We start from the raw sequence: 212,769 nt of genomic DNA, 5'->3' as shown, positions 1-212,769 counted from the left end.
GTCACCTGCGGCACACCCAGACGCTCCGCCAGCAGCGCCGGCAGCACACCCATCGTGCCGTCCGTCGACGCCATACCACCGATCACCAGATCGAAGCCGGTCTTCTCCAGCGCCTTCGCCAGGACCGCCGACGTCCCGATCACGTCCGTACCGTGAATGTCGTCGTCGTTCACGTGCACGGCCTTGTCCGCACCCATCGACAGCGCCTTGCGCAGCGCGTCCTTCGCGTCGTCCGGCCCCACCGTCAGCACCGTCACCTCGGCGCCCTCGTTCGCCTCCGCGATCCGCAGCGCCTGCTCCACGCCGTACTCGTCCAGCTCCGACAGCAGGCCGTCCACACCCTCCCGGTCGGTGGTGTGGTCGTCCGCGAAACGACGGTCACCCGTCGCGTCCGGGACGTGCTTCACACAGACGACGATCCTCAAGCTCATGAGCGGTTCTCCTGTCACGGGTGCACGGGTGCACTGGATCCATGGCCTCAGGCATGCCGAGGGTACTGAGTGCCAAGTCCGGCCCGGCGCGGCCCGCGCACCGCAAGCACCACCTGGACCGGCATACCGTGTCGGCTCTCTTCGACTGGCGTCAGAGGCTCCACGGAGAGAATACGGCACTCAGTACCCCTGGTAAAGGAACTCAGTACCCTTCCCGGCTCCGGGGGCCGGCCGGCGGCGCGGGAAGCGGACACAAGGTTTCCGCAAGCACCGACCAGATCGCGTCATGGAATCCGCCAGACACCCCGGGGACCATCGACCCCGGGGCCCGCGAACGGCCCCGAACCTGGGATCAAGGAGGGGGAGAAGGATGACCTTGGTGCACGGGGAACAGGACATCACCACGACGGACGGAACGCGCCGGACGCCGGCGCCCTGGAGCAACAACGGGCCATGGGAAACCCTGCGGGACCGCAAGGAGGTGCTCGTGGTCGCACAGACCATGGTGTACGCCAAGCGGCTGCACGACTTCTACTCGCTGCTCGCCCCGGACCTGCGGGTCCACGTGCAGTTCACGGTGGCACCGCACATGTTCAACGGGGGCGCCGCGGAGATCCTCCGGGCGCTGGGCGGCACCGTACTGCCGTGGGAGCAGGCGGTCCGGCGCGAGTTCGACCTGATCCTGGCCGCCGGCTCCCAGGGGATCGAGCAGCTGCACGGCCCGGTCGTCCGGCTGCCGCACGGGGCCGGCAACATCAAACTGGCCCGGCGCAGCGCCCCGGACGGCGAGCGGGCGGCCATCGGGCTCGGCCGGGACTACCTCTACTGGGAGGGACGGCTCGTCCCCACCTCGTTCGCCCTGGCCCACGAGGAGGAACTGCTCGAACTCCGGCGCGGCTGCCCGGACGCCCTGCCGATCGCCGAAGTGGTCGGCGACCCGTGCTACGACCGCATCTCCGCGGCACTGCCGCACCGGGAGGACCACCGGAGCGCCCTGGGGCTGCGGCCGGACGAGAAGCTGGTGCTGGTCTCCTCCACCTGGGGCGACGGCTCGCTCTTCACCCGGCTCGACGCCGTGCTGCCCAGACTGACCTCGGAACTGCCCCGGCACGGCTACCGGGCCGTCCTGCTGCCCCACCCCAACATCGCGGCCCAGCACTCGGCCTACGCGGTGCGCTCCTGGGCGAAGGCCACCACCCGGGGAGCCGTCACGGTGATCCCGCCCGAGACGGACTGGCGGCCGCTGCTGGTCGCCGCCGACTTCGTCATCGGGGACCACGGCTCGGTCACCCTGTACGGCGCGATGACCGGCGTCCCCGTCCTGCTCGCCGAGTACCCGCACCGGCACGTCAACCCGCGCTCGCCGGCCGCGCAGCTCGCCCGGACCGCCCCCGCGCTCGCCCCCGGACACCCGCTCACCGACCAACTCGCCTACGCCGCCGAGCAGTACCGCCCGGAGGATTACGCGGCCATCGCCGACCGGATCAGCTCCGAACCGGGCCGATTCGACCGCAACGCCCGCCGGCTGCTGTACCGCGTCCTCGGGCTCGGCCAGCCGGCGCACACCCCGGATCCGGAACCGCTCCCGCTGCCCGAACCGCTGGACGCGATCGCGGCGGCCGACGCGCGGCGGGCCGGATGACCGCCGCGCTGCACACGGTGCGCCTGGCGCCGGTCCGCCCCGGCGCGCACGACGGCTCCGCGACCACGCTGTTCGAGGCCCGGGTGACGTCCACCGCCGGTGTCCGCCACGGACTGCTGGCCGCCGACCCGGCGGCCACGGCGGCGGCGGAGCGGCCGGGGCCCGGGTTCGTGGACGAGCACCTCGTGCTCGACCTCACCGAGCCCGGCGGCCTGCGCTGGCGCCGGCACGCCGACGTGCTGCACCTCGGTCCCGTTCCGGCGGCGGACGCCCACGCGCGGCTCGCGGGACTGCTCTCCGCGCACCCCGGGTGTGCGGTGGCCACGGCCGAACACCGTCCGGGAGCGGTGCTGGTGCTCGCCCGGACCGGGGAACGGCTCGTCCTGCGGGCCTCCGGTCCGGGCGGCGGGCCCGTCCCGCCGCCGGCCCTCGGCTCGCTGGCGCACGCCTGGCTGGCGGCCGGACGGACGCTGGACGAACTCGACCGGGTCAGCGCCGCCGGGTGCCGCACCCCGGGCTCCGGGTGGAACCGGCTCACGCCTCCGGTTCGCCCGGACAGGGAGTGACGGCGCCGTCCACACCGTACGCGGCGAGGCGGCCGGCCAGTCTGGCCGCCTCGGCCGCGGCACCGACCTCCTGGTACCGGGCCCTGGACTGCTCGAACCGGGCCCGCGCCGCGTCCGGCCGGCCGCGCAGCTCCTCGACCTGCCCGGCGAACTCCAGCGTCCGCGCCTCCCAGTGCGCGGACAGCCGGGCCCGGAACCCCGCCAGAGCCTCCTCCAGATGGGCCTCGGCACGCTCGTACGCACCCAGCCGGCCGTGCGCCAGGCCCAGGAAGGCCGTCGCGCGGGCCGCCTCGTAGTCGTCCTCGATCGAGGCCAGCTCGCGGCCCGCCCGCTCGACCGGCTCCACCGCCTCGGCCGCCCGGCCGGCCAGCAGCAGCACCTCGCCGTACGCCAGCCGGGCCAGCGCCGAACCGCGCAGGTAGTCCTCGGCCTCGCGGAGCCGGACCACCTCGTGCAGGCACTCTGCGGCCGCGTCCAGCCGGCCGGCCATCCGGTGGGTCTGGCTGAGCCCGTACAGCGCGTCCGCCTGCACCAGCGGACGGCCCAGCTCCCGGGCGAGGACGAGGGCTTCGCTGAACCAGCGCGCCGCCTCCTCCCCCTCCCCCGCGTTCCGCAGTCCGTTCCCGCCGTCCGTCAGCATCCGCAGCTCGCCGCTGCGGGAACCGGCCGCCCGGGCCGCGTCCAGGCCGATCCGGGTCGCCTCGACCCACAGCCGGGCCGGGCGCAGCCGCAGGAACAACGGCCACATGGCGTCCGCGAGTTGCCACGCCGCCGCGGGGCGGTCCAGCTCCCCGCACCAGCGCAGGACGCCCGCCAGCCGGTCGCGTTCCGCGTCGTACCACTCCAGGGCCGGGACGTCGCCCCCGAACTCCCGCGCCGGATGGACCGGGCGGCTGCGGTAGTCGCGGGCGAGGGTGCGGTGGGTCGGCGAGACGACCGCCTCGGCGGCCGTGGCCGAGGCGAGGTACCAGTCGACGAGCCGGTCCAGCGCGGCCCCGGTGGACCCGGCCGCCCGGACCCGCGCCCCGTGCGCCCGGGCGTGCAGCCGCACCAGGTCGTGGAAGCGGAACCGCTCCGGCCCGGTCTCCTCCAGCAGGTGCACATCGATCAGACCGTCCAGCAGCCGATCGGCCCCGGCCACGTCCACGTCCGCCAGCACGGCGGCGTTCTCCAGGGTGAACTCGGCGAAGGGCAGCAGGCCCAGCAGCCCGTAGAGCCGGGCGGCCTCCGCTTCCAGCACGCCGTAGGACGCGTCCAGCAGGTCCCGCACCGTCTCCCCCTCCACGTTCAGCACCGCCAGCCGGTCGGTGCCGCGGCCGAGCATCTCGGCCGTCGCCGCGAGCGACTGGGCCGGGCGCGCCGCTATGCGGGCCGCCGCCAGGCAGATCGCCAGCGGCAGCCCGGCACAGGCCTCCACCACCTCGGCCGCGGCGGCGCGCTCGTCGACCACCCGGTGCCTGCCGACCCGCGCGGCGAGGATCTCGGTGGAGGCCTCCCGGGCGAGCGGGCCCAACGGCCGGAACACCGCACCGTCGATGCCCAGCCCGGTGAGCCGGCGGCGGCTCGTCACCACGACCACCGTGTGGTCCGAGCCGGGCAGCAGCGGCCGCACCTGGGCGGCCGTCGAGGCGTTGTCCAGCAGCACCGCGATCCGCCGCTCCGCCGCCAGCGAGCGCCAGAGCGCGGCCCCCTCCTCCAGGCTCCCGGGCACCGGGGAGATCCCGAAGGCCCGCAGGAAGCCGCCGAGGGCCTCGGCCGGGTCGGCGGGGCCACCGGGCGCGTAGCCGCGCAGGTCCGCGTACAGCTGGCCGTCCGGGAAGCGGCCGGCCTGGCCGCGCAGCCACTGCGCGGCCAGGGCCGTCTTGCCGACCCCGGCGGGGCCGGTCACCACGAGGGTGACGTCCGCCGCCCCGGCGTCGGGGGCCAGCGAGAGGTCCAGCGCCTCCAGGTCCGCCTCCCGCCCGATCAACCGCCGAGGACAGGGCGGGAGTTGCCTGGGCGTGGGCAGGGCGGACGCGCCGTGCAGGTGCAGCCCGCCATGGATCGTTCCGGCCTGCACCACCGGACCGGCGACCGTCGTGGCACCGGCCAGCGAGTTCCGCACCACTCCGTACGGCAGGTTGACGTCGTTCACCGGCGCCCGCCGACCACGGTCGATCCTGTCACTGGGCCCCCCGGCCTCGGACGAATTACCCCTGCGGCGCTATCACATGACGCTTCGTCATGTCGAGACAATTCCCAAAAGCATGGGCACCGAACCCTGCGGTGGTATGGCCGATTACCTCACGTGCATGCGATGCTCACCCGCGACACGGCAAGCTGGTAGCCAACCGGCGGGGGGCGTCAAGATGCGGGTTCATCTCCTGGGTTCAGTTGAACTGTCGGTAAACACTGAGCAATTGGCGATCCCATCGGACAAGCGACGACAGTTACTGGCGGCCTTGGCCCTGGAGGTCGGAAGGCCGCTGTCCCACACGTCACTCGCGGACCGGCTGTGGGACGACGAACCGCCTCCCAGCGCGCTGGCCAGCCTGTACAGCCATATCTCCCACCTTCGTGCCCTGTTGAGACGGGCAACCCGGTTCGCCGGGGGGCAAAGCCCGTCGGACGCCCCCGCGATCGACACCCGATCGCACACGTACACCCTCAGGGCCGACCCCCAACTGATTGACTGGCATCAGTATCTGGACCTCACCCGACAGGCCAGACTCCTCGCCGAGAACGGGCAGGATCACCAGGCCAGAACCGTACTGAACCGAACCGAGGAGCTCTGGTGCGGTGAACCGCTCGCCGGGCTTCCGGGCACCTGGGCCCAGACCGCCCGCACCGCCATGGCCGACCAGCACTTCACCACCACGCTGCTGAGGGTCGAGGTCGACCTACGCCTCGGCCGGCACCACGAGTTGATCCCCGAGCTCACCGCGCTGCGCGAGGACCGTCCCACCGACGAACGCCTTGCCGGGCACCTGATGACCGCCCTTCACGCCGCCGGCCGACAAGCGGAGGCGCTGGCCGTCTACCCCGCCGTCGTCCGCCTGCTTCACGCCCACTTCGCCACCGAGCCCGGTGGCCCGCTCACCCGCCTGCATCAGCGCATGCTGCGTGGCGAACCGCTCCCCGGTGAACGGGGGCGAGCCGTGATCACTCCACCCCCCTCACTGGCTCCGGCCCCTCGCGCGACACCTCCGGCGCGGGTGCCCGGACGGCACCGCATGGTCGGCAGGGAGGAGGACCTGCGCCGGGTGCTGCCCCGCCCCCACGACCGGCTCGCCCACGGCGGCGTCGTCACCGTCTCCGCGATCCTCGGCATGCCGGGGGTCGGCAAGACCACCCTGGCCCTGCACGCCGCCGACCTGATGTGCGAGTACTTCCCGGACGGCTACGTCTACCTCAACCTGCGCGCCCACGTCGGCAACCAGCCGCCGCTCACCCCGCAGGCAGCGGGCGCCCTCCTGCTCAGACGCCTGGGTGTTCCGGCCACCACCATCCCGCTCGACGCGGAGGAGGTCTTCGCACTGTGCGTGGAGGCCCTGTCCTCGCGTCGGGCCGTCGTCATCCTCGACGACGCCTCGAATGCCACTCAAGTCCGCCCGCTGCTGCCGCCCGCACCGACCGCCCTGGTCATCATCACCAGCCGTCAGCGCCTCACCGACCTCCCGGACGCCAAGACGGTGTTCCTGGACGTCCTGACGGTGGATGACGCCGTCGCCCTGTTCCTGAACGTGGTCGGCCCGGAGCGCGCGGTGGAGCGGGAACACATCATCGAGATCGTGAAGCTCTGCGGCCTGCTTCCACTCGCCATCGCACTGGCCGCCAGCCGCTTCAAGGCACGCCCGTCCTGGACGCTCCCCCATCTCGCGCGGCGGCTGGCCCGCAAGAACGGACGCCTTGCCGAATTCCGCAATGGGTCGGAGAGCATCGCCCGGGTGTTCGAGCTCTCCTACCGCTATCTCCCGCCGAGCGAGCGCTCGGCCTTCCGGCTGCTCGGGCTCCATCCGGGCCCGGACTTCGGGCTCCACGCGGCAGCCGCGTTGCTCGGGCGGCCGGTCGACGTGACCGACCGCATTCTCGAGGCGCTGTTGAACTGCCATCTGATCCAGGAGATCTCACCGGAGCGCTACCAGTTCCATGACTTGATCAGGGAATTCGCCACCGCTCTGGACCCGGGCGAGGAGCAACGGGCGGCGGCCGTCAACCGGCTGTTCCGCTACGCTCTCCACGCAGCTGACGCCGCGGACCGCATCCTCTATCCGCGGCGTTCGAGACTGCCGGTTCCCGAGCCCGTCGGCGGGCCCGACCTGGCCGACCTGCTGACGGACCTCGCCCTGGACTCCCGCGAGTCGGTGAAGGCCTGGCTGACCGCGGAACGTCCGGGTCTGCTGGCCCTGGTGGCGAACTCCGGGGAGCTCGGATTCCCCGAGAGCGGCGCCTGGATCTCCCATGTGCTGGCCGGCCACCTCGAAGCCGAGGCCTACTGGAGCGACGCCCATGACATGCACCGGACGGCCGCAGCCCACTGGCGATCCGTCGAGAACGACCGCTGCGAGGCGCGGGCACTGATCGACCTCGGCGCGACGCTCGCCAACGCGTCCCGCTATCCGTCCGCCGTCGAAGCACTGTCGCACGGCCTGGACCTGGCCCGGGCGGAGGACGACCGGGATGCCGTCGCCAACGCACTCGGGATCCTCGGCCTCGCCCGATGGCACCAAGGGGCGCTGTCCGAGGCCCTGGCTCATCAGGAGGAGGCACTGGGCATCCGCCGGGAGACCGGCGACCACTGGAACGCCGCCCGCTGCCTCGCGAACGTCGGCATCGTGCACAGCTCTCTGGGCAACGCGGAATCCGCGCTGTCGGCCTACAGCAACGCCCTCCCGCTCGCCCGCGACTTCAACGACCGGCCGTTCGAGTTGCGCATCCTCAACAACATCGGCGACCTCCACCTCGGAGCCCGGAACCTCCTCGCGGCCCGATCGGCCTTCGAGCTGGTCCTCAGCCTCGGGAGTGGCCACCTGCCCCAGTTCGACCTCGCCATCGTGAAGATCAATCTGGCGGCCTCACTCTCGATCCCCGGAGAGCTCGACCGCGCCCTGGAGCTGTACGGGTCGGCCCTCACGACCTTCCGGGAGAGCGGTGGCGTGCGAACCGAGGTGAACGCCCTGATCGCCCTCGCGGACACCCTCCGCGCGGCCGGGCGCCACACGGACGCCCGCGACCAGTACACCACCGCACTGGGCCTCGCACGCTCCGTCGGAACCACCCGCGAGCAGGCCATCGCCCTCCGCGGGCTGGGTCTGTGCTCGGACGCGCTCGGCCTGCCCGACGAGGCTGCCGAGCACCTGGCGACGGCCGCCCACCTCGCCGAGCGGATCCACGCGGTCGAGGAGGCCACCCGAGCCAGGGAGGCACTCGCCGAGATCCGCGACCGCCAGGACCGATGCTCCTCGTGACGGAGTACCCCTCGCCCCACAGCTGTCATACATATGACTACCAGTCAAGAGGCCTGCTGCGCAAGCGACTTGATTGACACAGGTGTCTCCTGATGCACTGGTGTTCCGAAGGGGAACGCCCCTTCGAGCACAGCCGAAGGAGAACGACAACCTTGCACCACGCAACATCACCCCGGGTACGTTCGACCTCTCGCACGAGGGCCTCGTTCGACCACAACCACAACCACAACCAGGACGGCTCGTCGTCGTGCGTGGAGTGGTTGCCCATCTGGTGTGCACTGCCCCGGGGCGCCAGCGGCACGCTCCCCAGCTGCTGATGTGAGCGACCCTCCCGCCCTCGTGCCCGCGCACGAGGGCGGGAGGGCGCGGGAAGACCGGGTCGCGCGTACCGGACCGTACGAACCACCGGTCAGGGCCTGCTGCGGACCAACGTCACGGCCGCCTCTCCCGTGTACACCCGGAACGTCAGCGTCTCCTGAAGGTAGAGCTGAATCGTTTCGGCATCGTGGGAGAGGTAGCCCACAGAGGCGTCCTGGCCAAGGAACAGCTCGAAGTCCCCGCCGCGGGCGGAGAGCAGGTAGGCGCCTTCGATGGCCGGGGCCCAGATGATGTCCCCGTCGAGGAGGCGGGCGATGTGGTTGTGGACGGGGTAGCCGTGGTCGCTGGTCTCGTTGACCGCGGTGAAGGCGTCCGCGCCGAGCAGGAGTGAGTACGGGCCGCCGACGCCGGCGAGGCGGAGGGCGGTGAGCCCGCGACTGACGGCCTCGGGGTACTCCCTGACGTCCAGCGGGAGTTGGACCGCAGGGTTGGTGGAGGCGGCGCGGATGCCGTCGATGCCGGCGGCGCGGTAGCCCTCGAAGACGGCGCGGTCCTCGGCCAGGGCGAGCTTGCGACCGGCGTCCTTGACGGGCTGCCAGTCGGAGTCCCGGGAGCCGCGTTCGACGTCGTCCACGGCGTCGCGGCGGACGGTGAAGGGGACGCGCAGCTCGACCACCGGCTGGGCGGCGCGGGCGCGGGCCTGGATGCCGTCGGTCGGGGGGTCGATGGCGGTCAGGTGGCCGGTGCCGACGGCCGCGAGGGTGGCGCCCTCGGGGCCGTTGAGGTCGACCACCCGGCGGCCGGCGATGTGGAGCTTGAAGGTCTGGCGGGCCTCCTCCTCGATCTCCTCCCACGCGGCGGCGGAGATCGGGGCGAGGTCCCGGTGGAGGTTGTTCATGTGCGGGGTCCTGTTCAGGTGGTCCGTCAGGGCGTCAGGTGGTCCGTCAGGGGGTCTGCTTGAGGCTTCCGATGCCGAGCGAGCCGTCCCCGGAACCGGCCACGGGAACGGGGACGGCTGCGGATACAGGGACTGCCACGGGAACGGCCGCAGGGACGGGGACGGACGCGGAAGCAGCCGGCGCCGGTGGCGGGGAGTCGAGGAAGTCGGCGGTCGGGACGAAGAACAGCCCGCCGGTGACGGCGGTGGAGAAGTCGAGCAGCCGGTCGGTGGTGCCGGGCGGGTTGCCGATGAACATGTTGCGCAGCATCTCCTCGGTCACCCCGGGGTCGGCCGCGTAGCCGATGAAGTAGGTGCCGACCTCGCCGTCGCGGCCGGCGGAGCCGAAGGTGCCGTACGGCATGTTGAAGCGGACGATCTGCCGTTCCTCGCCGTCCGGCCCGGTGATCACGGTGAGCGCCACGTGCGAGTCGGCGGGTTTGGCGTCGTCGGACAGCTCGATGTCGTCGAGCTTGGTGCGGCCGACCGCCCCCTCCTGCTGCTCGACGCTCAGCGCGTTCCAGGTGTCCATGTCGTGCACGTAGCGCTGCACGACGACGTAGCTGCCGCCGGTGAACTCCGGGTCCTCGGCGCCGATCAGGGCCGCGCGTTCGGCGGCCCGGCCCTCCGGGTTCTCGGTGCCGTCGACGAAGCCGAGCAGGTCCCGGTCCTCGAAGTACTTGAAGCCCTGGACGGAGTCGACGACGGCGGCCGCCCCGGCGAGCCGTTCGGTGAGTTTCGCGGCCAGTTCGAAGCAGAGGTCCATCCGTTCGGCCCGCAGGTGCAGCAGCAGGTCGCCGGGGGTGGCCGGGGCCCGGTGGCGGGGGCCGGCCACGTCCCGGAAGGGGTGCAGGGCGGACGGGCGGGGGCCGGCGAAGAGGCGGTCCCAGAGTTCGGAGCCGATGCCGGTGACGCAGGTGAGGGCGCCCTCGGGGGCGCGGAAGCCGACGGCGCGGCGCAGTCCGGCGAGCTCGGGCAGCAGGTCGCGGACGGCGTCCTCGCGGCCGGGTTCGACGGTGAGGACCAGGAAGACGGCCGCGCTGGTCAGTGGGGAGAGCACGGCTTGCGGTTCGGTCTGCATGGTCGTGACCTCTCTCAGGACGCCCGGGAGGCGTCCCACTCGGCGCGGTAGTCGGCGAAGATCCGCTGGAGGTGGTGTCCGATCTTCAGGTAGTCGAGGTCGTCCAGGTTCGCGAGCGAGACCCGCACGGACCACTCGGGCCCGTCGAAGCCGCCGCCGTTGAGCAGCACCACACCGGTCTGCTCGGCGAGCCGGAACAGCGGCTCGGTGGGCTCGTAGTTCTTCTCCAGGAAGGTCGCGAAGTCCTTGCCCGCGACCCGCTCGGCCTCGGCCAGCAGGTCGAGTTCGACGTAGTAGCCGGCCCGCCGGGGGTCGTCCGAGATCTTCATCCCGGACCCCTCCAGCAGCAGGCCGAGCCGTCGGCGGACGATGCCCTGCACCCGCGCCTTGTACGCCTTGCCCTCGGGCAGCAGCGCGAACAGCGAGAAGAGCACCATCTGGACCTGCTGCGGCAGGCTGAGACCGGCGGTGTGGTTGAGCGCGACCTGTCGGGAGTCGGCGACCAGCCGGTCGATGAAGCGGATCCGTTCGGGTTCCAGGCTCAGGCTGCCGTACCGCTTGGCGAGGCGCTCCTTCTGTTCCGCCGGGAGGGCGGCGATCATCTCGTCGATCACGTTGTCCCGGTCCAGGCCGATCACCCCGAGGCGGTGGCCGGTGGCGCCGTAGTGCTTGGAGTAGGAGTAGACGAGCAGGGTGTTGCGGGGCAGCTCGGCGGCCAGGCTGCGGAAGCCGTCGACGAAGGTGCCGTAGACGTCGTCGGTGACGATCACCAGGTTGGGGTTGGCGGTGGCCACGATCTCCTTGATCTGGTCGGTGACCTGCCGGGACAGCGCCAGGGAGGGCGGGTTGCTCGGGTTGACCAGGCAGACCAGCCTGATCCCGGGGTCGGCCAGCTTGGCGACCTCCTCGGCCGGGTAGCGCCATGCCCGCACCCCGGTCTCGACCAGCTTGTCGGCCTGGATCTCGACCACCTCGAAGTCGTAGGTGTCCAGCTCGGGGATCTCGATGTACGGGGTGAACACCGGCACCATCAGGGCGACCCTGTCGCCCCGGTGCAGCAGGCCGTTCTTCATCAGCGAGTCGAAGACGTAGCACATCGCGGCGGTGCCGCCCTCGGTGGCGAACAGCTCGGGCTGCAGCGGTGACGCGGGCCGGCGGTCCATCAGCTCCTCCTGGAGGTAGCCGCGGACGATCTGCTCGGCGTGCACCAGCATCCGGTCGGGCACGGGGTAGTTGTCGCCGATGCTCGCGTCGGCGAGCTCGTGGAGGAAGTCCTCGCGCTCGAACCCGAAGCGGTCCACGGCGAGTTCGACGCTGCGCCGGAGCAGTTCGATGCCGGGCAGCTCGGGGTGGCTGCGGACGAAGGCGTCGAAGCGGCCGGCGATGCCGGACCGCTCCGGCATGCCGCCGAGGTCGTCGGCGGTCCAGACCCGGCGGCTCTCCCCCAGCGCGAAGTGGCCGAGCGCGAGGCAGGCCTCGCGGGGGCCGGTGCAGATCCAGTTCGGGTTGCCGCGGCCGGCGTTGAGCATGTGGGCGGTGGACGTGTCCTTCTGCCCGGGCTCGTTGCGCTGGTAGGCCTCGGCGAGCCGGACGAACTCGGCCTTGAGCTCGAAGGGGCTGAGCCGGGCCAGTCGGCGGATCTCCTCGCGGCCGATGCTGGGCTTCGTCATGGCGTTCTCGACTCTCCTCGGGGAGGGCGGGCGGCTGGGGCGTGTCCTGCGGGTCCTGCCGGCGCACCCGGCACAAGGTCCCGCAGGGCACACCTTTGCTGACGGATCGTCATGTCAGGCCCCCAGCATGCCGACCAGGATCGGTCCGGTGAGCGGGAGCAGGAAGTTGGAGATGGTGTAGGTGATCGTGTAGCCGAGCATCGGGATGCTGCTCCGGGCGACGTTGGTGACGGTGGTGATCGCCGGGGTGCTGCACTGCTGGCCGGCGATGGCGCCGACCAGGATCGGCGGCTCGATCTTCAGCAGCTTGCGGCCGACGAACAGCGAGAGCACCGCCGGGACGGTGACCATGAGGATGCCGGAGAGCGGCAGCAGCACCGGGTGGTCCTTGAGCAGTGCGGCCGCGTCGGGGCCGGCGGCCAGGCCGGTGACCGCGATGAAGACGGAGAGCCCGAGGTCCTTGGCGGTCTGCGCGGCGACCGGCGGGTAGGCGCCGAAGGTGGGCCGCTGGGCCCGGACCCAGCCGAAGACCAGGCCGGAGACGAGGCAGCCGCCACCGGTGCCGAGCGAGAGCGCGGCGTCCCCGGCGTGCACGGTGATCAGTCCGATCAGCACGCCGACGCAGATGCCGAGGCTGATGTAGATGTAGTCGATGGCGTCCTTGCTGATGCTGACGCCGGCCTTGGCGGCGAACCGGTCGACGGCCGAGCGGGCGCCGGTGACGGTCACGGTGTCGCCGCGGTGCAGTTCGGTGTCGGTGATCGCGGGCAGGTGCTGGTCGACCCGCTGGACGTCGGTCAGGTAGATCCCGGAGGTCGCGGACGGCTGGTCCGCGGCCAGTTCCCCCGCCGTCCGGCCGACGAAGTCCTTGTTGGTGAGGACGATGTCGCGGACCACCAGCGGGCTGTCCAGGCCGGGCACGCCGGGGGTCTCCGGTCCCAGCTCGTGGCCGGTGTCGATGACCGCTTCGCGGCGGCCGACGAGCAGCACCCGGTCGCCGCGGCGCAGCCGGAAGTCCTGCTCGGGGTGGAGGGTGCGGCCGTCCCGCCGGACGCCCTCGACGGTGACCAGGCTCGGCCGGACCTCCTCGACCCGGGCGATGGTGGAGCCCTCGCCCTGGGAGACCAGGTAGGTGCGACCGACCAGTGGGGGCAGCGCGGGCTGCTCGTCGCCGGCCGGCGCGCCCTTGCCGCCGCGCAGCTTCTGCCACAGCTCGCGGGAGGCGTCGGGCAGCTTGATCCGCATGACCAGCGGGAAGATCTGGCTGGTCAGCAGCACGATGGAGACCAGGCCGAAGAGGTAGCAGACCGAGTAGGCGGCGGCCACGTGGTTCTGCAGTTGGGCGGACTGGTCGGCGCTGATGCCGGAGAGGTTGGAGATCGCCTCCTGCGCGGTGCCGACGACGGCCGACTCGGTGGCCGCTCCGGCGAGGATGCCGGCCGCGGTGCCGACGTCCAGGTCGAAGGCCGTGCCGATGCCGTAGGCCATCCCGACGACCAGCACCGCCTCCAGGACGCAGAGCACCGCGAAGCGCAGGCCCTTGGCGTTGAGGTTGGCGAAGAACTGGGGGCCGGCGATGTAGCCGAGCGAGAAGATGAACAGCGCGAAGGCGACGTTCTTGACGTCGGCGTTGACGCTGACGTGCCGGCTGCCGATCAGCATGGCGACGATCAGCGTGCCGCAGATGCCGCCGAGCCGGATCGGCCCGGCGCGCAGCCTGCCGAGCAGGTAGCCGAGCGTCAGGCAGGTGAACAGCGCGAGGACGGGGTTCTCCCGCAGCAGGCTCATGGCAGCCGCTCCCGGCGTGGCGCGGGGACGCCGGGCGGGGGATGGACCAGCACTGATCCGATCATGGGAATGATTACATCGCAAAGCGGACAATCCGGCACGGCCGGCGCACAGCCGAACGGCCCCACCGGGCGGACCGGACGGCCCCGCCGGAAGCCGTTCCGACGGGGCCGTTCGATGCGGGCCGTTCGACGCGGGCCGTTCGACGCGGACGGGCGGCCCTCCCCCGCGGACGTCGGACGGGTTCAGACCCGCAGCGCCGCCAGCTGCTCGGCGAACGGCACCACCTGTTCGGGCAGCTCCGGCGCCGCCGGGCCGCGCCCGGCCAGCAGCGCCGCCAGCTCCCCGGCCGCCCGGTCGATCCGGCGCGGCAGGCCGTCGGTGAGCCCGTCCCCCGCCGTGCCCCAGTCGTCGGTGGCCGCGTAGACGGCGGTCGGCAGCACCACCGCGCGCAGGTAGCTGAACAGCGGGCGGACGGCGTGCTCCAGGGCGAGCGAGTGCCGGGGCGTGCCGCCGGTGGCGGCGATCAGCACCGGCTTGCCGGTGAGCGCGTCGTTGTCGATCACGTCGAAGAAGGACTTGAACAGGCCGCTGTACGAGGCCGTGAAGATCGGCGTCACCGCGATCAGGGCGTCCGCCTCCGTCACCGCCTCGATCGCCGCGCGCAGCCCGGCGCCGGGGAAGCCGGTGACGAAGTTGTTGGCGATCTCCACCGCCAGGTCCCGCAGTTCGACCACGGTGACGTCCACCTCGCGGCCCTCCGGGGCGAGCCGGCGCACGGTCGAGTCGGTGAGCCGGTCCGCCAGCAGCCGCGTCGAGGACGGCTTGCTCAGTCCGGCGCTCACCACCACCAGCTTGTACGCGGTCACTTGGCCACCTCCGCCTTCTCGTTCTCCCGCGCGTCCCGGGCCGCGACCAGCGCGGCGTGGGTCGGCCCCTGCGGCACTCCGGCCGGGCGGCCCTTGGCGAACTCCTCGCGCAGCACCGGCACGACCTCCTCGCCGAGCAGGTCCAGCTGCTCCAGCACCGTCTTCAGCGGCAGGCCGGCGTGGTCCATCAGGAACAGCTGGCGCTGGTAGTCGCCGAAGGTCTCGCGGAAGGTCAGGGTCTTCTCGATGACCTCCTGGGGGCTGCCCACGGTCAGCGGGGTCTGCTCGGTGAACTCCTCCAGCGAGGGCCCGTGCCCGTAGACCGGCGCGTTGTCGAAGTACGGACGGAACTCGCGCACCGCGTCCTGGGAGTTCTTCCGCATGAACACCTGCCCGCCGAGGCCGACGATCGCCTGCTCGGGCGTGCCGTGGCCGTAGTGGGCGAAGCGCTCGCGGTAGAGGCTGATCAGCTTCTTGAAGTGCTCCTTGGGCCAGAAGATGTTGTTCGCGAAGAAGCCGTCCCCGTAGTAGGCGGCCTGCTCGGCGATCTCCGGGCTGCGGATCGAGCCGTGCCAGACGAACGGCGGGACGTCGTCCAGCGGGCGCGGGGTGGAGGTGAAGCCCTGCAGCGGGGTGCGGAAGCGGCCCTGCCAGTCCACGACCTCCTCGCGCCACAGCTGGTGCAGCAGCGCGTAGTTCTCGACCGCGAGCGGGATGCCCTGGCGGATGTCCTGGCCGAACCAGGGGTAGACCGGGCCGGTGTTGCCGCGGCCCATCATGACGTCCACCCGGCCCTCGGCCAGGTGCTGGAGCATCGCGAAGTCCTCGGCGATCTTCACCGGGTCGTTGGTGGTGATCAGCGTGGTCGAGGTGGAGAGGATGATGCGGTCGGTCTGCGCGGCGATGTAGCCGAGCATGGTCGTCGGCGAGGACGGGACGAACGGCGGGTTGTGGTGCTCGCCGGTCGCGAAGACGTCCAGGCCGACCTCCTCGGCCTTGCGGGCGATGGCCACCATCGCCTTGATCCGCTCGTGCTCGGTGGGGGTGCGACCGGTGGTGGGGTCGGTCGTCACGTCGCCGACGGAGAAGATTCCGAACTGCATGCTGCTCACCCGTCCCAGGTAGTCCAACTTTCAACCACCTTAGCACCCTGGTGCGGCTCGTTGTTCCCGCCGGCCCCGTTCCCGTCGGCCGGCACAGACCGCCGACCCCCGGCCGCGGAACGCGGACCCGCCCCGGGCGGGGCGCCGTAGCGCTCCGCCCGGGGCGGTCACCTGTCCGTTTGCCGTTCTCGGCTCACATTTCGCTCGTGACGCTCACCCCGCTGAAGCCCTGCTGGGCGTAGAGGCTGAAGAAGACGTACCCACCGGCCGGCGGGTCCGTGACGGTCAGCGTCTCGGAGTTGTCCGGGCCGGCCGAGTGCGTGGTGCTGCTCTCGGTGTACGCCCAGCCGGTCGGGTTGTAGTAGAGGTCGCCGTTGCCGGTGCCCCCGCTGGTGGTGATCTTCACCTGCTTGGTGCCGGCCGGCACCAGCAGGTAGAAGTGCGCGTAGTTGCCCGTGGTGGCCGCGACGTTGCTGCGGGTGCAGTTGGCGGCCAGCAGGCGGGTGTCGGTGGCGGTGCACTCGGGCAGCGGGGTGCCCGGCGTGGTGGGCGTGCCGCCCCCGTCGGTGGCGCAGGCGCCCGCGGCGCACCTGGTCAGCCAGCTGTCGAAGTCGGCGTCGTAGCGGGTGCCGATGGTGGTCTTCAGGATGGTGCGGGCACCGTTCCAGTCACCGGCGCGGTACTTGGCGAGGACCGCGTCCATGTCGGAGCGGTGCTGCTCCAGCATGTAGCGCACGGCCAGGTACCCCCAGCGGTACACCCGGTCCTGGTCCCCGTAGGCGGTGTCGAAGAGGTCGCTCAGCCGGTAGGTGTGGCGGCCGGCCGCCGCGATGGCCGCGTCGTTGTTGACCTTGCGGTACGACCAGGAGACGTACTCGGCGAAGCCCTCCACCCACCAGACGGTCGGGGTGGTCATGCCGGCCTCGAAGTCGCCGTACATGTCGAACCGGCCGTCGAGGTAGTGGGTGTACTCGTGGTTGAGGTTCCAGATCTCGAAGGACGGGCGGGCCCACTCGGCCTCGTAGCAGAGGAAGCGCGGCTGGTTGCCGACCGTCGCCGGCTCGCCCTCCAGGTACATGCCGCCGTTGTTGGTGTCGATGCCGTAGATCGCGGCGGCGAGCACCTGGTAGTCGAGCGAGGAGTGGAAGACCACGACCTCGATCGTGCTGTTGCCGTCGTCCTTGACCGGGCCGCTGTCCTTGGCCACCGTGTGGAAGAACGCGTCCTGGCCGTTCAGGCTGGTGCAGGCGGTGCCGACCTGGGTGCTGTCCAGCGCCTGGGCGAGGATCGTGATGCTCGGGCTGCAGGTGTGCTTCACGGTCAGCACGCCGGCCTTGAGCTGGTCGGCCTTGTTGCAGGTGCCGTAGTACGAGCAGTTGCCGGCGTCGTAGTAGTCGACGCCCTCGGCGACCGCGGCCCACTGGTAGACGGTGCGGCCCTTCGGCTCCGAGGTGCCGACCAGCCCCTTGGCGAGGGGGCGGACCTTGGCCTGGAGGGCCGTGTCCTTCAGGAAGCGGGTGAGCTCCTTGGTCGCGTTGTAGACCAGCACGCCGTAGGTGTCGCCGAGCAGGGCGTTGTTGCGGGTCGCGAAGTCGGACAGCGCGTCCAGCACGCTCGGGTCGGCCTCGACGGCGGCGTCGAAGCCGGGCACCTGGTGGCCGCGGAACAGCACGGTGAAGACCGGGTTGACCGCCCACGCCATGCCGGCCGGGTTCCAGGTGTCGGCCTTGTAGTCGCCCAGCAGCCGCTTGACGACCGGCAGGTAGCGGACGTTCTCCTGGGCGCTGTCGATCAGGGTGACGGCCTCACCCAGGATGGGCCCGTTGCCCGCCGCGACGTCGCGCGAGTGCGCGCTGTTGAAGAAGGCGTCCAGGCCGGACTGGATCGCGGTCTTGAGGCCGGCGCCGTACTCGCCGACGTCCTCCTTGTGGTACCACTGCGCGAAGTAGCCGGCGCGCAGGTAGAGCACCAGCTGCTCGACCGACGTGCTGTTGTCACCGGGGTAGTTGGCCGCCGCGTCGCGCAGCGCGTAGGCCACCGTGCTCATCTGCTCCTCGCGGAACGCGCCGCGCGCGTCGCCGCCGGTGAGCTGGAACAGGCTGTTGATGCACTGGATGTCGGCGTCCTTGATGTGCTGGACCAGGTCGCTGCCGGTCCGGCCGGAGAAGTCGCCGACGGTACAGGGCTTTTCGGCCGCCGCGCCGAGGCGCAGGGCCTTGGCGGTCGGCCGGACCTCGGCCGGCCGGGTGTCGACCGGGAGCGGGGCGCGCTGGTCGGCCGAGGCCAACTGCTGCCCGCTGTCGGCTCGTTCGGGGGCGCCGGTGGCGGGCTGCGGGGCCGGTCCGGTGGGGACGGGCGTGGGCGTGCCGCCGGGGGTGGGGGCGGCGGGAGCGGCCTGGGACTGCGGGGCGAACAGGCCGACCGCCAGGAACAGGGACAGGACGAGCGTCAGCAATCGTGCCAGCTGCGGGAGTCGCAGCAGACGTGAAGGACTCACGTGGGGGCCTCCGGGCCGTCGTCGGCCGCGATGTGGGGCGCGACCGGTGGGGGTGTCGAGGACCGCTGGTGACGGCGCCGCATGGGGGCGGTTCCGTCGGGCACGGTGGGGGATGTGACATGTACCATGGCACATCTCACATGGCCTTGGGAACCCGGGGCGTTGTGCGCAGTTTGCGGGGAATTCGGTCAGGACCCGTGATGGCGGTCCACCGACGGACCCGCCCCGGGCGGGGCGCCGTAGCGCTCCGCCCGGGGCGGTCACCTGTCCGATTGCCGTGCTCGGCTCACATTTCGCTCGTGACGCTCACCCCGCTGAAGCCCTGCTGGGCGTAGAGGCCGAAGAAGACGTAGCCGGCCGGCGGGTTGGTGACGGTCAGCGTCTCCGAGTTGTCCGGGTTGGTCGACCGGAGGACGTGGGAGTTGGTGTACGCCCAGCTGCCCGGGTTGTAGTAGAGGTCGCCGTTGCCGGTGCCCCCGCTGGTGGTGATCTTCACCTGCTTGGTGCCGGCCGGCACCGTCAGGTAGAAGTGCGCGTAGTTGCCCGTGGTCGCCGCGACGTTGCTGCGCACGCAGTTGGCGCCCAGCTGCCGGACGTCACCTCCGGCGCACTCCGGCAGCTGCGACTGGCCCGGCGTGTTGGCGGCGCAGGCGCCGGCGGCGCACCTGGTCAGCCAGCTGTCGAAGTCGGCGTCGTAGCGGGTGCCGATGGTCGTCTTCAGGATGGCGCGGGCACCGTCCCAGTCACCGGCCCGGTACTTGGCGAGGACCGCGTCCACGTCGGAGCGGTGCTGCTCCAGCATGTAGCGCACGGCCAGGTACCCCCAGCGGTACACCCGGTCCTGGCTGCTCCTGGCGTAGACCGTGTCGAAGAGCTCGCTCAGCTTGTAGGTGTGCTGCGAAGCCACCGCGACGGCGTCGGTGTTGACGGCCTTGCGGTACGACCAGGAGACGTACTCCGCGAAGCCCTCGACCCACCAGTCGATCGGCTGGACCTGGCCGGCGTCGTAGTCGCCGTAGACGTTGAACCGGCCGTCGAGGTAGTGGGTGTACTCGTGGTTGAGGTTCCAGATCTCGAAGGACGGGCGGGCCCACTCGGCCTCGTAGCAGAGGAAGCGCGGCTGGTTGCCGGCCGTCGCCGGCTCGCCCTCCAGGTACATGCCGCCGTTGTTGGTGTTGATGTCGTAGATGACCGCGGCGAGCACCTGGTAGTCGAGCGAGGAGTGGAAGACCACGACCTCGATCGTGCTGTTGCCGTCGTCCTTGACCGGGCCGCTGTCCTTGGCCACCGCGTGGAAGAACGCGTCCTGGCCGTTCAGGCTGGTGCAGGCGGTGCCGAGCTGGGTGCTGTCCAGCGCCTGGGCGAGGATCCTGATGCTCGGGCTGCAGGTGTGGTCGACCGTCAGGTTGGCGGCCTTGAACTTCGCCGGGTCCTCACAGGTGCCGTAGTACGAGCAGTCGGCCTTGTCCCACCAGTTCACCGCGAGCGCCACCGAGCCGCGCTGGTACATCGTGGGTCCGGTCGGGGCGGACTGCTGGGCCAGGGCCCGCGCGTAGGGGCGCACCCTGGGCAGCAGTTCCGGGTACTGCATGAAGCGGGTCAGCTCGTTGGTCGCCTCGTAGACCGTCCGCCCGTAGGTGCCGCCGTGCAGGCCCTGGTTGCGGGAGATGAAGGTGAACAGGGCGTCCAGCACGCTCGGGTCGGCCTTGACGGCGGGGAGGAAGTCGGCCTCCCAGTGTCCGGCGAACAGCACGGTGAGCACCGGGGTCAGCCCGTAGACCATGCCGGTCGGGTTCCAGGTGGCGCTGTCGTAGTCGGACAGCAGTCGCTTGACGACCGGCAGGTAGCGGGCGCTGTCCTTGGCGCTGTCGATCAGCGTGGTCGCCCGGGCCAGCGGGCCCGCGTTGTCCGCCGTGACGTCCCGCGAACGGGAGTTGGCGAAGAACGCGTCCAGCGCGGAACGGGTCGCGGTCTTCAGGCCGGCGCCGTAGGGGCCCACCACGTCGGGGTTGTAGAACTGCACGAAGTAGCCGGCCTGCAGGTAGAGCATCAGCTGCGAGATCGACGCGCTGTTGTTGCCCTGGTAGCTGTTCGCGGCGTCGCGCACCGCGTACGCCACGGTGGTCATCTGCGACTCGCGGAACGCGTTCGCGGCGTCGCCGCGGCCGATCTTGAACAGCGAGTTGACGCACTGGAGGTCGACGGACTTGATCTGCTGGACCAGCGCGCTGCCGGTCCGGCCGGTGAAGTCACCGACGTTGCAGGGCCGGTCGGCGGCCGCGCCCAGCCCGAAGGCCTTGGCCTGCGGCTGGTCGGCCGTCGGCAGGCCGGTGAGCGGAGCCGTCGGCGACTGGGGTACCAGGTCCTCCGGGCTGAGCCGCTTCCGGCCGTCCGGCCGCGCGGGGGCGGTGTCGGTGCGGTCCGCGCCGATCGCGGGCGGCGGCGCCAGGTGGGCGGGCGCCGTGCCGACGGGCGCACCGGTGGGGGTCGTCCCGCCGGGGGTGGGAGTGGCGGGGGTCGCCTGGCTGAGCGGGGCGAACACGCCGACCGCCAGGACGAGGGTCAGCACGAGCGTCAACAGTCTTGCCAACTGCGGGACTCGCAGTAAGCGTCGGCCATTCACGTGGGGGCCTCCGGGCCGTCAAAGGCCGCGAGTTGGGGCGCGGCCTACGGTGGAGCGAGGTCCGTCGACGGCGGCACCGCGTGGGGCGGTTCCGCCGTGGAGACGGTGGGGATGTGCCATGTACCATTGCACACATCACACAATATTGTGAAGGCCTTTACCCAAGGTCCACCCATCCACGACAGCGGAAAGGGCACGGCGACGAGTCGTCACCATGCCCTTTCCGCTTGCGAAGGAGGGATTCCGGGAATTCCCGGCCGCCCCCTCCCGGAGCGGCTCATTGCGGAGCGGCTCTTTGCGGAGCGGCTCTTTGCGGAGCTGCTACTTGCGGAGCAGCAGGATCACGCCCGCCGTCACCAGGCCGACCACGACGGCGGCCACGCCGTACGCCAGGCGGTGCGCCCGCAGCACCGGCAGGAAGCGGTCCACGGCGTAGCGGCCGGGGCCGGTCAGGGCGAGTGCCGCGGCGCCCGCGGTCAGCAGCAGCTCGTACTCGCTGCCCTTCGGGGCGAAGAAGCCGCCGCCCCAGGTGACGGCTATCGCGTTGACCATCGTGCCGACGATCGCGGCGCCCGCCAGCGGGGTCAGCAGGCCGACGGCGAGGGCGAGTCCGCCCAGCGTCTCGGTGAGGCCGGCCACCACGGCCATGGCGTCGCCGGCCGGGTAGCCGCTCATGGTGAAGAACTGACCGGTGCCGTCGATCCCGCCGCCGCCGAACCAGCCGAACAGCTTCTGGCTGCCGTGCGCGGCCATGGTCAGGCCGAGGGCCAGGCGCAGGAGCAGGAGTCCGGCGTCGTAGGCGTGCGGGGAGGTCGTCGCGGACCCGGTGGTGGCCCGGGCCGGGCTGACGGTGGTGGTGGCGGCGGTCGTGCTCGGGCTGCTGCTCGGCATGCGCGTCTCCATCGATCGGGGTTCGGTCGTCGTCCGGCGCGGCCGGACGTGGTCACGGGTTGTGGTGGTGCGGCGGGCAGGGGTCGTCACCCCCACCGTTGTTCAAATTTGAACCGCCGCTCTTCGACCGTACCGCGAAGTTCGAATTTGAACAACTGACGGATCGTCGGCGACTCGCGGAGCCCGTCCGGGCCGGAGAGGGTGGAGGCATGGCTCAACACAGGCACCACCGACGGGAGGCGCGGACCGGCACCCCGTACCCCGAGGCGCTGGACGCCTTCGGCGAGCGCGTCCGGCTCATCACCCCCGGCCAGTGGGACTCCCCCACACCGTGCAGCGACTGGTCCGTCCGCGACCTGGTCAACCACCTCACCGGCGAGCAGCTCTGGGTACCCGAACTGCTGATGGGCGCCACCGTCGGCGAGGTCGGCGGACGCTTCGACGGCGACGTGCTCGGCGACGACCCGGTCACCGCCTGGACCGACGCCGCCGAGGCCGCCCGGGAGGCCTGGGCCGTCCCCGGCGCCACCGAGCTGACCGTCCACCTCTCCTTCGGCGACACATCCGGCCAGTACTACCTGGACCAGCTCACCACCGACCTGGTGATCCACTCCTGGGACCTCGCCGAGGGCATCGGACGGCTCACCCGGCTCCCGGACGGGCTCGTCGGGTTCGCGCTCGGCGAGTTCGCCGGGTACGGGGACCTCTCCGGCAGCGGGCTCTTCGACCCGCCGGTGCCGGTGCCCGAGGACGCCGGACCGCAGACCCGGCTGCTCGCCCTCGCCGGGCGGCAGGACGGCGGGTGGCAGGACGCCGGGTGACCGGGCGGCGGGTGACCGGGCGGCGGCACGGAGGGTGACCGGATCGCGCGACGGAGGGTGACCGGGCTGCGGCGCGCAGGGCGGACGGCGGCATCCCCGGGCGGGCGGGCGCGACGGAGGGTGGCCGGCCGCGCCCGCGCGTGAACGGGCGCGCCTCCGGGTGAGCGGGCCGGCGCCGGATACTGGAAGGCGACGGGGGAAGTCTTCCGTGCGAGAGGCGGGCGGGCCATGAACCGCAGGCCTGACATCCTCGGCGAGTTCACCGCCGACCACCGGGCGGCGATCGAGCTGCTCGACCGGATCGAGGCCGCACCGGCCGACGACCCCGGGCGCGGCGAGCTGCTCGCCCGGCTGACCGACCTGCTGTTCACCCACTGCGCCGCCGAGGAGGAGCACCTCTTCCCCGTGGTGCAGCACGACGTGCCCGACGGCGGGGCGCTGGTCTTCCGCAGCATCCACGACCACCTGGCGATCGGGCAGTACCTCGCCGACCTCCAGGGGCTCGGACCCGCCGACCCGGCCCTCGGCACCCTGCTGCGCGGCCTCGCCGAAACCCTGCGCCGGCATCTGCGCGACGAGGAGGAGCAACTCTTCCCCGCCGCCCGCAAGGCCCTGCCGGCGGCGGCCCGCACCGCTCTGGGCGACCGGCTGCGGGCGGACCGGGCCGAGCTGGACGCCCCCGGCTGATCGGGCCCCGGGCCGATCAGTCCTTCGGGACGATCGGCTCCCCGGCTCCGGTCAGTCCTTCGGGCCGATCACCGCGAACCGGGCGCCCTCGCGGTCCCGCAGCCGGGCCACCCGCCCGTACGGGGAGTCGAAGACCGGCCCGAGCGCGCCGCCGCCCAGCTCCACGGCCCGGGCCAGCGCCCGGTCGGTGTCCGGGACGGCGAAGGACACCTCCCAGTGCGGCGGCATCCCGGCCGGGCCGCCCGCCTGCTCCTTGGCCAGCGCCGCGACGCTGTGGCCCTCGGCGCGCAGCACCACCCGGTCGTGCTCCCAGCGGACGTCGAAGCGCTCCGGGTCCCGGCCGTCCCAGCGGAACACCTCGCCGTAGAACAGTGCCGCCGCGAACGGGTCCGGGGTGCGCAGCTCGATCCAGACCGGCGCGCCGGGCACGTCCAGCTTCCGGGCCCGGCCCGGCGGGCCCTCCCAGATGCCGAACACCGCGCCCGCCGGGTCCGCCGCGAAGGCCACCCGTCCGGCGTCGAAGGTCAGCGGGCCGACCGCCAGCGTCGCGCCGCGCTCGCGCACCGCGTCGGCGGCGGCGTCGGCGCTCTCCGTCCCGAAGTAGCTGGTCCACGCGACCGGGATCGCCCCGAAGCCGGCGACGCCCAGCCCTGCCACCGCCTCCCCGCCGGTCACCGCGTGCACGTACGGACCGAAGCGGTCCGGCCCGGGCTCGAACTCCCAGCCGAGCAGGGGCCCGTAGAACTCCTCGGCGTCGTCCAGGTCCCGGGCCATCAGGCTCACCCAGCACGGTACGGCCGCCACACAGCGCACCCTGGCGGCCGTCTCACCGCTGCCCATCGCGAACCTCCTCTGCCCACCCGACCGCCGGGCCCCTCCCGGCTCCGACGACCCACCGGCCGCCCGGGACGCCCACAGCCTAGGCCGCCACCCGCACCGCCCCGGGGACGCCATGCCCGGGATCAGCGCACCCAGTTCCTGAGGGGCTCGGTGTCCAGGGAGATGCCCACCGGGTCGGGCAGCTGGACGGCCTTGCCGAAGGGGAGGGTGTGGACCGTCTCGTAGCGGACGCCGTCGGACCGGCTGTGGACGACGACCTCGGCGGAGTCCCGGTCGATCAGGAGGTAGACCGGAATGCCGGCCTCGGCATAGGCCCGGGGCTTCTCCACGCGAGCACGACGGTCGGCGTCGGAGTCGTAGGAGGTGACCTCCGCGACCATCAGGACTGCGCCGGTCGGCGCCCAGTCCCCGTACCCGACGAATGCGTCGGCGTCGGCGAGCGTGCCGTCGGGGCGAGCACGCCCGTCCCGGTAGCCGTCGAGCCTCAGGCCTTGATCATGCAGATAGAGCTCCGGCCGGACCTGGATGCAGATCCGCAGAAGCCACTGGATGATGCGGCCGTGGTCGCCGTCCGGCGCGGGTTTGATCCCCAACTTCCCGTTGATGAGCTCCAACTGGATGCCCTCGACCGTCCGACCCAGGTGACGGGCGAACTCCTCGAACTGCTCGGGCAGAATCTGCGGGCGCTCGGAGATCGCAGCCACGGGCCCCTCCTCCTCCTCCTGGACGCCCTTCGGGGCAACGAGGTCCCCGGCGGGTGGTTACGGGCCGCTCGGCTCCGATCACGGCCCAGCCGGCCGAGGCGCCCCTCGTATGACGCAGGTCACATGGGGGGCGGAAATTCCGGGGACGGATTCCCCGTTTGCGAGTACGTTGGAAGAAGCGGGGAGAATTTCCCCGGTATCCTGATGAGGAGCAGTCGTCGTGACCACCACCGCCGAGTCGGTCCGTCCCGCCGGGAGCGCGCGTACGCCGAAGTTGCGTGCGGACGCGAGCCGGAACCGGGAGCGGATCGTGCTGGCGGCCCGGGACGCGTTCGTCGAGCACGGTGCGGACGCACCGCTGGACGAGATCGCGAAGCGGGCGGGGGTCGGCAATGCCACGCTGTACCGGAACTTCCCGGACCGGGTGGCGCTGATCCACGAGGTGGCGGTGCTCGTCAAGAACCGCATCCTGGCCCTCGCCGAGACGGCGACGGCCGAGGCGGACGCTCCTGACGGCGGCGGCCCGTTCGACGCCCTCCAGCGGTTCGCGCACGCGTCCGTCGGGGAGAAGGTCGGCGGTCTCTGCACCCTGTTCAGCAACCATGTCGACCCGTTCGACCCGGAGTTGACCGAGATCCGGGAGCGCCTGCAGGCCGCCGTGGGCGGGCTGATGGAGCGCGCCCGGGCCGCGGGCGAGCTACGGTCGGACGTCGACCACGGTGACCTGTTCATCGCGATGAGCCAGCTGACCCGGCCACTGCCGAACACCGCCTGCCGACTGCTCGACGACTTCGTCCACCGGCACCTGCAGATCTTCCTGGACGGTCTGCGCGCGCCGGCCGCTTCGGTGCTGCCCGGCCGGGCCGCGACCTTCGAGGACTTCCAGCCCCAGAACTGACCCGACCACCAGTACCGACCGCCCGACGGCGCCCTGTCGCGCCCCGGCACACCCTTTCACCGCACCTTCCCCGTGCGGCAACCCGCCGTTCCCGTACGGCATTCGACCGTTCACGCACACCACACGCACCGTGAAGTGAGTACCCCCATGCCTCAAACCGACGCCCGACCGGCGACGCTGCCCGATCCCCGGCGCTGGAAGGCCCTGATATTCATCGGGCTCGCCCAGCTGATGGTCGTCCTCGACGCCACCATCGTGAACATCGCCCTGCCGTCCGCGCAGCGCGACCTGGGCATCTCCGACGGAAACCGCCAGTGGGTGATCACCGCGTACGCGCTGGCCTTCGGCGGCCTGCTGCTGTTCGGCGGCCGGATCGCGGACCTCTGGGGCCGCAAGCGGACCTTCATCGTCGGCCTGACCGGCTTCGCCCTCGCCTCCGCGCTCGGCGGCGCCGCGGCCAACACCGCGATGCTGCTCGGCGCCCGCGCGCTCCAGGGCGTGTTCGGCGCGCTGCTCGCGCCGGCCGCGCTGTCGCTGCTCGCGGTGAGCTTCACCGAGGCGCGTGAGCGCGCCAAGGCCTTCGGCATCTACGGCGCGATCGCCGGTGGCGGCGGCGCCATCGGTCTGATCCTCGGCGGCCTGCTCACCGAGTACATGAACTGGCGCTGGACCTTCTTCGTCAACATCCCGTTCGCCATCGTGGCCGCCGCGGGCGCCGTGCTGGTGATCCGCGAGCCCGCCGAGGGCCGCAACCGCAACCGGCTGGACGTCCCCGGCGTGCTGCTGGTGACCACCGGTCTGGTCGCGCTGGTCTACGGCTTCACCCGCGCCGAGTCCGACGGCTGGTCGTCCGGCAGCACCATCGGGCTGTTCATCGCGGCCGCCGTGCTGCTGACCGCCTTCGTGCTGGTGGAGCGCCGGGTCAAGGCCCCGCTGCTGCCGCTGCGCGTGGTGCTCGACCGCAACCGCGGCGGGGTGTACCTGTCGCTGGGCATGGCCGTGATCGGCATGTTCGGTCTGTTCCTCTTCCTGACCTACTACCTGCAGATCGTGCTCGGCTACAGCCCGGTTCTGACCGGCGTCGCCTTCCTGCCGATGGTGGCGGGCATGATCACCGGCTCGACCCAGATCGGCGCCCGGCTGATGACCAGGGTCCCCGCGCGCTACCTGATGGCGCCCGGCTTCCTGGTCGCCTCGGTCGGCATGTTCCTGCTGGCCCACATCGGCGTGGACACCTCGTACCCGGCGCTGATCCTGCCCGGCCTGGTCCTGATGGGCCTCGGCATGGGCACCGCGTTCATGCCGGCCATGAGCCTCGCCACCCACGGCGTCCAGCCGCGCGACGCGGGCGTGGCCTCGGCCATGGTCAACACCTCGCAGCAGGTCGGCGGCGCCATCGGCACCGCGCTGCTGAACACCATCGCGGCCAGCGCGACCACCGGGTGGCTGGCCGCGCACGCCACCGCGGCGGCCACCTCGCCGGAGGCCGCCAAGGCGTTCCAGTTCCAGGGCATGGTGCACGGCTTCTCGACCGCGATCTGGGTGTCCTTCGGGATCCTGGTGGCGGCCGCCGCGGTCGCCTTCACCTTCGTCAACGCCGGCCGGCCGGGTGCCGCGGCGGGCTCGGACACGGGCGCGGCGAAGGAGAACGAGGTGCCGGTGCTGGTGCACTGACGGCCGGGGGTTTGCTCGGGTGCGTACGCGGCCCGTCCGGTGTCCTCCAGGACACCGGGCGGGCCGCTCGCCGTTCGGGGCCGCGGAGCCAGGCGACCGGAGGGCCGGGTGACCGGGGGCCGCGGAGCCGGGTGACCGGGGGGCCGAAGCCCCGAAGGGCTCCGGGGAGCCGCCAAGGACCCCGGGGTGGAAGTGGGGATCACTCCCCGATTATGGTGACCCCCAGTGCGAATCGGGGACTCCTCCCCGTTTCCTTCGGACCGAGGTGCGTGCACATGACCCGGAATCAGAGCCCTGGGCGGGGGCAGCGGGCCGCCGACTGGGCGGACGGCCGGCTGGGGATCCACACCCTGGCCAGGGCGAACCTGCGGAAGATCTTCCCGGACCACTGGTCCTTCATGCTGGGCGAGATCTGCCTCTACACCTTCCTGATCATCATCCTGACCGGTGTCTGGCTGACGCTGTTCTTCAAGCCCAGCATGGGCGAGGTGGTCTACGCGGGCTCGTACGTCCCGCTCAAGGGCGTCCCGATGTCGGAGGCCTACGCCTCCACGGTGGACATCAGCTTCGAGGTCCGCGGCGGACTGCTGATCCGCCAGATCCACCACTGGGCGGCGATCGTCTTCGTCGCCGCCATGTTCGTCCACATGATGCGGGTGTTCTTCACCGGCGCGTTCCGCAAGCCGCGCGAGATCAACTGGGTCTTCGGCTTCCTGCTGCTCTTCCTCGGCATGCTGGACGGCTTCTTCGGCTACTCGCTCCCGGACGACCTGCTCTCCGGCACCGGCATCCGGTTCATCGAGGGCTCGATCCTCGCCGTCCCGCTGGTCGGCACGTACATCCAGATGTTCCTGTTCGGCGGCGAGTTCCCCGGCCACGACATCGTGCCGCGCTTCTTCACCATCCACGTGCTGCTGGTCCCGGGCATCATGCTCGGCCTGCTGGTGGCGCACCTGATCCTGGTCTTCTACCACAAGCACACCCAGTGGGCGGGCCCCGGCAGGACCGAGAAGAACGTCGTCGGCATGCCGCTGATGCCGGTCTACCTGGCCAAGGCCGGTGGCTTCTTCTTCCTGGTCTTCGGCATCATCGCGCTGGTGGCCGCGATCGCGACCGTCAACCCGATCTGGGCGTACGGCCCGTACCGGCCGGACCAGGTCTCCACCGACGCCCAGCCCGACTGGTACATGGGCTTCGCCGAAGGCCTGATCCGGATCATGCCCGGCTGGGAGGTCGGGCTGTGGGGGCACACCCTCAACCTCGGGGTGCTCATCCCGTTCGCGCTGTTCCCGCTGGTCCTGGGCGCCATCGCCGCCTACCCGTTCCTGGAGGGCTGGGTGACCGACGACGAGCGGGAGCACCACCTGCTCGACCGGCCGCGCAACGCGCCCGTCCGCACCGCGCTCGGCGCCGCCTGGATCAGCCTCTACCTGGTGGCACTGGTGGCCGGCGGCAACGACCTGGTCGCCACCCACCTGCACCTGTCGCTCAACTCCATCACCTACGCCGCCCGCGTCGGCTTCTTCGCCGTCCCGGTCGCCGTCTTCGTCATCACCAAGCGCTGGTGCCTGGGCCTCCAGCGCCGGGACCGCGACAAGGTGCTGCACGGGCGCGAGACCGGCGTCGTCAAGCGCCTGCCGCACGGCGAGTTCACCGAGGTGCACGCCCGGCTCTCGCCGCGGGAACTGCACCGGCTCACGGCGCACGAACAGCCCCGCCCCCTCGAACTGCCCGCCCCGGTGGACGAGAATGGAGTGGCCCGCCCGGCCGGTGTGCTCACCCGCACCCGGACCCGGCTCTCCCGCGGGTTCCACGGCGAGGGCAGCCGGATCCCCAAGCCCACCGCCGAGGAGTTCCGCGAGATCACCGAGGGCCACGGGCACTGACCCGCACCCCCGATGGCACAGGGAGGACAGGTGCACCACCGAACCGACCGGCTCGCCGACAGCAAGTACCTCCTGCTCACCACCTTCGACGAGGACGGCAGCCGGATGGAATCGCAGCTCTGGGTGGTGCCCGACGGCACGGCCCTCGGGGTCTGGGCCCCGGCCCACTCCGGCGAGGCCGACCGGATCCGCCGCCACCCCCGGGTGCTGATCGGCCCCTGCGACGCCCACGGGCGCCCCACCGGCCGCCCGGTCCCCGCCCGGGCGCGGCTCTGCGACGCCGACGACACCGCCCGCTACCGCACCTCGCTGATCAACAAGTACGGCCTGACGGCGCTGGTCGTGCTGGCCCGCAGCCGGTTCCGGGTGGGGCTGGCCGGGACGGTCGGCATCCGGATCACGCTGAACGAACTGGAACAGCGGCTGGTCGGTCCGGACTGGCAGCCGCCGAGCGGCTACTGCGTCAACTGACGGACCGCGTCGACCGACGGGCCGCCGATCCCCATCGAGTGCCGGGGCCCCGGAAAGGGGCGGCCCCGGCGCTCGGCGCTTCCGAAGCCGTTCACGACGGCGGGTGGGAGGTCACGGCGGCGGGCAGGGCGTCGGGGGACGCCGGGACGGGCCCGGGGCCTGCGAGCCGGGGCCTGCGGGCCGGAAGTCAGGACAGCGGGTGCGTCGGGACCGGGCTGACCTCCTGGATCTCGCCGTGGGCCTTGGTGAGCAGCTGCGAGGCGAGCTCGTTGAGCGCGCGGGCCCCCGCGATCTCCTCACCGACCCTCAGCTGTTCCGGGTCGGAGGGGTGGCGGCTGCTGTAGCCGTGGGCGCGCAGTTCGCTCCCGTCGCCGAGCCGCAGCAGTGCGGCGGCGCTGGTCCGCGGCCCCTCTTCGCGGAACTCCATCTCGATGTGCCAACCGACCAGAGTCTGCATGGCGGATCACCTCCATCGGTTACTCCTCCAGAGTGCGCCGCACCCACCGTGAACACCAGGCCAGCCCGACGGGGGCGACATCCGGGGCCGAGTTGAACGCGTTCAACTCGGCCGCGTAGAGTCGGCGGCGCAAGTCATTTGAACACGTTCAAGGGGGTGTGCCCGCAATGGGAAAGGGCACCACGGAGCTGGTCGACCTGCTGATCCTGCTCGGCATGGGCGCCGTCGTCCCGCTCGGCCTCGCCCTCGTCGACGAGCCCGGGCTCACCCGGATCCGCCGGCTCTGGCCGCTCGCCGCCGTACCCGGCGCGCTCTCGCTCTGGCTGCCCCGCGGCGGTCCGGCCACCGGCTGCGCCCTGCTCTACGCGCTCGGCACCCTGGCCGTCGCCCTGCACGCGCCGCTGCGGCTGGCCCGCACCCGCTCGCTCGCGCCCGCCGAGATCGCGGTGCTCACCGCGCTCGCCGCGCCCTCGGTGGCCGGGGTCGCCCTCGTCGCCGAACGCTCCGGGTACCCGCTGTTCGGCTTCGAACCGCACATCCTGGCGCTCACCGTGCCGCACTTCCACTACGCCGGGTTCACCGCCGCCCTGGTCGCCGGACTGGTCTGCCGCGCCGCCCGCCCGGGCTCGGCCGCGGCCCGCTGCGCGGCGCTCAGCGTCCCGGCGGGCACCCTGCTGGTGCTGGCCGGATACTTCCTCGGCAACTGGTGGCAGTTCGCCGGGGCCGCCGTACTGACCACCGGAATGTGGCTGGTCGGCCTGGTCACCTGGCGCGAACTGCGGCCCCGCAGCGGCGATCCCGTCACCGCCCGGCTGCTCGCCGCCTCCTCGGCCGTCCTCGCGCTCACCATGCTGCTCGCCCTCTGGTGGGCACTCGGCCGGGCGGCCGGACTCCCCCACCCGACCCTGACCTGGATGGCCGCCACCCACGGCGTCGGAAACGCGCTCGGCTTCGCGCTCTGCGCCCTGCTCGCCTGGCGCCGGATCGCGGCCGATCGGACCGCCGCGGGCCGCACCGCCATGGACCGCACTGCCGCGGAACGGACCGCCATGGACCGGGCCGCAGCGGCCGGGACCGCCGTCACGGAGACCGCTCGATGAACGACTACAGCTACCCCGAGCAGGGCGCCAGCCGCACCGGCGAGCTGCCCGCCGGCTACAACCACCTGCGGCACAGCGCCCTCATCGGCCACGGCCGCCCCGCGCTGGAGGCCGCCGGCGCCGCCCTGCTCGACTGGCGGATGCACCGGCTCGCGGGCGTCCGGATCGACGCGGCGGCCGACCGGGCCGCCCCCGGCGTCGCCGTGCGGTGCGCCATCGGCCTCGGCCCGCTGCGGGCCGGCGCCCCCAACCGGGTGCTGGCCGCGGTCGACGGCCCGGACCGGTACGGCTTCACCTACGGGACCAGGACCGGGCACCTGGCCCGGGGCGAGGAGACCTTCCTGGTCGAGCTGACCCCGGACGGCGGGGTCCGGTTCTCCGTCACCGCCTTCAGCCGACCGGTCGCCCGGTACGCCCGGCTCGCCGGCCCCCTGCTCCCCCTCGCCCAACGCGCCTTCGCCCGCCACTGCGGCCGCGTCCTGGCCCGGATCGCGGCCCGGGCCGGCTGAGCACCGGCCGCCCCCGCTCGCCCGACGCACCTTCACCCACCACTGCGCACGCGCACCGACCCGGAGCACGGCGCGGGCCGGCCCGACGGCGGGCGGCCCGCAGGTAAATCCGCTCGTCGGGGCGGTGGTCCGTTCGGGATGATCGGCGGATGATGTCGATACGACCGGTCCTGGAGATCTTCGCCCCCGACGGCTTCGCGCTCTGGCCGACGGGCAGCCATGAGCCGTACGGGAGCCTCACGCTGAACGGGCGGCTCACGGCGGCCGAGGTCGGTACGGCGGTGTGGCGGCTGGCCGACTGCAACGACGTCGAGCCCGGGTCCGAGCCGGCCGAGGAGCGCGGGCCGCGCCCGGCGGACCCGCTGGGCGGCTTCCTGCACGGGCTGCTCACCGAGTCGCACCCGTACGCCCCCGGCGGCCTGGTGGTGACCGACTCCGCCACCGGCGCCGTCTTCGAACCGGGCTGCTGCAACGGCCTGGAGGACTGGCGCGAGTGGCTGAACGTCACGGACGGCTCCGGCACGGCCTGGTTCGGGCACGACCCCGACGCCCGGGCCGAGTGCGTCGGCCGGGTCGTCCGGCTGACCCGGAACGCCGAGAACGGCGAGGGCCCGGTGATCGAGCTGCCGGTGGACGAACTGCGCCGGCTGCTCGCCGGAGTCGAGCGGGACCTGCGGGACTTCCTCGCCCTGGCCGCGCGCTGGGCCGGGCAGCAGCTGCCCGAGCACGCCGCCGCCGTCACCGCCGCGCTCGCCCGGGCACTGGACCTGGAACCGGCCCCGGAGCCGGCCCCGGAGCTTCCGTCATGACCAGCTTCCACACCCACCGGGCCCGGGTGCACGACGCCGCGCTCCCGCCGTACCGGCGGCACAGCGCGCTGCGCACCTGTCTGACCCGCTTCGCGCCGTACGGCCTGCGGGCGACGTACCACCACCTCACCGTCAGCGCCCGGATGCCGCGCTTCCTGGAGGCCGACCCGGAGTCGCTGGTCCGCGCGGTGGACGAGCTGCACGAGGCGCGCGAGCTGTGGCGGGCCCGGGCCGAGGAGTACGCGGCGCGGCGCCGGATGCAGAAGCGGGCCGGGCGGCGGCGGGCGCCGGAGACGGCGTGGTGGCACCAACGCTGGTGGGGATCGCCGAACGCGGCCTGGGAGCACGACCCGTTCCTGCACCCGCCGTTGCGGCTGCCCGACTACGTCCGGCGGCAGCACGCGCTGCTGGACGGCGTCGAACTGCCCGGCTGTCCGGCCTGCGGGGAGCAGGGCCCGCCGGTGGGGATCCCGACCGGGCACGGCCGCGCCGAGCTCTGCCGCGGCTGCGCCCGGGTGCTGACGCCCTGCGGCTGCGAGCGGTGGCACACCTTCGAACCCGCGCTGCGGGTCGGCTGGAGCCGGACCTGGCGGCGGGAGCACATGACCGGCACCGGCGAGCCGAGCCCGCACTGGCCGGGCGTGCGGGGCACGGCCCGGGTGGAGCGGCTGGAGTCGTACACGGTCGACCTGGAGTCAGGTGTGGTGCGCCGGGACCGCGACCAGTAGCGCGCCGCTGTCCTGGACCCGGACCTCGAAGTGGTCGATGTCCCCGGGCTGGAGGGCCGCCCCACCGGTGGTGCGCACGGTGCCGTCCCCGCCCCCGTAGCCGCTCGCGGGGACGGACCAGCTGGTGACCGTCTGCTGCTCGCCGGTGCGCGAGACGGCGACCAGCCGGCACGTCAACGGGCCTTGGACGCCGGAGAGTTGCAGGCTCACCCGGGTGCCCCAGGTGGCGCCGTCCAGGCCGACGGTGGCGTGCGCGCCGGTGCTCGGGTCGGTGGCGCTGAACTGCTCGGCCACCGCGACCACGGCGGGCGCGTGCTCGGCGGTGAGCACCGCGGCGGTGACGGCGGGGCCGGCCGCGACCATCGCGGTCGCGGCCAGGGCCAGCACCAGTCGCCGGATCCGGCCCCGCCGCCGGGTGGCGCCGACCTCGGCGACCAGGCGGTCCAGCAGCTGCGGGCCCGGTTGCGGGGCGGGGCCGGCCGGGTCCGTTCCGGCCGCCCGCACGGTGGCCGAGTACTCGGCCAACAGCGGTTCCACGGGGCCGAGTTCGGCCACCTGCTCGGCGCACTGCGGGCAGTCGGCGAGGTGCTGTTCGAAGGCGGTGCGCTCGGCGGGCTCCAGCAGGCCGAGGACGTACGCGCCGACGTCCGCGTGCTCCGGGCCGCCGCCGGGGGTCCGGTCGGGGTCCGGGTCGGGGTGTCCGGTCACGATGTCACTCCCCGTTCCTCCAGCGCGAGCCTGAGCGAGCGCAGCGCGTAGAACACCCGCGAGCGCACCGTCCCGGCCGGGATGCCGAGTTCGGCGGCCGCCTCGACGGCCGTACGGCCCTTCAGGTAGGTCTCGACGATGATCTCCCGGTGCGCGGGCGAGAGGTCCGCCAGTGCGTCCGCGACGGTCATCATCCGCAGGGCCCGGTCGGTCTCGTCCTCGGCGGGCAGCTGCTCCAGCACCGCGGCGTCCACCTCCCGCGGCCGGGCCATGGCGCTGCGGTGACCGTCGACCACGATCCGCCGGGCGACCGTGACCAGCCAGGGCCGCAGCGAGCCGGCCTCCGGGTCGAGCCGGTGGATGTTGCGCCAGGCACGGACCAGCGTCTCCTGCACCACGTCCTCGGCCCGCTGCCGGTCCCCGGCGACCAGGTGGAGCACGAACCCGAACAGCGGACCGGCGTGCTCCCGGTAGAGGGCGCGCATCAACTCCTCGTCCGGCGCCCCCGTACCGCGGCCGCCGGCGCGTCCGACGGGGTGCTCCTCGGTCACCACTTCATCGTTGCGCACCCGGGCCTCCCGGTCGAGGGCGGTCGGGACCGGTCAGTAGCCCGGGGTGCTGGGCATCGGGTTGCTGGGCGCCGGCGTGCTGGGCGCCGGGGTGGCGGGCATCTGCGGGGAACCGGCCGCGGTGCCCGCCCTGCCGCCGCTCGGGGTCAGCGCGAACCAGGTGCCGCCGACGCCCTGGCCCTTGGTGTCGCCGGGCTTGGTGTCCGGCGAGTAGCGGTAGGCCGGCCAGCCGTTCAGGGTGACCTGCTCGGTGCCGTCGGCGCGGGTGACCGTGCCGACCAGCTTGCTGTCGATGCCCTTCACCGTGACGTTGCCGTTGGCGTGCTCGGGCGGCCAGATGACGGCGCAGCTGCCGTTGCAGGAGGACTCCGGCGGGCTGTTCCGGTCCTGGTCGAAGCGGTAGAGCGTGAAGCCGGCGCTGTCGGTGACGATCGTGCCCAGCTTCGGGTCCTGGGCGGTCCGCACGGTGACGCTCGCCGGGGCGCTCGGGCTGCTCGACGGGTGCGACGAGCCGCCGGACGACCCGCAGCCGGCGATCAGGGCGGCGGCCGCGATGCCGGAGGCGGTCAGGGCCAGGGTCCGGCGGGTGCGGAGTGTGGAGGGCATGGGGTGCCTCCCGCGGGGGAAGGGGTCGGGACGGACCGGACACCCTTCTGTACGGGTGGTGGCCGCCGAGTGCTCAACCCCGGCGCCGGGAGTTCCCCGAGCCCCCGCGACTCCCCCGGAATACGCCGCCGACCGGCACCGTTGTGCCGGGCGACGGTCTGAGCCGCCACCTCCGGAAGGGAAGGAATCACGAGATGAGCAGCACGGTCGAGCTGACCAAGGAGAACTTCGACGACATCGTCCCGGGCCCGGAGGGCAAGGACTTCGTCTTCATCGACTTCTGGGCCGGGTGGTGCGGGCCGTGCCGCCAGTTCGCCCCGGTGTTCGAGAAGGCGGCCGAGCGCCACCCCGACCTGGTCTTCGCCAAGGTGGACACCGAGGCGCAGCACGAGCTGGCCGCCGCGTTCGAGGTCCAGTCGATCCCGACGCTGGCGATCGTCCGCGAGGGCGTACTCGTCTTCTCGCAGCCCGGCGCCCTGCCGGAGACGGTCTTCGAGGACCTGATCAACCAGGCCCGCAACCTGGACATGGCCGATGTGAAGCGCAAGGTCGCCGAGGAGCGGGCGGCCGGCGGCCAGGCCTGATCCGGACGCGGCCGGGCCCGGTCCGGACGCCCGAGGGCCCGGGGAGCACCGTCTCCCCGGGCCCTCGCCCTACCCGGCCGCGGCCGCTCAGGCCGGTTCGGCGCCCCAGGCGGCGAGCCGGGCCGCGAGCGCCCGCACCTCGGCGCGCAGCGCGGCGGGCTCCCGGACGGTGAACGGCCACCCCAGGCCGGCCAGCAGCACCGCGACGCCGTCGAGGTTCTGCGCCCGGGCCCGCAGCAGCACGCGGTCCTCGGCGAGTTCGGTGAGCGTGCCGACGGCGGGCGGAAGCCGGCGGCGGGCCTCGGCGAGGCCGACCGCCAGCTCGACCTCCACCCGGTGCCGCCAGGGCGCACCGGCCAGTGACTCCACCACCCGCTGGACCGGGTCGAAGTCCCCGGGCGGCTCGAAGCCCGCCTCGCCCTGCTCGACCCGGGTGATCCGGTCCAGCCGGAAGGTGCGCGGCTCGCCGCTCCGGTGGTCGAGGCCGGTGGTGTACCAGCGCCCGGAGTGGAAGACCAGCCCGTACGGGTCGAACTCGCGCTCACTGGGCCGGTCCTCGCGGTCCCGGTAGGCGAGCCGCACCCGGCGCCGCCGGCGGGCCGCCTCGGCCAGGGTGAACAGCGCTGCGGCGGCCGGGCCCGGGCCGGCGGCCGGGACGGCGGTGAGGCCCAGGGTCTGCTCGACGGCGGAGACCCGGTCGCGCAGCGAGGGCGGGAGCACCCGCTGGATCTTGGCGAGGGCGGTCCCGGTGGCCTCCTCCCCCACCGACAGGCCGGAGCTGCGGCCGGCCAGCAGGCCGAGCACGACGGAGACGGCCTCCTCCGGGTTGAGCATCAGCGGCGGCAGCCGGTAGCCGGGCCGCAGGCGGTAGCCCCCGTAGCGGCCCCGGTCGGCCTGGACGGGGATGCCGAGCTCGGCCAGCCGGGAAACGTAGCGGCGGACGGTGCGCTCGTCCACGTCGAGCCGGGCGGCCAGTTCGGCGCCGGTCAGGCCGGGACGGTCCTGGAGCAGTTCCAGCAGGGCGAGGACACGGCTGACCGGGTGCTCCACCGTGCGTTCCTCCCGTCTCCTCGTCGTCTCCCGCCGGCTCCGAACCGGCTCCGCGCCGCCTCCGTGCCGCCCTTGCGGACGGCTCTTCCGCCGGCCCCTTCCGGACGCCGTCCGGACACCCTCCGGACGCGCGGGGACGACGCGGAGGAAATGCGGGCGACTTCTGTCCGGATCCGATCCTAGAGTCGGCGGTGGAGGAGGCCCCAGCGGGGCGAAGCCCTCCCACGGGCCCCTCGACGCCTCCGGCCCGTCGAGGCCTCCCCCGGCATCCCCACCGACGAAGGAGTGATCCCCATGAGCACGTTCGTACTGGTCCCCGGATTCTGGATCGGCGCCTGGGCCTGGGACGAGGTGGCCGAGCCGCTGCGCGCGGCCGGGCACCGCGTGTACGCCGTCAGCCTGCCCGGGGTGGCCGAACGCGCCGTCGAGACGGGCGAGTTCGGGCTGGAGGACCACATCGCCGACCTCGCCGCACTGCTGGTCCGGGAGGACCTGTCGGACGTCGTCCTGGTCGCGCACAGCGGCGCCTGCGCCCCGGTGGGCGGGCTCGCGGACCGGATGCCGGAGCGGATCCGCCGGGTGGTCTACCTGGACAGCGGCCCGCTGATCGACGGCTCCGCGGTCCAGGACCTCTGGGAGCCCGACTACCGGCGGACGGCCGAGGCCTCGCTGATCGACGGCCGTCTCCCGATGCCGTCCTGGGAGTACCTGGCCGAGCACGGCGCCAGCGTGGCGGGGCTGGACGGGGCCGCCCTCGCGCGCATCCGCTCCCGGGCCACCGCGCAGCCGGCCGGGGCGTTCCGGGACCGGCTGCGGCTGACCGGCGCCGGGGCCGCGCTGCCGCAGGCGCTGGTCTCCTGCTCCTTCCCGCTCTCCCAGGTGCGCGAGCTGATCGCCGCCGGGCACCCGTACTTCGCCGGGATGTCCGGGCCGAACTGGGAGCTGCGCGAACTGCCCACCGGGCACTGGCCGATGCTCTCCCGTCCGGCCGACACGGCGTCCCTGCTGGCGGAGCTGGCCGCGCTCTGAGCCCGTCGGCCCGGCCCGTTCCGTCCGGCGCCGGGCCGACGGGCTGTCCCGTCCGCGCCCAACGGTGTGCCCCACGGCGCCCTCGGCGTGTCCGACCGTCGCGCAACCGCGCCCGGAGCGGCAGGATGGGGCCCACGCCGTACCCGAGCGAGGAGCGAGCACCCGCCCGTCATCCCCGCCGTGCGGGCCGGGGTGGCCATCGAGACGACGGAGGACAGGGCATGACCAGCACCGCCGAGGAGTACGACGTCATCGTCCTGGGAGCCGGCCCGACCGGCGAGAACGTGGCCGACCGGACGGTCGCCGCCGGGCTGAGCACCGTGATCGTGGAGGCCGAGCTGGTCGGCGGCGAGTGCTCGTACTGGGCCTGCATGCCCAGCAAGGCGCTGCTGCGGCCGGTGGCCGCGCTGGCCGACGCCCGCGCGGTGGCCGGCTCCCGGGAGGCGGTCGACGGCCGGCGGCTGGACCCGGCCGCGGTGCTGGCCCGGCGGAACTCCTTCGCCTCCGACTGGAAGGACGACGGCCAGGTGCGGTGGCTGCGGGACACCGGCATCGAGCTGGTCCGCGGCCACGGCCGGCTGGCCGGGGAGCGGACGGTGACGGTGGAGGCCGAGGACGGCAGCGAGCGGGTGCTCACCGCCCGGCACGCCGTCGTGGTGTGCACCGGCAGCCGCCCGGTGCTGCCCGCGCACGTGCCGGGGCTCGCCGAGGCCCACCCGTGGACCAACCGGGAGGCCACCGGCTCGCAGACCGTCCCCGGGCGGCTCGCCGTGGTCGGCGGCGGGGTGGTCGGGGTGGAGATGGCCGCCGCCTGGCGGGCGCTCGGCTCCGAGGTGACGCTGCTGGTGCGCGGTGACGGGCTGCTGCCGAGGATGGAGCCGTTCGCGGGCGAGCTGGTCGCGGAGGGCCTGCGGGCCGCCGGGGTGGACCTCCGCTTCGGCACCGAGGTCACCGCGCTGGAGCGGGCGGACGGCTCCGGGCCGGTGACCCTCGCCCTCGACGGCGGCGGGACGCTGACCGTCGACGAGGTGCTGTACGCGACCGGCCGGGCCCCGCGCACCGCCGACGTCGGGCTGGAGCAGGTCGGCCTGAAGCCGGGCGACTGGCTGGAGGTGGACGACAGCTGCACGGTGCTCGGTGTGGACGGCGAGTGGCTCTACGCCGCCGGGGACGTCAACCACCGGGCGCTGCTCACCCACCAGGGCAAGTACCAGGCCCGGATCACCGGCGCGGCGATCGCCGCCCGCGCCCAGGGGCTCCCGCTGGACACCTCGCGCTGGGGCGCGCACGCCGCATCCGCCGACCTCGCGGGCGCGCCCCAGGTGGTGTTCACCCAGCCCGAGGTCGCCGCCGTCGGTCTGACCCGGGCCGCCGCCGAGGCGGCCGGGCTGCGGGTGAAGACCGTCGACCACGAGATCGGCTCCGTCGCCGGGGCCTCGCTCTACGGCGACGACTACCGCGGCCGGGCCCGGGTGGTCTTCGACCTGGACCGGAAGGTGCTCGTCGGCGCCTGCCTGGTCGGCCCCGGGGTGGCCGAACTGCTGCACTCGGCCACCGTCGCGGTGGTCGGCGAGGTGCCGATCGACCGGCTCTGGCACGCGGTGCCCTCCTACCCGACGATCAGCGAGGTCTGGCTGCGGCTGCTGGAGGACTGCCGGGGGTAGCGACGCACGGTCCGCGGGCGGGCGGGCGGCGCTCCCGCGGGCCGGCACCCGGGCGGCCGGCGCTCCCGCGGGCCCTCGTTCGTCCCCCGGACGGCCCTCGTTCGTGTCGGCCTCCCGGGTGACCGGCGCGGCGAGAGGTGGCCGCCGGTGGTCGGCGGGACACTGGCAGTCGGGGGCCGTCCCGGGGGGCCGTGCACATGACCAGGTGGTGTGAGGCATGACCGAGGTGCTGTTGGCCGTCGGAACCGAGAAGGGCCTCTTTCTCGGCCGCAGCCGCGACCGGCTGACGTGGGAGTTCAGCGGGCCGCACTTCCCGATGAACGCGATCTACTCGGTCTCCATCGACCGCCGCGATGGCCGGACCAGAGTGCTGGTCGGCGCCGACAGCAGCCACTGGGGCCCCTCGGTCTGGCGCTCCGACGACCTCGGCGCCGGCTGGTACGAGCCGCCGCGGCCGGCCATCCGCTTCCCCGAGTCCACCGGCGCCTCGCTCACCCGGGTCTGGCAGCTCCAGCCCGCCGGGGCGGAGGCCCCCGGCGTCGTCTACGCGGGCACCGAACCGGCCGCGCTGTTCCGCTCCACCGACGGCGGCGAGAGCTTCGCGCTGGTCGAGCCGCTCTGGAACCACCCGCAGCGGTCGCAGTGGGGCGCCGGGTACGGCGGCCAGGGCCTGCACACCATCCTGACCGACCCGCGCGACCCGCAGCGGCTGCTGGTCGCCGTCTCCAGCGGCGGCGTCTACCGCAGCAAGGACGGCGGCGACAGCTGGCAGCCCTCCAACACCGGCCTGCGCGCCGAGTTCCTCCCGGAGGAGGGCCAGTACCCCGAGTTCGGCCAGTGCGTGCACAAGATCGCCCAGGACCCCGTCCACCCGGACCGGCTCTACCTCCAGAACCACGGCGGCGTCTACCGCAGCGACGACTGGGGCGCCGGCTGGCACTCGATCGTGGACGGGCTGCCCGCCGAGTTCGGCTTCGCCGTGGCCGCCCACCCGCGCCGGGCCGGCACCGCCTACCTCTTCCCGCTCGGCGGCTCGGACGACCGCATCCCGCCCGGCCGCCGCTGCCGGGTCTTCCGCACCACCGACGGCGGCACCAGCTGGCAGCAGCTCGCCCAGGGCCTGCCCGGCGAGGACCACTACGGCATCGTGCTGCGCGACGCCCTGCGCACCGACGACGCCGACCCGGCGGGCATCTACTTCGGCAACCGGACCGGCGACGTGTACGGCAGCCGGGACGAGGGCGAGAGCTGGTCGCTGCTGCTCTCCCACCTGCCGGACGTGCTCTGCGTCCGGGCCGCGGTGGTGGCCTGAAATAACCGGTTGCCGGACGGCAGAGCCTCGGTGAGCATGGGCCGCCGACGAACGATCGCACGATTGTGGGGTGGGCCATGGCCGAGGACTGGGTGGTCAGGCGGGGTGCCGACGGCGAGCCGGTGCTGCGCTACCTGCTGGACGAGCGGGAGGGACGGCCCTGGGCCGACCTGCTGGAGGTCCTGGACGGATCGGTGGACGCCGCCGGGTTCATCCGGGCCGAGCTGCCCGGCTGGGTGGTCTCCGGCCCTCCCGCGCTCGGGCAGGAGCTGGTGACGCACGGCGCGCGGGTGCTGCGGCACGCCCACACCTTCCGCCGCGACCTGCGCGCCGATCCCCCGCCCGCCGACTGGGCCGGGACGCCGCTGCGCGAGGGCCTGCGGACGGTGCCCTGCGACCGCGCGCCCGAGGAGCTGTACGAGGCCTGGCGGGGCGCGTTCCACCCCGGCCACGTCGACTTCTACCCGGGTGAGAAGGCCCAAGTGCTGGCCGAGCGGCTCGGCCTGCTGCTCGAAGGGAAGGTCATCGGCCCGGTGCTGCCGTCCAGCCTGCTGGCGGTGGACGCCGAGGACCGCGTGGTCGCCGGGCTGATCCTCACCGACCGCGACGGCCGGCCGTGGATCGCCGACGTCTTCCGCCACCCGGAGCGCGGCTACCGCGGCCTCGGCGCCGACCTGCTGCGCCGCACCGTCGGGGACGCCGCCGCGCGCGGGCTCGCCGACGTGACCCTCGTGGTGTCCGAGGGCAACCCGGCCCGCCGGCTCTACGAGTCGCTGGGCTTCCTGCTCCAGGAGACCTCGCTCACGGTGGTCGTGCCCGACGCCGCCTAGCTAGCCCTTGTCCTTGTGCCCGCCCTCGACGCGGGCGCCGCGCACCACGACCATGGTCAGGCCGACCGCGACCAGCAGTTCCGCCCAGAAGAACGCCGCGTAGTCCAGCAGCGAACCGATCGGCGGGTTGCCGGGCGCGTGCTCCGGACGGCCCGCCGGTGCGGCGGCGCGCTCATCGGCCTGCTCCCACGGTCGGCGGTGGCGGCTCCGGGTACCGCCTGTCCCGCCACCCTCCGGGCGGCCGCGGCCGGGGCGCAACGGCACGGGGCCGATCGGGGCGGCCGGACGCCGGCCGAAGACTCGGCAAAACAGGCTGGTCGCAGGGGCTGTGTAGGCTCAACGGTCATGGCGAGGGTGACACGGGACGATGTGGCGCGGGTGGCGGGGACGTCCACGGCGGTCGTGAGTTATGTGATCAACGACGGGCCGCGGCCGGTGGCGGCGGCGACCCGGGCGCGCGTGCTCGCGGCGGTCGAGGAGCTCGGCTACCGGCCGAACCGGGTCGCCCAGGCGATGGCCCGGCGGCGGACCGACCTGCTCGGGATGGTCGTGCCGGACGCCCGCCAGCCGTTCTTCGCCGGGCTCGCGCACGCCGTCGAGCAGGCCGCCGCCGAGCACGGCCGGCTGCTGCTGATCGGCAACTCCGACTACGCCGACGAACGCGAGGCCCACTACATCCGCGCCTTCCTCGGGATGCAGGTGGACGGTCTGATCCTGGTCACCCAGGACCCGGCCACCCCCGGGCTGACCGGCTTCGACGTGGCCGACGGCACCCCCGTCGTACTGCTGCACCACCGGGCGGAGAGCACCGGCGGCGTAGCCGTGGTCGCGGACGACCAGGGCGGCGCCCGCGAGGTGGTCCGCCACCTGCTCGGGCACGGCCACGCCGAGGTGCACTGCTTCGGCGGCACCCTCGCGCTCAGCCCGCACGACCCGGTCACCGGGCGGACGGCCGGCTGGGCCGCCGCGCTGGAGGAGGCCGGGCTGCCCGTCGAGGGGCGGCTCGTCCCGGCCCCGTTCGACCGGGTCCGGGCGCACGCCGAGGCGCTCGCCCTGCTCGCCCGGCCCGACCGGCCGTCCGCCGTGTTCTGCACGACGGACGACCAGGCGATCGGCCTGCTGCGGGCCGCCGACGACCTCGGCATCCGGGTGCCGGAGGACCTCGCGGTGGCCGGCTTCGACGACATCGCCGAGGCGGTGATCGCCGGGCCCGCCCTGACCACCGTCGCCACGGCGCAGGACGAGATGGCCCGCGCCGCGCTGGAACTCGTCCTCGGCGGGCCGGAGCGCCGTGCCCGGGGCGCCCGCACCTTCCCGGCCCAGCTGGTGGTCCGGCGCTCCTGCGGCTGCCCGCCGGCCGCGGCCTGACCCCCGGGGTGCCCGGGGGCGCCGGGGCGAGAGGATCCGGGGCCGCTCAGTCTTCGAGCAGTTCGTCCGCGAGCAGGTCCATCAGCAGGTTGTCGTGCCAGGTGCCGTCCGGGCCGCGCTCGTACTGGCGCATGGTGCCGACGGTGCGGAAGCCGACCTTGGCGTAGCAGCGGATCGCGGCGAGGTTGTCCTCCGCAGGGTCGATCACCAGCCGGTGGTAGTGGTGGTCGTGCACCAGGTGCCTGGCCATCGTGCGCACGGCGTCGGTGCCCAGGCCCAGGCCGTGCACCGTCGGATCGAGGTAGAGGTCCATCCCGGCGTGCCGGTACTCGTCGTCGTTGTTGGCGTACCACTGGATGGCACCGACCACCTTGCCGCCGAGGTCGATCGCGAAGGTCTCGGTGCCGGGAGACTCCAGGTCGTTGGCGACCTCGCCGGCCAGGTCGTCGCCGCCCCGCCAGCGGGAGAACACCTCGGGCGTGCCGCGGATGGCCGCCAACGCCGGGATGTCCTCGCCGGTGGCCGGGCGGAGCGTGACCAAGGTGCCGTGAAGAATCGTCCCCATATGGGGCATGTTGGCACGGAAACCCGGCTCCGGCGAGTGTTTTCGGACCGCCGTCCGGCCCTTCCGGCGTGCGGCCGCCGGGCCGGGGCGGCAGGGCCCGTGGGATGGGCGGCCGGGCGTCAGGCCGCGGGGGGCGCCGGGTCGCCGAGGGGGCCGAGCCAGACGGCGGTGACGGAGCTGACGTAGCGGGCGCCGCAGCGGTCGTCGGGGACGACGAGCTGCGGGCCGGCCGCGTCCAGCGGGGCGCCGTCCATGCTGGTGGCGAGCAGGATCTGCTGACCGCCGAAGTCCGGGTCGATCTCGGCCCAGGAGACCACCGCCCGGTGGCCGTCGGCGCCGGCCACCGAGAGCAGGAAGCGCAGCCGCTGCTTGCGGCCGGAGAAGTCGATCCGCGGGCGGGCGGCGCGCAGCACGTCCAGCAGTGTCGGGCCCTCGTAGCCGTGGCGCTGTTCGCCCGCGCTCCGGCAGTCGAAACCGACCTCGACCCGGCGGGCGGGGAGGGCGCGCAGTTGCGCCACCGTCAGCTCGGCGGGGCGGTCGAGGTGGCCGTGGAGTCGGACGGTGGGTCTCGCCGGGGTCATGGGTGCTCCCTCCTCGCGGGCCACGGCGCCGCGGCCCGCGAGGAGGACTACCCGAGGGGGCGCTCGGGCATTCGCAAGTGCCAGGGCGAATGCCGCCATTCATCCGCAATTGCGATTGCTAAACCCCTGCGCGGCCGGTATCTGCGATCAGCCGCCGTCGAACTGCGGCGCCCGGCGGACGGGGCGGACACCGCCCGGGGCGGACGGCGGACGGGGCGCAGCCGTCGCGGAGCGGGAGGAACCGGAAAGATTCTCCGCGACGTGTCGATCTGGCACCATCCGGTTCGACGCAGGGGTGAGAGGCGGGGAGAGACCCCGCCCGCACGACCGAGGAGTCACCATGCCGCGCTTCATGACGCTGATCCGCATCGACGAGCAGGCCCGCGAGGGATGGGAGCCGGACCCGGACTTCGAGCAGCGGATGGGGGCCCTGTTCGAGGAGATCACCAAGGCCGGCGTGATGCTGGAGACGGCCGGCCTCACCCCGAGCTCCCAGGGCACCCGGCTGACCTGGACCGGCGGAAAGATCGGCTTCACCGACGGGCCGTTCACCGAGACCAAGGAGGTCGTCGGCGGCTACGCCCTCCTCCAGTGCAAGGACCACGCCGAGGCCCTGGAGTGGACCCGCCGCTTCCTGCGGGCCCACCCGGTGCACTGGCAGGTCGAGGCGGAGGTCCGGCAGATCGACGAGATGCCCGAGCCGCGGAATTGACGTCGTGGCCGTGCTTGCCCCCCTCTCCGGCGGCTGCTCTGATGGGTGGCCGTGACGGAGAGGGTTGTTACCCGAGGAACCACGGCGGCGGCCGTCGAGACGGCGTTCCGGATCGAGTCCGCCCGGATCATCGCCGGGGTCGCCCGGATCGTACGGGACGTGGGCATCGCCGAGGAGCTGGCGCAGGACGCACTGGTGGCCGCGCTGGAGCAGTGGCCGCAGGAGGGTGTCCCGGACAATCCGGGCGCCTGGCTGACGGCGACCGCCCGGCACCGGGCGATCGACCTGGTCCGCCGCCGGGAGGTCTACGCCCGCAAGCTCGCCGAGGTGGGACGGACGGCGCAGGACACGCCGCCCCCGGAGCCGGCCGGGCCGGAGGACATCGACGACGACCTGCTGCGGCTGATCTTCACCGCCTGCCACTCGGCGCTGTCGGCGGAGTCCCGGATCGCCCTCACCCTCCGGCTGCTCGGCGGGCTGGCCACGCCGGAGATCGCCCGCGCCTTCCTGGTGCCCGAGTCGACGGTGGCGCAGCGGATCGTCCGGGCCAAGCGGACGCTGGCGAAGGCGGGGGTGCCGTTCGAGGTGCCGTACGGGGAGGACCGGGCGCAGCGGCTCTCCTCGGTGCTGGAGGTCATCTACCTGATCTTCAACGAGGGCTACTCGGCGACCGCCGGGGACGACCTGATCCGCCCCCAGCTGTGCGAGGACGCGCTGCGGCTGGCTCGGGTGCTGGCCGCGCTGATCCCGGCGGAACCGGAGGCCCACGGGCTGGCCGCGCTGCTGGAGTTCCAGGCCTCGCGCACGGCCACCCGGACGGGCCCGGACGGTCGGCCGCTGCTGCTGGCCGAGCAGAACCGGGCCCGCTGGGACGGGCTGCTGATCCGGCGCGGCTTCGACGCCCTGCGGCGGGCGGGAACCGGGCCGTACTCGGTCCAGGCCGCGATCGCCGCCTGCCACGCCAAGGCGCGGCGGTACGAGGACACCGACTGGGCGACCATCGCCGCGCTGTACGAGCGGCTACTGGCGCTGTCGCCGTCCCCGGTGGTGGCGCTGAACCGGGCGGTGGCGGTCTCGATGGCCCGGGGCCCGGCCGCGGCACTGGAGCTGGTGGACGAGCTGGCGGCGGAGCCGGCGCTGCGCGGCTACCACCTGCTGCCGAGCGTGCGGGGCGATCTGCTGGCCCGGCTGGGGCGGGTGGCGGAGGCCCGGGCGGAGTTCGAGCGGGCGGCGGGGCTGACCCGCAACGAGCGGGAGCGGCAGCTGCTGCTGGAGCGGGCGACGGCGCCCGACCAGGCCGGGCCAGGACGCCGGGGCAGGTCGCAGGGGCCGGGGCCAGGGCCGGGGCCGGGGCCGGGGCCCGCGGCAGACTAGGCGTCCTCCAGGCGCAGCCGGGCGCTGACCGTGCCGAGGCCCTCGGCGAGCACGGCGAGCTGCTCGCGGGTGAGCACGTCGATCAGCAGCTCGCGCACCAGGGCGACGTGTCCGGGCGCGGCCTGGCGCAGCGCCTCCCGCCCCTGGTCGGTCAGTTCGGCGATGACGCCGCGCACGTCGCTGGGACAGGAGCGGCGGGCGACCAGGCCGGCCCGCTCCAGCTGGGTGACCTGGTAGGTCAGGCCGCTCTTGGAGGTGACCAGCTTGTCGGCGAGTTCGGTCATCCGCAGCGAGCCGCCGGGGGCCGCGGACAGGTGCACCAGGATCTCGTACTGCTGGTGGGAGAGCCCGGAGTCCTCCTTGAGCTGGCGTTCCAGCCGCCGGTTCAGCAGGTTGCTCGCGACGACGAAGCCCCGCCAGGCGGCCGCCTCGTCCGGGTCCAGCCAGCGGGGTTCGTTCAGTGAGGGCATGGGGTGAAGCCTACTCCTGTTGTTCAAATTCGAACGAAGGTGTACCGTCGATCCCGTAGACGGTTCAAATTTGAACTATCCCTGTCGAACGGTCCCGAGGAGGACGCCATGAGCACCGCGGCCCCCGAGCGCATGCCCGCCCTGTACCTGTCGCACGGCGCGCCGCCGCTGGCCGACGACCCGGTCTGGCCGGGCGAACTGGCCGCCTGGTCCGCCGACCTGCCCCGGCCCAGGGCGGTCCTCATGGTCTCCGCCCACTGGGAGGAGGCCCCGCTCGCCCTCGGCGCCGTCACCACCGTCCCGCTGGTGTACGACTTCTGGGGCTTCCCCGAGCACTACTACCGGGTCCAGTACGCCGCCCCCGGCGCACCGGAACTCGCCGAACGCGTGCGCAAGCTGCTGCGCGCCCCCGGCACGCCCGTCCAGGACATCCCCGAGCGCGGACTCGACCACGGCGCGTACGTCCCGCTGGTGGAGATGTACCCGGACGCCGACGTCCCGGTGCTCCAGGTCTCGCTGCCCACCCTCGACCCGCAGCGGCTGATGGAGATCGGCCGCAAGCTCGCCCCGCTCCGCGACGAGGGCGTGCTGATCGTCGGCAGCGGCTTCTTCACCCACAACCTCCGGGCGCTCAGCAACGACGGCCGGATCACCTCGGTGATGGCCGAGTTCGACGACTGGGGCCGGCGCGCCCTGGAGGCCCACGACCTGGACGCGCTGCTCGACTTCGAGCACAAGGCCCCGGCCGGACGCCTCGCCCACCCCCGCACCGAGCACTTCGCCCCGCTGTTCGTCACCCTCGGCGCCGGCGAGGGCGACCTGGACAGCCAGCGCAGCGTCATCGACGGGTTCTGGATGGGCCTGGCCAAGCGCTCGATCCAGCTGGGCTGAACCCCTCGTGCGGAACCTCCCGGGGTTCCGCGCGAGGAACGGCGGTCGGGGCGCCCGCCGGTGCACCCGGGCTACCCCGACCCCGCCGTCCGGCCTATCGTGTGACGCTCCGTCGAAGGAGTGATCATGCGCAACGGCGACGCCGTACGAACCGCCCTGGAAGCCTCACTGGCGGTCCTCGCCCCGCACACCGCGGACCGCGACTGGGACCTGCCCGCCGGACTCCTGGAATGGAGCTGCCGCGACACCGCCGCCCACATCGCCCACGACCTGCTCGCCTACGCCGGCCAGCTCGCCGCCCGCCCCCGGGACCGCTACCTGCCGCTGGACCTCACCGTCCGGCCCGAGGCCGACCCGGCCCAGGTGCTCACCGTGGTCACCGCCGCCGGACAGCTCCTCGCCACCGCCCTGGACGCCGCCCCGCCCGAGCTGCGCGCCTACCACCACGGGCCCTGCGATCCGTCCGGCTTCGCCGCCATGGGCGTCGCCGAGACCCTGCTGCACACCCACGACATCACCAGCGGCCTCGGCCTGCCCTGGCGGCCGCCCGCCGAGCTGTGCCGCCTCGTGCTCGACCGGCTCTTCCCGCACGCGCCGCAGGAGCCGGCCGCCCACCCGGCGGAGGTCCTGCTCTGGTGCACCGGGCGCGGGGAACTGAACGGCCGCCCGCGCGAGTCCTCGTGGATCTGGCGGGCGGCCGTGGGCGAGTGGCCGGAGTGAGGCCGGCCCGACCGGTCAGGCGGCCCCGGTCGCGACCCGCTCGGCCTGGCTGCGCTCGACGCAGAACTCGTTGCCCTCGGGGTCGGCCAGGGTGACCCAGCCCTTGCCGTCCGGGGTGCGGTGGTCGGCCAGCACGGTGGCGCCCAGGGCGACCAGGCGCTCCACCTCCTCGTCCCGGCCGCGGTCCTGCGGCTGGAGGTCGAGGTGGGTCCGGTTCTTCACCGACTTGCCCTCGGGCACCCGGATGAAGAGCAGCGAGGCGCCGGCGGAGTCCACCAGCGCCTCGTCGTCACCGGGGTTGTCGTCCTCCCCCAGGGTGCCCTCCAGCGCCCGGGCCCAGAAGGCGGCCAGGGCGTGCGGGTCGGCGCAGTCGATCGTCACATGTCGTACCAGAGAAGCCATGCGTCCACTCTCACCTGCACCGTTCGATTTCGTCCAGCCTTTTCCGGGAGTGCCGGTGCCCGTCCAGCGGGTACGGCGGGAAGGCCGGGACGATCTCCGTGAAGGCGTAGCCGCTCTTCTCCGCGACCCGGCAGGAGGCGTGGTTGTCGCCCGCATGGAGCAGGTCGATCCGGCGCAGGCCGTCCTCGGCGAAGGTGGCGAAGGCCCAGGTGGTGAGGGCCTCCACCGCGCGCGGGGCCACCCCCCGGCCGCGGGCCGGGGCGGTCGTCCAGTACCCCACCTCGGCCGTCCCCCCGCCGGGGGCGGGGTACTTGAGCGCGACGTTGCCGACCAGCTCGCCGCCGTCCAGGACGGCGAAGCTGTACCGGGTGCCGGCCGCCCGGCCCTCCTCCTGGGCGCGCAGCCAGTGCGCGGCCTGGTCGGCGTCGTCCACCAGGGTACGGAGGAAGCGGCGCAGGGTCTCGTCCCGGTAGGCCTCGATCAGGGCCGGCGCGTCGGCGTCCTCGAACGGGCGCAGCAGCAGGCCGTCGGCCATCGGCAGTGCGGCGACGGTCACTTGAGGCCCTCCCAGCCCCAGCGCGGGGTCGGGCCGGGATCGCCGAGGTCGGTGCCGACCGGGGAGGCGGAGACGTCCTCGGCGATCCTGGTGCCCCAGTCGAAGTACTCCAGCACCCGGCGGCGCAGCAGCTCGTCCTCGGGCAGCTCGGCGCGGACGGCCTCGGCCATCAGCTCCATCCAGCGCAGCCGCTGCTCCTCGGTGATGGCCAGGCCCAGGTGGGCGCGGAGCAGCGCCTGGTGACCGCCCAGTTCACCGGTGTAGCCCGCCGGGCCGCCGAAGACCTCGGCCAGCCAGACCGCGACGCGTTCGACGTGGGTGGGGGTGAAGTCGGCGAAGACCGGGGCGAGCAGGGGGTCGGCGAGGACGTCCCGGTAGAAGGTGCGGCTGAGCCGGCGCAGGGCTTCGATGCCGCCGACGGCCTCGTAGAGCGGGCCGGACCGTTGATCGTTCATGGGTGTGCTCCCCGTGGTTGGACCGTGCGTTGCGACCTTCCTAGCAGGCTGGGGCGCGAACAGCTGGCCGGGGCCCGCTGTTCGCGCCGGGTTCGGCGAGCGGCGGGTACGGCGAGCGCCGGGCGGGGCTCCCGCTTGACCCTGACGTTGGCGGCAGGGTCGCAGGGTGGGGCCATGGACGACGAGAGCGGGACGCGGGGCAGGGTCGTGGTGGTCACCGGGGCCGGGACGGGGATCGGGCGGGAGACGGCGCGGGCCTTCGCGGCCGAGGGGGCGCGGGTGCTGGCGGTGGGACGGCGGCTCGAACCGCTGGCCGGGACGGCGGCCGCGCACCCGGCGCTGATCGAGCCGCTGACCGCGGACGTGACCGGGCCGGACGCGCCGGAGGAGATCGTCCGGGTGGCCGTGGAGCGGTTCGGGCGGCTGGACGTGCTGGTCAACAATGCCGCGATCGTGCAGAGCCGGCAGGGCCTCGGCGGTTTCGACCGGGCGGGCGTCGAGGCGCTGCTGGCCACCAACCTGGTCGCCCCGGTGCTGCTCGGGCAGGCCGCGCTGCCCGAGCTGGAGCGGAGCCGGGGCGTGGTGGTCAACGTCAGCACGGCCGTCGGGCAGCGGGGCTGGCCGGGCAACTCGGTGTACGCGGCGAGCAAGGCGGCGCTGGAGACGGTCACCCGCAGCTGGGCGGTGGAGCTGGCGCCGCGCGGGGTCCGGGTGGTGGCGGTGGCGCCCGGGGCGATCGACACACCGATCGGCGAGCACTCCGGGTACGGCCCCGAGCAGCGGGCGGCGATCCGGCGGTGGCAGATCGAGCACACCCCGCTGGGCCGGATCGGCCGCCCGGCGGAGGTGGCCTGGGCGATCACCCAACTGGCCTCGCCGCAGGCCTCGTTCGTGACCGGCGTAGTGTTCTCGGTGGACGGCGGCGCGCTGGTGGGCTGACCGGGAGGGGACGGGTGGCGGTGCGGATCGGCGAGCTGGCGGCCCGGACGGGCAGTACCGCGCGCGCTCTGCGGCACTACGAGCAGGCAGGGCTGATCGAGTCCGGGCGGGCGCCGAACGGCTACCGCGAGTACGGCGGGTCGGCGGTCGTCCGGGTGCGCAACATCCGCGCGCTGGTCGCCGCCGGGCTCACCCTGGAGGACCTCCGGCCGCTGCTGGGGTGCCTGGACGGGGACGTGCTGGCGGGCCGGCCGTCCGCACGGGTGCTGGGGATCGCCCGGGAGCGGCTGGCGGTGCTGGAGCGCCGGATCGCCGCCCAGACGGAGGCCCGCGACCGGCTGGTGGCGGCGCTGACGGCGGCCGGGGAGGCGGATCCGGTGCCCGCGGGCACCGACCCGGCGCCCGCTGACGCCGGCCCGGCGCCCACCGGCGGGTGACACCCCCGTTCGGGGGTGTGCAGGGCGCGGACGGGGGAGGACAGTGGGCGCATGCAGATTCCACTCTCCGTGATGGACTTCCTCGACCGGGCCGAGCTGGTCTACGGCGACCGGGTCGGCATCGTCGACGAGCCGGTGCAGCCGGCCGAATCCTGGGGCGAGCTGAGCTACCGCAGGGTCGCCGAGCTGGCCCGGGCCCAGGCCGCCGGGCTGGACCGGCTCGGCGTCGGGCCGGGCGAGCGGGTCGCGGTCGTCTCGCACAACTCGGCCCGGCTGCTGACCTCCTTCTTCGGGGTGAGCGGGCACGGCCGGGTGCTGGTGCCGGTGAACTTCCGGCTGAAGGCCGAGGAGGTGTCGTACATCGTCGAGCAGAGCGGCGCCTCGGTGCTGCTGGTCGACCCCGAGGTCGCCGACTCCCTGCACGGGGTGGTGGCCAAGCACAAGTTCGTGCTGGGCGCGGACAGCGACGCCGTGCTGTACGACTTCGACGGCACCCCGCGGCGGTACGCGGTCGACGAGAACGACACCGCCACCATCAACTACACCAGCGGAACCACCGCCCGCCCCAAGGGCGTTCAGCTCACCCACCGCAACATCTGGCTGAACGCGACGCTGATGGGCCTGCACTACGGCGCGAACGACCGGGACGTCTACCTGCACACCCTGCCGATGTTCCACGCCAACGGCTGGGGCCTGCCGTTCTCGCTCACCGGCCTGGGCGCCCGGCACATCGTGCTGCGCAAGGTGGACGGCGCGGAGATCCTGCGCCGGGTCGAGCGGCACGGGGTGACCTTCCTGTCCGGCGCGCCGGCCGTGGTCCAGATGGTGCTGGACGCGGCCGCCGACCTGGACGGCCCGGTGCCCGGCCGGGACCGGGTGCGGATGATCGTGGCCGGCGCCCCGCCGCCGACCTCGGTGGTGCAGCAGGTCGAGGAGCAGCTGGGCTGGGAGTTCATGCAGCTGTACGGCCTGACCGAGACCTCTCCCGCGGTCACGGTCAACCGCACCCGGGCCGAGTGGGACGCGCTGCCGGCCGCCGAGCGGGCCGAGAAGCTGGTGCAGGCGGGCGCCCCGGCGCTCGGCACCCAGCTGCGGGTGGATCCCTCCGGGGAGGTGCTGGTGCGCTCCAACACCGTCCTGGACGGCTACTGGCAGCAGCCGGAGGCCTCGGCCGAGGCACTGCGGGACGGCTGGTTCCACACCGGCGACGGCGGCACCCTCACGGACGGGCAGCTGACCATCTCCGACCGCAAGAAGGACGTCATCATCAGCGGCGGGGAGAACGTCTCCTCGATCGAGGTGGAGGACTGCCTGTACGACCACCCGGCGGTCGCCGAGACGGCGGTGATCGGCGTGCCGCACGAGAAGTGGGGCGAGACGGTGAAGGCGCTGGTGGTGCTCAGGGAGGGCCACGAGGCGGTCACCGAGGCCGAGTTGATCGCGCACTGCAAGCAGCGACTGGCCGGCTACAAGTCGCCCACCACGGTGGAGTTCCGGGACGCCCTGCCGCGCACCGCCACCGGGAAGCTGCAGAAGTTCCGGCTGCGCGAGCCGTACTGGACCGGGCGGGAGCGCCAGGTCAACTGACGAGCCCTGACTCCCTCGCCGCGAGGGCGAGTTCGGTCCGGTTGCGGACGCCGAGCTTGTGCATCGCGGACTTGAGGTAGCCCGTCACCGTGTTGCAGGTCAGGCCCAGGCGGGCGGCGATCTCCGGGTTGGTCCGGCCGGTCGCCGCCCAGCGCAGCACCTCGTGCTCGCGCGGGGTCAACGGCGGTACGGGGGCGGCCTTCCGGGGCCGCTCGCGACTCCAGGCGGCGGCCCCGGCGAGCGCCCGGGCCGCCGCCCTCGCCAGCGTGCCGACCGCGGAGATCCGCACGTCCCCGAACGGGACGACGGTGCGCAGCGAGGCGTACACCACGCCGTGCACGGTGCCGCCGTCCAGCAGCGGGACGGTGAGCATCGCGTACAGGTCCTCGGCGGCCACGGCCGCGTCGTAGTGGTGCGAAATCGTCGTCGCCGCACGGTAGTCGGGCACCCAGGTCGGCGCGCGTTCGGCGAGCGCCCGGCCGCCGAGGCCGAGTCCGGCCGGGACGGGGACGTCGTGCAGCAGGTCGGCCCGGGTTCCGGCCCAGTGCCGCAGCACCATGCCCTCGCTGTCGGGGCGGCTGCCGGGCAGCGGCTCGGGCACGCCGACCAGGCCGACGTCGACGCCGCACTCGGCCACCACCCGGCGGGCGAGGTCACCGAGCACGGCGTCCCGCACCAGCTCGGCGGCGCGCGCGGCCAGTTCGGGGTCGTCGGGTCGCGCAGCGTCGGCGACGGGTTGCGCAAGGTGGGGGTCCGCAGCCCTGGTCATCGCGGAATTGTCACACGCGGTGGGGCCGGTGGCGAGAGTCCTGACATGCGTGTTTCGTGGAGTCGCGGACACCGGCGGCCGGGCGGGCATAGGGTGCGCCCGTACGCTACCGGCGGGTAGCAACTGCCGGACGGCAACCGCCTTCGACCGGAGGGAAACCGATGACCGACCCGAACACCCCGGGCGACGTCCTGGGCGGACTGCTGGCGGACCTGCGGGACGAGAGCGCGGTGCTGGACGACCTGGTCGCCGGACTGCCCGCCGGGGGCTGGGCCCGCCCGACGCCCGCCGAGGGCTGGACGGTGGCGCACCAGATCGCCCACCTGGCCTGGACCGACAACTGGACGGCCCTGGCCGCGCGCGACCCGGAGGGCTTCGGCGCCTCGCTCGGCGGGCGCTTCACCGAGCTGGTGGCGGCCGGCGCCGACCCGGTCGAGGAGGGCGCCCGCACGGGTGCGGCCGCCGAGCCCGCGGCACTGCTCGCCCGCTGGCGGGCCGGTCGGGCGCAGGTGCTGGCCGCACTCGCCGCCGCCCCGGCCGACGTCCGGCTGCCCTGGTTCGGCCCGCCGATGAAGCCCGCCTCGATGGCCACCGCCCGGCTGATGGAGACCTGGGCGCACGGCCAGGACGTCGCGGACGCACTCGGCGCCACCCGTGAGCCCACCGACCGGCTGCGGCACATCGCCCACCTGGGGCTGCGCACCCTGGGCTTCGCCTTCGCCCTGCACGGACTGCCCGCGCCCGAGCGGCCGGTCCGGCTCGACCTGACCGCGCCGGACGGCGGGACCTGGTCCATCGGCCCGGCCGGGGCCGAGGACGTGGTGTGCGGCCCCGCCCTGGACTTCTGCCTGCTGGTGACCCAGCGCCGCCACCGGGACGACCTCGCCCTCACCGCCACCGGGCCGGTCGCCACCGCCTGGCTCCCGATCGCCCAGGCCTTCGCCGGGGCACCGGGCAAGGGGCGGCAGCCGGAGGCGCGGGCGTAGGGACCGCCCCGCTCAGAGGCCGATCCGGAGCGGGGCGAGCCGGGTGGCGATCAGGTTGGTGGCGCCCCGGTCGCGCTCGATGTGCCCGTGCACCAGCAACCCGGCCCGGTCCAGGGCGGTGCGGCGCTGGGACTCCCAGACCGGGCGGTTGCAGATCACGTTGATCAGCCCGGTCTCGTCCTCCAGGCTGAGGAAGAGCACCCCGCCGGCCGTCGGCGGCCGCTGCCGGTGGGTGACCAGGCCGCCGACCACCACCGCCGTTCCCGGCGGTACGTCCGGGAGCCGGTCGGCGCAGAGGGCGCCGCCGCGCTCCAGCCGGGCGCGCAGGTGCTGGAGCGGGTGGCTGGTGGCGGAGGTGCCGGTGGCCCACAGGTCGGCGATGGTCTCCTCGACCGGGCTCATCCCGGGCAGCTCCGGCGCCTCGGTACCGGGCGTGGTGCCGGGGATCAGATCGGCCGAGATCCCGGCGAACGCCCCTGCCGCCCACAGTGCCTGACGCCTCGTCAACCCGAAGCAGTCGAAGGCCCCGGCCGTCGCCAGCGCCTCCAGGGCGGGCCCGGGCAGGCCGGTGCGGCGGGCGAAGTCCTCCAGGTCGGCGTACGGCTGCCCGGCCACGACCGCCTCGGCCTGCGGGGTGCCGATGCCGCGCACCGTCTCCAGGCCGAGCCGGATCGCCGGCTGCGGGCGCCCTGCCGTCAGCGGCGGCCCGGGGGTCGGCCCCCGGTACGGTTCCAGGGTGGGCCGCGCCCCGCTGGCGTTGACGTCCACCCCGCGCACCCGCACGCCGTGCCGGCGGACGTCCGCGACCAGGCTGAGCGGCGAGTAGAAGCCCATCGGCTGGTTGGCCAGCAGGGCACAGGTGAAGGCCGCCGGGAAGTGGTGCTTCAGCCAGGCGCTGGCGTACACCAGGTAGGCGAAGCTGATCGCGTGGCTCTCCGGGAAGCCGTAGTTGGAGAAGGCCTCGATCTTGCCGTAGACGTCCTCCGCCACCTCGGGCGGGATGCCGCGCTCGGCCATCCCGCCCAGCAGCCGGTCGCGCAGCCGGGCGACCCGCTCGTGCGAGCGCTTGGCGCCCATCGCCTGCCGCAGCCGGTCGGCCTCGGCCGGGGTGAACCCGGCGCAGTCGATGGCGAGTTGCATCATCTGCTCCTGGAACAGCGGCACCCCCAGGGTCTTGCCGAGCGCGTTCTCCATCAGCGGGTGCGGGCAGCCGGCCGGCTCCGCCCCGGCGCGGCGCCGCAGGTACGGGTGGACGGAGCCGCCCTGGATCGGTCCGGGGCGGATCAGCGCGACCTCGACCACCAGGTCGTAGAAGTGGTCCGGCTTGAGCCGGGGCAGGGTCGCCATCTGCGCCCGGGACTCGACCTGGAACACGCCGACGGTGTCGGCCCGGCGCAGCATCGCGTACACGCCCTCGTCGTCGTCCGGAATGGTGGCCAGGTCGTAGCGCAGACCGTGGTGCTCCGCGACCAGGTCGCAGGCGTCGTGCAGGGCGGCCAGCATGCCGAGGCCGAGCAGGTCGATCTTCACCAGTCCGGCGCCGGCGGTGGACTCCTTGTCCCACTGGAGCACGGAGCGCCCGGGCATCCGGGCCCACTCGGTGGGGCAGATCTCGCCGATCGGCTCCCGGGTGAGCACCATGCCGCCCGAGTGGATGCCCAGGTGCCGGGGCAGGCCGTGCAGCTGGGTGGCGAGCTGGAGCACGTCGGCGGGGATGACGGCGTCCGCACCGGGGGCGGAGCGGAAATCGGTCTGCCGGCTGAACGCGTCCACCTGCCCCTGCGGGTAGCCGAGCACCCGGGCGGCGTCGCGGATCGCCAGCCGGGGCCGGTAGGTGATCACATTGGCGACCTGGGCGGCGTGCTCGCGCCCGTAGCGGCCGTAGACGTACTGGATGACCTCCTCGCGGCGGCGGTTCTCGATGTCCAGGTCGATGTCGGGCGGCCCGTCCCGGGCCGTGGAGAGGAAGCGCTCGAACAGCAGCTTGTAGTGGATCGGGTCGACGGCGGTGATCCCGAGGGCGTAGCAGACCGCCGAGTTGGCGGCCGAGCCGCGGCCCTGGCACCAGATGTCCCGGCTCCGGCAGAAGTCCACGATGTCGTGCACGATCAGGAAGTAGCCGGCCAGGTCGAGGTCCTCGATCACGTCCAGCTCCCTGCCGAGCTGGCGGCGGGCGGCGGCGTTGCCGGGGCCGAAGCGGCCCGGGCCGCCGGCCGCGACCAGGGCGCGCAGGTGGCTGATCTCGCTCTCGCCCTCGGGCACGGGGAAACCGGGCAGCTCCGGATCCAGCCGGGCGAAGTCGAAGGCGCAGGCCCGGCCGAGTTCGGCGGTGGCCCGCTGCACCCCGGGGAAGCGGGCCAGCCGGCCGGCCATCTCGCGGCCCGAGCGCAGGTGCGCGGTGCCGGCCGCCCTGGTCCAGCCGACCGCGTCCTGGAGGGTGCGGCGGTCGTGCAGCGCGGCGAGGCTCTGCGCGAGGCGGCCCTGGGCGGGGCCGGCGTGGTGGGCGTTGGTGGAGGCGACGACGGGGAGCCGCGCCGTCGCCGCGAGGGCGGCGAGGGCGTCGTTGCGCCGGTCGTCGCCGGGCAGCCACTGGTCGATCAGCTCGACGTGGACGTTCTCCCGGCCGAACGCCTCGGTGAGGGTACGGAGCCGGCGCTCGGCCTCGCCCCGGTCGGGCAGCGCGGCGGGGACCCGGCCGAGCCGGCAGCCGGTGAGCACCGCCCAGTGGCCGTCGTGCGCCCCGGCGAGCGCCGCGAGGTCGTACACCGGGCTGCCCTTGGCGCCGCCGGCCAGCTGGGCGGCGGCGATCGCGGCGGAGAGGCGGCGGTAGCCGGCCGGGTCGCGGGCGAGGACCAGCAGGTGCTCCTCCGCCCCGCCGCCGCGGACGGTCAGCTCGGCGCCGAACACGGTGGCCAGGCCCGTGCCCCGGGCCGCCTCGGCGAGCCGGACGGCCCCGTACAGGCCGTCGTGATCGGTGATCGCGAGGCTCTCCACGCCCAGCCGGACCGCCTCGGCGACCAGGTCCTCCGGGTCGCTGGCGCCGTCCAGGAAGCTGAAGGCGGAGTGGACGTGCAGCTCGGCCCAGGGCTCGGCGGCCCTCCCGGGGCCGGGGCCGGGGCCGGGACCGGACTCGGGCTCCGCCGGAGCGGGAGGGGATTCGGGAGCGGGGGCAGGCTCGGGAGCGGGGCGGCGCAGCGGGACGACCGTGCGGTCCGGCGCCGTGCCGGTCAGCCGGCGGTGCAGCTCGCTCCAGGGGAGGGTGGGGTGGCTGGTGAAGCCCATCGGGGTTGCCTTCGTCGTTCTCGTGCTCGTTCCACTCCCCCCGGGGTCCGGACCGACCGGACCGCTAGTCGTAGCCGGCCTCCAGGTACCAGGCACCCCCCTCCACGGTGAGCAGCAGCGCCCGGCCACCGCCCACCACGACCTGGAACCGCGCCCGGCGCCGGGCCAGCGACTGGTCCCACCAGTACTCGACCGCCGGCCAGGGACCGGTCCAGCCGTCCACCCGCTCCTCCCGGCCCCGGACCACGACCAGGGCCGGCCGGGCCGACACCCCCGCCCGGCCGTCCACCGTGACCGGCTGCCCGGCCCCGTCCAGCACCCGCACCGGCGCGGGCTCCCGCAGCACCACGGCGGGCCACACCTCCGGCAGCCGCCCCGGCCAGGGCGCGTCGGCCGCCACCGCCGCCTCGTACGGCTCGCCCCACGGCACCTTGACCGCCTGCTCGCCCGGGCCGCGCCCACCCGCCGGTTCGATCCGGCGCAACCCCGCGTGGCCGAGCACCGCCTGCACCCGGGCGACCGCGCGCTCCACCCGGTCGTCCGCGACGGCCTGGCCCCACAGCGCGAGCTGGCGGCCCTGGTCCGGGGAGAGGCCGTCGGGGGCCAGCCGGAGCAGGGTGAAGCCCGCGTCCTCCCCGCCTTCCCCGTTGCCGGCGAAGGTGCCCGCGCCCTGCCAGGCCTGCAGCTGCCAACGGACCCGCTCGGCCAGCGCCGTCGCGGACAACCGGCCCTCGTGCCGCCACAGCCGGGAGGCCGTCCGACCGTCCGCGCAGGCCACCTCGACGGCCACCCGGCGGCAGGTCAGCCCGGCCCCGGCCAGCCGCCGGTGCAACTGCTCGGCCAGCGTGCGGGCGACGAACACCAGCGGCTCGGCCAGCGGCTCCGGCGGGTCGAAGCGCTGCTCGACGGCGAGGTCCGGCTCCTCGTCGCGCGGCACCAGCGGGCGCGGCTGCAAACCGCGGGCCAGCCGGTGCGCGACCGTCCCGGACGGGCCGAAGCGGTCCGCGACCGACTCGGCCGGCAGGGCGGCGAAGGCCCCGACGGTGGGCAGGCCGAGCCGCCCCAGCAGTTCGGCCAGCGTCTCGTCGCCCAGCGCGCTCACCGGGTACGGGGCGAGGAACTCCGCCGTCCGGCCGGCCGGGACCAGCACCCCGGCCCGGGCGGCGAGCACGGCGGCGAACAGGCCGTCGGCGACACCGACCCGGGCCTGCGGGGCGGCTTCGGCCGGAGCGGTCCGGGTCTGCGGGGCGGCTTCCGCGTCCCGGGCCTGCGGGGCGGCTTCGGGGCGGGAGGCGGTTGCCGGTCGGGAGGCGGTTTCGGGTAGGGAGGCGGCTGCCGGTCGGGAGGCGGCTTCGGGGCGGGAGGCGGCTTCGGGGCGGGCCTCGACGGCCATCGCGCCCGGGACGGCGTCCGGGACGAGGGGCCGTCCGAGGGCGTCCGCCACCGCTCTGCCGACCTTGCCGGCCAGCGCCTCCTCGCCGCCGAAGTAGCGGCCCGGGCCCTTCACCGGGATCGCGCACAGTCCCGGACGGATCACCTCCACCCGGGGCGTGAACGCCTCCACCGCCGCGACCACCGGCTCGAAGCGGCGGGTCTCCGCCTCCGGGTCGCGGTCGCGCAGCTCCAGCTCCGGGCAGAGCCGCTGGGCCAGCTTGAGCCGCTGCCCCTGCCGCACCCCGGCCGCCCGGGCGCCCGCCGAGCAGGCGAGGATCCGCCCGCCCTCGGTCACCGCGACCGGGTCGTCGCCGGTGACGGCCACCACCGGCCAGTCCGGGCACCAGATCACCAGCACCCGGGGGGTTCCGTCGTCCGCCATCTCAGACCACCGCCGCCACGCGGGGTGCCATCGGCTCCGCCGCCGGTATCGCCGGTAGTGCCGGTAGCGCTGGTAGTGCCGGCATCGCCGGTTCCGCCACCGGCTGCGGCCGTCCCTGTCGCGGCTGCTCCTGGAGCGGGCGCACCGCGCCGTGCTCGTCGGGCAGCCAGAGCCGGGCCGTCCGGCCGCGCACCGCCGAGCCGCGGCCCTCGGCCACCACCTCCACCTGCCGGCCGACGAGCTGCCCGTGGCCGTCGCCCAGCCCGAACCAGCGCCCGGAACGCACCCCCAGCCGCAGCACCGCGCCCGGCCACGGCCCGGCGACCAGCAGCACGCAGCCGCTGCGCCGCAGCACCGCCGCCAGCCGGGCGGCCAGCTTCGGCGGCACCGGCCCGTCCGGGCGCAGCATGATCAGCTCGACCGCGCCGGCCAGCACCGAGACCACTTCGGCCCAGTGCGGCCCCGGATCGTCCGCGACCAGCAGCCGCCGCAGGTCCAGTCCGTACCCCTCGGCGGCGGCCAGCCCCAGGTCCGGCAGTCCGACCGCCGCGGCCCAGCCGCCCTCGGTCTCCTTCACCCCGGCGGCGAGCGCCAGCAGCAGCCCGGTGTCCCCGCCCGCCACCGACACCGCCGTCCCCCGGCGCAGCCCGGCGTCGGGCAGCACCTCCCGCAGCGCGGACGGCACCGGCAGCAGCCCCCGGGGCTCCGCCGTCCGCCCGGTGGCCGGTGTCGCCCGTCCCTCTCGCTCCTCCCGTTCCCCCGGCTCACCCCGCTCCCCCGGCGCGGCAGCCGGGGACGCCACCGGGCGGAGCACGGGGCGTGCGGGCTGCTCGGCGGTGGATTCGAAAACAGATTCGAAAACGGGCACACCCCCAGGATCGAACATTCGTTCGCAAAGATTCAAGTCCGACCTGGTCAACCCGCCACGGACGCGACGCGCCGAACACCCCGACCCCGGGGGTGCCGTCTCAGCGGCGGTGGCCCCCGGGGGTGATCGGGCCGGTGACCGCGTCCGGTGACCCGGGTACCGCTTCACCCGGGGACGGCTCCAGGGTCCGGCGGACCTTCGCGGTCGGGGTCTCGGTCAGGGGTTTCGGGGTGTGCCCGGCTGGTCGATTCGGCAGCGAGGTCGCGTGCGCAGGCGTCGAGGGCGGCAGCGATCGGTCGGAGCTCGCCGAGCCGGTTGGTGCGTTGCCGGTGGCGGGTCTCGGCGAGCTGTCACCCGGTCGCGATGTCCGCCACCACCCCCTTCCCGGACTGCTCCCCGAGGAGGGCGCCGGAGGCGATCACGGTACGGCCGTCGGGATCGGTGGCCGGCAGCGCAGCACCACCGCGGCCACCGGCTGCGGGTAGTGACGGTAGAAGCACACAGCCTGGTGACCTGCGTCGATGGCGCCGATCCTGCCGTCGGGCCTGGGGACGTTCGGGGTTCCGGCCACGCTCCGACCATCGCCTGCCGCCACCGTTGCGGCGCCCCGGACTGCGTCGTCGGAGGAGGCTGGACCCACCACGCGGGAGCCCGCCGCGCGGCTCACGAACGGCGAGTCCGTGAGCCGCGCGCGGGTACCGCCCCGCACCGAGCCGTCGGCCTACGCCCCGGACACCGCGCGCGACAGACGCAGCGGCGCCTCGACGGCGTCGGCGGCGCCGAGTTCGCGCACCGCCTCCCGCCGCGTCGCCGCGACCGGAGCCGCGAGCCGAGCCAGGGTCGCCGCCGGAGCGTGGACCGTCAGCTCGAAGTCGCGGCGCGCCTTGGCGTCCGGGGCGAGCGGCAGACGGATGCGGCCGTCCGCGACCATCCGGCGGACCCGGCTGCGGCTGAGACCGAGGCCGGACATGAGCAGGCGTTCGACCCGGACCGGGACCGGCAGCTCGAAGCTCACCAGCACCGTCAGCGGGGTCGGATCGTCGATCGCGTGGAGCGGCGTGCGCACCTCCAGCTCCCAGGTGCCGCTCCAGTCCAGGCTGTAGCCGTTCTTGGCGGCGAGCGACGCACTCATCGTCAGTTCCCGCACCACGGCGAGGTCGTTGTTCTCGTACGCCTCCCTGCGGGCGGGTTCCAGCGACGACGTGTGGACGCGCTCGTGGACGGGCACCTTCGAGGTCCGGTCGCAGCCCGCGCAGCTGAGCAGCAGCCAGACGTCGAGGAGCTTGCCGTTGGCGTTGACACGGATCTTGCCCGAGGGCCGGTGCCGCATGCTGGAGCAGTCCGGGCAGCTGCGGACGGCGGTGGGCAGCGCGGACTGGCGCACGGCCCAGCGGGCCTTGCGTTCGGTATGCATGGTGGTCTGTTTCCTGGTTCAGCAGGAACGCGCGCAGGCCGGATCGACTGGATCGGCCGGGGTTCCTGGGATCTGACTAGTGCTCACGAGGGCGCGTGTCATCGCCTCGGGGCGGGTGGCCGCATGGCGGGGCGTCCCGAGGTCGATCGCGCGACAGGTCGTATCTCTCCGTGGCAACTCGCGACGGCGCGTCTCATCGCCTCGGGACATGGCCACATGGCCACATGGCCACATGGCGGCATGACGGCATGACGGCATGTGGCATGGCCGAGCGCCGAGGGCGGTCGATCGCGTGAGCGCGCGTGTCATCGACTCAGCGCGCGGCCGGTGGCTCGGCGCAGAGGTCGATCGCGCAGGGGTGAGTTGCTACGTGGCAGTCGTCAGCACAGGTACATGCCGCACATCGTGATCCGGGCCGCGCTCCCCCGCAACCGGTTTTTTCGGACCACCACCGTCGGACCACCACCGTCGGACCAGCGCCGCCGGCTCCCCGCGCGAGCCGACGCCGAGCTTCGGACAGGCCTTCCAGAGGTGGTGGCCGACCGTTCGCGAACTCAGGAAGAGCCGGGCGGCGATGTCCCGGTTGGACATCCCCGGGCGGCGAGGCGGACGATCTGCGTCCCCTGAGGCGTCAGGCCGGCGCAGTGCTCCGGTGGTGCGCACGGCGGTCGTCACCCGCCAGGTTGGAGCACCGACCTTGACCAGCCGGTTCGCCGCCCCGGACGGTGACAACCGCCGTGACCGGGCGAGGCAGGTGACAACGATCTCGACCACTTGGTGACAACCACCTCGACCGGTCGCAACTCTCCGTGCACCCGGCCGCTCGCGCAGCCCGTACGGGCCGTGGCACGGCCGCCGGCGCCCCGCCGGGAACCCGGACGACTTTCTGCGGCGCGGGCCGAATCCTTTGGAGCGACCCGCGCCTCTTATAAACGTTCCGACAAACGTCGGGTACGGGATCCGGAGGTAGTGATGATCATCGGCATCGGCATCGCCGTCGCCCTGGTGCTGCTCTGCACCTGCATGCTGGCCGTGAAGCGCAAGCGAGCCGGGCGTGGCTGAATCGACCTGGCCCGGCGAGCAGTTGATCGCCGCCGCGCAGGCCGGCGACGTCGACTCGATCGCCGCGCTGGTGTCGGGATCGCACCCCAATGTGCAGCGGTTCGCCCGTTCCCTCTGCGCCACCCCGGAGGACGCGGAGGACGCGGCGCAGGAGGCCCTGATCATCCTGTACCGCAAGATCGGGATGCTGCGGGCCTCCGGCGCCCTGGCGTCCTGGATGTTCCGCATCGTCCGCAACGAGTGCCTCCGGCGCGCACGGACCCGGTTGCGGGACCATGGCGCACCGCTGCGACAGGACGTCTGCGTGGACTCCGCCGAGGAGGCCGCCCTGCGCCGCCTGGAAGCCGGCACGGTGGCGGCCGCGGTCGCCGCCCTGCCCCCCGACCAGCGCCGAGTGCTGATCATGCGGGACGTCCAGGGCCACAGCGGCCGGATGGTCGCCGACGCGCTGGGCCTCAGCACGGCGGCGATGAAGTCCCGTCTGCACCGGGCCCGTTCGGCGGTCCACCGAACGCTGCGGCCCACCATCTGAATCCGCCCGTGGAGGGAACGATGACCGGAACGAAGCCCGGAACGAAGCCCGGAACCGACGCCGGCCCCGGGGGCCCCGACTTCGCGAGCAAGTCCCTGACCGAACACGTCGTGCGCGGCGTGGTGGGCATCGGCTCGCTGATCGGCTCGGTCGCCCTCGTCCCGGCGGTCGGGCCGGTCGGCCTGGCCCTCCTGCCGGTCGGCCTGCTCGCCCTGCGCGGCTGCCCGACGTGCTGGGCGATCGGCTTGGCGCAGACCGTCTCGCGGGGCCGCCTCCAGCGCTCCTGCGAGGACGGCCGGTGCAAGCTGGCCGTCGCCGACCGCCACGACGAGCACGGGGAGGAGGTGCGGTCGGCGTTCACGGGCTCCACCGTCTGAGCGGCTCCCACCGGAGGGCGGCAGCGGGAAGGCGGGGGCCGAGGGGCGGCGGGAGGGCTCGTCCCGCCGAAGTCCGGGCCTCCGCCCCGCGGCCCCGTGTTCCGCCGGTCGGGCGGAGGCACTCGCCCGACCGGATTACCGACAAGCGTTTTTTCCTTGACAAATTTTTTTGTCGGCTGGATGCTGGAACGGTGCTGGAAGTCGCCGTGATCGAAGAACCCGCCGCGGCCGAGGCCTCGCTGGACCCCATGCGGTCACGCCTCCTCGCCGCCCTGACCGAGCCCGGCTCGGCCGCCATGCTGGCCGCCCGGCTGGGGCTGCCCCGGCAGAAGGTCAACTACCACCTGAAGGAACTGGAGCGGCACGGCCTCGTCGAACTCGCCGAGGAGCGTCGCAAGGGCAACGTCACCGAACGGGTGTACCGCGCCACCGCGGCCTCCTACGTGATCTCCCCCAACGTCCTGGCCGCCGTGAGCCCGGACCCCGCCCGCTCCCCCGACCAGCTCTCCGCCCGCTGGCTGCTGGCGCTCGGCTCCCGGCTGGTGCAGGAGGTCGGGTCCCTGCTGACCGGCGCCTCCCGGGCCCGGCGGCGGGTCGCCACCTTCGGCATCGACGCGCAGGTGCGGTTCGCCTCCGCGGCCGACCGGGCCGCCTTCGCCGAGGAGTTGGCCCAGTCCGTGGCCGCCCTCGTCAGCCGCTACCACGACGAGTCCGCCCCCGGGGGCCGCAGCCACCGGGTGGTGGTCGGACTCCACCAGATCCCCTCCGCACAACCCGGGGCGGAGGCGGGGGCGACCGGAGCCGGGGCCGAACCGGCCGGGACCGGACCGGCCGGGACCGGGCCGGAGACCGACGCCGCCGGCAGCGCGGCAGAAGGCGCCGGCACCGCACCGAACCAGGAGAACCCACGATGACCCACCCGTTCGAGATCGAGCTGGAGACCTCCCTCCCGGCGAGCCCGGAACAGGTCTGGGAGGCGATCGCCACCGGACCGGGACTCGACTCCTGGTTCATGGGCCGCAACGAACTGGACCCGCGCGAGGGCGGCACCGCCGTCATGGAGACCGGGGGCCACCGCGCGGAGGCGGTCGTCACCGCCTACGAGCCCGGCAAGCGCCTGGCCACCCGTACGGCCGCCGGCGAGGACGGCCGGTTCATGGCCTTCGAGTACCTGATCGAGGGCCGGGACGGCGGTGCCACCGTGCTCCGCGTCGTCCACAGCGGCCTGCTCGGCGACGACTGGCAGGACGAGTACGACGCGCTGCGCCGCGGCTGGCCCTTCCACCTCCACACGCTGCGCGAGTACCTCACCCACTTCCCCGGGCGCACCGCCGTCCCCGTCTTCGCCGCCGCGCCGTCGGCCGGCCGGCCGGAACCGGAGGTCCGGGCCCTCCTCGCCCACGCCCTGTCGCTTCCGCTCCCGGTCACCGCGGGCACGCGGGTCCACGGCGAACCGGCGGGCCTGCCCCCGCTGGACGGCGAGGTGGCCTGGGCGGACGACGAACGCTTCGAGGTCCGCACCGCCGACGGGCTCTACACCTTCCACCACGGCTCCGGCCTGGTGCTGATGTTCCACCACCTCTTCGGCCCGGCTCCGGACGGGTCCGAGGCCGCCTGGCAGCAGTGGCTGTCCGGGGTCCTCGGCTGACCTGCTCCTTCCTGCCGTTCGGACCTCCCCGACCGGCCCGTCGATCCGACAGCCCCGACCGGCCTGACCGGCCTGACCGGCCCGACCGCTCCAGATCCGCACGAGAACCGAGGAACCACCCATGCGCACCCTGATCAGCACCGCTTTCATCTCGCTCGACGGCGTCGTCGAGGGCCCCGGCGGCGAGCCCGGCTACCGCAACTCCGGCTGGACCTTCAAGGACATCGAGTTCCTCCCCGAGGCGTTCGAGATCAAGGGGCGGGAGCAGGAGGAGGCCACCGCGATGCTGCTCGGCCGGGTCAGCTACCAGGCGTTCAGCCCGGTGTGGCCGGACATGCCGGAGTTCGCCCGCTACAAGACGCTGCCGAAGTACGTCGTCTCCACCACCCTCACCGAGGACGACCTGGTGCCGAACTGGGGCGGGACCACCATCCTGCGCTCGCTCGACGAGGTCGCCGCGCTGAAGGAGACCGAGGGCGGCCCGATCATCGTCCACGGCAGCGCCGCCCTGAACCGCGCCCTCTCGGACGCCGGTCTGATCGACCGCTACCACCTGCTCGTCTTCCCGCTGCTGCTCGGCGCCGGCAAGCGCCTGTTCAGCACGACGGACAAGGACACCCAGAAGCTGAAGCTGGTCGAGCACGAGGTGTACGGGAACGGCCTGCAGAAGCAGGTCTTCGACGTCGTCCGCTGACCGCTCCCCGGCTGCTCCGCTCCCCTGCGTCGGCGGCGAGAGCGTCGACGGGGTCGGGGCGGGGGCGGCCCTCCTGTCCGGTGTCCCGTGTCCTGTGTCCTGTGTCCTGTGTCCCGTCCCGGACCGTCAACGCTCCTCTGCGGTGCGCCAGATGAACACCTCGCTGCTCGGCTGCCGCTCCGAGAAGAGCCCCGGCGGCGAGGTCCGGGCGAGGAGGCCGCGGAGGTCCGACTCGAAGGCCGGGCGGCGCTCCGCGAAGAGGTGCGGGGCCGAGGAGGAGAGCGCGAAGACGCCCGCGACCGCCTCGTCGGCCGTGCGCTCCAGCGGTCGCCCGCCCGGGACGACGATCCGCTGCGGGCCGGTGAAGCCCGCCCGGCCGAGGACGGCGGCCTCGTCGCCCGGCGTGCCGTGCGGCAGCAGTCCCTGCCCGGCGCGGCGGACCGGGCCGAGGTAGTGCCGGACCAGCTCGCCGATCGCGGCGTACGGGACCGGCGGGTGCGGCAGCCCCTCGGTGGGCCGCGGTTCGCCCTTCAGGTCCGAGACGTGCGCCAGGGCGCCGCCGGGCCGCAGCACGCGCCGTACGGTCGCCGCCACCAGGTCGCGGTCCATCCAGTGGAAGGACTGGCCGAAGGTCGCCAGTGTGAAGGTGCCGAGGCCCGACGGCAGTTCCTCGGCCCGGGCCCGCACCCAGGTGGCCTTGGGTTCCGCGGCGCCGGCCCGGCGCGCCTCGGCGATCATCCCGGCGTCCGGGTCCACTCCGACGACCTCGCCGAACAGGTGCGCCAGGCCCAGCGCCAGCGTGCCCGGCCCGCACCCCACGTCGAGCAGCCGCCCCCGCCCGTCGAGCCCCAGCGCCTCGGCCAGCGCCTCCGCCAGTCCGGGGGCGTACGGGAGCCTGCCGCGGGTGTAGTGGGCGGCCGTTCCGGCGAACAGCGTCTCGTCCCAGGACCAGGGGTCGTCCGTCATGGCTGCTCCTCCAGGGGTCCGGCCGGGGGCGGCCGGGAAATCCGGCCGGGGCGGCCGGGGGTAGCCGGGGGTTCGACCAGGGATCCGGTCTCGGGCGAACGGAGTTGATCCTGACACGAGTTGACTCCTGGCCAGAAGTTCGCGGGGCGGGAAATCGATGGACAGGCATTCCGTGATCAGCAGACTGATCCCATGACCGTGACAGATGACAAGACCGACCTTCGGATCTACATCCAGGACGCCCGCGACGCCCTGCTCTGGAAGCTCGAAGGCCTCTCCGAGTACGACCTGCGCCGCCCGCTCACCCCCACCGGAACCAACCTGCTGGGCCTGGTCAAGCACGTCACCGGCGCCGAGGCCCTGTACTTCGGCGACACCTTCGGCCGCCCCTTCCCCGAACCGGCCCCCGTGTGGATCACCGGCGGGACCGAGCCGAACGGCGACCTGTGGGCGCGGGCGGACGAGAGCACCGAGGAGATCACCGGGCGCTACCGGCGGGTCTGGGCACACTCCGACGCCACCATCGAGGCCCTGCCGCTGGACGCCGTCGGCAAGGTCCCGTTCGGCGCCGGACACGAACAGACCCTGCACCGGGTACTCGTCCACATGATCGCCGAGACCCACCGCCACGTCGGACACGCCGACCTGGTCCGCGAACTCGTGGACGGCGCCACCGGCCAGCGCTCCGACGGCGCCAACACCGCCCCCGGCGACGCCGACTGGTGGCGGGCCCACCACGACCGCGTGGAGCAGGCGGCCCGGCAGGCCGGCGGCCTGGCCTGAGCCGGAGGGGTTGGAGAGCTGGAGGGGACGGAAAGTCGGAGGGACCGAGGGGACCGGAGGGCCGGAGGGGGCCGGGGCCGTCAGCTCTCGTGCGGGGCCGCGTCCGCGCCGACGTGCCGCACCACGGCCGCCGCCCGGTCGGCGAGGGGCCCCGGGGCGATCGGGACGCACACGTACCCGAACCCGGCATAGGCCTCCCGGTGGATCCGCTCGAACCGCAGCGACTCCTCGTACGAGATGCGCCGGGCCTCGGACGGGGCGACGAAGCCCGGGCTCTCCACGAAGAACACCCGCCGCTCGTACACCCCCGCCTCCCGGATGCGGTCGAGCTCCCGGGTGAGGGCCCGGGTCACCGGATGGCCGAGGTACACCGCCAGGGCGTACGTGCACACCGGCGAGCGGTCGAAGAACCGCACCTCCCCCGGCCGGCCGACGGCCTCCTCCTGCCGCCGCCGCTGCAGGTCGACCACCGCGTCCACGAACGACGGGTCCGTCCACGGCTCCGGCTCGCCCTGGGCCTGCCGCAGCGCGATGACGTCCGTCGCGGCCTCCTCGACCACCGGATGGCCCGCCCACTCCAGCCACCGCAGGATCGCCGTCTTCCCGGCCCCCGGGGTGCCGGTCAGCAGGTAGCGCTTCATCCCCGCACTCTACGGGCCGGGTGGAGCGGCAGCGAAGCGGCTCCCTAGGGTGTCGGGCATGGGGACCTCCGGCGTGACGGGTACGGAGCAGGGCGCGAGGGTGACCGTCCGGTGCGCGGACTGCGGCGGCGACGCGGTCCGGAGCTTCGGACAGTTCCTCCTGCACGGACGGGAGTTGTGGTGGGACGCCGAGCGTTTCTGCCCGCAGTGCGGCGCCGCCTGCTGCGAGGACGCGGGCCCGGAGGCCGCACCCCAGGACGTCCGCGAGACGCTGCTGACCACCCACGGACCGGCCCGGCTCCGGCTCACCGGGCCGCTCACCGACCCGGTGGCCGCACTGCGGACGCTCCGCGAAGGAGCGGACACCACACTCCGGCAGGCGCGGGAACTCCTCGACGAGCTGCGGGACTTCGGCCTCAACGGGACAGCCGTCGAAATGGCGTACTGGCGGGCCCGGCTGGCCGGGCGCGGAATCGAGGCGGAGATGGCGGACGGCTTCGGGAGGGCGTACCGGTACGTGGGGCCGCCGGAGTTGTGGGCGGCGGGTGACGGCACCGGCGGTGGCGGTGGCGGTGGCGGTGGCGGTCAACTGGTGCGGACGGAAGGCGAGTTCGCCGCCTGGGTGGAGGGGCGGTCGGCGGAGGAACTCGCGGAACCGTTCACCTTCGTGGTCGACCTCGGCGGCGCGCTGCGGCTCGCTCCGCGCCGCAGCGAGCATGTGGACTGTGCGGGCGGGAAGTTGGTGCTGAGCGCCGGGGAGATCGGGTTCCGGCGGTCACCGGACGGATGGGAGGTCGAGACGGTCAGCAACCACTCCACCGGCTACTGCCCCGACACCACGTCCTGGCCCGCCGTCGCCGCCGCCCTCGCCCGCCTCCGACTGCCGCACCCCGACGCCTTCACCCACGCGGTGGTCTTCCGCCGCTGCCCCCGGTGCGCCCGCTGCAACCTCGTCCGCGAGGAGCACTACGCCTGCGTCTTCTGCGACGCGGACCTGCCCGAGCACTGGAACGTCGACCGGGCCGCGCTGCCGTGAGCCGCCCGGGCGCGCTCCCCTCCGCCCCCGCACGGCGAGCGCCCCGGGCGACCAACCCGAACCACCCCGCCCCCGGCCGGCCGCTCACACCGACCCGCCGCCGCACCCCTCCCCCGCTCGGGAGTCCTCGGTGTTGTCGGGCCGGGCCGCTAGGGTCTGTGGGTCACGGGGCAGGCAGGGAAAGGGTTGGGGCACGTGGGATTTGTGCGGGCGGCGGAGCTGCCGGGTGAGGTGGTGCACGAGGGGAGTCGGGAGTTCCTGGTGCGGGAGGGGCTTCCGGCGACCGGGGCGTTCCTGGACTTCGAGGCGCTCGGGGACGGGGAGCTGACGGCGTTCCCGGCGGAGGCCGAGCGGCTGTTCGTCCTCGGGGAGACGGAGTACTGCACGCCGTTCGCCGCCGGCGGGAGCCTGGTGCTGCTGGACGGGGTGACCGGCGAGGTGTTCCTGGACAACGGTGGCCCGCGGCGCGACCTGCTGGCCTCCGGCGTGGCCGCGCTGGCGGGCCTGGTGCGCGAGGTGGACGCGGTGGCCGAGGGGGCCCGGCGGCCGGAGGCGCTGGACGGGCGGCGCGGGCCCACCGTGGTGGCCGAGGTGCTGGCGGGGGCCGAGCGGCGGATGCGGGAGATCGATCCCGGGCTGTTCGACGACGGGTCCGCGCCGCCCCCGCACTGGGGCACCGCGCTGCTGGTGGGGGCGTTGGGCTGGGGCGCGCTGCCGGGCGGGCCGGGCGGGCCCGCGTACGAGACGGCCCCGGAGCTGGTGGCGGAGCTGGCGGCGCTGACGGACCAGGACGGCGGCCCCGGCCGGGTGCACCGGTTCCGGCCCGAGGAACTGCCCGCAGCTCTCGTGCACGAGCCGACCCGGCGGCTGCTGACCGAGGTCGGCCTGCCGCTGGGCGGGGCGATGTTCGGGGTGTGCGAGGAACCGCTGGTCACCATGGGCGAGGCGTACCCGGAGTACTTCGACGGCGAGGAGGAACGGCCGTACCAGCGGGACTTCCTCGCCCTCGGGGACTGGCCGACCGACCTCACGATCGCCCTGGACGGCGCCACCGGCCGGCTGGAGCTGCCGGACTGGTACGACGACGGCCACCCCGAGGCCTACCTGAACCGCGACCTGTCCGCCCTGCTCTACGCCCTCTGGACCTACGAGCGGCTGCGCGCCGAGTGGGACCGCTGGGACTACGGCCGGGCCCGGGACACCTGGGCGGTGTTCGATCCGCAGGCGCTGCTGAGCGCGGTGGTGGACCGACTGGTGGAGACCGTCGACCCGGAGGCGTTCGCCTCGCCCGGCTGCTCCTGGCGACTGCTCGCCGAGGACGGGCACATGGGCGGCCTGCTCGGCTGAGCGCTTCGCCCGGACGGGCTCCGGTGACGGGCGGTGGCCGGGGCGCCCGGGGACGCGCTGGCGCACCGGCCCGCCGGTCGACGCGCTGCGGGCGGCGGGAGGGGTGGCGGGCGGCGGGAGGGGTGGCGGACCGGTCGACGCGCTGCGGGAGGGGTGGCGGGCCGGTCGACACGCTGCGGGAGGGGTGACCGGCCGGGCGTAGGCTGAGCCGATTCGATCACTTGAGAAGGCGTCGAAGGGAGCTGCGAGGGATGCGCAGCGATACGGGGGAGCTCTACCGCGCGTTCGCGGAGAGGGAGGCGCACGGCAACTCGCCGATCTACCAGGAGCTGGCCGAACGCGTCGCCGAGGACCGGCAGTTGTGTGCGCTGCTGGACGGGCTGCCCATCGCGAAGCGGCAGCCGAACCTGTTGTTCGGCGCGGTCCGGCACCTGGGCGGGCCGGTGACGGAGGGCTGGCCGGCCTTCCACGGCTGGGTGGCGGAGCACTGGGCCGGGGTCTCGGCGACGATGCTGGAGCGGCGGACGCAGACCAACGAGGCGGGCCGCTGCGCCACCCTGCTGCCGCTGCTGGCCGCGCTGCCGCAGCCGCTCGCCCTGATCGAGGTCGGCGCCTCGGCCGGACTCTGCCTGTACCCGGACCGGTATCGGTACCGGTACGTGGCCGGAGACGGGCGCAGGAGTGGGGGCGGGAGCGGGAACCGGAGCGGGAGCGGGAGCGGCAGCGGCAGCGGCAGCGGCAGCCGGGCCGGTACCCCGGTCGCCGAGTTCGGCGCCGAGGCGAGCCCGGTGACGCTGGACTGCGCGGTGAGCGGTCCGGTACCGCTCCCCGGATCCCTGTGGGAGCGGCTGCCCGAGGTGGTGTGGCGGGCCGGGATCGACCTCAATCCGCTGGATGTGCGGGCCGAGGAGGACGTGCGCTGGCTGGAGTCGCTGGTCTGGCCCGAGCAGACCCACCGGCTGGACCGGCTGCGCGGCGCCGTCCGGGTCGCCCGGACCGAACCGCCGCTGCTGGTGCGCGGCGATCTCAACGCGACGGTGGGTGAGTTGGTGGCTCGGGCCCCGGCGGGGTCGACGCCGGTGGTGTTCCACAGCGCGGTGCTCGCGTACCTGTCGCCGGAGGAGCGGGAGGAGTTCGCGGCGACGATGCGCGAGCTGCCCGGGCACTGGATCTCCAACGAGGCGGTTTCCGTGCTGCCGACCGTCGCCCGACGCCTCCCCCGCCCGGCCCCGGCCGGCTCCGGACTGTTCGCGCTCGCGCTGGACGAGCGGCCGGTGGCCTTCACCGGGCCGCACGGGCAGTCCCTGGACTGGTTCGGCGAGGCGTGGCCCGGCGAGGCATAGAGGCAGACGAGGCAGAGAGGCACAGGCGGCGCACGGCGGTGTGCGGCGGTGTACGGCGGTGTGCGGCGGTATGCGGCGGTGTGCAGCGGTGTGCGGCGGTGTGCGGCAGCGGGCAAACCGGCGGGAGTCTCGGGCTTGAAGCTGCCGCAGCGGCAGCTTCTACCGTCGTGACCAGGGCCGGAGAACCGGCCCCGGTCCACGCGAACGTGGGGACGTGGAGAACGAGGGAGGCGGCCATGGCCTGGCCCATCGCCGATGTGGCCCGGATGTCCGGCGTGACCGCCAGGACGCTGCGGCACTACGACGAGATCGGACTGCTGCCTCCGGCCTGGATCGGCTCCAACGGCCACCGCTACTACGAGGAACGGCAGTTGCTCCAGCTGCAACAGATCCTGGTACTGCGGGCACTGGGCGTGGGGCTGACCGAGATCGCCCGGATCCTGGGCGATCAGGTGGACGAGCTGGAGGCCCTGCGGGGCCACCGCCGCCGGCTGGTCGCCGAGCGCGACCGGCTCGACGCCCTGGCCACCACTGTTTCCCGCACGATCGCCGACCTGGAACGCTCCCGGAAGGACGGCACGCCCATGACCATCAACCGCCCCGAGAACCTGTTCGAGGGCATCCAGCCCGACGACGTCGACGCGAGCCTGCGCGACTTCCCCGAGCACGCCGAGGCGGCTCGGCGCGCGACCGCCGCGATGTCTCCGGCCGAGATCGAGGCCGGACAGCGCGAGCGGACCGCCCGCATGATCCACCTGGCGGAGCTGCTGGCGGCCGGCCACCCGGCCGACGCCGAGCCCGTGCAGAGCACGATCGACGAGGAGTACCAGCAGCTCCGCACCATCCGTTCGGTTCCGGCCGAGGAGTACCTGGCGATCGCCCGTTCCTGTACCGAGAACGAGCAGTGGAGCGCCGCGTACGAGGCCATCGCCCCGGGCCTGGCCGCGTACCAGCGTGCCGCCATGGAGGCGTACGCGGCGGCGCGGCTGTCCTGAGCCGGGTCGGGCCGGACCGACCCGGCCTGGCCCAACCCGGTCCGGTCCGGGAGCCTTACGGGGGGCTCCCGGACCGGGCCGGACGCCGGGTGGCTCCGCTCCTGGTCCTTTCTCCTTGTCACTCCGTGCGCAGCGCCGTGACCGTCCGGGTGCGGGCCGCCCAGGTGGCCGGGAGGGCGGCGCCGAGCAGGGCCAGCACCAGGCCGCCGAGTATCAGCGGCCCCGCCACCGGCGGGGCGAACACGGCGAGGTCGGCGTCCGGCACCCCGATTCCGGCGGCCCTGGCCATCGCGGGCATCACCTGGTGGTGCACCAGGACACCGATCGGGACTCCGATCAATCCGGCCGCCAGCCCGCTGCCGCAGACCGAGGTGAGCACCATGCCGACCGTCTGCCGGGGCGCCATCCCGAGCGCCTTGAGCACCCCGAGGTCGTGCACCCGTTCCCTGGTGTCCAGCAGCACGGTGTTGAGCACCCCGAGCCCCGCCACCACGGAGAGCAGCAGTGTGAGCACGCCCGCCAGGGTGTTCATCGCCAGCACCACGATGTTGAGGTCCTCCCCGCCGGGTTCGGCGCCCAGGCCCATCGGCTTCACGGCCTGGTCCAGCCCGTCGGCGTAGGACTGCGCGTCGGTGCCCGGGGTGAGGTCGACGTGGAAGGCGAGCGCCTCGGCGTGGATCGCGCCACCGAGCGGCGCCAGCGTGGCCCGGTCCGTGAACACCACGTCGTGGGTGGTCATGACCTCGCCGGTGATCTTCGCCGGGGTGCTGCGGCCGTGGTCGGTGAGTGTGACGGTGTCACCGACCTTCGCCTCGTTGGCCCGCAGGTAGGCGGCGGCCACCACCACCTCGCCGGGGCCGTGGAACCAGCGGCCGGAGACCAGTTGGAAGCCGCTCCAGGAGGCGTCGCCGCTGAACGCGACCACCTCGGAGCGCCCGGTGTTCCCGGCCAGGGCGACCGGGGCCGGGGCGGTGCTGTACCAGGCGCGGGTGCCCGGCCGGGACTCGACGGCCTCGGCCACGGCCGCCTCGTCCACGTGGTCGACGGGCTGCGCGGCGCCCTCGATCGGGACCTGGACCACCACCTTGCCCGCGCGGTCGGCCGCCAGGCCCTCCTGGATGGAGCTCAGTGAGAGCGTCAGACCGACGCAGAGGGTGACCCCGACCGTGCCGAGCACCACGGCGGCACCGGTGGTCGCCGAGCGGCCCGGCCGGTTGAGCGGGGAGGCCAGCCCGAGGCTGAACGCACGTGGTACCGGCAGCCGGCCGATCAGGTCCTGCGCCCGGGACAGCGGACCCGCCGCCCCCGCCCCGCCGGCCGTGCGGCGGGCGGCCGCCCGCTTGGCGCCGGGAGCCGTCCGGCCGACCGCGAGTGCCTCCACCGTCCGCAACCGCCCGGCCCGCAGGGCCGGTACCACCGCGGTGCCCGCCACGGCCGCAAGCGCCGCCGCCGCGACCACGGCGTCCACCCAGACCGGGATGCCGAGCAGCCCGCCGCGCAGGGCCTTGTGGGCCAGCCCGAGGACCGGTACGGAGAGCAGGTTTCCGAGGAGCACGCCGAGCGCCGTGCCGAGCCCGGCGGGGATCAGCGCCTGGCCGACGTAGGCGCGTGCCACCTGGGCGGGCGTGAAGCCCAGGGACTTGAGGATGCCGATCCGCCGGGTGGCGGCACTGACGGCGCCGCTGACCACGACACCGATGATCAGCACCGACATGGCCAGCCCGAGCACCCCGAAGGCCGTGACGAACGGGACGAAGGTCGAGGCCGTCCGGTTCGCCTCCTCCCGGGCGGGCCGGTATGAGGTGACCGCGGCCAGCGCGTCACCGGGGACGGTGGCGGCCAGCGCGGCGCGGTCCGCGGCCACCTCGGCGTCGTCGTCGGCGTGGGCGAAGCGGTAGAGGTACTGGACCGCGGGCGCCGTGCCGGGCGCCGCCAGCCCGGCCACCTGCTCCGGGGCGACCCAGCCGTCCGCGCTCCAGGAGACCGAGGCCGCCAGGCCGACGACCTTGAGCGTCGGGTGCCCCGGCCGGTCCGGGAACTCCATGCTGTCGCCGACCGCCAGCGGGGAGCGCCCGTCCAGGAACACCACCTCACCGGGGCCCGCGATCCAGCGGCCTTTGGTGATCCGCAGGCCGTCCAGTGGGCCGTCCTGGGCACGGCCGACCAGCGTCATCGGCGGCAGCGGGCTCCCGGCCGGCGGGATCCGGGTGTCGGGGCCGGAGCGCGGCTGGACGGTCACCGCCTGGTAGGGGCCGGCCGTGGCCGTCACGCCGGGCGCGTGGGCCGTCGCGGCGAGCTGGGCGGGGCTCGCTCTCTCCCCGTCGTACAGCACGCCGAGGTGGGCGCCGCGCTGGTCCGCGAAGGAGCGCTGGTAGGGGCCCTGGGCGGCGACCAGCAGCCCGAGCGCGAGGATGCACGCCGTCACGGACACCATCGTGGTGAGCACCATCACCAGTGTCTGCACCCGCCGGCGGCCGACCCCGGCGCGCACCACCTTGCCGAGCGCGCTCATCGGCCACCGCCCGGCGCCGGCGCGGCCGCCGTGTCCCGCACCAGCCGGCCGTCGAGCAGTTCGATCGTCCGGTCGGCACAGGCGTCGGCGAGCGCGGTGTCGTGCGTGACCAGCAGGATCGTCTGGCCCTCCGCGTTGAGCCCGCGCAGCAGGTCGCGGACGTCGGCGGCCGAGGCGGTGTCCAGCGCTCCGGTGGGCTCGTCGGCCAGCAGCAGCGGCGGACGGTTCATCAGCGCCCGGGCCACCGCGACCCGCTGGCGCTCGCCGCCGGAGAGCCGGCCGGGGAAGGCCTTGGCGTGCCGGGCCACTCCCAGCCGCTCCAGCAGTTCCCCGGCCCGGGCCCGGGCCGGCTCCCGCCGCATCCCCGCGAGCTGGGCCGGGAGCAGCACGTTGTCCTCCGCGGTCAGGTCGTCCAGCAGGTTGAAGAACTGGAACACCATGCCGATCCGCGCCCGCCGGTACTCGGCCAGCGCGGCCTCGCCGAGCCGGTGCACGGCGACGCCGTCCACCTCCACCTCGCCCTCGCTCGGGCGGTCGAGGCCGGCGACCAGGTTCAGCAGGGTGGACTTGCCGCTGCCCGATCGGCCGAGCACGGCCAGCGCCTCGCCGGCCCGGACCTCCAGGTCGAGCCCGGCCAGGGCGGGACGGGCGGCGTCGGATCGGTCGTACGTCTTGCTGACGCCGCGGATCCGGATGATCGGCGCGTTCACGGGCCCTCCACTGTTCGGGGTCCGGCCCCGGGAACCCCGGGCCGGCTGACGGGACATGACGCTACGAATCCGCGGCGGGGTGCCGACAGCCGTCTGGACGGCCTCTGCGGGGTGTATCCAGATACACCCCGAACTGGGTGTTCAGGCCTAGAGCGCCGGGCGACCCGGACGGGCAGACTGACCCGTCGAAAGATCGGAACCGGGGTCCGCGGGGCTTCGGGGCGACGGCTTCGGGTCCGCCGCTCCGGGCCCGCGGCTCCGAGGTCCCCGGACGGGGGCCGCGGAAGGGAGAGGGGGCGCGTCATGAACGCGGGAGTGCTGGAAGAACTGGCCCTGAGGGTCGGCCGGGCGTGCGCGGACGGAGTGCGGGCCTGGTACGCGGCGACGCTGGCCGTGACGGGCTTCCTCGCGCTGCTGGCGGGGCCGGTCCTGCTGGCCTCCGCGCTGTTCGGACCGGACGATCCCCTGGACCTCCACCCGGGCGGACCGCTGATCCTGCTGGTGCCGATGGGGCCGGTCGCCCTCTGGGCGCTCTGCTGGGCCACCGGGGGCGGCGGCCGGGCGGTCGGCGCCGCGCTGTTCGCCCCGGGGACGATAGCGCTGATGGCGACGCACCTCTACGGGGGTGCCGCGCCCGGCGGCCGGTCCGGCTCGCTCTGGCTGGCGCCCTCGCTGCTGGTGCTCGGGCTGTTCGGGGCCCGCTGGGTCGCGACCGAGAGCAGGCGGACGGTCGGGAAGTGGAGCGGGCGGCCGATCCCGGTGCCGTACCGTCGGCCGGTCGGGGCCGGGCCCTGGCGACGGCTGCGCACCGGCGGCTGGCTCACCGACCCGGCGACCTGGCGGGACATCGCCTGGACCCTGCTCACCGGCGCCGCCGTGCTGCTCACCGCCGCGATCGTCCTGCTGACCCCGGTCGCCCTGGAGGTCTTCGGCCGGAACGGCCGGTTCTTCGCCCTGGGCGTCGTCTACGGGATGGGTCTGACCGTCGCCCCGTTGGCCGTGCTGTGGGCCGCCCCACCGGTCCTGCGCTTCCACGAGAAGGCCGCCCGGGCCCTGCTCGGGCCCTCCCGGCGGGCCGAGCTCGCCCGCCGGGTCAGCCACCTCGCGCGGACCAGGGCGGACACCATCGACGCCGGCGCGGCCGAGCTGCGCCGGATCGAACGGGACCTGCACGACGGGGCGCAGGCCCGGCTGGTGGCCCTGGGCATGCTGCTGACCGTGGCCGAGCAGCTGAAGGACGATCCGGACGCCCTCGGGCCGCTGCTGGCCGAGGCCCGGCTGTCCTCGGTGAAGGCGCTGGGCGAACTGCGGGACCTGGTCCGCGGCATCCACCCCCCGGTGCTCGCCGACCGCGGCCTGGCCGACGCGGTTCGGGCGACGGCGCTGGACATGCCGCTGCCGGTCGGCTTCAGCGGCGACCTGCCCGGCCGGGCATCCGCCCCGGTGGAGTCGGCGGCCTACTTCGCGGTGACGGAGCTGCTGGCCAACGTGGTCAAGCATGCCGGGGCCTCGCAGGTGTGGATCGAGATAGGGCACAGTGACGGACTGTTGCGGATATCGGTCACCGACGACGGGCGCGGCGGCGCCGACCCGTCCCGGGGAACCGGCCTCAGCGGAACCGAACGCCGACTGGCCGCCTTCGACGGGGTGCTCGCGATCAGCAGCCCGTCCGGCGGGCCGACCATTGTGAACCTGGAGATCCCGTGCGCGTTGTCATCGCCGAAGACCTCTTCCTCCTCCGGGACGGCCTGACCCGGCTGCTGGAGGCCAACGGCATGAAGGTCACCGCGGCGGTGGAGGACGGAGAGCAGCTGCTCTCCGCGGTGGCCGCGGACCGCCCCGACATCGCCGTGGTCGACGTCCGCTTGCCGCCGGGCTTCACGGACGAGGGCCTGCGGGCCGCACTCGCGGCCCGCCGGGCCCACCCGGGCCTGCCCGTCCTGGTGCTGTCGCAGTTCGTGGAGCAGCTCTACGCGCGCGAGCTGCTCGCCGGCAGCACCGGCGGGATCGGCTACCTGCTCAAGGACCGGGTGATGGACGGCACCCAGTTCATCGACGCCGTCCGGCGGGTCGCCCAGGGCGGCACCGTCATGGATCCGGAGGTGATCACCCGACTGCTCACCCACAACTCCTCGGCCGGCCCGGTCTCCACCCTCTCGCCGCGCGAGCGGCAGGTGCTGGCGCTGATGGCGGAGGGCCGGTCCAACGCGGCGATCGCCCAGCAGCTGGTGATCACCGAGCGGGCGGTCGCCAAGCACACCGCGTCGATCTTCGTCCGGCTCGACCTCCAGCCCTCCGATGACGACAACCGTCGGGTCCTGGCCGTCCTGGCCTACCTCAACAACTCCTGAAAGGAGCCGCCATCGCCCGCGCTCCGGCATCGACCCCGCACAACTTGATAGATCACCGACAAGTGGTGAGTGGCCCTCCGCCGCACGGGGCTCGCCTGCTGCAGAACGGGTCAATTAGGCTGGTGAGGTGCTCATCCTTGTTCGCCGCCGCCACGTGGACCTGCTCCGCGTGACGACCATGTCCTGTCGACGCTCCGGCTGAACCTCGCGCCACCCACCCTCACCGGCGGCCCCTGCCCGGCCGCCACCACCTCCCGGCTCCCCGAGCACCCGCCGCACCAGGCGCTGCTCCCGCCGTCCCCGGTCGACCACCGGGACCAGCCGGGACGAGACCCAGCGGATGTCACACATGACGCAGCAGTACACGCCCATATCCGAGACCGGCACCGACTCCGCCCCGGCGGACGCCCTCCCGGTGATCGACCTGTCGCTCGCCGACGGCAGCCCGGAGGACCGTCGCCGCCTGCACGACGAGCTCCGCGACGCGGCCACCGGCGTCGGCTTCTTCCAGCTCGTCGGCCACGGTGTCACCCCGGACGAGACCACCGCACTCGCCCGGGCCATGCGCGCCTTCTTCGCACTCCCCGAGGCCGACCGGCTCGCCGTGAGCAACCTCAACTCCCCCCACTACCGGGGCTACACCCGCACCGGCGACGAGCGCACCGGCGGCAGCCAGGACTGGCGCGACCAGCTGGACATCGGCGCCGAGCTGCCCCCGCACGTCCCCGGCACCGGCGAGCCCCCGTACTGGTGGCTGGAGGGGCCCAACCAGTGGCCCGAGGCGCTCCCCGAGCTGCGCACCGCCGCGCTCGGCTGGATCGACCACCTCGGCGGGGTCGCCCGCCGCCTGCTGCACGAGCTGCTCACCGCGATCGGCGCCCGCCCCGACTTCTACGACGAGGCCTTCGCGGGCCACCCCCACCTGCGCCTCAAGCTGGTCCGCTACCCCGGCAGCGCCCCGGACGGCACCGGTCAGGGCGTCGGCACCCACAAGGACTACGGCTTCATCACCCTGCTGCTGCAGGACACCGTCGGCGGCCTCCAGGTCGAGCGCGCGGACGGCACCTTCCTGGACGTCCCGCCGCTCGACGGCGCCTTCGTCGTCAACCTCGGCGAGCTGCTGGAGGTGGCCACGGACGGCTACCTCAAGGCCACCAGCCACCGCGTGGTCAGCCCGCCCGGCGCCCGCGAGCGCTTCTCGGTGCCGTTCTTCTACAACCCCCGCCTCGACGCCCACATCGAGCCGCTCGACTTCCCGCTCGCCCACCACGCCCCCGGCGCCACCGAGGACCCGGCCAACCCGCTCTTCGCCGACTTCGGCCTCAACGAGTGGAAGGGCTACACCAGGGCCCACCCCGAAGTCACCCGCCGCCACCACGCCGCCCTCGCCTGACCCCCGCGGCGCGGAGCCCGCACCGCACCGATGCTCCCCACCGGCAGCCCTCCGGCCCGGGCGCCCCACGCGGCGTGCCCGGGCCGGAGGGGTCCGTCGGCCCAGCGCTGTGGAGCGGCGGCAGGACCGACACGGTCGACACGACCGACATCACGTAGCGGATCGCCGGCAGCGCCCCGAGGCGGAGACGATCGAGCTCACCGAGGCGCTGGTGGACGTCGGACTGCTCGTCTCCCCCGCGCCCCGCCGCTGCGCCTACCCCCACGACCTGCTCCGCCGCTGCGCCCGCGGCCTCGCCACCGGACGCCGGCCGTCCTCCTGAGCCGGTGCACCGATGGACCCGGGGCGACGGGCACTGTCACACTGCTGCTGTCACAGCAGGAGTGTGCCAGCGCGGGAGGCGGCGGGTGGGGGAGCACGGCGGAGTGGGGGTCGGGTTGCGGCTGACGGTGGACGAGCTGGCGGCGCGGGCCGGAGTGACGGTGCGGACGGTGCGGTTCTACGGGACGAAGGGGCTGCTGCCGCCGCCGGAGCTGGGGCCGCGGCGGGTGGGGCTGTACGGGGCCGCGCACCTGGACCGGCTGGAGCTGATCGAGGAGTTGCAGCGGCAGGGGCTGACGCTGGCGGCGATCGAGCGGTACCTGGCGCGGTTGCCGCAGGACAGCTCACCGCTGGACCTGGCGATCCACCGTGCGCTGGTGGCGTCCTGGACGCCGGAGGCCCCGGAGGAGGCCACCAGGGCTCAGCTGGAGCGGCGGGCCGGGCGGGGGCTGACGGAGGAGCAGGTCGGGCGGCTCGCCGCGATGGGGGCGCTGGAGCGGACGGCGGATCCGGAGGTGTTCCGGGTGGATCCCGGACTGCTGCCGCTGGGCGTGCGGATCCTCGACGTGCCGATCCCGTTGGAGACGCTGCTGGCCGCCCGGTCGGTGGTGGTGGAGCACAGCCGGGCGACGGCCCGGGAGCTGCAGCGGCTGTTCCGCGAGACGGTGTGGAAGCCGTACCGGGAGAGCGAGCCCGCGCCCCAGGAGCTGGCCCGGATGCGGGCGCTGACGGACCACATCCAGCCGATGGTGGCGCAGGCGCTGGTCACGGCCTTCCAGCGGTACCTGCGGGAGGAACTGGGCGAGGAACTGCGCCAGGAGCAAGGGCAGGAGCAGGCCCAGGAACAGGAACAGGCCCAGGAACAGGTACAGGCATAGGGGTACGGGTAGGGGCGGAGGCCCGGTGGGGCCGTGCGGCGCACGGCCCCACCGGGATCCGAGCAGGGCGTCGGGTCAGTCCGTGAAGGTCCGTCCCTCGGCCGCCACCCGCTCCAGCAGCGCCGGGGGCGCGAACCGCTCGCCGTACGCGGCGGCGAGTTCGCGGGCGCGGGCCGCGAAGCCGGCCGGGCCGCCCTCGTAGCCGTTGATGTACTGGAACACGCCGCCCGTCCAGGCCGGGAAGCCGATGCCGAGGATCGAGCCGACGTTGGCGTCGGCGACCGAGGTCAGCACGCCCTCCTCCAGGCAGCGCACCGAGTCCAGCGCCTCGCTGAACAGCATCCGCTCCTTGAGGTCCTCGAAGGGGACGTCCGCCGCCCCTGCGGGGAAGTGCTCCAGCAGCCCCGGCCAGAGCCGCCCGCGCCTGCCGTCCTCGCCGTACTCGTAGAAGCCCGCGCCGCCGCTGCGTCCGGGGCGGCCGAACTCGTCGACCATCCGGTCGACCACCGCGTCCGCCGGGTGCGGCGTCCAGGTGCCGCCGACGGCCTCGACCGAGCGCCGGTACTCGTCCCGGATCTTGCGCGGCAGGGTGAGGGTGAGCTCGTCCATCAGGGAGAGCACCTTGGCGGGGTAGCCGGCCTGGGCGGCGGCCTGCTCGATGCTGGACGGGTGGACGCCCTCGCCGACCATGGCGACGCCCTCGTTGAGGAACTGGCCGATCACCCGCGAGGTGAAGAAGCCGCGCGAGTCGTTGACCACGATCGGGGTCCGGTCGATCTGCCGGACCAGGTCGAAGGCGCGGGCCAGCGCCTCGTCCCCGGTCCGCGGGCCGCGGATGATCTCGACCAGCCGCATCTTGTCGACCGGCGAGAAGAAGTGCAGCCCGATGAAGTCGCCCTGGCGCTCGACGCCTTCGGCGAGCACGCCGATCGGCAGGGTGGAGGTGTTGGAGCAGAGCAGCGCGTCGGCGTCGACCACGCCCTCGATCTCCCGGAACACCTTGTGCTTGAGCTCGGTGTTCTCGAAGACGGCCTCGATCACCGCGTCGCAGCCGGCCAGGTCGGCGGCCTCGGCGGTGGGGGTGATCCGGGCCAGGAGCTCGTCGCGCCCGGCCTCGGTGGAGCGCCCGCGCGCGACGGCCTTGTTCAGCAGCCCCTCGGAGTAGGCCTTTCCGCGTTCGGCGGCCTCGACGCTGACGTCCTTGAGCACGACGTCGATGCCGGCCTTGGCGCAGGCGTAGGCGATGCCCGCGCCCATCATCCCGGCGCCGAGCACCGCGACCTTGCGGACCGGCCGCTTCTCGACGTCCTTCGGGCGTCCGGCGCCGGAGTTGACCGCCTGCATGTCGAAGAACAGCGCCTGGATCATGTTCTTGCTGGTCTGTCCGCAGACCAGCTCGGTGAAGTAGCGGGCCTCGACGGCCATCGCGGTGTCGACGTCCACCTGGGCGCTCTCCACGGCGGCGGCCAGGACGTTGCGCGGGGCCGGGTAGGGCGCGCCGTTCAGCTGCTTGCGCAGGTTGGCCGGGAAGGCGGGGAGGTTGGCGGCGAAGGCCGGGGTGGCCGGGGTGCCGCCGGGGATCCGGTAGCCCTTGACGTCCCAGGGCTGGACGGCGCTCGGGTTGGCCTCGATCCAGGCGCGCGCCCGGGCGGCCAGCTCCTCGGGGGTGTCGACCAGTTCGTGCACCAGTCCGTGCTCCAGCGCCTGCGCCGGACGGTACTGGCGGCCCTGGAGCAGGAACTTCAGCAGGGCGTCGGTGATGCCGAACAGGCGGACCGTACGGACCACGCCGCCGCCGCCCGGCAGCAGGCCGAGGGTCACCTCGGGCAGGCCGATCCGGCCGGCGGGGGTGTTCAGCGCGATCCGGTGGTGGCAGGCGAGGGCGATCTCCAGACCGCCGCCGAGCGCGCTGCCGTTGAGGGCGGCGACGACCGGCTTGCCGAGGGTCTCCAGCGTGCGCAGCGAGCGCTTGATCCGCATCGACTTCTCGAAGACGGCCGCGGCGTCCTCGGGGCGGGCGGCGGAGAGCATCCGCAGGTCTCCCCCGGCGAAGAAGGTCTTCTTGCCGGAGGTGATCACCACGCCGCGCAGCGCGTCCGAGGACGCCAGGGCAGCCAGCCGCGCGACGACGGTCTCGAAGTCGGCGGCGAAGGCCTCGTTCATGGTGTTGACGGACTGGGCGGGGTCGTCGAGGACGAGGGTGACCACGCCGTCCTGGTCCTGCTCCCAGCGGATGGTGGTGGTGTCGCTCATGGGTTCACGGTCTCCAGGTCTACCGGTCTGCGGAGGAGGTGCCACGCCCCGCGTGTCCCGGGAAGGGTGGCGGCGGGCGACGGGCTGGCTCAGATGCGCTCGACGATGGTGGCGATGCCCATGCCGCCGCCCACGCAGAGGGTGATCAGGCCGTAGCGCAGGTCGCGCCGCTCCAGTTCGTCGATCACGGTGCCGAGCAGCATCGCGCCGGTGGCGCCGAGCGGGTGGCCGAGCGCGATCGCGCCGCCGTTGACGTTCACCTGGTCGTGGCGGAAGCCGAGTTCGCGGATGAAGCGGAGCGCGACCGCGGCGAAGGCCTCGTTGATCTCGACCAGGTCGATGTCGGCGGCGGTGAGCCCGGCCTTGGCGAGCGCCTTGTGGGTGGCCGGGGCGGGGCCGGTGAGCATGATGGTCGGCTCGGAGCCGGAGACGGCCGCGGAGACGATCCGGGCGCGCGGGCGCAGCCCGTACCGTTCGCCGACCTCGCGGTTGCCGATGGCCACCAGCGCCGCGCCGTCCACGATGCCGGAGGAGTTGCCCGCGTGGTGGACGTGGTCGATGGCCTCGACCCAGTGGTACTTCTGGAGGGCGACGGCGTCGAAGCCGCCGGCCTCGCCGATGGCGGCGAAGGAGGGCTTGAGGCCGGCCAGGGTCTCGACGGTGGTGCCGGGGCGGATGAACTCGTCGCGTTCCAGCACGACCAGGCCGTTGCGGTCGCGCACCGGGACGACCGAGCGGTCGAACAGGCCGTCCGCCTGGGCCTTGGCGGCGCGGGCCTGGGACTCGGCGGCGAAGGCGTCCACGTCGGTGCGGGAGAGGCCCTCGATGGTCGCGATGAGGTCGGCGCCGATGCCCTGCGGGGCGAAATTGGTCTCGTAGGCGGTCATCGGGTCGGCGAACCAGGCACCGCCGTCGGAGGCCATCTTCACCCGGGACATCGACTCCACGCCGCCGGCCAGGACGAGGTCCTCCCAGCCGGAACGGACCTTGGCGGCGGCCAGGTTGACGGCTTCCAGACCGGAGGCGCAGAAGCGGTTCTCCTGGACGCCGGCGACGGTGTCGGGCAGGCCGGCCGCGATGGCGGCGATCCGGGCGATGTCGGAGCCCTGGTCGCCGACCGGGCTGACCACGCCGAGCACGATGTCGTCGATCGCGGCCGGGTCCAGCCCGGGGTAGCGGTTGCGCAGCTCGTGGATCAGTCCGACGACCAGGTCGATCGGCTTGGTGCCGTGCAGCGAGCCGGAGGCCTTGCCCCGGCCGCGCGGGGTGCGGATCGCGTCGTAGACGTACGCTTCGGTGGTCACGGTGGAACGCCTTTCAGCGGGTTTCGGGGCAGGGGGTGGGCGGGGTCGCCCGAAAGCTCGGGGGGGGAAGGTCAGCCGAGGAGGGAACGGCCGACGATCTCCTTCATGATCTCGGTGGTGCCGCCGTAGATGGTCTGGATGCGGCCGTCGGTGAACGCCCGGGCGACCGGGAACTCACTCATGTAGCCGTAGCCGCCGTGCAGTTGGAGGCAGCGGTCGGCGGTGCGCTTCTGCAGCTCGGTGGCCCACCACTTGGCCATCGAGGCGTCCGCTGGGGTGAGCGCCCAGCGGTTGTGCTCGGTGATGCAGCGGTCCACGAAGGCCCGGGTGACGGCGCACTCGGTGGCCAGTTCGGCGATCTCGAAGCGGACGTGCTGGAGCCTGGCGAGCGGACGGCCGAAGGCCTCGCGCTGCTTGACGTAGTCGGTGGTGATCTCGACCAGGTACTCGGCGCCGGCGATCGCCGCGGCGGCGATGGTGAGCCGCTCCTGGGCGAGGTTCTGCATCAGGTGGACGAAGCCGCCGTTGAGTTCGCCGATCAGGTTCTCCTTCGGCACCCGGACGTCCTCGAAGAACAACTCGGCGGTGTCCTGGGCCTTCTGGCCGATCTTGTCGAGGTTGCGGCCGCGCTCGAAGCCGGGCGTTCCGCGCTCGACGGCCAGCAGGCTCAGCCCGTGCGCGCCGCCCTCGGGGGTGGTGCGGGCGACCACGATCACCAGGTCGGCGAGGATGCCGTTGGAGATGAAGGTCTTGGCGCCGTTGAGCAGGTAGTGGCCCCCCTCGTCGACCGCCTGGGTGCGGATGCCCTGGAGATCGGATCCGGTGCCGGGCTCGGTCATCGCGATCGCGGTGATCAGCTCGCCCGAGCAGAAGCCGGGCAGCCAGCGGCGCTTCTGCTCCTCGGTGGCGAGCGAGGTGAGGTACGGGCCGATGATGTCGTTGTGCAGGCCGATCGCCAGGCCGGAGGCGCCGGCCCGGGCGAACTCCTCGGCCAGCACCGCGGCGTAGCGGAAGTCCGGGGTTCCGCCGCCGCCGTACTCCTCGGGGACGGCGAGGCCGAGCAGGCCCTGGCGGCCGGCCGCGAGCCAGGCGGAGCGGTCGACGATGCCGGCCTTCTCCCAGCGGTCGTAGTGCGGCAGCACCTCCTTGGCCAGGAAGGCCCGCACGGTGGCCCGGAAGTCGTCGTGCTGCTCGGTGAAGATCTCGCGCTGCAACGCTACTCTCCTTGCTCTGCCGAAGGGTTGGGGGACGGGATGCCGGGGCCGAGTGGCGGGGCGCCGGGCTCCGGGGAGGGGGCGCCGGGGTCGCGGGGCGGGGCGCCGGGTTCCGGGGAGGCGACGTCGGGATCGAGGGAGGGGACGCCCCAGTCGCGGGCCACCTCGCCGGTGTCCGCGCCCGGCCGGGCCGGCGGGCGGCGCAGGGCGCCGGGGGTCGCGGAGAAGCGCGGGGCCGGGGCGGGCTGGGTGACGCCGTCCGCCTCGACGTACGTCCCGCGCGCCGACAGGTGGCCGTCCACGGCGGCCTGACGCATCGTCAGCACCGGCTCCACGCAGGCGTCCGAGCCCGCGAAGACGGCCTCCCACTCGGCCCTGGTCCGGGTGGCGAAGCGGGCGGCGATCAGGGCCCGCAGCTCGGGCCAGCGGGCCGGGTCGTACTGGCCGGGCGCGTCCGGGCCCAGCTCCAGCAGCCGGGCGAACTCGGCGTAGAAGCGCGGCTCCAGCGCGCCGACGGCCAGGTGCCCGCCGTCGGCCGCCCGGTAGAGCGCGTAGAACGGCGCGCCGCCGTCCAGCAGGTTGACGCCCCGGCGGTCCTGCCAGTGACCGGCCGCCAGCAGGCCCCACAGCATGCTGCCGAGGTGCGCCGCGCCGTCCACGATCGCGGCGTCCACCACCTGGCCGGTGCCGGTGGCCCGGGCGTGGTGCAGACCGGCGAGCAGGCCGACGACCAGGTAGAGCGAGCCGCCCGCGTAGTCGCCCAGCAGGTTGGCCGGGATGCCGGGGGCCTCCTCGGCCCCGCCCGGCGCGGCCACCATCCCGAGCACCCCGGCGACCGCCGCGTACCCGAGGTCGTGCCCGGCGGTCGCCGCCCGGGGGCCGTGCTGCCCCCAGCCGGTCATCCGCCCGTACACCAGCGCCGGGTTGCGCGCCAGGCACGCCTCCGGCCCGACGCCGAGGCGCTCCGCGACACCGGGCCGGTAGCCCTCGATCAGCAGGTCCGCCCGCTCGACCAGGTCCAGCACCCGCCCGGGGCCCTCGGGGGACTTCAGGTCGATCAGCACCGAGCGCTTGTTGCGGTTGCTGAGGTCGTACGCCGGATCGGTGCCGAGCGGAGAGGGCTCCGGCCGGTCCACCCGCACCACGTCCGCCCCGAGGTCCCCCAGCAGCATCGCCGCGAAGGGCCCCGGCCCGATCCCGGCGAGCTCCACCACCCGCACACCCGCCAGCGGCCCCCCGGCCTCCGGCGCACCGCTCGCGTCACCCACTGGCAGCTGAACCCTTCCCGACAGGTTTGACAGTAAAGCTGTAACACTCGGGATGATAGGCAAGCGACTCGCCAGTAACAAGACCTCCGCCCACGCGCCGAACCGCCAATTCCCCCTCGGCCGGGCCCCGCTGAGCCCGGCCACTCCCCGCGCATCCGGAATGACGGAGGGTGGGTCAGTGCACTGACAGTGCCCCCCTGTACGGTCGTCATGCCGCAGGGGAGCGGCCGCATCGCCGAATGGGGAGGATTTCCGCACATGGGTAGCCCGAACTTCGTCACGGGACCGGTCGCACCGGCCAAGGACCCGATGCCGGGCCCGGTGTCCACGTACGCCGCGAAATCGCCGTACGCCAATCCGGCACAGCCGAGCGACACCACCGTGCCGCCGCTCCCCCTCATGCCGCCCGGCAAGGCCACCACCCGGCTGGACACCCCGTACGAGCTCACCGCCTCCGCCGCGATAGCCCGCCAGATCGCCACCGACCTCGACAACGCCAACGGCAAGGCGGGCGCGGGCGCGCACAGCCTCACCGAGTACGCGAGCACCGCGTCGACCAGGATCCGCGGCTTCTCCTTCGGCGGCGCCCTCACCGGCAGCACCGAACGCTGGCTGCAGCAGTGCAAGACCCTGCACGGCAAGCTCGGCAGCGCCGCCAACAACCTCGACCGGACGCAGCAGTACTACCAGTCCAACGAAGCCGCCATCGCCGCCGGCTTCCGCCCGGGTCGGTAGAAGGCAAGGGGGAACGAAGAGATGGTGTCCTTCAAGGAACTGCACGAGGCCGACTTCTCCGGGGTGAACGAGGCCGCCGAGGCCTGGGCCGGCGTGGCCAAGGCCCTCACCTCCATGGACGGCCGGGTCGCCAAGGACCTCACCAGCACCGCCCAGCGGGCCGGCTGGAAGGGCGACGCCGCCGACGAGGCGACCAAGGCGATGCAAAGCATCGACGGCGACTTCAAGCAGGCCTCGGCCGTCGCCACCGCCCTCGCCGCGATCATGAAGACCGCCGCCGAGGACTTCGCCGCCGCCCGCCGCGACCTCGACACGGCACTCCACGACGCCCAGGCCGACACCACCCTGAGCGTCACCGCGGACGGTGCGGTCAACTGGACCGTGCCGAAGGAGTCCAGGAACGACCCCGAGGCCGAACGCACCATCCGGGCCAACGCCCAGGCGGTCGCCGACCGGCTCGGCAAGGCCGTGGAGAAGGCCTCTGCCGCCGACCAGCGGGCCACCGCAGCCCTCCAGGGTGACATCGGCACCAGCACCACCGCCTTCAACGCCGCCCCGTACGGCGCCGGCCCGGTCGCCGACGCCAAGCGGGCCACGGACCTGATGTCCAAGGCCGGCAGCCTCTCCGACGACCAGCTCAAGCAGTTGCAGGCCCTGATGGCCGCCAACGCGGAGAACAAGGACTTCTCCACCACCCTGCTCAACGGCCTCAACGCCGGCGGCAAGACCGGCCCCGAGGCCCTGCTGGAGTACAGCAAGGTCTACGACGGCCTCGCCCACGGCAACCACAACGCCGCGGGCTACCAGGACGTCTACAAGAACCTGTCCGTCGCCCTGGCCAGCGCCACCCGCGACGGCGGGATGGGCAAGGAGTGGGAGGACGGGCTCTTCGCGGCAGCCCGCCGCCCCGGCGGCTCGGCGGCCGGGTGGAACGACAACTACCCGGCGCTGACCTCGCTCATGGAGGCGAAGGGGGACTTCGACAAGGCCTTCGTGCGCCGGGTCGGCACCGACCTGCTCGACTTCGAGGCCTCCAGCAAGGTCAAGGGCGAGGAGCTGTGGGGTCCGAACTGGGTCAACGACCCCCAGAAGGGCGACCCGCTGGCCCCACTGTTGAGGATGATGAAGGGCGACGTGGCCACGACCCAGGAATTCCTCGACCCGAGCAAGAACCAGAACCTCGTCTACCTGCTCAAAGAGCGTAACTGGCTCGACGAGGGCCAGGAGAGCAAGCTTCCCCAGAGCGTCCTGCGCGACACCTCCCACCGGATGTTCGCGGAGATGCTGGAGTCCGCCGCGACCGGCCATGGCCCCGGCCAGCCACCGGTGCGCCCGCACGACGCGACGATGACGCGGATCACGGATACCGCACTCTCCACTCTGGGCGGGGACAAGGCGGGCAACGAGAACGCCATGTACTCCGCGCTTCGCCGTCCGATGGCCAACATGATCAGCGAGTACATCACCGACACCCACGACATCCTCAGCAAGGACCTCCCCGGCCCCTCCGAGCCCGGCGAACTGAACACCACCCGCGAACAGCTGCTCCGGGTGATCCGGGGCACCGCCGAGGACCCGGAGTCGTACTCCCTGATCCACCTGGCCGAGACGCAGGAGGTGGCCCGACGGATGGCCGAATACGGACCGGAGGCCTTCAAGGACGTCAACGGCCGCCCGGATCCGAAATTCGAAGACTTCGTCAACCAGGCAGGCAAGGCGTTCGGCGCGCTCGACGCCGTCCAGGCGGACACCATCACCGACCACAAGTCCGACTTGCAGTTCAAGGCCAACTGGAAGGCCAAGATGGACTACCACTACGTCGGCACGTTGGCGAACATGTTGCCGGGCGCCAACTGGCTGCCGGTGGGGGACATAGCCCAGCGGTACGTCGACGTTGCCACGTCCGAGTGGGCGGCCAAGGTCAGCTCGGAGATCGACACCAAGGCACAGGGCGACCTGAGCAAGCTCTACACCTTGGGCCGGTCGCAGGTGCAGGCCATGCTCCTCGACAAGGCTCATCAGTTCGGCATACCGGACCGCGACCTCCTCCTCGGCCAACTGGCCGACTCGGCCAACGTCCACTACCAGACGTCGATCACCCAGGCCCACACTGCGGCCTTCGGAAAGGGGTGATCCTGTGTCGGGACAACAGCGCGAGACCTCCAACGGGCCGGTCGGCAAGGTCGATGCCGCACTCGACCGACGGGGCTTCACCACGTGGCCGCTGCGGGTGCGGGCGGCGGTCGCCGTGGCGGGGGTAACGGTGGTCGCGGCAGGAGTGGGGGCATTCCTCACGGACAACCTGAGCAATGCGTTCGGGCCGGACAGCGTGTGCGACGGTGCGATGAGTGCGGCTGCCCTGAACGACGCGCTCGGGTCCGGACCGGTCGACAGCGAGACGAACGGCGCCTGGCAATCACCCAGTGGCGGGGCGTTCTGCACGGCAACAGTGAGCCACGGGGTGTTCGGTGACAGCCGGTCCGTCTTCGTGCAGGTCCTTCAGGCCGACGACCTCGGCCCTTACCTGGCCTACTCGGGAGACCGGTTGTTCGCCGCCTCGGCGAACGGTGGCGCGACCGGGGCGGCCCGCGACGACCGGGCCTGGGCGCTCCTCCCCGAGGGGTGCGGCAACGGGTTGCGGGTCGAGGTCAGGTCGGGCGACAACGGCCGACCCGGTGCCGGGAAACTCGCCCGACTCGCCGTGGCTGCGGCGAACGGCCTGGCAGCGGACAAGGGGTGCGGGAAGTCGCCGCTCCCCGCACCCCACGAACTGTCGGCGGCCGGACAGGAACACGAGCTGAACTCCGCCTCGGTCTGCGGCCTGCCCGGGTTCACCGCCTCCGGTACTGCCGGGGGCAAGGAGTTCAAGGAGAGCGTGAACACCGCGTTCGATCCGCTGTGGGTCTGCCGGATCGGCACGGACCAGGACCGTTCGGCGATCTCCTTCTCCATCGGAACCGAGCCCCGGGTCCGCGGCCCGCTGTCCGAGAAGGACGCCTCCCCCGCATTCGGCCGATCGCGTTGGGCCGGCTCCCCCATGACGAACAGGGAAGTGGTGGCGACCTGCCAGGGCAGGCCGACCTACTTCCGGATGGACTCCGACATCACCGTCCAGGGGCCGCTCCCCGGCACCAGCGAGACCTGGGAGCAGTTCCTCACCGCCGGGGGCAAGGCGATCGGCTGCGAGCCGATCCTGTAGCCGCCCCCTCCTGCGGGCGGCCGGTTCCCTACCAGCCGCACGCAACAATCCAACCGACTGAGCAGCAAACGGGGAACAGCGCATCGTGGAAGACACGCACGAGGTCAAACCCGACGAATCCGCCACAAGCCTCACCGGACGCGTCGACGCCGCGCTCGACCGGAAGGGGTACACCACCTGGGGGCTTCGGGTGCGGGCGGCGGTCGCCGTGGTGGCGGTGACCGTGGTCGCGGCAGGGGCGGGGACGTTCCTCGTGGACAACCTGACCAATGCGTTCGGGCCGGACAGTGTGTGCGGGGGCGCCGTGAGCGCGGATCTGCTGAACGACGCACTCGGGCCCGGCAAGGTCAGTGATCAGGCATTCGGCGACGGGCACTTGCGCAACGGATCCGCCCTCTGCATGGCCAAGGTGAGTTCGGGGGTCTTCGGCGACGAACGGTCCGTCACCGTGGAGCTTCGCAAGAACCCCGACCTCTCCGTCGTCGCGCAGGACTCGGAGGCCAGGCTGTTCGGCGCTTCGGCCAACGGCGGTGCATCCGGCGCGGCATTCGACCACCGGGCCTGGGCGCTGCTTCCCCAGGGGTGCGACAGCGGGCAACGCGTCACCGTCAGGGCGGACCGCGGCGAACGACCCGGCGCCGGGAAGCTCGCCGCACTCGCCGTGTCGACGGCCGACCGCATCGCGGCACAACAGGGGTGCGGCACGTCACCGATGCCCGCACCGCGTCAGCTGTCCCCGGCCGGCCAGGACCACGATCTCGACCGGAACGCCGTCTGCGGCCTGCCGGGGGTCACCGTCCCCGAAACCCCGGGAGGCCCCGCTTTCAGGGAAACGGTGACCACCGCGACCGACCCGCTGTGGACCTGCCTCATCCACTCCGACGCGAACCCGCAGTCCTCGATCACCTTCACCATCGGCACCGAGCCCCGGCTGCTGCTCCCGGCTCCCCCGAAGGACGAGCCGGGCGTCGGCCGGGCCCGTTGGATCAAGCCCGGCGAGATGGTGGCGACCTGCCAGGGCCGGCCCACCTACTTCCGGATGGACCTCAACGGCTTCTGGGACCTCGTCCCGGACAGCAAAACCACCTGGACGCAGTTCCTCACCGCCGGGGCCAAGGCGATCGGCTGCGAGCCGATCGTCTGACCGGTCCGACCGACAAGCACGCAGACGAGGGAGCGAGCACACGATGGGGAGCGAAGACGTGGACAAGGCCTCCGCAGGCCTCGCCGGGCGCGTCGACGCGGCGCTCGACCGGCGGGGGTTCACCACGCGGGGCCTGCGGTTGCGGGCGACCGCCGTGGTGGTGGCGCTCTCGCTCGTCCCGGTGGGGGCGGCGGGGTTCGCGGTGTACCGGCTGACCAACGTCGGCGGGCCGGACAGCGTGTGCGACGGGGCCGCCACGGCGGACCAGGTGCACGACCTCCTGGGCTCCGGGCGGATCGGCGAGCGCCGGAGAGGATTCTCGGCCACGGAGGAATCCACCGGGAACAGCTGCACCGCGACGGTCCGTTCCGGCTTGTTCGAGACCTCCGAGAAGGCCGTGCGGTTCACCCCCGTCCGCAATGCGAAGGCCGGGCCGGGCGCGCTGGCCGCCTCCGACGCCCGGCTGTTCTCCGGCGGCTCGGTCGGCTCCGTGACGCCCGACGACGCGTGGGCGGTGCTCCCCGAGGGGTGCGACAAGGGCGTGCGCGCCGAGGTGCGCGCCGACGTGCAGGGCCACGACGAGACCAGGGCCCGTCTGGCCGCGGCCTTCGCCGATGGCCTCGCCAAGGCACGCGCGTGCGGCAACGGGGCACTCCCGATGCCGACGACCCTGTCGGAGAAGGGCGCCGAGACGGACCCGGACTGGGCCAACCTCTGCGGCCTGCCCGGGTTCGCACCCGCCAGGAACCCCGAGGCCCTGTGGCGCATGCCGCAGCAGGTCACCACCGCCACCGCTCCGATCTGGTCGTGCCGGATCGGCGGGGACCCGCGGTACGACAGCCGGGTGCAGGAGTTCGCGATCACGACCGAGCCGCGGACCACCGCCCTGGCCCGGAAGGAGAGCACGGCCCCCGATTTGGGTCGGGCCCAGTGGGTGGCAGACGGAACGCTCGTCACCACGTGCCAGGGCAAGGACGTCTTCTTCACCGTCACCGGCGGGATCACCTCGGGCCTCGAAAAGCCGTTCCTCTTCCCCGACCAGAAGGACCTGGTGCGGCAGTTCGTCACCGCCGGGGGCAAGGCGATCGGCTGCGAGCCGATCCTGTAGCAGCCCCCTCCCGCGGGCGGAAAATGGGCCGACAGGCCTCCGGGTAATGGCCTATCTTGCGATGGAACTATTACGCGAGACACGGGGAAACGCCATGACCACCACCACCGACCCGACCTCCCGCACGATCGTCGCCGTCTCCGAGCGGCTGGTGCTCACGCGGCCCCAAGAGGGGGACCTGGAGGCGATGTTCGCGATCCACGGGGATCCGGAGACCAACCGGTACAACCCGAACGGGCCGCAGCGGGACATCGCCCAGGCGCAGGAGATGCTGGACGGGTTCGTCGCCGACTGGGTGCGGGACGGGGTGGGGTACTGCGCCGTCGCCACCCGGGAGGACCCGGGGGCGGTGATCGGGTTCGCCGGGCTCTACCTGCACACCCTGGACGGGGAGCGGGTGTTCAACCTCTACTACCGGTTCCGGCCGTCCGCGTGGGGCAAGGGATACGCGGCGGAGGCGGCCCGGGCCGCGATGGCCGAGGGGCTGCCGCGCCACCCCGGCATCCCGGTGATCGCCCTGATCCACGCGGACAACCTGCCCTCGCGCCGGCTCGCCGAGCGGCTCGGGCTGGTCGCCGACCCGGACGGCCGCACCGACGAGGAGGACCGGGTGATCCACCGGATGGCCACGGCCGTCGCACCGGCCTGAGCCGGAGATCCCCCGCCGGGGGGATCGGGATCGGACCGTGGGTGGAGGCCCCGGGGCGGGGCCCGGCGGGACGGTGGGGGCATGAGGATCAACGAGCACGCGGTGCGGACCGGGGCGGCGTGGACGGCGGTGGCGGCGACCGGGCCGTACCTGACGCTGAAGCTGCTCTGGCTGACCGGGCACCCGGTGGGGTCGGACGCCCCCGGTGAGATGGACCGGCTGTGGCTGGTGAACCTGCTGACCTTCGGCATGGACGCGATCGCCGTGGCACTGGCGCTGGCGTTCGCCCGGCCGTGGGGGCGGCGGGCGCCGGCCGGACTGGTGGCGTTCCCGATGTGGGTGGCGACCGGGCTGCTCGGCACGATCCTGATCGCGCTGCCGCTGTACCTGCTGAGCGTCCTGGTGCTCGGGCCGGAGCGCGGCGACCCGGACGACAAGGGCATCGGCGACTGGGTCTTCCTCGTCGTGTACGGCGGCTTCGCCGTCCAGGGCCTCGCCCTGCTCACCGCCTTCGCCCTGTACGCCCGGCGGCGCTGGGCCGGGCTGCTGCGGGAGCGGATCGGCGACCTGCCCGACTCCCCCACCCTGACGGTGCAGCGCGTCCTCGCCTGCGTCGCCGCGCTGCTCGCCGCGGGCGTCGCGGCGGTCCGCGCCTACTGGGCGCTCGGCGGCACCGCCGGACTTCCGCGGGACATGGCCGAGGCCCGGAGCCGGGGCGTGGCGGTGATGGACGGGGTGGCCGCGGTGATGGCGGTGGCCGCGGCGGCGGCGCTGCTGGTCCTGGTCTTCCGGATCCGGCCGGGGCGCCGGGCGCTCGGGCCGCTGCTGGTGGTGTGGACGGCGGCCGGCTCGCTGTTCGGCTGGGGCTGCTGGCAGTTGGTGGCCTTCGGGGTGACGACGACCCGGGTGACCGAGCTGCGGACGGCCGTGCCCGGGCTGACACCTCTGGTGCAGAGCGCCCAGGTGGTGGCCTCGGTGCTGGTCCTGGTGGTCGGGGCGACGGCGTTGACCGAATGGGGCGCCCGCCGGCGCGCCGCTGCCGTAGAGTCGCGCGGGTGATCACGGGGGTGGGCCGCCGGTTGCGGCGTGCGGCGGGGGCCGCGCTGGGGCGTCGGGCCCGCCTGCGCTGGGTGCACCTGGTGCTGGGCGGCGCGCTGCTGATGCCGTACTGGATGCTGTCGGTGGTGCTGTACGGGGCACTCGACCCGGACCAGTCGCCCGCCCGCCAACTGCTGATGTACGTCCTGTCGTTGCTCACCTCACTGCCGATGGCCGCGATCACCGCGCTGGTGCCGACGGTGCGGGGCCTGGAGGGCGCGGCCGCGCGGGCGCTGTGCGCGGTGGCCCGGCCGGAGGAGCTCGCCACCGGACCGGCCCGCTCCTGGACCGCCCGCCGGCGCACCGCGCTCTGGTACGTGCTGCACGTCCTGTTCGGCGGGGTGGTCGCCGGGATGACGCTGGCCGGCACCCCCTTCGCGGTGGTCCTGGTCCTCGGCTTCGCGGGGACCGAGGAGTTCGTCCGGATGTGGGAGCGGCACTTCCCCGGCTGGCTGGTCACCGGCCCGGCCCTCGGCCTCGGCGTGCTGCTGCTGATCGTCGGCACCAACGCCGTCTGCGGCGCCCTGCTTGCCCGCTGGGCGCCCGTCCTGCTCGGCCCGACCCCCGAGGAGCGGGTGGCCGCGGCCGAGCGTCGGGCCACCGTGCTCGCCCAGCGCAACCGGCTGGCCCGCGAGCTGCACGACTCGGTCGGGCACGCGCTCAGCGCCGTCGGCATCCAGGCCTCGGCCGCGGCCCGGGTGCTGCGCAGCAACCCGGACTTCGCCGCCGAGGCGCTCGCGGCGATCGAGGAGACCGCCCGGGGCGCCGTCGCCGAACTCGACGCCGTCCTCGGTCTGTTGCGCGAGGAGGACCCGGAGGCCGCCGAGCCGTCCGGGCCCACCCTCGCCGGGCTCGACGACCTGCTGCGCCAGCTCGGCCGGGCCGGGGTCGCGGTGGACGCCGAGCTGGCGCCCGGGCTGGGCGGCCTGCCCGGGACGGTGTCCCGCGAGGCGTACCGGATCGTGCAGGAGGGCCTGACCAATGTGCTGCGGCACGCCGGGCCCGCGTCGGCCGGGCTCCGGGTCGGGCTGGCCGGCGACCGGCTGGAGATCGAGCTGACCAACCCGCTCGGCCCCGCCCGGCCGAGCCGCCCCGGCGGCGGACGCGGACTGCGCGGGATCGCGGAACGGGCGGCGGCCCTGCACGGCGGCAGCACGGCGGGGCCCGGCGAGGACGGAACGACGTGGCGGCTGGCCGTCTGGCTGCCGGTGGGAGGGACGACGTGAACGAGCACGAAGGCGCGGACGAAGGCGTGAACGAGCACGAAAGCGCGGGCGAGCGCGAAGGCGCGGACGCAGGCGTGGGCCGGGCCGCGGACAGCATCCGGGTGGTGATCGCGGACGACGAGCGGCTGGTCCGCCTGGGCCTGCGGGTGGTGATCGACAGCGAACCGGGCCTCACCGTGGTCGGCGAGGCCGCCGACGGCGCCGAGGTCGTCCCGCTGGTGCGCGAACTGCGCCCCGACGTGGTGCTGATGGACGTCCGGATGCCCGGAATCGACGGCATCCGGGCCACCGAACAGCTCGTCAACGGGATGGCCGCGCCGCCGCGCATCCTGGTCGTCACCACCTTCGAGCACGACGACCACGTGTACGACGCGCTGCGCGCGGGCGCCACCGGGTTCCTCCTGAAGCGGGCCCGGGCGGAGGAGATGGTGCAGGCGGTGCGGCTGGTCGCGCGCGGCGACTCACTGCTGTTCCCGGCGGCCGTCCGCGAACTCGCGCTGCGCCACGGTGCGGACCGGCGCCGGGAGGCCGAGCGGGCGGACCGGGCGGGCCGGGGGCCGATCCGGCGGCTGACCGAGCGGGAGAGCCAGGTGCTGCGACTGATGGCCTCCGGGCTCAGCAACGGCGAGATCGCGCAGCAGCTGGTGGTGAGCCCGGAGACGGTGAAGACGCACGTCGGCAGCGTGCTGGCCAAGCTGGGCGCCCGGGACCGCACCCAGGCGGTCATCGCGGCGTACGAGTCGGGCTTCGTACTGCCGGGCTGACACCCGCTCAAACGGCTTTCTCGGCGCCGCGCGAATCGAACGTGGATTCCACCCGATCGTCACCAGCGAGTAGAGTGCGGGTTTCCCCCGAAAACCTCCGATACCTCCCGTATCGCCTGGAACGAACTGGTGGCCGCATGACTGTCCGGACCCGGCCCGCGCTGTGGTGGCGCATGGGCATCGTGCTCTCGGCGGGCCTCGGCCTGATCCTCGGAACCGCGCCGCTGGTCTACTTCACCGTGCAGAGCAACGTGATCGTGTTCGGCTACTTCATCGGCGCGGTGTACTGGATGCTCAAGCGCGGCACCGTGGACGCGCCCGCGCCCCGGCTGCGCGGCGCCGCCACGCTGTACATCCTGATCACCGGGCTGGTCTCGCACGTCCTGCTCGAACACGGCGCCAACCCGCTGCCCGGGCTGGTGAGCGGACCGGACAGGCTGGCGCACTGGTCGTCGTTCTTCCTGCACTACGTGACGCCGGTCCTGGTGATCGTCGACTGGCTGGCGCTCAAGCCCCGCAACGCCGCGGCCTGGAAGGACATACCGCTCTGGCTGGGCTTCCCGCTCGGCTACGCGGCGGTCGTGCTCGCCCGCAACGCGCTGTTCGACGACTACCCGATGCCCTACCCCTACTTCTTCTTCGACCCGACCACCAAGGGCTACGGCTACGTCTGGGGCCAGATCGCCCTGCTGACCGTCGAGTTCGTGGTGCTCGCCGCCCTCGTCGTCGGACTGGACCGGCTCGGGACCCGGATCGCGGGCCGGCTGCGGCCCGCGCCGCAGGCCTGACGCCCGTCCGCCGCGGAGACCTTCAGCCACGCGGACCTTCGGCTGCGGGGACCTTCCGCCACGCAGACCTTCAGCCGCGGCGAACTCCTGCCGACGGCGCACCGGTCCGCTGTCGAGACCACCGGGGACCATTCCTCCCGGGCCCGGATGAGCCCTGAGGAGGAAGCGGATGGGCCCGCAGGAGGAAGCGGCTGCGGCTCGCCGGATGACGCCCGGGCGGTGGGGCCCGCCGTAGCCTCGGCCGGGAGCGGTGGCGGAGGGGTTCCGCGGGGGAGACCGGGGTTCGGCGGAGGCCGGAGATGACACGCAGGAGCACGGGCAGGGCGACGGCCGCGGCGGTGGCGCTCGCGGCGGCGGTGGGGTTGGCGGCGCCGGGGGCGGCCGCGGCCCAGGAAGGGCGGGCGAACCCGCTGGACGGGATCTGGCGGACGGAGGGCTACGGCCTGCTGGTCGCGGTCTCCGGGGACCGGCTCACCACCTACGACGTGACGGCGCACAGCTGCGTGCCGGGGTGGATCACCGGGACGCGGACCGCGGCGCCCGGCCCGGACGGCACCACTCGCTACGGCATGGGCGACAACGCCCTGACGCTCACCCCCCGGGGCCGGAACCGGGCGGTGGAGCGCGAGGAGGGCGGGGTCGGCAGCAAGACGCTCAGGCGTCTGGACGCCCTGCCGCCGCTGTGCGCCACGCCGGCCGCGAACGACCCGCTCGCGGTCTTCGACCGGTTCTGGGAGAACTTCGAGGAGAACTACCCCTTCTTCGCCGCCAAGGGAATCGACTGGCACGCCGTCCGGGACGAGAAGCGGCGCACGATCACTCCGACGACGACCGTCGACCAGTTGCAGGCCGTCCTCGTGGACATGCTCCGCCCGCTCGGCGACGCCCACACCTCACTGGCCCGGACGGTCGACGGCCACCCCGAGTTGGTCTTCGGCGGGCAGCGGCCCGGGTCGACCGAGGAGACCGAGGAGCTGACCGCCCGCGCCCGGCAGGCCTCGGCCGCCCGGCTCACCGGTCCGGAGCAGCTCTTCGCCAACGGCCGGCTCGGCGTGGGCCGGCTCCCCGACGGCATCGGCTACCTCCGGGTGAGCAGCTTCGGCAGGTACGCCGCGGGCGGCCACCAGAGCCAGCTCGACGAGCTGGACCGCGCGCTGGACGCCCTGCTGGCCGGCCCGGACCGCCCGGCCGGACTGGTCGTCGACGTGCGGCTGAACGGCGGCGGCTCGGACGCGCTCGGGCTGCACATCGCCGCCCGGCTCACCGACCGCCCCTACGTCGCCTACCGGAAGGTGGCGCGCAACGACCCGGCCGACCCGGCGAGGTTCACCCGGCCCGAGCCGGTCACCGTGCGCCCCTCGGCGGGCGCGCGCTTCAACGGCCCGGTGGCGGTGCTCACCTCCTCGATCTCCACCAGTGCGGCGGAGACCTTCACCCAGGCCATGATGGGCCGCTCCCCCAAGGTGCTGCGGGTCGGCGAGAACACCCAGGGCGTCTTCTCCGACGTGATGATCAAGAAGCTCTCGCCGGACCTGATGGTCGGCCTGCCGAACGAGAAGTACCTCACCCGGAACGGCGGCACCTTCGACGGACCGGGCATCCCGCCGAACGTCCGCACCCCGGTGTTCACCCCGGACGAGCTGGCCGCGCTCAGGGACTCGGCCCTGAGCACGGCCCGCCGGATGCTCGTCGAGGACGCCCGGGGCCGGCAGGACGCCCAGGCCGACCAGGGCAACCGGGCCCGGCAGGACGCCCAGGCCGACCAGGGCGACCAGGGCAACCGGGCCGACCAGGACACCCAGGGCGACCGGGAGTAACAACGGCAGGCACGGCAGCGACGCCAGGCGCTACATCGGCTTCACCGCCCGCAGTTCGCCGTCCAGCTCCAGCCACCGGGTGAGCCCCAGGCCGCGCAGGAACGGCAGGTCGTGGCTGGCCACGATCAGCGCCCCCCGGTAGGCGGCCAGCGCCTGGGTGAGCTGGCGGACGCTGGCGAGGTCCAGGTTGTTGGTCGGCTCGTCGAGCAGCAGCAGCTGCGGCGGCGGGTCGGCCAGCAGCAGGGCGGCCAGTGTCGCGCGGAAGCGCTCGCCGCCCGAGAGGGTGGCGGCGGGCTGGTCGGCCCGGGCCCCGCGGAACAGGAAGCGGGCGAGCCGGGCGCGGACCGCGTTGTCCCCGGCGCCGGGGGCGAACAGCTTGACGTTCTCCACGACCGAGCGCTCGTCGTCCAGCAGGTCGAGCCGCTGCGGGAGGTACCGCAGCGGCACCGGGGTGACGACCTCCCCCGCCAGCGGGGCGAGTTCGCCCACGATGGTGCGCAGCAGGGTGGACTTGCCGGCGCCGTTGCGGCCGACCAGGGCGATCCGCTCGGGCCCGCGCAGGTCGAGGTCGGCGGTGGCGCCGTAGGGCAGCCGGACCTTGTCCAGGGTGAGCACGGTACGGCCGGCCGGGACGGCGGTGCGCGGCAGGTCGATCCGGATCTCGGCGTCGTCCCGCACCGCCTCCTCGGCCACGTCGAGCCGCGCCCTGGCCTCCTCCAGTCGCTCGGCGTGCATGCCCTGGAGCCGGCCGGCCGTCTCCTGGCCCTTGCGCTTGAGCATTCCGGCGAAGATGTGCGGGTCGTTGCGGGTGACCGAGCGCTTCTTGCCGTACGCGGCGCTGCGGTCCAGCCGGACGCGGGCCTCGGCCAAGTCCCGCTTCTGGCGCTGGACGTCGGCCTCGGCGTTGCGCAGCAGCCGCTCGGCCGTCTCCTGCTGGGCCGCGAGGGTGCGTTCGTAGTCGTCGAAGTCGCCGCCGTACCAGGTGACTTCGCCGTCCCGCAGGTCGGCGATCCGATCGACGTGCCGGAGCAGTTCGCGGTCGTGGCTGACGATCAGCATCACGCCGTTCCAGCCTGCCACCGTCTCGTAGAGCCGCTCGCGGGCGGCCCGGTCGAGGTTGTTGGTGGGCTCGTCGAGCAGCAGGACGTCGGGGCGGGCCATCAGCAGGGCGGCCAGCCGCAGCAGCACCACCTCGCCGCCGGAGAGTTCGCCGGTGGTGCGGTCGAGGCCGAGGCGGTGGAGGCCGAGCCGGTCGAGGGTGGCGCGGGCGCGCTCCTCGACGTCCCAGTCGTCGCCGATCGCGTCGAAGTGGCGCTGGTCGGTGTCGCCGGACTCGATGGCGTGCAGGGCCTCGCGGGCGCCGCGGATGCCGAGCGCCTCGTCCACCCGCAGCGTCGTGTCGAGCGTCAACCCCTGCGGCAGGTAGCCGAGTTCGCCCTCGACCCGGACGGTGCCGCCGGTGGGGGTGAGCTCGCCGGCGATCAGCCGCATCAGGGTGGACTTGCCGGCGCCGTTGAGACCGATCAGGCCGGTGCGGCCGGGGCCGACGGCGAGCTGGAAGCCGTCCAGGACGGGCTTGCCGTCGGGCCACTCGAACGAGAGCTCGGTGCAGAGGACGGCGGTGGTGGTGGGTTGGTGTGCCACAAGGGCCTCCCGGGGTGGTTGCCGAAGGGGTGGTGAGCAACACGGGGAGACACCGCGGGTGCGGAACCGGGGACGGCCGAAGGAGAACGAAGGGGTGGCGTCACGCAGAGGGGCGCCACGGGCCGTGACTGAGGTCGCACACTCGCGCACCGCGCAACGGCAGCAGGGCCTGCGCGGCGGGGGCGGTGTCCCGGGACCTCAGTAGAGCAACGGCCTTCTCCTTGTCTGGCTGATGACCCGGACCACGTTAGGCAGCCCGTACGGCACCCGCAACCGATTTACCGGCCCCGAGGTCGCGGCGGGACGCACCCCCGACGAGGTCCGGCGGGGACGACCCCCCGACGGAGGTCCGACGGGGAGCCGGCGGGGGCCCGGTGCCGATCCGGTGCCGATCCCGTGACGGCCCCGTCCCGGTCAGGGGCGGGTGTCAGGAGTCCCCCGGCCGCATGGCAGACTCCTCACCTGCCATGCCGGCGGCCGAAGCGGGCCGCACCCGGGGATCGGGTCGCATGGCGGTAGTCAACAGGGGGATTTGAACTCATGTCACCGATATCCCGGCCGGGCCGTGCCGTCCTGGGCGCCTCCGTCGCCGCGCTGACCATGGTGGTCGCCACCGCGTGCGGCCCCGACAACGCCGATCCGGCCGTGACCGCGGCTCCCAGCGTCGCGGCCAGCGCCGCCGGCACCCCGGGCGCGGCTCCGATCAAGCTTCCGACGCTCGAAGAGCTGAAGACCTGGAAGCTGGAGGACTGGGACAAGTGGGCCCAGGCGAACGTGATCACCCCGGCGGTCAAGGGCTACTGGACCCTGCAGAAGCTGCTGGAGGCCAAGCCGAAGCCGCTGCCCCAGCCCGCCCCGGAGGCGACCCAGCCGCCCGCGCAGCCCACCGGCGCCGCGTCGGCCACCAGCGCGCCCACCAGCGCGCCCACCGCTGCCCAGCCGGGCGGCGGCGCGGACCAGCTGCCCGCCGTGGTCCCGGCCAAGCCCGTGGCGCACCCGTTCCCGAAGAACATGCACGTCAACGGCAAGATCTTCTTCAAGGACGGCAACGAGGACTACGTGTGCTCCGGCACCGTCGTCTCCGACCCGGCCAACCCGGGCAAGAGCAACCTGGTGTGGACCGCCAGCCACTGCCTGCACGGCGGCAAGGGCAACAAGTACTACACCGACATCACCTTCGCCCCGGCCTTCAACAGCAACGGCGTGCTGAGCAACGGCAACAAGCAGGCCAAGCTGGAGGACGCCGAGCCGTACGGCGAGTGGACCGCCACCTCCGGCATGGTCTCGCCGCAGTGGGCCGGCGAGGCCGACCCGGAGAAGGGCGGCCCGTGGAGCCAGTACGACTTCGGCATCATCAAGGTCTCCAACCCCAACCCGGGCGGCAAGTCGCTGGAGGAGACCGTCGGCGGTTCCGTCCCGCTCTGGTTCAACGCCCCGCGTGACCAGGTCGGCGCCGTCAGCAACTACGGCTTCCCCGAGGGCAAGCCCTTCGACGGCGTGGAGCTGGAGCACTGCGACGGCGGCAAGCCGTCCAAGAAGACCGGCGACCCGAGCCGCCCGGCGATGCTGCTGATCGGCTGCAACATGACCGGCGGCAGCAGCGGCGGCGGCTGGTACGCGACCAAGGACGGCAAGCCGGCGCTGGTCAGCGACACCTCCATCGGCAACGGCGCGAACACCTACGAGGCCGGTCCGTACCTGGAGGACGTGGCCCAGCACATGTTCGAGTACTTCTCGAAGAAGGCCAAGTGATCAAGGCCCGGTGATCAAGTCCGGGTGATCAAGGCCCGGTGATCAAGTCCGGGTGATCCGGGGGCCGCGGCAGGACAGCCGCGGCCCCCGCTTTTTTCCGTCGAGCGGGCCGCTCCTCCTACAATCGGCCCCATCATGAGCGCGACACTCGTAGTCAAGGACCTCAGCGCCGGCCACGGCGAACGCACCCTCTTCTCCGGCCTGGACCTGGTCGTCGCCCCCGGCGACGTGATCGGTCTGGTCGGCGTGAACGGCGCCGGCAAGTCGACCCTGCTGCGGCTGCTGGCCGGCCTGGACGCCCCCGAGGGCGGCTCGCTGCGGCTGAGCCCGGCGAGCGCCAACGTCGGCCACCTGCCGCAGGAGCCGGAGCGGCGCGAGGGCGAGTCGGTGCGCGACTTCCTGGCCCGCCGCACCGGTGTGGCGGCCGCGCAGGCCGCGCTGGACGAGGCCACCGAGGGCCTGGTCGAGGGCCGGGCGGGCGCCGACGACGCGTACGCCGTCGGCCTGGAGCGCTGGCTGGACCTCGGCGGCGCCGACCTGGAGGAGCGCGCCGAGGAGGTCGCCGACTCGCTCGGGCTGAAGGTCTCGCTGGACCTGCCGATGACCGCCCTGTCCGGCGGCCAGGCCGCCCGGGCCGGCCTCGCCTCGCTGCTGCTCTCCCGCTACGACGTCTTCCTGCTCGACGAGCCCACCAACGACCTCGACCTGGACGGTCTGGAGCGCCTGGAGGCCTTCGTCAAGGGCCTGCGCACGGGCACCGTGCTGATCAGCCACGACCGCGAGTTCCTGGCCCGCACCGTGACCAAGGTGCTGGAGCTGGACCTGCACCAGCAGCAGGTCAACCTGTACGGCGGCGGCTACGAGGCGTACCTGGAGGAGCGGGCGGTGGCCCGTCGGCACGCCCGCGAGGAGTACGACGAGTACGCCGACACCAAGGCCGGGCTGGAGGCCCGGGCGCGGATGCAGCGCGGCTGGATGGAGAACGGCGTGCGCAACGCCCGCCGCAAGTCCTCCGACAATGACAAGATCGGGCGCGCGATGCGCACCGAGTCCACCGAGAAGCAGGCCGCCAAGGCCCGGCAGACCCAGCGGATGATCGAGCGGCTGGACGTGGTCGACGAGCCCCGCAAGGAGTGGGAGCTGCGGATGGAGATCGCCACCGCGCCGCGCTCCGGCTCGGTGGTCGCCACCCTGCGCGGGGCGAGCGTGCGGCGCGGGGACTTCGCCTTCGGCCCGGTGGACCTGCAGATCGACTGGGCCGACCGGGTCGCCATCACCGGCGCCAACGGCGCGGGCAAGTCCACGCTGCTGGCCGCCCTGCTCGGCCGGCTGGAGCTGGACGGCGGGAGCGCCTCGCTGGGCTCCGGCGTGGTGGTCGGCGAGGTGGACCAGGCGCGCGGCCTGTTCCTGGGCGGTGAACCGCTGCTGGAGGCCTTCGCAGCCGCCGTACCGGAGCTCGCGCCGGAGGACGTGCGCACCCTGCTGGCCAAGTTCGGCCTCAAGGCGGTGCACGTGCTGCGTCAGGCCGCCACCCTCTCCCCCGGCGAGCGCACCCGGGCCGCGCTGGCGCTGCTGCAGGCCCGCGGGGTCAACCTGCTGGTGCTGGACGAGCCCACCAACCACCTGGACCTGCCGGCGATCGAGCAACTGGAGACCGCGCTGGGCTCGTACACCGGCACCCTGCTGCTGGTCACCCACGACCGGCGGATGCTGGACACGGTGTCGGTGAACCGCCGGATCGAGGTCCGGGACGGGCGGGTGCACGAGCTCTGAGCCGGCGCCGACCGGCGATTGGTCTCCATCTCCCGGTCTGCACCTCCCGGTCTGTACCTATCGGTCTGTACCTCTTCCCGGAGGGGCCGTCATGTGCTGTGCTGTCCGCCATGGTTGACAGCACAGACAGCGCCGTGGCGGGGACGTCCCACCCGACCGTCCCGCTCGCCCCCATGACGGTGCCCGCCCACGAGGCCGAGGCCCGCAGCAGGTCCTTCCACGACGTGATGGCCCGGCGCCGGACCGTCCGCGACTACTCCACCCGCCCGCTCCCGGACGGGGTCGTCGAGTGGGCGATCCGGACGGCCGGCACCGCGCCCAGCGGCGCGCACGTCCAGCCGTGGCGGTTCGTGGTGATCACCGACCCGGAGCGCAAGCGGCGGCTGCGCGAGGCGGCCGAGACCGAGGAGCGCGAGTTCTACGGCCACCGGGCGTCGGAGGAGTGGCTGGCCGCCCTCGCCCCGATCGGCACCGACTGGCGCAAGCCGTTCCTGGAGGACGCGCCGGCCGTGATCGTGGTGTTCGAGGTGCACAAGGGCCCCGACTCGCCGCGCCCGTACTACACCAAGGAGTCGGTGGGGATCGCCGTCGGGCTGCTGCTGGCCACGCTGCACCAGGCCGGGCTGGCCACGCTGACCCACACCCCGAGTCCGATGAAGTTCCTCAACGAGGTGTGCGACCGCCCGGCGGAGGAGCGCGCGGCGTACGTGATCCCGGTCGGCTACCCGGCCGAGGGGGCGCGCGTGCCGGACCTGCGGCGCAAGGAGCTCGACGAGGTGATGGTCCGGCTCTGACGCGCCGGGGCGCGGGCGGGCGCGCCCGCCACCGGGGGGACATCGGATGGTGACAGGTCCCGGCCAAGGACATAATCGCCGTCATGAGCCAAGCACAGTCACGGTCCTGCGGCCTCGCCCCGCCGGTGGCGGCGGTGACCGCCGGGCGGCCGCCGGAACGGCTGCGGCTGCCCGGCGGCCTCTGGCTGCGGCGCCGCCGCAGCACCCACGCGGCCGCGCTGAACCGGGCCGTCCGCGCCAACCTGGACCACCTGCGGCCCTGGATGGAGTGGGCGGCCGAGGCCCCCTCCCGGGCCCGGACCGCCGAGCTGACCAGAGCCGGCGCGGCCGCCTGGGAGGCCGGCACCGACTTCATGTACCTGGCCGGCCTGGACGCCGAACCCGGCGGCGTGATCGGCGCCTTCGGCCTGCACGGGCGGATCGGGCCGGGCGCGCTGGAGATCGGCTACTGGGTCGCCACCGGGCACGTCGGCCGCGGCATCGCCACCGCCGCGGCCGGGGCGCTGACCGAGGCCGCGCTGGCACTGCCCGGGATCACCCGGGTGGAGATCCGCTGCGACCGGGCGAACGGCGCCAGCGCGGCCGTCCCGCGCAAGCTCGGCTACCGGCTAGACCGGGTCGCCGAGACCGCCGTCCGGGCTCCGGGCGAGACCGGACGGCAGCTGGTGTGGGTGATGGAGCGCTGACTCCCGGCGCCGCACCGACCACCGGCGCGGCACCGGCTCCCGGCCCCCGGCGCGGCACCGGCCCCCGGCGAGCACCGATCCGCCGGCACCGCCCGCGCTCGCGGCGCCCCGTCAGTAACGCTCGCCGGTCGCGGCCGGGAGCGCGTCCAGCTCGGCCAGGTCCGCCGCCGAGAGTTCGATCCCGGCCGCGCCCACGTTGTCCACCAGGTAGCGCGGCGTCCGGGTGCCCGGGATCGGGAAGACGTACCGGCCCTGCGCCAGCACCCAGGCCAGCGCCACCTGCGCGGGGCTGGCGCCGGTCCGTCCGGCGACCGCCCGGACCCTCTCGACCAGCGCCAGGTTGGCCTTCAGCGCGTCCTGCTGGAAGCGCGGCAGCCGGCGGCGGAAGTCGTCGGCGGCCAGCTCGTCGAAGGAGGTGATGCCGCCGGTCAGGAAGCCCCGGCCGAGCGGCGAGAACGGCAGGAAGGCGATGCCCTGCTCCTCGGTGTACGGCAGCACCTCGGCCAGCACGTCCCGGGTCCACAGCGACAGTTCGGACTGCACCGAGGCCACCGGGTGCACGGACTGCGCCCGCTTGATCTCCTCGACCGTCGGCTCGGAGAGCCCGATGCTCCGGGCCTTGCCGGCCGCGACGGCCTCGGCGAACGCGCCCCAGGTCTCCTCGATCGGGACGTCCGGGTCGACCCGGTGCAGCTGGTAGAGGTCGACGTGGTCGGTGCCCAGCCGGCGCAGGCTCTCGTCGATCGAGCGGCGCACGTGCTCGGGCCGGCCGTTGCGCTGCTGCTGGCCCGCACCGCCCGGCACGATGCCCACCTTGGTGGCCAGGAAGGCGCGCTCCCGGTACGGCCCGGCCAGCGCGGCGCCGACCACCTCCTCGTTGGTGTACGGGCCGTACATGTCGGCGGTGTCGATCAGGCCGACGCCGAGGTCCAGCGCCTGCCGGATCACCCGGACGGAGTTCTCGTCGTCCCGGCTCCCCATGTCGTAGGCCCAGGTCATGCCCATGCAGCCGAGGCCGATGACGCCGATCTCGGGGCCGCCGGTACCGAACGGGGCGTTGCGCATGAGGGTGCTCCCATCGTGGATTCCGCGGCTTCCGTGGCGGTGGCCGCAGCAGTGGTTCGCGTGGTGGCGCGTTCGATGCCCTCAGCTTTCACCTTGGAGTGCACTCCAGGTCAAGTCCCTTTCGAAGCCCGCCCCGTCGCCGTCTTAACCGTTCCTAAAACCTGCCCCCGGTGGGGCGTCCGGGGCCGGGAAGTGCTTGACGTGCACAGCTGGTCTAGTCCAGTTTGATGCTCAGCACCGCACTCCCCCGCACCGCACTCCCCCGCACCGCGCTCCCCACGCCCGGAACACCCCCAGGCCGCCGCCCGCCCCGTGTCTCCCCCCTCGCGGCGCGGGCGGCCCCACCACGTCCCGAGAGGCACCCCCATGCCCAGCGCGCCCCTGCACGCCCCCACGCACCGCCGCCCCGCCGGCCGGACCACCCTGCTGAGCCTCGCCGCCGCCACCGCGCTCGCCGCCGGCGGCCTGGCCGTCCTCGCCGGGAACGCCGGCGCCGCCGACGGCAACCTGCTCGCCAACGGCGGCCTGGAGAGCGGCGCGGTCGGCCCCTGGAGCTGTTCCGCCGGCACCGGGAGCGTGGTCAACTCCGGTGCGCACAGCGGGACGTACGCACTCAAGGGGGCGGTGGGCGCGAGCGACACCGCGCAGTGCGGCCAGAGCGTCGCCGTCCAGCCCAACACCAAGTACACCCTCAGCGCCTGGGTGCAGGGGCAGTACGTCTACCTCGGCGCGACCGGCAGCGGCTTCACCGACCCGGCCACCTGGACCGCCGGCGGCCCCGGCTGGCAGCAGCTGTCCACGAGTTTCACCACCGGGCCCGCCACCACCAGCGTCACCGTGTACCTGCACGGCTGGTACGGCCAGGGCGGCTACCTCGCCGACGACATCGCGCTGACCGGCCCCGGCGGCGGCAACCCGACCACCCCGCCGCCGAGTTCGACCCCGCCGGGCCCGACCGGCACCCCGACCGGCACGCCCACCGGCGGACCGACCACCCCGGCGCCGAACGTCGCGCTCCCGGTCGCCCCGTACATCGACATGGGCGCCTGGCCCACCCCCTCGATGCCCGACCTGGCCAAGGCCGGCGGCCTCAAGGGCTACACCATGGGCTTCGTCACCGGCGTCGGCTGCAAGGCCAGCTGGTTCAACGCCTACGACCCGCGCACCGCCTGGGCCAAGGACCAGGTGGACGCGCTGCGCGCGGCCGGCGGCGACGTCAAGGTCTCCTTCGGCGGCGCCGCCGGCACCGAACTCGCCGCCGCCTGCACCACGGTGGACTCGCTGTTCGCCGAGTACGACGCCGTGGTGAACGCCTACAACCTGCGCTACGTCGACTTCGACATCGAGGGCGCGGCCATCGCCGACACCGCCGCCAACGACCGCCGCTCCGCCGCGCTCGCCAAGCTCCAGCAGGCCCACCCGGGCCTCAAGGTCTCCTTCACCCTGCCCGTCCTGCCGGAGGGCCTGACCGCCGAGGGCGTCGCCATCGTCAAGTCCGCCCGGGACGCCGGGGTGGCCGTCGACGTGGTCAACATCATGGCGATGGACTACTACCGGAGCGGGACCGACTACGGCAACGCCGCCGTCCAGGCCGCGCAGTCGCTGTTCGGCCAGCTCAAGGCCCTCTACCCGGCGAGGACCGACGCCCAGCTGTGGGCCATGGTCGGCGTCACGCCGATGATCGGCGAGAACGACGACCACCAGGTCTACAACCAGGCCGACGCCCAGCAGTTGGTGGCTTTCGCCCGGCAGAACCACCTCGGGATGGTGTCCTTCTGGGACGCCACCCGGGACGCCAACGCCTGCACCGGTGGCTCGCTGTCCAAGTGCACCAACATCCCGCAGCAGCCGTACGAGTTCGCGAAGATCCTCGGCCAGTACGCGGGCTGAGCCCACGCCCGCGGCGACGGCCCCGACGGCGGACCCGGCGGCGGACCCGGCGTCCGCCGCCCACCGCTCGCCGCCCACCGCCCACCGCCCACCGCCCACCAGCGGAAATTGGCATCTCATCGTCCCGGGCCGTCCACTACAGTCCCTCCCACCTGTACGGCACGAGGGGGCGGACATGACGGTCCGGGACGACCATCACCAGCTGATCACCATCCATCCGGCGAGCGACGCCGCCGGGGCGGCGGGCCTCACCGCCGAGGAACTCGCCGCGTTCAGCCGCACCCTCGGCCGGCTGCGCGCCCTCCCCGCCCACGACCGCACCCGGCTGCACGCCGAGCGGCAGCTCGGCTCCTTCGTCATGGAGAGCCGCAAGCGCCGCCGCCAGGAGGCCCGGCAGGCCGTGCGGCAGGCCGACGCCGACCTGCTCGCCACCACCGCGACCGGCAGCCGGACCCGCCGCGAGGACGCACCGCTGGCCGCCGCGGACGGACCGGTCGGCGAGCTGCTGGTCCCGCGCAAGTGCTACGTCTGCAAGCAGGCCTACCGCTCGGTCGACGGCTTCTACCACATGCTCTGCCCGGACTGCGCGGCCGACAACACCGCCCGCCGCGCCCTGGGGACCGACCTGCGCGGGCGCCGGGCGCTGCTCACCGGCGGGCGGGTGAAGATCGGCTTCCAGCTCGCCCTGATGATGCTGCGCGACGGCGCCGAGCTGATCGTCACCAGCCGGTTCCCGCAGGACACCGTCCGCCGCTTCCGCGCCGCCGAGGGCAGCGGGCAGTGGTGGGAGCGGCTCAGCGTGGTCGGCATCGACCTGCGTGACCCGCGCCAGGTCATCGGTCTGACCGACCGGCTGCGCGCCGACGGGCGCCCGCTCGACATCCTGGTCAACAACGCCGCCCAGACCCTGCGCCGCCCGCCCGAGTCGTACGCGCCGCTGGCCGCCGGCGAGCTGGACGCCCTGCCCGCCGCCGACCGCCGGGCGATCGAGCACGCCCCCGGGTTCCGGCCGGTCGCCGGCCTCGCCCGGCTCTCCTCCGGCGCCGGGTCGTTGCTGGACCTCACCGACGAGTCCGGGCTGCTGCCCGACCTCGCGCCCGCCAACTCCTGGTCCGCCGTGCTCGGTTCGCTCGACCCGGCGGAGGTCCTGGAGACCCAGCTGGTCAACGTGCTGGCCCCGGCCCTGCTCTGCGACCGGCTGCTGCCCCTGCTGCTGGCCTCCCCGCACCCCGCCCGCTACATCGTCAACGTCACGGCGGTGGAGGGCCGGTTCGCCGTCCGCAACAAGACCGCCCGGCACCCGCACACCAACATGGCGAAGGCCGCGCTCAACATGCTCACCCGTACCAGCGCGGCCGAACTCGCCCCCCGGGGCGTGCACATGTGCGCCGTCGACACCGGGTGGATCACCGACGAGAACCCGGCCCCGAAGAAGGCCCACCTCGCCGCCCAGGGGTTCCGCACCCCGCTGGACATCGTGGACGGCGCGGCCCGGGTCTACGACCCGATCGTCCGCGGCGAGGCCGGGGACCCGGTGTCGGGGGTGTTCCTCAAGGACTACCGGGTGGCGCAGTGGTGAGGCCCGGACGGGCCGGGGCGGAAGCTCGGGTGTCGTAGTGGCCCGCGCGCCCGCCCCCGCGCGGTGCGGGGGCGGGCGCGCGGGGGGCGGGGGCGGACTCACGCGATGCCCGGCCGGCGGCGGCGGTGGTAGGCCCAGGCGAGGGCGAGGGTGATCGGCCCCCAGAACATCGCCGTCGAGGTGCAGATCCGGCCCAGGAGCATCCACCAGCCGTTGCTGTAGCCGACCTCCGCGAACACGCCCAGCCAGGCGAGCGGCATGCCGTCGAAGAGGGCCACCAGGGTCAGGCCCCCGAGCACGGCCGGGACGAGCGCCGCGAGCGGCGGCACCCGCCGGCCCCGCAGCACGGGCACCCAGCGCGGGAACACCTCGCCCCAGCCGCTGACCAGCCCCAGGGTCAGCAGCGTCAGCGCCTCGGTGACCACGCTCAGACCGATCACGTACGGGGCGGCCCACCAGACGTAGGGCGGGGCGGCCGGGTCGACGGTGCCCATCCGGAAGTCGAAGGCGAACGGCAGGCGCCACAGGCAGTGCGGCAGCACGATCAACGGGAGGGCCTTGGCCAGTCGCAGGGCCCAACGGGGAACGGGGCGTTCGGTGTCGCCCACCGGGATGTCCTTCAGCATGGCTCCACCGTCCCGGACACCACCCCCGCCGCACGTCCACCGCACGGCCCGCCCGCCTCCCCCGCGCGAGCCAACCCGCCGTCGGCCCAGCGGTGGAGAACGGACGTCAGCCCTTGGACCCCAGGCCGTACGCGGTGGTCAGCAGCCCGAGGAGGTACGGGGTCTCGGCGCCGTTCAGCGCGGTCGGGTCGACCGAGTACACGACCTTGCGGGCGAGGTCCTGGGTCGCGAAGACACCACTGGTGGAGCCCGGCCGGGACCCGGTCTTGCCCCAGACCACGATGCCGCCGGCCGTGAGGCGTTCGAGGCCCGTGCTCATGCAGGCCGTGCCGTCCGGGCAGTGGCCGCCGTGTCCGGCCATGGGCACCGCCGGGACCGTGAACAGCAGTTCCTGCTGGGCCGGCGGCAGGAGGCGGCCCCGGAACAGCGCCGTCATGAAGCGGTCCAGGTCGGGGGCGCTGGAGATCATGCCGCCCTCGGCCCAGGGCCACGGGCTCTGCTCGGTCACGTCCACCCGGTGCGAGCCGCCGTCCGCGTCGGGGACGGTCAGGTACGGGCGGGTCGCGGGGTGCCGCAGCCGCGGGTCGTCGGCGTCCGGGAGGGAGGTGTCGTGCAGGCCGAGCGGGCGGACGATCCGGTCGCGCAGCTCGTCGGCGTAGCGGTGGCCGGTGACCTTCTCCACGATCAGCCCGGCGACGAAGGTGTTCATGCCGTTGTACTGCTGGGCGCTGCCGGGCGTGAAGCCCAGCGGCTGCCCGGCCATCGTGGCGAGGACCTCCTCGGGGGTGAAGGAGTCGAACCGGTGCTCGGCGAACCAGCCGGTGGTGCCGTCACCCCAGGGCACGTTGGAGCCGCCGGGCAGTCCACTGGTGTGGTTGAGCAACTGCCCCACCGTGACCGACGCGTAGGGGAAGTCCGGGAGGTACTGCCGGACCGCGCCGTCGAGGTCGATCCGGCCCTCGCCGGCGAGCTGGAGGACGACGGTGGTGGTGAAGACCTTCGAGATCGACCCGATCCGGAACCGGCCGTGCGGGTCCACCCGCATACCGCTCTCCGCCGAGGCGCCCTCGAAGCTCCCGGCGGAACCGGTGACCCGCAGGAACGCGGCGGACACGTCGGCGGCGGGCCGCTGGGCGAGGGCGGCCCGGAGCGCCGCCGGGTCCAGCGGCGGCAGTGCGGACGGGCTCGCCGCCGCCGGGGCGGCGACGGAGGGCGTCGTGGCGAGGGCCGGGCTGCCCGCCCCGACCGTCAGCGCGGCCGCGAGGGCGCCGGCGGCGGCCAGGACGGCCCAACGGGTGCGGTTCGTGTGCGCGTTCATGCGGGTCCGGCTCCAGGATGGTCGTCGTCCGGACCGGTGGTTCCCGGCCCGGCGACGAGTCTTCCGGCCCCGGCCGCCCCGGACATCAGGGGCGGGGAGCCGTCGTTCCCCGACCTTCCGTCAGGGTCGGCCCGGAGGGGTGGCGCAGGGGGGCGGCCGGTCGTCGGCGAAGGAGGCCCAGGAGACGCAGGAGACGCAGGAGACGCAGGAGACGCAGGAGGCGCAGGAGGCGCAGGAGGCGCAGCCGCCGTCCTGCCCGGCGAGCGGGCCGGTTGCCTCTCCAACTGCGTATCGGGGGCTACCCTCGTCGCAGTCGTCCGCTCCGCCCGCGCCTCGCGGCCGGTGCTCCGACGCCGCGCCGTCGCTCCCGGGAGGTCGGGAATGTCATCGCCGGACGCCTGCGCTCCGATCCGTCAGGCCGTGATCCTCGCGGGCGGACGCGGCAGGCGACTCGCCCCGCACACGAACCTGCGCCCCAAGACGATGGTCGAGGTGAACGGCACACCGCTGCTGCGCCACCAGATCGACCGGTTCGCCGACGCGGGCGTGGAGACGGTGGTGGTCTCGGCGGGCTACCGCTCGCAGGTGATCACCGACTACGTACGCACGGCGACCCTGCCGATCCGCACCACCGTGGTCGTGGAGGCCTCCCCGCTGGGGCGGGGCGGAGGACTGAAACTCGCCGCCCGCGCACTTCCGGCGCCGCGGGAACCGTGGTTCGCCGTCTACGGCGACATCTGGGCCGACTTTCCCCTCACCGCGCTGGGCGCCCACCACCTGCGATGCGGGGTACTGGCCACGGTCGCGCTGGTCCCGCCCCGGCTGCCCCGGGGCACGGTCCGCTGCGACGCCCTGGGGAGGGTCGCCGAACTCGCCGCGCCGCCCCCGCCCGTCTGCACGGTCAACGGTGGCGTGTACGCCTTCGAGCCCGGCGTCGTCCCCCTGCTGCCGGACCGGGGGGACCACGCGAACACGACTCTCCCGCACCTGGTGCGGCTGCGGCAGCTGGCGGGATACCGCGCCGACGGCTTCTGGTGCGCGGTCAACACCCCGCACGACCTGCGGGAACTGCGCACACGCGGGGCGGCGCCGACCCGCCCGGAACCGATCCGGCCACCGACCGCCGCCACGGGAGCGGATCCGGCTTCCCGTTGACCCGGGCCGTCACGCCCGGCTCCGTCACGCCCGACTCCGCAGCACCCGGCTCCGCAGCGCCCGGCTCCGCAGCGCCCGGCTCCGCAGCACCCGGCTCCGCAGCACCCGCTCGATCGGGACGTCCGCAGGCTCCGTGAGCGGATGGAGCAGGCTCGGGAAAAGTCCTGCCCGACCGTCACATCCCGTGCCACAGTGGACGATCCGGCGCGCCGACCTCATGCGGGCCGGAAGGATTCTCGAAGGTCTGGGGGACGAGTGGGATCCGGAACCGACATGACCGGCGACGGCCGGCCGACCGTGCTGGTGCGTGACGTGGTGCGATCGGTCGTGGAGACCCTCGCACCGGAGGAACTGTTCCTGGTGGAGGGGCTCCGCCGCTTCGACGACGCCACGGTGGTGCGGCGGCTGAGCCGCGGTGGAGGGCGGCGCGAGCCGCTGGGGTTCGGGATCGGGGAGGTCGCCGCCCTGGTGACGCCCGTCGTCTGGCTGGTGCTCGACGAGGTGGCGCAGCGGATGGTGGCCACGACGGTGGACCGCGCCTCACGAGGGGCCACGGGCCTGGTGCGGCGGCTGTTCCGGCGACCGGCCCGCGCGGCCGAGCTCCAGCCGCTGACCAGGGAGCAGCTGGCCGAGGTGCGGGCCCTGCTCCTGACGGCGGGCGAGCAGCGCGGCCTCGCGCCCGATCTCACCGAGGAGATCGCCGACAGGGTCGTGGCCCGGCTGGCCCTGTCCCGCGCACTGGACCCGCCCACTCCGCCCACCCCACCGGCCCCGGAGCCCCCCACCGACCCCACCGGCACCGGGCAGGACTAGGTGAACGCCACCGGGGCGCCGCCCGGACGGCCGCGGATCGACGAAAGGGTCCTCGGCGCGGGCACGGGCCCCCGGTTCGTCGTCCTGCTGCTCCTGATGCTCACCGCCGGCGGCGCCATGATCCTCGAAGTGGTCAGGGTCCTGGCCGACGGGGACGAGTCCGGGTGCAGCCTCGCCGCGGGCGTGGACCCGGCTGACGGCAGCTACTGGAAGACGTCGCTCAGCATCTCCGGCCAGGTCACCGCCTCCCGCTTCTGCCTGTCCCTGTGGGCGCCCGCGCCGCCGTGGTGGCAGGTGGCCGCCTGGCCGCTGCTCCTGCTGGTGGTGGCCGCCCTGCTCTTCGCCGCGCTGCCGCACTGGAAGGCCCGGCGCGGCCGCGTCATCCCGCTGGCCGCGGTCGATCCGGACGGCGAACTCCTCGCCCTGCTCACCGAACTGTGCACGGCGACGGGCGTGGCGCCGACGCCCCGGGTGGTGGTCGACCCCGCGGCCGCCTCGGTCAGCGCGGTGGTCTTCGGCCGCACCCGCCGCCCGGTCGTCTGCCTGCACGGCGGCCTGCTCGCCGTCCGGCGGCGCGATCCGAAGCGGTTCCGGGCGGTGCTGCTGCACGAACTCGCCCACATCGCCAACCGGGACGTCACCCTGACGTACCTCACGGTCGCCCTGTGGCGGGTCTTCCTCGCACTGGTGCTGCTGCCGTACGTGCTCTGCCTGGGCTACGTGATCTACGGCGTGGTGGCGGACGGCCGGGTGCCGCAGCTGGACCGGGCCGTGGCGCTGGCCGTCGTCATGGTCGTGCTGCTGTACCTCGCCCGCTCCGACGCGCTGCGCAGTCGGGAGATCTACGCCGACCTGGCCGCGGTGCGCTGGGGCGCGGACCCGCACGGCTGGTCCGTCGGCGCCGCACCGTCCGGGAGCGCGGTGCGCCGCCTGCTCGACGCTTTCCTCGACCTGTGGCGCACCCATCCACGGTGGGGCCTGCGCCAGGGGGCCCTGGTCGATCCCGCCCCGCTGTTCCGCACCTCGGTCCTGCCGCTCTTCCTCATCGGCACCGTGCCCGTCCTGGCCGTGCAGCAGGTGCTCCGGCAGATCGCGCCGTACCGCGTGAACTTCACCAACAACCTGATGACGCTGCTCGTCATCGTTCCCGGTGCCCTGGTGACCGGCGTGATCGTCGTCGCCCTGTGGCGGGCGGTGGTGTACGCCGTCCTGACCGGAACCCGGGTGCCCTCCGGGGCGTGGGCCGGGGGGTGGCTGGGCGCCGGCATGTCGGCCGGCCTGGTCCTCAGCGGCTGGGGCGCGGGCTGGGCCTGGCAACCGCAGCGGCCGCTGGTCCTGCTGGTACCGGTGGCGGCGGGAGCGGCCTTCGGCTGGTGGACCACCCAGTGCGCGCACCTGTGGACCCGCACCTCACGAGGCCGGACCCCGCGCCCCGCGCTCACGCTCTGCCTGGCCGCCGGCTGCGTCGCCATGACGTCGTGGCTCACCTGGTGGATGCTCGCCGGAGCCACGGCGCTGAACAGGGACTTCCCGGGCGCCCAGGCCGTCGCCCAGTCCGTCCTGCAGTGGCTTCCTTCCAAAGCCCCGACCGGGGACCTGACCAGGATTCCCGGCATCGCCACGGTGCTGCCGCAGCTGTCGAACGTCGCCGACACACCGATGGGCTCACTGGCCGTCATCGTCCTGTGGGTCGTGCCGCTGCTCGCCTGGGCGTCCGGCACCGCGGTCCGGACCCCTCGTTGGATGCCGGACCGGGCGCCCCGGCCGGAACGTCCCGTGGCGCCGCTGCGCAAGGTCGTGCTGCCCGGACTGCTGGGCGGAGCACTGGCGAGCCTGGCCGTCGTCGGCGTCCAGGCCTGGATCCACACCGCGCAGCCGGTACCGGACGCGCGGGGCGGGCTCTACGCCCTGCGGTACGCGTGCCTCCTGCTGACGGCGCTCTGCCTGCCCGCAGGCCTGGCCGCCGCCGTGGCGAGCGCCGCCGACCGGCGCTTCCGGCTGCTGGGCGCCCTGACCGCCGCCGGGACGGCGACCGTGCTGGGGGCCGCCGCGATGACGCTCCTCGTCTCGGTGGACGGCTGCGTCGCCCCGCTCAACGTCCTCTCGGACAGCTGCGCCTGGCGGCCGGCCTGGTGGAGGCCGTTGTTCCCGTTCACATTCGTGCTGAACAACGCCCTCGTCCTCTCCGGGCTCACCGCCGTCGTCGCCGCGCTCACCGCTGCCGCCGTCACGGCCGTCCGCCGTCGACGGCGGCCTGACGCACGCGTCTCCGTCCACCCCGAGCCCCAGGCCGGTGGGCAGGGAGCCCGTGGACCGCGCGCACGCCGCCTCGCGGTGATCCTGCTGTGCGTCGTGGCGGTCGCGGGCACCGCGGCGGACGGCGGCTTCAGGAGGTACCAGCTGGGCTTCATGGTCAACGAGCTCACGTCCCAGCGCTCCCTGGTGCAGTTCTGGGGGCTCCCGGACCCGCCGCGGTCGGAGTTGACCCGCGTGCGGCAGATCCGGGCCTGGTACCGCCTCAGCGGCGACGACCTCATCGACATGGCGGTCTCGTACGACAGTCGCCTGACCGCCGCCGTCCGGGAGGCCCAGGGCGCCAAGGACAGTTGGGACGCGCTGGACCGCCGCCTCCGGCCGGCCTGCACCCAGTGGGGGAGCGCCGCCTGGTTCGAGACGGTCTGGTTCCGCGTGCCCGCCGACCCGCGCCTACGGGCCGACTGGCACGCGCTGACCACCAAGGCAGACAACGGCAGTCGCGGCTGCGCCCAGGCACTGACCGCCCGCGACCAGGCCGGCCTGAGAAGCGCCCTGCTCGACCTGTATGCGGCCCGCCGCTGCGCGGAATCGGTCAACGCCGGGATCGACGGGATCCTCCGCGCGGGCGGCTTCCGGGGCACCACCCGCCCGCCCGCGCAGGGCACCGCGGCGGTCTGCGACCGCCCGGCCTCCTAGGGCGTGTCTTCCTCCGTCGGTGACGACCGGCGAGCCGGGGGGCTGTGCCCGGGCGGCGGTCAGCCGTCCACCGGCCGCAGCACGTTCTGCCGGTAGGCGGCCGGGTCGTCGATGTTGCCCGGCTCCTTGTACAGGCACACGATGTACGACTCCAGACCGTCCTTGGTGTCGGCCGTCCCCGCGCCGGCGGCCCGGGCGCAGCCGATGCGGGTCGTTGCCTTCCACACCACCTGGGTGAACCCGCCCGTCCCCGGGTTCTGGTCGTAGCCGGGCTGGTCGTACCGGTAGTCGCGGCCCTGCTGGTACCAGCGGTCCACGGCGACATGTGCCGCGGCCGGCTCGGTGCCCGGCTCGACCGACCCGATCCAGCCCCACCAGACGTTCTCCCCCACGCCCTTGACCCGGCCCTCGTTCACCAGGTCGAGCTTGTGACCGGTGCTCAGGCGGGTGACGCGCTGCTCGGCGTACCCGACGAGCTCGGGATCCTGCGTCAGGGGCGGGGCGCTGTGTGCGGCACGGTACCGGTTGTGCGTCCGGAGGGCATCGTCGTGGAACGCCTGGTCCGTCACGAGCGGAAGCGCGGGGCGGGGAAAGGCCTCGGCGGCCCGGACCGGCTGCGCCGGCACGAGCACTCCCATGACCGCCGCCGCGCTGCACGCTCCCAGGACGGCGTTGCGGATTCGACGTCGTTCCACGGCGGTCTCCTTCGCGTTCCGAGTGATCGTCACCGGGTTAACGCCACCGGGGGCCGAGAGGGCACGGGACGCCGGGCGGGCACCACGCAGAAAGGAGTGGGAAGTCGGACCGGCCGACTTCCCACTCCTGCCCTGTGGCCCATTGGGGTGCTGAGGCGCTCGGGGCGCCAGGGGCCGCGGAGGCGGTCAGCCCCCCATGCAGGCCCTCCACTGGCCGCGGGCGAAGGACTCGCCACCGGACCAGTAGTTGACGTTCCACGCCGCGGTGCACTGCTCCCTCTTGGACAGCTGCCGCGGGTAGGCGTTCGCCTCGGCGCCGGTGGCCAGGACGAGCACGGGGGCCAGCACTGCCGCGGCGAGCGCGGTGGCGGCCAGTCGACGGATCTTCATGGATGTGGATCTCTCTGCCGGAGAGCCGGGTGCTCCGGCGCAGCCCCGCGACAGCCCGCGGAGCCCGAACTCCGAAGCCCGGCCGGAGCGTTCGGCTCCGTGCGGCACATCCTGGCAGCGGCGGTCGGCCTGGGGACATCCCACAAACCTGGGATGGTCCGGGCCCAGGGCATCGACAGGAGGAGTGGGAAGTCGGACGGGCCGACTTCCCACCCCTGGTGACTCGGAGGATCGGTGGGGTCTCGCGGGGTTCAGGGCGCGTCGGGCCCGTCGGAGGCCTCGGGCGCCTCGGGGGCCTCGACGAGGTCGAGTTCGGCCCAGACGGTCTTGGAGTTGGGGTGACGGGGGATGGTGCCCCAGCGGTGGCAGAGGGCGTCGACGAGGGTGAGGCCACGGCCGGTCTGGGCGTTCGGGGTGTGGACGGCGGGGAGGACGGGGAGCCTGTCCCCCCGGGGATCGCTGATCTCGATGCGCAGGGTGGCGCCCCGGCGCACGGAGGTGGTGAGCGAGAGGTGAACCTCGAACCCGCGCCCCGGAAGACGCCCGTGCGTGATCGCGTTCGCGGCCAGCTCGGCGACGATCAGCAGCGCGCAGTGGAACGGTTCCGTGTGCGTGGAGTCCAGCTCCCAGTCCATGAGTTGACGTCGCGCCAGGCGACGGCAGATGGCGGCGCCCTTGGGGGAGGCGATGAGGGTGGCGGTACGGGACCGGGGGTTGTCGAGGGGGTTTTCGGTCGTCATGGGAGTAAGCGTGGCGGGGCGGAAGTACCCTGGCCAGGAGCCGGGCGAGCACGGAGAGTGCCTGTACGGACACGGAGGGCCGACTTGTCGGTCGGCTCGGATCAATCGGTCGCAAAGGCGGGTGGTACACATGGCTGGCGTCGAACGCACGATGTTCGATGACGGTGAGACGGCGGAGAACTCGGACGGGGTCGCGGAGTTCTACAGCGCGGTGGGCAAGCTGATCAAGCACTTCCGCGAGAGGGCCGGGATCACGCAGAAGGAGCTGGCCAAGCTGACCGGCTACAGCGAGGACCAGATCGGCGCGATGGAGCGGGGGGTGCGGACGGCGAGGATCGAGTTCCTGACGAAGGTGGATCCGATCATCAACGCGGGCGGCGCCCTGCGGGTCATCGCGGACGACGTGATGAAGGCCAAGGTCCGGGTGAGCGAGCGCCACCCGGCCTACTCCAAGGCCTTCACCTCGGAGGAGCACCGGGCCATCGAGATCCACAACTACGACACGATGGTGATCCCGGGACTGCTCCAGACCGAGGCGTACATCCGCGCCCTGTACGAGATGCGCCGGCCGATCCTCTCGCCCGAGCAGATCGACGAGTGGGTGGCGGCGCGACTGGCCCGGCAGGAGATCCTGACCCGCTGGCCGCTGCCGGTGGTGACGTGGGTGATCGACGAGAGCGTGCTGCGGCGCCCGCTGGGCGGGTGGAACGTGCACAAGGAGCAGCTCCAGCACCTGCTGAAGGTGGGGCAGATGCGGGGCCCCGAGCTCCAGGTCATGCCGCTCGACCGGATGAGCCACGCGGGCATGAGTGGCTCGTTCGCGCTGCTGACCCCGCCCGGTCGGCCGCAGATCGGCTATGCCGCGGCGCAGCACGTGAATCGTCTGATCACGGATCCGGCGGAAGTCCGTAATATGGCCGCACGGTACAGCAGTATCCGGGCCCAGGCCCTGGGGCTGAGGGAGTCCCTGGCCCTGATCGAAGCGATTCTGGGAGAGCGGTAGGCATGGCCGAGCTGGCGTGGTTCAAGAGCAGCTACAGCACCAACGAGGACGCCAACTGCGTCGAGGTCGCCGGCACCCCCGGTGTCGTCCACGTGCGTGACTCCAAGGACAAGAGCGGCCCCCAGCTGGCCTTCGAGCCGGCCACCTGGGCGGCCTTCGTGAAGTTCGCCGCCACCACCGAGGTCTGACACCTTCCGGACCTCCCCGCAACGGCCCACCGCCTTCCCGGCGGCGGGCCGTTGGCGTACCGGCTGCCACCCGACCCCACCCGACAGATCCGCTCTGTACGGGCCCGGGCCGGCGTGCGTCAGCCGCTGACACTCTCCTTGCCGTTCTCGATGTGGCCCATGAAGCGGCGCCGGTAGGAGGAGTCCCCGTCGACGGTGAGGGTCAGGTCGTACCAGCCCTGGGCGTCCTCGGTGTCCCAAGTCACCACGACAGGCTGCCCGTTCGCGGGGACGTCGTACTCCTTTGCGGGAACCTTGCTGTAAGCGTTCGCAGTCAGCTTCACCTTGAGGGCCGACGCGCCCCGGTTGGCGATCGACAGCTTCAGCTCCCGGGTGGCCCCGTCCGCCGTCGTGGCGACATCGACAAGCGCCGCGTCACCCGTGGTCTCGCCCGCGAACTCGCGGCGGAAGCCGTTCGGCCCGGTGAGGGTGAAGTTGTAGGCGCCATTCTTGACCGGCACGGCCTCGGCGGCGGTGCCGAGGACGTCGAAGTGCTGGGGGGTGTCGTACTCGCCGGCGTACGGGTAGAGCGCGAGGTGCGCACTGGCCTTGCCGCTGTTGTACATTCGCAGGAAGAAGGTCTGCGCGGCGGCGTCGAGCATGCCGTAGGCGTCGGGCTGGTAGGGCAGCGGCCGCGCCGGGCGGGGGCCGGAGCCCTTGTACGGGTTCGTGACAGCCGCAGTGCGGTCGAAGTCGAAGACCGACGACAGGTCGCCCGCCACCGTGCGGCGCCACCGGCTGATCGCCGGCTGGCGCACGTCCAGCCAGTTCGCCAGGAACCGGACCTGCGAGGTGTGGTCGAAGACCTGGGAGTTGACGTAGCCACCGATCGTCCACGGGGAGACCGCGATCATGGGAACCCGGGTCCCCAACCCGATGGGCACGTTGTCCACGAACTCGTCGGCCCACTGTCGCGCCGGTACCGGAGGCGGGACGTGGTCGAAGAGGCCGTCGTTCTCGTCGTAGCTGATCAACAGGATGGTGGAGTCCCACACGTCGGGTTTGGAGGCGATGGCGTCCAGGACCTGGTAGACGATCTGCTGACCGAAGCCCGGGGACGAGTTCCCGGGGTGCTCCGAGTCCCGCGCCGAGGAGACCAGGTACGACACCTGCGGGAGCTTGCCCGCCGTGATGTCGTCCTTGAACGCCTGGACGAAGCCGCGGACGTTGTCGACGCCGCCTCCGTTCTTGCTGGGCCGCTGACGGCGCAGCGCACGCTCGAACAGGCTCCGGTCGGCATCGGAGAGCTTCTTGACCTGGGTGTCCAGAGCGTCGAGATCGGGTTGGCTGATGTCGTCCGGCCCGGGAGGGAATTCGTCTTTATCCACGGGGTGGTAGAAGTTGTACGTGCTCGCGTAGGTCTTGGGCATCCCCTTCAGGACGGCGGCGGCAATCCGTCTGAACCTGTCATGGAATTCCAGGTTGTTGTCGTAGAAGTTGTCCCACTCCTGGTAGACCTGCCAGGAAACGCCGTTGGCTTCCAGCATTTCCGGGTAGCTCGTCCAGTTGTAGGCCCCCGGGGCCCCCGGAGGCCTCTCCCGCCCGTGGGCTTCGGAGCCGGTCACGCGCTCCCCGGTGGGCTCCCAGCCGCCGAATCCGGAGAAGAGGTAGTTGCGGTTGCTGGTGGTCTCGCCCATCACGGACGAGTGGTAGCTGTCGCAGATGGTGAAGGCGTCAGCCAGTTTCCGGTAGAGCCCGACCACCTCGGGCTGATCGTAGTAGCCCATCGTGTCGACCGTCTTGACCGCCACCCAGCGGTCGTACCAGCCTCCGTGCCAGGCGTCGTGGCCGCCGTCCCAGTTGTGGTTGAGGCCTTTGTCCACATCTCCGGTGGGAATCTCCCACTGCTCCGGCCCCTGTGAGCCCGGCTGCTCCAGGACCGACTTCTTGCCGTCGGGCAGGAGGACCATGTTGCGGTCCTCGAACCCCCGCACGCCGTCGACCCCCTTGCCGAAGTAGTGATCGAACGAGCGGTTCTCCTGCATCAGGAGGACCACGTGCTTGACCGCCCCGAGCCCTCCGGCCGGCGGCTTGCGCTTCATCGCCTCGATCACCGAGGGCGGAAGGTCGGGTGGGACTGTTTTGTCGGACATTCTCGTCTCCCTGGGTGCTTTCGCGGCTCCGCGCGGACCGCCCGGCCGGGTAACCGGCCGGGCGGTCCGCCTCGGCGAAGCGTCAGTTCTGGGTGAGGCTCTTCCACTCGCTGAGCGGGGCCGGCCCGTAGACCTTCTTGTCCTCGTGCGGTTCGCCGTCGGCCACGTTGATGCGGACGAACTGGTCACCGGAGAAGACCCAGTACTCGTTGCTGCCGTCCGGAACCTTCATGACGGCGTCCACCGTGGTGAAGTCGGACAGGCTGGGCCAGTCCGACCGGATCGAGCCCTCCTGGATGAACCTGTCCCCGTACGGGTGCGTGCTCTTGACCTCGATCTCGATGCGCCGGTACTTACTGCCGGAAAACACCCAGAACTGGGTCGGCTTGTCAGGGACGGCCATGACCGCATCCACGTGACTGAATCCCATGATGGATCCCTTTCAGGGTCGTGTGTCTTTTCGGCGCCCAGCGGTCGATTCGGGTGACCGCGCTTCAGCACCACAGTCAGCGTACGCCCGATCACTGCGGGTCGCATTTTCGGGAAATCGACAGAAGTTCGTACAGGATTAATCTTTCCCGGGGAGCAAGATTTCCCTTTTCAGTGGACGGCGTCGACCTGGTCGGGAATCACGTCGCCCGCGTCGTCGCGCACCGGCCCCGCCGCGCCGTCCGACCCGGTGTAGGCCGTGGTGGAGCAGGGGTACCGGCAGGGCAGGGCGGGCAGGGGGTCGATGAACATCGGGTTCACCAGCCACTTCCCGTCCTCGTTGCGGTAGGCGTGGCACATCAGCTCTGGCGCCTGCCGGTTGATCGCCAGACGGAGTCCCGTCGCATCGCCCACGAAGGTAACGTCGGTGGTGGAGTCCCCGGCGGCGAAGGCCTGGCGCTCGGCCTCGGGCGCCCGCTGGAAGGCGGCCTGGCCCTGGATTCCGCGGATGTCCTGGTTGATGAAGCAGCGCTTGCCGTCGATGTAGGTGATCACGGAGTCCGCCGGCGCGCCGCCGCAGTCGGCCAAGTGGGCTGTCAGCTTGCCACTTTCGGTCTTGTTGCGGATCCCGATCACCTCATCGGCGGCGAACTCCAGGTCTTCGGCCCAGACCCGCACCACGGGTTCCGGGGAGGCGGAGACGACCCGCACGTCGAAGCCCGCCCGCCGCAGGGTGCCGACCAGGTCGCGCATGTGCTCGTAGTACCGCACCCAGACGGTGCGGATCGCCTGCGCGGAGTCCGACGGGGACGCCGCCAGGCTCTCCGCCCGGGCCTGGCGGGCGAACCCCGCGACCTCGTCGAGCGTGTGCCCGGCAAGGAGTTGCGCGCCCCACGCGTAGGCGGGGTTGATGCGCCGGTGGTCGTAGCCCGCGAAGGCCGCCGCACCGCCGGTGGTGGTGTGCTCGGCGTACACCGAGAGGATCTCGGCCGCGCACCCGGCGTTCGTGTTCGTGAGGAACGGGCTCCCGGCCGCGACGGCGTCCCCGCAGGCCTCGCTCAACGCCGCGACGGCCTCGGTGGTCAGATAGCGGCTGGTGGTCGACCAGTCCTGACCGGCGGGCTGGAGGACCTTGTCGTTGCGCAGCAGCCAGGACATCGTCGCGTCGCCGACGTCGTTCTTCACCAGCGTGTTGTCCCAGTCGAACAGGGCCAGCGGGTGCGCACCGGGGTGGGTGCAGCCGCCGGACGCGTCGATGAACTCCTGGAGCTTCTGCCGGTTGTCCCCGTACCAGGTCAGCCGCGTGTCCAGCGTCGGACAGTTCGCCGCCGAGGCCGACGGGGCAGAGGCGAGGGGCGGCATACCTGCCGCCAGGGCGGCGGCGAGTGCGACGCGGACCGCCCAGCGGGGAGCCCTCACGTGGTCGCGGCGGGTCTGCGGTCGAGGTAGATGTACGCCCCGCCGACGCCCTTGTTCAGATCGGTGTCGATCCTGCTGTAACCGGACGGCGGCTCGACCTTCGGGTCGTGCTCGCCCCAGGAGGTGATCAGCAGGTCCTCGATGGGCCCGTGCCCCGCGACGGCCGTTCGGGTCACCGCCATGAAGAGCGGATGAGGTTTCGAGTCCTTGTCGACAGCACCCTTGTTGAGGTCCACGGGGATCTTTTCGTAGCCCTCGGACGGCTTCTCGTCCCCGACGAGGATGCGGATGTCCGTGATCGGGCGGTCCTGGTCGCACCGCTCGTAGACGAGGTACAGGAAGTCGCCCGACGCGCCGCTGTTGAGGTCGGTGTCGAGTTTGTGCCAGCCGGTGGGCACCTGAACCGGTTGATGCTCGTAGGGATCGAGGATGTTCACGTCCGTGATGCAGCGGCTCATGGGGGCGGCTCCTTCGGCGTACCGGATGACCCCGTTCGCCCGGGCGGCGTCGCGGATCGCGGAAGGATCGGCCGGGCTGGGGAACGGTTCGATCGTCCCCGATCCGATGCCGGCTCGCGCGGGAGCCTGCACCCTCCCAGTGAATCCCGGCAGGCCGCGCCGGTGCGGGGCTCAGCGTCCGCTCGAAGCGCGGGCCAGCAAACACACGTAGGAGCGGTCCTCCCGCTGCGGGTTCGGCTGTTCCACCCGCGCCGTGACGGTGAACCCGGCCTGTTCGAGGAGTTCGACGAGCCGCCCGGCCGGGACGAGGTGCGAGGCGTACGTCACCGGGTGGCCGTACGCCCGGGCCGGGCGCAGCAGTTGGGGCTCGCCGACGTGGCCGCCGAGGAGGAGGTGGCCGCCGGGCGCGAGGAGGCGGGCGAACTCGGTGAAGAGCCCGAGCAGTTGATCTGCCGGGGTGTGGTGGACGGAGTACCAGGCGAGGATGCCGCCGAGGGCGCCGTCGGGCAGGTCGAGTGCGGCCATCGAGCCGTGCAGGAAGCGCAGTCGGGGGTGGGCCCGGCGGGCGAGCGCGACCATCCCGCCGGACACGTCCACCCCGAAGGCCGACAGCCCCAACCCCGCCAGGTACGCCGTCACCCGCCCCGGTCCGCAGCCGAGGTCCGCGACCTCGCCGCCGCCCGATTCCCGTACCAGCTCGGCGAAGGCGGCGAGCATCGCCCGGGACACCGGGTCCATGCCCTCCGGCGGGACGACGAGGCGGAGGTAGTCGGCGGCGACGGTGTCGTAGGAGTCCCGGACGGCGGCGAGGTGCGCGGGGTCGTTCGACGCGGGGTCGGTCAACGCGCGGCCTTGGCGGCCCTGGTGGCGCGCTCGGCGAAGACCTTCTCCCGGCGGTCGGCGGTCTGCTTCATCATCCGCTTGCGGTCGCGGGCGGAGAGCCGGTCGATGTAGAGCCCGCCGTTGAGGTGGTCGGTCTCGTGCTGGAGGCAGCGGGCGAAGTAGCCGGTGCCCTCGATGGTGACGGGCTCGCCGTGCTGGTTGAACCCGCGCACCACGGTCCGGGCCGGGCGGGCGAGCCCGGTGTTGGCGCCGGGGACGGAGAGGCAGCCCTCGGTCTCCTCGATGAGCGCGCGCCCGGGCTCCTGCTCCTCGACCACCGGGTTGAGGATGTGGCCGATGTGCCGGACGCCGTCGTCGTCGGGGCAGTCGTAGACGAACAGGCGCAGGTCGACATCCACTTGGTTGGCGGCGAGGCCGCAGCCGTCGGCGACGTGCATGGTGGCGAACATGTCGTCGATCAGCCGGGCGAGGCGCTCGCTGCCGAAGTCCTCCTCGGTGGCCGGGCGGCAGGTGCGGCGCAGGATCTCCTCCCCCACCTCGGTGATCCGCAGGACGGTCGGGCGTTCGCGCAGCTCGGACACAGGCACTCCCTCGATGGACTTGCTGTCAGCTTTGCAAAGTAGCAGACTTTGCAAAGTGACCGAAGACCTCGTCAGAACCGGCTCCCTCCCCGAGCACGCCGTCCGCACCGCGCTGCTGGAACTGCTCGCCGAGCACGGCACCGTCACCTCCACCGAGGCCGCCGCCCGGCTCGGCCTCAGCTCGGGCCTCTGCTCGTTCCACCTGCGGCAACTGGCCCGGTACGGGCTGATCGAGGAGGCCCCGGCCACCGACGGGCGGGCCCGGCCGTGGCGGCTGCCGACAGCCCGACGGGCGGAGACCGACGGCGGGTTCGGCGAACTGGCGCGCGGTCTGGAGGACGAGAGCCACCGGCACTGGCTCGCCCGGCGCGCCGAGGCCCCGGCCGAGTGGCAGCAGGACGAGGCGTTCAGCGCCGTCGTCCATCTGACCCCCGCCGAACTGGCCGCCGTCGCCGAGGAGTTCCGCCGGGTGCTGGCCCGCTACCGGGGTCGCGACACCGACCCGGCCACCCGGCCCGCCGGGGCCCGCCCGGTCGCCGCCGTCGCCCGGCTCTTCCCGCTCCTCGACCAGTAGCTCAGACAGCGCGCGACCGCGACCGCACCGCCCGCACCAGCGGCCCCGCCACCAGCCCCAGCGCCGCCCCCAGGACGACCCCCTGCACCCCGTCCCAGACGTCCTGCACATCGCAGGCCCGCCCGATCGCCGGCACCGCGTAGTGCACCGCCGACACCGCGAACGGCAGCACCGCCGCACCCACCAGCGCCACCACCGCCCGCCGCCGCGTCCCGGCCAGCGCGGCCGCGAAGCCGACCGGGGCGTAGGTCGCCAGCTTCAGCTCGATGTGCCGCACGTGCAGCAGCTCGTACGGCGAGCGCGGCCTGCCGCCCTCCACGGCGCAGTGCCGGACGGCGCCCTCGGTGAGCCGGAAGGCGTCCGGCAGCAGCGTCGCCACGACCACCCCGCCGAGGCCGAGCAGCAGCACGAAGCCCACCACCCAGTGGGCTCGCAGCAACCGCCCCACCGGCCGGTTCCACAGGGCCGCGGGCACCAGCGAGAGCAGCAGCCCGGGCCAGAACATCGGCATCCCGCCGAGCACCGTACTGATCACGCCTCAGACGGACGCCCCGGGCACCCGCCCGGTTCTCGCTCCGACGGGGAAAAACCGACCGCGGCACCCCTGGCCCGGAGGCCGGGCCTCAGTGCGGGATCGAGGAGATCAGCTCCTGCGCCCCCTGCCGCTTGAGCGCCAGCGCCACCGAGGTCCCGAGGTCCTCCGGGCTGAGCGCGCCCGCCCACTCGTGGGCGTCCAGCACCCGCTTGCCGTCCGGGGTGAAGACGCGGCCGCGCAGCGAGAGGCGGCCGTCCCGCTCGGCCCGGGCGTAGCCGGCGATCGGGCTGTTGCAGTGGCCCTGGAGCGCGTGCAGGAACATCCGCTCGGCCGCCGCCTCGCGCCAGGTGTCGCGGTGGCCGAGGCCGGTGACCGCCTCGATGGTCGCGGTGTCGCCCTCGCGGCACTGCAGGACGAGGATGCCGGCGCCGATCGGCGGGCACATCGCCTCGATGCCGAGCACCTCGGTGATCCGCTCCGGCCGGCCGATCCGCTCCAGGCCGGAGACGGCGAGCAGCAGTGCGTCGACGTCCCCGGCGTCCAGCTTGGCGAGCCGGCTGTTGGCGTTGCCGCGGATCGGGACGCACTCCAGATGGGGGTGGGAGGCGGCGAGCTGGGCGACCCGGCGGACGGAGGAGGTGCCGATCCGGGTGCCCGGCGGGAGGGCGGCCAGCGGCAGGCCGCCGGGGTGGACGAGGGCGTCGCGGATGTCGTCGCGGCGCAGGTAGGCGGCGAAGACGGTGCCGGCGGGCAGCGGCCGGTCGGCGGGTACGTCCTTGAGGCAGTGCACGGCGACGTCGGCCTCCCCGGCGAGCAGCGCCGCGTCGACCTCCTTGGTGAAGGCGCCCTTGCCGCCGAGTTGGGCGAGATCACCCGTCCAGCGGTCGCCCGAGGTGGTGACGGGCACCACCTCGGTGCGCAGGCCCGGCTGCAGGGCGGCGAGTTCGGTGCGGACCCGCTCGACCTGGGCGAGCGCCATGGGTGAGGAGCGGGAGACGATGCGGATCAGCTCAGCGGTGGCCATGGCGCGATGATAGGCGTCCGCACAGCGGTGATTGAGCATGCGTCAGCCGGTATGACACACGCGGCGCGGGATTCCGCAAGCTCGGACAACACGGGCGGCCGGTCGGGAGTCCCGACCGGCCGCCCACCGCTCGCCCCCGGCGGGGCCCGCGGGCTCACTCGTTGTGCAGCACCTCGGCGATCGGCAGCCGGGCCGCCGAGCGCGCCGGGACGAGCGCGCCGAGGACGGCGATCGCGACGCCGGCGAGGGCGAGGCCGACGAGCAGCGGGGCGCCCCAGACGTCCATCGTCGCCTCCGGGAAGTTGATGATCCGGACGTTCTCGGCGATCAGCCGGTGCACCACCACCCCGACCGGGATGCCGACGATGCCGCTGACCACGCCCTGCCAGGCCACCGAGGTGACCGTCATCGCGACGACCTGCCGGGGCGTCATCCCGATCGACTTCAGCATGCCGAGGTCGCGGCGGCGCTCGCGGATGGTGAGCAGCAGGGTGTTGAAGACGCCGAGCGCGGCGACCACCGACAGCAGGACGCTGAAGGTCGTGCTGAAGGTCTTGATCGCGACGACGGGCCCTGCCGAACCCGCCGTGACGACCGAGGACGAGAGGCTCGGGTCGGCGGCCGTGACGGCCTTCCGGTACGCCTCGGCGTCGGCGCCGTCGGCGAGCCGCACGTCGTACTCGACCACGTGCGGGTCGGGGGTGAGCAGGGCCCTGGTGGCGTCGTTCGAGGAGATCGAGTTGGCGTTGCCCTGGATCTCCTCGCCGACGACGGTGACGGTGGTCTGCCGGCCGTCCAGGACCAGGGTGAGCCGGTCACCGAGCTTGATCCCGTGCTGGTCGAGGAAGGCCGGCCCGGCCTCGACCTCGTTCAGCCCGGTCGCCGGGCGGCCCTCGACCACGTCGAGCCGCCGGTGGTCGACCATGGCGTCGCCGCCGTAGAAGTTCGCGAAGACGGGCTGGGGCTGTCCGACGACGCCGATCCGGACCAGCCCGCGGACGGAGACCCGCTCGGCGCCGGGGGCGGCGTGCAGCATCGCCTCGGTCTGCTCCGGGGTCAGCCGGGGCTCGATCCCGCTGCCCGCGAAGTGGCTGGTCTGCACGTTGACATGGGTCCTGCCGTCGGCCGAGTCCATGACCTTGGTCAGGGTGCTGCTCAGGCCGGTGGTCACGGTCACGGTGACCACCCCGAGCGCGATCGCCGCGATGGTCAGCGCGGTCCGGGCCGGGCGGGCGAAGGGCTGGCCGAGACCGAGGCTGACGGCGCGCGGCAGCCGGGTGCCGCTCAGCCGGCGCTGGACCTTCAGCCCGCGTCCGGTGCGCGGCGCGCTGCCGGCCGAGATGGCCTGGGCGGCGGAGAGCCGGTGGGCGCGCGAGGCGGGGACGAGCGCGGCGAGGACGACCAGCAGCGGGACGCTGATCAGGGTGGCGGCGGGCAGCCAGCCGGCCGGCTCGATCACGGCGGAGCCGGTCGAGATCCCGGAGAACGCGGTCCGGAGGATCGGGTACGCCGCCGCCCAGCCGGCCGCCGTCCCGAGGACGGTGCCGACGACGGCGGGCACCGAGACCATGGTCAGGTAGACCGTGACCACCTGGCGCGGGGTGAAGCCGATCGACTTCAGCACACCGATGTGCCGGTAGCCGGAGACCACCGCGCCGCTCACCACGTTGCCGACGATCAGCGCGGCGACGATCAGACCGAGCACGCCGAAGACCGTCATCAGCGGCAGGTAGGCGTCGGCGCCCGCCGAGAAGGCCTGCTTGAGCACCAGGTACGACTGCGTGCTGGTGAGGGCGTCCTTGGGCGCGCCCTCGGTGGCGGTGCCGAGCGAGGCGGTCAGCTGCTGCTCGGTGGCCGCGTCGGTGAAGCGGTAGAGCATCTGCCGGGCGGTGGGGTGCAGGGCGGCCGCCTGCGCGGGGGTGACCCAACCGCCGGAGGACTGGCTCATGCCGGTCGCGAAGCCGACGACCGTGAGCTTCAGTCCCGTGCTGGTGACGAGCTGAGAGCCGAGGTTCCTCGTCCCGGCGCCCCCGGCCGGGTTGTTGACGACCACCTCGCCGGGCGCGGTGGCCCAGCGGCCGACCAGCAGGTCCACCCGGTCCACCGGCGCGTCCGCCGGGTCGGCCCGGCCGACCAGGGTCAGCGGTCCGGGCGGGCGGCCGACCCAGTCCGTGGGGATCTCCACCACGGCCTGGTCGAACGGTCCGGCGGCCGCCTCGACGCCCGGCCGGTGGGCGGTGGCGGCCAGTTGCTCCGCCGAGGCCTTGGCCGGGTCGAAGGCGGCGGTGACGTGCGCACCGCGCTCGGCCTCGAAGGCCGCGTCGAACGGCGCCCGGGCGGCGCTGATCACCGCGAGGGCGAGCAGCACCGTCGCGGTGGAGCAGAAGACGACGAGGCCGATCACGACGGTCTGCACCCGGCGGCGCTTCACGGCCGCCCGGGAGGCCCGCCACACCGCGCCGGTCATGACTGCGGCTCCAGCATCCGCTCGTTCGCCACGCGGCCGTCCGCCATCTCGACCAGCCGGCTGGCGCAGCGGGTGGCCAGGCCGGGGTCGTGGGTGACGATCAGCAGGGTCTGCCCGATCTGGTTGAGGTCGATCAGGAGGTCCATCACCTGCTCGCCGGAGCGGCTGTCCAGCGCGCCGGTGGGCTCGTCGGCGAGCAGCAGGGCCGGGCGGTTCATCAGGGCGCGGGCCACCGCGACCCGCTGGCGCTCGCCGCCGCTGAGCGTCGCCGGGTAGACGTCCTTGCGGTGGGCGACGCCGAGTTCGTCCAGCAGCTCCAGTGCCCGGCGGCGGGCCTGGCGGGCGTTGGTACCGGTCAGCTGGGCGGCCAGGGCGACGTTGTCGAGGGCGGGGAGGTCGTCGATCAGGTTGAAGAACTGGAAGATCATGCCGATGTGGCGGCGGCGGAGGAGGGCCAGTCCGTTCTCGTTCAGCCCTCCGAGGTCCTGGCCCTGCACCCGGACGGTGCCGGCGGTGGGCCGGTCGAGTCCGGCCACCATGTTCAGCAGGGTGGACTTGCCGCAGCCCGAGGGGCCCATCACGGCGACCGCCTCGCCCGCGCGGATCCGCAGGTCGACGCCGTCGAGCGCCTTGGCGTCGCCGAACTCCTTGTGGACCCCGGACAGCTCGACGACGACCTGCGCGTCGCCCGGCCGGGAGGTCCCGTCGTGGTCGTTGCTCATGGTGGACGACCGTAGGCGCGGGGCCGTCGCCGGCACGTCCCACCCCGGGTGTAACCGCGGGCGGCCGTAGTACCCGGGATGTACGGGGGCGGCACCCCCGGATGATGTGGATCATGCCGTGACCTGGGAGGCTGGTGCCGTGTGGGGATCGGGGTGGGAGTGGGCGGCCTTCGCGACGGCCGGGGCGGCGGCCGCGGCGGCCTGCTGGCTGGGCGTGGCGCTGGCCCGGGCGCGGCGGCTGCACCGGGCGGCCGTCGGCGAGCGCGGCTGGCTGCTGGAACGGGAGCGGGAGAGTGCCGCCCGGACCGCCGTGGACGCCGAACGGGCGCGGATCGCCGCCGAGTTGCACGACATCGTGAGCCACAACGTGAGCCTGATGGTGGTGCAGGCCGGGGCCGCGCGCGAGGTGCTGACCACCATGCCGGAGGAGGCCGCGGCGGCGATGGCCGCGGTCGAGGCGGCCGGGCGGGACGCGATGACCGAACTGCGGCACCTGCTCGGCCTGCTCGCCCCCGCCGCGGACGGCGGCGAGGAGCCGGCCGCGAACGGGTTCGCGCCGCAGCCCAGCCTGAGCCGGCTGAGCCCGCTGATCGACCGGTTCGCCTTCGCCGGGCTGCCGGTCGAGGTGCGGATCTCCGGCGAGCCGCGGCCGCTGCCCGGCGGCATCGACGTGACGGCGTACCGGATCGTCCAGGAGGCACTGACCAATGCGCTCAAGCACGGGGACGGGGTGACGGCGGAGGTGACGGTGCGCTACGCGGACCACTACCTGCGGGTGGAGGTGCTGAACAGCGGTCCGAGCGTGCTCTCCGGGGCACCCGCCGCGCCGGCCGGGCCGGGGCCGGACGGCGCCGGGCGCGGGCTGCTCGGCCTGCGCGAGCGGGTCGCGGTGTACGGCGGCGACCTGGACGCCCGGCGCCGGATCGGCGGCGGCTTCCGGGTCCGCGCCCGGATCCCGCTGGACCGGCCGTGACGGGGGGCCGCACGGACCCGGAGCAGCCGCCGGAGCGCCGTCCGCGGGTGGTGATCGCCGATGACCAGGAGCTGGTCCGCACCGGCTTCCGGATGATCCTCACCGCGCGCGGCATCGACGTGGTCGCCGAGGCCTCCGACGGCGACGAGGCGGTGGCCGCCGCCGTGCTGCACCGCCCGGACGTCGCACTGCTGGACATCCGGATGCCCGGCACGGACGGCCTGGAGGCCGCCCGGCGCATCCTGGCCCGGGTGCCCGGCTGCCGGGTGATCATGCTGACCACCTTCGACCTGGACCACTACGTCTACGCCGCGCTGTCCGCCGGGGCCAGCGGCTTCCTGCTCAAGGACGTCACCTCGGCCCACCTCGCCGCCGCCGTACGGCTGGTGGACACCGGGGACGCGCTGCTCGCCCCCTCGATCACCCGGCGCCTGGTCGAGCGTTTCGCGGCCGGCGCGCCGCGGCCGGCCCCGGGCTCCGAGGGCCCGGCGCTGCACCGCGACCTCGCCCCGCTGACCCCGCGCGAGGCGGAGGTGCTCACGCTGCTCGGGCGCGGGCTGTCCAACACGGAGCTGGCGCGCGAACTGACGCTCAGCGAGTCGACGGTGAAGACCCATGTGGCCCGGATCTTCGCCAAGCTGAACCTGCGCGACCGGGCGCAGGCGGTGGTGCTCGCCTACGAGACCGGGCTGGTCGCGCCTGGTGGCGGCTGACCGTCAACTCGCCGCCCGTCCGCACCAATTCGCGTGACTATCATCCGAATCTCACTCATTGGAGTTAACTCTTCACCGAATTCCCCTTTTTGCCAATTCATGGGGCACCATCTGCATGTCCACGCCCGAGCCGGACCGACACACCTCGGGCGCCACCCCCCGGCACGACGACAACACTTGGACCGGCCCGTGACCACCAACCCCCCCGTGTGGGACTGCCCCTTCCACCACACCGACGGCCTGGAGTTCGACCCCCTCCTGAAGCGACTGCTCACCGAGGACCCGGTCGCCAGGATCCGGCTGCCGCACGGCGAGGGCGAGGCCTGGCTGGCCACCCGCTACGAGGACGTCAGGGTCGTCACCACCGACCGCCGGTTCAGCCGCGCCGCGGGCATCGGCCGCGACCTGCCCCGGATGACGCCCGCCCCGATCGCCCAGGCCGAGGCCATCAACCTGATGGACCCGCCCGCCCACAACCGGCTGCGCCGGCTGGTCGCCCAGGGCTTCACCAACCGCCAGGTCGAGCGGATGCGCCCGGCCACCCAGCGGACCGTCGACGGCTACCTCGACGAGATGACCGAGCACGGCGCCCCCGCCGACCTGATGCGCTTCCTCGCCGACCGCCTCCCGCTCGCCACCATCTGCGAGCTGCTGGACGTCCCCGCGGCCGACCGCGCCGAACTGCGCGGCCACGCCGTGGCGATGATGCGGATGGGCCCGGGCAGCCGGGACGGCCAGGAGGCCGCCAAGACCGCCCTGCGCGGCTACTTCGCCGAGCTGACCGCCGAACGCCGGGCCCACCCCGGCGAGGACCTGATCAGCGCCCTCGCCACCGCCCGCGACGGCGACGAACTGCTGGACCCGGACGAGCTGACCGTCATGGCGATGGTCCTGCTGGTCACCGGCCACGACACCAGCACCTACCAGCTCGGCAACCTCACCTACACCCTGCTCACCCACCCCGAGCAGCTCGCCGGGCTGCGCGCCCGGCCGGAGACGCTGCCGCGCGCCCTGGAGGAGCTGCTGCGCTTCGTCCCCTTCCGCCAGGGCGTCGGCATCGCCCGGGTCGCCACCGAGGACGTCGAGCTGGGCGGCGTGCCGATCCGGGCCGGCGAGGCCGTGCACGTCTCCTACCTCACCGCCAACCGGGACCCGGCGGCCTACGAGCGCCCCGACGAGCTGGACCTCGACCGCGACGCCGGGCCCGTCAACATGACCTTCGGGCACGGCCAGCACCGCTGCCCCGGCTCGCACCTGGCCATGATGGAACTGCAGGTCGCCATCGGCACCCTGCTGCGGCGCTTCCCCGGTCTGCGGCTGGCCGTTGACCCCGCCGAACTCGACTGGAACTCCGGCTCGATCTGGCGCTTCCCGCGCACCCTGCCGGTGGCCTGGTAGCCGACTCCCCCACCTGCCGCCGCCCCACCTGCCGCCGCCCGCCCGCCGCCGCCCGTCACCCGCGGCCGCGCGGCGCCCGTACCGCTCCACGCATCCACCGGCCTGCCACCAGGCCCCCAGGGGAGACCCACCCATGGCAACTCTCTGCCGCCCGGCGATCGGCGTGCCCGAGCACGTCATCACGCTGGACGAGACCCTCGACCTGGCCCGCACCCTGCACGCCGGCCACCCCCAGCTCGGCCTGGCGCTGCGGCTGATCGAGAACACCGGGGTGCGCACCCGGCACCTGGTCCAGCCGATCGAGCGGACCCTCACCCACCCGGGCTTCACCGTCCGCAACGAGGTGTACGAGCGCGAGGCCAAGCGACGCGTCCCCGAAGTGGTCGAACGCGCCCTCGCCCACGGCGAGTTGACCGCCCGGGACATCGACCTGATCGTCTACGTGTCCTGCACCGGCTTCATGATGCCGTCGATGACCGCCTGGCTGATCAACACCATGGGCTTCCGCGCCGACACCCGCCAGGTGCCGATCGCCCAGCTCGGCTGCGCGGCCGGCGGCGCCGCCGTCAACCGGGCGCACGACTTCTGCCGCGCCTACCCGGGCGCCAACGTGCTGATCGTCGCCTGCGAGTTCTGCTCGCTCTGCTACCAGCCGACCGACCTCGGCGTCGGCTCGCTGCTCTCCAACGGCCTGTTCGGGGACGCCGTCGCCGCCGTGGTGATGCGCGACAACGGCGGGTACGGCGTACAGGTCGAGCGCAACGGCTCGCACCTCGTCCCGCACACCGAGGACTGGATCTCGTACGGGGTCAAGGACACCGGCTTCCACTTCCAGCTGGACAAGCGGGTGCCCGGCACCATGGAGATGCTCGCGCCCGCGCTGCGCGCCTTGGCCGGGGAGCACGGCTGGGACGTCTCCGGGCTCGGCTTCTACATCGTGCACGCGGGCGGCCCGCGCATCCTCGACGACCTGTGCCGCTACCTCAGCCTGGAGCCGGCCACCTTCCGCTACAGCCGTGCGACGCTCACCGAGCGCGGCAACATCGCCAGTGCCGTGGTCTTCGACGCCCTGGCCCGGCTGTTCGCCGACGGCGGCGTGCCCGAGGGCACCACCGGACTGATCGCGGGCTTCGGACCGGGCATCACCGCCGAGATCTCACTGGGCAGTTGGGTCGGCGCACCGGCCGAGGCGCCACGCCCTCGCCGCCCACGAGCCATCTCCACCTCCGACATTGCCCTCGTCCATCCGACCGCCCCCCGCCGTTTCCCGGCCGGCACTACCATCGCCGAATGACTGACACCACGGACCGCGCCGACACCTCCGCCAGAGCCGCCGAACTCGCCGCGAGGTTCCCGGCGTTGCACGCACCGCAGTACTGGAGCTGGGGACGGTTCGACGCGCAGTTCTCCACCGAGCTGCCGCCGGACGCGCTGGTCACCAACATCCACCTGGTCGGCTTCGCGGACGGTCGGGTGGTGCTCTGCCGGGACGACCGGGACCACTGGTTCCTGCCCGGCGGCACCCGGGAGCGGGACGAGAGCATCGTCTCCTGCCTCGCCCGCGAGCTGGGCGAGGAGGCGGGCGCCCGGCTGCTCGGCGAGCCGCACTGGCTGGGTGCGCACCGCTGCCGCACCGAGGACCCGACGCCCTACCGGCCGTGGCAGCCGCACCCGGAGAAGGCCTGGCTGTGGGGCTGGGGCGAGGTGGCGCTGGACTCCGCGCCGACCAACCCGACGGACGGCGAGCAGGTGGTCGAGGTCCGCGCGGTGCCGCCCGCGGAGGCCCAGCGGCTGCTGCTGACCGGGCACGACGCCTGGTGGGGCGAGCTGGTCGCGCTGGCGGTGGAGCTGCGCCGACAGGCCGGCCTGGGCTGAGCGCCCGGCCCCGACGGCCGTTCCCGCGGCTGCGGAAGGTCACTTGAACGGCGGAACACCAAGTGAAGATGTCCGTTTTGTGATGGTATTACTCAGCCATGGACACCACTTCACTGGCCGTGGACTACCCGGTGCTCAACATCTTCTGGACGATGCTGGAGTTCTTCCTCTGGGTCCTCTGGTTCTTCCTGCTCTTCAAGATCATCACGGACATCTTCCGCAGCCACGACCTCAGCGGCTGGGGCAAGGCCGGCTGGCTGGTCCTGGTGATCATCCTGCCCCTGATCGGCGTCCTGGTGTACCTGATCGCCCGCGGGCAATCGATGACCAAGCGCGACCTCCAACAGGCCCAGGAGAACCAGGCCGCCTTCAAGGCCTACGTCCGGGACGCGGCAACGTCCGGGCCCGAGGCCGCCGGCCGCAGTCACGCCGACGAACTGGCGAAACTGGCGGACCTGAAGGAGAAGGGCGCCATCTCCGAGGAGGAGTACCAGAAGGCCAAGGAGAAGGTCCTGGCCTGAACGTCCGGACGGTCACCACGATCCGGACGGTCGCACGGCCGGGGCCGGTCGACGCGGTGGTACGCGTCGACCGGCCCCGGCCGTGATCCGTCCGTCCCGGCTCAGCGCCGCCCGGAGCGCCGGTCGCCCGAGCCGCCGTCGCCACCGCCGGTCAGGCCCGCGCGGCGCAGCGCGTCCGCCATGGCGCTGTTGGCGGGCGCACCGCCGCCGGAGCCGCCCCGGTCGTTGCCCCGGTCACCGCTCCCGCGCCGGTCCTGGCCGCCACGGCCGCCCTGACCGCCCTGGTTGCCCTGACCGCCGCCGCGGCGCTCCTGGCGCGGCGGGCGGCCCTGGCGGTCGCCCCGGTCGCCCCGGTCACCGCGGTCGCCGCCGCGCTCGCGCCCGACCTCGTCGTCCAGCCGCAGGGTCAGCCCGATCCGCTTGCGCGGCACGTCCACCGTGAGCACCCGGACCTTGACGATGTCGCCGGGCTTGACCACCTCGCGCGGGTCCTTGACGAAGTTCTTCGACAGCGCCGAGACGTGCACCAGCCCGTCCTGGTGGACGCCCACGTCCACGAAGGCGCCGAAGGCGGCCACATTGGTGACCACGCCCTCCAGCACCATGCCGACCTCCAGGTCGCCGATCTTGTCGACGCCCTCCTTGAAGGTCGCGGTGCGGAAGGCCGGGCGCGGGTCGCGGCCCGGCTTGTCCAGCTCGCCGAGGATGTCGGTGACGGTCGGGACGCCGAAGGTGTCGTCGGCGAAGTCCGCCGGACGCAGCGCCCGCAGCCGCTCGCCGTTGCCGATCAGCTCGCGCAGCTCCCCGCCGGTGGCGGCCAGGATCCGGCGCACCACCGGGTAGGCCTCGGGGTGCACGCTGGAGGCGTCCAGCGGGTCCGCGCCCCCGGGGATGCGCAGGAAGCCGGCGCACTGCTCGAAGGCCTTGGGGCCGAGCCGGGAGACGTCCTTGAGCTGCTTGCGGGTACGGAACGGGCCGTTGGCGTCGCGGTGCGCCACGATGTTGTCGGCCAGCGTGCCGGTGATCCCGGAGACCCGGGTGAGCAGCGGGGCCGAGGCGGTGTTGACGTCCACGCCGACGGCGTTGACGCAGTCCTCGACCACGGCGTCCAGGGAGCGGGAGAGCTTCACCTCGCTCAGGTCGTGCTGGTACTGGCCGACGCCGATCGACTTGGGGTCGATCTTGACCAGCTCGGCCAGCGGGTCCTGGAGCCGGCGGGCGATCGAGACCGCGCCGCGGATCGACACGTCCAGCTCCGGCAGCTCCTGCGAGGCGAACGCGGAGGCCGAGTACACCGAGGCGCCGGCCTCGCTGACCATCGCCTTGGTGAGCTTCAGCTCGGGGTGGCGCCCCAGCAGGTCCTCGGCGAGCTTGTCGGTCTCCCGGGAGGCGGTGCCGTTGCCGATCGCGACCAGGTCGACGCCGTGCTTCGCCGCCAGCGCGGCCAGGGTGGCCAGGGCCGCGTCCCACTTGTTGGCGGGCTGGTGCGGGTAGATCGTGTCGTACGCGACGACCTTGCCGGTGGCGTCCACCACGGCGACCTTCACGCCGGTGCGGAAGCCCGGGTCCAGGCCCATGGTGGCGCGGGTGCCGGCCGGGGCGGCGAGCAGCAGGTCGCGCAGGTTGGCGGCGAAGACCCGCACCGCCTCCTCCTCGGCCTCGGCGCGCAGCCGGGCCCGCAGGTCGATGCCGAGCCGGACCAGGATGCGGGTGCGCCAGGCCCAGCGGACGGTGTCGCCGAGCCACTTGTCGGCCGGGCGGCCGCGGTCCGCGATGCCGAAGCGGGCGGAGATGCGCTGCTCGTAGTCGTTCCCGCCGGGCAGGTCGCCCTCGGACTCGCCGTCGTACGGGGAGAGGTCGAGGTCGAGCACCTCCTCCTTCTCGCCGCGCAGCATCGCCAGGATGCGGTGCGAGGGGAGCCTGGTGTACGGCTCGGCGAAGTCGAAGTAGTCGGCGAACTTGGCGCCGTCGCCCTCCTTGCCGTCGCGGACCCGGGCGACCAGCCGGCCGCGGGTCCACATCCGCTCGCGCAGCGAGCCGACCAGGTCGGCGTCCTCGCCGAAGCGCTCGACCAGGATCGCCCGGGCGCCCTCCAGCGCGGCGGGGCCGTCCGCGACCGACTCGTTCAGGTACCGCGCGGCCAGCGCGGCCGGGTCCTGGCCCGGGTCGGCCAGCAGGGTGTCGGCGAGCGGCTCCAGGCCGGCCTCGCGGGCGATCTGCGCCTTGGTGCGCCGCTTCGGCTTGAACGGCAGGTAGATGTCCTCCAGCCGGGCCTTGGAGTCGGCGGCGAGCACCCGGGCCCGCAGCGCGTCGTCCAGCTTGCCCTGGGCCTCGATCGACTCCAGGACGGCCGCCCGGCGGTCCTCCAGTTCGCGCAGGTAGCGCAGCCGCTCCTCCAGGGCGCGCAGCTGGACGTCGTCGAGGGAACCGGTGACCTCCTTGCGGTAGCGGGCCACGAAGGGGACGGTCGAGCCGCCGTCTAGCAGGTCGACGGCAGCCTTCACCTGCCCCTCGCGGACACCCAGCTCCTCGGCGATCTTCCGCTCGATCGCCTGCTGGGCCTGCCGGGCCACCTGTTCGACTGCCGTGGTCACGAAGCCGGTCACCTTCTCCATCAGTGCTTGCGCCGTACGCCCTGCATTCTGGCAGGTGCCGACGACGACGCCCGGCCGCACCCGGGACGGCCGGGCGTGGCGCGCCGTCCGGTGCCGTGCCGGGCGGCTCCACCGAGGCTTGAGCGGGGCCCAGTTGCCGCTTCCTAGGCTGGCGGGCATGGACACTCTGGATGCCGCCGCCGAGTTGGAGCGGCTCGCCGCCGCCAAGTACCTGCTGTTCACCACGTACCGGAGGAACGGCACTCCGGTCGCCACCCCGGTGTGGGTCGCGCGCGACGGTGACGCGCTGGTCTTCACCACCGTCACGAAGACGGGCAAGGTCAAGCGCCTGCGCAACCGTTCGGACGTGCTGGTCGGGCCGAGCGACATCCGCGGGAACCTGCTCGGCGCCCAGGTGCCGGCCGCCGCGGTGCTGGACCCGGACCGGGCGCCCGCCTACCGGAAGCTGCTGCGGCGCAAGTACGGGCTGCTGTGCGCGGTGGCGCTGACCGCCAACGTGCTGCGCTTCGGCAAGGGCGGCACCATCGGGGTGCGGGTCACCTTCGACTGATCGTCCGCCGATCGCTTTCGAATGGCCTTCGGAATGTGCGCAGTTCGGGAATCGGGCTGAACGGTAACGACCAGCGCTGTACGCTGCCGGGCATGTGCGCTGCCACCCGGATGCACCCCGACGGGCCGGTGGTCGACGCGGCCCTGGTCCGTCGGCTGATCTCCGTCCAGTTCCCGCAGTGGGAGCGCCTTCCGATCACCCCGGTCCCCGCTCCCGGGGCGGACAACGCGATGTTCCGCCTCGGGCCCGAACTCGCCGTCCGGCTGCCCCGGGTGGAGTGGGCCGCCGGGGGCCTGCGGCGGGAGCAGCAGTGGCTGTCCCGGCTGGCGCCGCGACTGCCGCTGCCCGTCCCGGCGCCGCTCGCGGTCGGCCGGCCCGCCGCCGGCTACCCGTGGGAGTGGTCGGTGCTGCACTGGCTGGACGGCGCCAACCCGGCCGTCAACGCGCTGGCCGCGCCCCAGGCCCTGGCCCGCGACCTGGCCGGCTTCGTCAACGCGCTGCGCGCCGTCGACCCGGCCGGCGCCCCGCCCTCCCAGCGCAGCGCCCCGCTCGCCTCCCGGGACGGCGCCACCCGCGCGGCCATCGCCCAGCTCTCCGGCTCGATCGACACGGGCGCCGCAACCGCCCTGTGGGACAAGGCGCTTCGGCTGCCCGAGTACGCCGGCCCGCCGGTCTGGATGCACGGCGACCTCACCCCGGGCAATCTGCTGCTCGCCCCCACCGGGCGGCTCTCCGCCGTCATCGACTTCGCCCTGATGGGCGTCGGCGACCCGACCGCCGACCTGATCGTCGCCTGGAACCTGCTGCCCGCCGCCGCCCGTCCGGCCTTCCGCACCGCCCTGCGCGCGGACGAGGCGATGTGGGCCCGCGGCCGCGCCTGGGCGTTCTCCATCGCCCTGGTGACGATCCCGTACTACCGCCACACCGACCAGGCGCTGACCGCCAACGCCCGCCACGTCGTCCGCGAGGTGCTCGCCGACCGCAGTGTCTAGGCTCCGTCCGCCGTACGCGGTGGCGGCCCTCCCGGGCCGGGACACGCCCGCCGGAGGACCGGGTCCAAAACCTGTCCCGGTCAATCCCCGCTGCTAGCCTGAGGCGCATGACGGGACTGCGGGAGCTGAAGAAGGAGCGGACCCGGCGGGCCATCTCCGAGGCGGCCATCGCGCTGTTCCTGGAGCACGGCTTCGACCGGGTGTCGGTGGCCGACGTCGCGGCCGCCGCCGAGGTCTCCAAACCGACGCTGTTCTCCTACTTCCCCACCAAGGAGGACCTGGTCGTCCACCGCTTCGCCGACCACCAGGAGCAGGCCGCCGAGGTGGTCCGCGCCCGGCCGCCCGGCGAACCGGTGCTCGACGCGCTGCTGCGGGACTTCCTGGCCGGGCTCACCCGGCGCGACCCGGTCACCGGCCTCAACGACCACCCCGCGGTGCTCGCCTTCACCGGCCTGGTCCACGGCACCCCCAGCCTGGCCGCCCGGGTCGGCGAGTACGTGGCCCGCGCCGAGCAGTCGCTGGCCGAGGCACTGCGCGCGAGCCCCGGCCTGCCCGGGCCGCAGGAGCTCACCGCCACCCTGCTCGCCGCCCAGGTCACCGCCACCCAGCGGGTCCTCGCCCTGCACAACTGGCGCCGCATCCGGGACGGCCGCACCGCCGACGAGCTGTACGCCGAGGCCGTCGGGGACGCCACCGGCGCCTTCGGCCTGCTCGCCCACGGCTACGGCCCACCCCGCGGCGAGCGGCCCGCCGCTGACTAGAGTGCGCGCATGACGACGCGTCACCACTCCTTCGATGCCCTGCACAACTTCCGCGACCTGGGCGGCTACGCGGCCGCCGGCGGACGCTCCGTCCGGTGGGGGCTGCTGTACCGCTCCGACTCGCTCGGCAAGCTCGACTCCCCCGCGGACCTCGACCGGCTGCACGCCCTCGGCGTGCGGACCGTGATCGACCTGCGCTACCCCTGGGAGATCGCCGCCAAGGGCCGGGTGCCCGCGTTCGAGGGCCTGGAGTACCACAACCTCTCGATCGAGCACCGCCCGTACGACCAGGCCGAGATCGACCCGGAGCTCGACCCGTGGCGCTACCTCGCCGACCGCTTCGCCGAGGTCGCCGAGGACGGGGTGAAGGAGATCCGCCAGACCCTGGACGTGATCACGGCCGCCGACGCCCCGGTGGTCTTCCACTGCGCCTCCGGCAAGGACCGCACCGGGCTGATCGCCGCCCTGCTGCTCACCCTGCTCGGCGCCGGCGAGGACGACATCGCCGCCGACTTCGCCCTCACCGAGCTCGCCACCCCGCACTTCGTCGCCGACTGGCACGCCGCCCACCCCGGCCGCACCCTGCGCTGGCCCGCCTTCGGGCGCGCCCCGGAGGCCGTCATCCGGCTCACCCTCGCCGGCCTCGCCGACCGCTACGGCTCGGTCGAGGCCTACCTCACCGGCACCCTCGGTATCGACCGGGAGCAGACCGCCGCTCTGCGCGCCCGCCTGCTGACCGGCTGAGCCCCGCATCCCCGCGCGGGAAGTCGGCCGGCCCGCCGGGGCTTCCGGAGGTGTCGGAGACGCCCTAGCGTCGGCGTCCGCCCCGGGCGGGGCGGCTGCCGCCCTTGCCGGAGCGGGGCCCGGCCCCTCCTCCGGCCCGGCCGCCGGCCGCCGGGGCCGGGGCGGTCTCGGGCCAGTGGGCGGGCCGGGTGAGGCCGTCCGGGAGGCGGGTGGTGGCGTCGCCGCGGGCGGCGTTGAGCTGGGCCTGGGTGAGGAAGAGGGCCGTGCCGAGGTCCGCGCCGGCCAGGTCGGCGTCCCGCAGGTCGGCGCCGACCAGGTCGGCGAGGCGCAGGTCCGCGCCGGAGAGGTCGGCCGCGACGAGCAGGGCGCCGCGCAGGTTGGCCCCCCGCAGGTCGGCGCCGCGCAGGCGGGCACCGAAGAGGTCGGCGCCCCGGAGCTCGCGGCGGCGCGGGACGGCGGCGCGGACCAGTTCACCGGCGCGCAGCAGCAGCTCGCTGACCCGCTGCCGGTGGGCCGGGACGTCGACGGCGAGGATCTCCTCGGGGGTGCCGCCGGCCAGCCGCTCGGTCTGCGCCAGCGCCTGCCGCAGTTCGTCGTGGACGGGAGCGGCGGCGGCGAAGGTGAGCGCCTCGGTGAGGTGGCGGAGCAGCTCGTGCAGCTGCCGCACGACCGGGAAGACGTCGAACATCGCCTTGGCGCTGTCCGGCTCCTCGCGCCAGCTGCGGCCGCCGAAGGTCACCTGGGAGACCCGCTGCCCGGCGCCGAAGCAGTCGTAGACCGTGCAGCCCTGGAAGCCCCGGTCGCGCAGCTGGGCGTGGATGCCGCAGCGGAAGTCGGTCCGGAGGTTGTGGCAGGCGCTGCCGGCCGCCTTGTTCATGGCGAAGTCGCTGCCGGCGGCGAACGGCAGCGCGACGCAGCAGAGGCCGAAGCAGCTGCCGCAGTCGGATTCCAGCGGGGTCGGCGCGGCCGCCGTGGGGTCCTGCGGCGGCTCGGTCTCGCGCACGTTCCGGGGTCCTTCCAGCAGTCGGCGCCGGGCGGCGCCGTGAACCCGGAAATCCTACTGGCCCGACGGCCCTCGCTGCCGGTAAGCTGTGCACTGCCTTTGAGACCATTACACACGGGGGTGGGCGACATGCGGGAACCGGACACCAGGGACCTGGTCCGGATGTGGATCTCCGGCTGGGCCGTCTCGCGCGGCTCCGCCGAACCGGTGGACCAGCCCTGGGGCTGGAGCATCGACGTCGGCGCGCCGGCCGGCGAGGTGGGCCGGCACGTGCTGCCGGAACCGACCGAGGCCGACGTCCGCAAGCTCGCCGAGACCGTCACCGCGCCGACCACCTGGCTGAAGCTGTTCGCCGAGGACGCCACGGTGCGCCCCTGGCTGGACGAGCGGTGGCGCCTGGACGCGCCGGGCTTCCTGATGAGCGTGCCGCTCGCCGCCGAGCGGCCCGAGGTCCCGGCCGGGTACACCGTGACCGCCTGGGAGCGGGGCGGGGTCCTCCGGGCGCTGGTGCGCACCGGGGACGGGCACCTCGCCGCGCGCGGCCAGGCGGGCCTGGCCGGCCCGGTGGCCGTACCGGACCAGATCACCACCGTGCCCGAGCACCGCCGCCGGGGCCTGGGCGTCCTGGTGATGCGAACGCTCCAGTCCGCCGCGCACGAGCGGGGCGCGCACACCGGCGTACTGGTCGGCACGCCGGAGGGACGGGCGCTCTACGAGGCGATGGGCTGGACCACCCACGCCCCGATGGCGAGCCTGGTCCTCGACGCGCCGGGCGCCGGCGCCGGGGAGTAGCGGGCCTCAGCGGTACGGCAGCAGCTCCGGCCGCTTCGCCGGGCGGCCGTCGCCGGAGGAGCGGCCGGTGAGGCGGCGGCCGATCCACGGGCCGACGTGGGTGCCCAGCCAGCGGGCGTCCTCGCGCAGCCGCTCGGCGCGGCCGGCCGGGGCGGCGGCGGGCAGCGGGGCGCGCCAGTCGAAGGCCGCGGGGCGGCCGAGCGCCTCCAGCACTCCCGCGGCGACCCGGCGGTGACCCTCGGGCGAGAGGTGCAGGCGGTCCTCGGCCCACAGCCGGCGGTCGTCGAAGCAGGGCGCGGAGAACAGGTCGACCACGGCGAAGCCGTCCTGCCGGCCCAGCTCCTGGACGAAGGCCTTCATCCGCAGGATGGCGGGCAGCAGCCGGGCGCTGCCGGCCATGCGCCGGGTGGGGTCGGTGCTGGTGAACAGCACGACGGTGGCGCCGGTGGCGCGCAGCCCGGCGGCGCAGCGACCGAGCAGCCGCTCCACCGCGTCGATGTCGCAGCCGGGGCGCAGCACGTCGTTGAGGCCGCCGGCCAGGGTGACCAGCTCGGCCCCCATCGCGGTGGCGGCGGCGAGCTGCTCGTCGTGGATCTGGCCGATGAGCTTGCCGCGGACGGCGAGGTTGGCGTACCGGAAGCCGGCGTCCGGGGGCTGCGCGTCGGTGCGCTCGGCGGCCAGTGCCGAGGCGACCCGGTCGGCCCAGCCCCGGTAGTGGCCGTCCGGCAGCAGGTCGTCGCCCATGCCCTCGGTGAAGGAGTCGCCGACGGCGACATAGCTGCGGTAGGGGGTGGGCACGGGCTGGCCTCCGCTCTCCTGGAACGACTCCGGCGGTCCGACGGTCCGACGATCGTACGTGCGTGCCCGTCCGGGGCGGCGACGGGCCCCGGCGCTCATCGCACGCCGATCGTTCGTTTATCGGCCCGGGACACACTGAGGGCACACGGGGCGGCGGTCGGCGACGGGGGCCTTGCCGCCGCCCCGTCCGGGCGTCCGGGCACGCCCGCGGTCGTCAGCCGGCCGCGACCGCCGCCGGCTCCTCCGCCACGCGGGGCGTGAACCAGTGCTCGCGCACGGCGTCGGTGGGCCGCTGCTCGCCGAGGGCGGCCAGCCCCCACTGCCCCAGCGCCTCGACGACCGGCCGCAGTTCACGGCCCCGCCCGGTCAGTTCGTAGACCGTCGCGTTGGCGGGCCGCTCCAGCCGGCGGCGGGTCACCAGCTCCTCCGCCTCCAACTGCTTGAGCCGGGCGGCCAGGATGTCGGTGGAGACGCCGGGCAGGTCGGCGTGCAGGTCGGTGTAGCGGCGCGGGCCGCCGAGCAGCTCACGGACGATCAGGAGGCTCCAGCGCTCCCCCACCGCGTCCAGGGCGCGGGCGACGGCGCAGTACTGGTCGTAGCTTCGGCGTGACATGTGGATCAGCATAGCCAAGAGGTTGGACTTTCCAAGTACACACTTGGTAGAACAAAGCTGAAGCAACGGAGCGGTGGTGACGGTCGGGAGGCCGCAGATGGAGTTTCGACAGTCCAGCAAGCTGAATGACGTGTGCTACGAGATCCGGGGCCCGGTGGTCGACCAGGCCAACGCCCTGGAGGAGGCCGGGCACAGCGTGCTGCGGCTGAACACCGGGAACCCGGCCCCGTTCGGCTTCGAGGCGCCCGAGGAGATCATCCAGGACATCATCCGCAACCTGCCCAAGGCGCACGGCTACAGCGACTCGCGCGGCATCCTGCCGGCCCGCCGGGCGGTGGTGCAGTACTACCAGCAGCGCGGGGTCCAGGGCGTCAGCGTCAACGACGTCTACCTCGGCAACGGCGTCTCCGAACTGATCCAGATGGCCGTCACCGCGCTGGTGGACGACGGCGACGAGGTCCTCGTGCCGATGCCCGACTACCCGCTCTGGACGGCCGCGGTCCGGCTGGCCGGCGGCAAGGCCGTGCACTACCTGTGCGACGAAGAGGCCGAGTGGTACCCGGACCTGGACGACATCGCCGCCAGGATCACCGCCCGCACCAAGGCGATCGTCGTCATCAACCCCAACAACCCCACCGGCGCCGTCTACCCGAAGGAACTGCTGGAGGGCATCCTCGACCTGGCCCGCCGCCACCACCTGATGGTGCTGGCCGACGAGATCTACGACAAGATCCTCTACGACGGCACCGAGCACCACTGCCTGGCCGCCCTGGCCGACGACGTGCTGACCCTCACCTTCAACGGCCTCTCCAAGTCCTACCGGGTGGCCGGCTTCCGCAGCGGCTGGCTGGTCGTCTCCGGCCCCCGGCAGCACGCCACCGACTACCTGGAGGGCCTGACCATGCTCTCCGGCATGCGGCTGTGCCCCAACGTGCCCGCCCAGTACGCCGTGCAGGCGGCACTCGGCGGCCACCAGTCCATCAACGACCTGGTGCTGCCCGGCGGCCGGCTCACCGAGCAGCGCGACATCGCCGTCAAGGCGCTCAACGAGATCCCCGGCGTCAGCTGCGTCAAGCCCAAGGGCGCGCTGTACGCCTTCGCCAGGCTGGACCCGGCGGTGCACCGGATCGTCGACGACGAGCGGTTCGTGCTGGACCTGCTGCTGCGCGAGAAGATCCACGTCGTCCAGGGCACCGGCTTCAACTGGCCGCGCCCGGACCACTTCCGCTTCGTCACCCTGCCCCGGGCCGACGACCTGGAGACGGCCGTCAACCGGATCGGGCGCTTCCTGGCCACGTACCGCCAGAGCTGACGCCCCGGGACACACCCTTAGGCTCGACGGCATGACCGTCCTTCGCTCCGTCGCCCTGTTCGTCCTCGCCGCCGTCGCCGAGATCGGCGGCTGCTGGCTGGTCTGGCAGAGCGTGCGCGAGCAGCGGCCGTGGTGGCTGGCCGGCCTGGGGGTGGTGGCGCTCGGCGCGTACGGCTTCGTGGCCGCCCTGCAGCCGGACAGCAACTTCGGCCGGGTGCTGGCCGCGTACGGCGGGGTGTTCGTGGCCGGCTCGCTGCTGTGGGGCGTGGTGGTGGACGGCTTCCGCCCGACCCGCTACGACGTCCTGGGCGCGCTGGTCTGCCTGGCCGGGGTCGGCGTCATCATGTACGGGCCCCGGCGCTGAGGTCCTCCCTCACCGCCGGGGCCCGTCGGGCGCGTCCGGGGAGCGCCGGCCGCTCGGGGACTACCAGCCCCAGCCGCCGCCCTGGCCGTCGTCGTCGCGGTTCGAGTCCCAGCCCTCGCCGACCGTGCGCAGGATCGTGTAGTTGTCGATCTGCGTGCCGTCCTCGGCCAGCGCGGTGACCTTCATGACCGACTTCTGGCCCAGGTGCTTCGGGGTGACGTCGACCTTGATGAAGGAGTAGCCGGTGTAGCGCACCCGCGACCACTGGATGGTCTCGGGGGTCTTCACCTTGCCCTTGCTCCAGTAGTAGGTCTTGACCTCGTCCTGGTGGTTCTCGTGCCCCTCGTAGGTGTCCGGCACGTCGAACTTGTACAGGCTGCGACCGGCCGCACCCGCGGTGACGTAGACCACGCCGTCCTTGGCCGGCTCGATGGTGGCGCCGCTCGGCACCTGCTTCGAGACCTTGTTCCCGAGGATCGCGTCGGTGCGCTCGTAGATGTGGTTGTGGCCGTTGATGACCAGGTCCACCCGGTACTTCTCGAACAGCGGCACCCAGGCCTCGCGGACACCGCCCTCGGAGGCGTGCGCGACGGTGGTGGAGAAGGCGCAGTGGTGGAAGAAGACCACGACGAAGTCGACGGTCTCGTCGTTGCGCAGGTCCTTGAGGGTGCGCTCCAGCCACTTGGTCTGCTTGTTCGCCGAGACGCCCAGGTTGGCCGGGATCTCGTAGGAGACGTCGTTGGCGTCCAGCGAGATGACGCCGACGTTCTTGTAGCGGAAGGTGTAGACGCCGGGGACGGCGCGCGGGTCCGGGCCGTTGTTCGGCAGGAAGAAGCGGGCGTTCTCGCCGCCGTAGCCGTTCGGCGAGTACCAGGCCTCGATGTCGTGGTTGCCGTACGCGACCATCCACGGGATCTCGGCGGCGACCGTCTCGGTCTGCACCAGGAAGTCGTCCCAGGTCTTCGCGTTGAAGACGGACTTGTCCGGGTCGGTGCCGGAACCGGCCGGGTCGGCGTAGCAGATGTCGCCGGCGTGCAGGTGGAAGGCCGGGTTCTGGGCCTTGATGATGTGGTCGTTGCCGGCCGCGTGCGCGCTGACGCCCTGGTCGCCGAAGGCGGTGAAGGTGAACGGCTCGTACACCTTGCCCCAGCGGTGGTCGCGGGAGGGCGCGGTGCGGAAGGTGTGCAGGGTGGAGATCTGCTGCTGCGAGGCCGGGTCGAAGCCCTCGTGGCCGACACCGTAGTAGTAGACGGTGTCGGGGCGCAGGTCCTCCAGCGCCACGTGCAGGTAGTACTGGTCCACCGGCTGGCTGTTGGGGGTCAGCGCCGGGGTGTGCAGGGCGCGGACCTCGGCCTGGACCTTGTGGCTCAGCTCCCACGGGGTCTTTCCGAAGCGCAGGAACGGCTTCTTGACCGGGGCCGGCACCTGCCAGGAGACGCGGAACTGGGTGTCCGGCTCGGGGCCGAACTGGAGGTGACGGCCGGTCGGCGCGACCAGCGCGCCGTCGATGCCGCTGGTCGTGCCACCGGTCAGCAGCTGCGGGCCGGCCGGGGCGGCGAAGGCCGTCCCGCTGCCCAGTGCGCCGCCGACGGCGACGGCGCCCACGGTCACGGCACCGGCGCGCAGCATCCGGCGGCGGGAGAAACGGGCCCGCAGGTACTCGTGCTGCTCGGCCATGCTCATGCGGTCGGCAAGCTTGGCCGGCACGCCCATGTTGGGGATATCCATGCGCGGGACTCTTCCAGCGGCACGTTGATCGCGCACGGACGCCGGGTGAACGGGTCGCAGCGTACCCGTCATTCGAACGCCAATGTTCGACCATGATTCGGTAAAGGGCGTACCCGTACCGTCTCGACGCCGCATCATGGCCCCCACCGGTCCCCCGGGCTGAGTGGGCGTCACCGGACCCGGGCCGGGGCCGTCCTCAGCCGGAGGGCTCGTCCCACTGGGTGGCGGCCCGGTTGCCGGTGCCGTCGCAGGTGCGGCAGATCTCGTCCCGGTAGGCGTGCTTGGCCCCGGTCGCGTCCACCCGGTAGCGCACGTACACCCCGGTGCCGTCGCAGAGGAAGCAGTTGCCGCCCCCGCCGCCCACCTCGGTGGTGCCGGTGCCCTGGCAGGTCCGGCAGCTGAGACCGGCGGTCCGGCCGGTGCCCGCGCAGATGCGGCAGACCGTCGTCATCGGCTTCCTCCCTCGCGCGGAATCGGCTCGGCGCCGTCCGCGAGGGCCCGGCGCCACCGGTCATGGTAGTGGTGAAGGCACCCGGACCGACCCGGGTTCGCCCCGGGTAGACATGATCCGACGATCATCCGGTAGGACCGGGGGCCGACCTCAGCCGGAGCCCGACCTCACTCCGGCAGGCCCTCGCGGACCCGCCGGGACACCGAGATCAGCTGGAGGTCCAGCAGCCCCGGTGGATCGGCCAGGCCCGGGCCGCCCGCGCGCACCCAGGCGCCGATCTCGTCGATCATCTCGTCCATCAGCACGAAGCCCAGCCAGACCGGCCGGCCGCCCGCCGCCCGGCCCTCCGCCGAGGGGCCGACCACCACCACGTTCGACTGGGTGCACACGTCCAGGCACTTGACCGCCCGGACCCGGCCCGCCGAACCCACCGCCGTCCGCAGCCGCTCGTACTGGCCCGCATGGTCCACCCCGGGGTGCTTGGCCTCGGTGCCGCAGCAGCAGCCCCGGCAGACCGTGACGGTCACGGGGGCACCGGCGCCCCGCTTGCGGTCCCGGGCACCGTCGCGCTCTCGGCGGCTCATCGGCTCTGCTCCCCCTCGTGGTCGGCGGCGCGCTCCGCACCGGCCCCCGCACTGTACCCGCAGGCCAGGGGGCGCCCGCCAGACCCTTAGGATGCGCACGGCCCACGGGCCGCAACACGAGTCACGAACGACAAGGGGAGGACGGCCGGATGCCGAAGCGAAGGGGCCGCCGCGGTACACGGATATCGGTGGCCGTGGGAGTGGTCGGGATCCTGTGCGCCGTGCTCGGGTTCGCCGTGGTCGGCTCCGGCTACGGCTACCACCGCATGACGGGCGAGACGATGTCGCCGGAGCTGCGGTCGGGCACCGGGCTCTGGACCGAACGGGTCCGGCCCGCGGACGTGCGCCACGGCGAGGTCTACGCCGTCGACTCCCCCTGGACGCTGCAGGGCATGGTCGTCCAGCGGGCCATGGCCCTGGGCGGCGACCGCATCGCCTGCGCGAACGGGCAGTTCAGCCTCAACGGGAAGCCGGTCGACGAGCCGCCGGCCCGGCAGGCCCACACCTGCTACCTCGACTTCGACGTCACCGTCCCGCCGGGCCGGGCCTTCCTCATGGGGGACCGCCGCGCCGACGCCTTCGACTCCCGGATCAACCTGGCCGACCAGCAGGGCACCGTCGACCTCGCCAAGGTCGGCGAGCGGGTGGTGTGGCACAACGGCGCCGGCGACGAGGCGCTGCCCGGCAAGCTCGCCGGGGCACTCGTCCTGGCCGCGCTCGGGCTGCTGCTGGCCGTCATCGGCCTGATCGCGGCGATCGTCCTCGCCGTCCGCGGCCGGGCCGCCCGGCCGCTGGGGCTGGAGCCGCCGGCCACCTTCTGACGCCGCCCCCGGCGCCGCTACCCGACCGCCCGGGCCGCCGCCCGTCCCGCCGTACGGCCCGAGAACAGGCAGCCGCCCAGGAACGTCCCCTCCAGGGAGCGGTACCCGTGCACGCCCCCGCCGCCGAACCCGGAGGCCTCGCCGGCCGCGTACACCCCCGGCAGCACCTCGCCGTCCGGCCGCAGCACCCGCGAGGACAGATCGGTCTCCAGTCCGCCCAGCGACTTGCGGGTCAGGATGTTCAGCCGGACGGCGATCAGCGGCGCGGCGCCCGGGTCGAGGATGCGGTGCGGGGCGGCGGTGCGGATGAGCCTGTCGCCGAGGTGGCGGCGGGCCCCGTGGATCGCGGTGACCTGGAGGTCCTTGGCGAAGGGGTTGGCCAGCTGCCGGTCGCGGTCCTCGACGGTGCGGCGCAGCTCGTCCGGGTCGATCAGCGGTTCGCCGGTCCTGGCGTTCATGCCCCGGGCGAGGTCGGCGAGGTCGCGGGCGACCACGAAGTCCCGGCCGTGCCGCAGGTGGCCCTGGACCGGGCCGGGGGCGCCGGGCAGCGCGCGCCCGAGCACGCCGCGCACCGACTTGCCGGTCAGGTCGGGGTTCTGCTCGGAGCCGGAGAGGGTGAACTCCTTCTCGACGATCCGCTGGTTGAGCACGAACCAGGTGTACTCGTACCCGGTGGACATGATGTGTTCGAGCGTCCCGAGGGTGTCGAAGCCGGGGAACAGCGGGACGGGCAGCCGCCTGCCCCGCGCGTCCAGCCAGAGCGAGGAGGGGCCGGGCAGGATGCGGATGCCGTGCCGGGCCCAGATCGGGTCCCAGTTCTCGATGCCCTCGGTGTAGTGCCACATCCGGTCGCCGTTGATCAGGCTGGCCCCGGCCCGGCCGGCGACCTCCAGCATCAGTCCGTCCACGTGCGCGGGCACCCCGGAGAGCAGCCTGGCGGGCGGGGTGCCGAGCCGGGCCGGCCAGGCCTTGCGGACCAGGTCGTGGTTGCCGCCGATGCCGCCGGAGGTGACGATCACGGCCTGGGCGCGCAGCTCGAAGCTCCCGGCGGCCTCTCGCGAGCTGGCCTCGCCCCGGCCCGCCGGGCTCGGCACCAGCACCTCGCCGGTGACGGTGTCGACGGCGCCCGCGGTGGCGGACAGCCCGGTGACCCGGTGCCGGAAGCGCAGGTCCACCAGGCCGCGCGCGGCGGCGGCGCGGACCCGCCGGACGAAGGGCGCCAGCAGCCCCGGCCCGGTGCCCCACGTGATGTGGAAGCGCGGCACCGAATTGCCGGGCCCGTCGGCGAGGTAGCCGCCGCGCTCGGCCCAGCCGACCACCGGGAAGAACCGCACGCCCATGCCGTGCAGCCAGGAGCGCTTCTCGCCCGCCGCGAAGTCCACGTACGCCTCGGCCCAGCGGCGCGGCCAGGCGTCCTCGGGCCGGTCGAAGCCGGCCGTACCGAGCCAGTCCCGCAGGGCGAGGGCGTGCGAGTCGCGGATCCGCATCCGGCGCTGCTCGGGCGAGTCGACCAGGAAGAGGCCGCCGAAGGACCAGTGCGCCTGGCCGCCGAAGGAGGCGGCGGGCTCCTGGTCGAGGAGGATCACCTTCCGTCCGGCGTCGGCGAGTTCAGCGGTGGCGGCGAGGCCCGCGAGGCCCGCTCCGATGACGATGACGTCGGCGTCCAGGGCCATGCGCAGTCCTCCGTCGGGGCTCGCGGTGGCGGCGCGTCCGGGACGCGTCGCCGCTGTGCGCCCGATACTGCGGTCTGCGGTGACGTCCGGTCAACCGGCGGGTAACAACCGCCCGCGTGAATTCCGCTCCGGGCCGTTTCGGAATTGCCGCCGGCAGTGGCGCGATAGCCGTTCGAGAGCCGTGCGATAGCCGTTCGGCACCCGGTGGGGCGAAATGCGGAATTCCGTCCGGGCCGGTCTGACGGAATGTCGGCAATTTCCGCGCAAACCATGGACGTCCGGGAAACCTGGCAGTAACTTACCTGCGAGTAGCTGTGGCCCGGCTCGATGCGACCCCCACCCGTCGTTTCTCTCCCCCAGGAGGAATCGTGCTCCGCCCTGCCCGGAAATCCCGGCACCTCCGGAATTCCACCGCGCTCGCCGCCGTCGCCCTCGGTGCCGCACTCGCGCTCACCTCCACCAGCGCCCAGGCCGCCGGCGCCGCGCCGAAGCACTACGTGGCGCTCGGCGACTCCTACGCCGCCGGCGCCGGCGTGCCGGGCCAGTCGGCCGGTCTGTGCCTGCGCTCCGACCGCAACTACGGCCACCTGGTCGCCGCCGCCCTCAAGTCCGGCCGGTACACCGACGTCACCTGCTCCGCGGCCAAGATCAAGGCGATGACGCAGCCCCAGTACGACGCCTTCATCAGGGTCAACGACCCGCAACTGGACGCGGTGACCGCCGACACCGACCTGGTCACCCTCGGGATCGGCGGCAACGACCTCGCGGCCAGCGACCTCGGCCTCGGCGAACTGGTCGCCACCTGCATCGCCGGCGCCGTCGTCAACCCGCTCGGCACGCCCTGCAAGGACGTCTACCACCACGGCTACTGGGACTGGAGCAGCATGTCCTGGCAGTACGGCACCGACGACCTGGCCGAGCGGATCCGCACCACCATCGCCCCGCAGCTGGCCGACACCCTCAAGCGCATCCACGCCAAGGCGCCCGGGGCCAGGGTGCTGCTGGTCGGCTACCCGTCCGTGCTGCCCGCCGACGGCTCGAAGTGCATCCTGCGCCAGCCGGTGACGCCGGGCGACGTCGAGTACATGCACGGCGTGCTCAACAAGCTGAACGCCGCGCTGAAGTCCACCGCGGCCGCGAACGGCGCGACCTACGTGGACACCGCGACGCCGACCCTCGGGCACGACGTCTGCTCGGACGACCGCTGGATCGAGGGCGCGCTGCCCGGCTCGCCCGCCGTGCCGTTCCACCCCAACGCGACCGGCGAGCAGGTGATGGCCCAGGCGGTGCTCGCCGCGCTGAAGTAGCGCGGCCGCGGCGCCCGAACCGCCGCCCGCGCGGGTGCCGCGCCCCTACCGCCGCCCGCGCGGCGCCCGCCCGGCGCGCCCCCGGAAAGCCCCGAGGGGCCGGTGACCGAACCCCCGGTCACCGGCCCCTCGGTCCTGCGCGCCCTACTCGGACTTCGCGGAGGCGGAGGCGGAGGCGGCACCGGCGGCGGAAGCGGCGGCCAGCCCGGCCGACCACTTCTCCTCGACGTTGCCGAGCTTCCAGTAGGCGATCGCCGCGGCCCAGGTGAGCACGAACAGTCCGACGATGGCGTAGCCGACGAAGTTGAGGTCCAGTGCGCCGATCCAGGCGACCGGACCGCTGGTGATGTCCAGCTTCTCGCCGAGCAGGCCGATCAGCTCGATCGAGCCGATCACCAGCGCGACCAGCACCGACAGCCCGGTGACGGTCAGGTTGTAGTAGATCTTGCGGACCGGCTTGGAGAAGGCCCACTCGTACGCGAAGTTCATGAACGAGCCGTCGATGGTGTCCAGCAGGCTCATTCCGGCCGCGAACAGGATCGGCAGCGTGAGCAGCGCGTACCAGGGCAGCGAGAAGGCCGCCGCGCCGCCCGCCAGCACCAGCAGGGACACCTCGGTGGCGGTGTCGAAGCCCAGGCCGAACAGCAGGCCCACCGGGTACATGTGCCAGGGCTTGGTGACGGCCCTGGTGACCCTGCCGAGGATGCGGTTCATCAGCCCGCGCCGCTCCAGCTGGCGCTCCAGCTCCGCCTCGTCGTAGTCGCCCTCGCGCATCCGGCGGAAGACCTTGAGGATGCCGTTGAAGGCGCCCAGGTTGATCAGGCCGAGCAGCAGCAGGAAGGTGCCGGAGACGGCGACGCCGATCAGGCCGGTCATCTCGTGCAGCGTCGAGTCGTCGGACTCCACCTGGCCGGCCAGCGAGCGGATGCCGAGGGCCAGCAGCGCGCAGAGGCCGAAGACGATCGACGAGTGCCCGAGCGAGAACCAGAAGCCGACCGACAGCGGCCGCTTGCCCTGGCCCATCAGCTTGCGGGTGGTGTTGTCGATGGCGGCGATGTGGTCCGCGTCGAAGGCGTGCCGCATGCCGAGGGTGTAGGCGGTCAGGCCCATGCCGGCGCCGAACACCTGGCCGCCGACGTCGTAGTGCTCGGGCTCGACCACCGCGAGCAGGGTGAACCAGCCGATGACGTGGAGCGCGAGGATGAATCCGCCCATTCCGGCCAGGCGGATCCACTCCTCACGGGTGAGCCGGTCGCGCCAGCGGGGGGCGGTCATCGTCGTGTCCTTTCGGTCGGGCGGTCGAAGCTGGGCCATCTTTCCGCCTAGGTGCGCGCAGTTGCAAGTCATGCGCAATTACGGATTCGCCTCTCCCCGGTCTCCCCCGGCTTCCACCCCCCTCCCGGAGATCGTCACGACCCGTACAAGGCTTCGTAACCTCGGAGGGCTTTCACCCTGCGCTCTACGCGCGGATACTCCCGTTCTACGCGCGAAAACCTGAGCGCTGCCCCCTCAACTCCCCACGGAGGAACGGCACATGACGATCCGCATCCGAACCGCCGCGGCTCTCGCCGGAACGGCCCTGCTCACGGCCGGTCTCACCACCCCCGCCGCCACCGCCGCGCCCGGCCCCGCCGCGCCCGCCGCTCTCACCGCGCCCGCCGCTCCCGCCGCCAGGACCGCCACCGTCGGCGCCACCCCGCACCGGGTGCTGTTCGACAACAGCAAGGCCGAGACCGCGGGCAACGCCGACTGGATCATCAGCACCAGCCAGCCCGACCCGCTGGCCCAGAACGCCAACCCCACCACCGAGAAGAGCTGGACCGGCGCTCTGTCCGCCTGGGGCGTCGCCCTCCAGAAGACCGGCCAGTACAGCCTGAAGACCCTCCCGGCCGGGTCCACCATCAGCTACGGCACCGGCGCCGCGCTCGACCTCGCCAACTTCGACACCTTCGTGATCCCGGAGCCCAACACGCGCTTCTCCGCGGGCGAAAAGGCCGCGATCATGAACTTCGTGAAGAACGGCGGCGGGCTCTTCCTGGTCTCCGACCACACCAACAGCGACCGCAACAACGACGGCTGGGACTCCCCGAAGATCATCAACGACCTGCTGACCAACAACGGGGTGAACAACAACGACCCCTTCGGCTTCTCGGTCGACCTGCTCAACATCACCACCGACAACCCGCGCGCGGCCGACGCCCCGACCGACCCGGTGCTGCACGGCCCCTTCGGCACCGTCACCGGCTCCATCCTGCGCAACGGCACCACCTTCACCCTCAAGCCCGCCGACAACCCGAACGTCAAGGGCCTTGTCTACCGGACCGGCTACAGCGGCACCACCGGCGCGTTCTTCGTCACCAGCACCTTCGGCTCCGGCCGGGTCGCGATCTGGGGCGACAGCTCCCCGATCGACGACGGCACCGGCCAGTCCGGCAACACCCTGTACAACGGCTGGGACGACCCGGCGGGCACCGACGCCGCCCTCGCCCTCAACGCCACCGCCTGGCTGAGCAAGGCCTGACCTGGGGCGCCCCACCGGGGCCCCGCTCATCAGGCCCCTCTCATCAGGAAAAGGGCCGCTCCCTCCCCTACTGTCGGAAATACCGAACCGTCGGAAGGCCGACGCCCGGGACCGATGGGAGCGGCCATGCCGTCCTACCCCTTCCACACCACCCGCGAGGACCTGCGCATCCCGCTGCCCGACGGCACCCGGCTGGCCGCCCGGCTGTGGCGGCCGGTCGGTGACGAGCCCGGCCCCGCGCTGCTGGAGTACTCCGGCGGCCGCCTCACCGACCGGACCGCCGCCGAGGACGCCCGCCGCCACCCCTGGTACGCGGGCCACGGCTACGCCGCCGTCCGGGTCGACACCCGCGGGCACGGCAACTCCGAGGGCATCCCCGGCGAACCCGGCGGCGAACAGGAGCTGGCCGACGGCGCCGCCGTGGTCGACTGGCTCGCCCGCCGCCCCTGGTGCAACGGCCGGCTCGGCCTGCTCGGCACCGGCACCGCCGGCACCACCGCCCTGCGGCTCGCCGCCCGCACCCCCGCCACCGTCGGCGCCGTCGTCACCGCCTGCCCCGAGGGCGGCCACCGGCTCGGCGGGGCCGTGCTCGCGGCCGACCTGCACACCCGGCTCACCGCCCTGGTCGCCGACGCCGCCCTGCCGCCGGACCCGCGGCACGTCGGCGACGCCTGGCGGGCCGCCTGGCTGGCCCGGCTGGAGGCGCTGCAGCCGCCCGTCGACGACTGGCTCGCACCCCGCGAGAGCACCGTCCCGGTGTCCGTGCCCGCCCTCGCCGTGGCCGGCTGGGGCGACCCGTCCTGCTCCTTCGTGCTGCGGCTGCTCGCCGAGTCCCCCACCGCGCGCGCCCTGATCGGCCCCTGGCCGCACGGCCTGCCCGAGGCCGCCCTGCCCGACACGCTGCGCTGGTGGGACCACTGGCTGCGCGGCATCGACAACGGCGCCCTCAAGGAACCCGCCCTGCGCGCCTGGCTCGCCACCCGCTGGACCGGGGACGAGGCCTGGCCCTCCCCCGACGTCCGGGAGATCCACTACGGCCTGGACGGGCCGCTGCGCACCGCCGGCACCGCCGCCCACGACCGGTACGTCCCGGTCCGGTCCCCGCAGCACACCGGCCTCAACGCGGGCGCCTACGTCCCCCACGGCCGCCCCGCCGACCGGCCGCCGGACCAGCGCGAGGAGGACGGCCGCTCGGTCTGCTTCGACTCCCAGCCGCTGCCCGAACCCGTCGAACTGCTCGGCGCCCCGACCGTCCGGCTGCGGCTGCGCGAGGACGGGGCACCCGTCCAGGTGACGGTGCGGCTGTGCGCGGTCGGCCCGGACGGCACCTCGGAGCTGGTCACCCGGGGCTTCCTGGTCGCCGACGGACCCGACGCCGAGGTCGAGCTCGCGGCCTGCGCCTGGACGGTCCCGGCCGGGCACCGGCTGCGGCTCGCCCTCTCCTCGGTCTACTGGCCCTGGGTCTGGCCCCCCGCGGAGGACACCGGGTACGGCGTCGACCCGTCCCGCTCCACCCTGAGCCTGCCAGTGCGCCACCTCGCCGCCGACGTCGGCGCCCCGCCCGTCACCTTCGAGCCCCCGGTGCTGCCCGCACCGCTCGACATCCACCTCACCGAACCGCTCACCGTCCGGCCCGAACACCTCACCGTGCACGACATCGGCCGCCACGAGTGGCGCACCGAGCTCTCCCCCGCCACCGACGGCACCCGCACCCACCCCGACGGCCTGGTCCGCGACGAACACACCGTCACCGCCTACCGGGTGCTCACCGGCGCCCCGCTCAGCGCCCAGGCCCGCACCGACCGCACCGTCCGCCTGGAGCGGCCCGACATCGGCTGGGACGTCACCGTCCAGACCCGCACCCAACTGCGCTGCGATGCCGAACACTTCATCAGCGTCGTCCAGCTGCGGGCACTGGAGGCGGGCTCGGTGGTGTTCGCCCGGGAGTGGCAGCACCAGGTGCCCCGAGGGCCTTCCTGAACGAGACCGTTCGTGATGTGACAATGCCCTTACCGGAAGCGCGAGTCGGGGAGGGCGGGCATGCTGGACGAGACGGTGCACCGGACCGAGGACGTGGCGCCGCCGGACCGCCTGGAGTACTGGCGGCACCGACTCTCCGAGATGAGCGCGCCGATCGAGGCCAGCACGGGACACGCCGCCGACTTCCGGGCGGAGCTGCGCGTCCTGACGCTCGGTGAGATGCAGCTCTGGAACATGGAGAGCCCGTCGATCACCGTGCGCCGGCCGGCGCGCCTGATCCGCTCGTCCGACCCGGAGTTCTACCTCCTCTCACTGCCGTTCCCGGGTGCCGGGCCGGCGGCCCGGCACGACGGCCACGGCGAATGGCGCCCGCAGGACCTGGTGATGTACGACAGCGTCCGGCCCATCGCCCTCCAGGTGAGCACCGACGATCCGCGCCGGCAGATCCGCGGGGCCTGGCTGACCCTTCCCCGGCAGGCCGTGCCGCTGCCACCTGACAAGGTGGCCGGGCTGATCGCCCGCCGAATGCCCGGGGGCGAAGGGGTGGGCGCCCTGCTCGTCCAGCTGCTCAACGGCATCGCCGCCGACACCGGCGCCTACCGGACCGGCGACGCGCCCCGGCTGGGCACCGCCGCCCTCGACCTGGTGTCGGCGCTGCTCGCCCACCACCTCGACGCCGAGGACGCCGTCCCGCCGGAGAGCCGGCGCCGGGCACTGGTCCAACGGATCCGGGCCTTCGTCCGCGCCCACCTGCACGAACCGGACCTCAACCCCGGCGCCGTCGCCGCCGCGCACCACATCTCGGTCAGCTACCTGCACCGCCTCTTCGAGGGCGAGGAGGAGACCGTCGCCGCCTGGATCCGCCGCCAGCGCCTCGAACGAGCCCGCCGCGACCTCGCCGACCCGGCCCTGGCCGCGACGCCCGTCCACGCCATCGCGGCCCGCTGCGGATTCCCCCGCGCCGCCGACTTCAGCCGCGCCTTCCGCGGCGCGTACGGCCTGCCACCCAGCGACTACCGCCACGGTGCCACCGCGACGGCCACGGGTGGACGCTGAGCGAAGCGGACGTGGACCGGCTGCTCACGACAACCCCCTTGGGGGGTCGGCAAGCTGATGCTGTGTCCACCACGGGGGATCAAGTGGTGGACGCGAAGACACCAGCACCCTCGAAGGGGGACCATCCATGTCCAGCAACGGACTCCGCAGCACCCGGCGCTCCGCCGCCGCCGTCGGCCTCGCCGCCCTCACGCTCACCCTCAGCGGCCTCGGCGGCGGCCAGGCCGTCGCCGACTCGCACGCCGGCCTCACGGGAGCGATCGAGATCAAGAACGACAACGGCAAGTGCCTGGAGATCACCAGTTCCTCCACCGCGAACGGCGCCAGGGCCCAACAGTGGGACTGCAAGGGCCAGGCCGGATCGAAGTGGCAGTGGCGGTCCGCGGGCAACGGCTACTGGAACCTCGTGAACGCTCACAGCGGCAAGTGCCTGGAGATCCAGAGCTCCTCCACCTCGAACGGCGCCGAGGCCCAGCAGTGGTCGTGCAACGGCCAGGACGGCGCGAAGTGGTGGACGGTCCAGGAACGGACGAACCGGTGGACGATCCGGAACCACAGCGGCAAGGTCCTGGAGATCACCAGCTCCTCCGACACGAACGGGGCCAACGCCCAGCAGTGGGAGTACAAGGGCCAGTCCGGCGCGCTCTGGTCCTGGTAACGAGCCGCCGACCGCTCCCCTCCCGTCGCCTCGCGGGCGGGGAGCGGCCCGCCCGCTTACGTGTGCTCGGCCAGACCATCCGCCCCGAGGGGGGTTCGCCCGCTACGAGTTCGCGACGGCCGGCCGCCGGGGCCACCCGCGCAGGGCCGCGCGCGCCCGGGCGACACCGCCGGGGGTGGCGGGGGCGCCGGTGCCGACGGCGACGGTTCTCGCGTCGAGGCCCGCGCAGGTGCGGCAGATCCCCGGCCGGGGCACGGGGTCGTGGCAGCGGCCGCACTCGGCGTACGGCGTCGACGGGGGCGCTTCGGGGCGTTCCGGCGGCAGCTTGCGTTGCAGGCGGTCCCGGAGGATCGCCGCCGGGGAGTGCATCGGCTGCGGCAGCCCGGGGAGCAGGGCGTGTGCCAACTCGGCTTCGCCGCAGCCTCGTTCCAGCCACTGCGAGACGAGCGGAGCCAGCGCCTGCGCCTCGGCCTCGCCGAGGCGCAGACGCGGTTCGGGCCGGATCACCCGGAACAGGGTGGCCACGGCCGCCCGCGTCCGTTCATCCGGGAGGGTGGGTTCTTGCCCCGGGTCCTTTACGGGAGGGGTGACAGTGCGGCCGGTCCCTCGCCCACCGGAGGCCGGGCGGGGGACAGCCGGTTCGGGCTGCGGGGTGTCGAAGACGTGGGCCTCGGACCGGACCGTTCCGTCGGCCATCCGGACCGTGTCGACCCGGTAGTACCCGGCGTCCTTCAGTTCTTTGAGCGCCCGCCGGACGGCGCCCCGCCCCTGCGGACTGCTGTCCGCCATCTGCCGCCCGTCCTCCCGCCAGCCGCTCGGCCGGGAGAGGAGGTCGGCAAGGAGGCCCCGAGCGGTGTAGCTGAGCCGCCGGTCCTGCAACAGGCCGTTGGGAAGCACGGTGAACGCGCGCGTGTGCGCGCTACGATGAATCTGCATCTGGAGGTTCGACTCCTGGTGCCCGACCCCGGGGTGTGTCACCACCGCCGGGGTCTCCTATGTTCTGTTGATGATGCGGAAAGTAGCACAACGACTACACGGAGTGCGAACCGTTTGCGGATTACCGGCTACCCGCCATGGGGCGGGCGCGCTCCAGGAGTTCGCTCACTCGGGGGTTGCGGCGGTGTGGCCGGGTCGCGGAGAGCATCGAGCGGAAGCGGTCGTCGGCCCGGCCGGACTGGATGGTCGGGTAGTCGTCCAACGCCCGGTGCCAGTCCGCGCAGGCTTCTTCGAGGCGGCCGGCCTGCAGCTTCCACTCCGCGAGCATGCCGGTCATCCGCACCCGATTGCGAATGTATACGGAGTACCGCAGGCGGTCGGACGTCTCCATCGCGCTGATGGCACCAGTCTTGTCCCCGAGCTCCCAGCGGACCTGGGCCTCGTGGTAGGCGAGGGAGGACGGATCGTAGGAGCCGAACGCCTTCGCTTTGGACTCGGCCTGCTCCATCGCGACTTCTGCTGTTCGCAGGTGGTGCAGGGCTCCGGCCCTGTCTCCGGTCTGGGCGAGGGCGTGGGCCTGCTGGCCGGCGAGGAAGGCCCTCATGCGAGGGCCGGCCTGGGGGGAGGCTGCCGAGGCGGCGTCCGCGAACCGCAGGGCGGTACTGCCGTGGCCGAGGTCGACGGCCTGGACGCTCATGCCCCGCAGGGTGGTGCAGTACGTGAGGTGGTCGCCCGCGTGCCCGGCCAGCTCCAGGGCCTTCAGGTAGTAGTGCTGAGCCAGGGAGTCGTGGCGTTCGTCCATGGCCATGTAGCCGGTCAGGTAGCAGTGGTCGGCGGCGGCCGACAGCATGGCCTTGCGGACGTCCTCACCGGCGTCCGCCCGAAGGTACGGGACGATCGTGTTCACCAGGAACGAAGCTGCCATCGGGCGGGCCATCCGGCCGCCGAACTGGTCGTCCAGGTCACTGATCCGCCCGGTCATCGCCGCGACCGCCCGCACCTCCGCCATGCCGATCCGCAGGTGAGGGTCGGTTCGCAGCCTCTCGAAGCGGCCCACCGCGTCGGGCCAGCCCGGAATGGCAAGGGCCGCCGAGTACAGGCCTGCCGTGAGGACTCCGCGCCGCGATGGGTCCATATCGAGGCTCCCCAGGTTGGTCAGCCCTGACACCGCATCCGTCGGCTGGTCAACGGTGGTAGGTGTCTCGCGGAATCCGGCCTCGAAGGCGGTGATGGGTCGCTTGAGCCTCCGCGCCAGCGTCTCCAGGACGATCGGCAGGGCCTTCACCGAAGGCGAGGTGCCGCTGAGCCAGTGGGAGACGGCCGAGGCATCGTACTTGAGTCGCTGTCCGGTCTCGGTGCCGGCTCGGTTGATGGCCCGCGCCAACTCGCCGTTCCCCCAAGCGGCTTCAGTCATCAATGAGGCGAGCTTGCGGTTCGGCGCACGGTCGGTTCGCACGACAGTTCCCCCTTGCAGTCGGGTTTCAAGGGTTTCAACGTCCCGGCTTGGCTCGACCATAGCCGACCGCAGAGCAGGGCGGTTGACTGTTCGTCATCGGCCGATCACCAGCAGTGGCAGGGCCTCTCGTTGCGGGGTCATCCGGCCGCTCCTGGAAATCGCGCCCGGACTCCTGTGGGGAATCGCCGCCTCGTTGGCTTTTCGTAATCCTTTAAGTCCTCGTATCTGGAGCAGAGTTGAGCAGGACCCGCATCATGAGCAAGCCCCCGGCCCGCCGGTCGGGTCAGCAGATCTTCGCCCTGCGCGAGAACCCCGACGGATCGGGCGAACTCTCCGCCCTCCTCGTCGATCCGATCTACATGGACGGACTGATCCTCCCCGGCGGCAGCGCCGAGCAGGACGAGCTCCCGCACCTCGCGGCCCGTCGGCACCTCGAAACCGAGACCGGTCTCGTCCTTCCCCTGCGCACCGTCCTCACCATCGACTACATGCCCGCCGCCGAGTTCCCCGAGGGCCTCAACCTCGTCTATGCGGGCGGAATGCTCACACCCCAGCAGGCCAACACCGCGACCCACCACCAGCCCCCGGAAGAACTCCGCGCCCTCCACTGGGCCCCCCGCCACCAGCTCCGCGACCTCATGGCCGACGAGCAGTGCCGCCGCGTCGAGGATGCCTGGGACGCTTGGGAACACGGCGACGGCCTGCCCCTCCTCGTCCGAGGCGTGGCGGTCCCGGTCGGCTGACCAAACGCCCGACCCGACGGCGACATCCCAGGGCCGGACCTCCGTGAGTGCGGTCCGGCCCCACCTTCAGCAGCACGGCTACAGTCCCTTGAGGTACTCCCCCATGCTCAAAACCCACCGCCGCCCCCGCATGTTCGTCGCGCGCCTCGACTCCCGTATCGAGTCCACGCCCCTGGCCCGCTACCTGCTCCGTGCCTACCTCTCCGGCATGCCCTCCGGCGAGCGCTACTCCGACACCGCCGAGCTCCTCCTCGGCGAACTCTTCGCCAACGCCGTCCAGCACTCCGATTGCCCCGACGGCGACCACATCGAGATCCGCTTCACCCTCACCGGCTCCCGCCTGCGCCTCGAAGTCCACGACGCCGGCACCAACCACCCCAACGTCCGCACGTCCTCCCCCTCCGACGAGCACGGCCGTGGCCTGCTCCTCGTCAACGAACTCGCCGAGCGCTGGGGCTGCGAATCCCGCCCCGGCGGCATCGGCAAGTACGTCTGGGCCCTCGTCGCCCCCGCCCCCATCCTCGTCACCGCCTGAGAACACCAACTCCCATGCACCTCACCACGCTCGCCCGGCACGCCCTCTCCCGCGGCCGCACCCCCGCCGACACCTACGCCCTCCTCGCCCGCCGCACCCACAAGCCCCTCCCCTGCGCCCGCGCCGTCTGCCTCGCCCTCACCATCCCCCTCGCCGAAACCACCCGCCGCCTCAACGAGTGCCACGACGCCCTCCTCGCCAACCCCCGCCCCGGCTCCGAGACCGACACCGGCGAACTCCTCGAAGCCCTCGGCGTCTTCGACGTCCCCGCCTTCCTCACCGACACCGAACTCGCCGTCGTCGACTTCTTCCTCGTCGCCATCGACGCCATGGGCGGCATCCGACCCGGCCACCAGCACGGCCTCCACCGCTGGTTCACCACCGGCAACCTCACCGCGGCCTACCTCTCCCTCGCCGCCGCCCGACCCATGCCCCGCACCGGCAACCCCACCCTGTACTGGACCACCCTCGTCACCGCCGGCGAACTCCTCACCACCGCCCCCAACCCCGACACCCGCCTCAAATACGCCCTCACCCACTGCCGCACCCAAGCCAACCGCCCGTAAGCGCGGGAAGTCGGCCCCGCCGACTTCCCGCGCATGTGGTTGCGGCTGCCCCGGCCATCCGTGGCCGGGGCAGCTGTCTTGACCAGGGCTTCTGGGTTGCCTCATTTTCGGGCGGCCCGGCCAACCTTGGCCGGGCCGCCCCGCACCTTGTTGACTCTGTGGGAGGGGCGGGTGGGCGGGCGTTCGGTGTTTGAGGGCGGGGCCGCGTGTTCATCGCAGGTCCCGCCCTCGTCTCGACCTGGCTCGCTCATCCTCTGCGCAGGAAGTCGGTCTGGCCGACTTCCTGCGCAGGGAGTGGTGGTGCGGCGAAGTGAGTGCTGCTTGGCGGTGGTTTCGGCGGGCCTGGCCAAGCTTGGCCAGGCCCGCCGTTGCTCTTGCGGTTCCTGGAAAGGGCGGGGGGTGGAGGGCTTCCGTCTCTTTCGTTTTTTCTTTGGGCGGGCCCGCGTCAGAGGACGCGGGCCCGCCGGACTTCATTGATCGGTCGCCGGACCGGATCGGCACGCTCACGGCCCGCCGGATGCCCAGGGGCGAAGGGGTGGGCGCCCTGCTCGTCCAGCTGCTCAACAGCATCGCCGCCGACACCGGCGCCTACCGGACCGGCGACGCGCCCCGGCTGGGCGCCGCCGCCCTCGACCTGGTGTCGGCGCTGCTCGCCCACCACCTCGACGCCGAGGACGCCGTACCACCGGAGAGCCGGCGCCGGGCGCTGGTCCATCGCGTCCGGGCCTTCGTCCGCGCCCACCTGCACGAACCGGACCTCAACCCCGGCGCGGTCGCCGCCGCGCACCACATCTCGGTCAGCTGCCATCGCGGCCCGCTGCGGGTTCCCCCGCGCCGCCGACTTCAGCCGCGCCTTCCGCGGCGCGTACGGGCTGCCGCCCCGCGACTTCCGGCACGGCGCCGCCGCGACGGCCACGGGTGGACGCTGAGCGAAGCGGACGTGGACCGGCTGCTAACGACAACCCCCCTGGGGAATCGGCAAGCTGATGCTGTGTCCACCACGGGGGCTCCTCCGGTGGACGACCGACACCAGCACCCTCGAAGGGGGAACATCCATGTCCAGCAACGGAACCCGGCCCCGCACGACCCTGCGATCCGCCGCCGCCGTCGGCATCGCCGCCCTGACGCTCGCGCTCACCGCCCTCGGCGGCGGTCAGGCCGTCGCCGCGCCGCAGGCCGACCCGCTCACGATCGGGACGCCCGTCACCCTGTCGGAGTCCGCGATCGCGGCGGACAGCCTGCCGTGCATCACCAGCCCCGGGGTCAAGACCTGCTTCGACAAGGCCGGCGACAAGGTGCTCGTGCTCGACACCGCGAAGGACGGCTTCTCCGCCGTCGGCCGGTGGAGCACCGACTACGGCCGCACCGGCGCGTGCCGCAACGCCCTCGGCGTCGGCCAGTGGGCGGAGTGCAACTACGACATGCGCGAGACGGGGCACATCCAGCTGAACAACGCCCTCTACGACGGCGACACCGGGCTGTTGGTGCTGACCAACACGTACTCGGGCTGGCTGTCGATCGGCTGACCCGCCGGCGGCCCTGCCGCTCTCCGCCCGTACGACGGGCGGGGAGCCGCAGGGCGCGGCGCCCGTCCCGCTACGCGTGCTCGGCCAGGACCTCGGCGATGACGTGGCGGGCGATGGCGGTCATCCTCGGGTCGCTGTCCCGGTAGTAGGCCACCTCCAGCAGGGCGATCGAGAGGGCCCAGCCGCGGGCGCGGGCCCAGGCCGCGTCGTCGGGGGCCGCGGCCGCGCGGAACGCCTCACGGGCGGCGGCGGGCAGGACGTACCAGGCCGGGATCAGGTCGACGGCCGGTTCGCCCAGGCCCGCGCAGCCGAAGTCGATGACGGCGGCGAGCCGGCCGTCCGGGGAGACCAGCAGGTTGCCGGGCTGGAGGTCCCCGTGGAGCCAGACCGGGGGGCCGGCGGGCGCGGGGGTGGCCAGGGCGTGCTCCCAGGCGGCGGTCGCGGCGGCGGCGTCGACCAGGTCCGGCACGGCCGCGATCGCCTTCCTCGTCCCGGTGTCCCGGTCCGCCAGCGACTCGCTGCGGTAGGCGGCGGGCGCGCCGGCCGGGTCGAACCCGCGCATCGCGGTCACGAAGTCCGCCAAGTCCCGGGCCAGCAGCCCGGGTTCGGCAGTCCGGCCGGCCGTCGGGGTGTCGCCGTCGATCCAGCGCAGCACCGACCAGGGCCAGGGGCAGCCGTCGACCGGCCCGCCCACGGCCAGCGGGACCGGCACCGGGACCGGCAGCCGCGGGGCCAGGCGGCGCAGCCAGACGTCCTCCTTGGCGATCTCCTCGACCACCCCGGGGATCCGCGGGATGCGCACCACCAGCTCCGCCCCGAGCCGGTACATCGCGTTGCTGGTCCCGGCCGGTTCCACCGGCTCGACCGGCAGAGCGGCCCACTGCGGGAACTGCTCGGCGACCATCCGGCGCACCAGGGCCTCGTCGATGTCGAGTTCGTCGGGGTGCAGCTTGCGGGAGGCGGCCATGGTGTCCGACCCTGCCACCCGCCGGCCGCGCCGGGCAAGCGAATTGCCGCCGGACCGACGGCCGCCGGGGCCCGGCGTCAGGCTCGGCGCGCGGCTCCCCCGGGCTTCCGCTCGTTGGCGTGGATCCAGCGCCGGTTGGCGGCGCAGGTCACGAACGGGACGATGAAGGCGAGCAGCCACCACAGGAGGCCCAGGGCCCGCTGGTGGTCCATGTCCCCCCAGCGGCCCGGGAGCAGCGGAAGCGGGAGCGCCACCACCAGGAGCACCGCCCAGGTCGCCATGCACGTGATCACCCTGCGCGCCCCAACGCCCATGCGTCCCCCAGCCCGAGCCATGTTTGAACGTGTTCAATATAGCGCTCGGGGTGCCGTCGGGCGAGCCGCTAGCCCGGGTGGACCGCGCCTGCCGCGATCAGGCCGGGCAGCTTGCGCATGTCGTCGAAGACCACGGTGCCCGGCCCGGCCAGCCGCTCCGCGACCGTGACGCCGCCCGCGTAGCCGAGCGCGCGCATGCCGGCGGCGCGGGCGGCCTCGACGCCGGGCCGGCTGTCCTCGACCACCACGCAGGCGGCCGGGTCGACGCCCATCGAGCGGGCGGCGTGCAGGAAGAGGTCGGGGGCGGGCTTGCCGCGGCCGACCTCGGTGGCGCTGAAGATCCGTCCGGCGAAGTGGTCGTGGAGGCCGGTGCGGCCCAGGGTGTGGCGCATCTTCTCGTGGGTGCCGCTGGAGGCCACGCAGGTGGGCAGGGTGATCGCGGCCAGGGCTTCCGGCAGGCCGGCCACGGGGGTCAGCCCGGCGTCGACCGCCTCGGCGTGCAGTTCGACGAAGCGCTTGCTCCACAGGACGGCCGTCTCGGCGCCCAGCCGTTCGGCGACCGTCGCCCGGTTGGCGGCCTCGGACCGTCCGACGAAGAGCTCGATCGCCTCCGCCCCGGTCAGCGGCCAGCCGTGCTCCGCCCCCAGGCGCACCAGCACCCGGACGGCGATCACCTCGCTGTCCACCAGGACGCCGTCGCAGTCGAAAATCACCAGCTCTATCGGCTTGATCATCCGACCAGCATAGGCCGGTGCGCACCCGAGGGCGGTGACCGGCGAACCGGCCACCGCCCCTTGGCCGTTACCCGGTCAGCCGGTCTGGACGGAGGTGTCGTCGATCACGAAGCTGGTCTGGAGCGAGGCGTCCTCGGTCCCGGCGAACTTCACGGTGACGCTCTGGCCCGCGTAGGCCGACAGGTCGAAGGTGCGCTGCTGGTAGCCGGCCGCGGCGTCCACGTTGGAGTAGGTCTTCAGCGCGGTGCCGTTGACCGACACGGTCAGCTTGTCGTACGCGGTGGTGCCCGACTCGGCGGTGTCGATGTGCAGCCAGAAGCTCAGCGTCGCCTTGCAGCCCGACGGGATGCTCACCGTCTGCGACAGCGAGTCCGAGTGGGTCGAGCCGTAGCCGTTCATCCACGCCTTCCAGGAGCCGCCGTGGGCCGCCTGGGAGGAGCTGTTGTCCACCACGCCGCTCGACGTCGTCCACGGGGTGGCGGTGCCGGTCTCGAAGCCCGCGTTGCCCAGCAGCTGCGCCGGGGTGCAGCTGCCGCCACCGGTGGAGACCGCCCAGGTGAAGGAGGTGGAGGCCGACGTGCCCGCAGCGTCCGTGACGGTGACGGTCACGGTGGAGCTGCCCGCGGTGGAGACGGTGCCGGCGATGACGCCGGTGGAGGAGTTGATCGACAGCCCGGCGGGCAGGCCGGTCGCGGCGTAGGACAGCGGGGCGGTGCCGCCGGTGGCGCCGATCTGGAGGTTCACCGCGCCGCCGACGACGGTGGACTGGTTGCCCGGGTTGGTCACCGTGACGGTGCCGCTGCCGGCCGGCTTGGTGAGCAGGCAGCCGGAGACGTTGAGGTCGATGGCCCGGCTGGAGTTCAGGCAGGTGGTGAACCAGTACGTCTCCTCGCCGTAGCTCTGGCCCTTGAAGGCCTTGGTGGTGCCGTCGGCGGCCACCTCGCACGGATTGTTGAGGGTGCACATGGCGCCGTCGTCATTGCCGGTGTTGTTGATGCCGATGATCCGCCCGCTGGCGGACTCGACGATCGGCGAACCGGAGGTGCCGTGCGTGGTGTTGCAGCCGGAGCTGTAGCGCAGCGAGTCGTGCCAGGTCCACTCGTCCTCGCGCAGGGTCGGCACGAAGCCGTTGACGGAGCAGTTCCAGACCTGCTTCCAGTACGACGAGGGTATGTACATCGACGCGCCGTCGGTCGGGTGCGAGTCGCTGATGGTCAGCGCGGTGGCGCCGTACTTGGAGCTGATCGACCCGTAGGTGTCGGTGAGTTGGTAGAGCGCGACATCGGTGCCGGTCATCGTCGCGTAGAGCACCTTGTCGGCCTGGACGGTGCCCAGGCTGTTGCCCGCGCCGTTCAGCAGGGTGCCGCTGCGGCTGGCGGTGGCGTTCTGGATCACCTGGCCGGCCGAGGGCATGGTCGGCAGGCAGTGCCCGTTGGTGAGCATCAGCGCGCGGTCGCCGGCCACCGAGGTGGGGTAACGGACCAGCGAGGCGGAGCAGTTGCTCAGGGCGATGGTGGACGTCAGGTCGGCCGCCTGGACGGCCTGCGCGGGGGCGGCGGCGAAGGCCAGCCCGCCCGCGACGACGGCACTGGTACCGGCCACCGCGACAAATCTCTTGAACATGGCTCTCCTTGTGGGGGATCGCGGGGTGTACGACTGGTCGCCGACGCCCGCGCCGCACGAAAGTGCCATGGCCACTTCAAGAGGTCAAGGATTGTGACCGAACTCGCCACTGCCCGGCACGGGTCGTGCCATCCGAAGGCAACGACCCGTCCCGGTATGCCCGTTACGGGCAGAGGCTACGCGGCGGCTACGGCTGCGGAGCGGTGGCCGCGTTCAGCTGGTCGGAGTTGACGTTGCCCTTGCCGTCCCGCGCGTTGGACGTGACCGTCCAGGTCGTCCCGGACGGCTCGAACTCGTGCTTGTCACCGACCTTGACGAACCGGCAGCCCTGGGTGAACTGCTTCACGTCGGCGTCCCAGTCCACTCCGGCGGTGTAGTGGAAGTCGTACGAGCCCGACTTGATGCCGTCCATGGTGGCCTTCTGCCCCTTGACCACGTACATCGAGGCCACGGCCTGGCCGTCCTGGACGACCGAGACGACGATGTCCGCCGCACCGTTGTTGTCGAAGGTCAGCTCCCCCTTGCCGCGGTTCCCGCCGTCGCGGACCAGGGAACCGTTCTCCAGGACCCGCGGCTGCGGCTGCGGCTTGGGCAGTTGCGGGACGGTGAGGGCGGCCGGCTGGCCGGCCGTCGCCAGCTTTGCGAGCGCGGCGGGGACCGCCACCAGCCCCTGGCCGCCGCCGAGCTGCGCCTGGATGACGCCGACGGTGCAGTACTTCTTGAGGTTGAGGTCGGTGCGGATCGTCAGCGCCTCGGCGGAGAGCGTGTTCAGTCCGGTCACCAGTTCGGTGCGCGCCGCGTCGACCCCGTCCGGTGCGCCGGCGGCCTTCAGGCTCCGGACCGCGCGGTCGGCACTGGACTCCACGATGGCGAGCGCGGTCTCGACCTCCTTCATGGTCGTCGCCGCGGCCACCTTCGACAGCCCGGTGCCGACCGGCTCCAGGGACTGCGCGAGCGTCGTCCCGAACGGCGTCGCCGAGGCGCTCGGCACGACCGTCGCCGAAGCGCTCGGCGCGGCGGCACCACCACCCCCGCCGGAGCAGGCCGCGAGCAGCAGCACCCCGCCGACCGCCAGACCCGCCCCACCCGAAGAACCCGCGAACCGCATCGACTTCACGACCCCACCCCACTGTCATCCGCCGCGCACTCCCCGTACGCGTCGGGGCGACATGCTGCCGAGCACGAACCACCCGGGTCAACCCGATAAGGACGATCATCGGAAGGGGCCGCCCCGGGGCCTCCACGGAGGTCAACTACGATCGGGCTCGTGCTCAGTCTCACCGGACTCCCGCTCCAGATCATCGCCTCCCTCCTCGCGATCGCCGTCTTCGCCGCCACCATGTGGCTCTGGCCGCGGTTCGGCGGGAAGGGCTGGAAGGCGTGGCTGGGCCGGATCGGCGCGTTCCTCGCCACCCAGGTGTCGGTCCTGGCCGCGATGGGCCTGATCGCCAACAGCTACTTCGGCTTCTACAGCTCCTGGACCGACCTGCTCGGCACCAGCGGCGGGCTCGGCACGGTGGTCGACCACCAGCCCAACGCCTCCGGGGTGGCCGTCACCGGCGAGCAGAAGTTCTACTCCGCCCAGGGCTCGGACCCGGAGCGCTCCGGCCTGATCCAGAAGGTCGACGTCAAAGGGGCCGGCAGCGGTCTGACCACCGAGGCGTACGTCTACCTGCCGCCGCAGTACTTCCAGCCGGACTACGCCAAGCAGCGCTTCCCGATGGCCCTGGTGCTGACCGGCTACCCGGGCACCCCGGAGAAGCTGATCTCGCTGATGCAGTACCCGGCGTCCACGCTGAACGCGATCGAGCAGAAGAAGCTGCCGCCGACCGTCCTGGTGATGACCCGCCCCACCCTGGTCGGCGACCGGGACACCGAGTGCGTGGACGTGCCGAACGGCCCCCAGGTGGAGACCTTCTTCACCACCGACCTGCCCAAGGCCCTCGCCACCACGTACCGGATCGGCACCGACCCGGCCAACCGGGCGGTGATCGGCAACTCCACCGGCGGCTACTGCGCGCTCAAGTTCGCGCTGCGCAAGCCCGACGCCTACCGCTCGGCGGTCGCGCTCTCCGGCTACTACAGCGCCGCCCACGACGCGACCACCGGCGACCTGTTCGGCGGCAACGACCGGCTGAAGCAGGAGAACGACCTGCTGTGGCGGCTGAAGAACCAGCCGCCCGCCCCGGTCAACCTGCTGCTGACCACCGCGTACGACGAGAACAACTACGACGAGACCAAGGCCATGATCGCGGCCTTCAAGGCCCCCACCACGATGTCCTCCATCACGCTGGACACCGCCGGCCACAACTTCCACACCTGGACCCGGGAGATCCCCCCGGCCCTGGAGTGGCTGGGCAAGCACCTCGCCGTACCGCCGTCCGCCTGACGTTCCGGATCACACGCGCCTCACACCCCCGTCTCACGGTTCTCTCAGGCACGCCACCGACGGTATGGCGCATGACCACGAGCAGCTACTCCCCTCCGGCCGGCGAACCGTGGCCCGAGGCCGCGAACTTCCCGCCACCGGAGGTGCCGCCCGGCCCGGCCCGGCCGGACCCGGCGCCGCTCTTCCCCGAGCAGCCCCTGCCGCCCGCCGGCCCCAAGGGTCCGGCGTCCTGGTCCGGCCGGCTGCGCACCCTCCCGGCCCGCGCCTGGCGCGGGCGCGCGGACGACCCGCGCTGGGTGCGCCCGGCCCTGCTGGCGCTGCTGGCCGCGACCACCGTCCTCTACCTGTGGGGCCTGAGCGCCTCCGGCTGGGCCAACTCCTTCTACTCGGCCGCCGTGCAGGCCGGCTCCCAGAGCTGGAAGGCCTTCTTCTTCGGCTCCTCGGACGCGGCGAACTTCATCACCGTCGACAAGCCCCCGGCCTCGCTGTGGCCGATGGCCCTGTCGGCGCGGATCTTCGGCCTCTCCTCGTGGTCGGTGCTGGCCCCGCAGGCGCTGATGGGAGCGGCCACCGTCGGCGTGCTGTACGCGACGGTGCGCCGCCGCTTCTCCCCGCTCGGCGGCCTGCTGGCGGGCGCCGCGCTGGCGCTCACCCCGGTCGCGGCGCTGATGTTCCGCTTCAACAACCCGGACGCGCTGCTGGTGCTGCTGCTGACGCTGGCCGCGTACGGGCTGGTGCGCGCGGTCGAGGCGGCGGGCACCCGGTGGCTGGTGTTCACCGGGGTGGTGTTCGGCCTCGCCTTCCTCACCAAGACCCTGCAGGCCTTCCTCGTGCTGCCCGCGTTCGCGGTGATCTACCTGGTCGTCGCGCCCACCGGCCTGTGGCGGCGGGTGCGGCAGCTGCTGCTCTCGGGCGCGGCGATGGTCGTGGCCGGCGGCTGGTGGGTGGCGGTCGTCGAGCTGCTGCCCGCCTCGGCCCGCCCGTACGTCGGCGGTTCGCAGGACAACAGCTTCCTCTCGCTCACCTTCGGCTACAACGGCCTCGGCCGGATCAACGGCGACGAGACCGGCAGCGTGGGCGGCGGCGCCCGGATGCCGGCCGGGCTCGACCTGCCGGGCGGTGCGATGCGCGGCGGCGGCCACGGCTGGGGGCAGACCGGGCTGACCCGGATGTTCGGCACCGACATCGGCGGACAGATCGCCTGGCTGCTGCCGGCCGCGCTGATCCTGCTGGTGGCCGCCCTCTGGGCGACCCGCCGCTACGCCCGCACCGACACCGCCCGCGCGGCCTTCCTGGTCTGGGGCGGCTGGCTGCTCTCCACCGCGCTGATCTTCAGCTTCATGTCCGGGATCTTCCACCAGTACTACACGGTGGCGCTGGCCCCGGCCGTCGCGGCGCTGGTCGGCATGGGTGTGGACGGCCTGTGGCGGGCCCGGCACCGGCTGCCCCGGGCGCTGGTGCTGGCCGGGACGCTCGCGGTGACGGCGGTCTGGGCGTTCGTGCTGCTCGGCCGCAGCCCGGACTTCGTGCCGTGGCTGCGCTGGGCGGTGCTGGTCGGCGGGCTGCTCGCGGCGGCGGCGCTGGCCGCCGGTCCGCTGGTCGCCGGCTCGCCGGTCGCCGGGTCGCCGGCCGGGCGGTTCTCCGGCAGGACCGGCGCGCGGATCGCCTCGGTGGCGGGCCTGGTGGGCCTGGCGGCGGCGCTCGGCGGTCCGGCGGCGTACGCGGTGGACACCGTGAACACCCCGCACACCGGCTCGATCGTGACCGCCGGGCCGGGCGTGGACGGCGCGTTCGGACCGGGCGGCACGGGGCGCAAGGGCGGCAAGGGCTTCCCGGGCGGCGGCAACGGGCGCGGCTTCGGCCAGGGCTTCCCGGGCGGCCAGAACGGTCAGCCGGGCTTCCCCGGCGGGCCGGGCTTCCCCGGCGGGCAGGGCTTCCCGGGCAGCGGCGCGGGGGCGGGCACCGACCACGGCAACGGCCGCCACGAGCGCGGCAACGGCACCGGTGGCGGCACCGGTAACGGCACCGGCTTCCCCGGCGCGCAGGCCCCCGAGGGTACGGGCACCGACGGCCTCCCCGGCGGCGCCACGGCCGGCGGCCCGCCCCCCGGCGGCATGGGCGGCCTGCTCGACGGCCCCAAGGTGACCGACGAGGTCGCCGCCATGCTGAAGGAGAACGCCGACCACTACACCTGGGCGGCCGCCACGATCGGCTCGCAGACCGCCGCCGGCTACCAACTCGCCACCGGCGAACCGGTGATGGCCCTCGGCGGCTTCAACGGCACCGACCCCTCACTGACCCTGGACGGCTTCCGGACGTACGTCCAGGAGGGCAAGGTGCACTGGTTCATCGGCGCCGGCGGCTCCCACCGCGGCTTCGGCGGCGCGGGCGGCGACGAGGGCGGGCAGCAGAACGAGTCCGCCCGGATCGCGTCCTGGGTGACCGCCCACTTCACCGCGAAGACCATCGGCTCGACCACCTTCTACGACCTGACGGCCCCCACCTCCTGACGGTGGGCCCGCAACCCCGGAGGGGGCGTGCCGCGTTCGCGCGGCGCGCCCCCTTCCGCCGTCCCCTTCCGCCGTCCCCGGCCGCCCGTCCTCAGTCGGTCGCGCAGTGGGTGTCCGCCTCCGGCAGCCGTCCGTCCACCAGGTAGGCGGCCACCGCGTCCCGGACGCAGCTGCTCCGGTAGTAGGCCATGTGCCCGTCGCCGTCCCGGGTGAGCAGCACGCCGTGCTCCAGCCCGCCGGCCAGCCGCTGCGCCCAGGCGTACGGGGTGACCGGGTCGCCGGTGGAGCCGATCACCAGGACCGGCGCGCTGCCCTGCGCCCGGACGGGCTGCGGCACCTCGGGCGAGCGGTACGGCCAGGCCCGGCAGTCCGGGACGAGCAGGGTGCCCGTCGGGTCGTGCCCGGTGGTCAGCGGGGCGCGGGCGGCGAGTTCGGCGAGGGCCGGGCGCAGTTCCGCGTCGGTGGGCGGCGGCGGGCCGTCCGCGCAGGAGATGGCGGCGAAGGCGTCGGCCACGCTCTGGTAGCGGCCGTCCTCGCCGCGTCCGTAGACGCTGTCGGCGAGGGCGAGCAGGCTCTCGCCCTCGCCCCGGGTGACGGCCGGTTCGATGGCGTCGCGCAGCCCGGACCAGGACTGGTGGCCGTCGGCGAGCGCGTCCAGGACCGCGCCCCAGCCGAGCGCGGCGGTGAGCGTACGGCCGTCGGCGGTGCGCAGCGGGTGCTCGCGCAGGCCGTCGAGGAAGCGGGCGAGGCGCTGCGGGGCGGCGGCCGGGTCGGGGCCGAACGGGCAGGAGTCCCCGTCCTCGGTGGCGCAGTCGGCGGCGAAGGCCCGGAACCCGTCCTCGGCGGCGACGGCCTGTTCGATGCCGAGCCGGGCGGTGGGGACGCCGTGCTCGACGGCGCCGTCGAGGACGAGCCGGCCGGTGCGCTCGGGGAACTCCTCGGCGTAGCGGGCGCCGAGGTGGGTGCCGTAGGAGAAGCCGAGGAAGTCCAGCCGGCGTTCGCCTAGGGCGCCGCGCAGCACGTCGAGGTCGCGGGCGGTGTCGCGGGTGCCGAGGTGCGGGAGCAGGTCGGCGTGCCGGGCCTCGCAGGCCTCGGCGAGGACCCGGCCGCGGCCGTAGTCCGGGTCGTCGGTGGCGTCCCACTCGTCGCGGGTGGAGTCGTCCAGGCACTGGACCGGGACGGTGTCGCCGGTGCCGCGCGGGTCGAAGCCGACCAGGTCGTAGCGGTCGTGCAGCGGCCCCTGATAGTTCTTCCAGCCCCAACGGACCATCTTGACACCGGAGTTTCCGGGCCCTCCGGGGTTGAGCAGCAGGGCCCCGAGCCGGTGCTCGCGGTCCGCGGCGGGCACCTCGGTGACAGCGACGTCGATGGTGCGGCCGCCCGGATCGGCGTAGTCCAGCGGCACCTTGAGGGTGGCGCACCGCACGACGGCCGTGTCCGGGTCGGTGCCGTCGTCGCCGGGGCAGGGCTGCCAGTCGATGTGCTGGTCGTAGAGCGCGCGCAGGGCGGGTGTCGCGGTGGCGGCGACCCGCTCGTCCAGCGGAGGCCGGGCGACACCGCCCGTGCAGCCGCTCGACAGCGCGAGGGCGAGGACGGCGGCGAGGGCGGGCACGGCGCGCCCGGACGAGCGGGGGAACCGGGAAGTGATCGGGGGCACCGCCCACGAATACCATCCGACCTGCGTCCGAAGCACATCGCACCCGCCCCCGGCCGGGGTCGACGGTCCGTCAGCCGTCGCACTGCTGGAGCATGGCCTTCTTGTCGGCGTCGGTGACGGGCAGCTGGTACTTCAGCGAGACCTGGGCGAAGCGCACCGCGTAGGAGCAGCGGATCCCGGTGTCGGCGGGCAGCCAGGCGGCCGGGCCGGAGTCGCCCTTGGAGGCGTTCTGCGAGCCGTCGGCGGGGATCAGGTTGAGCGGGTCGTTGGCGATCTGGACGCGCTTGGCCTTGTCCCACTTGCTGGCGCCCATCTGCCAGTCGTAGGAGAGCGGCATCACGTGGTCGATCTGGATCTTGGAGGCCTGCTGCTTGGTCCACTGGACGCTCTTGCCGGTGTACGGGTCCCAGATGGTCATCGCGGTGACCGTGCAGTCCGAGCCGTCCTTGTGCTCGACGCCGGTGCCGTCCCGGGCGAGCAGGTCGTTGCGGGTGTCGCACTTGTTGCCGCCGAACGGGACGCCGTCGACGTTGTCCGTCCAGGCGGGGCCGAACTCGTTGCGGTCGTAGCCGTCCTTGGTGCCGACGGCGGCGGTGGCGACCTTGGCGATGACGTCCCGGCCGGCCTTCCGCTCCTCGGGGGTGGTCAGCGGCGCCAGGCCGGGCTTGGTGCCGTCCGGGTTCTGCAGCGGGCTGGTGCCGGTGGCCCCGGCGACAGCGCCGCCACCGGGCTTGGGGCCGGTCGACTTGTGGTCGCGGCCGCCGATCAGCCAGCCGACCAGCGCGAGCGCGCATATCAGGAACACGGTGGCGGCGGACAGGGTGGTGCGGCGGGCGGGCACGGAGAACTCCCGGGATCAGGGGCGGGGTGACGGCGAACCAGCAGATCAGCCGCCCCGAGAGCAGGTCAAGCCGACGCCACGGGCCGGCCCGGAGCATGTCGAAGCTCACACCCGCTCAAGCCGCCCCGCCCCACCGGGGCGTTCAGCCGCCGATGGCCGACATCGGACGGTCGGGCCGGACGAACCGCGCGCTGCCGATGGCGTGCCCGGGCCCCTTGCCCGCCACCGCCACCCGCCAGGCCGCCTCGATCGCCGCGTCGTCCGCCCCACCGCGCAGCAGCGCCCGCAGGTCCGACTCCTCGGTCGCGAACAGGCAGGCGCGCAGCTGCCCGTCGGCGGTCAGCCGCACCCGGTCGCAGCCGCCGCAGAACGGCCGGGTGACGGAGGCGATCACCCCCACGACCGCGTCCGTGCCGGCGATCCGCCACTCCTCCGCCGGGGCGTTGCCGGGCCGGCCGACCGGCCGCAGGTCGAACCGCTCCCCCAGGCGCGCCAGGATCTCCTCCGCCGTCACCATCGCCGAGCGTTCCCAGGCGCCTTGCGCGTCCAGCGGCATCGACTCGATGAAGCGCATCCGGTACCCGTTCGCGAGGGCGAAGGCGGCCAGCTCCACGATCTCGTCGTCGTTCACCCCGCGCACCGGCACCGCGTTCACCTTCACCGGCCCCAGCCCGGCCGCCTTCGCCGCCGCCAGCCCCGCGAGCACGTCACCGATGCGGTCCCGCCGGGTGATCGCCGCGAACCGCTCCGGGCGCAGCGTGTCCAGGCTGACGTTCACCCGCCCCAGCCCCGCCTCGCGCAGCCCGGCGGCCGTACGCGCCAGCCCGATCCCGTTCGTCGTCAGCGACAACTCCGCGCCCAGCGCCGCGATCCGCCCGACCAGCCCGGTCAGCCCCCGCCGCAGCAGCGGCTCCCCGCCCGTCAGCCGCACCGAGCGCACCCCCAGCCGCTCCACCGCGATCCGCACCAGCCGCACGACCTCGTCGTCCCCCAGCACCTCGGCACGCGCGAGCCAGGCGGGCCCCTCCGCCGGCATGCAGTACGTGCAGCGCAGGTTGCAGCGATCGGTCAACGACACCCGCAGATCGGTGTGGACCCGGCCGAAGCGGTCCACCAGCGGGCGGGGCGCGGCCCCGGGTACGGGCGGGGGTGCGGTGTTCATCGCCCCAGTACAGGGGGCCCGGGCCCGGCCCGGCCAGCGGCCGAACCGCCGGGCCGCGGCCGCCGCGCGCGGCTTCCCCTTGTGGCTTCCCACAATGCGCGCCCCGGCCCCGACCGGGCAGGCTGGCCCCATGCAGACTGCGCCGACACCCGCCGGACCGGGCCCGGTCGCCGCCCTGGTCCTGGCCGCCGGGGGCGGGCGGCGCCTGGGCGGGCGGCCCAAGGCCCTGCTCCGGTACGGGGGCCGGCCGCTGGTGGAGCACGCGGTGGCGGTGGTCCGGGCCGGCGGCTGCGCGGACGTCACGGTGGTGCTGGGCGCGCAGGGCGGGCGGGTGCGGGCCACCGCGCACCTGCCGGGCTGCCGGCTGGTCGGCAATCCGGACTGGGCGCAGGGCATGGGCTCCTCGCTGCGGGCCGGCCTGGCCGCCCTGCCGCCGCACGCCACGGCGGCGCTGGTGATGCTGGTGGACACCCCGGGCGTCACCCCGGCCGCGGTGGCCCGGCTGCTGGCCGCCCACCGGGCGGGCGCCGAACTGGCCGCGGCGGCCTACGGCGGGCGGCGCGGGCACCCGGTGCTGATCGGCGCCCGGCACTTCGCCGAGGCGGCGGCGGGCGCCCGCGGCGACGCCGGGGCCCGCGCCCTGCTGACGGCGCACGCGGCGGAGCTCGTCCTGGTCGAGTGCGCCGACGTCGCCGCCCCGGACGACCTCGACACCCCCGCCGACCTGGCCCGCTGGTCCGCCGGGTGAACGTCCCGGTCCGACCCGCCGGACATCCCCCTCGGGGAGGATTCCGCCCCCACCCGAGCGGGCAGGATTCCCTGATCCGTCCCTGAGGATTGCCTCATTCCGCGCCCGGCGCCGGACATTTCGGGGAGCATGGGAAACGTCCCACCCACCCGCCCCCGACGGACGGAGCCCGCGATGGCCGGACTGCCCGACGACTTCACCGGACACGACCCCACGCGGCCGGGGCCGGGCGGTGGCGCCCGGGCGATCCGCTGCCCCGCCTGCCGCCGCGAGCACCTCTACGAACCTCCCTCCCTGCCCTGCCCGTGCGGGGCCTCGCTCAAGGTGCCGCTGCTGCGCGGCGGGGTGCCGGTGCAGGTGCGCTTCCGGTCCTGGGAGGACTCCTGGCTGAGCATGCGCTGCCCGCACTGCGGCCGCTCCGACCAGTGGCCGCAGCCCGAGTTCACCTGCAACTGCGGCGCGACCGTCCGGCTGCCGGTGGACCGCGCCACCCGGCTGGGCGGCGGCACCGCCGCCCCGCTCGCCGCCCCCGGCCCGCAGGCCGCCCGCCCGTACCCGGCCCACCCGATGAACGCGCCCGCCCCGGCCCCGCCCGCACCGCCCTCGGCCGGCCGCCCCCGCCCGTTCCGCCACCGCGCGCCGTTCCGCCCCCATCCGGTGCGCACCTCGCAGGACGCGGTGTTCACCGCCGCCCGCTACCTGGAGTGGCTGGGCTTCGACGACCTGGAGCTGACCGAGGCCCAGGAGCGCGACGGGGTCACCCTGCTGGGCAGCCGGATGGTCGCCCAGGTGGACACCTGGACCGAGCCCGCCGACGTGAAGTCGGTCGAGTGCCTCTGGCTGCAGACCCTGCACGCCGAGGAGATGGCCGCCGCGATGTTCACCCTCGCGGGTTATTCGCACCAGGCCACCGTGCGCGGCGAACAGCTGCTGGTCGCCCTGTTCAGCCTGGACCTGGCGGGTGTGCCGCAGCCCGCGAACGGCGCCGCCGAGGCCCTGATGGAGACCGGCTGGACCTCCTGACCCACCGGGCGGCCCGCCGGGCCGCCCCCACCTCCGCCCCCACCTCCCCCTCCCGTGTCTCCTCCGGCGTCTCCTCCCGTGCGCACCCCTAGATCATTTTTCCTCCAAAAGCAACAACCTTCGCTCGTGATCTGGTGCACAAGCTCACCCCCGTGTTGAATTGCGGCCACAGCGCGGGCCTTTCGCCCTGTCGTCGCCATGCGTGCGGGTCGTGGCGGCAGGGCCTCAGGGGCAGGTCCGCGCGCTTGCCGGATGGCGCACACAAGGAGGTGGCGTTGTCGGAGCACGGATGGAACCCGAGCGGCCCGGAGGAGCGGGGGCGGGCGGCAGCGGAGGAACCGGGCGACACCGTGTGGCGGCTGAGGTCCCGGGGGTGCTGGCAGGAGGCCGCCGAACTGCTGCGGCCGACCGCCGAGCACGACCCGGAAGCGGCCCTGGGGCGGGCCGAACTCCTCATCGAGCAGTGCCTGTTCACCGCGGCGCACTGGACCCAGGCGGAACAGGCGCTGCGCCTGGCGGAGGCACTGGCCTCCGGCACCGAGCAGCGCGCGGCCGCCGCCTGCGCCCGCGGCTTCCTCGCGTACGTGGCGAGCGTGCTCGGCCCGCGGGACCGGCTGGACGAGGCGCAGGCCGCCCTCGGCCGCACCTCGGCGCTGCTGCCGCCGGACGCCCCGGGCCGACCGCTGCTGGACTTCCGGCGCGGACTGGTGGCCGAGAACCTGCTGCGCGACCGCAGCGCCGCGTGGATCGCCTACCGCCGGGCGCACGAGGGCGCCGGCGAGCGCGGGGACGAACTTCTGCGCTCGTACACCTGGCGGCACCTGGCCGCGCTGGCGCTCTCGCGCGGGGACCGCGGGAACGCCCGGGAGGGCTTCGAGGCCTCCCTGCGGCTGCGCGAGCAACTCGGCTTCACGGTGGGGGTGGCACCGGCGCTCGCGGCGCTCGCCGAGGTGTCCGAACCGCCCGAGGCCGCGCGGCTGCGGGCCGAGGCGGCCCGGCTGGTGGCCGGCCTGGGCGGCGTGCCGGTCTGGCTCGCACGCCAGTTGGCCGCCTCCCGTGCGCCGGGGCCTCCCTCGGACGGGCGCATCGCGAGCGAGACCGGAGGAACAATCAGCTAAGGTGAGGCTAACCTGGCCGGGGGGAGCAGTACCCCGGCCAGGTCGCCTTGCCGTTCCCCGGGCACCGCCATGCCCCGGTCCGGCCGCGTCCGACGGGCCCGTGCCGCCGGGCACCGCCGGGCGGACCATGGGCGCCCCGGTCGACCCGATGGGGCCGCCCATGACCGCGAGCAGCACCCGGCCCGGCCCCAGGCCGCGCGTCCCCCGCACCACCGGGACGCGCACCGCCGTCCCCGCCCCCGCTCCCACCACACCGGGCGCCCCCTCGTACCACCGGCTGTCCGGACTCACCCCCGTTCTGACGGTGCGCTGCGCCCCGCCCCGGCGCCGCGACGGCTGGCTGCCCGCCGCCGACCTCACCACCCACCCCGAGGCGGTGCGCGAGCTGATCGCCCACGACGCCCGGCAGGGCCTCGCCCGCTACGGGCAGCCGCTGCGCCCGGACGTCGCGGCCGGCTTCGGGCTGCACCGCTTCGTCTGGCCGGTCTCACTGCTGTTCACGCTGCCGTGGTTCCTGGAGCGGCGCGTCCCGCTGCTCGCCCTGCGGGACGTCGCGCTGCGCAGGCGCCCCGACGCGGTCGAACTGACCGTCCGCGCGACGGAGTTCGCCTGCCTGCCGGAGGACCCGGCGGCCGGCTCCGGGCAGGCCCGGACGGCGCCGGACGAGCCGGCGCTGGCCGCCGCCCTGCGGTCCGCCCTGGGCGCCTTCCTGGCCCCGGTGCTCACCGCCTTCGGCCCGGAGGCCAGGCGCGGACCCCGGGTGCTCTGGGCGATGGCCACCGACGCGGTGGTGGAGGGACTCTGGTACGCGGGCGGGCTGCTCGGGGAGCAGGAGCGGGCGCGCACCGAACTGACCGCGCTGCTGGCGCCCGGCGGGGCCCTCGACCCCGCGCGCACGCCCGGCGCGGACGACCGTCCCGCCCCGGCCCCGGCACCCTTCACCCCGGGCGCCGGCTTCGCGCCCCCGGCGCCCGGGGCGGAGAGCGCCCCGCCCCCGGTCCGGTCCCGGGCCAGCTGCTGCCTCGTGTACACCGCCGATCCGAGGGACATGTGCGGCGGCTGCCCGCGCGTCACGCGGCGTTGACGAAAAGCCGTTCGACATCGGGTTCGAAAAGCCCGCCATTCCTGGAAAAACCCACGTCGCATTCCTATGACCATGCGATGGTCACCGGGTCAGAAATCCCTCTCCTCAGCGCATTGACGGCGAATCGGCCATTCCTCCGCGCGGAATCCGCCATGATGGTCCCCGCCATCACGGCGCAGAAAAGCGACGCAGGAAAGCGAGGCTGGTTCCGGCGATGAAATTGTCCGACATACCGCTCGGATGGGCGATCACCGTGGTCGTGGGGCTGCTGGTCAGCGCACTCCTGGTGGCCCTGCTCCGCAGCCGGGGGGCCACCTCCTCCACCGCCGGCCCCGATTCCTGGGAACGTTCCGAGGAACGGCGCCGCCGCAAGGAATCCCTGTACGGCGGCGCCTCCTACACCCTGTTGTTCTGCTGCGCCGGCGTCGCGGCCGCCCTCTCCTTCCACGGCCTGGTCGGCTTCGGCGTGCAGAACCTCGGCCTGTCCGGCGGCTGGGAGTACCTCGTCCCGTTCGGGCTCGACGGCGCCGCGATGTTCTGCTCGGTACTCGCCGTCCGCGAGGCCAGCCACGGCGACGCGGCGCTCGGCTCCCGGCTGCTGGTCTGGCTCTTCGCCGGCGCCTCGGCCTGGTTCAACTGGGTGCACGCCCCGCGCGGGCTGACCCACGCCGGCGCCCCGCAGTTCTTCTCCGGCATGTCCCTCTCGGCGGCGATCCTCTTCGACCGGGCGCTCAAGCAGACCCGCCGGGCCGCGCTGCGCGAACAGGGCCTGGTCCCCCGCCCGCTGCCGCAGATCCGCATCGTCCGCTGGCTGCGCGCCCCGCGCGAGACCTACGCGGCCTGGTCGCTGATGCTGCTGGAGAACGTCCGCAGCCTGGACGAGGCGGTCGACGAGGTGCGCGAGGACAGGCGGGAGCGCACCGTCGAGAAGCAGCGCCGCAGGCTGGCGGGGCGCCGGGAACGGGCCGAGATCCGGGCGATCAACCGCTCCAACAGCGCCTGGCGGCGCGTCGGCGGCGCGACGGCACGGCGGCTGGAGGCCGGCCCGGAGCCCGCCGTGGCCGCCGTGGCCCCCGGAGCGGGGCGTCCCGGGGTGGAACGGTCCGCGGCGGAGCGGGTCCGGACCGAACGTCCCGGAGTGGAGCGGGCCGCCGCACCGCGCGAGGTGGAGCCGGCCGAGGGCGCGGTCGTCCAGCCGGGCCTGCCGCCGCGTCCGGAGCGGCGAACCATCGACCTCACCATGGAGGAGGACACCGTCACCCTGCCCCGGCTGGACTCGCTGGAACGCAAACTGAAGGACCTGGAGCAGCAGTTCGGCTGATCCCCTCCGGCCCGGTCCCCCCGGGCGGCGCGCCGCCTCCCCGGGGAGCCGGAACCGGACGGGGGGTCAGGCCGCTGCCGCCGTCCCGCTGAGTTCGAACCACATCCGCTTGCCGGTGCCGCGCGGCTCCACGCCCCAGGAGTCCGCGAGCGCCTCCACCAGCATCAGCCCGCGCCCGGAGGAGGCCTGCTCCCCCGGCGTCCGGCGGGTCGGCCAGAGGTCCGACTCGTCCTCCACCTCGACCCGCAGCCGGGCCCGGCCGCCGTCCGCCTCCGGCTCCCGGTAGAGCCGGGCGGTGAACATGGCGTCCCGGTCGGTGTGCCGGATGGCGTTGGTGACCAGCTCGGAGGAGAGCAGCTCGGCGGTGTCGATGAACTCGGCCACGCCCCAGCGGCGCAGCGCGTCGCGCAGCTCGGCCCGCACCTCGGCCACCCGCGCCAGGTCGGCCTGGCCGATCCGGCGGCGCAGCTGCTGGGCGGTCAGGCCGCCGGCCGGGCCGTCCCAGCGCAGGAGCAGCAGCGCTATGTCGTCCTCGCGCTCGCTGGAGTCGGCGGCCTGGGAGGCGATCCGGTCGGCCAGCTCCTCCAGCGGGTCGCGGGCGGCCTGCGCGGCGTCCGGCAGCGGGCGGGCGAGCGCCCGGGTGAGCCGGGCGACGCCCTCGTCCAGGTCCATGCCGCGCGCCTCGACCAGGCCGTCCGTGCAGAGCACCACGGTCTCGCCCGGGTCCAGGCTGAACCGGGTGACCCGGTACTCCTGGTCCGGGTCGATGCCCAGCGGCAGCCCGCCGGCCACCGGCACCACGGCGGCGGTGCCGTCCGCGCGGCGCACCACCGGGTCGAGGTGGCCGGCCCGGACGGCGTAGACCACGCCGTAGTCCACGTTGACCTCGGCGTAGGCGCAGGTCGCGAAGTGGTCGGTGTCGAGGTCGGCGAGGAAGCGCGAGGCGCGGGCCATCACGGCGGCGGGCGGGTGGCCCTCGGCCGCGTAGGCGCGCAGCGCGATCCGCAGCTGACCCATGATCCCGGCGGCGTGCACGTCGTGCCCCTGGACGTCGCCGATCACCAGGCCGACGTGTCCGCCGGGCAGCGGCACCACGTCGTACCAGTCGCCGCCGATCTGGAGGCCGGAGCCGGCCGCGAGGTAGCGCACCGCCGTGGTCACGCCCGGGACGGACGGGACGGTGCGCGGCAGCATCACCCGCTGGAGGCCGGCCGCCAGCTCGTGCTCGGCGTCGTGCAGCCGGGCCCTGGCCAGCGACTGGGCGACCAGCCCGCCCAGGGTGGTGAGCAGGGTGCGCTCGTCCGCGTCGAGCTCGCGCTCGTCGTCGAAGCTGACCACGCACACGCCGATCGCCCGGCCGCTGGCCACCAGCGGCAGGTACGCCCAGGAACCCCGGCCGGTGCGGCTGGTCGGCTCCCACACCTCGGGGTAGCCCTCGCGGAACTCCTCGCGGGTCGAGACGAAGACCGGCGTACGGTGGCGCAGCGCCTCGGCCGCCGGGTGCCCGGGCGGCAGCACGGTGCGGTCCCAGACCGCCAGCGTGTCGGCGCGGTAGCCGGAGGCCCCGAGGATCTGCGCCCGGCCGGCCTCGAAGGAGGCCAGCACCAGGCCGTCCGGCGGCAGCCCGGGCAGCGGCAGCTCGGTGAACACCCGGGCCACGTCACGCACGGTGACGGCTTCGGAGAGGGCGCGCGCCGCCTCCTTGATGAACCGGGAGCGCTCCTCGCGCAGCAGGGCCATCCGGTCGGCGTGGTCCCGCTTGTGCAGCTCGACGGTGGCGTCCCAGACGAAGCCGACCATCCGGGAGGCCCGGCCGAAGGCGTCGGCGAGCACCCGGCCGCGGAAGCGCACCGCGCGCATGCCGCCCCTCGCCCCGACCGTGCGGTAGTAGGCGCCGCACTGGCCCAGCTCGGCCACCGCGCGCTCGACCCGGCGGCGCACCACGGGCGCGTCCTCGGGGTGCAGCAGGGCCAGGAAGGAGGCGGCGGTGCGGTCGAAGCGGCCCTGCTCCAGGGCGTCCAGTCCGACGATCGTGCAGGCCCGCTGGTCGCCCTCCAGGACGTCGCGGCGGATGTCCCAGTCGAAGGAGCCGATGCCGTTGGCCGCCATCGCGGGCTCCAGCCAGTCCGGCATGGTGTCCGCGGAGGACGGCGGCAGTCCGCCCGACAGCACGGGCGCCAGGCGGGCGGCGGCGAGGCTCGGCGACGGGCGCACCGCGGAGCCGCGGCGCGTGGTCTGGGCGGGCGGGCGGGCCCGGCCGGTCCCGGTGGTGGTGGCGCCGACGGGCTGCCCGGGAGTGCGCGGCTCCGGGGCGCCCGGCTGCTCGGCGACGCGCGGCTCGACGGCCCGCTGTCCGACCGCTCGCGGCCCGGCGGCTCTCGGGTCGGCGGTGCGCGGCTCCACGCTTCGCGGTTCCACGGTTCGCGGCTCGACGGCGGGCGCCGCGCCGGGAGGAAGTGCCGGCCCCGGCGACTCGGGCTCAGTGGGCATGCTGCTCCTGCCGCTGCCGTGGCGGACCGCGCCGACCGTCCGGACGGGCCGCATGGCGGTGTGATGGGTCGTGCTGGATAGGACGGTGCGACGGACGGTGGCCAGTCGAGGTTCGGTCTCCCCGCTGCTTCCCGCACGTGGACACACATTCCCACCATCCTGGCCAATGTTCGGCCGAGCGGCAATGCCAACGGGCCGGAAACCTTCCGTTCCGCCTTCTGTTCCGGGCTTCCTTCGACAGCGAATCAATCGACGGCGAACAATCGTACGACCCCGATGGCGGGCCCGGCGGCGACCCGGCGACCCGGCGACCCGGCGACCCGGCGACCCGGCGACGAGAGACTGTGCCGGCGCCGGGGCCGGGATCAGGGCGTGGCGAGTTCGAACCAGGTGACCTTGCCGTCGCCGCGCAGCTGTACGCCCCAGGAGTCCGCGAGCGCCTCCACCAGCAGCAGGCCGCGCCCCGAGGTCGCGTACTCGGCCTCCGGATCGCGGCGGCGCCCGGGAAGTCTGCTGGTGCCGTCCTGCACCTCGATCCGCAGCCGGTGGTCCGGGTCGAGCACCGCGTCGAACACCGCGCCCTTGCCCGTGTGCAGCAGCGCGTTGGTGACCAGCTCGGAGGAGAGCAGCTCGGCGGTGTCGGACAGCTCCGGCACCCCCCAGTGGCTCAGCGCCGAACGCAGCCGCCGCCGGACCGCGCCCACCCCGACCAGGTCCGCCGGGTCGAGCGTGAGGTGCAACCGCCGGTGCAGGGCACAACCCGGAGCCGGTGCACCCGGCAGGGTCGTCCCGGTGCTGCCGGTCGGCCCCTGGACCGGCCCGGACCGGTAGGCGTCGCCGGAACTCGTCCGCTGCCGCGGGAATCGCGACTGACCGTCCATCAACCCATGCCCCCGCCCTGAAATCCGGGCCCCCGCCTCCGGATCCCCCGCCGGCCGGGTGGCCCCCTCGTTCTGACCACTCATCCTCATGCCCAGTTGACGGCGTTTGCAACAGTGTGCGTCCGATCACGTGGGGTGAAAGGGGCACGGGGTGGTTCGCGTGATCCAACTGCCCGCGCCGGACAGGTTTGCGAAGCGCAGAGGCGATTTTCGAGGGCGCCGTCACCCGATCCCGCGCACACCCGGCGCCCGTACGGACCGTGCGCCCGACCGCGCGCCCCCGCCCCGCTCCCGCCGCGCGCCGGCCCCGGGCGGCGGGTCTGCACTCCGGGCCTACACTCCGGGCCTGCACTCCGGGCCTGCGCGGCGGGTCCGGGCGGCGGTCCGCGGACCCTCCCGGCCCGCCGCCCCGTGCCACCCCTCACCCCCATCCCCCGCCCAGCAAGCCGAACCCCCGCGGAGCGGCAACGCTGGACAGGGCGGCCCGGTGCGGGTTCAATGACCCGAGATGTTTGAACGATGTTCTAACATCGCCCCCGACAGCCCCCAGGGCCCCGAGCCGACCCCGTCCCCGGCGACCGCGAGCGAGGAACCGTGCGACTGACCCCCACCGAGCGGGACCGGCTGCTGATCTTCACAGCAGCCGAGCTGGCCCGCGCCCGCCGCGCCCGGGGCGTGCGCCTCAACATCCCCGAGGCCACCGCCCTGATCGCGGACGCCGTCTGCGAGGCCGCCCGCGACGGCCGGCGCCTGGCCGAGGCCATCGAGGCCGGCCGCTCCGTGCTGACCGCCGACGACGTCCTGCCCGGCGTGCCGGACGTGGTCACCGTCGTCCAGGTCGAGGCCGTCTTCGAGGACGGCACCCGCCTCGCCGTCGTCAACGACCCGTTCAAGGGCGCCGGCTCGCTCGGCGACGAGGCCCCCGGCGGCGCGCTGATCGGCGACGGGGCCGGCTACGACCCGGTCGAGGAGACACTGCTGCTCCCCGTGCACAACACCTCCGCGGTGCCGATCTCGGTCACCTCGCACTTCCACTTCTTCGAGGCCAACCCGCGGCTCGCCTTCGACCGCGCCGCCGCCTACGGCACCCACCTGGCCGTCCCGGCCGGCTCCTCGGTGCGCTTCGACCCCGGCGCCACCGTCGAGGTCGGCCTGGTGCCGATCGGCGGCGGGCGGGTCGCGATCGGTTTCGCGGGGCTCGTGGACGGCCCGCTGGACGCGCCCGGCGCGAAGGAGGCCGCCCTGGCGAAGGCCCGCGCCACCGGCTACCTCACCCACTTCGACGACGCGGAGGTCGAGTCGTGACGTCCATCACCCCGCACGACTACATCTCGGTGCACGGCCCGCGCGCCGGGGACCGGGTCCGGCTCGGCGACAGCGGACTGATCGTCCGCGTGGAGTCCGACTCCCAGGCGCCCGGCGACGAGTTCCTGGCCGGCTTCGGCAAGACCGCCCGCGACGGCCTGCACCTCAAGCCCGCCGCGGTCCGGGACACCTGCGACGTCGTGATCAGCAACGTGCTGGTGATCGACGCGATCCAGGGCATCCGCAAGACCTCGATCGGCCTGATCGGCGGCCGGATCGCCTCGATCGGGCGGGCCGGCAACCCGGACACCCTGGACGGCGTGGACGTGGTCGTCGGCACCGGCACCACGATCGTCTCCGGCGAGGGCATGATCGCCACCGCCGGCTCCATCGACACCCACGTCCACCTGCTCTCGCCGCGGATCATGGAGGCCTCGCTGGCCTCCGGCGTCACCACCGTCATCGGCCAGGAGTTCGGCCCGGTCTGGGGCGTCGGCGTCAACTCGCCCTGGGCACTGCGCCACGCCTTCAACGCGTTCGACGCCTGGCCCGTCAACATCGGCTTCCTGGGCCGGGGTTCGTCCTCCGACGAGGCCCCGCTGATCGAGGCGCTGGCCGAGGGCGGGGCGTCCGGCTTCAAGGTGCACGAGGACATGGGCGCGCACACCCGCGCCCTGGACACCGCGCTGCGGGTCGCCGAGGAGTACGACGTCCAGGTCGCCCTGCACACCGACGGGTTGAACGAGTGCCTGTCGGTCGAGGACACCCTGAAGGTGCTGGAGGGCCGGACCATCCACGCCTTCCACATCGAGGGCTGCGGCGGCGGACACGTCCCCAACGTGCTCAAGATGGCCGGCGTGCCGAACGTCATCGGCTCCTCCACCAACCCGACGCTGCCGTTCGGCCGGGACGCCCTCGGCGAACACTTCGGCATGATCGTCTCCGCGCACGACCTCAAGGTCGACCTGCCCGGCGACGCCGCGATGGCCCGCGACCGCATCCGGGCCGGCACCATGGGCGCCGAGGACGTCCTGCACGACCTCGGGGTCATCGGCATCACCTCCTCCGACGCCCAGGGCATGGGCCGGGCCGGCGAGACGGTGCGCCGCACCTTCGCCATGGCCGGCAAGATGAAGGCCGAACTCGGCCCGCTCGACGGCACCGGCTCGTACGGCACGACGGACAGCGGCGACGACAACGAGCGCGTGCTGCGCTACATCGCCAAGCTCACCATCAACCCGGCCATCGCCCACGGCCTCGCGCACGAGGTCGGCTCCATCGAGATCGGCAAGCTCGCCGACATCGTGCTGTGGCGCCCGGACCACTTCGGCGCCAAGCCGCAGCTGGTCCTCAAGGCCGGATTCCCCGCGTACGGCGTGGTCGGCGACCCCAACGCCTCCACCGACCGCTGCGAACCGCTCGTCCTGGGACCGCAGTTCGGCGCCCACGGCGCGACCGCCGCCGACATCTCGGTGGCCTTCGTCGCCCAGGCCGCCGCCGACGGCGCGTACCTCGACCGGGCCGCCGACGGACTGCCCACCCGCCGCCGCCGGGTCGGCGTCCGGGGCACCCGCGGCATCGGACCCCGCGACATGGTGCGCAACGCCCGCGTCGGCCACGTCGAGGTCACCGAGACCGGGCTGGTCTCGCTCGACGGCTCGCCGCTGCGCTCCGAACCCGCGGACAGCGTCTCGCTCAGCCGCCTCTACTTCCTCTGACCCCCCCGCATTCCGACCCCCCGCGCCAAGGCCCCGGACCTCTTGAGGACTCGATGACGACCACCCCCACGCCCGCCTCCCTCGGCTACCGGATGCCCGCCGAGTGGCACCCGCACGAGCGCACCTGGATGGCCTTCCCCACCACCAACCCCACCTTCGACGGCCCCGAGCAGCTGCACGCCGCCCGCCAGGCCTGGGCCGCCGTCGCCGACACCATCGTCGGGTACGAGCCGGTGACGCTGATCGTCAACACCGGTGAGACCGAGGAGGCCCGCAAGTACGTCTCCGAGCGGGTCGACATCGTCGAGCGCCCGCTGAACGACGCGTGGATGCGCGACATCGGCCCGTCCTTCCTGATCGACGGCAAGGGCTCGCTCGCCGCCACCGACTGGATCTTCAACGGCTGGGGCGCGCAGTCCTGGGCCCGCTGGGACAAGGACCAGCACATCGCCGAGCACATCGGCGAACTGACCGGGGTGCAGCGCTTCGCCTCCCGGCTGATCAACGAGGGCGGCGGCATCCACGTCGACGGCGACGGAACGGTGCTGGTCACCGAGACCGTCCAGCTCGGCGAGGGCCGCAACGCCGACTGGACCAAGGAGGAGGTCGAGGCCGAGCTGCACGCCTTCCTCGGCACCACCAAGGCGATCTGGCTGCCGCGCGGACTCACCCGCGACTACGACGAGTTCGGCACCCGCGGACACATCGACATCGTCGCCTCCTTCGTGCGCCCCGGCGTCGTGGTCGCCCACGTCCAGCCCGACCCCTCGCACCCGGACCACGAGGTCTGCCGCGAACTGGTCGCCGTGCTGCGCGCCTCGACCGACGCCCGGGGCCGCCCGCTGGAGGTCGTCGAACTGCCCGCCCCCACCGTCCTGCTGGACGAGGACGGCGAGCCGGTCGACTACTCCTACATCAACCACTACGTGGCCAACGGCGCGGTCGTGCTGTGCGCCTTCGACGACCCGCGCGACCAGGAGGCCGCCGCCATCCTCGCCGAGGCCTACCCGGGCCGCACCGTCGAACTCGTCGACGCCCGCGAGATCTTCGCGAACGGCGGCGGCATCCACTGCATCACCCAGCAGCAGCCGAAGGCGCTCTGACGCCCCGTCCGGGCGGGGGCCCCGCGCCCCCGCCCGGACGGCTTCCGAGGCCCCGTTCCACCGAGGAGACCCGCACATGGCCGACCCCCGCCCGCGCCGGCCGGCCCGCCCCCGCGAGGAGGTCTTCGCCACCGCCCGGGCCGCGATCGCCGAACACGGGCTCGCCAAACTCACCATGGCCGGTCTCGGCAAACAGCTCCAGATGAGCGCCGGGCACCTGCTCTACTACTTCGGCAGCAAGGACCAGCTGCTGCTGGAAACCCTCCGCTGGAGCGAGGAGCAGCTCGGCGCCCGCCGCCGCGAGGCCCTCGCCGACCCCGCCCTCGACCCCTGGCAGCGCCTCGACGCCTACCTGCGCCTCTACCTGCCGGAGGGCGCTGGCGACCCGCGCTGGATCCTCTGGGTCGAGGTGTGGGGCCGCTCCCCCGCGAGCGCCGAGATCCGCCAGGGCCAGCAGGAGATCGAGGCCCCCTGGCAGGCCGACCTGGTCGCCCTCGTCGAGGAGGGCGCCGCCGCCGGCCACTTCACCCCCGGCCCCGCCGCCGACCGCGCCCTGCAGATCCGCGCCCTGCTCGACGGCCTCGCCGTCCCCATCGCCATCGGCCTCCCCGACGCCCACCGCCCCGCCGCCCTCACCCAGGCCACCGCCGTCACCGGCATACTCCTGCGCACCTGAGCCCACCCGCGGCTCCCGCCCCCTGCCCGCGCGAGAAGTCGGCCCGGCCGACTTCTCGCGCACAAGCCCGGCCGACCGGTCCGGAGACTCGCCCATGCCGGGATCCCCTCGCGCGCCAGAAGTCGACCCAGCCGACTTCCTGTGCGCGGTTCCTGGGGCATGGAAAAAATATGCAGACCGGTCTACAGATTGCACGGGGGCGCAGCCGACGCATGCGTTCCTACAGGTGCGCGAGAAGTCGGCCCAGCCGACTTCTCATGCACAAGCCCGGCCGGTCAGCCGACCGGACGGCCGTCGAAGAGGCCCAGGAGCAGCCCCACGCACAGGAAGCCGATCAGGCCGACTTCCTGCACACCACCTCGATAGGGGCGGACAGAGAATATGCAGACCGGTCTACAGACTCGCCCCCGGCGCGGCCGGCGCCAAGGTACCTGCGCCCGCGCATCCGGCACGCGAGAAGTCGGCCCGGCCGACTTCTCATGCACAAGCCCGGCCGGTCAGCCGACCGGGCGGCCATCGAAGAGGCCCAGGAGCAGCCCCACACACAGGAAGTCGATCAGGCCGACTTCCTGCGCACCACCTCGAAGGGGCGGGCAGAGAATATGCAGACCGGTCTACAGACTCGCCCCCGGCGCGGCCGGCGCCAAGGTGCCTGCGCACGCGCCCGGGCGGGGGTGGGGCCGGATTGGGTCTTTGGGCGGGTTGGGGTTGGGGTCGGGGGGGTGGTGCGGGGTCACTCGGTCCAGATGGCGGCGGCCGTACGGTCGTCGGCGTAGCCCTTGGCACGAACCTGGACCTGGCGGAGGAAGTCGACGGTGCCCGGCGGGTGGGGGTGGGCCCAGTGGGTGGAGAGGAAGTGCGCGACGGCCGGCTCGTCGGCGATGGGCCGGGCGAGGCCCGGGGTGCACAGGAGGAGGATGTCGCCCGGCGTCGCGGGGACGAGCCGGAAGCGGAACGGGCGCGGGCCGGGCACCGGGGCCTCGGGGAACGGCGGCTGACCGTCCGGGTGGTGCAGCAGCCGGGCCGCGTAGGCGTCGATCCAGTGGCCCGAGCGCAGCAGGTAGAGCCCGCCCGGACCGACGCCGAAGGCCGCGCGGTAACCGGCCTCCGGGTCCAGCGACACCATCAGGCAGTGCAGCGACGCCGGGGACGGGGTGTCGTCCCCCTCCGGCTGCGGTGCCAGGGCGCGCAGCGGGGCGGCCGCACCGGTGGCCAGGCGCTGGAGGCCGTAGCGGAGCCGGTCGCGGGCACCGTCGCGCAGGTCCGCGGCCAGGCCGGCCCGGCTGCGCCCGATCGCGGCGGCGAGATGGTGGCACGCCTCCCCGCTGGCGGCCGCGATCGCCTCCGGGGTGACCGTCTCCTCCTCCGCGGCTCCGCCCGTACGGTCGAAGCCGCCGAGGACGGCGAGCAGCAGCCCGTCCGGGCCCTCACCGAACCGGGTGACCAGCAGGGAGTCGCGGCGCGGCTCACCCCGGTAGCGCGCGGAGTCGCCCCGGACGGAGGCGGCGCGCAGGACGGACGGACCGTACTGGGCGCCGTCCAGCACGGTGTCCGGGACGAGCGCGCGCAGTGCGCCCGGGTCCGCCTCGGGTACGGCCGTCGGCTCGGGTCCGTAGGTCGGGGGGCGCTCGCCGACGTGCGGGACCGCGGCGCCGCCGTCGGCGAGCGGTGCGCGGACGGCCAGGCGGGGGTCGGGAACGGCGGCGGTCTGGGCCACGGGCTCCGGGTCGGGTTCCGAGGCGTGGACGGGTTCGGGCTCGGGAGCGGAGCTGGGGGCGGGAGCGGGGGCGGGCGGCTCGGACTTCTCCGCCTCCACCAGCGGCACCAGTTCCTCGGGGTGCTCGGGGTGCTCGGGCTGCTCCGCAACGGCGGGTACGGGGTCCGGCTGCGCCGGTTCGGGGGCGGGCGGCGGGGTGGGCTTCTCCAGCGAGACCGGGTCCGGGTCCGGGACCACGTCCGGGGCTGGGGCTGGGGCCGGGTTTGAGTCCGGACCCGGTACGGCCTCCGGCTCGGGTGCGGGTTCGGGTGCCGATGCCTGCTCGGGTTCCGGCTCGGGTTCCGGCTCGGATTCCGGGTCCGGCTCGGGTTCCGGTTTGGGTGCGGGTTCCGGTTTGGGTGCGGGTTCCGGGTCCTGCTCCGGGTCCCGCGCGTGCGCCGTCCTCGGTGCGTCGTCGGCGAAGTCGGGGGCCGGGAAGCGGTGGGTCTCCGGGGAGGTCCGCTGACGCCCGATCCCCTCCGCTCCGCCGATCACGCCGACCGCGGTGTCGAACCAGTCGTCGATGCTGTCCCGGCCCGCCGAGCCCGCCGGGCCCTCAGAACCCGCCGCGCCGTCGGGCTCCCCGGAAGCCGCTACGGCCGTCTCCGGCTCGGGTTCGGGCTCGGGCTCCGGTGCCGGTTCCGGTTCCGGTTCCGGTTCCGGTTCCGGTTCCGGTTCCGCCGAGCGCTGCTGCCCGATGAGCCCGGCCGCCGTGTCGAACCAGTCGTCCACGCTGCCGTCCCCCGGGTCGGCGTGCGGGGTGTCCGGGAGGGTGCCCGTCGGACCGTCGTAGACGGCGTCCCACCAACCGTCGTCCGGCCGGTGCGGCTGTGCGGGTGCACCCTGCTTGCTCATCTGGCGGCTCCTGGTCGTTCCGTGGTCGCGCCGCCCCCGGCGGGCCGGGCTGACGACATTGTTCTCCACCTGCGACGACCCTGTCCGGGTTTCGGCGACAACCGGTCACCCACCGGAGCATCCCGGCCACCGCGCTCACCAGGCCGTTCACCGGGCGGTTCGCCGGGTCGTCCACGGTGGCGTCGCCCGGTCGTCCGCTCCCGTTCCGTCCGTGCTTGCCGGATGTGTCCGGAGCAGGGCGTTTCCTGGCCATCCGGGTGTGCGGGCCCCCGAAAATGAGGGCCGATGGGGGGCATCGCATCACTCGTTCGGCTGATTAAATGTGCGCATGACCGCGTCGGCCCCCAGTTCGCCCCGACCGGGGAGGGCCGCATCCGCGGGCCGCCCGGCAGGTGGGCTGTTGGTCCTGCTGCTCGTCACGCTGTTGACGCTGCTGCCCTGCGCGGGCCAGGCCAAGGCGGTGGACGGCTCCGGCCAACCGGCGCCGCACGCGGCCCCGGTCAGCGCCGTCACCGTCGTCAGCGTGGTCAGTGTCCAGGTCGCCACCGGGCACTCCTCCTACACCGGTCACGCCGCGAAGGTCACCGGGGCCACGAAGTCCTCGGACCACCACCGGACGGCCGAGGAGCAGGGGCACTGGATCCTCTGCACCGCCGACGGCCAGCCGCCGCGCAACAACGGCTGCTCCAGCCATCCGTACTGCTCGCAGGACGCCCAGCTGCCGAACCCGCCGCCGCAGCCGCAACCCGCCGTGTCACCGCTGACCCCGGCCGCGCCCGAGGCGCTGCCCCGGGTGGTGCCCACCGGTCTGCTCGACGGCGCGCACCCGGTGCCCGATCTGCACGAACTCCAGGTCCACCGGTCCTGAGTGGAACCCACCGCCGGCGCAGCCGCCGACGGATCCGTTTCTCCTCTCACACCAGCTGACCGCCGCCACCGACCGGTGCGGCGGGGACAAGGACGACCACCATGGGTTCCGCCTCCAAGCAGTCCAACAAGCCCGGCGGCAAGCAGGACGGCCTCGACCGCCGCGCCCGGATCGCCGAGCTGCGCGCCGCCGAGCAGCGCCGCGACCGCCGCAACAAGATCGTCGCCTCGGTGGCGGCCGGCGTGCTGGTGATCGGTGCGATCGCCACCGGCACCTGGATCGTCATGGACCAGAACCAGAAGAAGAAGGACAAGGAGACCGCCGCCAACGCGGACATCCCGGGCGTGAAGACCTTCGGCGAGCTGAGCCGCACCCACGTCAAGGACAAGGTCACCTACCCGATGACCCCGCCGGTCGGCGGCGACCACAACGCGATCTGGCTGGACTGCATGGGCCACGTCTACGACCAGCCGGTCGAGAACGAGCGCGCCGTCCACTCGCTGGAGCACGGCGCCGTCTGGGTGACGTACAACGGCAAGGCCACGCCGGACGACGTCAAGACCCTCTCCGACCGGGTCAAGAAGACCCCGTACTCGCTGATGAGCCCGTACCCGGACGAGCAGGGCACCATCACCCTGAACGCCTGGAGCACCCAGCTGACCGTGGACAGCGCCAGCGACCCGCGGGTGGAGCAGTTCTTCACCAAGTACGTCCAGGGCAAGCAGACCCAGGAGCCGGGCGCCTCCTGCACCATGGGGCAGATGTGACCGCCGGCGCGGGCCGCCCCGGCGAGGCCGTGACGGCGGACAGCGCGGGCACCGTGGACGCCGTGGACACCGCGGCGGACGGCGTCCAGGAAGTGGGGGCCCCGCGCCGCCGCCGCATGTGGTGGCCGGCCGCGCTGGCCGCCGCCGTGGCGCTGGCGCTCGGGGTGCCGGCCCTGGTGGCGAGCGGGACCTCGGCGTCCGGCTCGTCCACGCTGTCCGTCCCCGCGAACGACTCCCCCGAGGCCGGGTTCGCCCGCGACATGGCGACCCACCACCAGCAGGCGGTGGACCTGTCGTTCGTCGTCCGGGACCGCACCGCCGACGAGCCGACCCGCACCCTGGCCTTCGACATCATCAACACCCAGGCCAACCAGCGCGGGATGATGATGGGCTGGCTCGACCAGTGGGGGCTGCCCCAGCACTCGACCGCCACGCCGATGGCGTGGATGGAGATGGGCCACGAGTACCAGGCCCACGACGGTTCGCTGATGCCGGGCATGGCCACCAACACCCAGCTCGCGAAGCTGCGCACGCTCAGCGGGCGGGACGCCGAGGTGTACTACCTCCAGCTGATGATCGAGCACCACAAGGGCGGCGTCGAGATGGCCCAGGGCTACGTCGACAAGGCCCGGAACGATGCCGAGAAGCGGCTCGCCCAGTCGATGGTGGTCGCCCAGACCTCCGAGCTCCAGCTGATGACCGACATGCTCAAGGAGCGCGGCGCCGAGCCCGGCGTGCCCGCCTCCTGAGTGCTCGTTCCGCGGGCTCGCCCTGCGGCTCGTACGTGTCCCTCGGGTCCGGGTGTCCCCGGGTCCTACCGGTCCCGTACATTCCGTACGTCCTGTACGTCCTGTACGTCCCGCAGGTCCCGCGTGTCCCCGGACGGCCGGGGCGCCGGCGGGGACGGTCCCGTACCGTCCCCGCCGCGCCCCGGCCGTCCGCCGTCTTCCCCCGCCCCCACCCCTCCGGAGAACCCTCGCATGACCCCCGACGCCCCCTGGCTGATCGCCGGCCTGGGCAACCCCGGCCCGTGGTTCCGGCTCACCCGGCACAACGCGGGCTTCCTCGCCGTGGACCGGCTGGCCGAACGGCACGGCGCCCGGTTCCGCCGGCGCGGGATCGCCACCCTGGTGGCCGAGATCGCCGTCGACGGCCACCGGGTGCTGCTGGCCAAGCCGCTGTGGTGGTCCATCAACCTGTCCGGCCGCCCGGTGGCCGCGCTGCTGCGCCGCCACGGCGTCCCGGTCGAGCGGCTGGTGGTGGTGCAGGACGACCTGGACTTCGCCTTCGGCTCCGCCCGGCTCAAGCGCGGCGGCGGCCCCGGCGGCCACAACGGGGTGCGCTCGGTGGGCGAGGTGCTCGGCACCCGGGACTTCGTCAGGCTGCGGTTCGGCATCGGACGTCCGCCGAAGGGCCAGAGCGTCGGGGACTTCGTGCTGAAGAAGTTCTCGGAGGAGGAACTGGCCGCCATGCCCGGCGAGTTGGACCGCTGCGCGGACGCCCTGGAGACGCTGGTGCGGCGCGGCCTGAACCGCGCCCAGGACGCCCTGAACGCACCGGTGCCCCCGCGCGCCCGTACCGACGCGCGGTAGCGGGGCCCCGCGCTCCTCAGGCCCGGACGGGCCGGGCGAGCAGCGCCGCCGCCGCGGCGACGGCGGCGAGCACGAGCAGTACCGTCCGCCCACCGGACTCGGCGCCCGCCAGGTGGACACCGAGGACGGACAGCGCCATGCCGAGCGCCGTGCCGAGACTGCGGGCCATGTTCACCATGCCGCCGCCGACCGCCGAGCACTGCGCCGGGATCGCCCGCATCACCAGCGCGTTGTTGGCGGGCAGCAGCAGACCCAGCCCGTAACCGGCGATCAGCAGCGGGGCCGCCGCCGCGTCCGAGGCCGGCAGCAGGGCGAACAGCAGCAGCCCGCCGGCCGCGAGCAGCGCACCCCGGCGGCACCTGGTCACGTCCGACCAGCCCCGGGGCAGCAGCCCGCCGCCGACCGTCGCGGCGAAGGCGAACCCGGCGGGCAGCAGGGTGATCACCAGGCCCGCGTGGGCCGTCGACACCCCGGCACCGGTGAGCAGCACCGGGCCCAGCACCAGCGGGCAGAACAGCAGCAGATAGCCGATCAGCCCCACCACCAGGCCGGAGCGCACGCCCGGGGTGTTGACCAGCCCGGGCGCCAGGATCGGCCGGGCGGCCCGCCGTTCCTGGCGCACCAGTGCCAGGGTCAGGGCGGCGGAGGCGGGCAGCAGGGCGGCCACCGCCCAGCCGGGCAGCGGCAGGCCGGAGGCGGTGGACAGGGCGAGCAGCAGCGAGGTGGTCGCCCCGGTGAGCAGCAGCAGGCCGGGCAGGTCGAAGCGGGCGGCGGCGCCGGTCGCGGTCCGGCGGGTCGCGGTCCGGCCGGTCGCGGTCCGGCGGGCTTCGTTGCGGTGGGCATCGTTGCGGTGGGCAACGTTTCGACGGCCTCCGGCGCGGTGGGCTTCCCCGCCGGGGGAGTTCGCAGGGCGGGGGCCCGGTACGGCCGCGGGGGCGCCCGCCGCCCGGGTGCGGGGCAGCAGGAACCAGCCGGCCAGGATGCCGAACGCCGCGATCGGCACATTGACCCAGAACACCCAGCGCCACGAGGCGTGTTCGACCAGCAGCCCGCCGAGGCTGGGCCCGAGCGCCAGGCCGAGGCCCTGGGCGGAGGCCTGGATGCCGAGCGCGCGCCGCATCGCGTGCTCGGGGACGCCCCGCGCGACCAGGGCGACGCTGTTGGCCTGCATCATCGCGGCGCCCACCGCCTGGACGGCGCGGCAGCCGACCAGGGCCCAGAGGCCGCCGGCGAATCCGGCACCGAGCGAGGAGAGGCCGAAGACCGCGAAGCCGCCGATGTACATCGTCTTGCGGCCGACCAGGTCCGACAGCCAGCCGATCGGGGCCAGCAGGGCGACCAGGACCAGCAGGTAGGCGAGGGCGACCCACTCGACGGCGGCGAAGCCCGCGTCGAAGTCGCGGCCGATGGCGGGGAAGACCAGGGCGATGACACTGGCGTCCAGCTGACCGAGGAAGGCGCCGAGACAGACCGTGCCGACGGCGAGCCAGTGGGCGTGGCGCCAGCCGGCTATGCCGCGCGGCCGGGGCCGCTCGGTGAGCAGCCGCGAGGCAAGGGCGGTGGCGTTCATGGGTACGAATATATCGGATACAGATATGTTCTCTCTACGAGCAGCTCGTTCTACGACAGGATGTGTCCCACGATACGAACGGTGCCGGACGGACGCCCGCGGCGAGGCCTGCGACAGAGCCGCAACACGGCACGGCCCCGGGCCCCGACCGGCCGCCGAACCGCCCCGTACCAGGCGATACGCTGTCCGCCATGCCGTCGTCACCACACGTTCCCGACCCCGCCACCGCAAGCCCCGACCCGGCGGTCGAGCACGCCCGGCAGCTGACCGACACCGTCACCCGGCTGCGCCGCGCGCTGCGCAGCAGCATCCGCACCGACTACCCGTGGGAGTCCCTGCCGATGGCGCAGGTCGAACTCCTCCAGACACTGGCCGCCGCGCCACTGCGGGTCGGCGAGCTGGCCGCACGGCAGCGGCTCGCGCCCAACACCGTCAGCGGACTGGTCGGGAAGCTGCTCGACGCCGGCTTCGTGGACCGCCAGGCCGACCCCGGCGACCGCCGCACCGCCCGGATCGCCCTCACCCCGGCGGGCCGGCGCCAGCTGGACGACTGGCAGCACGCCCACGAACGCCGCATCGCCACCGCACTCGGCACCCTCGACCCGGCCGACCGCGCGGCGGTCGTCAACGCCCTGCCGGGCCTGGAACAGCTCGCCCGCGCCCTCGCACAGCCGGGCACCGGGCCCGAGCCGGCACCCGCCCAGGAGCCCGCGGCCGGGTGAAAACCACTGGCCGCCGCGTTCGCCCGCCGCTACCGTCCCCGGCATGACCAGCACAGCGGTACGGATCGAGCCCTGGACGGACGACGACCTCGCGCTGCTGCGCCGGGTCAACACGCCGGAGATGAAGAAGCACGTCGGCGGGCCGGAGAGCGCCGAGCAGCTGCTCGTACGGCACCGCCGCTACCTGGACTTCGTCCCGTCCGGGCTCGGCTGCATGTACCGGATCGTGCTGCTGCCCGAGGGCGAGGCCGTCGGGACGGTCGGCTACGGCACCCGGACGTGGGAGGGCCGGACCGTCCACGAGATGGGATGGAACGTGCTGCCCGGCTTCCAGGGGCGGGGCATCGCGGTCGCCGCGACCCGCGCGGCGGTCGAGGCCGCCCGCCGCGAGGCCGCCCACCCCCACCTGCACGCCTTCCCCTCGGTGGACAACCCCGCCTCCAACGCGGTCTGCGCGAAGGCCGGCTTCACACTGCTCGGCGAGACGGACTTCGAGTTCCCGCCCGGACGGCCCATGCGCAGCAACAACTGGCGGGTGGAACTGCGGAGTTGAGGGTTCGACCACGGATGCTCGGACGTTCGCGGCGCCCCGGCGGTCAGAACAGGGTGCCGCTCTCCAGGTCCAGCAGCCAGCGCTTGCGGTCCACGCCGGCGGCGAAGCCGGTGAGCGCGCCGCCGGCGCCGAGCACCCGGTGGCAGGGGCGGACGATCAGCAGCGGGTTGGCGCCCACCGCGCCGCCGACCGCCCGGACCATGCGCGGCTCCTGCCCGGCCAGCTCGGCGAGTTCGCCGTACGTGACGGTCTTGCCGTACGGGATCTCGTCCAGTGCCGCCCAGATCCTGCGGCGGAACTCGGTGCCCTCGGGCGCGAGCGGGAGGTCGAAGCCGGTGCGCTTGCCGGCGAAGTAGTCGGTCAGCTGGGCCACCGGCTCGGCGAGCGCCTCCGGGTCGAGGACCCAGTCGTCGGCGGGCTCGGCCAGGGCGTACTTCTGGCCGGGCACGGTGACCGTGGCCAGCGCGGCCGGTCCGCCCTCCTCGGGCAGCACGCCGCTGAGCAGCAGCCGGCCGAAGGGGCTCTCCATGGTGGTGTAGACGGTGGTGCTCATGCTCGTCCGTTCTCCGTTCCGGTACTGGTGTCAGTGGTGTCACTGGTGTTGCTTGTGCTGATGCCGGTGTTCGTGGGACTGGTACTCACGGAGCCGGTACTCACTGGGCCGGTGCTCACGGGGCCGGCCCACAGCCGGTGGACGGCGTAGGAGCGCCACGGGGCCCAGGCCTCGGCGGCTCGGTCGGCGGACTTCGGGTCCCCCGCGGCGCCGAGCCGGAGCAGGCCGTGCTTGACGCCCACGTCGCTCGGGAGGAAGACGTCGGGGTCGGCCATCGCCCGCATCCGCAGGTAGCCGACCGTCCAGGGGCCGATGCCGGGCAGGTCCAGCAGGCCGGCCGCGGCCTCCTCCCGGTCGACCCCGCTGTCGAGCCGGACCACGCCCTCGGCCAGCGCGGCACACAGGCCGGTGAGCGCACGGCGGCGGGCGACGGGCATCGCGAAGTCCTCCGGATCGGCGGTGGCCAGGGCGGCCGCGGTCGGGAAGAGCAGCCGCAGGCCGCCGCTGGGCTCGGGCAGCGCGGTGCCGTACTTCTCGGCGAGCCGTCCCGCCAGGGTACGGGCGGCGACGACGCTGATCTGCTGGCCGAGGACGGCGCGGACGGCGAGCTCGTGCGGGTCCACGTGGCCGGGCGAGCGCAGGCCGGGGCGCTCGCGGACCAGCGGGCCGAGCAGCGGGTCGGCGCCGAGCTGCTCGTCGACCGCGAGCGGGTCGGCGTCCAGGTCGAAGAGGTTGCGCAGGCGCTGGACGGCGGTCGGCAGGTCGCGCAGGTCGGCGAGCAGCAGCCGGCAGTCGAGCCAGCCGCGGGTGGGCGGCTCGCCCGGCGCCAGACCGTCGACCTCGGCGATGCCGTGGCCGTACGGGAGCGCGAGCGTACGACGGTACACGCGCACACCGGGCCGCGCGCCGGGGACGACCTCCTCCACCCCGGGGACGGCACGCAGGGCGAGGAAGTCGATCAGGTGCTCGCTGTCGAGCGCGCCGCGGTAGGCGAGGCGCAGGGTGAGGCCGCCGGCCGGGGTCGCGCTGCGGCGGCCGGCGGCGACCTCGGCGCGCAGACCACTGGGAGTGCGGTCGTAGACCTCGCGCACGGTGTCGTTGAACTGGCGGACGGAGGCGAAGCCGGCCGCGAACGCGACGTCGGTGACGGGCAGTTCGGTGGTCTGGAGGAGCAGGCGGGCGGTCTGCGCGCGGCGGGCGCGGGCCAGCGCGATCGGGCCGGCGCCGAGCTCGGCGATCAGCTGGCGCTGCAGCTGGCGGGCGCTGTAGCCGAGGCGGCCGGCCAGGCCGGCGACGCCCTCGCGGTCCACCACGCCGTCACCGATCAGGCGCATCGCGCGGCCGACCAGGTCGGCTCGGTGGTTCCACTCGGGCGAGCCCGGCACGGAGTCGGGGCGGCAGCGGCGGCAGGCGCGGAAGCCGGCCCCCTGGGCCGCTGCGGCGCTGGGGTAGAAGACGCAGTTGACGCGCTTGGGGGTCACGGCGGGGCAGCTCGGACGGCAGTAGATGCCGGTGGAGGTGACCGCCGTGAAGAAGACCCCGTCGAAGCGGGAGTCGCGGCTGTCCACGGCTCGGTACCGGATGTCGTCGTCGATCACGCTGTCCAGTTTGCGGCACTGGGCGGGGGGTGACTGGCGGGAATCGGACATCGCCGTTGATCGCTGCTTCGGGGTCCTCCCCTCCCCCCTCCCCCTCCCCACCCACCCGCCACCCGCCACACCGTGAGCCCACGACCCTCGGCCCATGGCCCATGGCCCATGGCCGATGGCCGATGGCCCACGGCCCATACCCCGCAGGCCCGCCGCACCGGCCCGAGGCCCCGAAATTCGCGAGCCCGCCGAGCGCCCCGCCGTTACTCTCACGGCATGAGTGACCAGCAGCCCTACACCGGCCCGGACGACCCGCGCGTCGTCGCCCTGCCTCCGGCAGAGTTCGCGTTCCCCGGCCCTCTGCGGGACCAGCTGGTCGCCGCGATCCTCGACGGTGCCAAGACCAGCACCACCGGCCTGATCGCCGACTACGAGCACGAGGGCGAGCCCCTGCCGCTGGCCGGTGAGCGCTCCGCCGTCCTCGACTCGGACGGCCGCAGGGTCGCCGTGATCGAGACCACGGACGTCCGGGTGGTCCCGCTCGCGGAGGTCGACCTCCAGCACGCCCTGGACGAGGGCGAGGGGTGCACCAGCGTGGCCGAGTGGCGTGCGGTGCACGAGCGGTTCTGGCGCAGCCCGGAGATGCTCGACGCCCTCGATGACCCGGGTTTCACCGTGGACGACACCACTCCGGTGGTCCTGCAGCGCTTCCGCGTGGTGGCGGACCTCCGCTGAGCCGGGCGGGCCCGGCGGGGACCGGCCGACGGCCGTTGCGCGGCGGCCGGCCGGTGCCCGGGCTCAGCGCTTCACCGGACCTCCCACGGCTCGCATCGACTTGGTGATCGTCTTCCACTTCTTCAGCCGCGCCTTGGCCACCCGGGCGTCCGTGCGCGAGGCGATCCAGTCGTTCTCGCGCTGGAGCTTGAGGTAGCTGTCCATGCGGCGCTGCGGCAGGGTGCCGTCGGCCAGTGCCGCCTGCACCGCGCAGCCGGGCTCGGTGTGGTGGCCGCAGTCCTGGAAGCGGCACTCCTCGGCCAGCTCGGCTATGTCGGCGAAGGCCAGGTCCACGCCCTCGCCTCCGTAGAGGCCGACCTCGCGCAGCCCGGGGGTGTCGATGAGCACGCCCCCGCCGGGCAGCGGGATCAGTTCTCGGGTGGTCGTGGTGTGGCGGCCCTTCTGGTCGACCTCGCGGGCCTCCTGGACGGTCATCACCGCGGAGCCGGCCAGCGCGTTGGTGAGCGTGGACTTGCCGACGCCGGACTGGCCGATCACCGCGGTGGTGCCGGGGGTGCAGGCGCGGAGCACGTCCATGCCCTCGCCGGTGTCGGCGCTCACCACGAGCACCGTGACTCCGGGGGCGACCGCCTCGACGTCGGACCGGATGAAGTCGGCGTCGTCGACGAGGTCGGCCTTGGTGAGGACGACCAGCGGGTCGGCGCCGGACTCCCAGGCCAGGGCGAGGAAGCGCTCGATCCGTCCGAGGTCGGGGTCGGTCGCGAGCGAGGAGGCGATCAGCACGGTGTCGACGTTGGCGGCCAGCACCTGGCCGTCGGAGCGCTTGCCGGCCACCTTGCGGATGATCGCGGTGGAGCGCGGCAGCAGCGCGGCGACGGAGGCCATGGGCCGGGCGTACAGGTCGACCGCCGCCCAGTCGCCCGTGCAGGGGCAGTTGATCATGTCGGCGTCGCCCACCGGCCGGGTGTCGAACCGGACGGTGCGCGGCTCGCCCGTCTCCGGGTCGGCGATGACGGCGTCGCACTGGCCGCGGTCGACCCGGACGATCCGGGCCGGGAGCAGCCCGGCCTCGCCGAACGGGGTGAACAGCTCCGCGAGCTCGGCCGTCCAGCCGTAGCCGGTCAGGGCGGAGGCGTCGGCGGAAGTCGAAGAGGAGGAAGAAGCAGAAGAGGGAGAAGAGAACGACGAAACGGAGGCAGCGTTGAACAACGCAGTGGCCCTTCGGGAGGAGATGATCCCGGCGGGCTACGGCTGGCGCGAAGGGCTCAGCCGGCGGCCGGGGAAAGGAGGTGAACGCGAGTGCTGCCCTGGGCAGCTATCGGGGCGACAACGACCACGGGGTTCACCTCCTGCTCTCTACTCCTCGGGCGGCCCAATGGCCCCCGAACCGGATGTGTCACACGCTAGCGGGGCGGGGGATTGTGGCCAACCTATTTTTGACCTGCGGAAACGCGAGGCAGCGGTCGCCAGAGCGGCCTCTGGGGACCAAAATTGGCCCGCCATAAGGGGTCAGATAGCGCCCCGCACCGCCGTCCGCCGCCACGCGCATCCGCCGCAGCTCGACCGCCCCCGCCGGGACCCGCGCTACGCCCCGTACCGGTGCTTGAGGTTCGGGTCGTCCAGCCACCACGGCCGCATCCCGGTCTCCTCCTCCTCCGGCCCTCCCACCGCCCGCGCCCGCGCGGCGGCCGCCGCGAAGCGGGCGTCCAGCTCGGCGTCCACCGCCTCGGTCTCCTCCCGCCCCTGCACCACCATCCGCCGCACCAGCGCGGCCAGGAACGGCAGCCCGACCAGGTCCCCCAGCACCCAGAACGCGTTGCCGCCCCAGGACTGGTCCTGCGCCGGGCTCGGGCCCCACGGCCGCCCGAGCGCCAGGTAGTAGTGCTCGGCGACCAGGTGCCCGCCGTAGATCAGCACGATCCCGAGCCCCGCGTCGAAGATCACCTCGGCGAAGGTGATGAACAGCCCGACCAGGTGGGGGTACTCGTGCCCGACCGGGTCGAGTTGCAGGCGCGGCCAGAAGTAGGCGAGGCCCAGCAGCACCAGTGCCAGGTGCAGCACCACGTTCCCGATCCCGCTGGACACCGACCACTCGTACCAGGGCGTGAAGTAGAGCAGCCACGGCGGCGCCATCAGCAGCGCGGTGGAGACCGCCGGGAACATCAGCACCTTGGACGGGCGGCTGCGCAGCGCCCGCAGGACGCGTTCCCGCCGGGCCGCCGGCGCCGTCTCGACCAACAGGGAGACCGGTGCGCCGAGCGCGAGCAGCAGCGGAACGACCATCAGCAGCAGCACGACCTGCACGGCCCGGTCGGTGAAGAGGATCCGGTCGTACACACCGAGGCCGGAGCAGGTGCACCAGACCCACAGCAGCAGCCCGCCGAGGAACGCGGCGGTACGGGTGGGCTTCCAGCGCCCGCCGCCGTGCCCGGCCGCACACCACCCGCCGCCGGACCCCGCAGCCGCCCGGTCCCCCACCGCGCGTTCACCCACCGCCCGGTCACCCACCGCCCGGTTGACCCTGCGCACCGCCGCCAGGTACCAGACAGCGAGCAGCACCGACAGCACGAGCACCAGCGGCTCGGCCGTCCAGGAGGTCGCCAGGTCGGACCACCGCCACGGCGGCGGACCGCTGTAGGCGAGCACCGAGGCGGGACCACCGGTCGGCCCGCCCACCGACCCAACCGCCGGCCCGACCGCCGCGCCGCCCACCACTGCGTTCATCCGCCCGCTCACCTCGCTCGTCCCGGCGGTCCCCGGCCGGTCGGGCACCCCGCCGCCGGGGCTCCCCCGGCGCCCGGCCATGATGTCCCCGCGCGACGGCCCCGCCGCACCCGGGGCCCGCCTCTATACCCGGGCCTGAACAAAGCTTTACCGAGCCCCAACAAAGCTTTGCCCGGGCAAAGTTCTGCCCTGTTCCCGCTCCCTCCGGCAACCGCGGCGAAGACACAAACGTCTGGCAGGATGCGCCGTCGGCGAGACCCGCCACGTGCTCGACAAGGGGATGACAAGAGGTGCGAACCACTGCACGCGGCGACGGCCGCCGACTCGCGGCGCGCCACCGCAACATCGAACTGGGCCTGCTGGCCCTCGCGGTGGCCGTCTGCCTGGCGGGACACGTCGACGCGAACCTGGCGCTCACCGGCCGGATGCCGCCCGGGCTGCTGGTGCACGGCCTGTCGCTGGGCGCGCTGGCCGGGACGGCCCACCTGGCGGTGCGCCGGTTCGCCCCGTTCGCCGATCCGCTGATCCTGCCGCTGGGCGTCTTCCTGACCGGCTTCGGGCTGGTGCTGCTGGACCGGCTGGACTTCAGCTACAAGGCCGCGCACGCCGCCAAGGGCGACTACCAGAAGCTCCCGGCCGCGCCCTCCCAGCTGATGTGGGTGTTCATCTCGGTGGCGGTGGCGCTCGCGCTGATCGTCCTCGTCAAGCACCACCGCTTCTTCCAGCGCTACGTCTACCTGCTGATGGCGGGTGCGCTGATCCTGCTGGCGGCGCCGGTGTTCTCCCCCGGCGACAGCTTCGGCGCCAAGCGCTGGATCCGGCTGTTCGGGCTCTCCTTCGAGCCGGACGAGTTCGTGAAGGTCGCGATCACGATCTTCTTCGCGGGGTACCTGATGGCCGCCCGGGACGCGCTGGCGCTGGCCGGGCGGAAGGTCTGGGGGCTGACCCTGCCGCGCGGACGGCACGCCGGCCCGGTGCTGGCGATCTGGGTGGTCAGCCTGCTGGTGCTGATCTTCGAACGCGACCTGGGCACCTCGCTGATCTTCTTCGGCATCTTCATCGTGATGCTGTACGTGGCGACCGAGCGCACCAGCTGGGTGGTGCTCGGCCTGCTGATGGCGGTCGGCGGCGCGGCGGTGGTCGGGACCGTGGAACCGCACGTGCACGGCCGCGTCGAGGCCTGGCTGCACCCGCTCGACTACTACAAGCCGGTGCACGACAAGGCGATCTCCGAGCAGCCCGCCGAGGCGCTGTTCAGCCTGGGCACCGGGGGCATGACCGGGACCGGCCTGGGCTCGGGACGGCCCTGGCTGATCGGCTTCGCCGGGCGCAGCGACTTCATCTTCACCACCATCGGCGAGGAGCTGGGCCTGGCCGGGGCGACCGCGATCCTGCTGGTCTACGTGCTGTTGATCCAGCGCGGTCTGCGCACCGCGATCGGCCTGACCGACCCGTTCGGCAAGCTGCTGGCCACCGGTCTGTCGGCGGCGCTGGCGCTCCAGGTGTTCGTGGTGGTCGGCGGGGTGAGCGGGCTGGTCCCGCTGACCGGCAAGGCCCTGCCGTTCCTGGCCGCCGGCGGTTCGTCGCTGCTGGCGAACTGGCTGATGGTGGCGCTGCTGATCAAGCTGAGCGACTCCTCCGGACGTACCGCCCTGGACCCGCCCCGGCCCTCCCCCGAGCCGCTCCCGGCCCCGGCCCCGGCCCCCACAAACCCGAACCGGACGCACCCGGACCCGACGCACCAGAACCCGTCGGCCCCGGACCCGTCGGCCCCGTCCCCCACTGCCCCCGGCACGGCCGACCCCTCCGCCGTGACCGAGCTGCGCCCCGCCCACGGCCACCCGCCGCACCGGGCCGCCACCTGACCCCTCGTCCGCCGGCCCCGCCCGCCCCACGCCCGTCCGTCCGCCCGCCAGAGCGACAGGGCCTCCCCCGCACCCACGGGAGAGGCCCTGTCCGTTCCTGCCGTTTCGTTCCGCCTACCGCTGGTCCCACGGCGGCCGGGGCGGTCGCGGCGGGTACCCCGGCTGCTGCTGCCCGGGCGGCCCCTGCGGCGGCCCCGAACCGGGCCCGGACACAGGCCCGGAAGCAGGCCCCGACACGGGCCCGGAAGCAGGTCCCGGCTGCTGCCCCGACTGCGGCCCCGGCGGAGTTCCCGGCCCGCCCCCCTGTGTCGGCCCGGCCGGCCGGTCGCTGTCCGGCGGCGGCGGTCCGGGCCGGTGGTGCGGCCCGCCGCGGGCGGTGAGCCGGCCGCGCACGTTGTCGGCGGCCAGCACGTCGGCCCACCGCTCCGGGTACTCGGAGGGCACCTCGACGTCCTCGCCCTCGTCCTCGCCCCACTCCTCCTCGACGCCCTCGGCGAGCCCGAGCTCGCGGGCCCGCCGGGCCCGTTCGACGGCCCGCCGGGCGGCGACCTCGCGGACCACGGCGGCGGCCGCCTCCTCGTGGGCGCGCTCGTTCTCGGCGCGCGCGTCGGCGGTCTCCAGGGTGGGCCAGCGGCGGTCTATCGCGGCGTTCATCGCGGCGCCGATGAGCACCGCGAGCGCCACCACGAAGATCCACAGCAGCACGGCCACCGGCGCCGCCAGCGAGCCGTACACCGAGGGGCCCTCTACCGAGCTGACCAGGTAGACCCGCAGGCCGACGCTGCAGAAGACCAGCACCACCAGGGCGACCAGGGCGCCGGGGATGTCCTCGCGCCACGGGGTCGAGACCGGGACGGCCAGGTGGTAGAGGGTGGTCAGCGAGACGGTCAGCAGCACGATCGCGACCGGCCAGTAGAGGGCGCCGACCAGCCCGGACACCCCGGGCACCGCGTTCTCCAGCAGCCCCGGACCGACCATCAGCAGCGGCAGCACCAGCGAGCCGATCACCAGGGCGCCGAAGTAGAGGCTGAGCGACATCAGCCGGGTCTTGACGATGCCCCGCTTGCCGTCGAGCCCGTACATGACGGTGATGGTGTCGATGAAGATGTACAGGGCCCTGGAGCCGGACCACAGGGACAGCAGGAAGCCGATCGAGACGAGGTCGGGCCGGGTGCGGTCGAACACCCCGTCCAGCAGCGGGACCACGACCTCGTTGACGGAGGAGTCCGACAGCACCGTCCCGGAGGCCGAGAGGATGCTCTTCTTGAGCCCGGCGATGGTGCCCGCGCCGACGAACTCGTCGAGGTAGCCGAGGGTGCCGGCCAGCCCGAGCAGCAGCGGCGGGATCGACAGCAGGGTGAAGAAGGCCGCCTCCGCGGCGAGCCCGGTGACCCGGTACTCGACGCAGGTGTTGGTGGTGTCCCTGACCAGCTCCCACGCCGTGCGGCGCCAGGTGGCCTGTTTCGCCGCCCGCCGCGCGCCCTTGCCCCTTCGCCGGGAGGGCCGCTCGGCGTTCGGTCTGCTCGTATCGCCTGCTGCTTGCACAGGGCCCACCGTATCGGGCCGGGGCCGCGCGGTTGATCTCCCCGGGGGTACGGGCGCGTGGCCGGGCGCCCCGGCGGGGAGCGGCGGGAACGTCCGGATGTCTCGCCTGACGAAACCTCAGCGTCCAGCATCCGGATGTTAGTGGACCGCGAGTCCCGCGCCGTGCGAATCTCTTGCCATGTCTAGCGCCGGAACCACCCTGGTAGGTCGACTCCACGTCGACCTCCTTCGCGTGTCCAGCGCCATCTGTCCGGTGACCTGAGCCCGACTCCGCCGCACCACCGCACCCGGCGCCGACCTCCCCCGCCATCCCCGTCGCAGCGGATGCGCAGGCGCCCGCCCGGTCCCGGTCACTGCCCTCAAGGCCTTGAGAAATCCGCAGGTCAGAGCGGCACCGCACGGCCGAGCACGCCCCGCGACCTATTCGGCGCCAGCGCCACCTGCCCCGAAGGACTTCACCATGGCCACCTCCTCCGAGACCGTCGAGCCCACGGCCGACCTCGCCGCCGAGCGCCGCCCCGCAGCGGCCCGCAAGGCGACCCGCCACCGCGGCGAGGGCCAGTGGGGCATGGGCCACTACACCCCTCTGAACGCCAACGAGCAGTTCAAGAAGGACGACGACGGTCTCAATGTGCGGACACGTATTGAGACGATCTACGCGCACCGGGGCTTCGACTCGATCGACCCGGCCGACCTGCGCGGCCGGATGCGCTGGTGGGGGCTCTACACCCAGCGCAAGGAGGGCATCGACGGCGGCAAGACCGCGATCCTGGACCCGCACGAGCTGGACGCCGAGTTCTTCATGCTCCGCGTGCGCATCGACGGCGGCCGACTGACCGTCCCCCAGCTGCGGGCGATCGCCGAGGTCTCCGAGCAGTACGCCTGCGGCACCGCCGACCTGACCGACCGCCAGAACATCCAGTACCACTGGATCCGGATCGAGGACGTCCCGGCGATCTGGCAGAAGCTGGAGGCCGTCGGCCTGTCCACCACCGAGGCCTGCGGCGACACCCCGCGCGTCATCCTCGGTTCCCCGGTGGCCGGCATCGCCGAGGACGAGATCATCGACGGCACGCCCGCCATCGAGGAGATCCAGCGCCGCTTCATCGGCAACCCGGACTTCTCCAACCTCCCGCGCAAGTTCAAGAGCGCGGTCTCCGGCTCCCCGCTGCTCGACGTCGCGCACGAGATCAACGACGTCTCCTTCGTCGGCGTGGTCCACCCCGAGCACGGCCCCGGCTTCGACCTCTGGGTCGGCGGCGGCCTGTCCACCAACCCCAAGCTGGGTGTGCGGCTGGGCGCGTGGGTCCCGCTGGAGGAGGTCGCCGACGTCTACGGCGGCGTCATCGGCATCTTCCGCGACTACGGCTACCGGCGCCTGCGCAACCGCGCCCGGCTGAAGTTCCTGGTCGCCGACTGGGGCGTGGAGAAGTTCCGCCGGGTCCTGGAGGACGAGTACCTCGAGCGCCCGCTGCTCGACGGCCCCGCCCCGGCCGAGCCCGCCGCCCGCTGGCGCGACCACGTCGGCGTCCACCGGCAGCAGGACGGGAAGTTCTACATCGGCTTCGCGCCGCGCGTCGGCCGGGTCGACGGCAAGCTGCTCGGCCGGATCGCCGACCTCGCCGCCGCCCACGGCAGCGACCGGGTGCGCACCACCGCCGAGCAGAAGATGATCGTCCTCGACATCGCCGAGGAGCACGTCGACTCCGTGGTGGCCGGCCTGGAGGCGCTCGACCTTCGGGTCACCCCCTCGCCGTTCCGCCGCGGCACCATGGCCTGCACCGGCATCGAGTACTGCAAGCTCGCCATCGTCGAGACCAAGGAGCGCGGCCGCACCCTCATCGACGAGCTGGAGCAGCGCCTGCCGGACTTCGCCGAGCCGCTGACCATCAACATCAACGGCTGCCCGAACGCCTGCGCCCGCATCCAGGTCGCCGACATCGGACTCAAGGGCCAGCTGGTCACCGACGAGCACGGCGAGCAGGTCGAGGGCTACCAGGTGCACCTCGGCGGCGCGCTCGGCCTGGAGGCCGGCTTCGGCCGCAAGGTCCGCGGCCTCAAGGTCACCAGCGCGGGCCTGCCCGACTACGTCGAGCGCGTGCTGACCCGCTACCAGGCCGACCGCACCGAGGGCGAGCGCTTCGCCCAGTGGGCGGCCCGGGCGACCGAGGACCAGCTGTCGTGAGCGAGCGAGCGGCCCCTTTCTTCTGCCCCTACTGCGGGGACGAGGACCTGCGCCCCTCCGAGGCCGGGCACGGTGCCTGGGAGTGCCACGGATGCCGCCGCGCCTTCCAGCTGAAGTTCCTCGGCCTGCTGTCACCGACCAACCACGGGGGTACGTCACATGAGCAGCACAACGACTGACTACGCGTCGTTGGCGGAGAGAGCAGGCCGTGAGTTGGAGGAGGCCTCCGCGCAGGAGGTCCTCGCCTGGGCGGCCGAGACCTTCGGC

192 protein-coding genes and 5 pseudogenes are annotated in these 212,769 nt (G+C 73.7%); 110 read left to right on the top strand and 87 right to left on the bottom strand.

All coding sequences use genetic code 11. The annotated features are described in order from the left end of the window. The coding region (locus ACGFSC_RS35725; RefSeq protein ID WP_380349375.1) for an electron transfer flavoprotein subunit beta/FixA family protein at nt 1-431 on the bottom strand (431 nt) is incomplete at its 3' end. 370 nt (nt 432-801) lie between these two features. Here ACGFSC_RS35725 and ACGFSC_RS35720 point away from each other — a divergent pair. Both ACGFSC_RS35720 and ACGFSC_RS35715 read left to right on the top strand, forming a co-directional pair. After that, entirely contained in the window at nt 802-2,073 is a 1,272-nt protein-coding gene (locus ACGFSC_RS35720) for a hypothetical protein (protein WP_359912434.1), read from the top strand. Next, the gene (locus tag ACGFSC_RS35715; RefSeq protein WP_359912431.1) at nt 2,070-2,639 is read left to right on the top strand and encodes a hypothetical protein; all 570 of its coding nucleotides are present in this window, start codon (nt 2,070-2,072) and stop codon (nt 2,637-2,639) included. The genes ACGFSC_RS35720 and ACGFSC_RS35715 overlap by 4 nt, the downstream gene beginning before the upstream one ends. On the opposite strand, the gene ACGFSC_RS35710 is transcribed toward ACGFSC_RS35715, so the two are convergent. Beyond that, complete coding sequence (locus tag ACGFSC_RS35710) at nt 2,608-4,773, bottom strand: tetratricopeptide repeat protein (protein ID WP_359912428.1); 2,166 nt, start codon at nt 4,771-4,773, stop codon at nt 2,608-2,610. The two genes, ACGFSC_RS35715 and ACGFSC_RS35710, sit on opposite strands and share 32 nt — an antisense overlap. Before the next feature lie 112 nt (nt 4,774-4,885). On the opposite strand from ACGFSC_RS35710, the gene ACGFSC_RS35705 reads away from it, so the two are divergent. Next, a complete protein-coding gene (locus ACGFSC_RS35705) occupies nt 4,886-8,086 on the top strand; it encodes a BTAD domain-containing putative transcriptional regulator (RefSeq protein ID WP_359912425.1) in 3,201 nt (1,066 codons plus the stop codon). A 409-nt stretch (nt 8,087-8,495) separates the two neighbouring features. On the opposite strand, the gene ACGFSC_RS35700 is transcribed toward ACGFSC_RS35705, so the two are convergent. The 9 genes from ACGFSC_RS35700 to ACGFSC_RS35660 form a co-directional block, all read right to left on the bottom strand. Next, nucleotides 8,496-9,302, bottom strand: coding sequence for a family 1 encapsulin nanocompartment shell protein (locus ACGFSC_RS35700; RefSeq protein WP_359912422.1), 807 nt, complete (start codon nt 9,300-9,302; stop codon nt 8,496-8,498). A gap of 46 nt (nt 9,303-9,348) precedes the next feature. Next, entirely contained in the window at nt 9,349-10,422 is a 1,074-nt protein-coding gene (locus ACGFSC_RS35695) for a Dyp-type peroxidase (protein WP_359912419.1), read from the bottom strand. A gap of 14 nt (nt 10,423-10,436) precedes the next feature. Beyond that, nucleotides 10,437-12,092, bottom strand: a complete 1,656-nt coding sequence (locus ACGFSC_RS35690; protein ID WP_359912416.1) for a bifunctional aspartate transaminase/aspartate 4-decarboxylase — start codon at nt 12,090-12,092, stop codon at nt 10,437-10,439. A gap of 114 nt (nt 12,093-12,206) precedes the next feature. After that, nucleotides 12,207-13,880, bottom strand: coding sequence for an aspartate-alanine antiporter (aspT, locus tag ACGFSC_RS35685; RefSeq protein WP_359912413.1), 1,674 nt, complete (start codon nt 13,878-13,880; stop codon nt 12,207-12,209). Nucleotides 13,881-14,125: 245 nt separating this feature from the next. Continuing rightward, complete coding sequence (locus ACGFSC_RS35680; RefSeq protein ID WP_359912410.1) at nt 14,126-14,749, bottom strand: FMN reductase; 624 nt, start codon at nt 14,747-14,749, stop codon at nt 14,126-14,128. Continuing rightward, a complete protein-coding gene (locus ACGFSC_RS35675; RefSeq protein WP_359912407.1) occupies nt 14,746-15,852 on the bottom strand; it encodes an LLM class flavin-dependent oxidoreductase in 1,107 nt (368 codons plus the stop codon). Before ACGFSC_RS35675 ends, ACGFSC_RS35680 begins: the two co-directional genes overlap by 4 nt. Nucleotides 15,853-16,045: 193 nt before the next feature. Beyond that, the gene (locus ACGFSC_RS35670; RefSeq protein WP_359912404.1) at nt 16,046-18,349 is read right to left on the bottom strand and encodes a M9 family metallopeptidase; all 2,304 of its coding nucleotides are present in this window, start codon (nt 18,347-18,349) and stop codon (nt 16,046-16,048) included. Nucleotides 18,350-18,635: 286 nt separating this feature from the next. After that, a complete protein-coding gene (locus ACGFSC_RS35665; RefSeq protein ID WP_359912437.1) occupies nt 18,636-20,918 on the bottom strand; it encodes a M9 family metallopeptidase in 2,283 nt (760 codons plus the stop codon). Between the two features lie 375 nt (nt 20,919-21,293). Continuing rightward, nucleotides 21,294-21,863: a DoxX family protein gene (locus tag ACGFSC_RS35660; protein ID WP_359912401.1), complete on the bottom strand. Its 570-nt coding sequence runs from the start codon at nt 21,861-21,863 to the stop codon at nt 21,294-21,296. A 209-nt stretch (nt 21,864-22,072) separates the two neighbouring features. On the opposite strand from ACGFSC_RS35660, the gene ACGFSC_RS35655 reads away from it, so the two are divergent. Further along, a complete protein-coding gene (locus ACGFSC_RS35655; protein WP_359912398.1) occupies nt 22,073-22,684 on the top strand; it encodes a TIGR03086 family metal-binding protein in 612 nt (203 codons plus the stop codon). A gap of 228 nt (nt 22,685-22,912) precedes the next feature. Then, nucleotides 22,913-23,371, top strand: a complete 459-nt coding sequence (locus ACGFSC_RS35650) for a hemerythrin domain-containing protein (protein ID WP_359912395.1) — start codon at nt 22,913-22,915, stop codon at nt 23,369-23,371. 51 nt (nt 23,372-23,422) lie between these two features. Here ACGFSC_RS35650 and ACGFSC_RS35645 read toward each other — a convergent pair whose 3' ends face one another. After that, complete coding sequence (locus ACGFSC_RS35645) at nt 23,423-24,211, bottom strand: VOC family protein (protein WP_359912392.1); 789 nt, start codon at nt 24,209-24,211, stop codon at nt 23,423-23,425. Nucleotides 24,212-24,333: 122 nt separating this feature from the next. Further along, nucleotides 24,334-24,915 carry a Uma2 family endonuclease gene (locus tag ACGFSC_RS35640; RefSeq protein WP_359912389.1) on the bottom strand — a complete coding sequence of 194 codons (582 nt, stop codon included), beginning with the start codon at nt 24,913-24,915 and terminating at the stop codon, nt 24,334-24,336. Nucleotides 24,916-25,135: 220 nt separating this feature from the next. Between ACGFSC_RS35640 and ACGFSC_RS35635 the strand changes: the two genes are divergently transcribed. From ACGFSC_RS35635 to ACGFSC_RS35620, 4 genes are all read left to right on the top strand, one after another. Next, nucleotides 25,136-25,813, top strand: a complete 678-nt coding sequence (locus ACGFSC_RS35635; RefSeq protein ID WP_359912386.1) for a TetR/AcrR family transcriptional regulator — start codon at nt 25,136-25,138, stop codon at nt 25,811-25,813. A gap of 147 nt (nt 25,814-25,960) precedes the next feature. Further along, nucleotides 25,961-27,487 (top strand): MFS transporter, encoded by a 1,527-nt coding sequence (locus ACGFSC_RS35630; RefSeq protein ID WP_359912383.1) that lies wholly within the window; start codon nt 25,961-25,963, stop codon nt 27,485-27,487. A 275-nt stretch (nt 27,488-27,762) separates the two neighbouring features. After that, nucleotides 27,763-29,373 carry a cytochrome bc complex cytochrome b subunit gene (locus tag ACGFSC_RS35625; protein ID WP_359900189.1) on the top strand — a complete coding sequence of 537 codons (1,611 nt, stop codon included), beginning with the start codon at nt 27,763-27,765 and terminating at the stop codon, nt 29,371-29,373. Between the two features lie 30 nt (nt 29,374-29,403). After that, complete coding sequence (locus ACGFSC_RS35620; protein ID WP_359900187.1) at nt 29,404-29,844, top strand: PPOX class F420-dependent oxidoreductase; 441 nt, start codon at nt 29,404-29,406, stop codon at nt 29,842-29,844. A gap of 187 nt (nt 29,845-30,031) precedes the next feature. Here ACGFSC_RS35620 and ACGFSC_RS35615 read toward each other — a convergent pair whose 3' ends face one another. Further along, nucleotides 30,032-30,301 carry a DUF1876 domain-containing protein gene (locus tag ACGFSC_RS35615; protein ID WP_359900185.1) on the bottom strand — a complete coding sequence of 90 codons (270 nt, stop codon included), beginning with the start codon at nt 30,299-30,301 and terminating at the stop codon, nt 30,032-30,034. Nucleotides 30,302-30,468: 167 nt separating this feature from the next. Between ACGFSC_RS35615 and ACGFSC_RS35610 the strand changes: the two genes are divergently transcribed. The 4 genes from ACGFSC_RS35610 (at nt 30,469) to ACGFSC_RS35595 (ending at nt 33,447) form a co-directional block, all read left to right on the top strand. Then, nucleotides 30,469-31,401, top strand: coding sequence for a YndJ family protein (locus ACGFSC_RS35610; RefSeq protein WP_359900183.1), 933 nt, complete (start codon nt 30,469-30,471; stop codon nt 31,399-31,401). Then, nucleotides 31,398-31,910 carry a DUF1990 domain-containing protein gene (locus ACGFSC_RS35605; RefSeq protein ID WP_359900181.1) on the top strand — a complete coding sequence of 171 codons (513 nt, stop codon included), beginning with the start codon at nt 31,398-31,400 and terminating at the stop codon, nt 31,908-31,910. The genes ACGFSC_RS35610 and ACGFSC_RS35605 overlap by 4 nt, the downstream gene beginning before the upstream one ends. Before the next feature lie 149 nt (nt 31,911-32,059). After that, nucleotides 32,060-32,719: a hypothetical protein gene (locus tag ACGFSC_RS35600; RefSeq protein ID WP_359900179.1), complete on the top strand. Its 660-nt coding sequence runs from the start codon at nt 32,060-32,062 to the stop codon at nt 32,717-32,719. After that, complete coding sequence (locus ACGFSC_RS35595) at nt 32,716-33,447, top strand: hypothetical protein (RefSeq protein ID WP_359900177.1); 732 nt, start codon at nt 32,716-32,718, stop codon at nt 33,445-33,447. Before ACGFSC_RS35600 ends, ACGFSC_RS35595 begins: the two co-directional genes overlap by 4 nt. Here the strand turns inward: ACGFSC_RS35595 and ACGFSC_RS35590 are convergent. From ACGFSC_RS35590 to ACGFSC_RS35580, 3 genes are read right to left on the bottom strand one after another with little or no spacing between them, the layout of a single operon-like run. After that, a complete protein-coding gene (locus ACGFSC_RS35590) occupies nt 33,415-34,155 on the bottom strand; it encodes a zf-HC2 domain-containing protein (RefSeq protein ID WP_359900175.1) in 741 nt (246 codons plus the stop codon). The two genes, ACGFSC_RS35595 and ACGFSC_RS35590, sit on opposite strands and share 33 nt — an antisense overlap. Next, nucleotides 34,152-34,724 (bottom strand): sigma-70 family RNA polymerase sigma factor, encoded by a 573-nt coding sequence (locus ACGFSC_RS35585; protein WP_392864526.1) that lies wholly within the window; start codon nt 34,722-34,724, stop codon nt 34,152-34,154. Before ACGFSC_RS35585 ends, ACGFSC_RS35590 begins: the two co-directional genes overlap by 4 nt. A 33-nt stretch (nt 34,725-34,757) precedes the next feature. Next, nucleotides 34,758-35,330: a hypothetical protein gene (locus ACGFSC_RS35580; protein ID WP_359900173.1), complete on the bottom strand. Its 573-nt coding sequence runs from the start codon at nt 35,328-35,330 to the stop codon at nt 34,758-34,760. A 194-nt stretch (nt 35,331-35,524) separates the two neighbouring features. Here ACGFSC_RS35580 and ACGFSC_RS35575 point away from each other — a divergent pair, with 194 nt between their 5' ends. After that, the gene (locus ACGFSC_RS35575) at nt 35,525-35,914 is read left to right on the top strand and encodes a thioredoxin domain-containing protein (RefSeq protein WP_359900171.1); all 390 of its coding nucleotides are present in this window, start codon (nt 35,525-35,527) and stop codon (nt 35,912-35,914) included. A gap of 87 nt (nt 35,915-36,001) precedes the next feature. Here ACGFSC_RS35575 and ACGFSC_RS35570 read toward each other — a convergent pair whose 3' ends face one another. Continuing rightward, the gene (locus tag ACGFSC_RS35570) at nt 36,002-36,964 is read right to left on the bottom strand and encodes a YafY family protein (RefSeq protein WP_359900170.1); all 963 of its coding nucleotides are present in this window, start codon (nt 36,962-36,964) and stop codon (nt 36,002-36,004) included. Between the two features lie 294 nt (nt 36,965-37,258). On the opposite strand from ACGFSC_RS35570, the gene ACGFSC_RS35565 reads away from it, so the two are divergent. From ACGFSC_RS35565 to ACGFSC_RS35550, 4 genes are all read left to right on the top strand, one after another. Further along, nucleotides 37,259-37,993: an alpha/beta fold hydrolase gene (locus ACGFSC_RS35565; protein ID WP_359900168.1), complete on the top strand. Its 735-nt coding sequence runs from the start codon at nt 37,259-37,261 to the stop codon at nt 37,991-37,993. Nucleotides 37,994-38,214: 221 nt separating this feature from the next. After that, a complete protein-coding gene (locus ACGFSC_RS35560; RefSeq protein ID WP_359900166.1) occupies nt 38,215-39,657 on the top strand; it encodes an NAD(P)/FAD-dependent oxidoreductase in 1,443 nt (480 codons plus the stop codon). A gap of 217 nt (nt 39,658-39,874) precedes the next feature. Beyond that, nucleotides 39,875-40,969 carry an exo-alpha-sialidase gene (locus tag ACGFSC_RS35555; RefSeq protein ID WP_359900164.1) on the top strand — a complete coding sequence of 365 codons (1,095 nt, stop codon included), beginning with the start codon at nt 39,875-39,877 and terminating at the stop codon, nt 40,967-40,969. Between the two features lie 77 nt (nt 40,970-41,046). Continuing rightward, on the top strand, nt 41,047-41,799 hold the full coding sequence (locus ACGFSC_RS35550) for a GNAT family N-acetyltransferase (protein ID WP_359900162.1): 753 nt from the start codon (nt 41,047-41,049) through the stop codon (nt 41,797-41,799). Here the strand turns inward: ACGFSC_RS35550 and ACGFSC_RS35545 are convergent, their stop codons facing one another. After that, nucleotides 41,800-42,063, bottom strand: coding sequence for a DUF4436 family protein (locus ACGFSC_RS35545; RefSeq protein WP_359900160.1), 264 nt, complete (start codon nt 42,061-42,063; stop codon nt 41,800-41,802). Between the two features lie 81 nt (nt 42,064-42,144). On the opposite strand from ACGFSC_RS35545, the gene ACGFSC_RS35540 reads away from it, so the two are divergent. Then, nucleotides 42,145-43,167, top strand: coding sequence for a LacI family DNA-binding transcriptional regulator (locus ACGFSC_RS35540; protein WP_359900158.1), 1,023 nt, complete (start codon nt 42,145-42,147; stop codon nt 43,165-43,167). Between the two features lie 46 nt (nt 43,168-43,213). On the opposite strand, the gene ACGFSC_RS35535 is transcribed toward ACGFSC_RS35540, so the two are convergent. Then, the gene (locus ACGFSC_RS35535) at nt 43,214-43,732 is read right to left on the bottom strand and encodes a GNAT family protein (RefSeq protein ID WP_359900156.1); all 519 of its coding nucleotides are present in this window, start codon (nt 43,730-43,732) and stop codon (nt 43,214-43,216) included. 119 nt (nt 43,733-43,851) lie between these two features. Then, the gene (locus ACGFSC_RS35530) at nt 43,852-44,313 is read right to left on the bottom strand and encodes a molybdopterin-dependent oxidoreductase (RefSeq protein ID WP_359900154.1); all 462 of its coding nucleotides are present in this window, start codon (nt 44,311-44,313) and stop codon (nt 43,852-43,854) included. Nucleotides 44,314-44,653: 340 nt separating this feature from the next. Between ACGFSC_RS35530 and ACGFSC_RS35525 the strand changes: the two genes are divergently transcribed. Both ACGFSC_RS35525 and ACGFSC_RS35520 read left to right on the top strand, forming a co-directional pair. Further along, complete coding sequence (locus ACGFSC_RS35525; protein WP_359900152.1) at nt 44,654-45,025, top strand: YciI family protein; 372 nt, start codon at nt 44,654-44,656, stop codon at nt 45,023-45,025. Nucleotides 45,026-45,076: 51 nt separating this feature from the next. Next, the gene (locus ACGFSC_RS35520; protein WP_359900151.1) at nt 45,077-46,399 is read left to right on the top strand and encodes an RNA polymerase sigma factor; all 1,323 of its coding nucleotides are present in this window, start codon (nt 45,077-45,079) and stop codon (nt 46,397-46,399) included. Here ACGFSC_RS35520 and ACGFSC_RS35515 read toward each other — a convergent pair. Further along, a complete protein-coding gene (locus ACGFSC_RS35515; protein ID WP_359900199.1) occupies nt 46,396-46,860 on the bottom strand; it encodes a MarR family transcriptional regulator in 465 nt (154 codons plus the stop codon). The two genes, ACGFSC_RS35520 and ACGFSC_RS35515, sit on opposite strands and share 4 nt — an antisense overlap. 117 nt (nt 46,861-46,977) lie before the next feature. Here ACGFSC_RS35515 and ACGFSC_RS35510 point away from each other — a divergent pair, with 117 nt between their 5' ends. Both ACGFSC_RS35510 and ACGFSC_RS35505 read left to right on the top strand, forming a co-directional pair. Next, entirely contained in the window at nt 46,978-47,760 is a 783-nt protein-coding gene (locus tag ACGFSC_RS35510) for a class III extradiol ring-cleavage dioxygenase (RefSeq protein WP_359900149.1), read from the top strand. Between the two features lie 126 nt (nt 47,761-47,886). After that, nucleotides 47,887-48,480 carry a maleylpyruvate isomerase N-terminal domain-containing protein gene (locus ACGFSC_RS35505; protein ID WP_359900147.1) on the top strand — a complete coding sequence of 198 codons (594 nt, stop codon included), beginning with the start codon at nt 47,887-47,889 and terminating at the stop codon, nt 48,478-48,480. A gap of 15 nt (nt 48,481-48,495) precedes the next feature. Here the strand turns inward: ACGFSC_RS35505 and ACGFSC_RS35500 are convergent, their stop codons facing one another. Genes ACGFSC_RS35500 through ACGFSC_RS35490 form a run of 3 tightly spaced genes read right to left on the bottom strand, consistent with a single transcriptional unit; the run spans nt 48,496 to nt 49,893 of the window. Continuing rightward, nucleotides 48,496-48,882 (bottom strand): VOC family protein, encoded by a 387-nt coding sequence (locus ACGFSC_RS35500; RefSeq protein WP_359900145.1) that lies wholly within the window; start codon nt 48,880-48,882, stop codon nt 48,496-48,498. A gap of 10 nt (nt 48,883-48,892) precedes the next feature. Continuing rightward, on the bottom strand, nt 48,893-49,417 hold the full coding sequence (locus tag ACGFSC_RS35495) for a GNAT family N-acetyltransferase (RefSeq protein WP_359900197.1): 525 nt from the start codon (nt 49,415-49,417) through the stop codon (nt 48,893-48,895). A 17-nt stretch (nt 49,418-49,434) separates the two neighbouring features. After that, nucleotides 49,435-49,893 (bottom strand): group II truncated hemoglobin, encoded by a 459-nt coding sequence (locus tag ACGFSC_RS35490; protein WP_359900143.1) that lies wholly within the window; start codon nt 49,891-49,893, stop codon nt 49,435-49,437. A 174-nt stretch (nt 49,894-50,067) separates the two neighbouring features. Between ACGFSC_RS35490 and ACGFSC_RS35485 the strand changes: the two genes are divergently transcribed. Genes ACGFSC_RS35485 through ACGFSC_RS35475 form a run of 3 tightly spaced genes read left to right on the top strand, consistent with a single transcriptional unit; the run spans nt 50,068 to nt 52,856 of the window. Continuing rightward, a complete protein-coding gene (locus ACGFSC_RS35485) occupies nt 50,068-50,832 on the top strand; it encodes an SDR family oxidoreductase (RefSeq protein ID WP_359900142.1) in 765 nt (254 codons plus the stop codon). A 20-nt stretch (nt 50,833-50,852) separates the two neighbouring features. Continuing rightward, the gene (locus ACGFSC_RS35480; RefSeq protein WP_359900195.1) at nt 50,853-51,269 is read left to right on the top strand and encodes a MerR family transcriptional regulator; all 417 of its coding nucleotides are present in this window, start codon (nt 50,853-50,855) and stop codon (nt 51,267-51,269) included. A 51-nt stretch (nt 51,270-51,320) separates the two neighbouring features. Next, entirely contained in the window at nt 51,321-52,856 is a 1,536-nt protein-coding gene (locus ACGFSC_RS35475; RefSeq protein WP_359900140.1) for an AMP-binding protein, read from the top strand. Here the strand turns inward: ACGFSC_RS35475 and ACGFSC_RS35470 are convergent. Further along, complete coding sequence (locus ACGFSC_RS35470; protein WP_359900138.1) at nt 52,849-53,625, bottom strand: LuxR C-terminal-related transcriptional regulator; 777 nt, start codon at nt 53,623-53,625, stop codon at nt 52,849-52,851. The genes ACGFSC_RS35475 and ACGFSC_RS35470 overlap by 8 nt on opposite strands. A gap of 161 nt (nt 53,626-53,786) precedes the next feature. Between ACGFSC_RS35470 and ACGFSC_RS35465 the strand changes: the two genes are divergently transcribed. Continuing rightward, nucleotides 53,787-54,611 (top strand): TIGR03084 family metal-binding protein, encoded by an 825-nt coding sequence (locus tag ACGFSC_RS35465; RefSeq protein WP_359900136.1) that lies wholly within the window; start codon nt 53,787-53,789, stop codon nt 54,609-54,611. 12 nt (nt 54,612-54,623) lie between these two features. On the opposite strand, the gene ACGFSC_RS35460 is transcribed toward ACGFSC_RS35465, so the two are convergent. The 6 genes and pseudogenes from ACGFSC_RS35460 to ACGFSC_RS35435 form a co-directional block, all read right to left on the bottom strand. Further along, nucleotides 54,624-57,893 carry an error-prone DNA polymerase gene (locus ACGFSC_RS35460; RefSeq protein WP_359900134.1) on the bottom strand — a complete coding sequence of 1,090 codons (3,270 nt, stop codon included), beginning with the start codon at nt 57,891-57,893 and terminating at the stop codon, nt 54,624-54,626. Between the two features lie 64 nt (nt 57,894-57,957). Then, nucleotides 57,958-59,709 carry a DNA polymerase Y family protein gene (locus ACGFSC_RS35455; RefSeq protein ID WP_359900132.1) on the bottom strand — a complete coding sequence of 584 codons (1,752 nt, stop codon included), beginning with the start codon at nt 59,707-59,709 and terminating at the stop codon, nt 57,958-57,960. Between the two features lies 1 nt (nt 59,710). Then, the gene (locus tag ACGFSC_RS35450; protein WP_359900130.1) at nt 59,711-60,577 is read right to left on the bottom strand and encodes a hypothetical protein; all 867 of its coding nucleotides are present in this window, start codon (nt 60,575-60,577) and stop codon (nt 59,711-59,713) included. A gap of 418 nt (nt 60,578-60,995) precedes the next feature. Further along, entirely contained in the window at nt 60,996-61,148 is a 153-nt protein-coding gene (locus ACGFSC_RS35445) for a hypothetical protein (RefSeq protein WP_359900128.1), read from the bottom strand. A gap of 150 nt (nt 61,149-61,298) precedes the next feature. Then, complete coding sequence (locus ACGFSC_RS35440; protein ID WP_359900126.1) at nt 61,299-61,991, bottom strand: DUF1062 domain-containing protein; 693 nt, start codon at nt 61,989-61,991, stop codon at nt 61,299-61,301. A 366-nt stretch (nt 61,992-62,357) separates the two neighbouring features. After that, nucleotides 62,358-62,626: pseudogene (locus tag ACGFSC_RS35435) on the bottom strand (response regulator transcription factor); the annotation flags it as partial. 419 nt (nt 62,627-63,045) lie between these two features. Between ACGFSC_RS35435 and ACGFSC_RS35430 the strand changes: the two are divergent. The 5 genes from ACGFSC_RS35430 (at nt 63,046) to ACGFSC_RS35410 (ending at nt 66,304) form a co-directional block, all read left to right on the top strand. Further along, a complete protein-coding gene (locus ACGFSC_RS35430) occupies nt 63,046-63,585 on the top strand; it encodes a sigma-70 family RNA polymerase sigma factor (RefSeq protein ID WP_359900125.1) in 540 nt (179 codons plus the stop codon). 20 nt (nt 63,586-63,605) lie between these two features. Further along, nucleotides 63,606-63,962 carry a hypothetical protein gene (locus ACGFSC_RS35425; protein WP_359900123.1) on the top strand — a complete coding sequence of 119 codons (357 nt, stop codon included), beginning with the start codon at nt 63,606-63,608 and terminating at the stop codon, nt 63,960-63,962. Between the two features lie 191 nt (nt 63,963-64,153). Beyond that, nucleotides 64,154-64,876 carry a helix-turn-helix domain-containing protein gene (locus ACGFSC_RS35420; protein WP_359900121.1) on the top strand — a complete coding sequence of 241 codons (723 nt, stop codon included), beginning with the start codon at nt 64,154-64,156 and terminating at the stop codon, nt 64,874-64,876. Then, nucleotides 64,873-65,610 carry an SRPBCC domain-containing protein gene (locus tag ACGFSC_RS35415; RefSeq protein ID WP_359900119.1) on the top strand — a complete coding sequence of 246 codons (738 nt, stop codon included), beginning with the start codon at nt 64,873-64,875 and terminating at the stop codon, nt 65,608-65,610. Before ACGFSC_RS35420 ends, ACGFSC_RS35415 begins: the two co-directional genes overlap by 4 nt. 121 nt (nt 65,611-65,731) lie before the next feature. Beyond that, entirely contained in the window at nt 65,732-66,304 is a 573-nt protein-coding gene (locus tag ACGFSC_RS35410; protein ID WP_359900117.1) for a dihydrofolate reductase family protein, read from the top strand. Nucleotides 66,305-66,430: 126 nt separating this feature from the next. On the opposite strand, the gene ACGFSC_RS35405 is transcribed toward ACGFSC_RS35410, so the two are convergent. Beyond that, nucleotides 66,431-67,270, bottom strand: a complete 840-nt coding sequence (locus tag ACGFSC_RS35405; RefSeq protein ID WP_359900116.1) for a class I SAM-dependent methyltransferase — start codon at nt 67,268-67,270, stop codon at nt 66,431-66,433. Between the two features lie 192 nt (nt 67,271-67,462). Between ACGFSC_RS35405 and ACGFSC_RS35400 the strand changes: the two genes are divergently transcribed. Beyond that, nucleotides 67,463-68,053, top strand: coding sequence for a DinB family protein (locus ACGFSC_RS35400; RefSeq protein ID WP_359900114.1), 591 nt, complete (start codon nt 67,463-67,465; stop codon nt 68,051-68,053). Nucleotides 68,054-68,133: 80 nt separating this feature from the next. On the opposite strand, the gene ACGFSC_RS35395 is transcribed toward ACGFSC_RS35400, so the two are convergent. After that, nucleotides 68,134-68,694, bottom strand: a complete 561-nt coding sequence (locus ACGFSC_RS35395; protein WP_359900112.1) for an AAA family ATPase — start codon at nt 68,692-68,694, stop codon at nt 68,134-68,136. Between the two features lie 58 nt (nt 68,695-68,752). Here ACGFSC_RS35395 and ACGFSC_RS35390 point away from each other — a divergent pair, with 58 nt between their 5' ends. The 4 genes from ACGFSC_RS35390 (at nt 68,753) to ACGFSC_RS35375 (ending at nt 73,415) form a co-directional block, all read left to right on the top strand. Next, a complete protein-coding gene (locus tag ACGFSC_RS35390; protein ID WP_359900110.1) occupies nt 68,753-69,730 on the top strand; it encodes a hypothetical protein in 978 nt (325 codons plus the stop codon). Nucleotides 69,731-69,925: 195 nt separating this feature from the next. After that, nucleotides 69,926-71,077, top strand: coding sequence for an SUKH-4 family immunity protein (locus ACGFSC_RS35385; protein ID WP_359900108.1), 1,152 nt, complete (start codon nt 69,926-69,928; stop codon nt 71,075-71,077). 251 nt (nt 71,078-71,328) lie between these two features. After that, entirely contained in the window at nt 71,329-72,420 is a 1,092-nt protein-coding gene (locus ACGFSC_RS35380; protein ID WP_359900106.1) for a DUF2332 domain-containing protein, read from the top strand. Between the two features lie 236 nt (nt 72,421-72,656). Beyond that, nucleotides 72,657-73,415, top strand: a complete 759-nt coding sequence (locus ACGFSC_RS35375; RefSeq protein WP_359900104.1) for a MerR family transcriptional regulator — start codon at nt 72,657-72,659, stop codon at nt 73,413-73,415. Nucleotides 73,416-73,533: 118 nt separating this feature from the next. Here ACGFSC_RS35375 and ACGFSC_RS35370 read toward each other — a convergent pair whose 3' ends face one another. Beyond that, entirely contained in the window at nt 73,534-75,927 is a 2,394-nt protein-coding gene (locus ACGFSC_RS35370; RefSeq protein WP_359900102.1) for an FtsX-like permease family protein, read from the bottom strand. Then, nucleotides 75,924-76,637 (bottom strand): ABC transporter ATP-binding protein, encoded by a 714-nt coding sequence (locus ACGFSC_RS35365; RefSeq protein WP_359900101.1) that lies wholly within the window; start codon nt 76,635-76,637, stop codon nt 75,924-75,926. The genes ACGFSC_RS35370 and ACGFSC_RS35365 overlap by 4 nt, the downstream gene beginning before the upstream one ends. Before the next feature lie 303 nt (nt 76,638-76,940). On the opposite strand from ACGFSC_RS35365, the gene ACGFSC_RS35360 reads away from it, so the two are divergent. The 4 genes from ACGFSC_RS35360 (at nt 76,941) to ACGFSC_RS35345 (ending at nt 81,580) form a co-directional block, all read left to right on the top strand. Beyond that, the gene (locus ACGFSC_RS35360; RefSeq protein WP_359900099.1) at nt 76,941-78,389 is read left to right on the top strand and encodes a histidine kinase; all 1,449 of its coding nucleotides are present in this window, start codon (nt 76,941-76,943) and stop codon (nt 78,387-78,389) included. Further along, nucleotides 78,341-78,988, top strand: coding sequence for a response regulator transcription factor (locus ACGFSC_RS35355; RefSeq protein ID WP_359900097.1), 648 nt, complete (start codon nt 78,341-78,343; stop codon nt 78,986-78,988). The genes ACGFSC_RS35360 and ACGFSC_RS35355 overlap by 49 nt, the downstream gene beginning before the upstream one ends. 349 nt (nt 78,989-79,337) lie before the next feature. Beyond that, nucleotides 79,338-80,381, top strand: coding sequence for a 2-oxoglutarate and iron-dependent oxygenase domain-containing protein (locus ACGFSC_RS35350; RefSeq protein WP_359900096.1), 1,044 nt, complete (start codon nt 79,338-79,340; stop codon nt 80,379-80,381). A 425-nt stretch (nt 80,382-80,806) separates the two neighbouring features. Beyond that, nucleotides 80,807-81,580, top strand: a complete 774-nt coding sequence (locus ACGFSC_RS35345; protein WP_359900094.1) for a MerR family transcriptional regulator — start codon at nt 80,807-80,809, stop codon at nt 81,578-81,580. Nucleotides 81,581-81,655: 75 nt separating this feature from the next. Here the strand turns inward: ACGFSC_RS35345 and ACGFSC_RS35340 are convergent, their stop codons facing one another. The 4 genes from ACGFSC_RS35340 to ACGFSC_RS35325 form a co-directional block, all read right to left on the bottom strand. Continuing rightward, the gene (locus ACGFSC_RS35340; RefSeq protein WP_359900092.1) at nt 81,656-83,833 is read right to left on the bottom strand and encodes a 3-hydroxyacyl-CoA dehydrogenase NAD-binding domain-containing protein; all 2,178 of its coding nucleotides are present in this window, start codon (nt 83,831-83,833) and stop codon (nt 81,656-81,658) included. Between the two features lie 89 nt (nt 83,834-83,922). After that, nucleotides 83,923-85,137 carry an acetyl-CoA C-acetyltransferase gene (locus tag ACGFSC_RS35335; RefSeq protein ID WP_359900090.1) on the bottom strand — a complete coding sequence of 405 codons (1,215 nt, stop codon included), beginning with the start codon at nt 85,135-85,137 and terminating at the stop codon, nt 83,923-83,925. Between the two features lie 71 nt (nt 85,138-85,208). After that, nucleotides 85,209-86,351: an acyl-CoA dehydrogenase family protein gene (locus ACGFSC_RS35330; protein ID WP_359900088.1), complete on the bottom strand. Its 1,143-nt coding sequence runs from the start codon at nt 86,349-86,351 to the stop codon at nt 85,209-85,211. A gap of 2 nt (nt 86,352-86,353) precedes the next feature. Further along, nucleotides 86,354-87,571 (bottom strand): CoA transferase, encoded by a 1,218-nt coding sequence (locus ACGFSC_RS35325; protein ID WP_392864540.1) that lies wholly within the window; start codon nt 87,569-87,571, stop codon nt 86,354-86,356. A 306-nt stretch (nt 87,572-87,877) separates the two neighbouring features. On the opposite strand from ACGFSC_RS35325, the gene ACGFSC_RS35320 reads away from it, so the two are divergent. The 11 genes from ACGFSC_RS35320 to ACGFSC_RS35270 all read left to right on the top strand — a co-directional run bounded on the left by ACGFSC_RS35320 (nt 87,878) and on the right by ACGFSC_RS35270 (nt 100,147). Then, nucleotides 87,878-88,354 (top strand): hypothetical protein, encoded by a 477-nt coding sequence (locus tag ACGFSC_RS35320; RefSeq protein ID WP_359900084.1) that lies wholly within the window; start codon nt 87,878-87,880, stop codon nt 88,352-88,354. Between the two features lie 21 nt (nt 88,355-88,375). After that, nucleotides 88,376-90,487 (top strand): hypothetical protein, encoded by a 2,112-nt coding sequence (locus ACGFSC_RS35315; protein WP_359900082.1) that lies wholly within the window; start codon nt 88,376-88,378, stop codon nt 90,485-90,487. A 4-nt stretch (nt 90,488-90,491) separates the two neighbouring features. Next, the gene (locus tag ACGFSC_RS35310) at nt 90,492-91,553 is read left to right on the top strand and encodes a hypothetical protein (RefSeq protein WP_359900081.1); all 1,062 of its coding nucleotides are present in this window, start codon (nt 90,492-90,494) and stop codon (nt 91,551-91,553) included. A gap of 85 nt (nt 91,554-91,638) precedes the next feature. Beyond that, the gene (locus ACGFSC_RS35305; protein ID WP_359900079.1) at nt 91,639-92,697 is read left to right on the top strand and encodes a hypothetical protein; all 1,059 of its coding nucleotides are present in this window, start codon (nt 91,639-91,641) and stop codon (nt 92,695-92,697) included. Between the two features lie 43 nt (nt 92,698-92,740). Then, on the top strand, nt 92,741-93,805 hold the full coding sequence (locus ACGFSC_RS35300; RefSeq protein WP_359900077.1) for a hypothetical protein: 1,065 nt from the start codon (nt 92,741-92,743) through the stop codon (nt 93,803-93,805). A 94-nt stretch (nt 93,806-93,899) separates the two neighbouring features. Then, complete coding sequence (locus ACGFSC_RS35295) at nt 93,900-94,454, top strand: GNAT family N-acetyltransferase (RefSeq protein WP_359900075.1); 555 nt, start codon at nt 93,900-93,902, stop codon at nt 94,452-94,454. An 81-nt stretch (nt 94,455-94,535) separates the two neighbouring features. After that, nucleotides 94,536-95,513 (top strand): hypothetical protein, encoded by a 978-nt coding sequence (locus ACGFSC_RS35290; protein WP_359900073.1) that lies wholly within the window; start codon nt 94,536-94,538, stop codon nt 95,511-95,513. Continuing rightward, nucleotides 95,510-96,778, top strand: a complete 1,269-nt coding sequence (locus ACGFSC_RS35285) for a histidine kinase (RefSeq protein ID WP_359900071.1) — start codon at nt 95,510-95,512, stop codon at nt 96,776-96,778. Before ACGFSC_RS35290 ends, ACGFSC_RS35285 begins: the two co-directional genes overlap by 4 nt. Before the next feature lie 74 nt (nt 96,779-96,852). Then, nucleotides 96,853-97,542 (top strand): response regulator transcription factor, encoded by a 690-nt coding sequence (locus ACGFSC_RS35280; RefSeq protein WP_359900193.1) that lies wholly within the window; start codon nt 96,853-96,855, stop codon nt 97,540-97,542. Between the two features lie 137 nt (nt 97,543-97,679). Next, nucleotides 97,680-98,330, top strand: coding sequence for a Pr6Pr family membrane protein (locus tag ACGFSC_RS35275; protein ID WP_359900069.1), 651 nt, complete (start codon nt 97,680-97,682; stop codon nt 98,328-98,330). 299 nt (nt 98,331-98,629) lie between these two features. Continuing rightward, nucleotides 98,630-100,147 carry a S41 family peptidase gene (locus tag ACGFSC_RS35270; RefSeq protein ID WP_359900067.1) on the top strand — a complete coding sequence of 506 codons (1,518 nt, stop codon included), beginning with the start codon at nt 98,630-98,632 and terminating at the stop codon, nt 100,145-100,147. Nucleotides 100,148-100,177: 30 nt separating this feature from the next. On the opposite strand, the gene ACGFSC_RS35265 is transcribed toward ACGFSC_RS35270, so the two are convergent. After that, the gene (locus ACGFSC_RS35265) at nt 100,178-101,791 is read right to left on the bottom strand and encodes an ABC-F family ATP-binding cassette domain-containing protein (protein ID WP_359900065.1); all 1,614 of its coding nucleotides are present in this window, start codon (nt 101,789-101,791) and stop codon (nt 100,178-100,180) included. A 540-nt stretch (nt 101,792-102,331) separates the two neighbouring features. Here ACGFSC_RS35265 and ACGFSC_RS35260 point away from each other — a divergent pair. From ACGFSC_RS35260 to ACGFSC_RS35245, 4 genes are all read left to right on the top strand, one after another. Next, nucleotides 102,332-103,543 carry a hypothetical protein gene (locus ACGFSC_RS35260; protein WP_359900063.1) on the top strand — a complete coding sequence of 404 codons (1,212 nt, stop codon included), beginning with the start codon at nt 102,332-102,334 and terminating at the stop codon, nt 103,541-103,543. Between the two features lie 135 nt (nt 103,544-103,678). Beyond that, nucleotides 103,679-105,316, top strand: coding sequence for an ABC-F family ATP-binding cassette domain-containing protein (locus ACGFSC_RS35255; RefSeq protein WP_359900061.1), 1,638 nt, complete (start codon nt 103,679-103,681; stop codon nt 105,314-105,316). 110 nt (nt 105,317-105,426) lie between these two features. Then, nucleotides 105,427-106,110: a nitroreductase family protein gene (locus tag ACGFSC_RS35250; protein WP_359900059.1), complete on the top strand. Its 684-nt coding sequence runs from the start codon at nt 105,427-105,429 to the stop codon at nt 106,108-106,110. Nucleotides 106,111-106,193: 83 nt separating this feature from the next. Beyond that, entirely contained in the window at nt 106,194-106,796 is a 603-nt protein-coding gene (locus ACGFSC_RS35245; RefSeq protein WP_359900057.1) for a GNAT family protein, read from the top strand. A gap of 111 nt (nt 106,797-106,907) precedes the next feature. On the opposite strand, the gene ACGFSC_RS35240 is transcribed toward ACGFSC_RS35245, so the two are convergent. After that, on the bottom strand, nt 106,908-107,861 hold the full coding sequence (locus ACGFSC_RS35240) for an aldo/keto reductase (RefSeq protein WP_359900055.1): 954 nt from the start codon (nt 107,859-107,861) through the stop codon (nt 106,908-106,910). Nucleotides 107,862-108,227: 366 nt separating this feature from the next. On the opposite strand from ACGFSC_RS35240, the gene ACGFSC_RS35235 reads away from it, so the two are divergent. Both ACGFSC_RS35235 and ACGFSC_RS35230 read left to right on the top strand, forming a co-directional pair. Beyond that, entirely contained in the window at nt 108,228-109,751 is a 1,524-nt protein-coding gene (locus ACGFSC_RS35235; protein ID WP_359900053.1) for a carbohydrate binding domain-containing protein, read from the top strand. Between the two features lie 175 nt (nt 109,752-109,926). After that, a complete protein-coding gene (locus tag ACGFSC_RS35230; RefSeq protein WP_359900051.1) occupies nt 109,927-111,330 on the top strand; it encodes an SDR family NAD(P)-dependent oxidoreductase in 1,404 nt (467 codons plus the stop codon). Nucleotides 111,331-111,428: 98 nt separating this feature from the next. Here ACGFSC_RS35230 and ACGFSC_RS35225 read toward each other — a convergent pair whose 3' ends face one another. Together ACGFSC_RS35225 and ACGFSC_RS35220 are read right to left on the bottom strand one after the other, a co-directional pair. Continuing rightward, on the bottom strand, nt 111,429-111,956 hold the full coding sequence (locus ACGFSC_RS35225; protein ID WP_359900049.1) for a hypothetical protein: 528 nt from the start codon (nt 111,954-111,956) through the stop codon (nt 111,429-111,431). A gap of 106 nt (nt 111,957-112,062) precedes the next feature. Beyond that, a complete protein-coding gene (locus ACGFSC_RS35220) occupies nt 112,063-113,274 on the bottom strand; it encodes a serine hydrolase domain-containing protein (RefSeq protein WP_359900047.1) in 1,212 nt (403 codons plus the stop codon). A 381-nt stretch (nt 113,275-113,655) separates the two neighbouring features. Here ACGFSC_RS35220 and ACGFSC_RS35215 point away from each other — a divergent pair, with 381 nt between their 5' ends. Genes ACGFSC_RS35215 through ACGFSC_RS35200 form a run of 4 tightly spaced genes read left to right on the top strand, consistent with a single transcriptional unit; the run spans nt 113,656 to nt 118,194 of the window. After that, on the top strand, nt 113,656-114,429 hold the full coding sequence (locus ACGFSC_RS35215) for a nucleotidyltransferase family protein (RefSeq protein WP_359900045.1): 774 nt from the start codon (nt 113,656-113,658) through the stop codon (nt 114,427-114,429). Continuing rightward, complete coding sequence (locus ACGFSC_RS35210; RefSeq protein WP_359900191.1) at nt 114,413-114,706, top strand: pentapeptide repeat-containing protein; 294 nt, start codon at nt 114,413-114,415, stop codon at nt 114,704-114,706. The genes ACGFSC_RS35215 and ACGFSC_RS35210 overlap by 17 nt, the downstream gene beginning before the upstream one ends. After that, nucleotides 114,703-115,242 carry a hypothetical protein gene (locus tag ACGFSC_RS35205; protein WP_359900043.1) on the top strand — a complete coding sequence of 180 codons (540 nt, stop codon included), beginning with the start codon at nt 114,703-114,705 and terminating at the stop codon, nt 115,240-115,242. The genes ACGFSC_RS35210 and ACGFSC_RS35205 overlap by 4 nt, the downstream gene beginning before the upstream one ends. Then, the gene (locus tag ACGFSC_RS35200) at nt 115,243-118,194 is read left to right on the top strand and encodes a M48 family metalloprotease (RefSeq protein ID WP_359900041.1); all 2,952 of its coding nucleotides are present in this window, start codon (nt 115,243-115,245) and stop codon (nt 118,192-118,194) included. It begins immediately after the preceding gene. A 59-nt stretch (nt 118,195-118,253) separates the two neighbouring features. On the opposite strand, the gene ACGFSC_RS35195 is transcribed toward ACGFSC_RS35200, so the two are convergent. The 3 genes from ACGFSC_RS35195 to ACGFSC_RS35185 form a co-directional block, all read right to left on the bottom strand. Further along, nucleotides 118,254-118,889, bottom strand: coding sequence for a CAP family protein (locus tag ACGFSC_RS35195; protein ID WP_359900039.1), 636 nt, complete (start codon nt 118,887-118,889; stop codon nt 118,254-118,256). Nucleotides 118,890-119,075: 186 nt separating this feature from the next. Next, nucleotides 119,076-119,279 (bottom strand): hypothetical protein, encoded by a 204-nt coding sequence (locus ACGFSC_RS35190; RefSeq protein ID WP_359900037.1) that lies wholly within the window; start codon nt 119,277-119,279, stop codon nt 119,076-119,078. Between the two features lie 251 nt (nt 119,280-119,530). After that, complete coding sequence (locus ACGFSC_RS35185; RefSeq protein WP_359900035.1) at nt 119,531-120,019, bottom strand: ATP-binding protein; 489 nt, start codon at nt 120,017-120,019, stop codon at nt 119,531-119,533. Nucleotides 120,020-120,149: 130 nt separating this feature from the next. Here ACGFSC_RS35185 and ACGFSC_RS35180 point away from each other — a divergent pair, with 130 nt between their 5' ends. Together ACGFSC_RS35180 and ACGFSC_RS35175 are read left to right on the top strand one after the other, a co-directional pair. Further along, a complete protein-coding gene (locus ACGFSC_RS35180) occupies nt 120,150-121,022 on the top strand; it encodes a helix-turn-helix transcriptional regulator (RefSeq protein ID WP_359900034.1) in 873 nt (290 codons plus the stop codon). Between the two features lie 2 nt (nt 121,023-121,024). Continuing rightward, nucleotides 121,025-121,210: a DUF397 domain-containing protein gene (locus ACGFSC_RS35175; RefSeq protein ID WP_359900032.1), complete on the top strand. Its 186-nt coding sequence runs from the start codon at nt 121,025-121,027 to the stop codon at nt 121,208-121,210. 119 nt (nt 121,211-121,329) lie between these two features. Here the strand turns inward: ACGFSC_RS35175 and ACGFSC_RS35170 are convergent, their stop codons facing one another. The 6 genes from ACGFSC_RS35170 to def form a co-directional block, all read right to left on the bottom strand. Beyond that, a complete protein-coding gene (locus ACGFSC_RS35170) occupies nt 121,330-123,342 on the bottom strand; it encodes an alkaline phosphatase family protein (protein ID WP_359900030.1) in 2,013 nt (670 codons plus the stop codon). Between the two features lie 82 nt (nt 123,343-123,424). Further along, a complete protein-coding gene (locus tag ACGFSC_RS35165) occupies nt 123,425-123,772 on the bottom strand; it encodes a hypothetical protein (RefSeq protein ID WP_387692935.1) in 348 nt (115 codons plus the stop codon). Nucleotides 123,773-123,942: 170 nt separating this feature from the next. Beyond that, the gene (locus ACGFSC_RS35160) at nt 123,943-125,190 is read right to left on the bottom strand and encodes an HAD family hydrolase (protein ID WP_359915471.1); all 1,248 of its coding nucleotides are present in this window, start codon (nt 125,188-125,190) and stop codon (nt 123,943-123,945) included. Then, nucleotides 125,187-125,648 carry a hypothetical protein gene (locus ACGFSC_RS35155; RefSeq protein ID WP_359915469.1) on the bottom strand — a complete coding sequence of 154 codons (462 nt, stop codon included), beginning with the start codon at nt 125,646-125,648 and terminating at the stop codon, nt 125,187-125,189. The genes ACGFSC_RS35160 and ACGFSC_RS35155 overlap by 4 nt, the downstream gene beginning before the upstream one ends. 171 nt (nt 125,649-125,819) lie before the next feature. Continuing rightward, on the bottom strand, nt 125,820-126,491 hold the full coding sequence (locus ACGFSC_RS35150) for a class I SAM-dependent methyltransferase (RefSeq protein WP_359915467.1): 672 nt from the start codon (nt 126,489-126,491) through the stop codon (nt 125,820-125,822). Then, on the bottom strand, nt 126,488-127,078 hold the full coding sequence (gene def / locus ACGFSC_RS35145; RefSeq protein ID WP_392864501.1) for a peptide deformylase: 591 nt from the start codon (nt 127,076-127,078) through the stop codon (nt 126,488-126,490). Before def ends, ACGFSC_RS35150 begins: the two co-directional genes overlap by 4 nt. Before the next feature lie 49 nt (nt 127,079-127,127). On the opposite strand from def, the gene ACGFSC_RS35140 reads away from it, so the two are divergent. Continuing rightward, nucleotides 127,128-127,646, top strand: coding sequence for a winged helix-turn-helix domain-containing protein (locus ACGFSC_RS35140; protein WP_359915464.1), 519 nt, complete (start codon nt 127,128-127,130; stop codon nt 127,644-127,646). A gap of 1 nt (nt 127,647) precedes the next feature. Here ACGFSC_RS35140 and ACGFSC_RS35135 read toward each other — a convergent pair whose 3' ends face one another. The 4 genes from ACGFSC_RS35135 to ACGFSC_RS35120 all read right to left on the bottom strand — a co-directional run bounded on the left by ACGFSC_RS35135 (nt 127,648) and on the right by ACGFSC_RS35120 (nt 132,394). Next, the gene (locus ACGFSC_RS35135) at nt 127,648-128,181 is read right to left on the bottom strand and encodes a hypothetical protein (protein WP_359915463.1); all 534 of its coding nucleotides are present in this window, start codon (nt 128,179-128,181) and stop codon (nt 127,648-127,650) included. Between the two features lie 88 nt (nt 128,182-128,269). Beyond that, entirely contained in the window at nt 128,270-129,205 is a 936-nt protein-coding gene (gene hemC, locus ACGFSC_RS35130) for a hydroxymethylbilane synthase (RefSeq protein ID WP_359915461.1), read from the bottom strand. A gap of 154 nt (nt 129,206-129,359) precedes the next feature. Then, nucleotides 129,360-131,672 carry an FtsX-like permease family protein gene (locus tag ACGFSC_RS35125; protein WP_359915330.1) on the bottom strand — a complete coding sequence of 771 codons (2,313 nt, stop codon included), beginning with the start codon at nt 131,670-131,672 and terminating at the stop codon, nt 129,360-129,362. Then, on the bottom strand, nt 131,669-132,394 hold the full coding sequence (locus tag ACGFSC_RS35120) for an ABC transporter ATP-binding protein (RefSeq protein WP_359915332.1): 726 nt from the start codon (nt 132,392-132,394) through the stop codon (nt 131,669-131,671). Before ACGFSC_RS35120 ends, ACGFSC_RS35125 begins: the two co-directional genes overlap by 4 nt. A 118-nt stretch (nt 132,395-132,512) precedes the next feature. Here ACGFSC_RS35120 and ACGFSC_RS35115 point away from each other — a divergent pair, with 118 nt between their 5' ends. From ACGFSC_RS35115 to ACGFSC_RS35090, 6 genes are all read left to right on the top strand, one after another. Next, nucleotides 132,513-133,367 (top strand): histidine kinase, encoded by an 855-nt coding sequence (locus ACGFSC_RS35115; RefSeq protein ID WP_359915334.1) that lies wholly within the window; start codon nt 132,513-132,515, stop codon nt 133,365-133,367. Next, a complete protein-coding gene (locus tag ACGFSC_RS35110; RefSeq protein ID WP_359915336.1) occupies nt 133,364-134,080 on the top strand; it encodes a response regulator transcription factor in 717 nt (238 codons plus the stop codon). Before ACGFSC_RS35115 ends, ACGFSC_RS35110 begins: the two co-directional genes overlap by 4 nt. A 189-nt stretch (nt 134,081-134,269) precedes the next feature. Beyond that, complete coding sequence (locus ACGFSC_RS35105) at nt 134,270-135,478, top strand: cytochrome P450 (RefSeq protein WP_359915338.1); 1,209 nt, start codon at nt 134,270-134,272, stop codon at nt 135,476-135,478. A 133-nt stretch (nt 135,479-135,611) separates the two neighbouring features. After that, nucleotides 135,612-136,772 carry a type III polyketide synthase gene (locus ACGFSC_RS35100; RefSeq protein ID WP_359915339.1) on the top strand — a complete coding sequence of 387 codons (1,161 nt, stop codon included), beginning with the start codon at nt 135,612-135,614 and terminating at the stop codon, nt 136,770-136,772. Further along, on the top strand, nt 136,769-137,353 hold the full coding sequence (locus ACGFSC_RS35095; RefSeq protein WP_359915341.1) for an NUDIX domain-containing protein: 585 nt from the start codon (nt 136,769-136,771) through the stop codon (nt 137,351-137,353). Before ACGFSC_RS35100 ends, ACGFSC_RS35095 begins: the two co-directional genes overlap by 4 nt. A gap of 98 nt (nt 137,354-137,451) precedes the next feature. After that, a complete protein-coding gene (locus ACGFSC_RS35090) occupies nt 137,452-137,874 on the top strand; it encodes an SHOCT domain-containing protein (RefSeq protein WP_359915343.1) in 423 nt (140 codons plus the stop codon). Nucleotides 137,875-137,975: 101 nt separating this feature from the next. Here the strand turns inward: ACGFSC_RS35090 and ACGFSC_RS35085 are convergent, their stop codons facing one another. Next, nucleotides 137,976-140,468, bottom strand: coding sequence for a Tex family protein (locus tag ACGFSC_RS35085; protein ID WP_392864496.1), 2,493 nt, complete (start codon nt 140,466-140,468; stop codon nt 137,976-137,978). A 178-nt stretch (nt 140,469-140,646) separates the two neighbouring features. Between ACGFSC_RS35085 and ACGFSC_RS35080 the strand changes: the two genes are divergently transcribed. The 4 genes from ACGFSC_RS35080 (at nt 140,647) to ACGFSC_RS35065 (ending at nt 143,536) form a co-directional block, all read left to right on the top strand. Then, nucleotides 140,647-141,039 (top strand): PPOX class F420-dependent oxidoreductase, encoded by a 393-nt coding sequence (locus ACGFSC_RS35080; protein WP_359912243.1) that lies wholly within the window; start codon nt 140,647-140,649, stop codon nt 141,037-141,039. A gap of 92 nt (nt 141,040-141,131) precedes the next feature. After that, nucleotides 141,132-142,031: an aminoglycoside phosphotransferase family protein gene (locus ACGFSC_RS35075; protein WP_359912246.1), complete on the top strand. Its 900-nt coding sequence runs from the start codon at nt 141,132-141,134 to the stop codon at nt 142,029-142,031. Nucleotides 142,032-142,138: 107 nt separating this feature from the next. Next, nucleotides 142,139-142,792: a TetR family transcriptional regulator gene (locus tag ACGFSC_RS35070; RefSeq protein ID WP_359912249.1), complete on the top strand. Its 654-nt coding sequence runs from the start codon at nt 142,139-142,141 to the stop codon at nt 142,790-142,792. Between the two features lie 9 nt (nt 142,793-142,801). After that, nucleotides 142,802-143,536 (top strand): tyrosine-protein phosphatase, encoded by a 735-nt coding sequence (locus tag ACGFSC_RS35065; RefSeq protein WP_359912252.1) that lies wholly within the window; start codon nt 142,802-142,804, stop codon nt 143,534-143,536. Between the two features lie 64 nt (nt 143,537-143,600). On the opposite strand, the gene ACGFSC_RS35060 is transcribed toward ACGFSC_RS35065, so the two are convergent. Continuing rightward, entirely contained in the window at nt 143,601-144,539 is a 939-nt protein-coding gene (locus tag ACGFSC_RS35060; RefSeq protein ID WP_359912255.1) for a pentapeptide repeat-containing protein, read from the bottom strand. Between the two features lie 129 nt (nt 144,540-144,668). Here ACGFSC_RS35060 and ACGFSC_RS35055 point away from each other — a divergent pair, with 129 nt between their 5' ends. Continuing rightward, nucleotides 144,669-145,331 carry a GNAT family N-acetyltransferase gene (locus ACGFSC_RS35055; RefSeq protein ID WP_359912258.1) on the top strand — a complete coding sequence of 221 codons (663 nt, stop codon included), beginning with the start codon at nt 144,669-144,671 and terminating at the stop codon, nt 145,329-145,331. A gap of 6 nt (nt 145,332-145,337) precedes the next feature. Here the strand turns inward: ACGFSC_RS35055 and ACGFSC_RS35050 are convergent, their stop codons facing one another. Next, entirely contained in the window at nt 145,338-146,129 is a 792-nt protein-coding gene (locus ACGFSC_RS35050; protein WP_359912261.1) for an SGNH/GDSL hydrolase family protein, read from the bottom strand. A gap of 259 nt (nt 146,130-146,388) precedes the next feature. Beyond that, nucleotides 146,389-146,742: pseudogene (locus ACGFSC_RS35045) on the bottom strand (winged helix-turn-helix transcriptional regulator); the annotation flags it as partial. Between the two features lie 97 nt (nt 146,743-146,839). Here ACGFSC_RS35045 and ACGFSC_RS35040 point away from each other — a divergent pair. Both ACGFSC_RS35040 and ACGFSC_RS35035 read left to right on the top strand, forming a co-directional pair. Continuing rightward, the gene (locus ACGFSC_RS35040) at nt 146,840-148,054 is read left to right on the top strand and encodes a pyridoxal phosphate-dependent aminotransferase (RefSeq protein ID WP_359912264.1); all 1,215 of its coding nucleotides are present in this window, start codon (nt 146,840-146,842) and stop codon (nt 148,052-148,054) included. Nucleotides 148,055-148,085: 31 nt separating this feature from the next. Then, on the top strand, nt 148,086-148,418 hold the full coding sequence (locus ACGFSC_RS35035; RefSeq protein WP_359912267.1) for a YnfA family protein: 333 nt from the start codon (nt 148,086-148,088) through the stop codon (nt 148,416-148,418). Nucleotides 148,419-148,478: 60 nt separating this feature from the next. Here the strand turns inward: ACGFSC_RS35035 and ACGFSC_RS35030 are convergent, their stop codons facing one another. From ACGFSC_RS35030 to ACGFSC_RS35020, 3 genes are all read right to left on the bottom strand, one after another. Then, complete coding sequence (locus ACGFSC_RS35030; protein ID WP_359912270.1) at nt 148,479-150,146, bottom strand: metallophosphoesterase family protein; 1,668 nt, start codon at nt 150,144-150,146, stop codon at nt 148,479-148,481. A gap of 196 nt (nt 150,147-150,342) precedes the next feature. Then, nucleotides 150,343-150,597 (bottom strand): hypothetical protein, encoded by a 255-nt coding sequence (locus tag ACGFSC_RS35025; protein ID WP_359912273.1) that lies wholly within the window; start codon nt 150,595-150,597, stop codon nt 150,343-150,345. A 167-nt stretch (nt 150,598-150,764) separates the two neighbouring features. Then, nucleotides 150,765-151,181, bottom strand: coding sequence for a (2Fe-2S) ferredoxin domain-containing protein (locus tag ACGFSC_RS35020; RefSeq protein WP_359912276.1), 417 nt, complete (start codon nt 151,179-151,181; stop codon nt 150,765-150,767). A 188-nt stretch (nt 151,182-151,369) separates the two neighbouring features. On the opposite strand from ACGFSC_RS35020, the gene lepB reads away from it, so the two are divergent. Beyond that, nucleotides 151,370-152,002, top strand: coding sequence for a signal peptidase I (gene lepB, locus ACGFSC_RS35015; protein WP_359912279.1), 633 nt, complete (start codon nt 151,370-151,372; stop codon nt 152,000-152,002). 17 nt (nt 152,003-152,019) lie between these two features. Here the strand turns inward: lepB and ACGFSC_RS35010 are convergent, their stop codons facing one another. Then, a complete protein-coding gene (locus tag ACGFSC_RS35010; RefSeq protein ID WP_359912282.1) occupies nt 152,020-153,675 on the bottom strand; it encodes an FAD-binding dehydrogenase in 1,656 nt (551 codons plus the stop codon). Between the two features lie 368 nt (nt 153,676-154,043). On the opposite strand from ACGFSC_RS35010, the gene ACGFSC_RS35005 reads away from it, so the two are divergent. Then, complete coding sequence (locus ACGFSC_RS35005; RefSeq protein ID WP_359912285.1) at nt 154,044-154,982, top strand: SGNH/GDSL hydrolase family protein; 939 nt, start codon at nt 154,044-154,046, stop codon at nt 154,980-154,982. Nucleotides 154,983-155,126: 144 nt separating this feature from the next. Here the strand turns inward: ACGFSC_RS35005 and ACGFSC_RS35000 are convergent, their stop codons facing one another. Continuing rightward, a complete protein-coding gene (locus ACGFSC_RS35000) occupies nt 155,127-156,257 on the bottom strand; it encodes a HoxN/HupN/NixA family nickel/cobalt transporter (protein ID WP_359912286.1) in 1,131 nt (376 codons plus the stop codon). 259 nt (nt 156,258-156,516) lie between these two features. Here ACGFSC_RS35000 and ACGFSC_RS34995 point away from each other — a divergent pair. The 4 genes and pseudogenes from ACGFSC_RS34995 to ACGFSC_RS34980 all read left to right on the top strand — a co-directional run. Then, a pseudogene (locus tag ACGFSC_RS34995) lies at nt 156,517-157,500 on the top strand (hydrolase); the annotation flags it as partial. A gap of 129 nt (nt 157,501-157,629) precedes the next feature. After that, nucleotides 157,630-159,483 carry a CocE/NonD family hydrolase gene (locus tag ACGFSC_RS34990; protein WP_359912288.1) on the top strand — a complete coding sequence of 618 codons (1,854 nt, stop codon included), beginning with the start codon at nt 157,630-157,632 and terminating at the stop codon, nt 159,481-159,483. A gap of 60 nt (nt 159,484-159,543) precedes the next feature. Further along, the gene (locus ACGFSC_RS34985) at nt 159,544-160,539 is read left to right on the top strand and encodes a helix-turn-helix domain-containing protein (RefSeq protein WP_359912291.1); all 996 of its coding nucleotides are present in this window, start codon (nt 159,544-159,546) and stop codon (nt 160,537-160,539) included. A 127-nt stretch (nt 160,540-160,666) separates the two neighbouring features. Then, nucleotides 160,667-161,197, top strand: coding sequence for an RICIN domain-containing protein (locus ACGFSC_RS34980; protein WP_359912294.1), 531 nt, complete (start codon nt 160,667-160,669; stop codon nt 161,195-161,197). A gap of 102 nt (nt 161,198-161,299) precedes the next feature. On the opposite strand, the gene ACGFSC_RS34975 is transcribed toward ACGFSC_RS34980, so the two are convergent. Together ACGFSC_RS34975 and ACGFSC_RS34970 are read right to left on the bottom strand one after the other, a co-directional pair. Continuing rightward, nucleotides 161,300-162,133, bottom strand: a complete 834-nt coding sequence (locus ACGFSC_RS34975) for a hypothetical protein (protein WP_359912296.1) — start codon at nt 162,131-162,133, stop codon at nt 161,300-161,302. A gap of 121 nt (nt 162,134-162,254) precedes the next feature. Next, a complete protein-coding gene (locus tag ACGFSC_RS34970) occupies nt 162,255-163,547 on the bottom strand; it encodes a tetratricopeptide repeat protein (RefSeq protein ID WP_359912299.1) in 1,293 nt (430 codons plus the stop codon). 296 nt (nt 163,548-163,843) lie between these two features. Between ACGFSC_RS34970 and ACGFSC_RS34965 the strand changes: the two genes are divergently transcribed. The 3 genes from ACGFSC_RS34965 (at nt 163,844) to ACGFSC_RS34955 (ending at nt 165,433) form a co-directional block, all read left to right on the top strand. Then, nucleotides 163,844-164,332 (top strand): NUDIX domain-containing protein, encoded by a 489-nt coding sequence (locus tag ACGFSC_RS34965; RefSeq protein WP_359912302.1) that lies wholly within the window; start codon nt 163,844-163,846, stop codon nt 164,330-164,332. Between the two features lie 103 nt (nt 164,333-164,435). Continuing rightward, complete coding sequence (locus tag ACGFSC_RS34960) at nt 164,436-164,867, top strand: ATP-binding protein (protein ID WP_359912305.1); 432 nt, start codon at nt 164,436-164,438, stop codon at nt 164,865-164,867. A gap of 14 nt (nt 164,868-164,881) precedes the next feature. After that, nucleotides 164,882-165,433 (top strand): hypothetical protein, encoded by a 552-nt coding sequence (locus tag ACGFSC_RS34955; protein WP_359912308.1) that lies wholly within the window; start codon nt 164,882-164,884, stop codon nt 165,431-165,433. 445 nt (nt 165,434-165,878) lie between these two features. Here ACGFSC_RS34955 and ACGFSC_RS34950 read toward each other — a convergent pair whose 3' ends face one another. Continuing rightward, a complete protein-coding gene (locus ACGFSC_RS34950) occupies nt 165,879-166,349 on the bottom strand; it encodes a hypothetical protein (protein ID WP_359907972.1) in 471 nt (156 codons plus the stop codon). Between the two features lie 139 nt (nt 166,350-166,488). Here ACGFSC_RS34950 and ACGFSC_RS34945 point away from each other — a divergent pair, with 139 nt between their 5' ends. Next, entirely contained in the window at nt 166,489-166,959 is a 471-nt protein-coding gene (locus ACGFSC_RS34945; protein WP_359907975.1) for a hypothetical protein, read from the top strand. A 70-nt stretch (nt 166,960-167,029) separates the two neighbouring features. Here ACGFSC_RS34945 and ACGFSC_RS34940 read toward each other — a convergent pair whose 3' ends face one another. From ACGFSC_RS34940 to ACGFSC_RS34915, 6 genes and pseudogenes are all read right to left on the bottom strand, one after another. Next, entirely contained in the window at nt 167,030-167,926 is an 897-nt protein-coding gene (locus ACGFSC_RS34940) for an aminoglycoside phosphotransferase family protein (RefSeq protein ID WP_359907977.1), read from the bottom strand. Between the two features lie 77 nt (nt 167,927-168,003). Then, complete coding sequence (locus ACGFSC_RS34935) at nt 168,004-168,207, bottom strand: hypothetical protein (RefSeq protein WP_359907980.1); 204 nt, start codon at nt 168,205-168,207, stop codon at nt 168,004-168,006. 101 nt (nt 168,208-168,308) lie between these two features. Then, nucleotides 168,309-168,974 carry an HAD family hydrolase gene (locus tag ACGFSC_RS34930; RefSeq protein ID WP_359907982.1) on the bottom strand — a complete coding sequence of 222 codons (666 nt, stop codon included), beginning with the start codon at nt 168,972-168,974 and terminating at the stop codon, nt 168,309-168,311. A 75-nt stretch (nt 168,975-169,049) separates the two neighbouring features. Next, nucleotides 169,050-169,769 (bottom strand): annotated as a pseudogene (locus ACGFSC_RS34925) (putative Ig domain-containing protein); the annotation flags it as partial. 210 nt (nt 169,770-169,979) lie between these two features. Further along, nucleotides 169,980-170,597: pseudogene (locus ACGFSC_RS34920) on the bottom strand (trypsin-like peptidase domain-containing protein); the annotation flags it as partial. Between the two features lie 187 nt (nt 170,598-170,784). Continuing rightward, nucleotides 170,785-171,714: a hypothetical protein gene (locus tag ACGFSC_RS34915; protein WP_359907985.1), complete on the bottom strand. Its 930-nt coding sequence runs from the start codon at nt 171,712-171,714 to the stop codon at nt 170,785-170,787. A 150-nt stretch (nt 171,715-171,864) separates the two neighbouring features. Here ACGFSC_RS34915 and ACGFSC_RS34910 point away from each other — a divergent pair, with 150 nt between their 5' ends. Together ACGFSC_RS34910 and ACGFSC_RS34905 are read left to right on the top strand one after the other, a co-directional pair. Next, nucleotides 171,865-172,986 carry an alpha/beta hydrolase-fold protein gene (locus tag ACGFSC_RS34910; protein ID WP_359907988.1) on the top strand — a complete coding sequence of 374 codons (1,122 nt, stop codon included), beginning with the start codon at nt 171,865-171,867 and terminating at the stop codon, nt 172,984-172,986. Nucleotides 172,987-173,057: 71 nt separating this feature from the next. Further along, nucleotides 173,058-175,496, top strand: coding sequence for a glycosyltransferase family 39 protein (locus ACGFSC_RS34905; protein WP_359907991.1), 2,439 nt, complete (start codon nt 173,058-173,060; stop codon nt 175,494-175,496). A 91-nt stretch (nt 175,497-175,587) separates the two neighbouring features. Here ACGFSC_RS34905 and ACGFSC_RS34900 read toward each other — a convergent pair whose 3' ends face one another. The 3 genes from ACGFSC_RS34900 to moaA all read right to left on the bottom strand — a co-directional run bounded on the left by ACGFSC_RS34900 (nt 175,588) and on the right by moaA (nt 179,156). Then, nucleotides 175,588-177,153, bottom strand: coding sequence for an alpha/beta hydrolase (locus tag ACGFSC_RS34900; protein WP_359907993.1), 1,566 nt, complete (start codon nt 177,151-177,153; stop codon nt 175,588-175,590). A 70-nt stretch (nt 177,154-177,223) separates the two neighbouring features. Next, nucleotides 177,224-177,994: an HNH endonuclease family protein gene (locus ACGFSC_RS34895; RefSeq protein WP_359907996.1), complete on the bottom strand. Its 771-nt coding sequence runs from the start codon at nt 177,992-177,994 to the stop codon at nt 177,224-177,226. 142 nt (nt 177,995-178,136) lie between these two features. Then, a complete protein-coding gene (moaA, locus tag ACGFSC_RS34890; RefSeq protein ID WP_359907999.1) occupies nt 178,137-179,156 on the bottom strand; it encodes a GTP 3',8-cyclase MoaA in 1,020 nt (339 codons plus the stop codon). 130 nt (nt 179,157-179,286) lie between these two features. Here moaA and ACGFSC_RS34885 point away from each other — a divergent pair, with 130 nt between their 5' ends. The 5 genes from ACGFSC_RS34885 (at nt 179,287) to ACGFSC_RS34865 (ending at nt 184,450) form a co-directional block, all read left to right on the top strand. Next, a complete protein-coding gene (locus ACGFSC_RS34885; protein WP_359908002.1) occupies nt 179,287-179,904 on the top strand; it encodes a nucleotidyltransferase family protein in 618 nt (205 codons plus the stop codon). A 174-nt stretch (nt 179,905-180,078) separates the two neighbouring features. Then, nucleotides 180,079-180,927 (top strand): hypothetical protein, encoded by an 849-nt coding sequence (locus ACGFSC_RS34880; RefSeq protein WP_359908005.1) that lies wholly within the window; start codon nt 180,079-180,081, stop codon nt 180,925-180,927. A 275-nt stretch (nt 180,928-181,202) separates the two neighbouring features. Continuing rightward, a complete protein-coding gene (locus ACGFSC_RS34875) occupies nt 181,203-182,045 on the top strand; it encodes a hypothetical protein (protein WP_380354328.1) in 843 nt (280 codons plus the stop codon). 160 nt (nt 182,046-182,205) lie between these two features. Further along, nucleotides 182,206-183,129, top strand: coding sequence for a (2Fe-2S)-binding protein (locus ACGFSC_RS34870; protein WP_359908007.1), 924 nt, complete (start codon nt 182,206-182,208; stop codon nt 183,127-183,129). Nucleotides 183,130-183,343: 214 nt separating this feature from the next. Then, a complete protein-coding gene (locus tag ACGFSC_RS34865) occupies nt 183,344-184,450 on the top strand; it encodes a DUF2637 domain-containing protein (RefSeq protein WP_359908010.1) in 1,107 nt (368 codons plus the stop codon). Between the two features lie 66 nt (nt 184,451-184,516). Here the strand turns inward: ACGFSC_RS34865 and ACGFSC_RS34860 are convergent, their stop codons facing one another. Together ACGFSC_RS34860 and ACGFSC_RS34855 are read right to left on the bottom strand one after the other, a co-directional pair. After that, a complete protein-coding gene (locus ACGFSC_RS34860) occupies nt 184,517-186,853 on the bottom strand; it encodes a SpoIIE family protein phosphatase (protein WP_359908013.1) in 2,337 nt (778 codons plus the stop codon). Between the two features lie 452 nt (nt 186,854-187,305). Continuing rightward, complete coding sequence (locus tag ACGFSC_RS34855; RefSeq protein WP_359908016.1) at nt 187,306-187,680, bottom strand: ATP-binding protein; 375 nt, start codon at nt 187,678-187,680, stop codon at nt 187,306-187,308. Between the two features lie 735 nt (nt 187,681-188,415). On the opposite strand from ACGFSC_RS34855, the gene ACGFSC_RS34850 reads away from it, so the two are divergent. The 4 genes from ACGFSC_RS34850 to ACGFSC_RS34835 all read left to right on the top strand — a co-directional run bounded on the left by ACGFSC_RS34850 (nt 188,416) and on the right by ACGFSC_RS34835 (nt 192,623). Further along, entirely contained in the window at nt 188,416-189,126 is a 711-nt protein-coding gene (locus tag ACGFSC_RS34850; protein ID WP_359908019.1) for an urease subunit gamma, read from the top strand. After that, nucleotides 189,123-190,844, top strand: a complete 1,722-nt coding sequence (locus tag ACGFSC_RS34845) for an urease subunit alpha (RefSeq protein ID WP_380635607.1) — start codon at nt 189,123-189,125, stop codon at nt 190,842-190,844. Before ACGFSC_RS34850 ends, ACGFSC_RS34845 begins: the two co-directional genes overlap by 4 nt. Nucleotides 190,845-190,897: 53 nt before the next feature. Further along, nucleotides 190,898-191,947 (top strand): agmatine deiminase family protein, encoded by a 1,050-nt coding sequence (locus ACGFSC_RS34840; protein ID WP_359908021.1) that lies wholly within the window; start codon nt 190,898-190,900, stop codon nt 191,945-191,947. Between the two features lie 76 nt (nt 191,948-192,023). Next, complete coding sequence (locus ACGFSC_RS34835; protein ID WP_359908024.1) at nt 192,024-192,623, top strand: TetR/AcrR family transcriptional regulator; 600 nt, start codon at nt 192,024-192,026, stop codon at nt 192,621-192,623. A gap of 733 nt (nt 192,624-193,356) precedes the next feature. On the opposite strand, the gene ACGFSC_RS34830 is transcribed toward ACGFSC_RS34835, so the two are convergent. Then, nucleotides 193,357-195,234, bottom strand: coding sequence for a hypothetical protein (locus ACGFSC_RS34830; RefSeq protein ID WP_359908026.1), 1,878 nt, complete (start codon nt 195,232-195,234; stop codon nt 193,357-193,359). Nucleotides 195,235-195,634: 400 nt separating this feature from the next. Between ACGFSC_RS34830 and ACGFSC_RS34825 the strand changes: the two genes are divergently transcribed. The 4 genes from ACGFSC_RS34825 (at nt 195,635) to pth (ending at nt 198,461) form a co-directional block, all read left to right on the top strand. Beyond that, nucleotides 195,635-196,102, top strand: coding sequence for a hypothetical protein (locus tag ACGFSC_RS34825; protein ID WP_359908029.1), 468 nt, complete (start codon nt 195,635-195,637; stop codon nt 196,100-196,102). A 101-nt stretch (nt 196,103-196,203) separates the two neighbouring features. Then, a complete protein-coding gene (locus tag ACGFSC_RS34820; protein WP_359908032.1) occupies nt 196,204-196,869 on the top strand; it encodes a DUF3105 domain-containing protein in 666 nt (221 codons plus the stop codon). Nucleotides 196,870-196,985: 116 nt separating this feature from the next. After that, nucleotides 196,986-197,618 (top strand): DUF305 domain-containing protein, encoded by a 633-nt coding sequence (locus ACGFSC_RS34815; protein ID WP_392864537.1) that lies wholly within the window; start codon nt 196,986-196,988, stop codon nt 197,616-197,618. Between the two features lie 231 nt (nt 197,619-197,849). Next, on the top strand, nt 197,850-198,461 hold the full coding sequence (gene pth / locus ACGFSC_RS34810) for an aminoacyl-tRNA hydrolase (RefSeq protein ID WP_359908038.1): 612 nt from the start codon (nt 197,850-197,852) through the stop codon (nt 198,459-198,461). 16 nt (nt 198,462-198,477) lie between these two features. Here the strand turns inward: pth and ACGFSC_RS34805 are convergent, their stop codons facing one another. After that, entirely contained in the window at nt 198,478-200,031 is a 1,554-nt protein-coding gene (locus tag ACGFSC_RS34805; protein ID WP_359908040.1) for an MFS transporter, read from the bottom strand. A gap of 191 nt (nt 200,032-200,222) precedes the next feature. Between ACGFSC_RS34805 and ACGFSC_RS34800 the strand changes: the two genes are divergently transcribed. Then, nucleotides 200,223-200,753, top strand: coding sequence for a MarR family winged helix-turn-helix transcriptional regulator (locus ACGFSC_RS34800; RefSeq protein WP_359908043.1), 531 nt, complete (start codon nt 200,223-200,225; stop codon nt 200,751-200,753). Between the two features lie 43 nt (nt 200,754-200,796). Then, nucleotides 200,797-201,306 (top strand): GNAT family N-acetyltransferase, encoded by a 510-nt coding sequence (locus ACGFSC_RS34795; RefSeq protein WP_359908046.1) that lies wholly within the window; start codon nt 200,797-200,799, stop codon nt 201,304-201,306. A 43-nt stretch (nt 201,307-201,349) separates the two neighbouring features. Here ACGFSC_RS34795 and ACGFSC_RS34790 read toward each other — a convergent pair whose 3' ends face one another. After that, a complete protein-coding gene (locus ACGFSC_RS34790) occupies nt 201,350-201,859 on the bottom strand; it encodes a methylated-DNA--[protein]-cysteine S-methyltransferase (RefSeq protein WP_359908049.1) in 510 nt (169 codons plus the stop codon). After that, entirely contained in the window at nt 201,856-203,508 is a 1,653-nt protein-coding gene (locus tag ACGFSC_RS34785) for an AlkA N-terminal domain-containing protein (RefSeq protein ID WP_359908052.1), read from the bottom strand. Before ACGFSC_RS34785 ends, ACGFSC_RS34790 begins: the two co-directional genes overlap by 4 nt. A 216-nt stretch (nt 203,509-203,724) precedes the next feature. Here ACGFSC_RS34785 and ACGFSC_RS34780 point away from each other — a divergent pair, with 216 nt between their 5' ends. Then, nucleotides 203,725-204,183 carry an ASCH domain-containing protein gene (locus tag ACGFSC_RS34780; protein ID WP_359908055.1) on the top strand — a complete coding sequence of 153 codons (459 nt, stop codon included), beginning with the start codon at nt 203,725-203,727 and terminating at the stop codon, nt 204,181-204,183. Between the two features lie 63 nt (nt 204,184-204,246). Here ACGFSC_RS34780 and rsgA read toward each other — a convergent pair whose 3' ends face one another. Continuing rightward, the gene (gene rsgA / locus ACGFSC_RS34775; RefSeq protein WP_359908058.1) at nt 204,247-205,392 is read right to left on the bottom strand and encodes a ribosome small subunit-dependent GTPase A; all 1,146 of its coding nucleotides are present in this window, start codon (nt 205,390-205,392) and stop codon (nt 204,247-204,249) included. A gap of 375 nt (nt 205,393-205,767) precedes the next feature. Continuing rightward, nucleotides 205,768-206,907: a cytochrome c oxidase assembly protein gene (locus tag ACGFSC_RS34770; protein WP_359908060.1), complete on the bottom strand. Its 1,140-nt coding sequence runs from the start codon at nt 206,905-206,907 to the stop codon at nt 205,768-205,770. Nucleotides 206,908-207,197: 290 nt separating this feature from the next. Here ACGFSC_RS34770 and ACGFSC_RS34765 point away from each other — a divergent pair, with 290 nt between their 5' ends. Further along, nucleotides 207,198-208,772: an FtsW/RodA/SpoVE family cell cycle protein gene (locus tag ACGFSC_RS34765; protein WP_359908063.1), complete on the top strand. Its 1,575-nt coding sequence runs from the start codon at nt 207,198-207,200 to the stop codon at nt 208,770-208,772. A gap of 114 nt (nt 208,773-208,886) precedes the next feature. Here the strand turns inward: ACGFSC_RS34765 and ACGFSC_RS34760 are convergent, their stop codons facing one another. After that, nucleotides 208,887-210,317 (bottom strand): YihY/virulence factor BrkB family protein, encoded by a 1,431-nt coding sequence (locus tag ACGFSC_RS34760; RefSeq protein ID WP_359908066.1) that lies wholly within the window; start codon nt 210,315-210,317, stop codon nt 208,887-208,889. A gap of 178 nt (nt 210,318-210,495) precedes the next feature. Between ACGFSC_RS34760 and ACGFSC_RS34755 the strand changes: the two genes are divergently transcribed. The 3 genes from ACGFSC_RS34755 (at nt 210,496) to ACGFSC_RS34745 (ending at nt 212,681) form a co-directional block, all read left to right on the top strand. Beyond that, complete coding sequence (locus ACGFSC_RS34755) at nt 210,496-210,579, top strand: putative leader peptide (protein ID WP_318264789.1); 84 nt, start codon at nt 210,496-210,498, stop codon at nt 210,577-210,579. Between the two features lie 198 nt (nt 210,580-210,777). Beyond that, nucleotides 210,778-212,502 carry a nitrite/sulfite reductase gene (locus ACGFSC_RS34750; RefSeq protein WP_359908069.1) on the top strand — a complete coding sequence of 575 codons (1,725 nt, stop codon included), beginning with the start codon at nt 210,778-210,780 and terminating at the stop codon, nt 212,500-212,502. After that, nucleotides 212,499-212,681: a hypothetical protein gene (locus ACGFSC_RS34745; RefSeq protein WP_359908072.1), complete on the top strand. Its 183-nt coding sequence runs from the start codon at nt 212,499-212,501 to the stop codon at nt 212,679-212,681. Before ACGFSC_RS34750 ends, ACGFSC_RS34745 begins: the two co-directional genes overlap by 4 nt. Nucleotides 212,682-212,769: the final 88 nt, after the last annotated feature.

Origin of the sequence: Kitasatospora sp. NPDC048715, assembly GCF_043198905.1 — a bacterium.
Taxonomy (GTDB): Bacteria; Actinomycetota; Actinomycetes; order Streptomycetales; family Streptomycetaceae; genus Kitasatospora; species Kitasatospora lactacystinica.
Note: the sequence above shows the minus strand (reverse complement) of the source record. Positions and strands in the feature narration are given on the sequence as shown.

Bases quoted from the DNA above. Each gene is read 5' to 3' on its own strand.
- ACGFSC_RS35340 (WP_359900092.1), bottom strand. From the start codon at position 83,833: ATGAGCGACACCACCACCATCCGCTGGGAGCAGGACCAGGACGGCGTG.
- ACGFSC_RS35505 (WP_359900147.1), top strand. From the start codon at position 47,887: ATGCGCAACGGCGACGCCGTACGAACCGCCCTGGAAGCCTCACTGGCG.
- ACGFSC_RS35185 (WP_359900035.1), bottom strand. From the start codon at position 120,019: ATGACGACCGAAAACCCCCTCGACAACCCCCGGTCCCGTACCGCCACC.
- ACGFSC_RS35075 (WP_359912246.1), top strand. From the start codon at position 141,132: ATGTGCGCTGCCACCCGGATGCACCCCGACGGGCCGGTGGTCGACGCG.
- ACGFSC_RS34830 (WP_359908026.1), bottom strand. From the start codon at position 195,234: ATGAGCAAGCAGGGTGCACCCGCACAGCCGCACCGGCCGGACGACGGT.
- ACGFSC_RS35530 (WP_359900154.1), bottom strand. From the start codon at position 44,313: ATGACCCCGGCGAGACCCACCGTCCGACTCCACGGCCACCTCGACCGC.
- ACGFSC_RS35695 (WP_359912419.1), bottom strand. From the start codon at position 10,422: ATGCAGACCGAACCGCAAGCCGTGCTCTCCCCACTGACCAGCGCGGCC.
- ACGFSC_RS35250 (WP_359900059.1), top strand. From the start codon at position 105,427: ATGGTTGACAGCACAGACAGCGCCGTGGCGGGGACGTCCCACCCGACC.
- ACGFSC_RS34800 (WP_359908043.1), top strand. From the start codon at position 200,223: ATGCCGTCGTCACCACACGTTCCCGACCCCGCCACCGCAAGCCCCGAC.
- ACGFSC_RS35650 (WP_359912395.1), top strand. From the start codon at position 22,913: ATGAACCGCAGGCCTGACATCCTCGGCGAGTTCACCGCCGACCACCGG.
- ACGFSC_RS35470 (WP_359900138.1), bottom strand. From the start codon at position 53,625: ATGACCAGGGCTGCGGACCCCCACCTTGCGCAACCCGTCGCCGACGCT.
- ACGFSC_RS34985 (WP_359912291.1), top strand. From the start codon at position 159,544: ATGCTGGACGAGACGGTGCACCGGACCGAGGACGTGGCGCCGCCGGAC.
- ACGFSC_RS35065 (WP_359912252.1), top strand. From the start codon at position 142,802: ATGACGACGCGTCACCACTCCTTCGATGCCCTGCACAACTTCCGCGAC.
- ACGFSC_RS35380 (WP_359900106.1), top strand. From the start codon at position 71,329: ATGCGCAGCGATACGGGGGAGCTCTACCGCGCGTTCGCGGAGAGGGAG.
- ACGFSC_RS35495 (WP_359900197.1), bottom strand. From the start codon at position 49,417: ATGGCCGACGGCCTGCTGCTGCGCCCGTTCGAGGACGCCGACGCGCCG.
- ACGFSC_RS34820 (WP_359908032.1), top strand. From the start codon at position 196,204: ATGGGTTCCGCCTCCAAGCAGTCCAACAAGCCCGGCGGCAAGCAGGAC.
- ACGFSC_RS34805 (WP_359908040.1), bottom strand. From the start codon at position 200,031: ATGAACGCCACCGCCCTTGCCTCGCGGCTGCTCACCGAGCGGCCCCGG.
- ACGFSC_RS35070 (WP_359912249.1), top strand. From the start codon at position 142,139: ATGACGGGACTGCGGGAGCTGAAGAAGGAGCGGACCCGGCGGGCCATC.
- pth (WP_359908038.1), top strand. From the start codon at position 197,850: ATGACCCCCGACGCCCCCTGGCTGATCGCCGGCCTGGGCAACCCCGGC.
- ACGFSC_RS34945 (WP_359907975.1), top strand. From the start codon at position 166,489: ATGTCCAGCAACGGAACCCGGCCCCGCACGACCCTGCGATCCGCCGCC.
- ACGFSC_RS35625 (WP_359900189.1), top strand. From the start codon at position 27,763: ATGACCCGGAATCAGAGCCCTGGGCGGGGGCAGCGGGCCGCCGACTGG.
- ACGFSC_RS35460 (WP_359900134.1), bottom strand. From the start codon at position 57,893: ATGGGCTTCACCAGCCACCCCACCCTCCCCTGGAGCGAGCTGCACCGC.
- ACGFSC_RS35290 (WP_359900073.1), top strand. From the start codon at position 94,536: ATGAGGATCAACGAGCACGCGGTGCGGACCGGGGCGGCGTGGACGGCG.
- ACGFSC_RS34795 (WP_359908046.1), top strand. From the start codon at position 200,797: ATGACCAGCACAGCGGTACGGATCGAGCCCTGGACGGACGACGACCTC.
- ACGFSC_RS35270 (WP_359900067.1), top strand. From the start codon at position 98,630: ATGACACGCAGGAGCACGGGCAGGGCGACGGCCGCGGCGGTGGCGCTC.
- ACGFSC_RS35660 (WP_359912401.1), bottom strand. From the start codon at position 21,863: ATGCCGAGCAGCAGCCCGAGCACGACCGCCGCCACCACCACCGTCAGC.
- ACGFSC_RS35320 (WP_359900084.1), top strand. From the start codon at position 87,878: ATGGGTAGCCCGAACTTCGTCACGGGACCGGTCGCACCGGCCAAGGAC.
- ACGFSC_RS34955 (WP_359912308.1), top strand. From the start codon at position 164,882: ATGCACCTCACCACGCTCGCCCGGCACGCCCTCTCCCGCGGCCGCACC.
- ACGFSC_RS34755 (WP_318264789.1), top strand. From the start codon at position 210,496: ATGTCTAGCGCCGGAACCACCCTGGTAGGTCGACTCCACGTCGACCTC.
- ACGFSC_RS35405 (WP_359900116.1), bottom strand. From the start codon at position 67,270: ATGACGGACGACCCCTGGTCCTGGGACGAGACGCTGTTCGCCGGAACG.
- ACGFSC_RS35700 (WP_359912422.1), bottom strand. From the start codon at position 9,302: ATGAACAACCTCCACCGGGACCTCGCCCCGATCTCCGCCGCCGCGTGG.
- ACGFSC_RS35120 (WP_359915332.1), bottom strand. From the start codon at position 132,394: ATGAGCAACGACCACGACGGGACCTCCCGGCCGGGCGACGCGCAGGTC.
- ACGFSC_RS34990 (WP_359912288.1), top strand. From the start codon at position 157,630: ATGCCGTCCTACCCCTTCCACACCACCCGCGAGGACCTGCGCATCCCG.
- ACGFSC_RS35455 (WP_359900132.1), bottom strand. From the start codon at position 59,709: ATGGCGGACGACGGAACCCCCCGGGTGCTGGTGATCTGGTGCCCGGAC.
- ACGFSC_RS35100 (WP_359915339.1), top strand. From the start codon at position 135,612: ATGGCAACTCTCTGCCGCCCGGCGATCGGCGTGCCCGAGCACGTCATC.
- ACGFSC_RS35170 (WP_359900030.1), bottom strand. From the start codon at position 123,342: ATGTCCGACAAAACAGTCCCACCCGACCTTCCGCCCTCGGTGATCGAG.
- ACGFSC_RS35540 (WP_359900158.1), top strand. From the start codon at position 42,145: ATGGCGAGGGTGACACGGGACGATGTGGCGCGGGTGGCGGGGACGTCC.
- ACGFSC_RS35490 (WP_359900143.1), bottom strand. From the start codon at position 49,893: ATGAACGATCAACGGTCCGGCCCGCTCTACGAGGCCGTCGGCGGCATC.
- ACGFSC_RS35595 (WP_359900177.1), top strand. From the start codon at position 32,716: ATGACCAGCTTCCACACCCACCGGGCCCGGGTGCACGACGCCGCGCTC.
- ACGFSC_RS35500 (WP_359900145.1), bottom strand. From the start codon at position 48,882: ATGGCTTCTCTGGTACGACATGTGACGATCGACTGCGCCGACCCGCAC.
- ACGFSC_RS35525 (WP_359900152.1), top strand. From the start codon at position 44,654: ATGCCGCGCTTCATGACGCTGATCCGCATCGACGAGCAGGCCCGCGAG.
- ACGFSC_RS35440 (WP_359900126.1), bottom strand. From the start codon at position 61,991: ATGCATACCGAACGCAAGGCCCGCTGGGCCGTGCGCCAGTCCGCGCTG.
- ACGFSC_RS35645 (WP_359912392.1), bottom strand. From the start codon at position 24,211: ATGGGCAGCGGTGAGACGGCCGCCAGGGTGCGCTGTGTGGCGGCCGTA.
- ACGFSC_RS35030 (WP_359912270.1), bottom strand. From the start codon at position 150,146: ATGGATATCCCCAACATGGGCGTGCCGGCCAAGCTTGCCGACCGCATG.
- ACGFSC_RS35095 (WP_359915341.1), top strand. From the start codon at position 136,769: ATGACTGACACCACGGACCGCGCCGACACCTCCGCCAGAGCCGCCGAA.
- ACGFSC_RS34940 (WP_359907977.1), bottom strand. From the start codon at position 167,926: ATGGCCGCCTCCCGCAAGCTGCACCCCGACGAACTCGACATCGACGAG.
- ACGFSC_RS35000 (WP_359912286.1), bottom strand. From the start codon at position 156,257: ATGACCGCCCCCCGCTGGCGCGACCGGCTCACCCGTGAGGAGTGGATC.
- ACGFSC_RS35705 (WP_359912425.1), top strand. From the start codon at position 4,886: ATGGGCACCGAACCCTGCGGTGGTATGGCCGATTACCTCACGTGCATG.
- ACGFSC_RS35560 (WP_359900166.1), top strand. From the start codon at position 38,215: ATGACCAGCACCGCCGAGGAGTACGACGTCATCGTCCTGGGAGCCGGC.
- ACGFSC_RS35215 (WP_359900045.1), top strand. From the start codon at position 113,656: ATGTCATCGCCGGACGCCTGCGCTCCGATCCGTCAGGCCGTGATCCTC.
- ACGFSC_RS35415 (WP_359900119.1), top strand. From the start codon at position 64,873: ATGACCCACCCGTTCGAGATCGAGCTGGAGACCTCCCTCCCGGCGAGC.
- aspT (WP_359912413.1), bottom strand. From the start codon at position 13,880: ATGAGCCTGCTGCGGGAGAACCCCGTCCTCGCGCTGTTCACCTGCCTG.
- hemC (WP_359915461.1), bottom strand. From the start codon at position 129,205: ATGGCCACCGCTGAGCTGATCCGCATCGTCTCCCGCTCCTCACCCATG.
- ACGFSC_RS34880 (WP_359908005.1), top strand. From the start codon at position 180,079: ATGGCCGGACTGCCCGACGACTTCACCGGACACGACCCCACGCGGCCG.
- ACGFSC_RS35315 (WP_359900082.1), top strand. From the start codon at position 88,376: ATGGTGTCCTTCAAGGAACTGCACGAGGCCGACTTCTCCGGGGTGAAC.
- ACGFSC_RS35475 (WP_359900140.1), top strand. From the start codon at position 51,321: ATGCAGATTCCACTCTCCGTGATGGACTTCCTCGACCGGGCCGAGCTG.
- ACGFSC_RS34935 (WP_359907980.1), bottom strand. From the start codon at position 168,207: ATGGCGACCTGGGCGGTGCTCCTGGTGGTGGCGCTCCCGCTTCCGCTG.
- ACGFSC_RS35155 (WP_359915469.1), bottom strand. From the start codon at position 125,648: ATGAGCCGCTGCATCACGGACGTGAACATCCTCGATCCCTACGAGCAT.
- ACGFSC_RS35425 (WP_359900123.1), top strand. From the start codon at position 63,606: ATGACCGGAACGAAGCCCGGAACGAAGCCCGGAACCGACGCCGGCCCC.
- ACGFSC_RS35175 (WP_359900032.1), top strand. From the start codon at position 121,025: ATGGCCGAGCTGGCGTGGTTCAAGAGCAGCTACAGCACCAACGAGGAC.
- ACGFSC_RS35715 (WP_359912431.1), top strand. From the start codon at position 2,070: ATGACCGCCGCGCTGCACACGGTGCGCCTGGCGCCGGTCCGCCCCGGC.
- ACGFSC_RS35575 (WP_359900171.1), top strand. From the start codon at position 35,525: ATGAGCAGCACGGTCGAGCTGACCAAGGAGAACTTCGACGACATCGTC.
- ACGFSC_RS35395 (WP_359900112.1), bottom strand. From the start codon at position 68,694: ATGAAGCGCTACCTGCTGACCGGCACCCCGGGGGCCGGGAAGACGGCG.
- ACGFSC_RS35035 (WP_359912267.1), top strand. From the start codon at position 148,086: ATGACCGTCCTTCGCTCCGTCGCCCTGTTCGTCCTCGCCGCCGTCGCC.
- ACGFSC_RS35010 (WP_359912282.1), bottom strand. From the start codon at position 153,675: ATGGCCCTGGACGCCGACGTCATCGTCATCGGAGCGGGCCTCGCGGGC.
- ACGFSC_RS34780 (WP_359908055.1), top strand. From the start codon at position 203,725: ATGAGTGACCAGCAGCCCTACACCGGCCCGGACGACCCGCGCGTCGTC.
- ACGFSC_RS35400 (WP_359900114.1), top strand. From the start codon at position 67,463: ATGACCGTGACAGATGACAAGACCGACCTTCGGATCTACATCCAGGAC.
- ACGFSC_RS35465 (WP_359900136.1), top strand. From the start codon at position 53,787: ATGACCGACCCGAACACCCCGGGCGACGTCCTGGGCGGACTGCTGGCG.
- ACGFSC_RS34785 (WP_359908052.1), bottom strand. From the start codon at position 203,508: ATGTCCGATTCCCGCCAGTCACCCCCCGCCCAGTGCCGCAAACTGGAC.
- ACGFSC_RS35020 (WP_359912276.1), bottom strand. From the start codon at position 151,181: ATGAGCCGCCGAGAGCGCGACGGTGCCCGGGACCGCAAGCGGGGCGCC.
- ACGFSC_RS35390 (WP_359900110.1), top strand. From the start codon at position 68,753: ATGGGGACCTCCGGCGTGACGGGTACGGAGCAGGGCGCGAGGGTGACC.
- ACGFSC_RS34960 (WP_359912305.1), top strand. From the start codon at position 164,436: ATGCTCAAAACCCACCGCCGCCCCCGCATGTTCGTCGCGCGCCTCGAC.
- ACGFSC_RS34965 (WP_359912302.1), top strand. From the start codon at position 163,844: ATGAGCAAGCCCCCGGCCCGCCGGTCGGGTCAGCAGATCTTCGCCCTG.
- ACGFSC_RS35630 (WP_359912383.1), top strand. From the start codon at position 25,961: ATGCCTCAAACCGACGCCCGACCGGCGACGCTGCCCGATCCCCGGCGC.
- ACGFSC_RS35375 (WP_359900104.1), top strand. From the start codon at position 72,657: ATGGCCTGGCCCATCGCCGATGTGGCCCGGATGTCCGGCGTGACCGCC.
- ACGFSC_RS35220 (WP_359900047.1), bottom strand. From the start codon at position 113,274: ATGAACGCGCACACGAACCGCACCCGTTGGGCCGTCCTGGCCGCCGCC.
- ACGFSC_RS35565 (WP_359900168.1), top strand. From the start codon at position 37,259: ATGAGCACGTTCGTACTGGTCCCCGGATTCTGGATCGGCGCCTGGGCC.
- ACGFSC_RS35260 (WP_359900063.1), top strand. From the start codon at position 102,332: ATGTCACCGATATCCCGGCCGGGCCGTGCCGTCCTGGGCGCCTCCGTC.
- ACGFSC_RS35125 (WP_359915330.1), bottom strand. From the start codon at position 131,672: ATGACCGGCGCGGTGTGGCGGGCCTCCCGGGCGGCCGTGAAGCGCCGC.
- ACGFSC_RS35510 (WP_359900149.1), top strand. From the start codon at position 46,978: ATGAGCACCGCGGCCCCCGAGCGCATGCCCGCCCTGTACCTGTCGCAC.
- ACGFSC_RS35535 (WP_359900156.1), bottom strand. From the start codon at position 43,732: ATGGGGACGATTCTTCACGGCACCTTGGTCACGCTCCGCCCGGCCACC.
- ACGFSC_RS35180 (WP_359900034.1), top strand. From the start codon at position 120,150: ATGGCTGGCGTCGAACGCACGATGTTCGATGACGGTGAGACGGCGGAG.
- ACGFSC_RS34980 (WP_359912294.1), top strand. From the start codon at position 160,667: ATGTCCAGCAACGGACTCCGCAGCACCCGGCGCTCCGCCGCCGCCGTC.
- ACGFSC_RS34770 (WP_359908060.1), bottom strand. From the start codon at position 206,907: ATGAACGCAGTGGTGGGCGGCGCGGCGGTCGGGCCGGCGGTTGGGTCG.
- ACGFSC_RS35255 (WP_359900061.1), top strand. From the start codon at position 103,679: ATGAGCGCGACACTCGTAGTCAAGGACCTCAGCGCCGGCCACGGCGAA.
- ACGFSC_RS35295 (WP_359900075.1), top strand. From the start codon at position 93,900: ATGACCACCACCACCGACCCGACCTCCCGCACGATCGTCGCCGTCTCC.
- ACGFSC_RS35055 (WP_359912258.1), top strand. From the start codon at position 144,669: ATGCGGGAACCGGACACCAGGGACCTGGTCCGGATGTGGATCTCCGGC.
- ACGFSC_RS35090 (WP_359915343.1), top strand. From the start codon at position 137,452: ATGGACACCACTTCACTGGCCGTGGACTACCCGGTGCTCAACATCTTC.
- ACGFSC_RS34975 (WP_359912296.1), bottom strand. From the start codon at position 162,133: ATGCAGATTCATCGTAGCGCGCACACGCGCGCGTTCACCGTGCTTCCC.
- moaA (WP_359907999.1), bottom strand. From the start codon at position 179,156: ATGAACACCGCACCCCCGCCCGTACCCGGGGCCGCGCCCCGCCCGCTG.
- ACGFSC_RS35235 (WP_359900053.1), top strand. From the start codon at position 108,228: ATGCCCAGCGCGCCCCTGCACGCCCCCACGCACCGCCGCCCCGCCGGC.
- ACGFSC_RS35245 (WP_359900057.1), top strand. From the start codon at position 106,194: ATGAGCCAAGCACAGTCACGGTCCTGCGGCCTCGCCCCGCCGGTGGCG.
- ACGFSC_RS34905 (WP_359907991.1), top strand. From the start codon at position 173,058: ATGACCACGAGCAGCTACTCCCCTCCGGCCGGCGAACCGTGGCCCGAG.
- ACGFSC_RS34815 (WP_392864537.1), top strand. From the start codon at position 196,986: ATGTGGTGGCCGGCCGCGCTGGCCGCCGCCGTGGCGCTGGCGCTCGGG.
- ACGFSC_RS35550 (WP_359900162.1), top strand. From the start codon at position 41,047: ATGGCCGAGGACTGGGTGGTCAGGCGGGGTGCCGACGGCGAGCCGGTG.
- ACGFSC_RS34840 (WP_359908021.1), top strand. From the start codon at position 190,898: ATGACGACCACCCCCACGCCCGCCTCCCTCGGCTACCGGATGCCCGCC.
- ACGFSC_RS35580 (WP_359900173.1), bottom strand. From the start codon at position 35,330: ATGCCCTCCACACTCCGCACCCGCCGGACCCTGGCCCTGACCGCCTCC.
- ACGFSC_RS35230 (WP_359900051.1), top strand. From the start codon at position 109,927: ATGACGGTCCGGGACGACCATCACCAGCTGATCACCATCCATCCGGCG.
- ACGFSC_RS35205 (WP_359900043.1), top strand. From the start codon at position 114,703: ATGACCGGCGACGGCCGGCCGACCGTGCTGGTGCGTGACGTGGTGCGA.
- ACGFSC_RS34750 (WP_359908069.1), top strand. From the start codon at position 210,778: ATGGCCACCTCCTCCGAGACCGTCGAGCCCACGGCCGACCTCGCCGCC.
- ACGFSC_RS35080 (WP_359912243.1), top strand. From the start codon at position 140,647: ATGGACACTCTGGATGCCGCCGCCGAGTTGGAGCGGCTCGCCGCCGCC.
- ACGFSC_RS35225 (WP_359900049.1), bottom strand. From the start codon at position 111,956: ATGCTGAAGGACATCCCGGTGGGCGACACCGAACGCCCCGTTCCCCGT.
- ACGFSC_RS35165 (WP_387692935.1), bottom strand. From the start codon at position 123,772: ATGGGATTCAGTCACGTGGATGCGGTCATGGCCGTCCCTGACAAGCCG.
- ACGFSC_RS35040 (WP_359912264.1), top strand. From the start codon at position 146,840: ATGGAGTTTCGACAGTCCAGCAAGCTGAATGACGTGTGCTACGAGATC.
- ACGFSC_RS35655 (WP_359912398.1), top strand. From the start codon at position 22,073: ATGGCTCAACACAGGCACCACCGACGGGAGGCGCGGACCGGCACCCCG.
- ACGFSC_RS35350 (WP_359900096.1), top strand. From the start codon at position 79,338: ATGACGCAGCAGTACACGCCCATATCCGAGACCGGCACCGACTCCGCC.
- ACGFSC_RS35410 (WP_359900117.1), top strand. From the start codon at position 65,732: ATGCGCACCCTGATCAGCACCGCTTTCATCTCGCTCGACGGCGTCGTC.
- ACGFSC_RS35370 (WP_359900102.1), bottom strand. From the start codon at position 75,927: ATGAGCGCGCTCGGCAAGGTGGTGCGCGCCGGGGTCGGCCGCCGGCGG.
- ACGFSC_RS35275 (WP_359900069.1), top strand. From the start codon at position 97,680: ATGACTGTCCGGACCCGGCCCGCGCTGTGGTGGCGCATGGGCATCGTG.
- ACGFSC_RS34790 (WP_359908049.1), bottom strand. From the start codon at position 201,859: ATGAGCACCACCGTCTACACCACCATGGAGAGCCCCTTCGGCCGGCTG.
- ACGFSC_RS34835 (WP_359908024.1), top strand. From the start codon at position 192,024: ATGGCCGACCCCCGCCCGCGCCGGCCGGCCCGCCCCCGCGAGGAGGTC.
- ACGFSC_RS35600 (WP_359900179.1), top strand. From the start codon at position 32,060: ATGATGTCGATACGACCGGTCCTGGAGATCTTCGCCCCCGACGGCTTC.
- ACGFSC_RS35675 (WP_359912407.1), bottom strand. From the start codon at position 15,852: ATGCAGTTCGGAATCTTCTCCGTCGGCGACGTGACGACCGACCCCACC.
- ACGFSC_RS34885 (WP_359908002.1), top strand. From the start codon at position 179,287: ATGCAGACTGCGCCGACACCCGCCGGACCGGGCCCGGTCGCCGCCCTG.
- ACGFSC_RS35555 (WP_359900164.1), top strand. From the start codon at position 39,875: ATGACCGAGGTGCTGTTGGCCGTCGGAACCGAGAAGGGCCTCTTTCTC.
- ACGFSC_RS35300 (WP_359900077.1), top strand. From the start codon at position 92,741: ATGGGGAGCGAAGACGTGGACAAGGCCTCCGCAGGCCTCGCCGGGCGC.
- ACGFSC_RS35025 (WP_359912273.1), bottom strand. From the start codon at position 150,597: ATGACGACGGTCTGCCGCATCTGCGCGGGCACCGGCCGGACCGCCGGT.
- ACGFSC_RS35360 (WP_359900099.1), top strand. From the start codon at position 76,941: ATGAACGCGGGAGTGCTGGAAGAACTGGCCCTGAGGGTCGGCCGGGCG.
- ACGFSC_RS34970 (WP_359912299.1), bottom strand. From the start codon at position 163,547: ATGACTGAAGCCGCTTGGGGGAACGGCGAGTTGGCGCGGGCCATCAAC.
- ACGFSC_RS35190 (WP_359900037.1), bottom strand. From the start codon at position 119,279: ATGAAGATCCGTCGACTGGCCGCCACCGCGCTCGCCGCGGCAGTGCTG.
- ACGFSC_RS35240 (WP_359900055.1), bottom strand. From the start codon at position 107,861: ATGCGCAACGCCCCGTTCGGTACCGGCGGCCCCGAGATCGGCGTCATC.
- ACGFSC_RS34865 (WP_359908010.1), top strand. From the start codon at position 183,344: ATGAAATTGTCCGACATACCGCTCGGATGGGCGATCACCGTGGTCGTG.
- ACGFSC_RS35720 (WP_359912434.1), top strand. From the start codon at position 802: ATGACCTTGGTGCACGGGGAACAGGACATCACCACGACGGACGGAACG.
- ACGFSC_RS34870 (WP_359908007.1), top strand. From the start codon at position 182,206: ATGACCGCGAGCAGCACCCGGCCCGGCCCCAGGCCGCGCGTCCCCCGC.
- ACGFSC_RS34930 (WP_359907982.1), bottom strand. From the start codon at position 168,974: ATGATCAAGCCGATAGAGCTGGTGATTTTCGACTGCGACGGCGTCCTG.
- ACGFSC_RS35615 (WP_359900185.1), bottom strand. From the start codon at position 30,301: ATGCAGACTCTGGTCGGTTGGCACATCGAGATGGAGTTCCGCGAAGAG.
- ACGFSC_RS35605 (WP_359900181.1), top strand. From the start codon at position 31,398: ATGAACGACTACAGCTACCCCGAGCAGGGCGCCAGCCGCACCGGCGAG.
- ACGFSC_RS35690 (WP_359912416.1), bottom strand. From the start codon at position 12,092: ATGACGAAGCCCAGCATCGGCCGCGAGGAGATCCGCCGACTGGCCCGG.
- ACGFSC_RS35485 (WP_359900142.1), top strand. From the start codon at position 50,068: ATGGACGACGAGAGCGGGACGCGGGGCAGGGTCGTGGTGGTCACCGGG.
- ACGFSC_RS35610 (WP_359900183.1), top strand. From the start codon at position 30,469: ATGGGAAAGGGCACCACGGAGCTGGTCGACCTGCTGATCCTGCTCGGC.